Source organism: Amycolatopsis sp. NPDC033938 (assembly GCF_055575975.1).
In genome coordinates this window covers 439,652-626,432 of record NZ_JBVIRO010000003.1, presented here as the reverse complement: position 1 = coordinate 626,432, position 186,781 = coordinate 439,652, and the positions used below count along the sequence as shown (strand labels likewise).

Sequence of the window (186,781 nt, the reverse complement as noted above, 5' to 3'; positions counted from 1 at the left end):
GTTCTGTTTGTGTAATGGTCCGGGTGGGGGCCGGGTGCGTTTGTTGGTTTGGGGCTTTGGGGTTAAAACCCCTAACCCCCACACACGACCAACCCGACCGACGCCTTTCCGACACCTCTGCGAGTCCACGCTCGGTGCCCGGATGACCACGTGCCGCTGAGGTCCGGCCGGTTCCGCCGGCCGGACGGCCGCTGAGCACTGCGAATGGCCGCGGGATTGCGGAATTCGGGTGCATCCAAGGGCACCCGCGTCGGCTACGTTCGTCGGTCATGGTCGATCGCCGAAGATGCCTGGTCCTGGTTCCCCTGGCGCTGTTCGCCGCCGGTTGCGCGACGGCCACGCCGACGCCGATCTTCGCGTCGGCGAGTTCGAGGCCTTCGGCGGAGAGTGCGCCGATGCTGGGGGCGGTGGCCCCGTCCGGCGCGCCGTTCGTCGCCGCGGACGGACGGGAGCTGAGGGCCTGCGCCGACGGTGAGTGCGAGGTGCTGGTGCGCAACGGCGATCAGGTCCCCAATGACGGTGGCGCCGGGCCGCTCGTGGTCGCGATCCAGGCCGGGAAGGTGGGGCTCGCCCCGGCTTCGGGCGGGATGGGCGCGGCGGTGTCCGGACCGGCCGGGATGGCCCATCAGATCAACCGGCAGGTGATCGTCGTCGTGGCGGTACAGGGCAACGAGGGAATCCTCCGGCTCAGCAAGAAATAGCGATCAGACGCGCCCTGTACCTACTAGTATGTACGGCATGCATGCGATGCAGTACGAGATCACCCTGCCCGCCGACTACGACATGGGCATCATCCGCGAACGCGTCGCCACGCGCGGGCATCTGCTCGACGACTTCGGCGGCTTGGGGCTGAAGGTGTACGGGATCCGCGAGCGCGGCGTCGACGGATCGACGCTGAACCAGTACTCCCCCTTCTATCTCTGGCACGACGAGGCCGGGATGAACGCGTTCCTGTTCGGCGGCCCGTTCAGCGGCATCGTCGAATCGTTCGGGCGTCCCGCGGTGCAGCACTGGACCGTGCTCGGCTTCGAGGAGGGACCCGCGTTCGGCACTCCGCCGTCCTCGGCGGGAAAGCACGTCACGCGGATCCCCGCCGAGACCGACCCGGTGACGTTCCTGGGCGAGGCTCTCGACGGGCTTCGTGAGCACCTGCGGCAGGACGGCGCGCACTCGGGAGCGCTGGCCGTCGATCCGCACACCTGGCAGGTGGTGCGCTACAGCCTGTGGCGTGATCAGGCGCCGGAATCGGACGAGGTCCGGTACCGGGTCCTCCACCTGTCCTCGCCGCACCTGCACGAGCTGCGGCGAGGACGTCAGTGGAATCAGCCGAGCAACGCGGCGAACAGCACGCCGGGATCGGCCTCGGGCGCGCCGGCCGGCCACTGATCCCGGTACGGGTACCAGAGCCCGTCCTTCCCCAGCCGGATCTGCGCGCCGGTGCCGCGGACGGCGCAGCGGTTGCGCTCGACCTCGAGGCCTTGGCCGGGTTCGTCCACCACCTCGGTGAAGGCCGCCCTGGCCCGGCCCATGACCTGTGACGGCGGAGTCCACGCGGTCTCCAGGACTTCGAGACCGGCCCGGCCGCCGTGTCGCCACGCGAGCACCGCGCGATCGAAGTCCTCGCCGCTCCCGGCCGGACGCAGCCGCTCGGCCGTCTCCGGACAGGTGGCGGCGAGGCGGACGGCGTCCTGCTTGCGGGTGAGCTTCGGTTGCGACGTCAGCAGCGCACCGGCCACCTGGCCCGCGTTGGCGACCAGCAGGGCGAAGGACTCCGCCGGGATACCGGGGGCGCCTGGCACGGTCGGGCCCGGCGCCGGGGCGAACTCGGCGACGTCGGGCAACGGGCCCGGTTCGTCGGCGTAGGCCCGCTCCGGTGTGGTGCCGTCGTCCCCGGTGCGCACGAACCGCGGTGCGTTGCGCCGCTGCAACTCGTCGAGGAGTTCCCGCTCTCCCTTGCCGCGCATCAGCAACAGCACGAAGGGATCGGCGTCGAGCAGCCACGAGACCTGGAACGACAGCGCCGCGGCGTGACGGCACGGCAGCTCCCAGCCGGGGCAGTCGCAGTCCGGGTCGAGGTCGCCGATCCCGGGCAGCAGGTGCACCCCGGCGTCGTCGGCGGCCTCGACGAGGTCGTGCGGCATGTCGCGGTCCAGCAGCGCGGCGAGATGCCCGGCCCGGGAGGCGACCCGGTCGAGGAACCGGTCCCACTCGTCATCGGTCAGTTCCGCGAGGCGGACCTCGGTGCGGTACTGGCCTTCCTGGTCGTCGACCACGGCGGCGATCCGGCCGGGGCTGACCGTGATCGGGCCGACCCGGCCCGCCGTGGCGTACTTGCGGCCCTGTTTGAGCTGCCGCAGGTCCAGTGCGGTGTCCTCCATCGCGCTGATCCACGCGCGGCCCCACCACGAGCGGGCGAACTGGCCGTGGCCACCCTGTCGCCCGAAGGCGGGGAACCCGCGGACGCGATCGTCGGGGGTACTCATCGGCGGCTCCTCAACTCGACCAGATCGGCCAGTTCCGCGTCGGTCAATTCGGTCAGGGCGGCCTCGCCGCCGGCGAGCACCGCGTCGGCCAGCGCGCGTTTCTCCCGCAACATCGCCGCGATGCGGTCCTCGACGGTGCCTTCGGCGATGAGCCGGTGCACCTGCACCGGACGCGTCTGCCCGATCCGGTAGGCCCGGTCGGTCGCCTGGTCCTCCACCGCCGGATTCCACCAGCGGTCGTAGTGCACGACGTGATCGGCGCGGGTCAGGTTGAGCCCGGTGCCCGCGGCCTTGAGCGACAACAGGAACACCGGCACCTCACCGGCCTGGAACCGGCGCACGAGGTCCTCGCGTTTGGGCACCGGCGTGCCGCCGTGCAGCAGCTGCGTGCCGATCCCCCGCTGCGCGAGATGGCGTTCCAGCAGCCGCGCCATCGCGACGTACTGGGTGAACACCAGCACCGCGCCGTCCTCGGCGAGGATCGTGCCGAGGAGTTCGTCGAGCAGTTCGAGTTTGCCGGACCGGCCGTCCAGCACCGCGTCCGCCGGTTCCTTGAGGTACTGGGCGGGGTGGTTGCAGATCTGTTTGAGCCCGGTGAGCAGCTTGACGATCCGGCCACGGCGCGCGATGCCCTCGCTGACGGCGATCTCGGCCATCAGTTCGCGCACCGTCGCCTCGTACAGCGCCGCCTGCTCGGCGGTGAGCGTCACCGGCCGGTCGGTTTCGGTCTTGGCAGGCAGTTCCGGCGCGATCCCCGGATCGGATTTGCGCCGCCGCAGCAGGAAGGGGCGGACCAGGCGGGAAAGCCGCTCCGCGGCCTCGGGGTCCTTTCCGGACTCGACCGGTTTCGCCCACACCCGGCGGAAGTCGGCCATGGTGCCGAGGAGACCGGGAGTGGTCCAGTCGAGGATCGCCCACAGCTCGGACAGATTGTTCTCCACCGGCGTGCCCGTCAACGCCACCCGCGCCGACGACGTCAGCGTCCGCAACGCCTTCGCCGTACCGGAGCGGTGGTTCTTCACGTGCTGGGCCTCATCGGCGACCAGCAGTCCCCAGTGGACGTTCCCCAAGGGTTCCGGGTCGACGCGCAGTGTCCCGTAGGTCGTGAGCACGAAGCCGTCGCCGAGGCCTTCGAGCGACCGCTCCGTACCGTGGAACCGCCGCACCGGCACACCGGGGGCGAACCGGGTGATCTCGCGCTCCCAGTTGCCCAGCAAGGAGGCGGGGCAGACGACCAGCGTCGGGCCCTGCGCGCGATGCAGGTGCAGGGAGATCAGCGTGATCGTCTTGCCGAGGCCCATGTCGTCGGCGAGGCAGCCACCGAGACCGATCGAGGTCATGGCGGTGAGCCATTGCAGGCCGCGCATCTGGTAGTCGCGCAGGGTCGCGGCCAAGCCCGGTGGCGGTGCCTGCGGTTCGGGCGGTGCCAGCAGCCGTTCCCGCAGGGCGGTGAGCCAGCCGTCGGTGAGGACGTCGACGCGTTCGCCGTCGATCTCGGCTGTCCCGCTCAAGGCGGCGCCGAGCGCGTCGATCGGGGTGAGCGGTTTGAGCGCGCGATCCCGCGCCTTCGCCGCCAGCGCCGGATCCACGAGCACCCACTGGTCCCGCAGCCGCACGACGGGACGGTGCGCCTCGGCGAGCGCGTCCATCTCGGCGGCGGTGAGCGGCGCGCCGCCGAGCGCGAGCTGCCAGTCGAATTCCAGCAGTTTCCCGCCGGCGAAGAAGGACGGAAGGTCGTCCGGTGGCGCGTCACCGCCACCGACGACGGCCTTCGCGCTCAGGTCGCGGGCGAGACCGGCGGGCCAGTGGACGTCGATACCCGCGGTGGCCAGCAGGGGCGCGCCGGTGGTGAGGAGTTCGGTGATGTCGGCGTCGGCGAGCCCGATCTCGTCCGGGACCGCCGCGCTGAGCAGCGGTTCGAGTGGCGGCCACACCTGGGCGGCGCGGCGCAGGGCCAGCATGACGTCGATGCGGGCCCTCGGGCCGAAGCGGTCGTCTCCGGCCCACAGTGTGGCGGCGTCGGTCAGGACGCCAGGGTCGGCGAGGCTGTGTACCTGGACCACGCCGGTGAAGCGGCCGCCCGCGAAGTCGTCGCCGGGCGCCTCGATGCGCAGCGAGACCCGGACCCCGGAATCGAGTCCGGCCGCGACCTCGGCCGCCCAGTCCCGCAGCTGCGGGACACGGTGTGACGGCGGCGCGGCGAAGGCCTTGACGCCGGTCGCCTGCGCCGCCGCGGGAGTACGGGGAAGCGTGTCGGCCACGGCGTCGAGGAACGCGCGCAGCAGCGGATACCGTGCCGGAAGCAGGTTTCCCTCGTCCGGGATCGCCCGTGCCCGCGGTGGCATCGCCTCCGACAGCGTACGCAACCACTCGGCGTCGGCGGGTTCCAGCGGACCCGCGCGCCAGGCGTCCACATCGGACTCGGTGAGGCCGGGCAGCAGGCGGCCCGCCTCGGCGAGCTTCAGCGCCGCCACCGCCGCCGTGCTCCAGAACCGTGCGGAGGCGTCCTCACTCCCACCCGACTGCAGCAGGACAGGGAGCGCCTCGGCCATCGGGAGCCGTACGCAAGGCACCGTCTTGAGTTCGGGAAGGGCGACTGTCACCTCCTCGGCCCCCGGCGTGTCCCCGTCGGCGTTCCAGAAGACGAATCCGCTGGTCCGAGGGGGATTTTTCGGTTCGAACACGACACTGTCGAAACCGTCGCGAGACGTCACTCAGCCCCAATCTCTGTACGGTGTACAGTTCAGAATAACACAAACTCCGTACAGCGTAGAAAGAACAGTGATGACGTACGCGGACCACACCGGCACGGGCGATCCACGGCGGACCATCGAACTGCTCTGGGGTGTACGGGACAAACCCAGGCGTGGCCCCAAGCCGAAGCTGACCGTCGAGGAGATCGTCACCGCCGCGATCGAACTCGCCGACACCGAGGGGATCGCGGCGCTGTCGGTCCGGCGGGGCGCGGAACGGCTCGGCGTCTCCCCCATGTCCCTCTACACCTACATCCCCAGCCGCGCCGAGCTGCTCGACCTGATGATGGACCGGGTGCACGGCGAGCTGACCGATCCGCCGCCGAGCCACGACTGGCGGGTCACGGTGACGATCCTCGCCGAGGACGCCTGGGAGATGTACCACCGGCATCCGTGGATGCTCCAGCTCATCACCAGCCGTCTCCCGCTCGGCCCGAACACCTTCGCCAAGCACGAACGCGAGCTGGGCGCCGTCGACGCGATCGGGCTCACCGATCTGGAGATGGACGCCGTGGTGGCCATGGTCAACGGGTTCGTCCAGGGCATCGCGCGGGGGTCGGTCGAATCGGCGAGTCTCGTACGGCGGTCCGGGATGACGGACCTGGAGTGGTGGACGGCCAGTGCGCCGGTGCTCGCGGAGATCCCCGAGGCCGACGCCGGGCTCTTCCCGCTGGCGGCGCGGGTCGGTCAGGCGGCCGGGGAGGCGCACGGTTCGGCGAGCGCGCCGCTGCACACCTTCCGGTTCGGGCTGGCGCGGATCCTGGACGGGGTCGAGCAGCTGGTGAACGGCGCCGCACGCGGGGCGGAGCGGGAACTGCCGTCCTGAAGCCAGGTCACCTGCCGCGTCGGCGCAGTGCGCGGTAGAGCAGCCACAGCGCCAGCGCGACCGGGGTCAAGACCGCCGTGAACAGGATCCCCGCGAACATCCCGTAGCCGTGCGGATCGGAGGACGAGCCGATCGCGCTGAGCACCACGCGGCCGACGAGCAGCACGATCACCGCGGCGACACAGGCGAACGCGCCGAGCACGACGCGCCGCAACACCGTCCGCGATGTACTTTCCGGCGTGTCCATATGCGGCTCCACGGGATGAAACGTCACTCCGGGGCGGGAGTGCAGACGGTCAGGAACGACTTCCGGTTCTCGCGCTGGACGGCTGAAGCGTCCAGCCAGCCGCTCCGGCCGAACAGGTAGCTCCCGGCCGGATGCCGGGCCGACTCCCGCAGCACCTGGGCGACGTCGGCCTTGGCACCGTAGGCTTTCGGGCCGTCGACGGCGACGGTGATCGAGCCTGCCTTGGTCCAGTCGTACTCCGCGGGCAACGGGGTGCGGACCTGGAGGCCACCGGTGTCCACAGAGGATTCCACGGACGTGGTCAGCAGGTCCAGGCGCTCGACCCGCACCCCCGGCCGCGGCGCGGTCCACACCTGTTCCGTGCTCTCCTTGGTGCCGGAGTCGAACGTCACCCTCAGGCCGGTGACACCCTCGCACGGGGTGCCCGTCCACAGTTTCAGGACGCCGTCGTCGACGCGGAACCCGGCCTCCGGTGGCAGCGACGGCGCGAACTGCGCCTTGGTGTCGCACGCCCCGGTCACCACCGCCACGAGCAAGGCGGCGCAGGCCACCCTGCTAGTAGCCGCCATCGCACAGTCCCGCGTCTTCCTCGGTTTCGTTGCCGCCGGTGACCTGCTCCCACGCGTAGGAGGCGAGGAAACCGGCATAGCCCTCTCGCCCCCATTGCCGGGAGTGGCGCTCTTCGTGGTGCAGCAGCCGGTCCATGTCGAGCGAACCCTGGGACGCGCCGTTGTCGCCCTCGTACCAGGCGTGGCCCGACTTCGCGACCTCACGAAGCTGCTGCGCCGGATCCTTCGGGTCGTCGATGTTCAGCATGAACGTGTCACCCCAGGTGGTGCCGCCGCGCTGGCTGAACTGGTCCTGGACGAGGTTCCCGCCGAGGCCCATCATCATGCCGTTCGGCGTGGTCACCAGCCGACCGCCGTTGCCGTGCACGAAGCCCACGTCGTCGTCGTAGCTCCAGGAGTTCTCCCGTTGCCGCTCGGTGATCCGCCGCAGCTCCTCGGATCCGTACGGGGTCGGCGCGAAGTCGGTCTTCTCGCCTTCGGTCCCGTAGTCGGTGCCCGCGTTCAGGACGTAGGTCATCCGGACCGCCTTGGCGGCGTCGTCGCCGCTGATGTCGGTCGGCATCAGGAAGTACGACTTGAAGGTCCCGTCGCCGTCCTCGTCCTCGCGGATCTCTTCCATGCCGTCGAGGACCTTGAAGTCCTCCGGCGTGATGTCGTGTTCGTCGGCGATCTTCTTGATGGTGTCGATCGACACGCCCCGGCGTACGGCGTTCTCGAGCCACTGCCGGTAGTGACCGGACGCGGGTGGCCCGCTCAGCAGACCCGCGTCGCGGAGCGACTGTTCCATCTCGACCACTTTGGCGTCGATCTCCCCGCCCTTCCTGGCGCCGGCCAGGGTGGTCGCTCCGTGGTCGCTGATCTCGCCGTCCTTCGCGAGCCGCATCACCCTGGCGAGGGCGGTGTCGATGCTGTTCGCGGTGGTGAGGATCGCCTTGGTTTCCTGTTCCAGCTGCTTCTTGATGGTTTCGCGGTGCCGCCGGGCCTCTGCGTACTCTTCGGCCTCGAACCGGGACTTCGGCGGCGGGTCGGCGGGCTTGTCGTCCACGATCGCGCCGTCGGCGGCGATGCGGAACTGGTAGGTGCCGGCGAGGGAGTCGTTGTTGGCGACCCTGGTCTTCAGGGCGGTCACGTCGTCCGAGGCGTTCTGCAGGGCGCTTTCCACGGCGGAGAGTTCCGCGATCAGGGTCTCGGCGTTGTTCCGTGTCTCGCCCAGCGAATCGCGGGCACGCTCGCCCGCGGGGCCGTGCCAGTCGGGCAGTTTCCTGGCGTCGTCGAGTTCGTCCTGCAGCCCGAGGAGTTTGTCCCGCCGCCCGCCCAGATTGGTGGCCGTCGCGTCGAGCGCTTCGGCGTCCCATGTGCGGACGTCGTGGTAGCCGACCGTCATCGTCCGAAAGCCTCCTCCGCGGACTTCTCGCTTTCGGAGTAGGCCTTCGCCGCCGTCGTGATCGATTCGCTCCAGCGGTCGATCTCGCCGGCCCACCCCTTCGCGCGCTCGGTGAGCGTCGACGCCAGCGTGGGCGCGCTCTTCGCGGCCTCGCCACCCGGCAACGCCGTCGCGATCGCGTCCAGGCCGGTGCCCGGTTCCACGGCTCTGGCCTGGTCCGCGGCGGATCCCGCCGCGTTGGCCGCGTTCCGCAGCTGACCGATCTCGACCTCGTACCCGCTCACAGTCCTGACCCCCAACCCTGGATAGGTCAGCGGCACTCTACGGGAGCTCGGACGCCTCCACCTGCGATTCGGGCGAAGAGACGGCCGCTTCTTCGACGGCCGGAGGGCGGGCGAGTTCGGCCAGCTGCCGCACGACGTCGTCGTAGCGTGCCTGGTCCGCGGCGGCGCGGGCCTGAGCGCGCTCCAGTTCTCCGGCCAGCGCCGTGGCCCTGGCTTCGGCGAGGCTGCGGGCGGTGTGCTCTTGCGCGAGCTCGGCGCGGACGCGGTCCAGATCGCCTCGGAGCGCGGCGGATTCCGCCCGTGCCGCGGCACAGTCCTTTTCGGACACGGTCGCCCTGGCCTTCGCCTCGTCGAGCCGGTCCAGCAAGGCTTCGAGTTCGGCCACCGCCCGCGCCAGCGCGGTGTCCCGCTCACCCAGCTCCGCTGTCAGCCGGGTCTTCTCCGCTCGTACGGCCGCGAAATCCTCGCGCAGCGTCCGGAGATCGGCGACCAGCGCGTCGCGGGCGCGTTCCGCGGCGACGGTCGCGGCTTCCGCGGCACCGCGGGCGCGTTCATGCGCCGCGACCTCGGTCCACGACCGCTGGCGGGTCTCCTCCGCGTCCTTCAAGGCCTGTTCGGCGGTACGTTCCGCCTTGGCCTTGGCCAGCTTGTCGTCGCGGGAGGACGCCAGCGCCGTCGCGCGCGCCGCATCGGCCTTCGCCGCCGCCTGCTGGGCGTCCTCGGCCTCGCGCCGCGCCGTGGCCGCCTCGGCCTCGGCGTCGGTGACCCGCCCCAGTGCCGCCGCGGCGGCGTCGTCGAACCGCGAGCGCATCGCGTCCAGCAATTCCACGAGCGAGGCCGCCGCCGGGGTGAACTCGTCGGCGATCCGGCGGACCTCGAGCAGCGGATCGGCCACACTCGCCACCGCGGCGGCGCGGCGGGCCCGCGACGCGGCGTCGGCGTGCGTCTTACCGCAGTAGGCGGAAGGCCTGCCGCCCTTGCGTTTCCCCTCGGCGTCCACCGCGGGCGGGGGCAGAGGATTCTCGCAGCCTTCCAGCGCGCACAGCCGGACCTCGTCGGCGTCCGTATCGATCACCGCAGCAGGGTAGCGCTGCCCGCCCGGCCGGGAAGCGAGGCAACGCCGGGAAAACCGTCGGTCCCGCCGATAGGGTCGACCGCGCGCGTGTCCTGTTCACCTTCGCCGGCGAGCCACTGACGGTCCCGATCGTGGAGGCGGCCGGTTTCGCGCTCGAAGGCGCCTGAGCCCCTGTCCTACTGCTATGAAAGGTCCTTTCCTTGCAAATTTTGCAAGGAAAGGACCTTTCATAGCGCGCGCGGAGGCGAAGGATCAGCCGCGGGCGTGCACGATCAGCCCGCCCACGAGAGCGCCGAAGCCGCCGATCGCGGCCAGGGTCCGGACCAGGTTCCACCGTTCCCAGACACCTTCGAACTTCGCCCGCAACGCCTCGAAGTCGGTGTTGTCGCCGTCGAAGCCGGCTTCGAGCGCGTTGTTGAGCGGCACGTTGATCGCCATGGTCACGATCAGCATCGCCAGGAGCAGGACGAAACCCGCGATGAGCCACGGCAACGCCGACCGCAGGTCGGACCGGAGGTGCAGGGCCGCCGCCACCGCGGCGAGCAGTGGCGCGCCGCCGAAGCTCAGCGCGAACCAGCCGTTGAGGATGGCGATGTTGATCTCCCGCATCCCGGTCACATACGTCCGCGCGTCGGCCCGCGCCAGCCCCGGCATGACCGAGCACGTGTAGGCGTAGAACAAGCCCGCGATCAACCCCGCCGCGATGACGGCCGCGATCAGGACGATTTCGCTCAGCGTCGGCATTCCTGTCGCCTCCCTTCCGATTCCCGCTCGTTTCATCGATTCCAGACCCCAGTGGCCGCGGCCTTCGCGGCGTACTCGGAGAAGTCCCTCGCCGGCCTGCCCAGCACCTTCTCGACGTCTCCGGTGAGCGATGCGTTCCGGCCGTCGAGGATCCGCGTGAACAGGTCGGTCAGTCCCTCGATCTCCTCCTCCGGCACGCCCTGTTCGGCCGCGCCCGCCGCGAACTCCGCCGCGGAGACCGGAACGTACCGGACATCCCGCCCCATAGCCTCGCCGATTTCCGCCGCCACGTCCGTGAAACTGAGCAACCGCGGTCCGGTCAGCTCGTACACCCGGCCGTGGTGCCCGCCGGTGGTCAGCGCCGCCACCACGACGTCGACGATGTCCTCGACGTCGATGAACGGCTCGGTCACCTCTCCGGCGGGCAACACGATCTCGCCGGCGAGCACCGGCTCCAGCAGGAAGTGCTCGCTGAAGTTCTGCGCGAACCAGCTCGATCGCACGACCGTCCACTCGGCACCGGAGTCCCGCACACCCTGCTCGCTGACCACGGCTTCCTCCTCACCGCGGCCGGACAGCAGGACCAGCCGCCGCACCCCGTGGTCCACAGCCAGCTTCGAGAAGTCGCGGATCGCTTCGGCCGCGCCGGGGAACGCGAGGTCGGGGTAGTAGGTCACGTAGGCCGCGTCGACCCCGGTGACCGCCGCGGTCCAGGTCGACCGGTCGTCCCAGTCGAAGCCCGGGCGCGACGCCGCGCGGACCTGGACTCCCCGGTCGGTCAGGCGCCGCGCCACCCGGCGTCCGGTCTTGCCCGTAGCCCCGAGGACCAGCACCGTCTCGTTGTTCTTCGTCTCTGTCATGCGCTTAGTCAAGCGGCTCCGAATGAGACTCGACATAGTTCAAAAGCTCTGTTCCATGTTTCATCGTCTACGCTTCGTAGGTATGGATCCCCTCGCCGGCCTGCTCGACGGGCCCCGCGCACGCGGTGCGTTCCTGCTGAAGTCGGTCATGACCCCGCCATGGTCACTGCGCATCGAGGACGAGGCGCCGCTGACGGTGCTGGCCCAGGTGCGCGGCGAGTCCTGGGTCGTGCCCGACAACGGGGACGCCGTGCGGCTGGGCACCGGTGACATCGCCATCGCCCGCGGCCCCGACCCGTATCTCGTCGCGGACGATCCGGCCACCCCGCCGCAGGCGATGATCCTGCCGGGACAGGAATGCCTGACCCCGGACGGGCGGCATCTCACCGAGCTGTCCGACCTCGGTGTCCGGACCTGGGGCAGCGACCCGGACGGCCCTGTCGTGCTGCTGACCGGCACCTATCCGCTCGAAGGCGAGATCAGCAGGCGGCTGCTCAACACCCTGCCACCATTGCTGGTGGTGCGGGACGAGGACTGGCAGAACCCGCTCGTGCCGCTGCTCGCCGGGGAGATCGTCAAGGATTCGCCGGGACAGGAAGCTGTCCTGGACCGGGTACTCGATCTCCTGCTGGTCGCCGCGCTGCGGACCTGGTTCGACCGGCCGGGCACCACCGCGCCGGCCTGGTACCGCGCGCAGCGCGACCCCGTCGTCGCGCGAGCGCTGAAACTGGTGCAGCACAAGCCTTCCGAGCCGTGGACGGTGGCGAGTCTCGCGGCCGAAACCGGCGTTTCGCGGGCCGCGTTCGCCCGGCGGTTCGCCGCCGTGGTCGGTGAACCGCCGATGGCGTACCTCGCGAGCTGGCGGATCGCGCTCGCCGCGGATCTCCTGCGCCAGCACCCCGACCTCACGATCGGCGCGGTCGCCCGGCAGGTCGGCTACGGCAGTTCGTTCGCGCTCAGCACCGCGTTCAAACGCGAGCACGGCGTCAGCCCGCAGGGTTACCGCACCGGCGCCGCGTAGCGCTCGACCAGTTCCGCGCCGATCCGAGCGAGTTCCTCCTGGACCGACGGCGGGCCCGGCACTTCGATCATCGAACCCCAGCCCGCGAGCTGCTGGGCGATCATCCAGGCCGTCGGGGCCGACACGGTCACCCGCACCCGTCCGTCGCCGAGCCGCTCCTCGACGACCGACTGCCGCCCGAAATGGTCTTGGAGGATCGGGAGATGCCGTTCGGCGATGAGCACGGTCGCGTCCAGCCCCGAACGACGGCGCTCGACCCGATCGACCACCTGCTCCCACGCCCGCGACAACTCGAAGTCGTCCGGACGCGCGGCGGGCAGGTCGCTCATCTCGGCCTCGGATATCCGATCGACGCGGAAGGTCCGCTGTCCCTTCTCCGTACCCGCGATGAGGTACCAGACGTCGTCCTTGTCCACGAGCCCCCACGGATCCACCAGCCGCTCGACCGGGGCGGCCCCCCTCTTCGCGTAACCGAAGCGGACCTTGCGGCGACGGACGATCCCGGCCTGCAGCACGGTGAGCAGTTCGGGCCGGTCCTTCTCCCGTTCCCCCCAACGTGACGGGTCGACGACGACCGCGTCCGCGGCGGCCTGTGCGTCGGCGCGGAAGGTGTCGGGCAGGGCGCGGACCAGTTTCCGCAGCGCGGATCTGACCTCGGGCGAGATCGACGCCGCCGGCCCCGCGAGCAGGAACAACGCCTGCGCCTCCGACGCCGACAGTCCACTGAGGTCGGTCCGCGCGCCGCCGACCAGCGACCATCCCCCGCCCCGGCCCGGCTGCGGGTACACCGGCACGCCCGCCGCGGACAGCGCTTCGAGGTCACGCCTGGCCGTGGCGACCGAGATCTCGAGTTCCCCGGCCAGTTCGGAAGCCGTGACCCGGCCACGGGCCTGCATCAGCAGGAGGGTGGCCACCAGGCGATCGGCACGCATGGGCCTCAGTCTGGCAGGTGAACCGCTCATCCGATGCGCACTTTGGGCGCCTTCGACCCGCATCGAGAAGACGAAATGCGGGGTTGACCCTCACATCGATGTCAGGCCCTACGGTCGCCACATCCGATCCGAAGGAGCAACGAACATGGCAGGCGCAGTGGTCATCGGCGCGGGACCGGGCATCGGCCGCTCGGTCGCTCTCCGGTTCGCCCGTGAAGGGCTACCGATCACTCTCGTCGCGCGCACCGCGACGACTCTCGCCCCGGTGGCCGCGGAGATCGGGACCGCTCTCGCGCTGACCGCCGACGTCACCGACGAGAAGTCGCTCACGACCGCCCTCGACGCCGCCGCACACGAGCACGGTGTGCCCGACGTCGTGGTCTACAACGCCGCGATCATCCAGGCCGACACCCCCGGCGAACTGTCGGTCGAGAAGCACCTCGCGGCCTGGTCGGTCAACGTCGTCGGGGCGATCACCACCGCCGCGCACGTCGCGCCCGGGATGGCCGAACGCGGATCCGGCACGATCATCATCACCGGCGGAATGCCGGACGCCGTGCCGGAGTACACCAGCCTGTCGCTGGGCAAGGCAGGCGTCCGGGCGCTGGTCTCCTTGCTGGACAAGCAATTCGGGCCGTCCGGCGTGCATGTCGCGACGGTGACCGTCGCCGGCCCGGTCGCGAAAGGCACACCGTTCGACCCCGACGACATCGCCGAGCACTACTGGCGGCTGCACACCCAGCCGCGCGAGGACTGGGCGCGGGAAATCGTCCACAAAGGATAGAAGCGGCTACCAGTGCGCGGGGTGGGACAGTGACTCCGGGAGTTTCGTCGTCGCGTCGCCCTTGGCCGCGTCCAGCTGGGACTGGATGAGGAAGAGCGCGCCGCGCAGATCCGCGCCACGGATGTCGGCGTCGCGCAGGTCGGCCCCGATGACGTCGGCCTGGCGCAGATCGGCGCCCCGCAGATCCGCGCCGATCAGGTACGCCCCGCGAAGAAGCGCGCCACGCAGGTTCGCGCCCTTGAGCTTCGCACCGATGAGGTCGGCGCCGCGCCGGTCCTTCTTCTTGCCCGGCACCTCCGCGCGGGCGAGTTCGCTCGCGCGCAGCAGCAGGCCGTTCACCTCGCCCCGGTGGGTGTGGACGTCCAGTTTCCGCAGCGCGTCGGGCTGGTCGAGGGTCATCCGCTCGGTCCGGTCGATCATCTCGGCCAGGTCGCCGCGGATCGGCGCGGACGTCGGCAGCGCGGCCGCCTCGGTGAGGTAGTAGAGCAGCTCCTGCAGATCCCGCATGACCGGGAACACCGCGAACATCGACCGCGCCGTCTTCGGCGCCTTCCGCCAGTCTTCGCCGCCGAAGGTGACCTGGGAGACCTTCTGGCCCGCGCCGAAGCAGTCATAGACCGTGCAGCCGGTGAAACCCGTCTTGCGGAGCTTGTCGTGGATGCCGCACCGGGAGTCCGCGAGCAAATTCGGGCACGCCTGGCCCGCCGGTTTGGTGATCGCGAAGTCGGCCGACGCCGCGAAGGCCGGGACGACACAGCACAGACCGAAGCAGTTCTCGCAGTCGGCTCGCAGGCTCGAAGTGGCTGGCACGGTGGTTCGGACTCCAGGTGATCGTCAGATGTTCCCCATACAGGGTACGGAGGGGCCGGGGAGCACTTTCCGTGCAGGGCACCCCGCCGCTAATGGACGCCAGACGAAGGTCGGGCGCTGCCCCATTCAGTCGATTCGGACATGTCAAGCGCTCAATAACCTCGGTCTTCGTGGGCTTCGGCAGGTGCCGTCCCATGCGGTCGAGCTGGACCGCTTTTCCGCCGCTGTGGTCTTGACCGGCCGGTCCCCTGCGAAACGACAGGACGAACACATGCGAGAGACGAGACGAACGCGTTGGCTGACCGGTGCCGGAATGGCGGGCGTGGTCGCGGTGGCGATCAGCGTCACCGCCGCGCCCGCACAGGCCGCCGAAGGGCAGATCCTCGCCGCCGGGTCCCCTGAGGCGATCCCGAACAGCTACATCGTCACGCTGAAGGACACCGGCGTCGTGGGCACGCTGGCGAATCGCTTCGGCGCGAAGGTGGAGCAGGTCTACAGCAGCTCGCTCAAGGGCTTCTCCGCGTCACTGTCGGAGAAGCAGGCCAAACGGCTCGCCGCCGACCCGTCGGTCGTGACCGTCGAGCAGAACCAGGTCGTCCACGCGGACGCGACCCAGACCAACCCGCCGTCCTGGGGTCTCGACCGCGTCGACCAGCGCAACCTCCCGCTCGACCAGCGCTACAGCTACACCTCCACCGGCGCCGGTGTGAACGTCTACGTCATCGACACCGGCCTGCGGGTCAGCCACACCACCTTCGGCGGCCGCGCCCGCAACGGCTACGACTTCGTCGACAACGACGCCGTCGCCCAGGACGGCAACGGTCACGGCACCCACGTCGCGGGCACCATCGCCGGTTCGCAGTACGGCATCGCCAAGGGCGCGACCGTCTACGGCGTCCGCGTGCTCAACAACTCCGGCAGCGGCACCACCGCCGGTGTCATCGCGGGCATCGACTGGGTCACCAAGAACCACGTCAAGCCGGCCGCGGCCAACATGAGCCTCGGCGGCGGGGCTTCGACCACCCTCGACGACGCCGTCCGCCGGTCGATCGCCGCGGGCGTCACCTACGGCGTGGCCGCCGGTAATTCCAACCAGAACGCCTCCGGCTTCTCCCCCGCCCGGGTGACGCAGGCGATCACCGTCGGCTCGACCACCAACACCGACGCGCGTTCCAGCTTCTCCAACTACGGCTCGGTCGTGGACATCTTCGCCCCGGGCACGAACATCACCTCGTCGTGGAACACCAGTGACACCGCGACCAACACCATCAGCGGCACCTCGATGGCGACCCCGCACGTGGTCGGCGTCGCGGCCCGCTACCTGCAGAACAACAAGTCCGCCACGCCCGCGCAGGTGGCCACCGCCCTGATCAACGCGGCCACCCCGAACAAGGTGACCAACCCGGGCTCCGGTTCGCCGAACCGGCTCCTGTACTGGGCACCGACCGCCTGATCGCACGCCTCACACGCGCCAGGAAAGGACCTTTCCTCGCAAATTTTGCGAGGAAAGGTCCTTTCCTGGCGTCGGCGGCGGGCTACAGCACCTTGCGGATGCTGGGCACCACGGCCGCGAGTCCGGCGGCGTTCGGGTGCAGCGGCGCGAAGCTGTTGTTCACCACCGACGGGATGAGTCCTTCGATCCATTTGACGCCGATCGGCTGGCAGGCGTCGTGACCGATGCTCGGCGTCCGGATGTCGACGTAGCTCGCGCCGTGCGCCGCGGACTGCTCGGCCATCCGGGCGTTGAGCCGGTCGATGTTGGCCTGGATGTAGTCGGCGTCCTGCGGCAGGACGGGGACCACCGGCCAGCAGCCACCGCCCTTGATCCCGGTCGGGTAGCCGACCATGACGATCTTCGCCCGCGGGGCGCGCTGGCGGATCTGCTCGATGACCGTGCCGTAGGTGGCGGCGAAGGCGTCGATCTTGGTCGCGTACTTGTCCACCCCGCCCGCGGTGTTGGCCGCCTTGCACGAGGCGCCGACCGGGAGCAGGTTCACACACGACGTGGCGAGCCCGACCAGTCCGATGTCGTTGCCGCCGATCCCCACGGTCACCAGCGTCGTGTCCGCGGAGAGCGCGTCGTACTGCGGTGGGTTGGTGCCGGAGATGATGCCCTTCTGCGGGTTGCTGAAATGCGACGTGGTCGCGGCGCCGCAGGTGACGTCGCGCAGTTCGTCGACCTCGATCTCCTTCGCCAGCAAGCCCGCGTAGTTGATCGCGGAGCGGGCGCAGGTGAGGAGGTCGGACTGCGGCAGGACCACGGAACCGGCCGAGAACGAGTCACCCATCGCGACGTACACCTGCCGCTCCGCCGCGACGGCCGGTGTCGCGAGTCCGGCGATGGTCAATGCGGTGCCCGCCACCGCGGCGATACGAACGAGTCTTCCCCAGCGAGAACGTGTCACTGCCGCCTCCTGCACGCGTCGTCGAATGCTGCGTGCAGCGTCCGCCGGGAAGCGGGCGGACCACTAGGACGGAGGCGCGCGTTCTCGATCGGAGTTTTGTAGGTTGCCTCTATGACCACGCCGTCGGCACAGCCGTGGCGACGGCTGGACGCCTCGGTGCTCACCCGGCTGGAGCCGGACACCGCCGCGATCGCGTCGGCCGCGATGGACCAGATCCGCGCCGGGCTGCGGACCCCGCTGGACCACCGGACGGCGGCGAACCTCCAGCACACCCTCGACGTGGCATTGGGCGCCTTCTTCAGCGAGATCGGCCATCCCGACGTCACCACCGGACGCGAGGTCTACCGCGCCCAGGGCCGGGCACAGCACAACGCCGGGCGCAGCCTGGAGGAGATGCTCGGCTTCTATCAGTCGGCCGCGCTCGGGGTGTGGCGGCAACTCACCTCGGCGGCGCCGGCCGTGGACCTGCCGACCCAGGCGATCGTCGAGCTCGGTGAAGCGCTTTTCGCCTTCATCGCGGAACTCTCGGCCGCGGCCGCCGACGGATACGCCGAAGCGCGGTCACAGGCGGCGCGGGCCGGGCAAGCGCGACGGGACCGGCTGCTCGGTCTCCTCCTCGCCGAACCGGCGACCGGCCGCGATGTGCTCGACGACGCCGCGAGCCAAGCCGCGTGGGTGCTGCCCGACCGGCTCGTCATCGCCGTGACCAGCGCCGAGGTCGCGCCGCGCCTGCTGGACCGGATGCCGGGCCGAGTACTGATCGGGCGCCATCACGACCTCACGGCCGTGGTCATGCCCGCCGACCGGCTCGAGTGGTACCTCGGCCGGTTGCGGGACCTGCTCGGCCGTGACCAGGCCGGAGTCGGCCCGGTCGTGCCGCTTCGCTCGGCCACGCTCAGCGCCCGCCGGGCGAGCGCGTTGTGGCGGCTCACCCGCACCGGCGCCCTCGGCGAGGGCGCTCTCGTCCACACCACCGATCACCGTATCGACCTGCTGCTGACCGCCGATCCGGAACTCGCCGCCGAGTTCGCGAAGGACGTCCTCGCCCCGCTGGCCGGTCTGCCCGAACCGGCGAGACAACGGCTGACCGCGACGCTGGCGGCCTGGCTCGCGCGGCCCGACCAGCCACAGGCGATCGGTGTCGAACTGCATGTCCACGTCCAGACCGTCCGGTACCGGATCCGGCAGCTGCGGACGCTCTTCGGCGGCACGATCGACGACCCGGCCGGCCGCTTCGCGCTGGCGATCGCGCTGCGGATCGACCCACTGGTATCGAGGGAACCTACAAAAGGCTCAGAGCGGGACGTCCATTCGCTGCGTCCCGACGACCGATAGCAGCCGCAACGCGTTCTCCGACGGAGTACCGGGGTCGGCGGTGTAGATCACGACCTGCTGATCCCGGTCGCTGATGTCGAGGACGTCGCAGTTCACGTTGACCGGGCCGACCACCGGATGCCGGAACGTCTTGCACAGGGTCGGCGCGGCACAGACGTCGTGCGCCGCCCACAGCCGGGCGAATTCCTCGCTGCCGTCGAGCAGTTCGCGGATCAGCCCGGTGACCTCGGGATCGTCGGGGTAGCGGCCGGCGGTGGCCCGCAGGTTCCGGACCGCGCCCGCGGCGAACTCGTCGGCGTCGGACACCCCGTACAGCCGCCTTCCCTGCGGCCGGGGCCCGAGAAACGCGCGGCGCACGAGGTTGCGGTCGCGGCGCGGCAGGGCGGAGAAGTCCTCCATCAGGGCCGCGGCGAGGTCGTTCCAGGCGAGCACCTCGTAGGTCGCGGACAGCACGATCGCCGCGGCCTGCGGAAGACGCCGCAGCAGCGCGAGGATGCTCGGCCGGACCTCGCGGGAGGGGCCGGGCGGTGGTCCCGGGGGCGCACCGGCGAGGTGATGCAGATGGTCGCGTTCGACGTCCGAGAGCCGCAGCGCCCTGGTCAGCCCGCCCAGGACCTCACGGGAGGGCCGGGGACCGCGAGCCTGTTCCAGCCGCGTGTAGTACTCGGTCGAGATGAACGCCAGCTGCGCCACTTCCTCGCGGCGCAGTCCCGGCGTGCGGCGGCGTGGCCCGGCGGGCAGGCCCACGTCGGCCGGGGTGATCCGCTCGCGCCTGCTGCGCAGGAAGTCCGCCAGTTGTGCTCTGTCCACCCCTCCAGTGTGGACGATCGCCGTGCGCCAGCCAGGTACCGCCGATGCCTGGATACGTCTTCGGTGCCGGTGAACTCTCGGTGCCATGACCAACACAACGACTGTTTCGGGCCTGCTGGACGGCAAGGTCGCCCTCATCACCGGTGCCGGACGCGGTATCGGCGCCGCCGCCGCGCGGCTGTTCGCCAGGGAAGGTGCCCGCGTGGTGCTCGCCGCCCGCACCGAGGCCCAGCTGAAGGCCGTGGCCGAGGAGATCCGCGCGGAAGGCGGTGTCGCGGACCATGTGGTGTGCGACCTCGGCGACGCGACGAGCATCCGCGCGGCCGTCGACCGTGCCGTGGAGTTGCACGGCAGGCTCGACGTCGCGTTCAACAACGGCGCGACGAACGTCCCACCCGGCCCGATGGACCAGGTGACCGAGGCCGATTTCGATCGCATCTACGCGGTGAACCTCAAGGGCCCGTGGCTGTCGATGGTCGCGGAGATCGAAGCGATCCGGGCCACCGCGGGGACCGGGGCCATCGTCAACAACACCAGTGTCGGCAGCCTGCTGGCCAACCCGGAACTGCCCGCGTACGGCGCGATGAAACGCGGCGTCAACAGCCTCACCGCCTCGGCCGCCACCACCTACGGCCCGGAAGGGATCCGCATCAACGCCGTCGCTCCCGGCACGACGCTGACCGAGATGTTCACCGAGTGGGTCGAGAGCTCGCCGGGCATCCTCGACCAGCTCAACGCGCGTACCCCGTTGGGGCGCGTGGCCGAACCCGAGGAGGTCGCCGAGGCCGCCGCGTGGCTGCTGAGCGACCGCGCCTCCTATGTGACCGGCACGGTCCTGCGGGTCGACGGCGGCATGCTGTCCTGAGCCCGTTCAGAAGATCTTGCTGAGGACGTCGTGCCAGGTGGCGACGGTCTGGGCAAGGTGCGTGGCGCCCTTGGCGGCCTCGGTGACGGCCCCTAGCGCCAGTTTCGCGCGACCGCGTTTCTGCTTCTCGGCCGGTTCCGCGGCGGCTTCGGCGATGTCCTTGACGTGGTACAGGAGTTCTTCGCGCTCGTCCTCGGCGAGGGCGGGATCCTGGCGGACCGCTTCGATGAGCGCCGTGATCGCCTCCGCGAGGCGGTCGTCACCGCGGTCGGCGACAGGCGCCAGCACGGTGGTGATGTCGCCGACCGTGCTGTCGAGGATGAAGTTGCTGTGGGTCATGTCGCCGATTTCGATGCGGTGTCCGGTGTGCGGACCGGAATCCCGGCGGTATTTGGCCATGTTGTCGTGCACCTCCGTCAGGTAGTTGAGCGCGATGACGACGTACGCCAGATAGATGCGGGCGTGGCTGTCCGGTGCGATGTCGTCCTTGGTCCATGCCGCCACGGACGCGAAGCCTGCCGTGGCCCTGGCGCATCGGCGGCGGATCTCCTCGGTGACGAATCCGTCGAGGAGGCCGCCGTCGAGGCGCCAGGTGTGGTCGAACCGGCCGGGCCACGGCCGGGTCAGCGCTGTCTCGCACAGCGCGGTGGTGGCCTCGATGAACTCCTTGAGGTCCTCCTCCATCGCCTCTGCCGACATGTGATCTTTGAGTCTGGCCTCGTCGGGGCGGTGCACGAGTGGCAGCAAATCCGGTGGCGGGAGCGTCGGAAGGCGGCTGGAGATCGTGATGAGCGTGGTGTGCACGTCGCCGAGAAGTGTTTCCCATTCACCTTTCGCGAGCACCGCTATGCCCGCGCCGTCATCCGCTCTCCCGTATTTGGTGGTCCGGCTTTCCCGGAACAGCAGGGCCAGCGGTTCCATCGTCTCCTTCAGCAGGTGCGCGGCCTCTGGATGGACCCCGGACAACAGGGACTGACGCGCGGCCGCCCAGACGAAGAGGGCATCGACGGCGTCGGCCACTTCGCGAGTGGGCCGGGAACCTCGTCGCTCAGGACCCCACCACACGTCGTATCTGCCGTGATCCTGCTCTTCGTCCCGGAAAAGCCCAGGCCGGCACAGGCGCTCGACTGGCGGGCGCACGGTGTCCGCGTGCGCCTGGGCCTCCTCGGCGACGCGGACGGCGAGTGCGGCGACGACTTCCTTGATCATGTGACGAGCCCTGTCGGAGTCGAACAGCAACTCGCGGGCACTCCCCACCACCGCCGGCCGTACCGGCTCCGGGCGGCGCGGGTCTCGCCGGCGCGCTTGCTCCGTGGCCCGTTTCCATTGAGTCGCCTGCTCACGCGCCACGTCGCGGGTCTTCGCCAGTTCGGCCTTGGTCTTGTCCGCGGTCCACTCCTCGTTCTTCTCCTTGGCCTTCGACACCAGCCAGATGCCGCCGCCGATCAGCGCGATCCAGATCCCGACGTTGAGCGCGCCCGTCACCGTCTGGTCGACGTCGCTGTCGACGGACGCGGCGATCAGCACCGCGACGACGACGAGAGCCACCACGCATCCCACGAAGGCCTCCCCTCCCCTGCGCTGCTCCTGTCCAGGGTGGCATCGGGGCGGCGCTGTGGCCGCGGAGTGACACGAACCTGTCGCCTGAAGATCCAGCCGTTCTTCGGCCCGAATCCCCTCTCAAAAGGCGTTTCGTTTCGCGTCCGCTGGACGCGTAACTGGTTGCGCGTCCAGCGGACGCGAAACTTCGGGTAGGACTATGCACCGTGATAATGCCCCTTATGACTGAGCATCGCCGGATATGGATCACCGACGGCTTGGCTTGGCGATCGGCGGTCGATCCGAGGGCGCGAAAACTGGGTACCCCGCGGACCGCGAACGCGCTAGAAGGAATCCGCGTTCGCCGGACCCGATGACACCAGGTGGGCGCGGTTCGTCGCTCAGCGGCGATCTGAGAGCGTTTTGCCTGGTCGGCGCCAGGAAAACGAAGGCGCCTAGCGGTTGTCGTACGACGCGCGGGCGTCGTGGATGTGCGGCAGGTGGGTGAGGCTCCACTCGAGCAGTGGCGCGGTGGCTTCCCGCAGGGTCTGACCCATCGGGGTCAGCTCGTAGCTGACATGCGGTGGCATGACGTTGCGGACCGTGCGCGTCAGGATCCCGTCGCGCTCGAGGTCGCGCAGCGTCACGGTGAGCATGCGCTGGCTGATGCCGTCGATGGCACGTTTGAGTTCGGTGAAGCGTCGCGGGCCGTCCTTGAGCATGCGCACGATCAGCAACGCCCATTTGTCCCCGACGATCCCGAGGACTTCGCGGGCCTGGCACGGGTCCTGCATGGTTACCTCCAGAGAACCGGGGCACCGGAAAGTGCCGTATTGCCAGGTTCGGGGCGGGTGGATCACTGTGTAGCGGTTACCAAAGAGTACCGAGGCACGAGGAGGAACCGGCTGCGATGGCCACCTTTCTGTTGGTACACGGCGCCTGGCACAGCGGGCGGAGCTGGGACCGGGTGGTCCCGCTGCTGGAGTCGGCCGGGCATCGGGTGCTCGCGCCGTCGTTGACCGGTTACGGCGACAAGGCACACTTGCTGGGCCCCGAGGTCGGGCTGGCCACCCATGTCGACGACGTCACCGGTCTGATCGAAGGCGGTCGTCTCGACGACGTCGTGCTCGTCGGGCACAGCTACGCCGGGATGGTCGTTTCGGGGGTCGCCCACCGGGTCCCGGAACGGATCGCGCATCTGGTGTTCCTCGACGCGATGGTTCCCGAAGACGGCGAAGCCGCGGTCGATGTCCTTCCCGTCACCAAGCAGCTCATCGACCTCGCCGTGGACGGCTGGCGGATTCCGCCGATGCCGGAGCAGCCGCCGCCGTTCGGTTTGTTCGGGGTCACCGATCCCGAGGACGTCGCCTGGTTGCGCTCGATGCTGTCGGACCAGCCGGTGCGCTGCCTCCAGGAGCCGGTCCGGTTGGACAACCCGGCCGCGCGCACGATCCCGCGTACGCATATCCACTGCGTCGAGGGTCAGCCGGCGGGCATCACCCGGCGTCCCGTCCCGGCAGGCGAGCGGGTGCGGGAACTGCCGACCGGCCACGACTGCATGATCACCATGCCCGCCGAGCTCGTGGAGGTGCTGCTCGAGACGGCCTGAACCTGAACCTCAGCGGTGACGAGATCCGTTCAGGCGGCTTCGAGCACGAAGAACAGGAAACTCAGGAAGGCGGTCTTCCCCGCGAGTTCGTCGGGGAACCGCTCCCTGGCACCTGGTGCCGGGTATGGCTCGCTGATGACGGCTGTTCGGAAACCGGCCGCGGTGAAGGCGTCGCTCATCGCGTGCAGGGGCCGGTGCCAGAAGGTGAGCACCGCCTTCTCACCGTTGAAGATGTACTCGTCGGACCACTTGACGGTCGCGAAATAGTCGGCTTCCGGATACAGCAGTTTGAAGATGAAGGGGTGGTTGACGGCCAGGATCAGCCGGCCACCTGGCCTCAGCACGCGCCGGATTTCGGCCAGCGGCGCTGTCCAGTCCTCCAGGTAGTGCAGCACCAGGGCGGAGACGACGTCGTCGAACGCTTCGTCGGGATACGGCAACGGTTCGCTCATGTCGGCGACTCGCAGGACAGCGTCGGAACCTAACCGTTTCCGGGCCAGCTCCACCATTTTGGCGCTGGAGTCGAACCCGGTCATGATGGCGCCCCGGTCCCGCAGGTCCGCGAAAATCGGACCCGCCCCGCACCCGGCGTCGAGGATTCGCCGGCCTGCCACGTCGCCCGCGAGGTCCAGGATCGCGGGCCGCGTGTAGTAGGCGTTGTTGAGACTGGTCTCGTTCTCGGTCGCATACGCTTCGGCGAACGTGTCGTAGTCGTTTTCCACGGGAACGGTAGGCATATGGCTCAATATGGCACAGCCGGGCTGTCCCCCGTCGGCTCCGCACAGTCGCGCGCCAACGCGGTCGCGTCGGTGATCGGCGGGTTCTGCTCGGCGTTCTTCGTGATCATGAACCTGGCTTTTTCCCCGCTGGCGAACGGCGTGAGCTTCCGGTCCCAGCTCGACTTCGTGTTCGGGTTCCACAAGGCGACCGGTATCGCTGTCGGGCTGACCACGATTTCGGTGTGCTGACCGCGGTCGCCGCCGTCGTCGCCGCTGTCGCGCGCAGGCCTTAGCCCAGGGTTCGGTCGAGGAGGGCGAGCAGCCGGTCCCAATGGCGCCGCGATCCGGCGGCGTCGAAGGCGTCGGTGTCGGCCATGGTGAAGCCGTGGACCGTGCCGGGGTAGATCTCGCAGCTGTAGCCGACGCCCGCGGTGTCGAAGGCCTGGCTGAGTTCGGTGATGGCCTCGGGTGTCATGTCGTTCTCGGCGAGGCCGAGGTGGACTTCGGCGGTGAGGTCGGGGACGCGGAGGTGCGGGCTGTCGGGCGCGTCGGTGACCAGGGCGCCGGGGTGGAATCCGGCGACGGCGGCCACCTGGCCGGGGTGGGCGGTGGCGGTGCGCATCGCGAGGACGGCGCCCATGCAGTAGCCGATCGTGGCGACCGGTCCGGCACTCACCTCCGGACGGCTGGTGAGGAAACCGAGGTAGGCGTCGGCGTCGCGCAGGGTGTGTTCGGTGGTGTGGCCCTTGAGTAACGGCATCAGGGCGGCGAAGACGTCGGGCCGGTTCTCGGCGGTGATGTGCTCGGGCAGCTCGATCACCGGTGCGGGGCCGTGCCGGTAGAAGACGTTGGGGACGAGGACGTAGTACCCGTGCCCGGCCAGTTCGACGGCCATCTCGCGGAGGACGGGGCGTGGCCCGAAGGCGTCGGGATAGAAGAGGACACCCGGATGCTGTCCGCCGTCGTCGGGGAACGCTGCGAAGGCGTCAGCCTGGCCGTCCGGAGTGGGGATCTGTGCTGTGGTGGTGGAAATGGTGGACCTTCCTGCACGTTCTGGCACAGACGAAATATTACGGGGTGGCCGGACGGCGCAGGGCCACGGGAACGATGGCCAGTGCGATGACCGCGCCGAGGAGGGCGAGCGCGGGATAGCCGATGCCGGCCACGACGAATCCGGATGACATCCCTCCTGCCGCGCCCCCGATCGCGACGGCGACGTCGGCCATTCCCTGTGTCTTCGCGCGGGTGGCGAGGGGTGCGGCGTCGGTGATGATCGAGGTGCCGCTGACCATGCCGAGGTTCCAGCCCAGTCCGAGCAGGATGAGCGCGAGGGCCAGGAGCACCACGGAGTCGCCCGGTGCGGCCGCGGCGAGGACGGCGGCGGCCAGCAGGGTGACCGCGGCCGCGACGGCGATCGCTCGACGGCCGTGGCGGTCGACGAGTAGTCCCGACAGCGGTGAGGGCAGGAACATCGCGCCGACGTGGAGTGCGATCACCAGCCCGGAGGCGCCGGTGCCGTGTCCGTGCCCGAGCAGGTGGATCGGGGTCATGGTCATGATCGTGATCATCACGACCTGGGCCAGGACCATGACCAGAACGCCTTGCGGCACACCGGGTCCATGGCCGAGGGCCGCGATGGTGTGACCTGCTCGCTCGCCGGGTGGGAGGGTGCGGGCGAGGAGGAACGGGTCGGGGCGCAGCCAGACGAGGAGGACCACGGCGGCCAGTGCGTACGCCACTCCGGAGAGAAGGAAGAGCCCCGTGAGCGGTGGAAGGCCCAGCGCGGACGCGAGGACTCCGGCCGGGGCGGCGAGGGTCGCTCCCGCCACCCCGCCCAGTGTGGTGGCCACCAGGACGGTGGACACCGCGCGCGCCCGGCGGGCCGGGGTCGCGAGGTCCGCTCCGGCGTAGCGGGCCTGGAGGTTGGCCGCCGCGCCCGCGCCGTAGAGGAAGAGCGCGACGACCATGAGGACCGTGTTCTCCATGACCGCGCCGGTGATGATCCCCGCGCTGCCCGCCGCCCCGGCGACGTAGCCGCCTGCGAGTCCGGGGCGGCGGCCCCGTGACTGCGAGAGGCGGCCGACGCCGACGGCGGCGATCGCGGTCCCGGCGGTGAGCAGGCCGCTGGGCAGTCCGGCCAGCGCGGTGGAACCCAGCATGTCCTGGAACAGCAGGGCGCCGACGGTGACTCCCGCCGAGAGCCCGAGGCCGCTGAGCACCTGCGAGACGGTCAACACGGCCAGGGTGCGTTTCTGTGTCCGCGACAGCGAGGCCTCGATGACCGGCTCGGTCAGGTGCCGGGGCATCAGCCGAGACGCAGGCGGTCGGCCAGGCCGGCGGCGGTGAAGGCGGCCACGACGTCGTCGCGGTTCTCGGTGAAGTGGTCCCAGCTGTCGATGTGGACGGGGACCACCGTGCGGGCGGCGAGGATCTTCGCCGCTTCCGCGGCCATGGCGCTGTCGAGGACGAGCGGGGAGCCGTCGAAGACGTCCTTCAGTCGCGGGGCCCCGGCGAACAGGACGGTGGTGTCGACCGGGCCGAACCGTTCGGCGACCTCCCGGACCACGTCGAGGGAGGCGTTGTCGCCGCTGACGTAGACCGTCGGCAGGTCCTGGGCGGTCAGCACGAACCCGACGACCTCTCCGGTGACCTTGGCCGCGCCTTCCGGTCCGTGGACTGCGGGCGCGCCGGTCACGGTCACGACTCCCCCGTCCGGGCGGGTCAGTTCCACCGATTCCCATGGAGCGAGCCCCTTCGAGGTGCCGCCGAGCCGGACGGCGCCGCTGGGTGTGGTGAGCGTCAGCGGCACGTCGGCCAGCAGTGCCCGGCCGGCGTTGTCGAGGTTGTCGGAGTGCTCGTCGTGGGACAGCAGGACCGCGTCGATGGGGCCGAGGTCGGCGGCCTTGACCGACGGCGGCGCCGTCTTGCGCAGGCCGGGCCTGCCACCGGGCCGCGGGTAGTCGCCGGGCTCGTCGAAGGTCGGGTCGGTCAGGAACCGCAGGCCGCCGTACTCGATCAGCGCCGTCGGCCCGCCGACGACCTGGACGGAGAGCCGGTCGCTGATCGTGTTCACGCCTACTGCCATCTTCCACCTCACGGATAGCTATTGTTCTTTCCGTGAGCGACCCTAGGGATTCTCACGGAAAAGCGCAAGGTGTTCCGTGAGACTTTCTCATGGTTGAACCAGCCGCCTACCATGAGGACGTGGACGCTTACGCCGGGACCGAACTCGACACCGCTGTTCCGCCACCCGCGCCGGGGGCGGATCAGTACCTAGCGCTCGCGTTCGCCAACACCGCGATCGCGCTGCCCGGCGGGCAGTTCGTCGATCTGATCGGCACCCCGGACGCCGCGACGCGCTGGCTCGTCGAGCAGGGCTTCGCCCCGCCCGGCACCGGTTTGCGGGAGCTGTGCGCGGCGCAGATCCGGTCGCTGCGCGAACAGGTGCGGATGTTGTTCGCCTCGATGTCCTGTGCGGAGCCGGCCCCGCAGAGCGCGCTCAACGCGGTCAACGACGCGCTGAGCAAAGCGCCCACCGCCGCGCTGCTGCGCTGGGATCCGGTCGAGGGGCTGTGCCGCACCGCGCCGCATCCGGTCACCCAGATCGTCGAGCACGCGTTGGCCGCGCTCGCGGCGAACGCCGCCGACCTGGTGACCGGGCCGGACGCCGAACGGCTCGCCGCCTGCGGATCCGCGCCGTGCACCCGGTTCTTCCTGCGCAACGGCCGTCGTCAGTGGTGCTCGGTCCGCTGCGGCGACCGGGCACGCGCCGCCCGGGCCTACGCCAGGCGAACCCAGCACGAACCGGTCTGAGCCTGCCTTATCGCGTCGCGTCGAACGGTGGTCGTACCGGGGTTCCGTAGTCGCCGGGCGGCAGGCCGGGACGGCGATTCCGCAGCAGGAGACCGGCGATCATCGTGCCGAGCGCGAGCACGGCGTAGGCGATCAGCCACGGGGTGAACTCGGCGGGTACGAGGTCGCTGAAGAAGACGTCGAGCAGGACGAGCACCGCGTACAGGCCGGGCATCGTGGTCTGGCCGTCCAAGACGCGCAGTTCGGTGTCGACGGCCGCCGAAGCCGTGTCCTCGGCGTGGACGGGCCGCCGCAGTGTGCCGATGAGGATCACCGTGCAGCACAGGGCGGACCAGCCGAGTGCTCCGAACCAGCTCCACGCGTAGGTCTTCGCCGCCGTGGTGAGGTACAGGGCCACCACGAGCGCGGCCCCACCGCCGAAGGTGATCGCGAACGAGGCGAGGTACCAGCCGCCGAGGACCTTCAGCGACGCCGGACGTCCGGAACGGCGGTCCATGACCGGCAGCGGACCCAGCGCACGCTCACGATGCAGGCAGGACAGCCAGAGCGCGAGCTGTATGGAGGCACAGAACAGGTAGGGGTAGAAGCTGTCCGGGAGCTCACTGCCGCGGATGCCCAGCAGGTTCTCCAAGAGGACGTAGGCGGTGGCGCTCAGTACCGCCGCGCCGAGCGTCCACCGGAAACTGCCCCACACCGTTCGGCTCAACCGCGGGCCGACCCGGATGGACAGCAGCCGTGACGGCTCCCCCACCTCGATACCGCGCTTGGCCAGCCACTTTCTGGTCACCGCGATCTCTTCGGGCCTGAGTTCCCCGGCCCAGCCCGTATTCGTGTCCGCCACCGCGCCCCCTCGATCGTCTACCGGAGGTACGCGCGGGACGGGACGACGGTTGCCTAGCGGTACGAGGCGAACAAATCCAGCAAAGGCTTCGGAGAGTCGTCGGCGAAGCAGAGGTCGAGGCTTCGGGCGGACTCGACGGCCGCGGCCTCGCTGCGCGGGAACAACGCCTTCTCGTACACGTGGAGAGCGGCTTCGGTGTCACCGGGATGAGCGGCGAGGGCCAGGCCGAGTTCGGCTCCGTCCTGCATCGCGAGGTTGGCGCCCTCACCCGCGAACGGCGACATCAGATGGGCGGCGTCGCCGAGGAGGGTGACACCGGGGATCCGGTCCCAGCGGTGACCGGTCGGCAGTGCGTGGATCGGCCGCGGGGTCAGGTCGCCGTCGGCGTCGGTGACCAGTGCTCGCAGGCCCGCGTCCCAGCCGTCGAAGTGCTCCAGCACCGCGGCCTTCGCGGCGGCGGTGTCACCGAAGTCGATCGTGGAGATCCAGTCTTCGGCGGTTCTGAGCGCGACATAGACGTGGAGGCTGCCGGTGGAGTCCTTGTGTCCCAGGAAGCCTTTACCCGCACCGAGCGCGAAGAACATGCCGTCGCCGACGAGCGCGGAACCCGCGGGGTGACGGATGTCGGCGTCGTGGAGGTGGGCTTCCACAAAGGACACTCCTTCGTAGGACGGCGTGGCGCCGGAGAGCAGGGGCCGGATTCTGGACCACGCGCCGTCGGCGCCGATCAGCAGATCGGTGGTGAACACGGTGCCGTCGGTCAGGGTGACCTCGTGCGCGCCGCCGCCGAGCGGACGTGCGCCGGTGACTTTGGCGCCCCAGCGCACGGTGTCCCCGGGCAGGGAGCCGAGCAGGAGGTCACGCAGGTCCCCGCGGGCTGTTTCGGGGCGGCCGCCGTCGCCGTCGTCGGGCTCCTCGTGGTGCACGACCGCGTGCTGATCGAGGATGCGCACGGCTTCGCCGCCGGGGTGGACGAGCGCGCGGAATTCCTCGTGGAGACCGGCGGCCCGGAGTGCTTCCTGGCCGGATTCCTCGTGGATGTCGAGCATGCCGCCCTGTGTCCGGGCGGTTGGCGACGCGTCGAGGTCGAAGATCGCCGCCTCGACGCCGTTGACGTGCAGGACGCGGGCCAGGGTGAGGCCGCCGAGGCCCGCGCCGATGATCGCGATGGGGTGGTGTGTGGTCATGTCGGGTTCCTCTCGGTGGGCACGGCGGTGCCGGTGATTCCGGTGATCAGCACCCGGATGCCCCACGACATCCGCTGTGCGGGCTGTCCGCTGAGCAGGTCGGCCGCGTGTGCGGCGATCTGCGGGTAGGTCGTCTCGTCGGCGTCGTGCACGGCGCGGGTCAGTGCGTCCCAGTCCTCCGGCGACTCCTCGTCGGCGTGCTCGGCCGCGGTCGCCGTCGCGTGCTGGAGGAGGACGTCGATCCCCCAGGCGCGCCGCTCGGGTGGCACGTCGCCCTCGGCGAGCAGGGCGAGCATCGTCTCGACGAGGCGGAGGTAGTTCTTCCCGCTCGGGCGGGCCACCAGCGCGGACAGCGCGAGACCGGGGTACTCGAGAAGGGTCGCGGTGTAGGCCGTCAGCAGCTGTTCGAGCCGGTCGCGCCAGCCGCCACCGGACGCCGGCCGGGCGATCGTGCCCAGCAGTTCGTCCAGGATCGCCGCGTGCAGCTCGGCGGTGTTGCGGACGTAGACGTAGAGCGAGGCCGCGCCGGTGTCGAGTTCCTGCGCCAGGCGGCGCATCGTGACCTTCCGCAGGCCTTCTTCCCGCAGGATCCCGACCGCCGTGGCCACGATGCCGTCACGGGTCAGCGCGGGTTTGGCCGGTCGTTCCCGACGGCTCTTCTCAGGTGCCATACGGCCACCTTAACGAACATGTTCGTTGCGAACAAGTTCGGAACGAACATGTTCGACACAGGTCACAGGGGACCGCACTACTTCCAACGGGGGTTTGTCCGTCCACTGCGGACTGAAATGACGATGGCAGAGAGATCGACACTCCCTGCCACTTCTAACGTATAGCGCACCGGGGGGCTTGCGGCAAGACCCCTGTCGTGCCGCAGAATCTCCCGCCGGACAACACAAGCTCGACAATCGGGGGAATCTTGATCGACGTGATCATCGCCGGCGGCGGACCGACCGGCATGATGCTGGGCGCCGAACTGCGCTTGCACGGCGTCCAGGTGGTCGTCGTGGAGAAGGACGCGGAACAGACGAAGGTCGTCCGCTCCATGGGCCTGCACGCACGCAGCATCGAGGTGATGGACCAGCGGGGCCTGCTCGAGCGCTTCCTCGAACACGGCACGAAGCATCCGGTCGGCGGCTCGTTCGCGGGGATTCCGAAATCGGCGCCGCCGCTGGACAGTGCCCACGCCTACATCCTCGCCATTCCGCAGACCGTCACCGACCGTCTGCTGATCGAGCACGCCGCCGAGGTGGGCGTCGACATCCGGCGCGGCCGGGAACTGGTCGGCGTGCGGCAGGACGAGGATGGCGTCGACGTCGAACTCTCCGACGGGACGACACTGCGCTCGCGTTACCTCGTCGGCTGCGACGGCGGCCGCAGCACGGTCCGCAAGCTCGTCGGGATCGACTTCCCCGGCGAGCCCGCCACCGCCGAGACGCTGCTGGGCGAGATGGAACTGACCGAGGACTGGGAAACGGTGCTCGCCGTGATGACCGAGGTCCGCAAGACCCAGTTGCGGTTCGGTCTCTCCCCGCTCGGCGACGGGGTGTACCGGGTGGGGGTGCCCGCCGAAGGACTGGCCGAGGATCCCCGGGTTCCGCCGACCTTCGACGCGGTCAAACGGCAGCTCAAGGCCGTCGCGGGCAGTGACTTCGGGGTGCACTCGCCGCGCTGGCTCTCCCGCTTCGGCGACGCCACGCGGCTGGCCGACCGCTACCGGGCGGGGCGTGTGTTCCTCGCGGGCGACGCGGCGCACATCCACCCGCCGGTCGGTGGGCAGGGGCTCAACCTCGGCGTCCAGGACGCCTTCAACCTCGGCTGGAAACTGGCCGCCGCGGTCAACGGCTGGGCACCGGAAGGCCTGCTCGACACCTATCACACCGAACGGCACCCGGTGGCCGCCGCCGTCTTGGACAACACCCGCGCGCAGATGCAGCTGATGTCGCTCGATCCGGGGTCACAGGCCCTCCGGCGGCTGCTGGCGGAGCTCATGGAATTCGAGGACGTGAGCCTGTTCCTCACCGAGAAGATCACCGCGACCGCGATCCGCTACGACTTCGGCGACGGGCCCGCACTGCTGGGCCGCCGGATGCGGGACGTCGAACTGAAACAGGGGCACCTCTACGGGCTCATGCACGGCGGCCGCGGACTGCTGCTCGACCAGACCGGGCGGCTTTCGGTGCAGGACTGGGGAGACCGGGTCGATCACGTCGTCGACGTCAGCGAGGAGCTGGAGGCGCCCGCGGTGCTGCTGCGTCCGGACGGCCACGTGGCGTGGCTCGGTGAAGATCAGGAGGGATTGCGCGGCGCGCTGCGCCGGTGGTTCGGAGAGGGCGACGTGCGGTAGCTCCTACCGGGGGCCGCAGGGCACCGTCACGGGCCCTGCGGCCCCCGGTAGGGCAGCGTCTGGTTGTAGACGATGTTGGTGTTGGTGCTGCCGAACAGCGCCAGTTCGTTGACGATCTCCTCCAGCCGCCCCATCGACGGCGCCGCGATCTTCAGCGCGTAGCAGTCGTCACCGGTCGTACGGAGGCATTCGAGGATCTCGGTCCGCTCGGCCAGCAGCTTGTGCAGCGGCGCGTGCTTGCTGCCCGGATACTTCAGCCGCACCACCGCGAGTACCACGTACCCGGCCTTCTCGAGGTCGACGTCGGCGCGGTAGCCGGTGATCACCCCGGCCGACTCCAGCCGCTTGACCCGCTCGGTCGTGGCCGACGCGCTCAGGCTGACCCGTTTCCCCAGCTCGGTGAGCGGGAGGCGGCCGTCCTTCTGCAGCTCTACCAGGATCGCCCAGTCCGTCGCGTCGAGAGTCTCGGCCATCGGGCCAGAATACCGGCAGATCCACGGCGGAACCGCCGTTACACCGGGAATGATCTCTTCCCGGCTTCCGTCCGGCGCCGATAGCCTTGGCCGGTGCGAATAGGTGTCAATGTCCCGAATTTCGGCCCGGGGACCGACCCCGGAATCCTCCGCGGCTGGGCCACCACCGTCGAAGGCCTCGGCTACGACCTGCTCATGGTGTCCGACCACGTCGCGATCACCCCCGACGTCGCCGAGCAGTATCCGGCGCCGTTCTACGAGCCGTTCACGACACTGTCGTGGCTCGCCGGGGTGACGGACCGGATCCGGCTGGGCACCACCGTGCTCATCGTCCCGTACCGGCATCCCCTGCTGATCGCGCGCATGGCCGCGAACCTCAACCAGCTCAGCGGCGGACGGCTCGTGCTGGGGGTCGCGTCCGGATGGGCGCGCCAGGAGTTCGAAGCGCTCGACGTCCCGTTCGAGAAGCGAGGACGGCTCACCGACGGCCATCTCGACGCCGTCCGCGCCGCCTGGGCGAACGACGCAGACTACCGAGCCGGTGACATCCCGATCTGGGTCGGCGGCAACAGCGACGCCGGGATCCGCCGCGCCGTCCGCGTCGGCGACGCCTGGCACCCGCTACGGACCACCCTCCCCTGGCTCACCGAAGCGCTCACCCGAGTCAAGACCATCGCCGACGCCCAAGACCGGCCCGTCCCCGCGTTCACCCCGCGGATCCTGCTGAACGTCACCGACCGCCCGGTCACCGGACCCGACCGCCGCGCCGGGGAAGGCACGATCGAGCAGATCGTCGACGACCTCGACCGCCTTCGCCACCTCGGCGCCGAGACGGTCGTACTCGACCCGTTCTCCGGCGACCCCGAGGAGACCCTCCGCCCGGAAGCCGCCTGGCAGGCACTGGCGACCGTCGCCGCACATTGGGAACTGGGCCGCTACCGGCCAGAACAGGAGCGATCATGACCGAAGAAGACGAGAAGTTCCTCCGCCGTGCCATCGAGCTGGCCGCGAAGTCCCGCGCCGACGGCGACCCGCCTTTCGGCTCACTGCTCGTCGGCGCCGACGGCACGGTGCTGGCCGAGGAGCACAACACCACGGTGTCCCAATCGGACATCAGCCTGCACCCGGAACTGAAACTCGCCGTCTGGGCCGCACGTGAACTCGAACCCGCCGCCGCGGCCGCGACGACGATGTACACCAGCTGCCAGCCCTGCGGGATGTGCCAGGGCGCCATCGAACGCTCCGGCCTGGGACGGGTCGTGTTCGCCCTGTCCGGTGAGCAGGTCACCGCGCTCAAGCCGCCGTCCACCGCGCCGGCCGTACGCCTGGAAGGCCCGGCACTGTTCGACGAGGCCAGGGTGCCGGTAGCGGGTTACTACACCTGAATACCGGCGAAACGGAATTCCGGTGGGGCCAGAATCGGCCCCACCACCGGATTCTCTTTCCGCAGCTCGATTTTCGCGGGCGGTAATTCACTCCAGCATTCCAGGACCCGTGCCGTCGCCTGGTTCACGAAACGTGAACCGACACACGCGGCCGCCCCGAACCATAGGGAAGATAGACCGCTTTGTACCCCACAGGCGGTTTTTCCCAGCGTGCGGGCAGGTATTCGTCGGCGTCATTCCACACCCGCGGATCCCGGTGCAGGAGGAAAGTGCACAGATAGAGCCGCTCGCCCGGCGCCAACGCCACCCCGCCGACCTCGGCCGGGACGGTGACCTTCCGGGACATCAACCAGGCCGTCGGCCACAGCCGCAACGCCTCACGTACCCGGTTCTCCGCCGGATCACGCAGCTCTCCCCTGGTCAGCGTCGCACCGGAGGGCATTCCCAGCCGCCAGCCGCTGTCGAGCAGCACACACCACGAGAGGACCATCGCGGTCGCCCGGCAGATCGCCCCGATGAGGCCGTGCAGCATCAGCGCGACGTCGTCCATCGACTTGACCGTGTCGTGGATGGCCTTCTGGAAACCGGTGTCGCCGTCCCTGCCCGAGGCCCACTCCCGGTCACGCCGGTTCGAGAAGGACAGTGCCCGGTTCAGCGCCTTGCGAGCGGACGGCGAAAGGTCGGGTAGCAGCCGTTCACCGAACAACCGCAGGTACAGCTCCGAGACCGCCGCGGGCCAGACCTCGCCGCGCATCGTGGCCGTCAGTTCCTCCGCGATGCGCTCCTCAGGCAGCGAACGCAGCACGGTGTCCAGCTCCCGCGCGATGGCGGCGTTCACCGGACGGCTCTTCTCCGACCCCGGGATCCAGTCCGAGACCGCCCCCAGCGTGGCCGCACGAGCCTCGAAAGGCTCTGTCGTGCTCGCGAGGACCGTGCGGACCAGCTCCGCGTCGGAGACCAGATAACGACCCGGTTCGAACCGGACCACCGGCGGTTTCCCCGCCCGGTCCCACGCCAGCAGATGCCCCAGCGGATCGGCCATCAAGCCACCCGGGACACCGTCGACGACTGTACGCATGACTCCCCCAGGAAAAGACGGTTGCGGCGGCGATCCGAGACCGCCGCCGCAACCGGGAAACACTCAGGCTCAGTAATCCGTGTAGTAGATCAACCAGCCCGACTCCTTGCTGCGAATACTGCGCAGCATCGAACGCGTGAAGAAACGAACGGCCTTCATTGAGCTTCCCCCAATCCCCAGTAGTCATCGACGTGACGAGCAGAAAAATATGGGGACGATTACGATCTTGTCAATAGCGGAAACAAACCGGTTCCGGGCGGGCGGCTTCTCCATCGCGGGAAGCCGGGTCGCGTATAGGATGATCACGATGTCCGCCGAACTCGTGCCCGCCGCGCCGCACCCACCGGAGCCCCGGCTACCGGAAACCAAGGCCGAGAACCGGCGACAGGTTCTCGCCGAAGCCGTCGCGCTGCTGCCCGCGCTCCCCCCGGCCGATCCACTGGACCGGTACGCGATCCGGCACATCACCGCGCTCTGGCTCGAGACCGACAAGACCGACCACACCCGCCGCGCCTACTACGCCGACCTCGCCGCCTGGCTCGGCTGGTGCGCCCGCACCGGACTCGACCCGCTTCAGGCCCGCCGTGCCGACGTCGACGCCTGGAAGAACACCCTCACCGTCACCGGCAGGGACGGCCTCCCGAGGCCCGCGGCCGATTCCACCGTCGCGCGTACCCTCGCCGGCATCTCCAGCTGGTACCGGTACCTGCAGTCCAACGACGTCGCCGACCGCAACCCGGTCTCCGCGGTCAACCGGCCCAAGACCGGCAAAACCCCGCCGCTGCCGGCGCTCGACGGGGAATCGACGGCGAAACTGCTGAACCACATGGAGAACCGGGCCCGCGCCAACGACACCGAACCGTCCTGGCGCGACGCCGCCGTCGTCGCGATCCTGTTCTACACCGGCCTGCGCGTCTCCGGCCTGACCACCGCCACCGTGCGCGACCTCGACACCGACGCCGGGCACACGATCCTGCGCTACACCGCCAAAGGCGGCCACCGCGACTTCGTCCCGCTCGTCCCCGCCGCCCAGCACCCGCTGCGCCGCTACCTCGAACTGCGCGCCGCCCGCGCCGGCGTCCGACCGGACGAGCTGACCGGACCGCTGCTCGCGACCATGCCCCACCGCTACGACAGCACCAAACCCGGCGGGAAACCGCTGGCACAACGCGACGTCTGGTTCCTCCTGCGGACACAGGCCCGTGCCGCCGGACTGGACGCCGCGAACACCATCTCCCCCCACACCGCGCGGCGGACCACCGGAACCCTGTTGCTGGCCAACGACGTCCCGGTCCAGAAAGTCCAGGACCTGCTGGGTCACGCCGACATCCGCACCACCCGCGACCGCTACGACGCGCACCGGCACAAGCTGGAAACCTCCCCCGTGCACGCCCTCGCGCAACTGCTCGCCGACGCACGTCACCGTCAGAACTGAGCCTGCCCCAGCTGGGATTTCGTCGCCCCGACCACGACACCGTCGACGCGGGCGAGCCAGCTCCCGCACAGGCACCGCACGTACTCCAGCCTCCCCTGGGAGACCCGCTGGGAATTGGCCGTACTTCCGGGCAGTTCGGCCAGCGGCCACCCACATCGCGGGCATTTGTTCGATTCCATACCCCGATCGTGCTGTAATGAGTTAATGCACTTCAACCCTTACGGCGGGGCGGCGGCTCAGATCGCCGCCGACCTGGTCAACCTCGGCGATGCCGCAGGCCCTGCCGAACTGACCGCGATCTTCAAAGACCGCATGACCGTCGCCGCCGTCCTCCCGCCCGAAGCGAGCGAGATCGTCACCTGGACCAGAGGACTCCGGCAGGTCTTCGAAGCCGACCCGGCGGCACGCGTCGACCTGGTCAACGCCCTCCTCCACGACTCCGCGTCCAAGCCCTACATCTCCACCCACGACGGCAAAGCACCCCACCTGCACTACGTCGACGCGCACGCCGGCACCGTCTCCCGGGTCCGCGCCTACACCGCGGGCGGGCTCGCCCACCTCGTCTGCGACGCCCCGGACCGCTTCGGCGTCTGCTCCCGCGAAGGCTGCGACACCGTCTACGTCGACGTCTCCCGCAACGGACGCCGCCGGTTCTGCTCCACCCGCTGCGCCACCAGGGTCCACGTCGCCGACCACCGGACCCGGCAGGCGAGCTAGGACTCGGGAGCCCCGGCGCCCAGCAGCGGCAGCCACACCGTGTCCACGATCTCGACGATCGTCTCGTCCGGAACCGCGCCCATGGCCATCAGCATGTCGTGGCGCACCAGGTCGAAGGGCAGGTTCACCAGGACACCCCCGGCGAGCGCACCGTCATCCTCCTGTGACACAGGCACACCACCGGCTGCCCCCATCACCGGGCGACTAGATCGCGTACCGCCACGCCGTCAGCGCATGCGCCGAGAACCAGGCCCCCAGCACCACCCACGCGACCGCGGCAGCCACAGCCGTCCCCGTCCGCCGCTTCGACAACCCCACCGCGATCGGGATCAGCACCGGAAACGCAGGCAGGATGAACCGGATCTTCGCATCCGGCAACCCCCGCGTACCGATCGCCAGCAACAGCACACCGAGGCCATAGAGCGTCAACGGCCACGGCACCCGCGTGCACACCGCCACCACCACCAGCGCCACCGCGCCAAGCAGGAACAACACCGTCAACGTGCTGAACACCGACTCGTCCGCGGTCAACCGCGCCAGCGCCGACTCCCAGGTCTCCACCCCGAAATCGAACTCCGTGTTCCAGCCCCGCAACTCGATGTCCTGCCAGCCCGTCCAACTCCCCGTCCGGTACGCCACGAACCCCAGATACCCCGCCACACCCAACGGCGCGACCACCGCACCCAGCAACGCGGGCCACCGCTCCTCGGCCCGCCGGAACGCCGCGACCAACGCCGCGATGACCACCACCGCGACCAGCACCACCGCCGTCGACCTCGACAACCCGGCCGCGAACGCGCACAACCCCGCCGTCACCCAGCGCCGCTCCAGCACCCCCACCAGCGCCCACACCGCGAACGCGCAGAACACCGCCTCCGTATAAGCCATCGAAAACACGATCGCCATCGGCGCACCGGCCCACAACGCCACCAACAGCAGCCCCGTCCGGTCACCCCGATCCGCCGACACCGCCCGCCCGATCCGGATCAACCCGCACGCCAGCACCACACCCGCCAGCACCGACACCGCCAGCGCCGCGGTGACGACGTCCACGCCGAGCCACATCACCACCTCGACGAACTTCGGATACAGCGGGAAGAACGCCATCGGCGCGTCCGAATACGGCTGCCGCGCCGCGTCCAACGTCCCCGGCAGATCGGCGTACCCGTGCACCGCCAGCCGCAGATACCACTGCCCGTCCCACGCCGTCAGCCGATCCGACAGCGTCATCCCCCGCCGAGCGGCCAACAGATCCAGCAACTGGACACTGGCCGTACGGATGACGAGATACAGCACGATCGCCTTCGGATACGGCGACCACGCCAGCCGATCGAGAACTCTCTCGACCACACGCGCCGGACGCCCGGACTCGGGCACCACAGGGGCATCGGCGGGCTGATCAAGATCATCGACTTCTCGGAGCACGGCACCGAGTGTCCACAATACGGTGTGATTCCGCCGTTCGATCTTGGATATTCGCACGCCGGAACAGGTGGGAAAGGCCACAACCCGGGCTTGTGACCCCACCCGGATCTTGTGTTTCCCAGTGCCCGCTCCCGGCTCCTACGGTCGGAACCATGACCGAACAGAACCTCAACGGAACAGTCGCGATCATCGCCGGCGGCGCCAAGAACCTCGGCGGACTCCTGTCCACCACCCTCGGTGAAGCCGGCGCCAAGATCGTCGTCCACTACCACGGAGACCCCTCGGCGGCCGACGCCGAAAAGACCGTCGAGGCCGTCCGCGGCACCGGCTCCGAAGCCATCGCCGTCCAGGGCGACCTCACCCGGATCGCCGACGTCCACCGCCTCTTCGACACCGCCGTCGACGCCTTCGGCCGCGCCGACATCGCGGTCAACACCACCGGCATGGTCCTGCGCAAACCCATCCTCGAAACCACCGAAGAGGACTACGACCGCATGTTCGCGATCAACGCGAAAGCGGCCTACTTCTTCATCCAGGAAGCCGGACGACGCCTCTCCGACAACGGCAAGATCATCAGCCTCGGCACCTCCCTGCTGGCCGCCTTCACCGACGGCTACTCCACCTACGCCGGCGGCAAGGCACCACTGGAACACTTCACCAGGGCCGCCGCCAAGGAGTTCGCCGACCGCGGCATCTCCGTCAACGTCGTCGCACCCGGCCCGATGGACACCCCGTTCTTCTACCCGCAGGAAACTCCCGAACGGGTCGAATTCCACAAGTCACAGGCCATGGGCGGACGGCTCACCCACATCGAGGACATCGTGCCGATCATCCGGTTCCTCGCCACCGAAGGCTCCTGGTTCACCGGCCAGACCATGTTCCCGAACGGCGGCTACACCACGCGCTGACCCGCCCGCCCGCCCATACCCTGGTCATGACGCCGTAGACCGGACACGAAGGGGAACCCCCAGGTGGGCCTGGACCTGTACAAGCTGAACCACCTCATCGCCGTCGCCGAAGAAGGCAGCTTCACCCGTGCGGCGACCAGGCTGCACCTGAGCCAGCAGGCGCTGTCGACCTCGGTGCGCACGCTCGAGCGGGAAGTCGGCGTCCCCCTGCTCGAGCGCGGCGCCACCGGGGTCACCGTCCTCCCCGCCGGACAGGCACTCATCGCCGACGCCCGCCTCCTGCACGGCATCGCCGACTCCGCCGTCCAGCGCGCCCGCCGCATCGGCCGGGGCGAAGCCGAACGACTCCGCGTCGGCCACACCCCCGCCGTCACCGGCGACGAGGTCACCGCCCTGCTGCGCGGCCACCAACCCGACCCCGACCTCGTCATCGACGTCCACCAGCGCTATCCCGACGAACTCACCGCGCAACTGCTCGACGGACAACTCGACCTCGGCCTCGGCCGGGCACTCACCCCGGCACACGGCCTGGTCGGCACCACCCTGATCCGGCAGCGGCTCAACATCGCCGTCGCCTCGGGACACCGGCTCGCCGAACGCGACGAAGTCCGGCTGAGCGACCTCGACGGCGAGGAGATCACCGTCTGGGGACGACCCGGCCGCTCCGGATACACCGACCTGCTCGTCAACCTCTGCCGGGACGCGGGATTCGAACCGCGCGTCCACCGCAACCCCATCCAAGGCACGCCCCCGGTCACCGCCGTACTCGACACCGACGGCGTCGCCTTCGTGACCGCATCCCCAGGACCGACCGCGGGCGGCGCCGTCCAGGTCAAGGAGCTACAGCCGCCGGTGCACGTTCCCCTTCAAGCCCTCTGGCCCCAGCACAGCACTTCCGACGCCCGCCAAGCCTTCCTCGCGGCCGTTCAAGGTTTCTAGAGGTATCAGGCCTCGTCGGCGCCTGCTTGCCTGTCGTGGTGGTCCAGCAGCTTCCACAGAAGTTCGGTGAACCGCTCCCGCTCGTCGGCTGACAGCGGAGCCAGCAGCTCCTCCTGACGTTCGACGAGCTGCTTCTCCAGCCGCCGCAGCTGCCGCTTGCCCGCGGTCGTCAACGAGACGACGTTGCGCCGCCGATCTTCGGGGTCAGGGGCGCGCTCGACCAGTTCACGTTCGGCGAGCTCATTGATCGTCGCGACCATCTCACTGACGTGGATACCGCTGCGGCGGCCCAGCGTGGCCTGGCTGGCCGGACCGAACTCCTCCAGTGTCGCCAGCACGCGGTAGTGGTAGCCCCGCGCGTGGACGGCGGAGAACCCGTCGGTCACCAGGCGATGCGCATGGTTCGCGGTCTGCGTGAGCAGCCAGCTGGGCAGCCTCTGCCACCTGGCGCGCGTCTCTTCCGAAGGGTGCTCCATGTGACGAGTCTAACGAATCGTTGGGCGGCCGAACGATGAGAGTATCGTTGGGCCACCAAACGTTAGATGCCTGAACATTTAAGCACCGAATGAATCTCTCCGGAGTCGACACCATGATCAAGCCCTTCCGCGTCGCCGTCCCCCAAGCCGACCTCGACGATCTCCACGACAGACTCTCCCGCACCCGCTGGCCCAATGAAGTCGCCGACGCCGGCTGGGACTACGGCTTCCCACTGGCACGCCTTCAAGAACTGGCCGAGTACTGGCGCACGGGCTACGACTGGCGCGCCCACGAAGCCGAACTCAACGAGCTTCCCCACTTCACGACCGAGATCGAAGGCCAGAACATCCACTTCGTCCACGTCCGGTCAACGAACCCGGACGCGCTCGCGCTGATCCTCACGCACGGCTGGCCGGGCTCGTTCCTGGAGTTCCTCGACGTCATCGGGCCACTATCGCGCGACTTCCATCTGGTGATCTCGTCCATCCCCGGCTACGGCTTCTCCGGACCGACCCACGAACGCGGCTGGGACATCGTCCGGATCGCACGGGCCTGGGCCGAACTGATGCGCCGCCTCGGATACGACCGCTACGGCGCACAAGGCGGCGACTTCGGCTCGGGCATCTCGACAGCACTCGGCGCGGTGGAACCCGAACGCGTCATCGGGGTGCACGTCAACTACCTGCCGACCCGGCCCGATCCCGACGTCGAACTGTCCGAAGAGGACGAGGCCAGACTGGACAAGGTCCGGCGACTGATGGCGAACCGCCCGCCGTACCAGGCCCTGCAGGCCGCCACCCCGCAGACCATCGGCTACGCGCTGACCGACTCGCCGATCGGTCAACTGGCCTGGATCGCCGAACGTTTCGCACAGTGGACGGACCCTCGTTCGCCGATCAGCGACGACCGGATGCTCACCGACATCTCGCTGTACTGGCTGACCGCCACCGCGGCTTCGTCGGCACGACTGCATCACGACGCCCCCAGAGGAACCACGCCGTGCCCGGTACCGCTCGGCGTGGCGGTGTTCCCGTACGACATCACGCAGTCGGTGCGGCCGCTGGCGGAGCGGCTGTACGACATCAGGCACTGGTCGGAGTTCGAGCGCGGTGGCCACTTCGCGGCGATGGAGGTGCCGGATCTGCTCGCCGAGGACATCCGGGAGTTCTTTCTCGCCCTGCTCAAGTAGCGGTGATCAAGGTGGGAGGCCGGGCGTAGGTACACAAGTGCGAGGCCTTCTATTGATCCGTAAGGCAAACCGTTGCTGCGTAGGTCCTCTTCGCTGACTTCCGGGGGGGGGCGGCACGGGTCCAGCCTGGCAGGCGGGCGAATCATGTCCCGGGTGTCCACGAGGGATACTCCCAGGCGGCCAGGTGTCTGACTGATGGCACTCTGTGCAGGGTCGTGAGTGGCGATTCGGGTTCTGGCCGAGGGTGTACCTACGGTAGGTGGGTCCGGTAGCGGCCGGGCCGTGAAGGACTCCTTCCCTCGGCTGAGCCGCGATGCCGGGAACTCAAGGGCAGCGGCGTGGCTTGTTTCTGGTGCGTTTGCCCAGCTCGGGAAGCTTCCCCGGTCGTAACGGCCCGATGCGAGCGACAGCCGGCCGCCGACGAGGTGCGGGAAGTCCGTGAAGGCCTCCTTACCTACCTTGAAGGTAGGCAAGGAGGCCTTCACGGACTTAAGAATACGGTCAAACAGTAACTAAACGGGCGTTTCTACTTGGCTTGTGTCCCTTGTGGACAATCGGGAACGGCGGGTGCCCCCTTAAGTCCCTGGCATTGCGACTCAGCCGAGGGAAGGGGTCCTTCACGCCCCCCAGGTACATGAAGGACCCCGCCCTGTACCTAGGCGCAAGGAAGGGGGCCATCATGTACTTCGCCACGAGCTGGGCCCACAGTCCACGCGTAGGTATCTAAGAGAGGTTCGCTCTAACCCTCATTCGACACGCCACGTTTGCCTTACCCCTCACAATAAGACCTTGCCCCGGGTCAAGCTCCGCGGCTTCTGTGCTGATTTCTTTTCAGATGTTTAGCGATTTTTCAAATCAGCTCTACGGTATAGGTCGTTATACACTTGACAAGATCGATGAACGGCGAGGAGTTCGACTGCCTCCATCGGCTTCAGGGCCGCGAGTACGCGTAGCTTCGCGATCTCGATGTGCCTGGGCATACGACTTCGTCCACCTCCCCCGCTGCCAAGGCTTCACAGACGGCCCGGGCACTCCCCTGGCCGCGAGACGAATAATGCACTCTCTCTCCCGACGTGTATGGCGTTATACGTCGGGAGAACCGGGTCGCCGCTATGAATCCCGCGACGAGAAGCACGATCAGATACGCGTTGCCGACGACAGCCTCCGCGAAGTTCCAGCCGAGTTCGGCCCCGCCACCGCCCGGCACGACGGCGACCGTCCATCCGGTGAACAGGACGGCGACCGCCAGCGCCGCTGCGCGGTGTCCCCTGGCGGCGAGATATCCGAGCGCGGGTATCACCCACACCCAGTGGTGTGTCCAGGAGATCGGGCTGAGCAGCAGGGCGCAGCCGGCCGTGACCAGCAGTGCGGCACGATCGTCACCCGCGTGATGGAGACGGCGGACGAGCCACATCGCCAGCGCCGCGCAAACCATCCCGAACACGACGATCGCCACCGTGGCCACCCACCCTTCCGGCAACGTCCGCGCGACAAACCCCTGCCACGACTGGTTCCCTACCCAGCCCTTCATCTCGGCGAAATGGTCGTTGAAGATCGCGGAGGTCCAGTAGCGCACGGAGTCTTCCGGCAGGACGATCACGGCGAACGCCGTCGTACCCAGGAACGCCGCGAACGCGCGTACCGCGTCACCGGTACGCCTGACCACCAGTAGATGGACGATGAAGATCAGCGGGATCAGTTTGACGGCCGCGACGATCCCGATCGCGATTCCGCGATAGCGCGGGACAAGCATGTCGGTCACCACGATGGCCAGCAGAATGAGATTGACCTGGCCGAGGCCGATGGTCTGCCATACCGGCTGTACCGCGAACGCGCCGAGCAGCAGCACCGGAAGGTGTGCCCGGTCCGCGAACGGCCGCAGTGCGTAATAGAGGGAAGGTGCGGCGGTCAGCGCCAACAGGCCCCAGCACAACTGGGGCGGCAGCACGGTCAGGGTAGTGAAGAGCAGCGCGGCGAACGGTGGATAGGTGAACGGTAGTTCCGGTGCCCAGTCAGGAAGAGCGCGCAACGGTGAATAAAGGCTCTCCCCGTGGACGACGGCGAACCCGCCTGCCCGGTAGACCGCGGAATCGACGCCGAGTGGCCACCCCGAGATCCACCAGATGAACGCGACCGCGGCGAGTACGGTCGTCGCGAGGGCGACGATGATCAGCGTCGTCGTGACGCGTGGCCTTCTCGAGCGATGCATGGGGAAACGATCTCCGGAATTCGCCGGGTGGGCATCGCCCGGGGGAACCGTCTTGGCACCGCTACCCCGGTAGCCGACTTCGCCCGCACCCCTACCCCGGTATCAGGGCGTGCCACCCGGCACGACGAGCCCCGCCTCGTACGCGACCATCACCGCTTGCGCCCGGTCCCGGACACCGAGTTTGGCGAAAACCCTGCTGACATGGGATTTCGCCGTCTGCTCCGCGATCACCAGCGCTTCGGCGATCTCCGTGTTGGAGAGTCCACGCGCGATCAGCCGGAGCACGTCCGTCTCACGTGCGGTCAACTCCGCCACGAGCGCGTGAGACGCGTGCGCCGACGCGTGGGTGCGGGTGAATTCACCGATCAGGCGCCTGGTGATCGTCGGGGCGAAGAGCGCGTTGCCCGCGGAGACCACCCTGACCGCGGTGACCAGATCATCCAGCGGGGAGTCTTTCAGCAGGAACCCGCTGGCGCCGGCCCGCAGCCCGCCGAACACGTATTCGTCGATGTCGAAGGTGGTGAGGATCAGTACGCGGACTTCGTGCCGCCCGGCCACGATCCGCCGGGTCGCCTCCAGACCATCCAGTTCGGGCATGCGCACGTCCATCAGGACGACGTCCGGTTCGAGTTCGGCGCAGAGGGCGACGGCAGTGGCACCGTCGGCGGCCTCTCCGACCACCCGCATGTCGGCCTGCGCGTCGAGCACCGCGCGGAAACTCTGCCTGACCATGGTCTGGTCGTCGGCGATGACCACCGAGATCACGGTTGCGGTTGCCCCTCACGATCGAGCGGAACGGTCAAGGCGACCAGGAAACCACCGTCCGGCTTCTCCCTCACCTCGAGATCCGCCGCGAGCATAGCGGCCCGCTCCCGCATCCCCACCAAGCCGTGCCCGCTGCCCACCCGCGCTGTCCGCGTCGGCCCGGCGCCGGGGCCGTTCTCGACGAGCACGCGAACGGAGCTCGCCCCGGTCACCAGTTCGACGGAGATCGACGCGCCGGGAGCATGCTGGATGGCGTTGCTGAGTGCTTCCTGCACGATCCGGAACACCGACAACGCGACCCCGACCGGGACAGCGTCGAGGTCACCGCGCAGCTGCAGGTCGCAGGAGGTACCGGCGGCCTTGACCCCTTCCACGAGTTCGACCACTTTGCCCAGTCCGGGCTGCGGGGCGACCAAGGGAGCGCTGTCATCGGACCGGAGGACACCGAGCAGCCTGCGCAGCTCGGTCAGGCCTTCACGAGCGGTTCCGGCGAGATCGGCGAACTCCCGCCAGATCTCGGCGTCGCGGTCGGGCCCGGCCGGGCCCGGGAACCGGAAACGCGCCGAATCCGCGCGCAACGCGAGTACGGACATGTGGTGCGCGACGACGTCGTGGAGTTCCCGTGCGATACCCGCGCGTTCCTCCAGGAGCGCTGCCCGGGTCTCTTCGGCGAGCCGGCGTTCCTGCTGGGCCACGCGGGCTTCTTCGGCGATCCTGCGCTGACGCACCGTGTTGCCGACGAAGAACACTGTTCCGCCCAGCACCACGAGCAGTCCCGCGTCACGCCAGTCGCGGAGGAAGGGCGACACGGCGCCCAACGAGATCAGCGCCGCCCAAGTCAGTTCCGCCTGATCGTTGCTCTCCCCCACCAGGTAGAAGACGATCACCGCCGTCAGCGCCAGTCCCGGCGCCCACGGCCAGCCCCAGGTACCGGCTATGCCGGGCAGGGTGAACGGGGTGAGCACGATGCCCACGATCAGCGCGCGCCATCCCCACAACGGCGAACGCACAGCAAGGAGACAGGGCAGCACGGTGACGACCACGTTGAAGGTTTTCGCGGCAGGCGACGTCGAAACGGTCGAGAACGTGACGAAACCCGCCCAGAGGCCAAAGCCGACGATCGCGAGGCCGCGCAACCTGCGCAATCCCGCCGACCGCTTCGGCGGGACGTCGGTTCCGGTGAACGCCGTATAGCGCAGGGCATCCCGCCAAACCCGCAGGCGCTGTCGGTCGATCATCGGGGACGACCCTACCCGCGGACCGGCTCGGCCTGCGCGATCGACTCCCCCGGCGCCGAGCGTCCACCGCGATGTCCTTTGTCGTAGTGGAGGCGGATCAGATCGCGGTGGCGACGAGAAGGTTCAGATCCACCGGCATCGCGATGACCTGATCGACACGGAAGCCCGATCCGTGCAGGAGCTTTTCGTATTCCGTCCGATCACGCTCGCGGCCACCGGTGACCGCGAGCATCTGCAGATCCCAAGGTTCGGCGAGGTCGGACGGCCTGCTCGACGAGCCGCCCGGAAGCAGGCGTTCCACCACGAGAAGCCTGGCGCCGGCCTCGCAAGCACGACGACAGTTGCGCAGGATGCGGTCGCAATCTTCGTCATCCCAGTCGTGGAGCACCCGGGACAGCAGATACGCCTGCGCACCGGCGGGGACTTCCTCGAAGAAGTCGCCCGCCGCGAAGCGCACCCTGCCGCCGGGCTCGGCCACAGCCGATTCGATGACGTGCGCGCGATCGAACACCACGCCTGACACGCCGGGATGCTCGTCCACGATCGTGCGTAGCAGTGTGCCGTTGCCGCCCCCGATGTCGACCACGGTCGTTTCGGCGGGGAAAGAACAGGAGTGACTGAGCTCCTTCGCGACGAGGCGGGTGACGGCCTGCATCGCACGGTCGAAGGTCCGGGAGGATTCCGGGGCGGTGGCGAAATAGTCGAAATGCTCCACCCCATAGCGATGGCTGAAGGCCGTACGCCCGGTTCGCAGGGCCGCGGCGAGATCGTTCCAGGCGTCGTAAAATTCGTTGCCGTAGAGCCGGGTCAAGTCGTTGAAGGGGTTCTCCGCACGGAGGAGTCTTCCCCTCTCCGTCGTCTCGTAGCAGCCGTTCGGTCGCTGCCGGACCAGGCCCACCCGCACGAGGAACCGCAGAAAACGGGCGGTGGCGCGGGCATCACAACCGATACGACGTGCCACTTCTCCCGGCTCGATCGCCTCGTCGCCGACAGCGTCCGGGATCCCCAGCTCGACGGCCACGTGGAGCGCACGTGCCGACCAGTGACCGGCGAGCAGTGACAGCAGAGCGGTGTGCTCGTCGGGCATCGAGACCGGTTCCCCCACGTGCGCCGCGAGAACCTCCGCGTGGTGTCCTCGAGCGGTCAGTTCGAACCGGGGGCGATATCCCTTGTCACCGGCCGGTGCCTTGAAATACACCACCGACCGGCCGCCCGTACCGGGATCTTCATGGGGATTGTGGCCACCACCGTCGGGTTCCATCCCGAGAACGTCCCGGCAGGTCCGCCGGGTTCGCTCGAGCTGCCCCTCCGCGACCAGCCAACCGGTGTGGGACTCCTCCTCCCTCGCGCGCTCACGCTCGATGAGCCCCGGTGCGACCTTCTCGGCCGAGCCGCGTGGGAGGACGAAGATCTCCAGGTCGCCACCTATACCCGTGCTCGGCGATGCGTGGACGATGGTGACGTCCAGCTCGTCCTCGGCGACACCATGCCGCTCGGCGAGCCTGGACCGGACCACCCGGCTCGGCACGGAAGGCCCCGTCTCGAAGCCTGCCTCGGCGAGGAAATCGCGGACATCCGTCGCGGATTCAGGAAAAACGAGGACCGCGACGTGATCGAACTCGAGTCGATCGTCGATGTCAGCGGCTGCCGGATTCCCGAGAAGGCGGGCAAGGGCACCTGGTGCGGTCGACCGGGAGGCCAGCGAGGCCGCCCTGTACAACCGGAGTTCGTCTTGGCTGCTTAACACTTTCGGTCCTCCCGACTCGGCCAAAGCCTTCTCAGTGGTGGGCGGAGTCGCCCCGGATCACGGTCTTGCTTCGCATCAGGAACTCCGCCAGATGCCCGTCGTGCGGCAGGCCAGGTCGCATCTCGTGGGTCGGCCGATCACCGATGTGCAGGTTGCCGATGGTGGTTTCCTCGATCAACGACGCCAGCAGTTCGTCGTCGCCGGTGATGGCGGTGACGGTCAAGCTGTGGCGAAGTGGCGTAATCCCGTCCGCGGGCGACCACGGGGCGACCCATACGCACGGGAACGGAAGCTCGATGCCGAGCCGCGACGGATCCGGACGGTCGAGCAGGATGACGGCCGGTCGCAGGACCGCGCCGCCACCAGGCAACGGTTCGAGAAGCTCACCGCCGGACAGCAGCTCGCCACCGTTCAGCTCGCTCCGCAGGTAGGTTTCGAGGTCCCGCGCGCGTTCCAGCGGGAACGCGGGGAGAACAGCGGCATCGCTCGCCGGTGGCAGCACGGCCACTTCGGCCAGCCGGCGGGCGAGTTCTTTCGCGAAAGCGGCCGCTTCGCCGTCGACCAGGACCGCGGAGGCGTTCACGCAAGCGGTGCCACCGAAACCGGCCACGGAGGACACCACGGTGTCGACATGCTCGGCCCAGTCGCCGTCGGCGATCAAGACCTTGGAGCGGCCCGGTCCCTGCACGAGGACATCCCCCCGGTCCCGGTACCTGGCCACCGCGTCGCTTCCGCCATAGACCAAGGCCAGATCCGCGGTATCGACGAACTCCCGCGCCACGGTGTGGTCCGTGGGCAGGAAAGTCACCTGATCAGTGCCGAAGCCACTCATTCGGAGAGCCTGGACCAGGCGATACGGGGTGAACGGTTCCCGTCGCGACGGGCGTACGGCGACCCGGTAGCCCAACGCGAGCGCCTCGAGCCAAGCGGCGTGGGTCGCGGGATGATTTCCCGGTGCCTGCACCGCGAGCACGTCACCTCGGCGCGTCCAGACCGCTCCCGTCGAAGAGACCTCGTGCCAATCGTCACCGGTTCCGAGCGGGCGCGCGCGCCGCACCGACTCCCCCACCGCCGCGGCACCGCGCACGATGGCCTGGGATGCCTCCCGGACCACGGACAACGCCACGCCGGACGCTTGCGACACCCATCGCTCGTGTTCGTCCAGCGAGACCCCGTCGACCGTTCGCAAGAACCGTGCGCCCGCGGCCGCGATCCGGTCGATCCGTACCGACAAGGGCATCGGACGCGCATTTCGCATCTTCGCGATACTGCGCTTCACGTAGAGACCGGGAGCCAGGCTGAGCTCCGCGAGCGCGGTCCCGTCCACACCGGCCACCTCGTCGACACGGTGCGACCGGAAGGTATTCGAAGGGCCGAGCGCGTCCAGGCGCGGAAGGGCGGGCATCAGTAAACACCTTCGATGACCTGAGCATCCTCGAAAACCGCGACGGGTGTGACGTCGGCGACCGAGACACCCAAGGCTCCCTCAGGCGCGGCGACCCTGGTGGCGAGATCCCGCTCCAGGTTGTTCGGCAGCAACAGGGACTTGCTGACGTGATGCATGACGACCTGCCCACGCTCGCCCTCGGCGACCTCCGTCAGCGAGTCGGGATCGACGACCGAAAACGTCGTGTAGGGCGAGAAAGAATCGAATACGCATTGTCCCGCCGGCTTTCCGGATCCTGCGCGCTCCATGCTCCCGCCCAGGATCATGGTGCTCCCGTACTGGCCGCGAAGCCGCACCTTCGGGAAGACCTCTCCTTGCAGGACCTCGCGGGTGTCGGCGTCCAGATGCGCCCCGCCCCACATGATCACCGACACCTTCTCGTTGACGAGGTCCACCAGGCGGTCGGACTCGGCCATCCGGACGAGCAAGGGCGGCGTCACCACGAGAACGCCGATGTCCTGTTGGTCGAGGATCGAGTGCGCCTGGTCCACCACATGGTCGGCGTACCTTTCCGCCTCTTCGGTGCGTCCCAGAGCCAGCGATTTGCGTACCCAACGCGGGTCGAGGTCGATCGTGAAACAGATGCCGCCTCGCATCCTGGTCACCTCGGCCATCAACCTGCCGAAGATATGCGGGCCGCTGGGCGCGATCGTCAGCCAGTTGGCGTCGAGCGGGAACCCCAGCTCGTCCATGCGCAGCGACTTCCACGTCAAGGAATGCCGCATCCAGTCCGACATCAGCAGTACGCGCTTCGGCGCCCCTGTGGTGCCACCGCTGTCGAAGGCGCCGATCACATCCGGTCGGTCACCGTATCCCCGCGGTATCAGGTCCTCGACCGGAACGTTCCTCAGTTCGCCGACCACATTCGGGAACCGGCGTAGATCGGCGTGGGTCCGGACGTCACGGCGCGGATCGAAGCCGAGGGAGTCCGCCTTGGCCAGCCAGAACCGCGACCCTGTCTCCGGACCGAAGTGCCATTCCATCGCCGCCGAATAGAAGTCATGCTCGTCGGCCGCCAATTCATGGTCCCACTCGAGAAAAGAAAGACTAACGGACATCGACCTTTACCTGCCGATCCAGAAATTGCCTCAGCCGGGCAAATCTTCCGCCTACGAGGTCCTCGACGTCCAACACCGAAAGATATACCCAGTCACGTACCGTTACCGCAACAATACAACCCTTGATGCACTCCAAAAGACCATCACGCGAGGACTTTCGGGCAGCGGGTCTGCCCCATGGAACCGCCCGGGATGACGGCGACCCGCGGCAGCGGCGAGCGAGACCTTGCCCGCCTGTCCCGCGATCATTCCCGAATGGACACGTTCACATCCGGAAGAGGTTTCGAACCCGAAATCGCTCGTACAGTCCCGGGCAGGAAACCCAGATCGCCCGATTCGGCAGCGCTGTCACCATCTCGAGGCCGCGTACTGTCACGACCGAAGGCTTGCCGATGGCGAAAACCTCGCACCGATCCCAGTCAGGAAACCCCCGCCGGGCACCGGTCTACCGGTTGCCGGGCACCAGCGGTGAAGTGTCCATCGACTCCTCTGGTGAGGAGATCCGGGCACGCGCAGCTCGAACCGTCTGCCGGCTCGCCCGTGACGAGGAAGAACGTACCGGTCTGCTCTCGATGCTCGGCCTGGACACCAGCGAAGGCAAGGCAGTGGCCGGACGTCTACCAAAAATGCGATAACGTGCAGTATTTTCCGGCATTGTCGCCACTTCGGTTTACCGTCTCATCTTGAAACAGCAGACTTCCACGGCCCATCAGTGCCGGTGGCGACTTCCGCTGACGGCGGAATGGCTCAGGAGGCGTTCTCGTGAAAAAGCGTATCACTGTCTTTTGTGGCTCTTCGACAGGCAACGACCCTCGCTATCTGAGTCAGGCGGCGGCCGTGGGAACTCTGCTCGCGGAGCGCGGCTTCGGACTCGTTTACGGCGGCGCGCGATACGGCACGATGGGCGCGGTGGCCGACGCGGCGCTCGCGGCGGGCGGCGAAGTCATCGGGGTGATCCCCCAGCACTTCGTCGGTGGCGAGGCACCGCATCGCGGTATCACTCAACTCCAGGTGGTCGCCGACATGCACGTCCGCAAGGCGCGGATGACCCAGCTTTCCCAAGGATTCATCGCTCTTCCCGGTGGAGCCGGAACACTGGAGGAGCTCTTCGAGGTCTGGACCTGGGCGCATCTGGGGATGCACACCAAACCGATCGGCCTACTGGACGCGAACGGCTACTACCGGCTGCTTTTGCAGTTCGCCGACCACATGGTGACCGAGGGCTTCCTGCATCAGCACAGCCGGGACCGCGTTCACGTCGACGCCGATCCCGTCGCCCTGCTGGACAAGCTCCTGATGGAGCTCGAACCGGGGAGCCACTACCCGATCCCCGCCGCCCGATCACTGAAATCCCCGGCCGTGTCCGGGGTTCACTGATCCGCGAGCCGTCGCCTGCGGCGGTTCGCTCGACCACGGAAAGCACAGGGTACCATGCACTGGCTGTATCTGGGGATCGCCATCGTCTTCGAAGTCGCCTACATCTTCAGCGCCCGCGCCGCCGAAGGTTTCACGAAACCATGGCCATCCGTGTTCTCCATTCTGTGCTCGGCGATCGTGATCTACCTCCTCAGCCTGGTGATGCTCGATATCGACGTCGCCGTCGCGTACACGATCCTCATCGGCGGGGGCACGATCGGCGCGATCGTCTTCGGCAGGCTCTTCCTGCAGGAGCGTGTCACCGCGATCCGGATGACCTGTTTCGCCTTCATCGTTCTGGGAATCGCCGGACTGCACACCACGGTCGGCGGATGAGCCCGCCGGGTAAGGAAGTCACGACAGTGCCTGTTCAAGATCGCCGACGGGCGGGCTTGCGCGCGTGGTCCGCGCTGCTGGTCGCCGCGGTGTTCGAGATCGTGTTCACGTTGAGCACGGGACAGAGCAAAGGGTTCACCCTGCTCGTGCCCTCGCTGATCACGGTGGCCTCGGCCGCGTGCGCCACCATCTTCCTCAGCGTGGCGTTGAAGAATCTCGATGTCGGCATCGGATACGTCGTCTGGACGGGTATCGGCTCCGTCGGCACGGTGGTCTTCGGATCCGTGCTTTTCGGGGAGTCGTTGACGTTCTTCAAAGGTGTTTGCTTCGCGGCGATCATCGGCGGGGTCATCGGATTGAAACTGACCTCCGGCGAGCCGCGGGCCGCCGAAGGCGCACCTGATTCCGGACCCTGAGCTGCTTGAGGCCTTCTTCGCTGGCTTCAGGACAGGAAGAGCCTTCGGACGTGATTCTGGACTGGCGACGGGAGCAAGTCGCGTCCTTGGCTTTCCACAAAAGACACCCTTCGGGAACTCGGTGTTCGATTGATGACGCTATGTGCGGTTCCGCATGGGGGTCGTGAGTGGCGAATAGGGTTAGAACCCTCATTGCCACTCACGACCCGCTCGGGGAACCACGCATAATGCTCAAGTCGGACACTTTTCTGCCAAAACGTGTCCTTTGTGGACACTCTATCCTCGCTCAGCCTGCACCGAACCGAACAAAGCACCCGAACCGGGCGCTGCAGCCTCGGAAACTGTCCTCTATGGACAGGGAAGACCGTGCCAGGTCGTCGGCGAGCCGATCATGCGGGCAGCGCCGCCCGATCGGCCATTTCTCGACGAAAACCAGGCAGGTTCCACTCCCTTGGCGTTGACCACGCTTGCGGCGATGGGAGACGTTCCGAGCCGACAACCACGGGCCATGGCGGCAAGACAGGAAAACGATGACCACCACCGAACGGGCGCTGACGGTCAGCGAGACGGGTTTCCTCCTCGCGGGCTTCGGGCCCGTCGTGGTCCGGACCGCCTTCACCGGAAGGTTAGAGACCGACGTACTCGAACGCGCGTGGCAGCGACTCGGCCACGAGTATCCCCTGTTGCGCTGCGGGATTCTGGGCAGTCCGGACGGCTTCCGCCTGAGCTTGCGGGACGGCACGCCGACGGTGGACGACGGTGCCGCCACCTTCGGCGACGACATCGGCCGACGGCTGGAAGACGGGGCGGTCAGCCGGTTGTCGCTGTACGAGACGGCTGACGCGACGGTCTTGACGCTCGCCGTCGACCACGCTGTTTCCGACGGTCGCCTGGTGCGGAACCTGCTGCACAGCCTGCTGGGTATCTACACCGCACTGCTGCGCGGGGACACCCCGCCCTCAGCGCCGCGTCCGGTGTTCGAGCCAGGACTGGAAGAACTCTTCGCCGGACGCTACGAACGAGGGTGGCCCGAGCCGCCCAGTGTGCGGGGAGAACCTTTGGCGGTCACGGACGGTCCCGGCGCGCCTTCGTCCGGCTTCGGCGCGCACCTTCTCGAACTCGACCCCGGGCCGACCGCCGAGATCGTCGCGTTCGCCCGCGAGAACGGAATTTCGGTCACGGGCCTGTTGTGCGGAGCGGTTTCCGGGGCGGTACGGGCGAAGTTCCCCGAAGCCGACGGCCCGTTACCGGTCACCCTGTGCGTCCCCGTGGACTTCCGCGAGCGGCTCGTCCCGCCGCTCGATGCGGACGCCCAGCTGTGTGGGGCCCTTCCGTGCACGGTCACCGTTCCGGTCGCCTCCGACGACGAACCGCTCAAGGTCGGACACCGGGTCACCACGGAACTGCGTGCCGCCCTCGAACGCGACGAACCCCAACGTGCCTTGCTGGCCCAGTGCCACGCGCCTGCTCCTCCCCCGCCCATGACGATCATGGTGTCGAATATCGGTGACGTGCGCGATCCCGTGCTGCCCGACGGCCTGCGCGTCACCGGTAGCCGCTTCGCCGCGACGCTGAACGGCCCGGTCCCCGGGATGTTCGTGTCGACGACGAGCGGACGGCTCACCATCGACGTGGTGTACGACCGCGCTTTTCACCACCCCGGCGCGATCGGTGAGTTCGTGGCTTCGCTCGAAACCATCCTGCGCTCGTGGTGACTCCTTACTCCGGATCTGCCCTGTTTCGCTCGACGACACCGACGGAGGACGTATTCCGATGCGGGACTCGACGGTTCTGATCACCGGCGGCGCCAAAGGGCTGGGCCGCGCGTTCACCGAGGCGCTGGGCCAGGCCGGCGCGCGGGTGTTCATCACCGGACGGGACGCCGCGGCACTCGAAGAAGCCGTCGAAACGCTCACCGCGGACGGGATTCTCGTCGAGGCCGTGCGCGCCGACGTCATCGACAGCGGCGCCATGAAGGACGTCGTCGCGCGGATCATGGACGTCAGCGGACGTCTGGACGTCCTCGTCAACAACGCCGTCGATCCCGGCCCGGCCGGACCGACCGCCGACATCGACTTCGACGCCTGGTGGCGCACCCAGCAGGTCAACGTGGCCGGTCCGCTGCTCAGCGCGCAGGCCGCCTTGGCGGTGATGCTCCCCGCGGGCCGCGGCCGGATCATCAACCTGGTCAGCCCAGCCGGGATCAAACGCTGGCCGTACGCCACCGCCTATTCGGTGTCCAAGGCGGCTCTGCTGAAACTGTCCGAGAACCTCGCAGCCGAATTGCGCTCGACCGGTGTCACCGTGCTCAGCTACAACCCCGGCATCGTCGACGCCGGGCTCACCCGCGCGGGTATCGAATTCGCCGGCACCACCGACGATCCCTGGCTGGCCCGTCTCGGCCGCTGGGCCATCGAAGCCCGTGACTCGGGCGCCTTCACCTCCCTCGACACCGCCGTCAAAGCCCTGGTGCGGCTGGCGAGGGGCGACGCCGACGTCCTGACCGGACTCGTCATCAACGCCGAGGACGACCTCGACGCCCGAATCTCCGAGCGAAAGGCTTCGTCACGATGAGGGAATCACGGCGGCTCGGCCAAAGCGACCTTCTCGTTTCTCCCTTCGGCCTGGGCACTTCGACCTGGGGCACGACGACCGACCACGACGCCGCGGCGAGCCAGCTGAACGCTTATCTCGAAGCGGGTGGCAACCTGCTGGACACCGCGGACGTCTACGGCGGTGGCGAGGCCGAGCGGACGGTCGGACGGCTGTTCGGTGCCGGTCTGCCGCGGGAAGCACTCGTCCTGGCCACGAAGTCCGCGGGCGTGATCGTCGACGGAAGGCCGACAGCTGACGCCTCGCGTGGCTACTTGCTGAAGGCGCTGGACGCTTCACTTTCCCGGCTGGGCACCGATCACGTCGACCTCTGGCAGTTGCACGCCTGGGACAAGAAGGTCCCGATCGACGAGACACTCGAGGCCATCGACACGGCGATCACCTCGGGAAAGGCACGCAATGCCGGCGTGTGCAACTACGCGGGCTGGCAAACCGCCGTCGCCGCCGTCCGGCAGGTCGGCAAGAACAGCAGGCCACTGGCGAGTACCCAGGTCGAGTACTCGTTGCTCGAGCGAGGCATCGAGCGCGAAGTGGTGCCCGCGGCGAAGAATCTGGGCCTCGGCATTCTCCCGTGGGCCCCTTTGGGCAGGGGTGTGCTGAGCGCGAAGTACCGGCACGGCGTACCAGAAGAGCGGGCCGGGAGCCGGTTCTTCAAATGGTATGTGGGCAGGCATCTGAACGACCGCGCGGCCCGGATCGTCGAGGTCGTGGCTTCCGTCGCCGACGAACTCGGCGTGACCCCGGTCGTCGCGTCCCTGGCTTGGCTTCGCGATCGCCCGGGGGTGGTCGCACCGCTGGTCGGCGCGCGGACCCTCGACCAACTCGAGGAATCTCTGGCAGGCGCGGACTTCTGCCTGCCAGAGGAACACCGGCTCAAGCTCGACGAGGTTTCCCGGCCTCGGCGCGGCTATCCGGAAGTCAGTATCTGAGCCGCGAGCAGGAGGCTGTCATGACAGAGAACCGGCCGAAGTATCTCGCGACACCCCAATACACCGCCTGTCCCTACGCGGTGTTCGACGGCTTGCGGGAAACGGCACCCGCCGTACCCGTCCAGGTCAACGGTTTCCGGATGTGGGCGGTCACCCGATACGCCGACGTCCGCGAGCTTCTCGCCGACCCCGACGCGTGCAAGGACATCGTCCAGCACCGGAAGAAGGTCGTCCCGCAGTCGATCCTCCGTCCCGAGCACAGCGCGAAACTGGCGCACCGGTCACGCCGGAGTCTGCTCGATCGCGACGGTCCCGACCACCGCAGGCTCCGAACGCAGCTGAGCGGTGAGTTCAGTCCGGCGCGGGTGGCCCGGCTGCGCCCCGCGATCGAACGCACCGCCGCGTCACTTCTGGACCGTCTGCCCGTCGGCGAACCTGTCGACCTGATCGCCCGCTACTCGCGGCCGCTGGTCACGACGGTGCTCGCCGACCTGCTCGGACTTCCCGGAGACGAGCGCGGAGAGTTCCCCGCCTGGCAGATGTCGATGCTGACCGGAAGCAGCGTCGCCGAGGCGGAAGACGGTGCGCGGCGCCTGCACGAACTCGCCCTCCGCATGATCGATGTGAAGAAACGCGAACCGGGCGACGACCTCTTCACCCGGCTGCTGCGGATTCACGAAGCGGACGGCGGCATGGACGCCGACGAGCTGGCGTCGACGTACGTGGTGATGCTCATCGGCGGCTCGGAACCGGTGACCACCATCGGGACCGGGCTCGCCCTGCTGCTCGACCGGCCGGACACGGTGCAGAAGCTGCTCGCCGCGCCGGAACTGTTCGGCCGGGCCGTCGAAGAGATCGTGCGCTACGAATCGCCGTTCAAACTGCTCCCCCCGCGGTTCTGTGAGAAGCCCGTCGACGTGGGTGGTGTGAAGATCCCGGCAGGCGAGATGATCGCGGTCTCCCCCGGTGCGGCCAATCGCGACCCGGCCCGCTTCCCGGATCCGGACACCTTCGACATCGAACGCGACACACGCGGCCATCTGGGGTTCGGACACGGTGCACATCGCTGCCTCGGAGCCGGCCTCGGCAGGCTGGAAACCGAGATCGCGCTGCGCATGCTGATCACCAGGTTCCCCCGGGCCCGGCTCATGACCGCCCACGAGGACCTCGTCTGGCGTCCCGGTTCGTTCATGCGCCGCCTCGACGGCCTGCCCGCGATACTCGACTGATCCGGCGGTGCCACGGCTCAGCGTCGGCCGGTCATCGCATCGTCTGTCTCGGTCAGCCGGATTTCGGCCGGTGAACGGATGTGCTGGACCAGCAGCGGCGCCTCGGACCCGATCTTGGCCAGGAAGGTGTCCCGGCCGAGTCCCATGATGGTGTCCCCGCCGGCGCGGCAGCACCAGCAGCAGACCACCCACGGTGAGCACCGCGACGGCGAACAAGGCCTTCATCCGCCGTGGAATCACCGTGGTGGGGACGGTCCGCCCGACGGCCGTTTTTCAGCCGTTCCAGACGCTCTTCAGCCGCGACCCGGGATGCCAGAAGTTCCCTAGTTCCCCCGTGATCCGCAGTTCTTCCTGACCACCGAGCGCCGAGGGCCACAGTTGAACCAGCGCTTCCGCCATCGGGATGCGCTCGATTCCGGGCTCCACGGCTTCCCGGGGCGAGGCCCGTACGTGATAGCGGAGGCGGTAGTCACCCGGGCCCGGCAGATCCAGCGGGCTCGCCAGCGTTCGCGACCAGTCCAGCAACGCGGCCAGCCCGGTCGCCGACCGGTAACCGAACTCGATGACGTCGTCGTAGGCTTCGATCACGTTTTCCGGCTCGACGGCGTACATCTGGGTCACGACCCGTACCCGCTTCACCGTCCACGGCACCTGAAGCCGCAGCTTTCCGCCCGCCGCGGTGACCATCCCGGACCAGGTGGAGATCCTGGGATTGATCAACGCGGTGTTCTCGCTGAGATAGAAATACGGATGCTGGGCATCGAGTACGCAGTCGATGCGAGCGGGATGCGCTGCTGTGACGTCGCCGGCTGACATGGTTTCCTGTGTACTGCGTGCGGTTGTCTCGCACAGCACACTGGAAATGATCCGAGACTTCCGTCAACGAACGCTGCCCGAGTGCACGATCCGCCGAGCGCTAACGAACGGAAAGGACGAATCGGTCGAGATCGATCCCCCGCATGAGCTCAAGCGCCGAGCGCAGCGTTCGTTCGGCGGATTCGTGATCGCAGCGTTGCGAAGCGCGGAGGGCCTCGGCTGCGTTCGAGAGGCCGACCATGAGGTCCACGCGCTCACGCGCCTGGGCGTCGATGTCCTCGACACCGGCGCCGAGGAGCCTGTTCACGTAGCGATCGAGCCAGCGGGCCAGTTCCAGGGCCGGTATCAGCACACCCGACGGCATGGCCGGGGCCGCCCCGTCGCCGTTGCCTGCCTCCAGTCCGGACCACGTGTTCGCCGCAGACCAATGGCCGTACCCCTCTGAACGCACGATGCCCCGTTTCGTCGTCATGGTTGTGCACAGGCTCATTCGAGCAACCGTCGTTTCCGGCGGACTTCGCATTTTTTCCCGACGACCGCGTGTGAACCACCGCCATTCAGCCGCATTCCCACATCGGTCGACACCCTGGGACTGGAACACCGGAAAAAGCAACAAATTACCAGCATGGATTTCATCCCGCGTACGACGAAGGCGGGAGCGAGGGAAGAACAGGCAACAATGGTGAACGAACGGACAGCCGGTGCCACAGACCGTTTGCCTTGTGGGGAGCCATGATGGACGGTCTGGTGACTCGAGCCGGGTGAGCCGGATTCGACCACCGCGGCCCGGAGAGAGGTGTCCTCATGAAGGCTGCCGTCCTACACGGAAAGCGTCGGCTGACCGTGGAAACGGTTCCCGACGCGGCGCTGCGACAACCCGGTGACGCTGTCGTCCGGGTCGTCGCCGCCGGCATCTGCGGCACCGATCTGCACGGCTACCAAGGACTTCCCGGACCTGCGCAAGGCCCTCGATGCGGGCACGAGTTCGTCGGCGTGGTCGAGGATGTCGGCTTCGACGTCACCACCCTGCGCCCCGGGATGATGGTCGTCGCACCGTTCAATTTCGCCGACGGGACCTGCCCGACCTGCCGGATCGGATTGTTCAGTGCCTGCGCCTCAGGCGGCATGTTCGGCGTGGACGGCGACGGCGGCCAGGCCGAAGCGGTCCGGGTACCGTTCGCCGACGCCAACCTGGTGGCGGTGCCGGTGGACCGGAACGATGAACGACTTCCCTCCCTGCTCGCCCTCACCGACACGATGGCGACCGGACTCCACGCCGTCCGGGCGGGCCGGGTCGGACCGGGTTCGTCGATCGCCGTGCTCGGTGACGGCCCCGTCGGGTTGTGCGCCGTGCTCGCGGCCCGGGAGGCGGGCGCCGGCCGGATCATCCTGGTGGGGAGACATGAGAACCGGCTACGGAGCGGCAAGGAGTTCGGCGCGACCGACACCTTCCGGGCCGTCGGGACCGAGAGCGTTGCCGAATCCGTCGATTTCGTCCGCGCGGCCACCCAGGGGATCGGCGCCGACGTGGTGGTGGAATGCGGCGGCAGCCCACAGGCGCAGACCACGGCCTTCGCCCTCTGCCGGGACGGCGGGACCGTCTGCGTGATGGGCGGGCCACCGATCGCCGACGTCACACCGGTCTTCTTCCGCGGCATCACCCTCACCGGAGGGCTCACCCCGGTCCGCGCGTACCTTCCGGACCTCGTCGGACGAGTGCTGGCGGGAACACTGACCCCGGGTTCGATCTTCGACAGGACAGTGTCCCTGGACGACATCGAGTCCGGTTATGAAGCGATGAACGCGCGCACGGCCACCAAGGTGCTGGTGCGGCCGTAACCCTTTTCATCGCGTGTAGTCACTTCTTCGACAAAAGCGAGGAATCAGATGTCACGGACTCGACCATCCCGAACCCGCTTGCGCAGGATCACGGCGATCATCATCTCCATCGCGTTGGTCCCCGCCATCGCCCCGTCCGCGGTCGCGGCACCAGAGCAGCGGCACCTGCCTTCACCCGGACCGATCACCACTGTCGGAGAAGCGATGAACAGAGGAATCGTCCTCGGCTTCTTCGACGCGCTGAACCGCGGGAACCTCGATCACCTCGACAAGGTGGTACGCCCCGACCTCGTCCAGCACTATCCCGAGATCGCCGACGGCCGGGCGGCCTTCCGCCGATACCACGCGAACCTGCGGGACCGGAACCCGAATCTGCGGTTCTCCGTGAAGAGGACGATGGCCCAAGGTGATCTCGTCGTGGCACACAGCCACTTCCTGCCGAAAGCCGGTGACAGGGGTATCGCCAAGGTCAACGTTTTCCGGCTGAGCAACGGCAAGATCGCCGAACATTGGGAAGTCAACGAAGCCGTCCAACCGCAAGGTATCGGCAACGACATGTTCTCGACACTCAGCTTTCCCCGCATCTCCAAGCCACTTCCGCTGTCCACCGAAGCCACCAGCGAACGTGTCGGACGGGCGGCCTTCGCGGAGATCATCAACCAGCCGAACGACGAAATCCGGCTGGAAGCACTGGATCGCTATATCGGGGACAACACCTATTACCAGCATTTTCCCAATGTCCCGAATGGCAAAGCCGCGCTGCAGCAGTTCGTTCATGACGCGTTCGTAGCGCAGCCGGAATATCGCGCCAACGTCAAGGCGGTCGTCGCCGAGGGTGATCTGGTAGCGGTCGTCGTCCACCTGGAGAAATTGTTCGACATCGAGAACAGCGTCAGTATCGACCTGTTCCGTGTCCGCAATGGGAAATTGGTGGAGCACTGGGCCAGCCGGGAGAACATCCCCGCGACCTCGGCCAATCCGCACACGATGTACTGAACCGTGGCCGACGTGACGCGGGCCGGGAAGGCGCCTCTACGAGGCAGGATCATGACCTCGCCCGCGTCACCACGCGCCACCCCGCTCATCCTGTCGGCGATCGCGCTCGCGGCGGTCATGGCCTGGGTGATCCGGGACTGGGCGTCCTATCTGGACATCGCGCTGAGCCGGCCGTCTTCTCGTCCTGCGAGTACCGGACACCATGCCGTAGCCGTCGGAACCCTTACCTCGCCACCCGCCATCGCCGCGCGAGCGGTCCCCCATCTCCTCGGAATCACGCTGCTCGCCGTGCACGTGACGGCGGCGAACGTACTGCTCGCGGCCGCGGCCGCGCGGCGGTGGGTGTCGGGGCGGATCGCGGCCATGCTGGTCTTCGCGACCGCGTCTGCCGTTCTCACCGCTTCGGCGACGATCCCCTTGGCGAAACTCACCGTGGGCGACGCCATTTCCCCCGGCAACACGCTGTCCGCCGCGATCACCGTATTGCAGTACTCCTTCGTACTCGCTCTCGCTGTCGCGGCCACCCTGCACCCGCGGCTATTTCCCCCTCCCCCTGAAGGTGATCGACGTGTTGAGCAGAAGAGACGCGATCAAACTCGGTTCCGCGGCCGGTGCGGCGCTGATCTTTCCGACGAAACAGCTGGCGTCCGCGCTCTCTGACGATCCGCTGGAGCTACCGCCGTTCTCGGTGCCGCTTCCCATTCCCCCCGTGCTGAAACCCACCCGGCGCACGTGGGACACGGACTTCTACGACATGCGGATCGCGGAGTCCGAGCACGAGATCCTGCCGGGCATACGGACCAGGGCGCTCACCTTCAACGGAGGCTTTCCCGGCCCCACTGTCCGCGCCCACCGTGGTCGCGCCGTGGTGATCAGGCAGGTCAACGCCATGGCATCCCCGGCGACGGTGCATTTGCACGGCGCGAACGTGCCCGCGTCGAGTGACGGGCACCCGATGGATCCCATCGCACCTGGACGGTCCAGGGTGTACCGGTATCCGAACGACCAGCCGGCCGCCACGCTTTGGTACCACGATCACACCCATCACCTCGAAGGAGAGCAGGTCTATCGGGGGCTTTCCGGCGCCTACCTCTTGTCCGATCCGGTGGACGCGCTCCTTCCACTCCCCAGCGGCGAATTCGACGTTCCGTTGCTGCTCAGGGACGCGAAACTGAACGGTGACGGCCAGCTCGTCTTCGTGAACGACGACTTCATGAACCGGCCGACGATCCTCGTCAACGGCCGTCCCCAGCCCTACTTCGAGGTCAAGCGGCGGTTGTACCGTCTCAGGTTGATCAACGTCTCGAACCTCGAGGTGTTCAAGTTCCAGCTCTCCAACGGAGCACGGTTCCTGCAGATCGCGTCGGACGGCGGTTTCCTGCGGGTGCCGGCGGTACGGCAGGAGATCGACCTGTGGCCGGCGGAGCGCGCCGAGGTGCTGGTGGATTTCCGGTCGGTGCCGTCGGGAACCGCCATCGCGCTGCAGAACGTCGTCGCCCTGTCCGCGAACAAACGTGACATCCTGCAGTTCCGGATCGGCGACGGCGTGTCGTCGGCCGAGCCGGAACTCGCCATCCCCGCTTGGGCAGGTGTACGGGCGCCTTTGGCTCAGGCCGGGATTCCGGGATGGCCGTCCAGGAACCCACCTCGAGAGCGCGTGACGAAAAGGCGGCGTTTCGTCCTGCGCTTCGAGCCCGCCACCGGCGAATTCCTGATCAATGGCCAGGGTTTCGACCCGAATCGCGTGGACGCGAGAATCGAGCACGGCTCGACCGAGATCTGGGAGATCGTGAACGGCGACGCCGCCTTCGGTATCACGCACACCATGCACCTGCATCTCGTGCAGTTCAGGGTGCTGGATCGGAACGGGAGGCCGGAACCCGGCCACGACGCCTATCCGAAGGACACCGTACGGCTGAACCCCGGAGACGTCGTCCGCATCGAGGCGACGTTCAATACCCATACCGGCCGGTATCCGTTCCACTGCCACTTCCTCGACCACGCGACGCACTCGATGATGGGCCAGTTCGAGGTCGTACCGCGCCGGTGAGCTACCCATCTTGAGAGGTAAGTCGAACGTGGCGCGGTCGGCGCCCGCTGCCTGTGTCGAGGCGTGATGTCCTGAAGGACCCCTTTGAGACCTTCAACGTCTCAAAGGGGTCCTTCAGGACACGCCACATTTGAGTTACCTCTCAAGAGGACCCTCATTGCCACTCACGACCCTCGCCGCCGGGGCACAACCTCACTTGAGCGCTATTCGGACCTCGGTGTGTCCGGGCGTGACTCGGGCGCCTTGGGCGCGGCCGCCGCCTCCGCGCCGGGCTCCCACATCACCACGCGCAGACCCGAGGCGTCCTGATTGCTCTTCGCGTAGAGCTCCGCGACCTGCTCGTCGTCCAGCTCCAACGTCTCGCGCATGAACTCACCTGTCAGCCGTACCGCCGCGGGACCCGCCGGGTTGAACAGGACGTCGACCTCGTCGGTGAGCAGTTCGACCAGCTCGCCGAGGTCGATCCGCCGCCAGTCCGGCGACGCGAGCCGACGGCGGTGGGGTTCGCCGGTGGCCACGATGACGCAGAGGATGTCGTCCGGGGATTTGGAGATCAAAGGGTTGCCGTCGCCGTTCATCGCGATGTCGAACAGGGTGTCGCGCAGCATCAGCTGGATGTGCTCGGCTTCCGCCCGGCCTTGCAGGACCAGGCGCAGCACGGCGTCCAGCGGATCCGATGGCGAATTCTCGTCGGTCGGCGTGTAATCCGGGTTCGCCCTGAACTTGCCGAGCTTCCCCTCCGCTTCCACCGGCCACAGGCCGACCACCGCCTCGATCGGCGGAGGGTCGTTCTCCGAGGCGGGGCGCCAGGCGGGGTCCATCAGCAGGAACCAGTTCTCCAGCGGACCGTCCGCTCGCGTACCGTCCGTGGTCTCAGTCATCGTGACCATGATCCTCCTTCGTTGTCGGGTGTGCCTCCCGGCGGGGCGGCAACCAGGCCGGCCGGGTCAGTTCCGCTCGGTGGGTGAATTCGCCGGGAGCAGGCGAGGTGGGTGGGTCCTCGGAGAGACGCAGAAATTCGGCTGCCAGGGGCGGGAGCACGACACGCCGGGGCACGCCCGCGTCGTCGACCGACCGCAGCGTGACAGTGCGGACCTGGGTGGCCAGGCCGGGATCCGACGCGAGGAAGGCGATCACCGTGATCCACAGCTCGTCGGCCTCCGGGGAGCCCTCCACAAGCGCGGACACGGCGGCCAAATCGAGGTGGCCTGGGTGGTCGCGGAGCCCGTCGAGAAGCACCTGGAGCACCTGCTCGCTCAAGTCAGCAGGCGGGCCGGCGGCGTCGGGAGCAGGACCGATTTCGGTGAACCGGCCACCGTCCGCCACCCAGATCCGCCCGGCCGTGTTCGTCAGGACGTCCTTGTCGGAGCCGAACATCGTCACCGGCCGGAAGTCCCGCTCCCACGCCTGTTTGGTCAGGTAGGCCACCGACACGGGATGGTCCGGGAAGGTGGCGTCGCTCTGGCAGTGGCCGAGGAGTACCGGCCGATCCGGCTCGACTCCCGCCTTGACGAAGACTTCACTGGCGTAGAACGCCCGCGCCGCTCCCCGCCCCTTCATCAGGACCACGTCACCGCGTACGTGCGGGCGTCCGGTGGTCAACGCGAAGGCCAACCCTTCAGGGAAACCGTGGCCGTCGATCAACCACGGATCCCGGCCGGCCCAGGGCGATTCCACCTCCTGGTCGAACGGGTTCAGCCCGGTTCCCCGCGACTTCCGGAAGTAGGTCCGCTGCTTCTCACCGGTGTAGTTCAGACCGTGCAACGCGTCTCGAGGGGCATCGAGCGGCTGTGTGGGGAAGAACTGCCCGTGCACCACACCGTCGGATCGCACGTGCGGGTAGCTGACCAGCCGTCCGGGCCCTGGCGGTATGGCGTCGAGTGTCTCGAAGCCCGTGCCGTCGACGGTGAGCCTGCCCGGCTCCGCGAACGAGACGGCACCGAGCGGGCGGTACATGGGGCGATGGTAGCCACCGTCCGCCATCGCGACGACGAATTCCCTGAGTGGTGGTGGCGAGCCTCCGACACCGGCCAGGAGGAGCGGAGTCAGGCCGAGGTCGCCCATGGCGGCCCGCAACCCCTCGTCGTCGCGCAGCACCTCGCCGAGTGATCTGTGCGAGACCGTGCCGACCGCCCCGTCGTGACGGACCACCGAGTAAGCGCCGTCTGGACTGACCCGGCCGACGACGAGCACCGGTGGCGTGCCCGGACCCCATGGCGTTTCCGGCCGCAGACCGTTCTCGTCGATGAACGACAAGAGGGTGTCCCCGCTCGCCTCGCGGATCCAGTTCCGCAGCTGCTCGACGAGCTCACCGTCACCGGGTGAGCGCATGACCTTGACCACGAGAGAGCCGTCGTCGTTCTTCAGCGTGATGGTCGCGAGATCTCCGGCACGCCAGCCGGAGACGAGTTCGAAAGTCGAACCTGCCTGCCGGACGAGGTGACCGGACTCGATCCACACACCCGCGGTCGGCGCGTAGACGTCGGGGAAATAGCCGGCCGCGCGCAGGGCGCCGGCCAAATCGAACCCCAGGCCGCCGAAGGTGTTCCGGGCCGCGCCGTGCGGGGAGACCAGCACGACCGGACGGCCGGGCTCGGTGCGCAGCAGCCGCACGAAACCGGTGTCCGACAGCAGTTGCCGTCCCAGGTCACCGCCTTCGACCTCCGCGTGGATCCCGTTCGGCAGCCCCACCTTCGCGTGCCCCTTCGAGCCGTCGAGAGAGACGAAGATCGGCTCACGGTCACCCCATTCGCCGAGTACCCGGCTGGTTCCGTCGGCGAACCTCCGGAGCGCGCGGGCTCCGGCAGCGCGATCCGGCCCGGTGGGAAAACCGAAGACTGAGCCGAAGGAGACGTGGTCGACGTCGTCGAGGGCCAGCGGTGCCTCGGTGAATCGTTCGCCCTTCGGCACGGTCAGGAATCCGGCATCCTCGTCGAGTTCCACCGAGCCGGTCATGAAGTAGCTCTGCCATGGACCCGACAACGCCTTCACGGCAGCCAGGAGGTTGGGAGCCGGATCCCAGTCGGAACCCGTGGTCAGCTCGTTGATGGCCACGATCAGGGGCCGCCGGATCTCCTCCGCACGCGCTCGCGTGACCACGTCGGTCGCCAGGGCCAGCTCGGCGGCCTCCCCCTCGGTCAGCTCCAGTTCGTCACCACTGTTGAATCGCACGAGGACTCTGCCGTCCGTACTTTCGAACATCAGGTGCAACGGACGGGCGCGATCGTCCTCGGTGGCCCCGGCCCAGGCCGCGATCGTCTCGGTCCATCGCCCGGTGTCGGCGGAAGCCGAGGCGTCGTCCGCGTCGTCGGGGCGTCCGGCGATCACGCGTTGAGCGTGATCCGTGGCTTGGCGCGCACCCGACTCCAAGGCCTCCGCCGCGCTCGCGTTCGCCGGGAAGCCCACCCCGTAGTCCCGTCCGTGCGCGTCGACCAGTCTCTTCCAATTCAGGTCTGCCAAGCGCGGGCTGGAGATGCGGTGGAAACCGCCGTACTGCGGTTGTTCCGAAGCGGGCAGATCGGCCGCGTTCATCTCCTGGTATGGACCATTGCCGCGTAGAGCGTCACTGAACTCGCGCAGCGCGCGAGCGGACGTATCCGGCCGGGCGGGGTCGACCCCGATCACCGTCACCGGCAGATCGGGTTCCGCGGCGAGCGCGTCCCGGTACGCCTGGGTCCCGCGCACCTGCGCGGCCAGCCCGGCCCCGTCGACGAACCGCCCGTCGACGTCGAATCCGCCGTCGCGCGCGATGACGAAAACGTAGAAGGGGTTGCGGAGCCCGTTGATCGGCCGCGGCGGCAGCTCGTCGTAGATCTCTCGCCACAGCGCCAAGGTGGCCGGGTCGGTGGAGAAGAGCGCCGCACCGACTGCCTGCGGCGCACCGTCGAGGACGCTCACCCGCGGGCTGAGCGCGCGTTTCTTCGACGGAGGGCCGGTCTCCTCCATCGAAAGGTCTTCGTCGGAGTCGTGGGACCGCCGAGGGGCTTTGGGCGCCGAAGCCGGCAGTTTCGTCTGCTCCGCGGTGAGGCCGGTCCTGCCGGGTTTCTGCTCGATGAGCAGTTCCGGCACGCCGTGACGGGGTTCGGAGCCGGTCTCCGGTCGGGAGCCGTGCGCCTGCACGGTCTGCACGTCAGGGGCCGTGGCCGGGTTGTTCGCGGGCTGCCCCGGGGCGAGGAGGGCGAACGCCTCGTTGAGCGCACTGATGGCTTTGTTGCTCGTCTTCGCGGCCGCCTGGGCGATCTCCTTCTCCCCCAGTTCCGCGGGCGGGAGCACGACTTCGAGCGTCGCGCGCCGTAGGGCGTCCACGTCGGAGCCCGCGTTGGCCGCAACGACGTGGATGACGACGTCGTCGGGGTCGACGGGCAAGCCCAGGCCGGTCATACGCAGCGCTTCGGACCGCGCTTCGGCCGAGAACACCGCGGCGAGGTCTTTGCCGCCGAACCCGGTGATCGTCACCTCGGGCAAGGCGACCTTGTTCCGTTGCCGCCACGACGCCGCCCTGACCACTCTCCGGGCGGCGTCGCGGATTTCCTGGATCTCGCTTTCGGACAGGATTCCGCCGTCACCGGTGAATTCCGCCGTCACCGGCCCGATCGCGCTCGCCGCGAGATCACCCAGCGGTACCGGCGGATCGGACTGCTCGCCGTGCGGAAGTGCCTCGGTGAAGAGCCCGTCCTTCTCCTTGAACTTGCGGATGCTGGTCGTGTCCGTGACATAGACGACCTCGGTGGCGCCGTACCCCTTGACCGGCTTCTGCACCAGCTTCCGCCACTCCACGGTGTAATGCAGGGCGGGTGCGCCGGCGGCTCCGTTGGCCGGAGAGTTCAGTGAGCACTGCCCCAGTACGACAGGGCTCTCGGGGTCCGGGGCCGCTCGTCGATAGATTTCGCTTCCGTGCACGATGCGCGCGGCCGTGAGTCCGGTGAGGGCCACCTCGTCCCCGATGTGGTGTGGCCGATCGGTCTTCAGCGCTATCGGCATCCCCTGCTGGAGACCATGGCCGTCGAGGAACCACGGTCGCCGCGGGCTTCCCGCCCACGGTGAGAGGTAGGGCGTCAGTCGCGTGATCGTCGCGCCGCTCGCGTCCTGGTCGGTCGTCCGCCGGAAGAAGTAGGACTGCCGCACCGCGGAATCGTTGAAGGCGGCCAGGAACATGTAGTGGGCGTCTTCCTCGTCGAGAGGGAAGTACTGCCCGTGGACCCCGAGGATGTCGTTGGCCATGGGGTGACTGAGGACCTCGTCCGCCGTCGGGGCGAACGGGGGCTCGACCTGAAAGGCGCCGCCGTCCATCGTGATCCGGCCGGTGGTGGACAGTTTGATCCTGGCGGGGGGCCGGTAGACGAAGCGCGAGTAGCCACCGCGTTGCAGGCCGCGTGCGATCTCCCCGAGTCCGGCCACCCTGCCGTTCAGCGCGACGACCACCAGCGACTTGTCCGACGACACGGCCTTGCCCCGGCCCAGCATCGCCCGCAGAGCGGGTTCGGCGCGGACGATCTTGACCAGCTCTGCCGGAGTGAGCGACTGGGGCGCCCCGTCCTTACGGATCGCCTGATAACCCCGCGGACCCGCCCCGGTCAACAGGAAGCCCGGCAGCCCCTGCCACGGGGAGTTCACCGCGTAGGGAGGCTGATGGCCGTCGTCGACCAGGAACTTCCGCAGACCGTTCGCGGTGGCGAGAGCGGCCCACTGCTTGGCCCGCGCGTAGTACACCTGGTCGCCGGGGAAGCGGACGAACAGCGCGACTGGTTCCCCGCCGGTGTTCTTCAGCACCACGGTCCGCAAATCCCCGGCCCGCAGCTCCGACACCTTCACGAAATCGGACGGATCGCCGGTGCTGATCCGGTCCGGTTCCAGCCAAGCGTCACCCGTGGGCGCGTAGACGTCGGAGTACAGGCCCTTGTCGTGCAGAACGCCTGCGAAGTCGAAGCCGAAGCCGCCGAAGTTCACGCGCCTGCCACTGTCGCGCGCCACCAGGACCACCGGTCGTGCCGGGTTCGTCTTCACCGTCATCCGGAACAGCGGATCGCTCAGCAACAGTCGCCCGAATACTCGACCGTCCGGTTCGAGCACGACCCCGGCTTTGCCGTCGATCCTGGCGAACGTGCCGTCCGGCGAGTCCACGGCCACGAGCAAGGGTTTCCTGGCCCCCCACACCCCGTTCACGAGAGCCGTACCGTTGTCGACGGCGTCGAAGAACCTCTCCAGCACCGCCGTCTTCAGCGAACCGCCCTGGACCGGGAAGCCCCACACGGATTCCGACGATACGAGCGTCACGTCCCGCCACGATGGCCCGCCGCTTTCGACGATTTTCGCGCCCCGCGGCAATTCCATCATCGTGTTGCGGGCGAATTCGTAGGTGCCGGAGTAGTCGTAGGCCTCCCAAGGCCCGGCCAGCTCACGCAGCCGCGCCAACAGCCTGGCGTTGGCCGTGCTCGTCGCGCCGATCGCCGTCCCGAGGTTCCAGGTGAAGACGAGAAGCGGCGGCCGGACCGTTCCCCCGGTCAGCTGCTGGAACATCGACGACCGGTAAAGGAGACGAGCAGCCTCGTTCGGGTCGACGTACCAGGTGCTGGCGTCGGTCAGCGACGCGCCGAACCTGCCTTCCACCTCGTCGAGCAGCACTTGGACCGGGCGGGTTCGCTCTCCGCCGACCGCCGTCGCCCACGGCCACATCGTGGTCTGTTTCCGCCAGTTGCCGTCACTGTCCTGATAGGTCTCGTACCCGGCACGTAAGGTGTGGTCGTTCACCAGGAGCGCCCGGCTCCGCAGATCCTGGCTGAGGCGATCCTTCGAGGCGAAACCCATCCCGAACTGACGCCTGTTCGCGCCCTTCAACGGAATCCACTCGACATCGTCCGGCCGGATCTCCGCCACCAGGGTGAGCTGCCCGTTCTGCACGGGCACCGCCCGACCGGAGGCGTCGATCGCCAACGGCCGGGACGCCGCCAGCACGGTGCGGAACGGCCCGCCGCCCCGCAGTGCCTCGGCGAATTCCTTCGCCGCCCGCTTGGCGGCGTCCGGGTCCGCCGGATCCGCCCCGAGCAGCGTCACCGGCACTTTCGGATCCCGCGCGAGTGCCCGGAACCGTGGCGAGTTCCGCACGTGCCGGGCAAGCGTGGCACCGTTCACCACGATGCCGTCGAGCACGAAGCCACCGTCGCGTCCTTCGGCGAACACCCGGAACGTCTTCCGCTCGTCTTCCTCGGGCATCGCCTGGTGCAGGCTTTCCCAGCGGGCGCCATCCGGCGTGGTGGCCGAGTCGAAGCCGATCGCGCCCACGGACGAGGCGGTGGGGCCGTGCACCGATCCGTTCGGCGCTGTCCGCACCGTCACGTCGACGGTGATCGCGCTCTGCAGGGTGGGAACGGCCTGGATGTGCGGTGCAGGCCCGGCGCCGTCCAGCTCCGCGCGCAGCAGGGCGGCCATGTGGTCGGCACCGGGCCCCAGCCCGCGGATCGTCACTTGCGGCATCGGCAGTCCGTCGGCCTGCTGGAACGCGGCAGCCCGCTTCAACGCGCTCACCAGGTTCCGCAGTTCCCGCCGCGCTCCGGAACCCTCCAGTCGCGGTGGCGAGCCCTGTACTTGGAAGACGCGCCGGTGACCGAGTTCGGCGTTCACCTCGTCCCGCCGCACCTGTTCGGGGTCCACAAAGGACTCCGGTGAGGAAGCCGGCTCCGGGAACGTGGTGCCTGCGGCCTCGATGCTCGAGGTCAGTCCCAGACCGGCGAACGCCTGCACCGGCGCCGACCTGGAGGTCTCCGTCAGGTCGGACTCACCTGCCTGAGCCGCCGGGTGGGCGAAACCGGTGTGCTCGACCGGGGCAGGAGGAATGTGGCCCGGCGGCAGTACTTCGACGAAGTCCCCGCCTTCGACCCTGAATCGCATCGGATGGTCCTGCCCGACGACATTCGTCGCCGCGAAAACGGAGACCGGTCCCTCACCCTGCTCCCAGCCGAGCCGCAGCAGGTACGCGGGCGTCCCGCCCCCGGGGCCGTCCGCACCGGAATTCACCGAGCACTGGAACAGCACCAGGTTGCTCGCCGGGGACGGGTTGTGCGCCCGGTAGACCTCGCTCCGGTAGAGCACCGGCGCCATCTCGGTACCGGAGAGCAGCACCATGTCACCAAGGACGAACTCGTGATCGGTGGGCATCGCCACCCCGAAGCCGAGTGCGGTGCCGTGTCCTATCGAGGTCCACGTCCGCCGTCCGGCCCAGGGCGCGCGGAAGGTCTTGCTCAGCGTCCCGTCCACACCGGACTGGTCGGTGACCCGGACGTAGTACTCGTGCGTTCTGGCGTCGCTGCCGGCAACACCCGCGATCTCCATCGGTCCGCCGTCGAAGTCCCGGGACGGGAAGTACTGGCCGAATGTGCCTCGCCGGGAGTTGGTCAACGGGCGGCTGACCATCAGCGGCGAATCGGGCAGCGCAGGCAGGTGGGTCTGGATCTCACCGCTGACCTGGAGCTCACCGGTGGGCAGGAACGAGACCGGGCCGGTGATCCGGTGGAAGGTACGCCGGTAGCCGCCCGGCACCATCCCTTCGGCGAACGCGACCAGATCCGCGTGATCACGGCCTTGGTCGATCAGCAACACCGGCGTCTTCACCGTGCTCAGCCCGTCGCCCCGGCCCAGCATCAGCCGCAGGACCTGATCGTCCCGCTGGGACCGGGCCAGCCCGGCCGCCGGAAGGGCCCTCGGCTGTCCGTCGCCCTGGACGAGCAGGTAGCCCAGTTGCGGATGCCGGGCGGCCACCAGGATGACCGGTGGGTTGTCCGGACGCCACGGAACGGGCACGGGGTCGCCGTCCGGGCCGAGGAGACGCAAAGTCGTGGCCGTCGTGCTGTTCGCCCATGCCCGCAGCCGGGTCATGGTCGTCTGGTCGTTCGGCCAGTGGACGACCTGGACGAGATTTTTGCCGTCGGCGCCCGGGACCTGGGAGACCCGCACATCGCCCGCACGCAGGGCGGAGACCCGGGCGAACCCGCCGTCCGACGGCAGGTGCAGACCGCTGGAGTCCACCGCGACCGAGGAAATCGGGGCGAAGACGTCGTTGAAGAGCTTCTGCTTTCTCAGCGCACCGGCGAAATCGAAACCGAATCCACCATGATTGATCCGGTTTCCGGTGGCGTGGCCGAGCAGGACGACCGGCCGGAACCGATCCCGCACGAGAGCGGCGAACTCCGGGAGCTCCAGCAGGATGTTCGCGACCGACGCGCCACCGGTTTCGCTCAGCATCCCATCGGTCGTCCCGAGCCTGGCGTACTTCGCGAGCGCGTCCGGCGACACGAACACCGGTCGCCTGTCGCCCCAGGGGCCTGCCACCGACGTCGTGCCCTCAGCGAGCGCCGCGGCGAATCCGCGCAACGCCTCCGTCTGTCCGGGGTTCGCGTCGTTCGGGAACCCGAACACCGGGCCGTACCGCTCGATGCGGACATCCGACGCGCGGAGGGGATGGGACACGAATCCGGTACCCAATACCTGGAAATAGCCGGTAAACGGTCGCGGCAGGAAGGGCCCCGATCCGGTGAAAGCCTGCATGGGGCCGGCAAGGCGCCGCAGGGCCGCGAGGAAGCGCTCGTTGAGCCGGTCCGCGGCCGAAGGCACCGGCGTCACCGTGAACAGCACCAGTGGAGGACGAACGCCACCCGCCACCTTGGCGAAGAAAGCACCGGCCACCACCGCGTGCGCCATCTCCACCGGACCGAGCGGCAGGCCCGTTCCATGCTCGCCCCTGGCCGCAAAGAGCGGGTTCGCGCCTCCGTCGCTCTCCAGGAACAGGAAACGTGGCCGCGTCCGGCTTCCGCTGGTCGAGGGCGCCCACTCCTGCACCTGCTCGACGATCACCGGCTTGCCCTCGCGGTCGAAACCGGGCCTGCCGACACTCCGCTCGGTGGCGTCGGTGGACCATCTCGCGAGGGCGGACAAAGCGGTGATCCGGCTGTCGTCGGTGAAGAACGCCGCACCGCTCTCCCTGCCGTGGGCGTTGATCAGCGGCTTGCGCCGAAGCCGGGAAGGCGGTGACGAGACGATCCGGCGCTCCGCCACATCCAGCAGAGATGATCCGCCGTCCTGGGCGGTCCCGGGCGAAGCGGGCAGGAGCGAGACGATCCGGTAGGTCCCGTCACGGTTCAACTGCTCGGCGAACCGGCCGGCCTCGTGCACCAGGGTCGGCTCCCCCGCCGTACCGTCGACGACGAGGACGACCTCGGCGTCCGGATCCCGGACGAGCAAGTCCTGGTAGTTTCCGGCTTCCCGGACCCACGTGGCCAGAGCCGCCGTGTCCACCACCTTTCCGCCGACGACGAACCCCTGCTCGTCGGCGGTCGCGAAAACGTAGAACGATCGCGCATCGATACCGTCGCCCGTCGGCAGCGACGTATAGACGTCCTCCCAGAACGCGGCCGCCGCCGCATCCGCCGGCAGCAGCAGACCACCCGCGGCCGACGGCCCCGGCTGGAGCTGAACCGGGGCCGGCGGCGCGGCGAAGACCACGGCTCCCTCCGCGGGCTCGGCGCCGTCGAGCAACGGCCGCACCGTTCCGTCCCGCCGGACCTCCACGCGGGTGTCGAAGCCGTGCACATCGCCCCGGAGACCGGCATCGTGGAGCAGTTCGGCGAGCGCGACGATCCGGTTTCCGTACCGCGGGCTGCTCACCCGGCAGCTGAGGAACACCACAGACGACCGTTGCCGCCAACTCGCGTCCCCCGGCAATTCGACGCTCGAAAGCAGTCGCACCACCGCGCGTTCGTCCAGCGACACGATCCGCCCGTTCCTGGTGCGGACCGAGAAGCCGTCCTCCCCATGGTGCAGCGGAACGCTGAACTCTCCCTCCACCACGGCGCGGTTCTCGAACGCTTCCCGCAGTACGCCCCGCTCCTGGTCCGAAAGCGGGAAGCCCACGCCCACCACCACGCCGGAGCGCGAACGCAGGGGAACGAAGTCCACTTCGGACAGATCGACATCCGGTGTCAGAGTGCTTTCCGGTCGTGGTGCGGACTGAGGCTCCGACGACGTCTCGGCGTAGGACCTCGCGACGGTGAACATGTTCCGCAGCGCGTGGTGGGCGTCGTCCAGGACAGGACGTCGCCGGGCAGCGGTCCCCAACGTGTCGTTGATCCCCGGCTTGTCGAGCAGTGCGAGCATCCGGGCACGTTCCCCCACGGCGCCGGGCTGCTCCCCCTCGAGGAACGTGTGATAGGCGAGTGCGCTCAACATGAGGTCGTGCAACGGGAACCGGCGCGCGAGTTCGTCCGGCGTCAGCCCCTCCGGCGGCAGGACCTGGGGCAGCAGTCGCGTCCGCAGCGCGACGATCTCGTTGCGCGGGAGCTGGGCGAGCAGGTCGGCCATCTGCTCCACCTGGTAGGGCAGCATCTCCTGCGTGTCGTCGTCGAACCGGGCCAGGCTGTCCTCGTAAGCCGGGGGCTCGTCGGCGACGGGATGCGCGGTATAGCCCGGTGCGCCGTCGGAGTGCCGCGTGGCCCCGGAATCCTGTGCTTCGTCGTAGGTCGGCAGCTCCTCTTCCCGCAGGTCCTCGCTGTAGAACCCGCGGCCCGGCTCGGGGAACCGTCCGAACGGCGTTTCCGGTGTGGCGTCCCGCAGCTGACGACTGCTCAGGCGGACGGCCTCGGCCGCCTGCCGCACGTCACCCAGTTCGGTCCAGGCGTAGGTCGGGTGCTCCTCGTGGAGAAGCAGGTCGGTCAGCATCGTCGTGATGCCCTCATGGAAAGCCTGCCGGATCCGCTCAGGTGCCCCGCCCGGCACCGTCGGCGGCAACGCGCCCAGCAGGTCCTCGGCTTCCTGCCGACGCAACTGCTCCCGCCACCGCAGTTGCTCCTTCCACCGTTCCCACCCTTCCTGGAGTCGGTCGTCCGGAATCGCGTCCTGCCGCCTTTCGGCCAACCGCGCCCTGGCCTGTTCGATCCGATTCCGGAACCGCGCCAGCTGCGTTTCGGCCCACGCGGCGAGGTCATCGAAGGTACGAAGCCGCTCGAATCCGGCCCGTAGCTCCGAGGCCAGGCCCTCCGCATCCGCATCCCGTGACAAAGCCGAGGCCACCGAATCGACCATGGACCGCCACAACCGCTGCTGCTCGGCGGCATCGGGCCCGTAACCCACCCTCGGAGCGGGACGCTCGCCGAGCAACGCCGTCGCCTCTTCGCGGAACGACGCCACCTGCCGGTGATCGGGGGACAGCCGAGCCTCGAACTCGGCCACCGCCGCGGACAACCGGCCCGGCTCGGGGACGAGCCCGTCTGCGCGACGGGGCTCGCTCAGCCACTCCGCCGGCCCCCGGGTGTCCGCTTCGTGGCGTCCGTCGGCCGTCCATATCGGCATGTCCTCGTCCGAGTGAACGCTGTGGTCGTCACCGACCGGCTCGTGCGGATCCGGCGGCGCCGGCGTGGACGTCGTGACCGAGGCGGGCAACCGGGTCAGGGCCAACGGCACGCCGGTGTAGTGCGTACGGACGCTGGACAGCTCCCGCAACGACTCGGCACTCTCTCGCAGCGGCGCGACGTCCGGATGGTCCCAGGCCGCGCGAGGCGACGCGCCCGCCGAGATCAGCTCCGTCAGCAGTGTCGAGAGTGCGTCGTGGACGAGCTGCCGGGCGGTGGTGTCCGTACCCGCGGCCGCCCGGGGCAGCCCGCCGATCAGGGATTCGACCGTCTGCCGGGCGGACGCCACCGCCTGCGGCGCGGCCTGCTCAAGCTGCCGCACCCGTTCGACGGCTTCACCGACCCGCTCTTCCCACCGCTCCCACACCCGCCGTGCCTTCGACCGCGTTTCGGTCGGGGCAGGCTCGGTCACCTGCCCGGTGGCCGGTTCGTTCGCCCCGCCGGGCCGGACCTGCCCCAAGATCTCCATCGCGGTCCGGGTGTAGTGCGCGCTTTCCGCCGGACCGCGCAACGTCTCCAGATCTCCGCGCAGCCGGACCACATCCGGGCGGTGCCAGGCGACCCGGGGATTGACTCCCCCGGCGATGTGCTCGGTCAGGATCGACACCAGGCCGTCGTGCAGGGTCCGCCGTGACCACTCGTCCGCGGCGGGCACCGCGGACGGCAGTCCGCCCGCCAAGCGCTCGGCCTCGGCTCGCGCCTGCTCGACCGGCACCACCGACGGCACCGAACCTTCCTCCCGCTCCTCCACCCGTGCGGAGGCCCCCCAGATCGCCCTCTCCCACTTGCCCATCGTCCGCTGTTCCAGCATTTCGAGCGCGGTCCTGCGGTAATGCGCGGACTCCGCCTCGCCACGCAGCGACTCCAGATCTTCGCGCAAGCGCGAAACATCGGCGTCCTCCCAGGCGTCCGCAAGGCTCACGCCACCGGCGATCAGATCCGTCAGCATCGAGACCAGACCGTCGTGCAAGGTCTGGCGCGTTTCCTCGTCCACGATGCCCGTCCCGGACGGCAACTCCCCCGCCCACTCCTCGGCCTCGGCCCGCGCGTGCTCGACCACGGTCGCGGTTTCCGCCGAATCCTCCAGGTCCTCAAGCCGCCCTGACGCCGCCATGATCGGTACCAGCCACTTGTCGAGCGCCTGCTCGGCATCGGCGACCGAGTCGGGAGAAGCCTCGGGTTCGGGTGCCGGCCCGCGGATCTCCTCCGCGCTCAGCGTGTAGTGCGCCTCCTCCGCCGGGCCGCGCAACGCTTCGAGCTCGTCCCGTAATCGCGCGACACGCGCTTCCTCCCAAGCCGCCTCGGGCGTCGCCCCGTCGGCGATCAGATCGACGACCATCGACGTCAGGCCGTCATGCAGGAACTGGAAGGTGTCTTCATCCACGGCGGAAAGCACGGACGGCAGCGCGCGTACCAGCCTCTCCGCTTCGACTCGCGCCTGCTCGATCGGTACCGCTGACGGAAGCACGCCTTCCGCTCGTTCGGCGACCCGGCCGGACACCTCCAGAAGCGGCTCCGACCAGACGGCCAAGGCCGTATCGGCATCGTCGGGTATCGCCGTCTCCGGAAGCGAACTGTCCACTTCGGACAGTTCGCCGTCGGGAACCACGCTGTCGGCGTCCTCCGGTAGTTCCTGGATCGTCTCGGGCAGGTGGTCGAAGGGGGTACGCCAGAGCGCGGACGTCTCGAGGGGAGACTCGTGCGTGGGGAAGAAAGCGCCGGCGTATCCACCGGTGGATCGACGGACCGGCACCTGGAGCAGACTGTCGTCGCCACCGAACCGCCTCCCGGGCGAGAGATGCCGCCCATCGTGCAGTCGGGTTCCAGGGCTGTCGCTGCGCGGTGTCTCACGTCCTCGCGACGACGTGCGGCTGGAGGTGCGGTACCGGGTCAGCTCGGGCTCACTCGCCGTACGACGCAGGTCGAAGGGAGAGATCTCCCCGACTGACGAGGCGATGCTCGGCCGCCTCCCCACCCGGGGATGGCCGGAGGTGGAAACGACGTCCGATTGTTCCGTGTCGACCCGGGGCACCGAAGTTTCGCCGTCGTCGAGGGCGGCGGGTTCTCCTGCCGATTCCGCGCTCTCCGTCGTGGCCACCCTCGCGGCGTCGGCGGTGTCGTCCGGGAGGAACTTCGCGTTCGCGTAGGCCTGCACTGAGGCCGCCCACTTCACGAACTCGTCCGGGGTGAGCAGGGCCGAGTACGCGTCCTTCGGATCGTTCAGGACGAACATCCGGCGGTCGTTCACCGTGGTGGCCTGCACGTGGACCGCGTGGTGTGGAAGGGACAACACGGCGCCACCGGTCTCGGCCACCCGCGCCCAGAACGACGTCCGTCCGTCCTCTGTCCGCAGCCCCTCGGCCAAGGAGATGTCGGGCCGCGTGGCGGAGCCGACCGGAGTGACGTCCGTGTCCGGCGCGAGCCGACGGCGCATCCTCTCCACATAGGACTCGTGACCGACCCGGCCGCGGCGACGGCTTCCCCGGTCCACGATCAGCGGTGACACCAGCATCCTGCTCATCCGGCTGTCACGCAGCACGTTCCGGGTGAGCACCGGCACCTGGTCGACGTTCAGGTCGGCGGCGGCGAGTTTCTGCATGGACCGGGCCCAGCGCGCGGTCAGCTCATGCCATTCCCGCCGCACCGCGCTGTCGGCCTGGTCCGCGCCCACCAGGCGCAGCGCGCGCTGTTGGAGACCGGAGAACTCGGCCCGGGCCTCGGCGACCCGCTTCCGGACCATCTCCTCCAGGGTCCGGCCGAACGGCCGGTCGGGTTCGGCCCGGCTCTCGGCGCTCGCCTGGGCGAGGCCGTGTTCGGTTGCGTCCGCCACCGCACCGCCCACCTGCAGCAGTCCCGCCAGCGTGGGCACCCTTCCGCGGACGCTCGTGTCGACGGCGGCCGGGGCTGCCGTGTTGAGGAAGTACTGCTCCTCGTTCCCGGCGGCGGCGAACAAGGCTTCCGTCAGCGCCGCCGGATTCTTCGACAACGCGGTGAACAGTGGGTCCGTGCCGAGGGCGATCCGGGCGCTGACGCTGAGGTTCACCAGACCCAACGCGGCGAGGCGCACCGGCAGCTCGGCGTCGGCCGGGACGACCAGGCCGTGCAACGACGAGGTGCCCGATGTGAACGGGTCCGCGCCGCTCGCGATGCCGATGTTCAGCTCGTCGAGCAAGTGGGTGAGCCGGGCGGGCGTCACCGGCTGAACAGCCCTCCTGTCCACCTCGACACCGCCATGGGAACGCTTCGGCGGGCGGGCCTGTTCTCGAGTGGGCACGAGGGAGGCGGCCAGCAGCGCTTCGTTGACGAGAGCGCGGACACGTGCCCTGCCGGTTTCGGGTAGCGCGGCGAGCGAACGATCGAGGGCGATCAACCGTTTCCTGGTGCCGTCGGGCAGGGCATGGTGCTCCAGTGCGCCTTCGACGGCCAGCGCGGTGTACTCGGCGAGCCTGGCCCGCAGCTCGGATCGGGAAAGCTCCAGTTCGGGCAGCCCGTGAACGACACGGTCGTACCCGGTGGCGGCCTGTTTCTCGGGGGTGTTCGGACCGTCGTCGAGGGCGACCTCGACGGTGACCCGGTGCCGGTCCGCCGAAGCCCGATCCGACGGCAAGCGGCCGGTTTCGACGCGAAGTTCGACATCCCGCACGCCGACGGTCCGGTCGTCCCCCTGGAGTGTGGCGAGTTCTTCGGCCAGCGCCCCGCGGAAGTGATCACGCACCTGGCCTGCCCGCCGCTGGGCGGTCGTGTCAAGCGATCCGGGGAAGAAGCCGTTCCCGCCGCCGTACCCGGTGATCGTCACCTTGACCGGCCCCAGCCCGAGGTCCCCTCGAAGCACCGCCGCGCGGGCGACGTCGCGCGCGACCGCGCGGACACCGGCGAGGGCGGCCGTGTCCGCGGTCGACCGGCCCGGCGCGAACGGCACCTTCGCCGAAGGGATCTCGCCGAGCCCGCCGAGGGCCGTCGTCACCAGCGGGTTGACACCCGGGGCTTTGCCATCCGGAGCATGGAGCAACGCCTGCTGGTCGAAGAAGGTCTCGCCCGGTTCACGGGTGTACATCCGGAAGAACCATCGATCCGGGCCCGGCAGGATGTCGAGTTCGGCGGCCATCGCCTGCCAGGCTCGGTGCCGGGCCGAGGGGTCGGCACGGTCGTAACCGGTCCTCGCGATATCGGAAAGGGCTTCGGCGAGTTCTCGATGGCGCCCCAGCCGGGTCGCCTCGGCGTCGTCTCCGGCCGTCCGCGCCCGCTCCATCCGCTTCGACAGCTCCGAGGAGAGGTTCCCGAGTTCCGCGTGGTGGTGGACCAGGTTGCGCTCGATCGCTTCCCGGACGGCGGCGTCCTGCTCGGTGGTGTGCGGGTGGTTCTCCAGCGTGATCTGCGTGCGGCCGTCGGTGCTCTCCGCGATCACGGTGGCGAAGTGGTACCCCGCCGGACGCCGCACCCCGGCCCGGTCCGTGTGGTCGGGACGGCCGTCCGCACCTTCACCCGGAATCGAGGACCGCACGTACACCTGCCCGGGTTCAGCCCACGCGAACTGGTTGACCCCCATCCGCCGGGCGGCTTCGTCAAGCCGTGCCCGCTGCTCATGTACCTCGGGAGCGTGGTCCAACATCCGCCCGTAGCGGTGGCCGGGGAGCGGTCGGTCCGGGGAGCCATCGGTGTCCCGTGCGGCGATCTCCGCCGCCCGGCTCGTGTCCACTGTGGACGGATCGCCGTGCTCGACGATTTCGGAAAGTCCTTCGGCGAGGTTGAGGGCGCCGGTCACCTCCGTACCGTCGTCGGTGCCGATCCTGGCCGTCGCTGTCCGGCCACCGGGCGCTTCGAACAGCAGTGTGTCGGGGGTGGCTCCGTGGACGATCCCGGCGAAGCCACGGGAATCGTCGGTGAGCCGCTCGGGCATCCGGGGTACCACCCGGTGCAGCACCTGCTGACGGCCGTGTCCGTCGAGCACGAGCCGGGAATCCCGCACCTCCAGCCCGATGCCGGTCCTGGTGCGCCGCAACGCTTCACGTGCCCTGTCCAGCACCTCGTCGGTGGCGAAGAACTCCCTCGCTTCGAGCACACCGCCGCCGTCGTCCACCGAGCGGGTTCCGTTGATTCCCAGCGTGCTGTCGGTCGCGACCCGCAGAGGCGGCCGGTACGCCGTCCTGGTACCGGTGTCCGGGCGGCCGAAAGCCGGGAACGCGCCGTCGGCACGGCGCTCCGCCTGCAACGGCCGGAGTGACTCGAAATGCTCCGTGCCCACCGGCTCGGGCCGATAGGCGGAGGTCAGGTTCGGCCGGGGCGCGGGAGCCGCGGCCGGCTTGGTCGAAGGGCGGCGTTCACCCTGATCGTCACCGACGTGGACCAGGGTAGGCGGCAGCCCGGGCCCGAAGCGGACGAGCGGCACGGTCCGATGGTGCTCGTCGATGTCGTCGCGGATCTTGCGCTGGAACTCCGTCTCCGGCTCCCAGTACTTGAGCGCACCGTGCTCGACACCCATCTCACGCCCGGTGAGCAGGTACACCATCCGCTCGTAGTCGGCTTCGTGCAGACTCGACCCGTCCTCGGGCAGCCGGATGTCGTACACGTCGTTGTCGCCGGTGACGTTGCGGAAGCCCTCGCCCTTGCGTTCCTGGACCACGCCGTCGACGACCCGGAACCGGCCGGACTCTTCCAGTCCGCGCATGGACTCGGCGAGCTGCGTGTACTCCGCCGAGCGATCTTCGTATCTCTTCAGTACCCGTTCACGGAGATCCTGCGGCACGGTGGCGAGATCCGGCCGCAGTGGCTCGAAGTAGGCGACCAGGCCGATCCGCTCCCGCCCCATTCCCAGGTGGACGTCGAGCTCGTTGAGCGTCTTGGCCTTGAGCTCCAACGGTTTGGGCACCGCGCCCCTGGCTCGCCAGCCGACGGAGGCGGGATTGGCCGGGCGGACATCGAACACCACTCCGAACCGGTCGGCCATCTTCTGGAATCGGCGCTGGTCCTGTCGTGGAATTCCGTACTGTGTTTCGAGCACCGACTCACTGACGAAGTCGGAGTGTGCGGACTGGAGGGAAACCCAGCTGTTCCGCCGCAGCCCCACCGGCGGCGTCGCTGTCGACACGTGCTCGTCGAGATCGTCGAAGAGCTCTTCGATGAAGCGGGCCGCTTCGCTTTCGATTTCGGGCAGCTTCGGCGGTTCTTCGGGGACGCGTCCGGAGTCGGCGAGCGAACTCGTCTCCGGTTCGGCACGGATCTCCGGGGCCGGTCTGCCGTCGACCGCGGCGAGCACGTCCTCGGTGAACATCCGCGCGTCCTGATCGACTTCCGGCAGTCCCGTGTCGACGGCGAGCCTGACCGAGTCTTCCGCGGGGGAAGCACCGTCGGGGACGCGGACGGTGCCGTCCCGGAGGATCTCCACCGGAGTCGCCGGACCACTGACGTCGCCGTGGTAATCCTTCTGCCGCAACAACTTCCGCAAACCACCGAGCAAATCACCCACCACCGGATCAGCCACCCGGCAACTCAACACCACCAACTCAGGACTACCCCGCCACGCCTGCCCACCCGGCAACTCCCGACCACTGAGCAACCGATACACCCCAGCCTCATCCAACCGGACCCGCGCACCATCCGACTTCCGCCCAACCGAAAACCCACCACCACCATGACCCACCACCGAATACGCACCCGGCACCCCAGCACCCCGCCCGAACGCCGACACCACCACCTCCGACTCCCCCGCCACCAAAGGAAAGAACACACCCACCGCACGCCCAGCACCATCCCGCAACGGCACAAAATCCACATCCGACAACCCAACCCCGACACCACCCACCACCTCCACCAACGAAACCGGATCGTCGACAGACCCCACTGGGCGATCCAACGTCACGCTGTCCGGCGTATCACCGAGGTAGGCGAAGTCCGCGGGATCGAATCCCATCGACGCGAAGATTTCCGCGTCGATGTCGTCCGCGGACGGTCGATCACCCGATCCCTCCCCTCGCTCCGGCCATCGCAACGGTGACGGAGTCGTGAAGACCGGTTCGCCCGCGTCCGACATGATCACGTCACCCGATTCGTCGACCGGGCTTTCCGGCGAATCCGCCTCCACCGCTTCTGCCGGGGCGTTCGACGCTTGTTCCGGGCGCGCCGCTACCGGTCCCGTCACCTCCGGCACCGGCACACCGGCCTCGCCCTGGATCGTCTCCCGAAGCGAGAAGCTGTGCTTGTGCGGGAGTCTCAGCGTCGGACGCCATTCCATCCGTACGTGCTCGCGCATGATCTGCTCGACCGGAGGCACGCCGAACCGTCGTCCACGAGCGTTCCACAGCTCCGTCAGCACTTTCGAAGTCAACTCTTCGAGCGCCTTCAGCCGCTCCGGAGCGACCGCTTGCGAACCGGTGAGGTCGAAGAACAAGGTCGGTCGCTCGGCCGCCCCGGCCGCGTACCGACCGAAGAAACCCTCCAGCGCCCAGGTGATCCGCCGTTTCACGGCCACCGGTAGCTGTGTGCGGGAGCTCAAGAAGGAATCCACGAGTGTGCGTGCTTGACGGTAGTGATCCGGTGTTCGTCCCGGCGTGACCTGGGACCGCACGGAGACGAGGCCGTCATAGCCGCCGGCGTCCTTGGCCCACGACCAGGTGAAGGCGAAGTTCTGCGCCGTGTCCGGGGACACCCCTCCTTCCCGCATCCCCTCGTGCACCAAGCCGAGGAGGTAGTCCCGCACCATTGTTTGAAGGGCCGTGTCGCCCGAGCCTCGCTGCAGCCGCACCGTGAATCGGACGTCCGGGAGCTCCACGTCCGGTTCCTGGCCGAGGATCTTCTCACCCAGCCAGGTGCCGAACGTCCTGAACTTCCTTTCGTCGCCCGCGAAGAGCTGGGCACCTTCCTCGTTCACCGTGTGGAACAGCCCGGTGATCCCTGATTTCGTGGTGTCCACCACCGGATTCGGCTCGGACCAGTACAGCTGCGGTTCCGGGTCGGCGGGCGTCAGGTCCAGGGGGTGGTCCGGCCCCTCGATGTCCAGACGCAGGGCCGGGGCGGCCGTGACGACGCGCCGCGCCCCGATGTGGTCCTCGACGAACTGCCTGATCTGTTCTTCCGACGCAGAAGGGAGCGCTGCCCGTACCGCCTCGCTCACCGCCGTGGTCACCGACCGCTCAAGGGCCACGACACCGCGCTTCGCCGAACGCAGCTCGATGACGAGCCGTACCCGTTGTGCGGCATCGGTTCTGTCCCGCACACGCTGGGCGAGCCCCTCCACCATCCACCCCAGCCGACGACGAGAGGCACGGGGAAGTTCCGTGCCGAGGATCGAGAGGGCCAGATCGAGATTTCTCGCCGCCTGATAGCTCAGCCGGGACCGGTTCGGTGACCGGTACACCATGAGCGCGGCACTGGGCGGTTCACCTTCACTTACCTCGACTTCGAGGGGACCGACGATGCTCCGGAGAGCTTCCGGCTCGACACCCTGGTCCGGCAAGGCCGCCCGCAACCGCGTCTCCACCAGTTCGATCAACGCCCGCCCGTGCTCCAGCCACCGCGCCGCGGTGTCCGTCACCGTCAACCTGACGTCCAGTGGCTCCAGGTCGTGCCGTCCCAGTTCCACGCTGTTGCGTGCGATCTGAGCCGCCAACCCGTCCAACGACGTCTCATCCCAGTGCGACAATCGCGAGGGATGAGTCGTCGTCAGGCCGGCTTGCCACACCGCGACCACGGCGGGAGCCGTCCCAGCGTGGTCATCGGTCATCGGAGGCCGCGACGGGACGTCCACGACGGCCGGCAGCGGGATCAGCGACGCGGCCAGCTCGGGTTCGACCGGTGTTCCGTCCATCGGGTGTTCGGGGGCTTCGATCTCCAGAAGCAGTACCGGTTTCCGCTCCGAGGGGCTCTGCCGGAAACCGATGTGGTCGTCGATGAACTGCCTGACCTGGGCTTCGGAGGCGTCCGGTAGCGCCGACCGCACCGCCGCGGTCACCTGGGCCGCGACCACCTCCGCCCGCAGCGTGCCCATCATCGGCGGCGTACGCAGTTCGAGAATCAGCTGTGGCCGCGCATCCGGGTCGGTGTTGTCCCGTATCCGCTCTGCCAGCCCCTCCACCATCCACCCCAGCCGACGCCGTGAAGCCTGCGAAAGCTCCGGATTACGCGGGAGGAAGGGCAAGACGAGCTTTTTCCCGGCCTGGTAACTCCGCACGGACCGGTTCGGTGACCGGTGCACCGTGATCCCGGCACCCCGGGGCTTGTCCTTGCGCAGATCGTGCTCGAGGTGATCGAAAACCGGCAGCATCACCTCCGGGTCCACTCCGCGCTGCTCGAGCGCCGTCCGCAGAGCGTCCTCCAGTATCTCGAACAGCGCCGGCGCCAACCGTTCCCGTCGATCGGGTGCGTCCGTCACATGCAGCCTGACGTCCAACGGCTCCCGCTGGGACAGCTCCAGGTCCCTGGAGTCCCTCGCGATGCGATCCGCCAGCTCGCGCAACGACGCCTGATCTTCCGGTGACAGTCGCGGTGGATCCGTCTCCACCGCGGCGGACCAGCTGTGTTCGGCGACGGGATCCAGTCCGGCACGAGCCCCTGGCATCGGGGGCCACGACGAGGTGCCCGTCGCGGGCGGCAAAGAGATCACCGCGCCGACCGATCCGACCGCAGAGTCAGTCCACTTGACCTGCAGCCGGGGCTGGGTCGGCAGCCTGTCCAATGCGTGTCCTGGACCCTGGATGTCCAGGTACAGCACCGCGTTCCGATCCGATGACTCCGAACGGATCTCGATGTGGTTCTCGATGAACTGCTCGATCGTCTCCCGCGAGGCTCCGGGCAAAACCTTTCGTACCGCCGCGTTCATCTGGGCCGTGATTTCGCCCATTCGCGGTTCGGTCATCCTCGGTGAACTACGCAGATCGAGAACCAGCCGAAGCCGCTCACCGGAGTCGGTGTTGTCCCGCACCCGCTCGGCCAGCCCCTCCACCATCCATCCCAGCCGGCGACGCGCGGCTTGGGAGAACTCGGCGGTACGCGGCAGGAAAGGTATCTGGAGGTCCCTGGCGGCCTGATAACTCCGCACGGTCCGGTTCGACGACCGGTGCACCGTGACCTCGAGACCGGGTGACGCGTCCGTCGTCACAGTGCTTTCCAGCCGGTCGAAGGAGAAACGCTCCGCGTCCGCATCGATCCCCTGCGCACGCAGCGCACCCCGCAGCGCGTCTTCCAGCTTGGCGAACAGCTCCGGGCCGAACTGCCATCGCCGCTCATGCGTGTCGGTCAGGGTCATCCTGACATCCACCGGCTCACGGCCGGACCGCTCCAGTTCCACGGTGTTCAGCGCGATGCGACTCGCCAGCTCGCCCAGCGCGGTCTCCTCTTCCGGGGATAACCGCGGTGTCTCGCTCACGGGAAGTTCGGCCCGCCAGCCGACCAGGGCGACCGGATCCCGCACACGAGCGATCGCCGCGGGGCGGATCGCGTCCGTGGCCGCGGGCAAGGGAATCAGCTCATCGGCCCGCGTTTCACCGACCGGAGTGTCCAGGACGGGCGCGGGCTCCGTCACATCGATGAACAGAACCGGATTGTACGTTTTGGACGATGCCTGCCTGAACTCGACGCGATCGTCGATGAACGCCTTGACACGCTCGTTGGACGCCCCCGGAAGCGCCGCACGCACCGCCTCGTTCACGTCGGCCGTGATCGTCCGCACCCGATCCTCGATCATCGAGTCCTTACTGCGGAGATCGAGGACCAGGCGGTCCTGATCATTGTTCTGCTCGGCGCGCCGTACCAGGCCATCCACCAGCCAAGCCAGCCGACGCCGGGAAGCCCGCGACAGCGCCGCGTTTCGCGGCAGAAAGGGCAGGTCGAGACCGCGCGCGTTCCGATAAGCCTCCTCCGGCAGGTCCGGAGACCGATGCACGGTGATCCCGACGCCTTCGGATTTGCCCTTGGTGGCCCGGTGCGAAACGTGATCCAGGTCGAGCCGCAGTACTTCCGGATCGACACCCCGGTCCTGCAACGCGGAACGCAGGGCTTCTTTCGTCAGATCGAACAGGGCGCGGCCGTATTGAGGGCTTCGGCCGTGCTTCGTGGTCACATGCACCCTGACATCCCACGGCTCGTGTCCCGGCGTCGGAACCTTGCCGTCCCGGACGAGACGATCCGCCAGCTCGCCCAGTGCGCGCCGGTCCACATCGGACAACCGTGTCGGATCGGTCGCCGAAAGCGCCGCGGACCAGTTGTATTCCGCCGGAGCGTCCAGCCCGACCTTGTGCACGTTGAACTTCGTCCGCAGCGCGGGGCCCTGGGCAGGGGGCAACGGGAACGGCCGGGCGGGCGGCTCGGGCGGCGGGGGCGGTCCGGGACTCGGCGCGGGTGGCTCGGTGCTCCCGGGGGCCGGATCGGTCCACGACAACGCCGGTGGGTGTTCGGCCTGGGTCAGATCCAGGGCATGGACCGGCCCCTCGACCTCCAGCACCAGCACCGGGTCCCCGGACGAGGGCTCGTGCCGGAACTCGATGTGCTCTTCGACGAACCGTCCGATCCGCTCGTCCGAAGCCCACGGCAACGCGGCCCGCACCGCGGCTTCCACCTGGATCGTGACCGCGGTCGTCCGCATCGGGACCAGCTCGGGCGCGGAACCGAGCTGCAGGACCAGCCGAGGCCTCCGGCCCGGGTCGTCGCTGTCGTCCGCCCGCTGGGCGAACCCCTCGATCAACCATCCCAGCCGCCGCCAGGAAGCCTGCGAGAACGCCACACTGTTCGGCAGAAAAGGCAGCTCCAGTTTCCTCGCGGCCCGGTACTCCCGCACCGGGCGATTCGGTGAGCTGCGCACCGATACCTCCGCGCTGGGCGGCTCACCGTCTTGAGGACCGGTATCCAGGCGATCGAAGCCGAACCACACCGCGTCCGCGTCGACATCCCGAGCCCGCAACGCGGCCCGCAGACGTTCCTCCAGCGTCTCGAACACCGCCGCCCGGCGTTCCACGGTGTCGGTCACCCGCAGCCTGATGTCCAACGGCTCCCGCCCGGACCGCTCCAGCTCCACGGTGTTCCGCGCGATGCGCTCGGCCAGCTCGTCCAGCGACGCCTCGTCCTTCGGTGACAGCCGCACCGGACCGCTCATCGGCAACCCGGCCCGCCAGGACACCTCGGCGCCGGGATCCGGCACGCCGACGACCGGCGAAGGCCGAAGAGCGGCTTGCGTGGCAGGTAACGGAATCGCGGCTTCGACCGGTGGATTTACCGTCTCCCTCCGATCCACGGTGGACGCCCGCTCGCCATCGGCCGACCAAGACAACTTCAGCTCGCGCGCACCTGACACCCGGTCCAGGGGGTGTTCCGGCCCTTCGAGGTCGAGGAACAGTCCAGCCACCTTGTCCCCGCGAACCCGCCGGAACTCGATGTGGTCTCCGATGAACCGGCTGATCTCCGCTTCGGGTGCTCCTCGCAGCACCTCCCGGACCGCGGCGTTCACCTCGTGCTCGATCGCTTCCGCCTGCCGACGAAGCAGCGGCGCCGAAGCACGCAGATCGATGATCAGCCGGGTTCGCCTTACCGAGTCGTCATTGTCCTTCACCCGCGTGGCGAGCCCCTCGAGCATCCACCCCAGCCGCCGCCGTACAGCCACCGGTAACACCTGGCCTCGCGAGGAAAGCGCCAGGTCGAGACTTCTCGCGGCTTGGTAACCCCACGCAGGCCGATTCGCCGAACCGTGCACGACGATCCCGACGCCGCGCCTCTTGTCTCCGCGGTGGTCGTTCTCCAAGTGATCGAAGGCGAACGTCATCGCTCGCGGGGGGACGTCCCGCCGCGCGAGTCCGGTCCGCAGGTCGTTTTCCATCGTCGCGAAGAAGCCGGCCGCGTACGTCGCTCGTTCTGCCACCGGAAGGTTCACTTCCAGCCTGATGTCCAGCGGCTCCCGTCCGTTCAGGTCGAGCAGCTTCATGTTGCGGGCCAGGACATCCAAGAAACCGGCCAGCGCGTTCCGGCCGGTCTCGGCCATGTTCGGCGGCACGGAATGCGACACCGCCGCGAACCACATGGCCACCGGAGCGGCATCCGGCGCACGGCCGCTCTCTTCGAACCAGATCGGGGTGCCGGTGGCAGGGGGAAGCGGAACCAGGCCGCCCGCCGGACCGGCGACCGAAGGGCCTGCCTCCGGCTCCGCGTCTTGCGCTTCGATTGCCTGCGCTTCGTCACCCCAGGGCAACGTCAACCGGGGCTCAGCGGAGGTCCTGTCCAGGGGATGCTGAGGGCCGGTGATGTCGAGCGCGAGTACCGACGGACGGCCAGGCCGTACGAGTACGCTCAACTCGATGTGCTTGTCGATGAACTGCCTGATCGCGTCCTCGGAGGCACCCGCCAAGGCCATCCGCACCGCGTCGTTCACCTTGGCGGTGACACCGCTCCTCCGTGCCTCCTCCATCGTCGGTGTCGTCGCCAATCGCAGGGTGAGCACCGGAGTCACGCCCGGATCCTGATTGTCACCGACCCGCCGGACCAGGCCCTCCACCATCCACCGCAACCGCCGGACCGCGGCACTCGGCAACACGTCGGCATGGTTGGCCTGCTCGACCACGTTGGCTTGGTTGAACGACAAGTTCAACTCACGCGCGGCCCGGTAGGACTGCGCCGACCGGTTCGGTGAATCGACGATGGAGATCACGAGCTCTTTGCCCCGGGTAGCCCCTTGCAGGTGCCGGTCGAACGTGATTCCAAGCCCACGCGCGCTCATTCCCTCCTTTCGGAGCGCGGCGCGCAATCTCTCCTCGAGCAGCCAATGCTGGGCCTGTCCGTAGGTTTGGTGCCGCTTCGCGGTGTCGTGCACATACAGCCGCACATCCGGCATTTCCCGATTCTGTGCGACGAGCACTTTGACGTTCGCCGCGAAGCGAGCCGCGAACGCCGACAGTTCCGCCTCCTGAGCCTCGGACAACCGCAACGGATCAGTCGTCGGGATCCGGCCGCTCCAGGAGTTCACCACCAAGGGATTCTCCGGCCTGCTGATCCCTCGTGCGGGTTCCGGACCCGTGGCTTCAGGCAGCGGAATCGGCGCGACTTCCGGCGTGGCGAGATCGACGAACCGGGCCGGCCGCCCACTGGCCACATCGGACTCGGTATCGAGGTATTCGACCCGCCCTTCCTCGAACACCCGCGCCTGTCCGGAAGGGCCCGTTACGTCGCCGTGGTAGTCCTTCTGCCGCAACAACTTCCGCAAACCACCGAGCAAATCACCCACCACCGGATCAGCCACCCGGCAACTCAACACCACCAACTCAGGACTACCCCGCCACGCCTGCCCACCCGGCAACTCCCGGCCACTGAGCAACCGATACACCCCAGCCTCATCCAACCGGACCCGCGCACCATCCGACTTCCGCCCAACCGAAAACCCACCACCACCATGACCCACCACCGAATACGCACCCGGCACCCCAGCACCCCGCCCGAACGCCGACACCACCACCTCCGACTCCCCCGCCACCAAAGGAAAGAACACACCCACCGCACGCCCAGCACCATCCCGCAACGGCACAAAATCCACATCCGACAACCCAACCCCGACACCACCCACCACCTCCCCCAACGACACCGGATCGTCGACAGACCCCACCGGCCCGGTGGTCGCTCGCGCGGTCACCACTTCCGAGATGGCGGGCGTGCGCACGGGGACCCGTGAAGCCTCTGCGTCCGAAGTGGACGGTCGAGTCGGCTCGTGCGAGGAGACTGATTCGGGCCTGGCGGGCCGAGGGCCGGAGACCGTCCGGGGCGTGGCCGCCTCCGGTGCCGACAGCGGTGCGGCGGGCTTCGCGGCACTCGACTGCTCACCGGCCCGGTTCAGCGGTGACTCAGGGCGTGGATGGCGGGCGCCGTCCGCGGTCGTCACCGCACGGTCGGACGGCGACACGGTGCCGGAGGCTTTCGCGGCCACTCGGTCAGGCGCGGCGCTCTGGGATGACGACGGAGCCTGCTGGTCCGTCGTCCGCATGGGGGACGACACCTCGCCGGCCGGTCGGGACTGGGTCTGTCCGGCGGACGCGGTCGACTCCACCCGCGAGCCCGCGCCAGGCTGGGTCTGGGTCTGGGGTTGCGTCTGGGCTTGAGGCTGGCCATCAGCCTGGACTTGAGGCTGGGCCTGGACTTGAGGCTGAGCATCAACCTGGGTTCGCGGCCGAGTCTGGGCCTGGGCTTGCGACTGGAGTTGAGATTGCCCCTGGACCGATGCCTGGACCTGAGGCCGGTCCTGCCCGTGGGCGTGAGGCGCAAGTTGCGTGCTCGCGACCCCACTCGACAAACCGCCGGATTCCGTCGATGGTCGTGCCGTATCGGCCGTCTGCTGCCGACCACCCGTCGCCGCCTCGGCGTCGCCACGAGATCCGCCGCCCGCCTGTACTTCACCGGCGACAGGTCGTTGTCCCGAGTCCGCCTGCCGGTCACTCGATGCCACGGCGACCTGACCGGTCACAGCGGAGGAACCCGCCGTCCGTTCCTGCCTGCCTTCCGAAACGGCGGGCTTCTCCTCCCCGGCAAGAAACTCGCGCAGACTCGGCGCGCTCTCGGTCCGGATCACCTGCCGTGCAGGAGCCTCCGAGCCGAACACCGTCCCCACCGGAACATTCCTCGAAGCGATGTCCCGCACCGTGCCCGCGGAGCCGCCCTTCGCGGACACATCGGTCTCGGGTGTCGACACCACCTGGGGAATGACCAGCTTGTCCGGCTTCTCCACCTCAGGTGGTGGCTCCCCCACCGCCTCGTCGTACGACGGCGGCAACTCGGACTCGCGCCCCTGACCACCCTCACCGCCACTGACGGTCTCCGGCTTCAGCCACCCCAAACCCAGCCTGTCGAGGTTATCGAGAAAAGACTGCCCCAGGATCGCCGCATCAGGACCGGTGACACCGCCACCCCTGCCGTTACCGCCCGGCCCGGACAGCGCACCCAGGATTCCCTCCCACATGACGCCCTTGTCGTCCTTGAGCGCGATGAACACCACCGGATTGCTGAACGCGACCATCGCGACCTGCCCCAGCGCATACGCCGACGGCCCCGCCAGATCGAACGTCTTCTGCCAACCCCTTGGCAACTGATGCCGGATCTCCTTCGAGAAGAAGTTGCCGACTCCCCGGGCCGCACCATGGAAAACACCGGCCGCCGCGCCACCGATGGCGCCACCGATCGCCGATCCCTTCAACGACTCGGTATCCCACCCGTCCCGATCGCCCGCCGCGATCTGACCGCCCTGGATACCGCCGTCCACCCCCACCATGAGCGCCGCACCGCCCGCCGCCCACTTCGCGATCGTCGAGGACAGCTTCCACAACTGGCTACCCACCTGCTGAACGGTGAGCTGGGCCAGTTTGGCCTTCAGCAGTTGCAGAATCCCCTGAATGGTGATGCGGGCGGCCATCTGCACCACCGGAATGAAGACCGCGCCGATCAACGTCGACAGCAGCTGAATGATCGCCGCGAGCGTCATCGCCGCGAAAACGATCAACATGATCTTGTTCTTCTGGATATCCGCCGCGGCGTTCTTCGCCTGTTTCTCGAAAGCCGCCGCCTGATCCCTCAACTGACCCAAGCCCTCGGCCAGATCACCCCGTACGAAGCCCAGGATCTTCGACGCCGTCACACCATCGAACGAGCGATCAAGCTGACCGGCCACCGAAGGCAACTCATCGAGAACCGCATCGACGTCGTCGGAAAACTGCGACCACGCGTGACTGATCGCCTTCAGCCCGCCCTCGCTGCCCTCCGGCCACTCCATACCGAGAACGACCTTGAAGAAGTGCTGGAGGCTCGCCGGTAAATGCGTGGTCTCGTCCGCGCCGTTCAACGGCCGCTGACCACCACCACCGGTTCCTGAGCTCTCCCTCACCTCAACTCCCCTGAACGCCTCTTACTCGACCGGGCCACCATCCACACAGGACCGAGACCGTCTGTTCACTCGCCGGTGCGAAATCAGCCGTTCTGTCCGCTGGACGCGTCGATCCGCGCGGCGCTTTCCTGATCCAGGTTCCGCAGTACCGAGACGTTCTTGTTGATGCCGTCCTTCAGCTGGACGGTGCCGTCGCCTGCCATGTGGGCGCCTTCGCGGGCCTTTTCCGCGGGATCCACATAGTTCTTGGCGAAGGCCGCGCCGATGTCGTCTTGCCCCCAGCACCCATGGCGATCGTCGAGGATGCCCTCAAGTGCCCGCAGGGAGTCCTTCAACCGCTCCCCCAGCGCGCCCAGTCGAGCGGCGGCGGCGGACGCCTCTTCGGGGTCCAGCCGGAACGTCTCGGCCATTTCCGTCCTCGGCTCTCGGTTGCGTCACTGCCGCGCCCGGTCCGGGCCGCGGTCACCACCTCCTCGACCGAAGGCACGGAGGGTGGATACAGACCACGGTTACACACGTTCGGCCTAGTGCCAACGGAAAACGCGACCAGGGGTCTTTTTCCTGTTCTTGTTGCCCTTACCTCCCTCAGAACCCGCTCTGATTCACGGAGGCTGCGCCGAGTCGCCTACTCACCGCGGAATAAGCAAGATGTGGCGCCTCGGCAGAGATGTCCACAAGGGACACGACGGGAGCAGGTAGCGGCCGGGCCGTGAACCCTTACCGGCAGCCTCAAGCCCGGAAGTCCGTGAAGGCCTCCTTCCCTACCTTGAGAGTAGGGAAGGAGGCCTTCACGACACGGCACGCGTGACTTACCCCTTGGGTAGCGTACGGATCAGTTCTTGCCGAGGACGTGGCTTTGCGAGTCGTCGTTCTCGCCCCAGGCGCCCTGGTCGGCCTGGACCCAGACCTGCGGTTCCCGTTCCTTCTCGCCCTGCCCACCGGCGCCGCCACCCATGCCGCCGCCGCCCATCGGTCCCATCGGGCCCATCGGCGTGCCACCCTGCTGCCCCGCACCGAGGCCACCGGGTGCGCCTGCCGGGGACGGGCCACCTTGCGTGCTCACCGGCGCACCGGCGGAAAGAGGCTGGGTGTCGAACTTGCCCGCGGCCGGCCCACCCGCGGTCGCCGGTGCCGGTCCCGTGCCACCACCGGCACCTGATCCACCAGCGCCGCCACCGTCCCCGCCCGCCGACGCGGGTGGCTGCAGGAAATCGTGCATCGCGCTGCCGCCGCCACTCCCGCCGATGGCGTCGATGGCCTTGGTGGCGGCCGCCTTCGCGTCGGCGAGTTCCTGACGTTCGGCGGGTGTGTCGCCGGGCTGGGCGAGGGCGTCGATCGCCTTGGTCGCGTCTTCCCTCGCTTGCGCCAGCGCCTGGTCGTGTTCGGGCCCGGTGAGTTCGGGTGAGTCGTTGATCCGGTCGATCGCGTCGTTCGCGGCCGACTTCGCGGCGTCCAACGCTTCTCGCCGCTGAGGATCGTCGCTCGACGTGCCGAGGCCGTCGATCGCCTTCTCCGCCGCGAGTTTCGCGTCCTGCACCTGCTGGAAATGCTCCGGAGCGGCCATCTTGTCGATCGCGGAACTCATCGCGCCCTTGGCGTCCTCCAGGGCTTCCTTGCGCTCGGGATCGTCGGTCTGGCCGATGAGGTCGTCGATCGCCTTCCCCGCCGCCTCCTTAGCGTCGAGCAACTGCGCACGCTCGGCTTGCGCCTCTGGGTCGGTCCCATCCTGGCCGAGGACACCGTCCACGGCGTCCGACGCGGCCTTTTTCGCGTCCTCCAGTGCCTGTTGCCGGGCCGCGGAATCCCCCGGCTGCGCCAGATCGCCGATGGCGTCTCCCGCCGTCTGCTTGGCATCGCCCAGATCCGGCGTCAGCTTGTCGATCGCGTCGCTCGCCGCGTCCTTGGCCTCTTGCAGGGCTTCCTTGCGCTCGGGATCGTCGGTCTGGCCGATGAGGTCGTCGATCGCCTTCCCCGCCGCGTCCTGCGCTTCCGATCCGCTGCCCGCGGAGGCCCCGTCCCCGCCGAGGACGCCGTCCACCGCGTCCGACGCGGCCTTCTTCGCATCCTCCAGCGCCTGCTGACGAGTTGCGGAATCATCGGGCTTCGCGAGGTCATCGATCGCGCCGTTGGCTGCTTCCTTCGCGTCGTCGGCGGTGGGCTGCCCCGGACCGCCGGTGAGGTCGCCGGGTGCCGTCGGGCCGGTGAGCCCGTCGATCGCGTCTTCCGCGGCCTTCTTCGCGTCGTCCAGCGCCTGCTTGCGCTTCGGGTCGTCGGTTTTCTTGCCCAGTTCGTCGATCGCCTTGCCCGCGGCCTTCTTCGCGTCCGCCAGGCCCGGCATCGACGGGGTGAGTCCGCCGCCCACACCCGTCCCCGGGCTCGAATCCGGGCTCGTACCCACGCTCGGATCCAGCGATCCACCGGCACCTCCCGGGCTGCCCGGGGATTCGCCCGGCGTCCCGCCCGTCAGACCGTCGATGGCTCCCTGAGCCGCTTCCTTCGCGTCCTGCAACGCCTCTTTGCGCGCGGGATCATCCGTCGCGGCGGCCAGACCGTCGATCGCGTCGCCGGCGGCCTTCTTCGCGTCTCCCAGAGCTGCTTTCGCCTCGGGCGTCATCCCGCCACCGGCAGGCGGAGTGGTCGCGCCACCCGTCCCGTCGAGTCCACCGTTCTTTTCGTTTCCGGGAGCTGTCCCCGTATCGAGCGAACCGGGCGTCGCACTGTCGGTGGGCTTCAGAGGCCCGGCGAGCCTCGCCTCGGCGTTCTCCGCCGCGTAACCCGGCTGCTGCTGAGCTCCCTGTCCGTCCTGGCCGGGTTCCTGTTCGCCGTCGGCCACCTCGTAGTCCGCGCGCTGCTGGTTGTACGACGGTTCCAGGACATCGGAAGTGTTCGGCTTCTGCTGATTGTTCCTGGTCTGCGCCTGGTAGCTGTCCCCGGGCGCCGCGGTGGTCGTGTCACCGTCGGAGATGTACAGCGGGACCAGGTCCGCGCCACGGGCGTTGTACGCGGTTCCCAACGTACCCAAGGCGTTCTGCAGATCCTTCAGCAACGCGCCGTCCGACGTGGTTTTGATCTCGATCAGCGCCATCGGCAACTGTGCCACGATCGCCGCGGCCGCGGCTTCGGTGGTGGCGGCCTGGATCTTCCTCTGGGCATCGGCCTGCAGGGCGGCCACTCGCTGGTCGTAGACCTGCTTCCCGATTTTCTGGAGTTGCCAGTAAGTGGTCACGAAAGCCTGGGTGGCACGACCGATGTTCCCCATGTTCGTGCTGAACTGCTTACCCGTTACCGTGTCGTACACTTCGTCACTGGTGTTCAGGACAGCGGTGGCGTATTTCGCGAACGACTCGCCGGTCTCGCCTTCCAAAGCATCCCTGACGGCTTTGATCTGCTTGGCGAACTTCTCGTTGACGGCGGCGAGCGCGAGCTCGGCCATCTTCATGTCCTTCTCCAGGTTGTACCACGCGGTGCTGATCGAACCTTCCGGAGCGTTGACCAGGTCACTGACGGCGGCTTCGAACGATGCCAACGTGGGGAATGAGGAAGGATCGAGCGCGGGCGGGGCTGTCGCGTACTGGCCGACCGTCGGAGGCTTACCTTGAGGAGCGGACATTTGAGAATCCCTATCTGGACAGCCAGCACCGAGGTCGACTGAAACGGATCAGCGCGGACCGCCCGGTTCCTTTCCCGGCGTTTGGTCAGGTGGTGATTACGTCGTTCGAATCGCCACCGCGGGCGGGGCGGTCGAGGCGGGCGATCACCTGCTGGATTTCTTCGGCGTTCCGCCCGTCGGTGGTCTTGAATCGCTCGGAGATGTCGTTGAGCTTCGTTTCCATCTCGTCGAAAGCGATCCTGAGCTGATCGGCATGCGCCACGACGGCGTTGCGCCGGTCGTCGACGACCCGGTCCAGCCAGCCAGCGAGCTTGAACTTCTCCGCATGGGGCCATGGCTGCTTCAGCGCCTCGAAGGCGCTTTGGTCATCCATCAACCGGCCGATGTTCTGGCCGGCGGTCGCGATTGCTTCGGCATCGAATTTCGTCGCCACGTCGACTCCTTGCTCTCGAACGGTTCGACCGTTCAGTTGCTGAGGGAAAAGCGGTGTGCCGGGCGCGAGCACCCCGGCACACCGTGCGAACTAGGCGATGCCTTTCGCCCCGCCCTTGTCGGCCGCCTCCATGGCCGCGGCCGCGTCCGACACCTTCTGACGAAGGTTGAGCAGGTTCTGCCGGTGCTCGTCCAGACCGGTCTGGAGGTTGGTGGAGCGAGCCTCGTAGGAGTTCGCCGTTTCACCGATCCAGCCCTGCATGATGGTCTTGACATCCCTGCCGAGGAGGGTCGCCTGATTGTCGATCTCGTCGGCCTTCTTCATCATCATCGCGACGCACTGCTCGATGACGGGGTAGTCGTAGGTAATCGTGCCGTCAGCCATCAAAACTCCTCAAGAAAGATCGTGCGGTGGTCGGGTCAGGCGCCGAGGAAGGTGCTGGTTCCCATGGGGACGTTCAGGATCGACTGCGTGTTGTCGGCGTCCGTGTCCACCTGGGCACCCGCCTCACGACGCATGTCGCCCGCCATACCGTTCAAGTTGCTGAGCACCGTTTTGCGAACCGCTTCGACCCACTCGCCCGTCACCGAGCTGAGCGCCCTGGTGGCCGCGCTGGTGCTGGCCGCGAGGGTGGCCTCGACCTCCCTCTTCAGGTTGTCGAGCTGATCGTTGACGTTGTTCGCCGTCTCCTCGTGCCTGGCGGCCTGGGCGATGATGTCCTGATCATTGAGCTTAGTGGAATGTGCCACTGTGCTTCCTCCTGCGATGAGTGCTACGACTTTGGCGGGCCCTACGTTTTCGTAGTAGCACGACCACTGTTCAAGATTAAATTCCGGCCTTGTCCCGAATCGTCTTTTCGAGGTTTTCCGGGCTTCCGGTAGGGATTCCCCTTACGAGCGGGGCAGCCGCGATCAGGGCCGTACCGTCTGAGCCTGACGGGCGGCGTTCACACTGAGCACCGGTCCGGTCGGCAGCAGATCGAGCAATTGCATCTGGACCGGAACCGCCGCGGATTCGGTATAGCCAAGGGCGGTAATGGTCTCCGTATCGGCCAAGGGGTATTTCTCCCCGACTTCGGTGACCAGATATGTCACGCCCAACGGCGCGTTCGGCGCGGGCAGATCCCGGGCGAGGACACCCCTGCCCGCCGGTATCGAGACCCGGTCGGCCGTCATACCCGCCTGATGCGTGCCCAGCGGAACCGCGGCCTGCGTGACCTGGTTGTCGGGGAGCAGTTCGGCGACCGTCGCCTGACCGGCGCCCGCCGATGGATCCTGGCGGACACAGGGTTGCGAACCCGGTGGCGGGGTGACGACCTCGGGAGGGCTCGGAGGCAGCTCGTTCGCGATCCCGGCGGTGGCCGAGACGGCTACACCGGTCAAGGCGTCCGGTGTGACCTGGACCGCTTCGATCGGCCCGTCCGGATAAGCCTGCCGGGTACTCGGCGCGGTGAGCAGGAGAGCCGCCCCGGTCCGGCTGAGCGCGGCCAAACCCTCCCGGCGGACGAGGTAGTTCTGTTCGGTCCCGATCGCCGGATTGCGCGCTTGGTAGATCTGGCCGACCAGGCTCTGCCTTCCGTCGATCACCGGTCCCGGCTGACCGAGACCGGGTACCGACTGGGCGACGAAGTCCGGGCCCTGGGCGATCGTGTTCAGCCACAACGAGGGCACCTCGACGGGACGCTGGGTGCCGTAGCCGAGCGCGACGGCGACCGAACTGCTCGGCAGCTTGAAGCGCTTGCCGCGGGTCACCAGATAGAGCTCACCACTCGGCGCCGACACGTAGTACGCCTGGTCATCGGTGAGCACGGTGCCCGGTCCATGTCCTAAGAGGACGCTCACTACCGCGCTCCGCGTCGTCGCGGAACCGGGGAGCTGCGCGCAGACCGTCCACGTGCCACCTGTCACCTTGTCGGGCGCCGGGAGTGAATCCGGCGCGCCGGCGATCCCGATCGGCTGGCCCACCGGGGTTCCGGCCAGCGCGTTCGGCGAAACGGAGGCGACCTGACCACCGGACTGGCCCGCCACCAGCCGGGCGGACGAGTAATTGAGCACCGGGCGAAGCTGACCGGCCAGATAGACGTACCGCGCGCCGCTGGTCTCGTCCATCACGATCGCGCCGTCCTGTTTCCAGGAAGAGTTGCCGGTCGAGGGCACGAACATGCCGAAGATGCCGAAGACGCCCATCGTCACCGCGGCGAGCACGAACCCGAGCACGGTCCCGGTGGTCATCCGCTTGCTGGGCGACTCCAGCGCGTCCGGCTTCCCGTGCGTCACGGCCGCCGCCAGTCGCCCGACCACGAAGAAGTAGGCCTGAACCTGGTCTTTGCGTGATTTCATCAGCCGGCCAGGTGTCGCATGAAGCTGTAGACGTGCAGGACCTGCAACAGGATCGGCAGTACCGCGATGGCCGTGATCAGTTCGAAGATCTCGACCGTGCGCCCCCAGTAGGGCCGGAACCGTTTACCCGGCAGGCGTTCGCCGCCGAGGAGGAACAATCCGGCGGAGAGGACCAGCGGGACCACGATCACGAAGCGGGTCTCCATAGGCTGTGCCAGCCCGAGAGCGGCGGCGACCAGCAGCACGACGACCGCGGCGGGCGCCAGTACCGCCCACCGCTGGATCATGCCGCTCGGATGGCGGGATCGCAGCACCAGAAGCAGGGCGATGACCAGCGCGAACGTAAGGTGCCAGCCGTCAGTGGCGAGATCGAGCACCGGCAGGAGCACGACCTGCGCCGCCCCCACCCCGACGTGCAGTGCCGTCGAGTAGCCGAAGGTCGCGCTACCGCGATCCACGACCACCTTGTGCGGCACCGCGTCTATGTCTTCGTGTAGTTCCTCGGCACCCGTCGGGAGCATCGGCAGGGTCAGCCCGGACAGGCGGAACGCGGTCGTCGGGATGAACAACGCGAGGATCAAGGAGGCCACCAGGCCGATGGCGGTGGCCTGGGCAGGGTCCGCGGGGGTCACGGAGCCGATCAGGCCGGTGATCAGCAGCACGACGGTGAACAGGATCGCCCCGGCGAACAGCGCCGCGCCGTCCGCGACCACCATGATCCCGACCAGCAGCGCGAGCAAGGCTCCCGCCGCGGCGCCGGTGACGGCCATCATCGCGATCGCCGCCGGATCGAGCAGGAACACCAGGTCCCAGCCCGCCAACGCGGCGAAACCGACGCCGGCTCCGGCCAGGATCACCGCGGGTACGGGTTTGGCCGCGCCGCGGGCCACCAGTGCCGCGGCTGCCAGGAGCACGACCGAAAGCCCGGCCGAGAGCAGCACCTGCGCCGCCACGGCGGTGCCGACCAGCAGCAACCAGCAGGCCAGCAGCACGAGTGCCACGGCACCCAGCCGGAACATCCAGCCGACCCGCGCCGGGGTCAGCGCGCCGGGATGCTCCCGCACCTGCTCCGCCACCCCGTCGACCAGGTCGTCGTAGTCGATCGCGGCGAACTGTTCGGCGCGGGGAAGCAGATGGAGACTCTCCCCGTCGACCACGCTCAGCTGGAGCAAGGTCCGGTCTTCGTCCAACGCGGCTTCGCCGATCCGCTGAACCACCCAGCCCTCGTGCTCGGCGCCCTGCTCGATCGTCTCGGCGCCGAACTGGGCGAGGATCGCGGGCAGCAGATCAACGAGGGGAACCTCGGCCGGCAGGGCCAGATCCCTTGCCTGCCCGCCGAGGACGAAACGGAGCCTCGCCGAACTCGTCGTGCGATGCTGGGTCTGCTCTTCCATCAGGCACCAGGCCTTTCTTCCAGGTCTAGACCCGTGTCCGGCCAAGACGCTAGCGCCGGACCAGGCGGCGGGCGGGCCTCGCCGGACGTTCCTTCCGAAAACGGGGAGGACCACTCACCAAGGGCCGAGTGCGGGTGGCCGCAGCGCGCGATTCGGGCACTTTGCAAGGGTCGTGAGGCTAATGAGCGTGCTGGCCAAAGGTGCCTGGCGCCTAACGCGCGGAAGGGTGCCCCTTGTGGACACCCAGAGCGCTTTGGCTTACCGCCTAAGGGATCCGGAGCGGCACTCACGACCGCCGTCCCCCTCGCACCGGCGATCGACGTGCAGCCCACCCGGGTCGGTCAGTCGCTTTTCCTGCTTTTCGCCTGGTCCTTGTCCGAGGAGTCCGGAACGCTCATGCCGAGCCCGTCGAGGCCCTCCAGCATCGGTCCCAGCAGCGAGTTCATCATCTCCATGGGGTCGACCTTGCCGCCGGCGACCCCGGCGAAATCGAGTCCGGTCGCCGAACCCGTGCCCATGACCTTCTCGACCTTCGCCAACGCCTCGGTACGGCCTTGTCGCACCGCCTCCACGATCTGATGAGCCAACTGGGCGGGAGGCAGTGAGCGGTACTTCGATCCCTGGAACGACAGGTCTGTCAACTCACCGCGTCCGTCGAAGGTCATCAAGAACGAATTGTCCTTCGCCCGGACGGTCGTCGTGCTCTCCTCCCAGATCTTGCTCACCTCCCGCAGCTTCTGCTTCTCCCGCTCCAGATCCGCCAATGCCTGTTCGACACCCAGATCCGCGTTGTCGAATGCCGCTGCCCAATCCGTCATCACACCATTCCTCACTATTCACGACCAGCGCCGACACCCCGGCAGCACGGCTCGTCCCCACGACTACCGGAAAAGTCGGTTCAAGCCGATCGCGACCCGTGCGCGCGGCCTCTTTTACGGGGATCTCTGCCCTTAATCCTGTTGCCGTCGCCTTCGGACAGTGGAGCCTCGCCTTGCCCGATCCTGCCTTTTCGACCTGTCAGTTCGGGCACGATGTCGGGCCAGTTCACCCTTCCGATCCCGGCTCCGCCGCCGGTCGCGGCGATGATGGCGAAGTGGAAGACATTCTCGACGCCGTTCTCGAGGCGGAGAAACCACTCGTCCTGCTCACCGGGCTCGCAGGCACCGGTCGTACGAACCTGCTCGCGCGGCTGTCCGAACGCTACGAAGCGGATCGTAGGCACGTCTCGGCGATGCGGTTCACCTCGACCGGCGACGTCGCTCCCGCCCGATTCGCCCTTCCTCCCGATGACCGGCGGGGTGACCCGGCCACCAGGCTGCGGGGTCCGATGGCCGGCGAGCCCGCTTGGGCGTCGATCGGCCCGGTCGCCGGTGCGGCCGGAGAACCGGCGGTGGCGCTGCGCGCGGCCCATGCCGCGGCCGCGGCTCTGCGTCGTGCCGGCGACGGCACGGTCCTGCTGCTCGACGATCTGCAGTGGATCGACCGGTCCTCCCTCGCGGTACTCGAAGCGCTGATCCCGATGCTCGACGGCCGTCACCTGACCTGTGTCGGCGCGCTGCGTGTCCCCGCGAACGGTGCCGCCGCCCGCTACGGCCCTGAGGCGCTGGCCCGGCTCCGGAAGGAGAACCTGGTCCTCACCTTGCGCCTGCGTCCGCTGACCAAGGACCTGCTCGCGGCCGACCTGAGGAACTCGCTGGGGGCCGCACCAGAATCCGCGCTCGTCGACCACGTACACGCACTGAGCCGCGGCGTGCGCTCCGCGGTGAGCGAGACGATGGAAGCGCTGCGCCGGCGCGGCGCGATCCGGGTGGTGAACCGGTCCGCGTACTTCGTCCCCGCGATGGCCGCGAAGGATCCGCTTCCGTCCGGCGAATCCGTCGCGGCGGTCAGGGCACTCGGTACAGCGGTCTGGGAAACGGCGAAGGCCATGGCCTTCCTGTGCCCGCTCGGAAATGCGGCACCTCGGCTGGCGGCCACCGTGCTCGGCGTCTCCGAGCAGGACGTGCTCGACCACCTGGAAACGCTGCGAGCCGCCGGTGTGCTCCACCGCGCGGGCGCGTCGTGGCGCTTCCCGCTCCCCCGCCAAGCCGCCGCGCTGGCCGAGTCATGCGGACCGTACGAACGCCGGATACTGGCTGCCACCGCCGTCGAGGCCTTGTGGTCACACACCGCGGACTGCCCCGACCTGGAGCATCGGACGAACCTCTTGGCCGAAGCCGGCCGGTCCGTGGATCCGGTGCGGGCGTCGGAGGAACTGATCCGCCGCGCCACCGAAGCGGGACGGGATGGTGCCGCTTCGGCGCTCCGCTGGCTCGACGCCGCCGCGGAACTCGCCGGCGACCGGCTGCAACGGGCGAAGGTACTCCTGCTGCTCGTCGCCGCCTACCATCGAAATGGCGACTACGAGCAAAGCCTGCGCACGATCCGGCTGGTGCTGAGCGACTTCGCGGATCAGTTGGACCCGGACGCCGTCTTCGAGACCCACTCGCTCCTGCTCCGCGGCCTCAGTGGCCGGCGCGACACCGAACCGCTGCGCGACATCGCGGACGGCGACCACCGCCTGGCCGGGGATCCCGGCTCGCGGGCGCTGATCCGGGCGACCGCGTGCGCCCTGCTCGACCGCTGGGCGGACGCGGTGCGATGGGCGGACGCCGCAGTCCCGGCGATCCACTCCTCCGGGCCGCAAGCCGTCGTCTCGCGTCTGCTGAGCGCGCTCGGCGGCCTTTGGCAGGGCCGGGCCGAATTCTTCGAGCGAAGTCTCGTGGAACGGCGGGATTGGCCGCTGCGCGATGTCGCGCCCTACCGCGTCAAGCTGGTCGACACACATCTCACCGGTCTGCTCTTGAACGGCGAGCTCGACCGAGCCGACAAGCTGCTGGCCGACGAGCAGCTTTCCTGGGAGGAGGTCGGGCCTGCCAACCGGACGACGGCCGCGGTCCTGCGCGGTGACTTCCGGACCGCGACCGAGCTGGCCTGCCGAAGTGTGGCGGACCGATCGGCTCCCGGCTTCAGCGCCGCCACGACCGGGATGTTCACCGCGACGGTCTCCGCCCTCGTCTGCCAGGGACGGCTCACGACCGCACGCGAACTGGCGACCGCATCCGGGGAGAGCACCCCGGTCCTCGCCCACCTGATGGACTTCACCGAAGCACTGATCGATCGCGCGCTCGGCGACCCGCGGAGGGCGGCCGATCGGCTCACCACCGCGTTGAGCGTCGCCAGGGAACGCGGCCTGGTGGTCGGTTGCGACACCGCCGGTGCGGAACTGGCGGATCTGGCCCTCGACCTCGACGACCCGCGGACCGCGGAGAACTGCCTGGTGGACATCGAGCGCCTGGCGCGCGCCTTGCCGACGGGCCGGGCGGTCCTGCTCGCCTCGTTCGTACGGGCGGCGGTCACCAAGAACGCGGACGCGGCGGCGGAGTGCCTGCGGCTGGCCCATGAACGCGGTCAGCCGTTCGAGTTGTCGGTCCTCATCGCGCGGCTGGTCAAACACGGGGTGGCCGATCCCGCCCTGCTCAGCGAAGCCTACGAACTGATGGCCGGACTCGGCGCGCTCATGCACCGCGCGAAGACCCGCACGCTGATGCAGAAGCACGGCATCGTCGTCCCCGGCCGCCGGAACACGGTGGAGGAGAACGAGCGACTGCTCGCGACACTGGCCGCCGAAGGCCTCAGCAACAAGCAGATCGCCGCGGCGCTGATCACCAGCGAAAAAAGCGTCGAAGGGCGGCTGAGCCGATTGTTCACCCGGAGCGGTTACCGCTCCCGCATCGAACTGTCGACCGCGATCGCCACCGGCGAACTCCGGCTCTGACCGGGGAAAGGGCGCTTGGGCGGTCAGGCGTCTTCGTCCTGGGCCGCGGCGCGGATCGCGTCCGCGAGCACCCGCATCGACGCGGACGAACCCGGGTTCAACAGCACGTCCACACCTCGCGGGGGCAATGCCTCGGCCAGCTCCTCGACGGTGACGTCCAGCCAGTGAAGGTCGTCTCCGACGCGTTCACGGTGGCCGTGGGAAGTGGTCACCTGAACCGACGGCACCCCGTCCGGTGCCGGCTTGATCACCGCGACGCCTTGGTCGTCCGTGGCTATACCGAGCATCGTGTCACGGAGCACGACGGAAAACTGGTCCGCGACGTCCTGACCGTCGGCGAGGGCGCGGAGCACCGCGTCCACGGGATCCAGTGGAGAGCCGGGCGTGCTGGGCCGATAGCCGGGATTCGGGTGGAAGCGGCTCGGATCTCCCGCCTCGTCGACGACCCACGCGCCCAGGACCACCTGCGGCGGCAGTTCCCGTTGCTCTTCACCCATCCTGAACTCAGGGTCGAGCAGTAGCAGCAGCCTGCCTCCGGCAGCGGTCTCCTCGGGCTGTTCACTCATGCTCTCCCCTTCCGAACGCGATCACACTGTGCTCGTTCTTTTCCTCGGCCGGTCCGGAAATGGGGCGCACGGACAGAATACCCACCGCCGCGGCCGAGACCGCTCGATTCATCAACACCGAATGCGCGATAAGGCAAGTTCACTGACCGAAGGAACCGAGAGGAGCTGGTCCACTGATGGCGAACGACACCGCGATCTGGAGAACCGGGTCCTGTTGATGAACCCCGGCTGAGAGCACCGACCGATCCCCTGGACGCCTCACTGCGGTCGGTGCTGCGTGTCAAGACCAGGTGGAACAAATCCAGTTGACGCTGCGTGACTCGCTCTTCGACATCGCGATGGACGCATCAGCTCGCCGGACTGGCGTCGTCTCGACCTCGGTGAACTCGTGGACTACTCGCCGAGGACGTCGACGTGCTGGTCGATCCCCGGACCATGGCGCCTGATTCACGTGATTTAGCGGTCCGCGAGAGGGGGATGAGGGTTCTACTATTGAGGGGTAAGGCAAATGTGGCGTGATTGGCTCGCTGCCTGACGGCAGGCGGGAGCTCCCGTTGAGGTGGGGGGCGTCGCGCGACTGTCCACAAGGGACACCTTTCGAAGAATCGGTGTCCGATTGATGACGCTATGCTCGGTTCTGCGCGGCGTCGTGAGTGGCAATGAGGGTTCTGGCCAAGGGTGTACCTACGGCGGGTGGGTCCGGTGACGGCCGGGCCGTGAAGGACTCCTTGAGGGACCCAGAGTCCCTCAAAGTTCCCCTCACCCGTCGCGGACGACCATCACGAGCCTCAGCAGCACCACCAGTCACACCGGCTGCGCGTGAAGGCCCCCTTCCCTCGGCTCAGCCGAGGAAACTCGACCTTCACACCTTCCCCAGTACATGATGGCCCCCTTCCCCGCGCCTAGCGCAAGGAAGGAGGCCATCATGCACCTCACGCCAGCAAGGCCACAGGACACCAGTAAGTACCTAAGAGAGGGTTCGCTCTAACCCTCATTGCCACTCACGACCCCCGCCCGAAACCGCACAAACCACCCAAGTCAGACAGTCTTCTTCAGAGAAGTGTCCCTTGTGGACGCTATGCGCGGCCCGGCTTCCGTCAGACAGCCCGGTCCCGCGCCGAGGCACGCCATGTTCGCCTTGTCCCTCAACAAGAGGCAAGGCGAACATGGCGTTGCGTGCGATGTCGGCTCGCGCCGCGGTTTTATGTCCCTCCTGGAGTGGCCGGCCTCCCCGAGCCCTCAATAAGCTGTCACGAAAGTGGCTTTCGCAACACCGGGCCGACCCCAGAGCAAGCCACGTTTGCCTTACCTCAGCCGGAAACTAGACGGTGAAGCTCGAATTCGAAATCGATCCAAAGAAACTCTTCGCCGCGGGGCACCATGGCGTAGCTACAGTCCAACAAGTCCTTCAGGTCTTCCGCGCCGACCGTGAAGGTGGCCGCACCGTCCGGGGTCTTCAGATCGATCTGCACGCCTTCGGGATCGGAGACCGACGGACCGATCCGGACGTCACCCTCCCCCGTGGGCTCGAGCAGGCCGGCCGCGAGGAGTTCACGTGAGAACAGCCAGTCGATCTCGTTCGGGGTGCCACGCAGGAAGCAGGCCTTGATCGCGAAGGGATCGCTGGTGTCATAGCAGAGTTCGACTTCGACGAGCGTGTCATCGACATTCGGGAGCGCGCGCACGAAGACCACATCGTGACTGTGCACCACGTGCTTGATCGAGACGTTCTCGGACGTTGATGGGACTATCTCGTTGTTCATGGTCCCAGTGTTGACGCCGAGACTTCATTTCCGCTAAACACGCCGGTCCCGGCCACGAAACCGCCGATCGGGTACTGGCTCATCACGCTGAGCCGGCGACGACGCGTCGTTCGCTCCCGAGGATCAGTCGCTGACCCAGCCGTGCGACAACGCCAACGCGATGAAACCCTGCCGGATCTCGACGATCTGCTGGCCGGTCAGCATCGGGACGCCGAGCAACAGCACTTCGGTGACCTCCTCGCGCAGATCCTGGGCGGTGAGAACGTCATGGTCACCATGGCGGACGGACGGTCCCCGGTCGGCCCTGGCCGGGATTTCCTGGATACCGCGATCGAGCAGCGTGACGTCCGACGCCTTCAGCCCGCGGGGGCCTTCCTCTGTGGTGAACTGGACCTGTACCCCCGCCGCGAGCAGCCGCTTGTCGAAGGTCAGATCGTTGACATGCAGGAAGACATCTTCGTCGCCGCTGTCCGGCGCCACGAAGCCGTAACCCCGCAGCTCGTCGTAACGGATCACTTTGCCGGTCATCAGCATGGATTGTCTCCCTGGACTTTCTTCCGCGGTGTCAGGCCGGCGGTTTCCCCGCACACCGAGCCGAATACCGCACCGACCCTATCGCCCGGGTCGGCATCATCGTCGCGATCAGGGTTTCCTTGCCTGGGACAAGGCGTTTCCGACCGGGAACTGTGCCCGAAGTTCTCCGGATACCTCAGGCCTGCCCCAGCTTCCGGACGTGGTCGATCGGACAGTCACCGGTCGGGACCAACGCGATGATCGGCGTCGACAGGCCACTGTCGACATAGGACTGAATTCGATCACGGCAGTGTTCCGGACCGCCGTGCACGACGAGCTCGTCCACGACCTCGTCGGGGATCACCTCCATGGCCTCGCGGCGATCACCACGGGCCCAGGCTGCGTGCATCGGCGCGAGGGCCTCGCCGCGGCCCAGCCATTCGTGGAAGGCGGCGTAGACGGGCACTGTCAGGTAGCCGGTGATGAGTCTGCGGGCGACCCGGCGGGCCAGGGCCTTGTCCCGGGTGGGGCAGACGAAGACGCGGGCAGCCAGTTCGATGTCCTGTCCGACCTCTTTGCGAATCCGGGGTACGTCGCCGGGCGCGAGCCAATTGGTGATCGCGCAATCGGCCTCCCGTGCCGCCAGCCTCAGCATCTCCGGCCGCAACGCGGCGAGCGCCAGCGCCGGTGGTGGATCGACCGGATGCTCCAGGCGGAAGTCACTGACCGAAAAGGTCTCGTAATCCTCGCTCACTCTTTCGCCCGCCAGGGCGGCCCGCAAGAACCGCAAGGTGTCCCGGACCCGGCGGAGCGGGGTCGCGTATTCCGTCGCGTTCCACTTCCGCACGATCACCGGCGACGACGCGCCGATTCCCAGGACGAAACGGCCCGGCGCGAGCCCGGCCAGTGTGGCCGCGTTCATCGCCAGCAGTGCGGGGCCACGGGTGTACACCTGAGCGACGGCGGTACCCAGCCGTAGTCCCGGCGCCCATTGGGAGGCCAGCGCCAACGGCGTGAAGGCGTCGGTACCCGCCTTTTCGGACGTCCAGAGGTCGGTGTACCCGAGATCCGGGAGTTCTTCGACGATCTCCCGATGCCGCGCGAGAGGTACTCCGGGCAACGGGATGGTGATACCCCACCGGTCCATGTTCTCTCCTCGGGCACCGCCGTCCTCAGGACTTGCCTGCCCGCTTGCTCGCCTGGGGCCGCCAGATCGGATACAGCGACGGACCGCCCTCGAGGGTGATCGCCTCACCGAGGCGAACCTGTCCGAGCCGCTCGTACAGAGCGAGATTGCGCAGGCAGCTGGCTTCGCCGTACACGCCGGCGTCCGCGCCGTCGGCCAGGGCGAACTGGGCCATCTTGAGCCTGGTACCGAGTCCCTTGCCCTGCTGCCCGGGAACAGCCGAGAGGTAGGTTCCGTAGAGATGTGGCGGCAGGTTTCGCGGGTGATTGTCGTTGAGCAGGTTCATGAAGGCCACCGCTCGCTCCGCCTGATCGTCCAGCTCCTTCTCCAGTCGCGCCAGGACATCGGCATGGTCTTGCGCGGTGGGCAGGACCGACGGTGGATAGAACAACGAGGTCGCGCTGAAGTCTTCGATCTGCAGGGCAAGGCCGCCACCGGCGAACGTCGATTCCACGATGACGGTGAAGAAGCGCCGGTTGGCTTCGGCCCGGCGTTCCGGGTCCGGGAAGATCCACGAGAAGACCGGGTCTGCGAAGAAGGCCTGAGCGTAAACGTCGACCAGGGTGTCAACCCGGTCCTCGGGGACACGGCTGATGGTGGGCAAGGTGAACGATCCTCTCGGTCGGGGAAACGAGTTCGGCCGGTCATCACCCGGCGGAACGCGCTCGCTGTGCCACCGCGTGCCGGGCGACGTCGGCGTGGGTCGTGAACCACACGCCGGGGCGGGCCGCGATGTAGGCCAGCAGCTCGCGCAATACCTTGATCCGGGAACGGTGTCCGATGATGTGCGGGTGGAGGGCGAGGGTGAACAGACCCCCCTCGGTGTAGGCCGCGTCGAACTCGTCCTGCCAGATTCGCAGGACTTCGTGCGGCGCCAGTACCTGCTTTCCCAAGGCGTCGTCGGGAAAGTACGGAGCGTCGTCGCGGATCCAGGAAACCGGGACCTCCGTCACCCCCGTCGCTTCACCGCGGTGCAGGAGCTCGTACGGCTGGTCGTCGGCCATGAGCGACGAGTCGTACTCGAGACCCAGTTCCCGAATGATCGGCAGCGTGTGCGCGGTGAAGTCCCAATACGGGGTGCGTAAACCGACCGGACGGGCCCCGGCGGCGATTTCCATCGCCTCCGCGCTGCGCAGGGCCAGCTCCCGCTCCTGTCCGGCCGTCAGATCCCCGCATTTTTCGTGGATCCATCCGTGGAGGCCGATCTCGTGCCCGTCGGCTCGCACCGCGGCGAGGCCGGCGGGATCGAGCTCGGTGGACACCACGGGATAGAAGAAGGTGGCGGGAACGGAATGCGTTCGGAGGGTCTCGAGGACCCGGGGCAGGCCGACACGGGCACCGTACTGGCCCTGGGAAAGAAGACCGGGCCCGTCCATACCCCGGGACAGGACGAGGGTCTCGTTGTCGACGTCGACCGAGATCGCGACGGCCACGGTGGCGTTGCGAGGCCAGGCCCCGAGTTCCAGTGCGTTCGAGGCACCGACCTCGTCCACCATGGACCGCCACCGCGTTTCCGGCCATTCCCAGGGAGCGGATCGCGCGTTCGACATCATCCAGCCCTTTCTCGCTCACGTGGCCGTGCATATGCTTTCCTGTGCCGATTCTTCTTCGGCAGGACGGAACTTACTCACCCTTGACAGATCTTGACGGGGATAAGCGCGAGCGGCGAACTTTCGTCCATCCACTTTGCCCCGGATCTCCTCGACGACGGCCGGATTGTCGCCTGCCGTCAGTGTCGGCTCCGCTCCCGCAACGTCATGAATTTCGGCGAAAGATGCACATTGGGGCACTTCATCGCGCTTTGCACCGGCTTCGCTTTTCGACCGGCGTCAGAATGACCGATGACCGGCGACCCTTCGGGAGCGATGATGACCCACCCGTTCACCCCTGAGCTTCACGGCATACTCCTCCGCACCGCCGGCTGGCTGCCCGACGACACACTCAGCCATGCCCGCGGCATGCTGGCGGAGCACCGGTGCGGTGACGTCGCCCGGCTGTTGGTGTTCGCGGGGAGGCGGACGACACTGCCGCTGACCGAGGACGACCTCGATGTGCTGGGTGAACTGCTGGAGACCGAGGGCGGCGACCCCAGTTCACTGGCCGATGTGGAACTCACACCCGACGACGTTCCGCCGCCGTGGCGGTTTTCGGCGGAATGGGACGAGTCCGGCGAAGGCGAGCAAAGCGAGGACACGAACAACGCGATGCTGATCTCCGCGCTCGCCGAACAGGACCTGCTCGCCACCGCGACCGGCGAACCCGGACTGCGCGGCCTGTGGAGCGTCGTGCGCAGCCCCATCGACGACGCGCCTTATCCGCCCCCTCGCGTGGTGTATGTGGCCGAGATCGACGACGAGCACGAGGAAGCCTCGGCCCCTGCCGAACTGGCAGGACGCCTCCAGGAGAGCCTGATCGCCGCCGGCGAACGCGACCCGCAGGTCGAGGTGATCCCACTGGGAACCGGCGGCCTTCGCTATCAGCGTGTCGCGCAGCAGAACGGCAGGCTGCTCTGGGCCGCCGACACCGACTCCGAGGTCCAGGTGGCCAGGGTCTTCGACAAGGTCGACCCCGAATCGGGGCCCGTGTTCGATCCCGACCGGCCGAAGATCACAGACGATCGCGAGCGGGAGAAGATCTGCGAGTATCTCGAGTCGGCCACGTTGCTGCTCGTCACTTCGGTGCTGCTGGACGACATCGTCGAACCCGAACGCGGGGCGATCGTGCCGACGAATTTCTACACCGACGGATCCTGGGTGTGGACCGACTCGATCACCTACTACCTCCGGGAGCACCACCTGATGCCGGATCCCGAATTCGTCGCCTATATCAACGAAATCGACGGTCCGCCGCCGATTCCGGACAGCGTGGCGCTCGGCCGGGTCATGAAGGCACTGACCCCGTCGGCCGACGGCGAGCACGCCCGTACATAGAGAATTCATGAAGTCGCCGCGCACAGAATGGAAGCCGAGCATTCCGAAGGGATGCGGAGACGACAACAGGATCGTGAGCAGAATGGCGGGTTCCATGGGAACGGTCTCTTCCGGAGCTACTGTCAAGGTGCTGGACGGAGTATCACCGAAACTGCTCGCGGCCGCCCAGTTCTACAAGGCCAATTTCGCCTGGGACGTCGAAGTTCAGGGTAACTCGCTGCTACTGTGCCTCTCCGGTGGCATGGCGGCGGTCTCCGTGCCGTTCCGGGGTGGCGAACACCTTTTCGCCGCGACCGCCGCTTTGCCTCGTGGTCCGATGTTGCTGGTGCCCGGTGCGCCGTTCCGAGCGTTCGCGCTCGTCGAATCGGACGACTGCGTGGTCTCGGACGCGGAGCTGCCGAAAGGCGTGCTGTTCCACCGTTCCCCCACCAAGGCCTTGCTGCCGCCGACGGTCACCTCACGCGGCGCCGTGCAGTGGCTGCGCGAACCGTCGCCGAAGGACCGTTGGCTGCCCGTGGCCTCCGGGGTCATCGCCGCGCTTTCCCGGCCGCAGTGGCGGTCACACCGGTATCCCCTGATCCGGGCGGCGCGCGGCGAGTTCAGCTGATCGCTCCGGACCGGAGCGCCAGCATGACCATCCGCGACCGGTCGCCGGTGTGCAGCTTCCTGGAAATTCGAGCGAGATGTCCTTTGACGGTGTTCACGGACAAGGCGAGCTCGATACCGATCTCCCGATTCGACTTCCCGTCCGCCACCTGCGAAAGAATCTCGAGCTCGCGCTCGGACAGGCTCCGCACGGGCTCATCCCGGATGGTCCTGCCGGCGGGCGGAGCGGGCTCGAACCTGTCGACCAGGTAGCCGACCGCGTTCGCGGCGAAAGCGGCGGTCGCCGGTGCCGGATCCTCGTCGGACGCGATCACGATCACGCGTTTCCGGCCCTGCCGGCGCAGGCCGCTGACCAGTTCGGCCACTTCGCGCGGAGCCTGGCACGTGTGCAGCAGGACGAGGTCGTAGCTCTCCGTCCCGGAGGCCGCCACCCGTACACCGTGATTCCGGCGTCTGCCCGGATGCGGGTCCACCAGCAGTGCCCGGAACCTGTCCGGGACCGACCGGCTCGGCTGCCCGGTGAGTTCATGATGCCCGTTCTCGACGTCGGAGAAAAGTACATGATGGCCCCCTTCCTTGCGCCTAACGCAAGGAAGGGGGCCATCATGTACTGGCCGTAGCCACTCACGACCCCGCCCCTAGCGAGCTTCGGTGTCGTCCACGTCGTAGATCTCGCAGCCGGTGATCCGGATCAGCACCCGACCATCCCTTGTGGACGCCTCGTCGACGTTTTCGGCGGCGACGTGGTTGAGCACGATGCCGTCGGGGTTCGCACGGGAGACCGGGCCGTCGCCTCCCGCGGTGAAGAAGTCGATCCGCCCGATCGCCCGGGGAACGGCGAGCAGGTGGACGCCGTTCTCGTCCGTCCGCAACATCCGTGTCCGAGCCAGAGCGTCCAGCAGGACCGAGGGGACCGGCGGATTCTCCTGTAGTGCGCGGTCCGATTCGGTCACCGGGCGCACGTACGACCACCGGGCACTCGAGCCGCGAGGGCCTTCGACCAATTCGGAGGTCGCCTGGAAGACACCGCCGAGGTAGACACCGCTACCCGGTCGGTAGTACGGATCGTCCGACCGCTTCCCCGTGACCCGGTCCGCCGCCCTCGGCGGCGACGCGAGGGGTCCCAGTTCGGCGACGCAAGTGAAATGCGGCCGGTCGCGACGCAGCACCCGGCCACGCCGGTCCACGACGTCACTGGTGATCCGAACCTCCACCAGCACCTTCTCGCCTTCGTGGCCGGTGACCGTCGCCGTCACCCGGTAAGGGCTTCCGGGCCGGGCCTTCGGAGCCACGAACGCGTGGAACCGCAGATCGCGCAGGGCGCTCACCGGGCGGTCAGGGAACAGTTCCGTCGCCGCTTCGGCCGCGACCGTGGCGAGGCCGGTGCCGTGCAGGGTGGGTTTGTCGTTCACGAGGTGGTCAGCGAGGAATCCGGCTGTCCGCTCCCCCAGTTCGAGCACCCACTCCGCGGAGCCGGCGTCGAACCGGTACGGCGTGCCGAGCAGCCAAGGCGCCCGAGCCGGACGATTCCGCACGAAACCGGGGAACTGCTGGGAAAAGGTCTCCCGCTCCCTCGGGTTGAGGAAGGCGACCAACGGCTCGGAAGCCGGGAACCGGGTCAGTTCCGCGACAAAGTGCCGCACCCCTTCGGCGGGGTTGAGCGGGGCCATGATCCCGGCTCGCTCGTTGTTGCCCTGCATCAGATCGGAACCACCCATGCCGACCTCGGACCAGATCGGCCACACCAGCGTGCGTTCTTCGAGACCCCGGGCGAAAGTGTTCGCCCTGGCCGCACCGTGGAGGAAGTCGTTACCCGGTGCGTAGTCGGTTTCCCCCGGCAAGCCGACCAGACCGGCCACCGAGCCGAAGTTGCACCACGAAAGGGGCTGCGCGTCGCCGAACGCTTCCTTGAGATTGTGGTATCCGCGCCGTTTCACGTCGCGGATCCGGCGCAAGCCGTCAAGGGTGATCCGCGAGATGTCCCCGCCGTTGTGCAGGCCCGCACCGTGAACGAGCAGGTCGACCAGCGGGGCCGTCTCCCGGATCTGCCGGATCGCCGCGGTGACCTCCTCGGCTGAGTTGAGATCACAGGAGAGATAGTGCACCGCGTCCTCACCGCACAACGCACGGAGTTCACGCAGGTTCAGCAACGACTCGCGGGCGTTGAGCAGTTTGGCGAACCTCGCGTTCAGCTCGCGGACCGGCAGGTCCGGTCGCTTCGCGCGTTCGGTGGCGATGAACTCGCCACGAAGGCGGTTCAAGTCGGCGTCCGGCGCGTCGAGGAGGCTTTCGGGCACCTCCCGCAGTTGTGACGATCCGAGGAGCCAGAGCCGGATCCGTTGTGCGGCGGCGAGTTCCTTCATACACGCCGCCGTGATCCCACGGGCGCCGCCTGTGGTCACCACGACGGCGCCGGGGCGAAGGACCGGGCCGATCTCGTCGAGATCCGACGGCGAAGCCACGATCGTCGTCCGCAGCCGCTTCCCGTCGCGGTGGATCACCACGGGATTCCCGCCGTAGTTCGCCAGTTCCCGGTTGACCACGGCCCAGTCCGAGGGGCCGATGACCACGGCGAGCCGGGCGCCGCGCAGATCCCAAGCGAGGCTGCTCACCAGTGCCGAGAAGAGTCCGGTGTCAGGGTGGGGCACACCACCCGCGAGAGCGTCGTCGATCACCACGCCGAGCGACCCGCCGTCGTCGATACGGTCGCGGCAGGCCTTCGCGGCGAGGAAAAGCGCCTCGTGGGTGAGCACGAGGTCGTCGTCCGCCGAGTTCGGCCAGCCCGCATCACGCGTCGAAACGACGATGCGGACGTGGGAAAACCGGCCATCGGCGAGGGACACCTGCTCTTCGACCGGCACAGCAGCGTCCAGCTCCCGGACGACGGCACCCGATTCGCGCACGGCCGCGGGTACCAGTTCCGCGCATCCCGGCTGAGCGAGGACCAGCCAGTCGGGACCAGGCGGAATCGTCCAGCTTTCGGCCACCGGTTCGAGATCCTCGGCCAAGGAACAGACGTAGCGATCGTTGCGCCGGACCGGCTTGGTACGGGCGGGCGCGGTGAGAGTCACCGTCGGGGCCGGGAAAGCCCCGGTGATCTCGCGCCGAGGCGTCTCGTCCAGCGTGGCGAGCGCGGTGAGCAGGTCGATCGCGCCGTGAGCGCCGAGGTAGTCGCGCTCGGGAGCGCCGGGCTCCGTCCCGGACGTCACCGGTGCCTCCGTCGAGATCTCGCACAGCACCGGCCAGCCGGCCGCGACAGCGTCACCGCGGCGCGCCAAAGCCAGCAGGAAGGCGCCCTCCCCCAGCGCCTCCCGGCCAAGGAGCGTCTCCAGTTCCGGGGTGCTGTTGCCGTTGACCGCGAGCACGAGCGCGAGGTCGAGGGTGCCTTCGCGCAGGTACCGTCGCGCGATGTCGACGGCGTGGAGGGTCGCCGCCTGCCCCGCGTCGGCGAGCAGCACCGGGCCGTTGAGGTCGTAGTGGTTGGCGATCCGGGCCGGGATCACGTTGCCCATCAGACCGGGCTGGCTGTCCTGTGTGGTCACGGGCGTCGTCTCCCGCACCAGTTTGACGGCGGCCTCGGCCGCCACGGCGAAGTCGTCCTCGGACAGTCCTGGCGGGTTCCAGGACAGAAGATCGTCGGCGTAGCAACGCAAGGCCGTCTCCAGCCACGTCGTCGCCGGACCGTAGTGCGCGCCGATCACCCCGGTGGTCGGCTCGATGCCGCGCCAGAGCAGACCGTTCTCCGTCACGAACCGATCGGCGACCTCCAGCGCCATCAGCTGTGTCCGGTCGACCGCGTTGGACGCGGCGGGTGGCATCTTCGTGACGCGCACCGCCGGTGCCGGATACGGCGAGGGGAAGGCCTCGGCTTCGGCCGGTGGCTTCCCCGCCCGGAGCCGGTCGAGCACCGTGGCGCCGTCGGGTGCTCCGGGAAGATGCGCGGACCAGCCCACCAGGACGATCGGCTCGTCGTCGTGAACGGCCTCCGGTTTGCTGCGGACCACGGGCGTACCGGGTGCGGGTTCCTTCCGCAGCAACAGATGTCCATTGGTGCCACCGAAGCCGAATCCGGAGACACCCACGGTGGGCGACGACGCGGGCAGCGGTGTGTCCCGCACCGGGACGGTGACCCGGTGCGATTCGAGCAGTTCATCTTGTTCGGGGACGGGCCGTTGCGCGGGTACGAGGCCGTCACGCAGGCCCAGCACGGCATGGATCACCGAGACCGCGCCCGCGGCCCATCCCGTGTGCCCGACCAGCGACTTGTTGGAGGTGCACAGCACCGGAACGGCCGGGGCTGCCGCGTCGAGAGCGGCGAGTTCGACGGTGTCACCCGCCCTGGTGCCGGTGCCGTGCCCGACGATCCAGCCGATTTCTTCCGCGGGCACCCGCGATGCCGTGCCCGCCCTCGCCACCGCCAGCCCCTGGCCACGGGCGTTCGGCGCCGCGATGGCGCGACCCCGGCCGTCCGCGGCGGCACCGAAGCCGGAGAGGACGGCGAACACTTCGTCGCCGTCGCGCCGGGCGTCGGAGAGACGGCGCAACGCGATGACGGCGGCACCGTCGGAGAACAGCGTCCCGTCGGCCGACCGCTGGTAGGAGGCGACCTTGCCCGCCTTGCTGAGCCCGGAAAGCTTGCCGAACAACACGTTGAAACGTGGGGTGACCATGAAATAGCCCCCGCAAAGGGCCAGTTCGGATCGGCCCTCCAGCAGCGCGGACATTCCCTGGTCGAGGGCGTACAGCGAAGACGAACAGGCCGTGTCGACCACGGTGAACTCGGTGTCCGCCGGAAGAAGTCCGTCGATGGCGTGCCGGACGATCCCGTCCGGCAGATGTCCCGCGGCCTGCCCGCTGTCGAGGTCGTAGCGGGTGCGCAGGGCGGCACGGAGTTCGTCGAGCGAAACCGGTTCTTCTCCCGGCCACTGCTCGGCGAGCCGCCGGGCGTAGCCCTCCACCACCATCGCCTGCTCGAAGTGCTGGTCGCCGTCGGAACAGGCCCCGATATGGCAGCTGGTCTTCAGGCCGCGGACCGCCGAAGCAGGCAGGGCCTGCCGCAGCGCGCCGCGCAGCCAGGACGCGGACAGGCTCGCCTCCGGAGCGACGTCGTCGGCCCGGCCCTTCCGGACGAAGCCGGAGACACCGGCATAGGTACGGTCCCGCTCTCCCGGTGACGCCGCCCAGAAGGTCTCGTCCGGGTAGCGGTCCCCCGGCGCGGAGAACGCGGGTGACCCGGTCCGCAGCAGGTTCCAGAACTCTTCCGGTGATTCCGCTCCGGGTACGACCAGGCCCATGCCGACGATCGCGACGCAGTCGTCCTCGGCGTCGACCACCGGCTCGGTGCGCGCCGGGGCTGGTGCGACGACCGGCTCCGGAGTGGTGGTCTGGGATGCGGGCATGGCGGTGGCCACGATCCGCTCCCGCCCGCCCCAGGTGCCTCCGGCGCGGATCAACGCTCCGCCCAGCCGGAGACCGCCGTCGTTGACGACCTCTTCGCCGGTCATCCAGGACGCCTGGTCCGACGCCAGGAAGGCGACGAGTTTCGCGTTCTCTTCGAAGGTGCCCAGCCGGTTCAGCGGCGTGCCCGCGACGGTGGCTTCGAGCACCTTTTCGCTGTCCGGGAACAGCTCGACGGTCCGGCTTTCCAGCATTCCGGCGGACGCCATGTTGACCCGGATGCCGTATGGCCCGAATTCGACGGCGAGGTATCGAGTGAGCTGTTCCAGCGCGCCCTTGCAGACGGCCGGGCACAGGTAGTTGTCGATGACCACGCTCGTGCCGATCGAGCCGAGGTTCACGATGGCGCCGCCGTGTTCCCGCATCAACGGGAACGCGGCCCTGGAACAGCGCCGCGGACCGTGCACATTGGTGTTGATCGCGCGTTCCCAGTCGTACTCGGTCAGCACCTCCGGCGGTTCGAAGACACCGCGGGCGGCGTTGTTGACCAGTACATCGAGCCGCCCATGCCGCAGTCCGATCTCCGCGAACATCGCGTCCACGGACTCGGCCTTCGCCACGCTGGCGCGCAGGCCCTCCGCCGAGCCCCCGGCGGAGACGATGTCCTGGACGGTCTCTTCGGCCGCTGCCTCGTCATGGAACCAGTTGACGATGACATGGGCGCCGCGTCCGGCCAGTTCGTGCGAGATCGCCCGGCCCTGCCCCTTCGAGCCGCCGGTGATCAGGCAGATCTTGCCGTGGAAGTCCTGGCCGTTCACACGCGCTCTCCCTGATGCCTCAGTTCGACGATCAGCCCGGCGATGGATTCGAGGGTCGTGTAGTCGGTGATCCGGATGTGATCGGCCTCGGGAACGTCGTAGCGTTTCCTCGCCCGTTGCAGGAGCTCGGTCTGGCGGATGGAATCGATACCGAGATCGGCCTCGAGTTCGACGCCGGTCTCGAAGACGTCGGCGGGATAGCCGACGGCTTCGGCATACAGGGTCTTGAGCTCGTCGAGCACCTCCGGCTCGGAGAGATCTTCTCCCTCGTCACCGGTTTCGCTCGATACCGAAGTGACCCGCTGGCTGGGCACCGGTTCGACGGGTGCCGCCGGGACGGGCGTGGGCACGACCGGCGTCACGGGCGCCGTCGTCTCCGAGCTTTCGGGTCCGGCCTCGAGACGGCGTACCTCGGCCAGCACACCCGTATGGTCGGCACGGCGGCGGAACGGCGCGCTGGTGCTGATCCCGGCCACGGTCGCGCTCGCGAGGTCCACCAGCGTCGACCGCGCGCCGCACTCCACGAACCGGGTCTCGCCCTCCCCTCGGACCGCGTGCAGGGCGTCCAGGAAACGCACCGGCCGGACCAGATGGCTCGACAGCACCTCCAAGACGTCCTCGGGCGTCTCCACGCGACGCCCGAGGACCGGCGAGTAGACGGCGATACGCGGCACGCGCGGAACGATCGTGGCCAGCGTGCGGGCGAAAAGTTCGTTGGCTTCGCCGAGGAGACGGCGGTTGTGGAACGGGTATGGCACCCGGAGGACGGTGGCCTTGACACCCAGTTCGCCGGCGACGGACGCCAGACGGGCGACGGCCTGCCCGGAACCGGAGACCACCACCTGGTCATAGGCGTTGTCCGCGGCGACGGTGAGGCTGCCGTCGGCCATCGCGGCGACGAGGTTCTCCACCCGCCGGAAGCCCGCTTCGACGGCGACCATTCCCCCGGTCGCTCCTGAAGCCCGTAACGCCCGGTCACGCGCCACCACGAGGGTGACGCCTTCTTCCAGGGTCAAGGCGCCGGAGACCACCAACGCGGCGAACTCGCCGAAACTGTGGCCCATGAGCAGCGCCGGTGAAAGGCCGAACTCCTCCTGGTAAAGCCGTGCGGCCACGATCTGGGAAGCGAAGATCGCCAGGCTCAGCGTCGGGACGTCGTTCTCCAGAAGGTGGTCCAAGGTGGGCGAGGCGGGATCGGTGAGCAGGTACGTCACCGCGGGACCACCTGTCCGTAACGAATATCCATCCAACCGGCCGAGTTCGGCGGCCATGACGGGAAACGCCTGCTCACTGCCACTGAAGACACCGGCCAGGTAAGCGCCCTGGCCCGGGAAAAGAAAGGTCGAAGAAAGAGGATTCGCCTGCACGGGAACTCCGGATGTCTCGGTTTCGCGCTGCATTTCACACCAAAAGGAGAATACGATTCCGCACGACAGAGAATAACACGTTCGAGTGTTATTAGATAAGCTTCGGCCCTTTTGTGCAGTAAAAGGCGAAAAACATGCACTTTGCCCACCAGGCCTTTTTCATCCTCGGGTTCCGAGGCGGGTGGGTCGTGAGTGGTGAGTGTCGTCAGGACGGCACCTCTCCCAAGTACCTGCTCGTGACCTGCGGCCTGGCACCTGTACTGGGGAAGGTGTGAAGGTCGAGTTTCCTCGGCTGAGCCGAGGGAAGGGGGCCTTCACGCGCAGCCGCTGTGACCGGTAGTGCTGCTGAGGCTCGCGATGGCCTTCCGGGCCGGAAAAGACTCACCGCAAGTAGCGGCCAGAGAATTTCGCATTACGAAAAAGGGCCTCACTTCCTGCGCGACGAGCGGCAGGGAACCACCCCATCCGCAGGCCTCCTCGTGTCAATTGATACGAGGAGTGACGGTCTTTACCGTGAATCACGCCAGCCAGCTTCACTCGATCAATTCGAGGCGAGTTTCGCGAGACTTTACTCGATGTTGTCCGCGCACCTCGCCACACCTCTTCAGAAGCATGCTAATGCGAGCCGCCGTGCCTTCGACTTGGTGGCGCGACTCCGGCATCCGGGCGAGGTCCTTCACCCGAGTGGCCGAACCACGATGTGCGCGATCGTGCAGAATGTGCCGTGAGGACGTGCAGAATGTGCCGGAGGACGTAAGGAGGCCGGATGAAGCTCGATCAACTGCCACAGTGGGCGCTTCCACCGGCGGACCCTGAGTTCATCGGGCCCCAGTTGCCGGAACCGCATCCGAACTGCCAGGCGACGAAGGCGCTGGCGATGCTTACCCGGGGCACGGATCGGCTGGCGACAGCCGCGCAGGCCGAACTCGTGTTCAGCGACGAGGCGTGTTCGCGTGATCCTGGCTGCCTCTGGCATGGAGTGACGATTCTCCTGCGGACCGGTGAACTCGAGAGCGCGGACGCACACGTGTGGAGGTTGGAGCGAGACCGCGCCGGCTTCGCCGATCACGTCGCCCTGATGCGGGCCGAGCACGCCAAGCACTCCGGGGACCTGGTGGGTTCGAGGGCCGCCTTGGCGCGGCTCGCCGGCACGGCGTCCCCCTCCTGCCTGCGTGATCTCGCGGTCCCCCTCTACATCGAAGCGCTCGTCGCGGTCAACGAGGCCGATCTGGCCGATCAGGTTCTCCGCAGGCACGACTTCGGCCTGCTCGCGCGCAAATGGCCGCTCATGCGCCCGTTGCTGCTGGTGGTGCGCGGCTGGCTTCATCTGATCGCGGGCAGGGCCGACGAGGCCTATCGAGACCTGCATGAGTGTTCACGCCTTCCCGTCAGGGACGTGGCGGCCACGTTCTCGGTCGCGCGCCGCAAGGGGCTGCTGGCCTTGACCGCCGCGGCCGCCGGAAAGCCCGATATCGCCGTCACCGCGGCGGCACACGAGTACGAGACCGCGACGGCGTGGCGGTCACACGCCCACATGGCCTGGGGGCTGTATGTCCTCGAGACGATCGAGGACTCCGACCTGCCGTCCGCCCGTTTGAGGGACGCCACCGACCTGCTGGAATTCGCCCGATCCCCCGTCGGGATCGCGACCGTCTGCTACGAACAGGGCAGAAGGCTCGTCGCGTCCGGCCAGCATCTCGAGGGAAAGGCCCAGCTTCTTCGAGCCGAGAAATCGGCTCGGTTCATCGGCGACGCGACCTTGACGGGGAAGATCGAGCACTTGCTGCGCGAACTGGAGACTCCGGTACAGCGGACCACGCTGACCGCGCAGGAGCTGAAGATCGCCGAATTGGCCCAGGACGGCTACAGCAACAAGCAGATAGCGGCTCGCCTGGTGCTCACCGTGCGCACGATCGAGTTCCACCTTTCCAACGTGTACCGCAAACTCGGGATCCGCGGACGGCGCGCGCTGGCAGGCGAGGTCCTGCCTCATCGCCGGACCTGAGCGGTATCGAGAGGTCCGGCTCACCGCCGAGAGATGACCGAACGTGACCGGTGTGGGGAAATCAGGACACTCAGCGTCCCTCTTTCCACCCACCCCTCAACGCGCCACGACACGTTCGGCCTTCACATCGTCCACGCGCACATAGCGGCCGCTCAGGTGATCCGCCGCACCGGTCGCGACGGCGACCAGCGCCTCGGCCGCGACCTCGGTGGAGGTGAAACGCCCGGCTTCACGGGCTCTCAGCGTCCAAGCGAGGATTTCGTCCTCCCAGGGAACCCCCGTCGGGCCGCGATCCAGATGAGCCCTGGTGATGCCGGCGTCCACCAAACCCGGGTCGAACGCCACCGCGACCCGGCCGGTTTCGCCCAACTCACCCGCCAGACTGGCGGTCAACGAGATCAAGGCCGCTTTCGACGCCGCGTAGGCGCTCGCGTTCGGCCAGCCGACCCGGCCGGCCCGGCTCACCACGTTCACCACGCGCCCGGTGAGCACCGGCACTACGGCCCTGGTCACGGCGACCGAGCCGAACAGATTGACCTCGACCGCGCGCCGCCACTCCCGCTCGTCGACCGCCCACAAGGGGCCGGTCGGGCCCGGGGCTCCCGCGTTGTTGACCACGACGTCGAGACCACCGCATTCGTCCATCACCCGGGCGACACCGCTGGTCACGGCAGCCTCATCGGTGACATCGAACGCCACGTGTGCCGCCGTTCCGCCGGCCTGCCGGATCTCCAGTACGGTCTCGGCGAGGGCGTCCTCGTCGCGGCCCGCGACGACCACGTTCGCGCCCGAGGCGCCCAGTGCGAGGGCGAAGGTCTTCCCCAGCCCACGCCCGCCACCGGTGACCAGCACGCGCAAAGCCGGTGGCCGCACCCGTTTGCCGGTCGAGGACCGCGGGATGGCGCTCACCCGTTCGATCGCCCGCACCCGTTTGTGCGGTGCGACCCGCTCGGCGACGTACGCGGTGATCTCCGCCAGCGAGACGGTCTCTTCGAGGACGACGAACGCCTTCGGGATCTCCCCCGCGACCGGGTCGGGCACACCCGCGACGTGGGCTTCGGACACGGCGGGGTGGCTCGTCACCACCTCTTCCAGTTCGACGGGTGAGACCTGATGTCCCTTGTACTTGATCAGGGCTTTCGCCCGCCCGGTGATCCGCAGGAAACCGTCCGCGTCGCGGGTCACCAGGTCACCGGTACGCAGCCAGCCGTCCGCGTCCGCCGAGGCGGGGGCGATCTGGGGCCCGCGCAACCACAGTTCACCGGATTCGGTTCCGTCCGCCGAGCCGAGGAACTTGACCTCGGTGCCAGGAACCAGTACCCCGGTGGACCCCTCCGGCACCTCCACCCCGTCCGGGCTGAAGCTCACGCATCCCGCTTCGGTCATCCCGAAGCCCTGCACCACCGGCACGCCGAGGGCTTGGGCGCACCGGGTGCCGTCCGTCGAAGGAAGCGGCGCGCCACCTGAGACGATCATCCGCAGCGACGGGAGCGGCCGTCCGGTCTTCCCCAGCTCGGCGATGACACTGGGTACCAGGTAGGCGAGGGAGACCCCTTCTTCGGTCACGTCGCGGAGGAAGTCTTCGGCCGAAAACGGGGTGGATCCGAGCACCAGGGTCGCCCCCGCCCGCAGCGACGGGTTCATCGCCATCTGCATGCCGTAGATATGCCGCAGCGGCGGCACCGACAACACCACGTCGTCGGCGCGAACCCGGTGCAGATGGTCGATCTGGCCGAGGTTCGAGGTGAGGTTGCGATGGGTCACCTTGACGAGCTTCGGCACGCCTTCCGTGCCGCTGGAACTCATCAGCACCGCGGTCCGGTCGCCCCCGGACGGCCGAGCCGGAGCCTGCTCGGCCGCGACCGCGTCTTCCCAGGCCGTACCGCCCGGAGTGGTCGCACCGACGCAGACGACCGGCAGCGCGGACTCCGGTGGCTTCAGGGCCGTTTCGGCGATCAGGGCCTTCGCGCCGCTGGTGTCGATCGCGGCCCGCCAGTGCTCCGCGGTGTCCCGCGGGTCGAGCGCGAGCACCACTCCGCCCGCCGCCAGGATCCCGTGGTAGGCCACCACGAATTCGGCGCTGTTCTCGGTCAGCACCACCACGACGTCGTCATCGGTGACCCCGTCCCGCCGCAACCAGCCCGCGAGCCCCGCGACGGCCGCGCGCAACCGCGCGTAGGTCCATTCCCGGCGGGCACCTCGCGAAAGGTCCACTATCGCGAGGTGCTCCCCCGCCGCCGCGGTTGAGCGCAGGACGTGGTCATGGAGATTCACCTCGGCGGGCACTTCCCACGCCGCGGCCTGTTGTGCGTCTCCCACGGCCCGACCTCAATTCTTCTTGCGGGCCAGGGTCAATCCGTCCGCGACGGTGAGCATGACCGACTCGACCCGGTCGTCACGCAGCACGTGTTCGTTGAAGGCGCGGATGGCGCGCGCGTTGCCTTCGGCGTCGGGCGAGGCCGCCTCACCCGCGTAGAGCACGTTGTCGGCCGCGATGAGACCGTTCGGCCTGATCCTCGGCACCAGCGCCTCCCAGTAGCCGATGTAGCCGACCTTGTCCGCGTCGATGAACGCCAGATCGACGAAAGGCTCGTCAGGGAGCCGCCCGAGGGTCTCCGCCGCCGGCCCGACGACGGTTTCCACCCGGTCGGCCACGCCGGCCTTGGTCCAGGCGTTCGAAGCGATTTCCAGCCAGCCGTCGGAGATGTCGCAGGTGATCACCCTGCCACCCGGGCCGACCCCCTCGGCCAGCGCGAGTGTCGAGTACCCGGTGAACGTGCCCACCTCGACGGCGACGCGCGCCCCGGTCAGCCTCGCCAGAAGGGTCAGCAAGGCGCCCTGCTCCGGTGGTACCTGCATCTCCGCCACCCCGCCGAGCGCGAGCGTGGCGTCGATCAGTTCCTGCTGGACAGCGGTGAACGGCGGAAGCTGCCCACGCACGTACTCGAGCACCTCAGGGGTGAGCGAGACCGCCTTTTCCGGCTGTGTCTCGGTGTTCGTCATGCGTTGACTCCTTCCAAAAGCTTCGCCTCGGCGATCGAGACGAGGCGGCCGATGTGCTCCGGCACTTCCTCCTGGAAACGGTTCACCGCTTCCCTGTCGTAGCACGCACGCGCCGCGTTGAGGTGCACGTCCGCGAGAATCGCCGACACCCGGGCACGCAGCGCGGCCACGAAACCGGGCACGCAGTTCGGCGCCCGGTCCATCAGGAAGAAGTCGTCGATGATCGACTGCTCTTCCTCGGTGGGCTCCTGGTGGACGTCGTGGCCGGCGTCCCTGAGGAGGGACCGTCCGGTCGGCACGAGACGGTAGGCCACTGTCATATGCACGAGGCGGTTGAACTTGACCGCCTCTTTCAACGCCGAACCGCGTGCCGGGACGACTTCGGCGAGTTGTGCGGTGATGTGGCGGTAGTCGCGTGCCCACGTGCCGCTCATCGCCGGATGCCGCGCCGTCATCCGCGGCCGGATCACCGCCGCGTACACCTCCGGCGTGCAACTGCCCGCATAGAGCAGCAACGCCGAGTAGGCGTCGTACAGGGCCGCCGCCTCGTCGAAGTCGCGGCGATCGAGGGCCGAGGAAAGCAGCCGCCACGTGACGAAGGAGCCGTGATGTCCCAGAACCCAGCGGTACCAGGCGAATTCGGCTTCCGAATCGGTAGGGGGCGGCGGCACGGGCTGGACGTTCAGCGCCGCCGCGCAGGAGGCGGCTCGCTGACGCGGCACCGTACCGGTCGCGATGCCTTCTTCCGCCCAGCACGGGCTGAGGTGCTCCAGAGGCAGTGGGATGACGATTCTCGGAATCACCGGGGTGGCCACGGATTCGCCTCCTGGACGTAACTGTCGAGCACGTCCGCGGCGATCCTGATGTCCTCGTCGAGCGGCCGGTCGCGGGTGATCGGGTCGATCCGGTCGGACAGCGCGACCACCAGGCCGGTGCAGTGCGAAGCGGTGGAACCGCGGTCGTCGAGGTGCGCCGCCTGCCGCACCGCGACGCCGAGGGCTCCGTGCAGAAGACGCAGCATGCGGGACTGCTCGTAGGCGGTCAGCGCCGCCTGCGTGCCGAACGGGACCACGTCCTGGTTGTGCAGGTTGGTCGGCACGCTCTGCATCGCCGCCGGGGTGCAGGCCCGGCGCATCGCCACGACGAGCGCGGTCGACAGCACCTGCAGGCCCTGGATCGCGTGCTGCCTGCCCGGTTCGGCGGCGAGCATCGGCGGCCGTCCGCCGTTGCGGCCGGGGTCCACCAGCAGATCGATCTGCCGTTCCGCCAGGTTGCCGACCTGCGTCACGGCGGAGGCGAGCAGATCGGAGGCGAAGGCGGAGGGCTGGCCGAAGAAGTTGCCGCCGTGGGCGACGAGATCCTCGTCCGGGAAGAACAGCGGGTTGTCGCTGACCCCTCGCAGGTCCTGCGAGACCGTCTCGGTCGACCACCCGATCGCCGAACGTGCGGCTCCCAGCAGTTGCGGGGTGCACCGGATGCTGTAGGGCTCCTGCAGGGGCCGGTCCGGTGACGGTGTCGACCCTTCCAGCCACCAGGCCAGTTCCTGGCCGGTGGTGGCGACGTCCGGGTGTCCGAAGGCCTTCAGCAGGGAGGGTGCGACGAACGTGGGCGCGGCTCCGAGCAGGTCGGCGAGGGCCGCGGTCAGCGCGATCGCGACCTGGAGCGAACGCCGCGCGGACAGCGCCGCGAGTCCGGCCGCGGCCGTGGTCACCGACGTGCCGTTGACCAGGGCCAGCGCGTCACGGCCGTCCAGTTCCAGCGGCGTGAGCCCGGCGACGCCGAGTGCGTCCCGCGCGGGCATCCGCTCGCCGTCGACGTAGGCATGCCCGACTCCGCGCAGGCTTTGGACCGCGTGGGCGAGCGGCACGAGATCGCCGCTGGCCCCGACCGAACCCCAGGTCGGGATGGCGGGGGTGAACCCAGTGGCGAGCATCCGGCACAGAGCGTCCACAGTGGACAGGGAGGCGCCGGACAGACCTTGTGCCAGCGACCGGGCGCGCACGAGCATCGATGCGCGGGCGACGGGGATCGGCAGGTCGGTTCCCTGCCCGACGGTGAGATGCTGCAGGACGTTGTCACACTGGTCGGTGGCGCTGTCCCGGCCTTCGAAGACGACGAGCGGGCCGAAGCCGGTGGTCGCCCCGTAAACGGGTCGCCCGTTGCGAGCGAGTACCCCCTCGACGAACTCACGGCCGCGGGTGACGCTCGCGATCGCGTTCTCCGACAACTCGACCCTCGTCGGACGTCCGACGAGATCCAACTGCTTCAGGTCGAGGGGAACCGAAGGGTCAAGGACTGTGGTTGCGGTTTCAATCGGGCTCATCTGATCAGTCGCCCCTAGCGCTCTCGAAGTGGCCTCGCGCTAGATCCTCTGTCAGCACACCCGATCCCGGCGCATATCCACGCGCTTCGTCCAACGCGATTGCCCGAACGTCCACAAGGGCCTGATCGTGCCGAGGCGGGCCCTGCGCCTCGGCCGGCGAGGGGGGTCGCGAGTGGGGGGTTCGCGGCACGGGTCCAGCCTGGCAGGCGAGCGAATCATGTCCCGAGTGTCCGGTAGCGGCCGGGCCGTGAAGGACTCCTTGAGGGACTCAGAGTCCCTCAAAGCTCCCCTCACCAGTCACAACGGCTGCGCGTGAAGGACCCCGTCCTGTACCGACGCCCAGAATCAGCTCTGCCCCAGCTCCACCACCAGCGCATCCGGGAGCCCTCTGCTTTCGCGACACGCCAGATTTGCCCTACGGGCCGATAACCCTCATCAACATCCAAGACACAACTGCCGATCGATGTCCCTTGTGGACATTCGACCCAAGACTACGGCGTGTGCAGCTTGTCGACCTCGACCGTGAGCAGTACGCGGCGCTCCTCGCCCCCTCCCCCGAAGCCGGGATAAGGGCGGCCCAGGTACTTCCGGGACAACTCGTCGATGTGGTCTCGGGCGCCGTCGGGAGTGATGGCCGTGACCCTGCCGCGCAGCGCCCAGCACCGGGCCGGCGACTCGGGATCGGCGACGCCGATGGCGATACGCGGGTCACGCCGGACATTGCGGGTCTTCTGGTGGGTGTCCACTGTGTTGATCAGGACCCGTTCACCATCGGTACCGACCCAGGTCTGAGAGATCTGCGGTGATCCGTCCGGCATGAGCGTCGTCACGAAACAGATGGCCTTCGCGTTGAATACCGCGATCAAATTGCCGGGCAGGGCGATCATGAGTTCCTTTTCAGTCCGGTTGTTCGTTGTAGAGTCGTTCGATGACCGCTTCGTCCGGAGGTTGACCGGAAAGGTCGGCATGGCGCATGCCCGCCAGGGCGATCCGGAGCGCGCGTCGCCACAACTGCGGGGCGAAGGTTCGGGAAGCGTCCATGACACTGCCCACCATGACGTGCACCGCGACGAAGTCGGCAGGGGTGGCACCGGGAGGCAGTTGACCCGCGCGGACAGCCCTGTCGATCAGGCCGTCCACCAACGGGGTCATCTGACGGCGTGCCCGCTGAACCAGCGTGGTGGCCTGGTCGCGGCTGCGCAGCAGTTCACCCAGCCCCCGGCTCTGCGCCTCGATCTCGAGTTGCCGCTCGAGAAACCAGGAGAGCCCCTCCCAAGGATCATCGCGCCGTGAAGCCTCCTCGGCCAAGCCGAGAACGGTCTCGATGTGCTCGCTGAACAAGGCGTCGAGCAGATCCTGTCGCTGCGGGAAGCGGCGGTACATCGTGCCCATTCCGGTTCCCGCGGCTCGAGCGATTTCCTCGTAGGAGACGTCCAGTCCCTTCGATGCCATGAGGTCGAACGCCGTGCGCAGCAGAAGCTGCCGGTTGCGTTCGGCATCGCGACGCAGGGACGGCGTCGGCTGGTCGGTCACCTACCGGACGATACCTAAGTGGAGGGAAAATTCCAAGTTGAAGACTTCTTCCACTTATCCATTAGGGTGGCGTCATCCCTTCCCGAGGCCCCAGGAGCATCCGATGACCCTCACCCCCACCGACGCCGTCGAGCCGCTCACGATCGCGGTTCCCGAGGCCGAATTGCTGGACCTTCGCCGCCGTCTGACCACTACCCGGTGGCCGGACCGGGAGACGGTCACGGACGGGAGCCAGGGACCGCGGCTGGCTCGTATCCGTGCCCTTTGCGAATACTGGGCCCGCGACTACGACTGGCGACGGGCCGAGCGGGACCTCAACGCCCTCGGCTCGTCCCGATCCGTCGTCGACGGGATCGGCGTTCATTTCCTGCACGTTCGCTCGGCCGAACCGGCCGCGCGACCGCTGCTGTTGTGCCACGGCTGGCCCGGTTCGGTACTGGAGTTCCGGCACCTGATCGGCCCGCTGACGAATCCGGTGGCGCACGGTGGCCGCGCCGAAGACGCATTTCATGTCGTGGTCCCCTCCATGCCGGGCTTCGGCTTCTCCGACAAACCCGCCACGACGGGCTGGAACGTCTCCCGGGTCGCCGACGCGTGGATCACCTTGATGCGACGTCTGGGGTACGACGACTGGTTCGCTCAGGGCGGCGACTGGGGCGCGTCCGTCGTCGAGCAGCTCGCCCGCAAGGCGCCGCATCGATGTCGCGGTGTGCATTTCAACCTGCCGCTGGTCTTCCCCACGGAACAGGAGATGGCCGAGGCGACCGGACAAGAACAGCGGATGATGGTTCACGCGCGGCGCTACCGCGACGAACTGGACGCCTATGCCCGCGAGCAAGCCACTCGGCCGCAGACGATCGGCTATTCACTGGCGGACTCACCGGCCGGGCTGGCCGCCTGGATCTACACCCTGTTCGAAGATGTCACCGACAGCGCCGGTAACCCCGAAAACGTTCTCTCGCGGGACGAGATCCTCGACGACATCATGCTCTACTGGCTGCCCAACGCCGCGGCGTCCTCCGCCCGGCTCTACTGGGAGGAGCGTCGAAACGGCGCGATGTCCGGCGTTTCGACGGAACCCAATCCCGTACCCGCCGGCTTCAGCATCTTTCCCGGCGAGGCGGTGCAAGCCTCGCGGCGCTGGATCGAGCGGCGCTATCGGCACGTAGTGCATTACGCCCAGCTGGAACGTGGAGGTCACTTCGCCGCCCTTGAGCAGCCGGACGCTCTCGTCGACCAGATCCGGATGACGTTCCGATCGCTGCGAGGCTCTTGATCCGCGGATTCGCGCGGGCCACGAAAGCGGGTGCGGCGCGCCCCCACGCGCTTCGTCCAACGATCCTGCCCGAATGTCCACAGGGACGCCGGCAGAACGGGCTCTACCGGTAGCTTCACGAGAAACGGGACGTCCCCGCCGCGGCCGGTGTCCACGATGGACCGATGTTCCCGTTCGCGGAATCGGCATTGTGGGCGGTTCCTTCGGAAATACGCGCTCGTGACCGTATGGAGAGACAATCCGTGGACATCGCACTCGTGACATCCAGCGCTTTTCCCGGCAAGGACTGGTCCGACCGGGACACCCCGCTACTGCAAGCCTGCCTCGAAGAACAGGGCTGCGGCACGCGGATCCTCAACTGGGACGACTGCGCCGGCGTGGACTGGACCGCGTTCGACGTGGTCGCCGTGCAGTCCCCGTGGAGTATGTGGTTGAAGCTGGGGCAATTCCGGGAGTGGGTGGATTCCCTGCATCAGCAAGGTGTCCGGTTGGCGAACCCGCACCCGATCATCGTGGGCGGTATGAGCAAGGAATACCTTCCGCTGGTCGAGGAGTGCGGAGCAAGGACCATCCCGACCACCTTGGTCCGGCCCGGCGACCGGATCGGCACGATCGCCGCGGAAACGATCGCCCGCGCGGAACGCGACTTCGGCGAACGAGCCGTCGTCGTCAAGCCCATCTCGTCCGGCGGGACACTCGGCGCCGCGCGGGTCACCGAGGAGCGCGACCTGGTCGCGAAGCTGACAGCCTTCGTTCAGGCCGGGGTGACCGCCTGTGTGCAGCCCTACATCTCCAGTATCGATTCTCTCGGAGAACACGGGATCATCATGATCGACGGTGAGTTCTCCCACGCGATCACCAAAGACGCCATCCTCGCGGCGGGGCGCGCCGGAACACAGTTCCATCCGAACGCCCGAGCGGGCTATGCCGAGCACAGCGAGGATCTCGCCGACATCCACGCCGCCTACGAGGCCTACCTGAAGACCGTTCCGGTACATCCGATGTCGGTTCGGCTGGACTTCCTCCGCCATCCCGCCACCGGGAGGCTGCTGCTACTGGAGATCGAGTCGGTGGCACCCGTGAAGTTCTTCCACCTCTACCCGGCCGCCGCGGAGCGCTATGCCCGATCGCTGATCGCCGTGGCGGCCGAACAGCACCTCGTCCGGCCCTGACCCGGTCTCTCACCAAGGAAGAAAAGGCAGAGAAAATGCCCGATTCGTCGAACGCTCTCCGTCGATCGGAAAACGAAGGCGCGCCGAACACTCTCGCGCCGCCCGCGCCGAGGAAACCCGCCACGACGAAGGTCGCGCCCATGGCAGGGAACTCCTCTTGGCATGTCAAGGCCTCGCAGCCGGTCCACTACGAAGTCCGGCTGTGTCACCGCGTCTTCGATGTGGACCGTACCGACCTCCTCGACGCCGGCTGCCCGGGCGATGGCCGAGCGGTGCGTCGCTTCGTGGTGGTGGACGAAGCCGTCGACAGGCTGTACGGAGCCGACCTTCGGCAGTACCTGGATCACCACCACGTCACCCACGAGATAATGGTCGTGAAGTCGGGCGAAGTACGCAAAGAAATCGATGTGGTACTGCGTTTCGTGGAGCGGCTCGACAAGTTCGGGATCGACCGCAGGCGCGAGCCGGTCATCGTCGTCGGCGGCGGTGTCGTCATGGACATCGTCGGGCTCGCCGCCAGTCTCTACCGCCGTGGAACCCCCTTCGTACGGGTCCCGACGACCCTGGTCGGCCTGGTCGACGCCGGAGTCGGGGTGAAAACCGGAGTGAACTTCAACGGCCACAAGAATCAACTGGGCACGTATGCGGCCGCGAAACTCACCTTGCTCGATCCGGGTTTCCTCTCGACGTTGAGCCGTCGGCACATCAGCAACGGTCTCGCGGAGATCTTGAAGGTCGGCTTGATCAAGGACGAAGCCCTTTTCGGCCTTCTCGAGCGTCACGGACGGCTCGTCCTGGACGAGCACTTCCAAGGGCTCTCGGCCGAGGGAGGCAGTGCCGCCACCGCCATCCTCCGAGCCGCGATCAGCGGCATGCTGGAAGAACTCGAACCGAATCTGTGGGAAGAGACGCTGGAACGCAGCATGGACTACGGGCACACCTTCAGTCCCTCGGTCGAAATGCTCGGCCTCCCATCGATGCTTCACGGTGAAGCCGTCTGCCTCGACATGGCGCTGAGCACCGCGCTCGCCTACGGGCGCGGACTGATGGACGAGGACGAGTGCGGCCGCGTGTTCGCGGTGATGTCCGATCTCGGACTGCCCACCTGGAGTCCCCTGCACACGCCGGATGTAGTGAAGCAGGCGCTGCGCGCGACCGTCCGGCGGCGCGACGGGCAGCAGCGGCTGCCACTGCCCGTCGGCATCGGGAAGAACCTGTTCGTCAACGACGTCCGCGACGAGGAACTGGTCTCGGCCATCGACCTGCAACGGGAAATGGCCCTGCGCGGTTCCTTGGAAGTCGCGTGACGCACGACGGGAAACGGTCTACCACAAGGTCTGGCCGCCCTCGATCGCGAGGTTATGCCCGGTCATGTAGTCGGAGACCTCACTGGCCAGGTAGACGACAGCGCCTTGCAGGTCGGCGACTTCACCGAGCCGACCGGCCGGAATGGTCGAAATCCATTCCTCCACCAGCGGAGCAAGCGCCTCGGATTCCTCGATCAAGGCGGTCCTGATGATTCCCGGTGAGATGCAGTTCACCCGGATCCCGCGGTCGGCCCATTCCGCGGCCAGCGTACGGGTCAGGCTCACCACCGCTCCCTTCGAAACGTTGTACGAAACCTGCTTCTGGGGGTGAGGAACTATCAGTGACGCCATCGATGCCGTGTTGATGATCTTTCCGTAACCGTTCGGGAACATCGCCTTCGCTTCGTGCTGACACGCGATGAACACCCCCCTCAGGTTGAGGTTGTGCACCATGTCCCATTCGTCGAGCGTTGTTTCCTCGGCAGCCGAATTGAGGTTGATCCCCGCGTTGTTCACCGCGATGTCCAGCCGGCCGAACGTATCCACTGTCGTGCGCACGAACTCTTCGATGGAACTTTCGTCGGCGGCGTCGCCGTGGATCGGGATCGCTTCCGCGCCCTTCTCCCTCAACTCTTCGGCGACCTCCGCCGCACGGTCCGCGCTGAGGTCGATGACCGCCACCTTGGCACCCGCCTCAGCGAGCGCATGCGCGAAGGCGCGGCCGATGCCCTGCCCCGCTCCGGTCACCATGGCGGCTTTGCCGGTCAACCGGAATCGGTCCATGATCGATCGGGTATCGGAAGCGGCCTGCGCGCCGCCGGATGATTTGTTCATATCTGCACTCGATTCTCGCCCGAAGGGGAACTCACCGGTCGAAACTATACTGACCCGGCGTGCTTTTCCAGAGGAAATTCTTTGAGGAGTGTCATGGACCTGCCTTTCGACCAGAGCCGCATGGACGCGCTTATGGAGAAGTCCGGCGCCGACGCGGTGATCGCCACCACTCGGTTCTCCATCCAGCATCTGCTCGGTGGATATCGGTACTTCTTCTTCGCCAATCTCGACGCGATCGGCGTGTCCCGCTACCTTCCGGCACTCGTCTATTTCAAGGGCGCACCCGAGAAGTCCTTTTATGTCGGCTGCGGCAACGAGGAATGGGGCACCTCCGTTTTCCCGCTCTGGGTCCCCGACGTCCGGCATCTGTCCTGGTCGAGTGTGGACACGGCCCGCTCGATCGTCGACGGGCTGCGGGAACGCGGCCTGGAGAACACGACCATCGCCGTGGAGAAGGCCTTCCTTCCCTTCGACGCGGGCGAAGTGCTTCGCACCGAGTTGCCGGGGGCGACCTTTGTGGACGCTCACCCTGTCCTCGAAGGGGTACGCGCGATCAAATCCGCTGAAGAGCTCGATCTGGTACGGACCGCTTCGGTCGGGATCATCGAATCCATGGCGGCCACCTTCGCCGCGTCCCGTCCCGGTGAAACGAAGCGTGAGATCGTCGAACGCTTCCGCCGGGAACAGACCGATCGAGGGCTGGTCTTCGACTACTGCCTGGTGTCGTGCGGTCCTGAGTTCAATCGCGCCCCCTCGTCCAGGGTGTGGCGGGAGGGGGAACTGCTGTCGCTCGATTCCGGCGGCATGTACCAGGGGTACATCGGCGATCTGGCCCGGATGGCGGTGGCGGGTGAACCGACCGGTTTGATGCGGGATCTGCTGGCCGAGGTCGAGGCGGTGCAACAGAGTGTCCGCGCGGCGGTGGCGCCCGGCAGGCGGGGCGGCGATGTCTTCGCCTTGGCCGACAAGGCGCTCGCCGAGTGCCCCCACGCGAACGAGATGTTCTTCGTCGCGCACGGGATGGGCCTCATCACCCACGAAGCCCCTCGCTTGACCGGCACCGGGCCGGTCCCCTACCCCGCCGATCACGCGGAGGCCCCGCTCGAAGCGGGCATGGTCCTGTCACTGGAGACGACGCTGTCCAATCCTGAAGTCGGCATCGTCAAACTGGAGGACACACTGATCGTGACGGAGGACGGCTGGGAAGCCCCCGGTGACGAGGCGCGTGGCTGGAACCGCCCGGGGCCGGATGGTGCACGGTGAGCCTGCGTTCCCGCGTCGTCGACGGCGATCCGCTGCTCGGCCTGATTCTCAAGGTCCCGGCTCATTCGGCGGTGGAACTTGCCGGGCATCTGGGTTTCGACTTCGTACTGCTCGACACCGAGCACGCGTCCGCCGAGACGGTCGAGGTGGAGCAGCACATCCGGGCGGGTGACGCCGCCGGTATCCCCGTACTGGTGCGTGTCGCCGGAAGCGACCCTTCGTCCGCGCTGCACGCACTGGACGCGGGAGCCGCGGGAATAGTCTTTCCCCACGTGTCGAACGCCGAGGACGCCGAGGCCGCGGTCCGCGCCGCGCACTACCCACCCCGGGGGATCCGCAGCCTCGCGGTGAGCACACGAGCAGGCCGCCACGGCACCTTGACCCTGGATGAGCATCTGGCCAGGTCCGCGAGCGAAACCGTCGTCGTGGTCCAGGCCGAAGACCGGCACTCCGTCCAGAACTGCGCCGCGATCGCCGCGACCGAGGGCGTCGACGCCGTCTGGATCGGACCGACCGACTTGTCACTCTCGCTGGGCATACCAGGGGATTTCGAGCATGCGGACTATCGATCGGCCGTCGACCGGATAGCCGAGGCGGTGAAGTCAACGCCACAGTGTTCGTTGTGCGCTCTGGTGCATCGCCGCGACCAGATCGAGGAATGGCGGAACCGCGGTGCCGGCATCCTCCTCTTCAACTACAACACCGTGGTGGTGGACGGATTGCGTCATATCGTCGACCTCGCCCGGGAATAGCGGGAGCGGGCAGGGCACCCGCCGCACTGCCCGGCACGAGCTTGATCAAGGCCAGGCTCACTCGGCGATTCGATCGTCGTCTTTTTGATCGGGGCGTCCGAGCACGGAGTCCACCATCTCCATGGCCTTCTTCTTCGCGTCGTCGAGGTCGAGTGCCCGCGGCGCCGGAGCGGCGGCCGGGCGGCCCAGCACCTGGGGTGCGTTGCCGGAGGCGTCCCACACCTTGGGGTCGACGCCGAGCAGACCCATCGGCTGCCGTTCGTTCTCCGTGTCCTGGCCTCCGCCGACAGCACCGCCCCCGACCATCGGTGCCATGAAACCGCCACCGGTGCCGTGCATGCCCTCCCCGGGCATCCGGGGCGAACCGGTTCCGCCGGGAACCACCGGAGGAAGTCCGGGGGTGGAACTGGCGTCGAAGCCGCCGACGGGCCGGAACGCCGGTGAAGCGGGCAGTGCGCTCGGCAAGGAAGTCTCCCCCGCGACCGGCGCGACGACCGGTTGCACCGGAACGCCCAGCGATACCGGAGTGGCGTTGCCGGGGAGTCCGGCGCCGGAACCGTGCGGTAGCGGAGGTGGTTCGAGGGCCTCCGCCGGTGTGCCGGTTCCCGACGGCGACGGCGAATGCGCTGTCGCGGGAGCGGCGGTCGGAGCCGGAGGAAGCTCGGAAGCCGGAGCCTTGGCATGGACCGGTTCGTGATTCGCGGAAGCCGGAGACGAAGCGTCGGTCGCGGACACTGTCGCCACCGACGGGGCCGGCTCCGCGGTGCTCTCCGGAAGATCCGCGTCGAAGGTGGTCTCCGCGCGCGCCGGAGCACCCGGCGAAGTGAGGTCCGCGTTCGGGATCTCAGGCTTCAACGGCGCTTCGTCCTGCTCCGCGGTCGCGTTTTCGTGCCCGCACGAATCCTTTTGCTTGTCCTTCTTCGACTCGGTGTGCCGCGGCCCGGCCTGCGCCCCTGGAGTCCGGCCCAGTACCGCGAAGTAGGGGCCGCCTCCCTGCCCGTCGACGGTTTCGCCACTCGACGCCGGCCACGCGGCCGGTGTGCCCTTCCCTACGACCGCGGGCGCCACCGAGGCGGTCGTGCCCTGGGTCGTTTCCCCCAGCAACCCGGCCCAGACATCGCCCTGCCGACCCGGCCGTCCTTCCGCCATCGGCACGCCCATCGGCAGCACGGCGGCGGCGGGCACGATTCCGCCACCTCCGGATGTCCCTGTCCCGTCGCCATGGCGGCCCAGCTGACCGTCGGCGGAGGGCTGAACGCCGCCCATGGCCGGCGTCGCCCCCGCAGGAGCGGACGCGTTCACCGCCGGTCCCTGAATGTTCACCGGGACGTCGGTTTCGGCACCGGGGAACGGAGTGATCGCCGTCCCGATCTCCTGATACGCGACGCCGAGATCGTGCACCACCTGCCGGGCGGCCGGGAGGTCGCCTTCCCGTTTTTGCGCCTGCAGGTCGCGGATACGTTGCTGTGCCAGCGCGAGCGCGTCGCCGGCCCGGCGGAGCGTGGCACCGTAACCGGGACTGGCCATCGCTTGGATCGCCGTGTTGCCGAGGGCGTTGACATTCCGGACGTCGTCGCCGAAGGCGTCGGCACCTTCACCTCGCCAGGCGTCCCACAGCTCGCGAGTCCCGCGCGCCAGGTCGTCCTGGATCTGTTCCAACCGTGCTGTCGCCGTGTCGAAAGCCTGCGCACGCTCGTAATAGGAATCCGGGCTGACCTCGTTGACCAGCTGGACAAGCTGTTCGAAGGTCAGCACTTCGATCTCCGGGTCCACGATCGGTACCGGTTCGGACGCCGTCACGGATCAGCCCCTGTTCAGCACGTGTACCAGCCCGGCCGGAGCCTCCGGCCGTCTTGTTCTCACCGTCCGAAATGGACGGTAGCTTCGCCGCGTTCCTTGTGCGATGCTGTGTTCGCTCCACCTCAGGTGACAGGCCCTTTCTTCCAGGTCCAGGCCCTCGTCCCGGCGTCCAAGCTAGGCCCGGCCGCGCCGCGGGCGGCCGAGCCGGACCGAGATCCCCGAAAACGGGGAGAACCACTCACCAAGGGAGAGCCTGTGAGCACCACGCTGTTCGCCCGGCGCGCGCGACGGCCCAAACCGCCCGCCCCCGAGATCGAAACCGAGCTCCAGCCGCCACCCGGCGTGCCAGAGAACACCGGCGGCGGCATCAGCAGCGTCCTGATGTACGCGCCCATGGCGCTCGGTTCACTCGCCATGGTGATGATGTTCGTCCGTCCCGGCGCCGGCGCCTTCGCCTACATCGGCGGTGGCCTCATGGTGCTGTCGGCGCTCGGCATGCTCATCACGCAGATGGTGCGGAACTCCGTCACCCACAAGCAGAAGCTGAACGGCCATCGGCGGGACTACATCCGTTATCTCGGCCAACTGCGCAAACAGGCCCGCGACGCGCTCGGCGCGCAGCGGAAGGCCGCCCGCTGGATCCACCCGGACCCGCACGCGCTGTGGTCGATGGCACTGGGTTACCGCCTCTGGGAACGGCGCCCCGCCCACGACGACTTCGGCGAGATCAGACTCGGCCTGGGCACTCAGCGCTCGACCTTCAAGCTGGTCCCCCCGAACAGCCAGCCGATCGAGGACCTCGAACCGCTCACCGCACACGCCCTGCGCCGGTTCATGCGCGCCTACAACACGCTCCCGGACGCGCCGATCGCGGTCTACCTGCGGGGTTTCGGGCAGATCCAGTTCTCCGGCGACGACGACGCCGTCCTCGGCCTGACGCGGGCGATCCTCGCCCAGCTGGTCACCGCGCACGCCCCCGGTGACGTGCGGGTCGCGGTCTGCGCCTCCGAAGAGCATCTGGACCGGTGGGACTGGCTGAAGTGGCTCCCCCACCACCAGGACACCGAAAGCCGCGACGCCGCCGGAGCGCGACGGCTCGCCGCCGACGACATCACGCAGGCCGAACTCCTGCTCGGCGGGCCCTCGTTCACCGGGCGGCCGCGATTCGAGGCCGACACGCCGATCACCGCGTCCGAGCCGTTCGTCGTCCTCGTGCTCGACGGGGTCTCGGTGCCCGCCGACCATCGGGTCGCCGACGAGGGCTACCGCAACACCGTGGTCCTGGACGTCTCGGGATCGTTGCCCTGGCAGCAACGCGCCGGGGCGTTGTTTCTGGAGGTCGACGCGGACGAGGTCCGGACGGTGTCGTTCGACCGGGTCGGCAAGCAGCAGACCGCCCGGCTCTGCCGTCCCGACCGGATGAGCGAGATCGCCGCGAACGCGCTCGCCAGGACGATGGCCCAGTTCCGGATCGGCGAGGTCTCCGAGGACGACGAACCGCTCGCCGTCGACTACGACCTGGCCACCCTGCTCGGTATCGGCGACGTCGCCACCTTCGACCCGGTGAAGTACCGGCGCGACCGGATGACCGGCAAACGGCGCTTGCGCGTGCCGATCGGCATCGCCGGGGCGGGTTCCCCGCTCGAACTCGACATCAAGGAATCCGCCGAAGACGGCATGGGACCGCACGGACTGTGCGTCGGCGCCACCGGCTCCGGCAAAAGCGAACTGCTGCGCACGCTGGTACTCGCGCTCGCCACCACCCATTCGCCGGAAGACCTCAACTTCGTGCTGGTGGACTTCAAGGGAGGCGCGGCCTTCCTCGGTTTCGACCAGCTGCCGCACACCTCCGCGGTGATCACCAACCTCGCCGAAGAACTCGAACTGGTCGACCGCATGCAGGACGCGCTGACCGGTGAGATGAACCGACGTCAGGAACACCTGCGCGCGGCCGGCAACTACGCCTCCCGGCGGGACTACGAGGCCGCCCGCGCCCAAGGTGTGCCGCTCGAGCCGATGCCCGCACTGTTCATCGTGGTGGACGAGTTCAGTGAGATGCTCTCGAGCAAACCCGAGTTCATCGACGTCTTCGCCATGATCGGCAGGCTCGGCCGCAGCCTCGGGGTACATCTGCTGCTGGCATCCCAACGCCTGGACGAAGGCCGGATCCACAAGGTCGAGACGCACCTTTCCTACCGGATCGGCCTCCGGACCTTCTCGGCGATGGAGAGCCGCAGCGTCATCGGCGTCCCGGACGCCTACGAACTGCCCAACAGCCCGGGCAACGGCTACCTCCGGCCGGACACCCAGACCCTGGTGCGGTTCAAGGGCGCGTTCTCCTCGGCGCCCTACCGGCCGAAGCGACGGCAGACCGGGCTCGCCGTCGAACAGCACATCGTCGCGTTCGGACAGCGGTACATCGAACCTCCCGTGGCGCCAGAGCCCGAAGCCGTCGAAGAGGACCAGCCCAACGAAGCCACCGAGACCATGATCGACGTGCTGATCGGCAGGCTCCGCGGCATCGGCCCGAGGGCGCACCAGGTCTGGCTGCCACCGCTGAAGACGTCGGCGACCCTGGATCAGCTGCTACCGCCGCTGGTGGACCACCCGACCTACGGCCCGCGTCCGGTCGGCGACCTCAACACGGCGAACATGACCGTGCCCGTCGGGCTCATCGACCTGCCCGCGCAGCAACGGCGTGAGCTGCTGATCGCCGACCTGTCGGGCAGCAAGGGCAACGCGGCGGTGGTCGGCGGCCCGCAGAGCGGCAAGAGCACGATGCTGCGCACGCTGATCTGCGGCCTCGCGCTCACCCACACCGCCGAACAGGTCCAGTTCTACTGCCTGGATTTCGGCGGGACGCTGTCTTCGCTCGCGGCGATGCCGCATATCGGCAGTATCGCCAACCGGCTCGACCGCGACCGCGTCACCCGCACGGTCCTGGAGATCACCAACCTGATGGCGCGGCGGGAGACCATCTTCGCCGAGCACAACGTCGACTCGATGGTCAGTTACCGCCGGGCCCGCGCCGAGGGCCGATTCCATGACCTCGATCCCTACGGCGATGTGTTCCTCGTGGTGGACGGCTGGTACTCGATCCGCCAGGACTTCGAGGAAATCGAGGAGAAGTTCACCGAACTCGCCGCACGAGGGCTGAGCTTCGGTATCCACCTCGTCGTCGCGTCCAACCGGTGGTCGGAGATGCGGCCGTGGCTCCGGGACGTCATGGGCACGCGATTCGAACTCAAACTCGGCGACCCCGTCGACTCCGAGATCAACAGCCGGTTCGCCGCGACCGTGCCGTCGATCCCCGGCCGTGGGATCACCCCGGACCGGCTGCACTTCCTCGCCGCACTCCCCCGGATCGACGGCGACTCCCGCACCGAGGATCTCGCCGAGGCGACGGTGGAACTCGCCGAAGCGCTGGCCCCGCCCGGAGCCCCGCGCGCGCCGAAGGTCCGGCTCCTGCCGCAGACCCTGCACGCGCGGGACCTACCGGCACCGCGTGCGCCGTCCCCCTCGGCGGAGATGCGCATGCCGCTCGGTCTCGAAGACCAGCGTCTCGAACCGGAATGGCACGACTTCGACCTCACACCGCACCTGCTGATCTACGGTGACGCGGAATCGGGCAAGACCAACATCCTCAAGCACATCGCCCGCTCGATCGTGGCGCACCACAGCAGCGACGAGGCCCGCATCATGTTCGGCGACTTCCGCCGCGAACTGCGCGATTCGATCCCGGCCGAGTACCAGCTGGAATACGCCGTCGGCGCCGAAGCACTGACGAAATCGATCGCCGGCGCGGCTTCCGTCATCGAGAAGCGCATTCCCGGTCCGGAGATCAGTCCGAGCAGGCTCCCCTTGCGCGACTGGTGGACCGGTGGACGGCTCTACATCATCATCGACGACTTCGAACTGTCCGAATCCGCCGGAAGCGCCGGTCCATTGCAGGGCCTGATGCCGGTGCTCGCCCAAGCCGCCGACGTCGGCGTGCACATCATCCTCGCGCGCAGCACCGCGGGAGCGAGCCGGTCGATGAGCAACCCGGCGATCCGGCGCATGTGGGAACTCGGCACCCCGGCGCTGCTGTTGTCCTGCCCGAAGACCGAAGGTTCCTTCCTCGGCAACCTCAAGCCTCGGGTGCTTCCGCCGGGACGCGCGCAGTTCATCAATCGTCGCCGCTCGGTCCGGTTGGTCCAGACGCCGCTGGTGGAGGGTGGGTCGGCAGCAGGGGCATAGAGGGACGCTTTCTGAGACGAGGGCACCACAATCGGGTGGTTCGCGCAGCCGCGGGAGGGCGCGTGAATGCTGCTGCGGGGTCCGTTGAGCGGATGTGTCCTGAAGGCCCCCTTTGAGACGTTGAAGGTCCCAAAGGGAGCCTTCAGGACATCAGGCTTTGACGCGGGGGCAGCGGTGTTGGCCACGACAAATTCGACTTATTTGAGGGGTAAGTCAAACGTGGCGTGCCCCGGCGCGGGACCGGGCTGACTGACGGAAGCCGGGCCGCGCCCCAGTGTCCACAAGGGACGCTTTTCTAAAGAAAGTTGTCCGACTTGGGCGGTTTATGCAGTTTTGAGCGGGGGGTCGTGAGTGGCAATGAGGGTTCTAACCCTATTCGCCACTCACGACCCCCTCGAAGAACCGTGCAAAGCAACCACATCGGGCGCCCGCACTCCGAAAGTGTCCCTTGTGGACGGTTGCGGGGGCATTGGGTCGTCTTTGACGAGTCCGCGACCACCTCAACTTCAGCACGCCATATTTGCCTTACCCCTCAATAACTCTCACGACACCCGATTCGTCCCTGATCTTCCGTTGATCAAACTCCGTCACCGATGCGTGCGACCCCGCGACCGTGAAGGGCTAGTCGCTTGTACCCCGGGTCGTGAGTGGCGATGCAGGGTGTCGTCACTCAATGAGTGCGGGGGCGGGCGAATTCGACGACCCGGGCCCGCTTCCAGCGGCGGCGCTTGGCACCCAGGCACAGGCGGAACACCAACAGGCCGAGCAGCGCGAGAACCGGCACGGAGACCGTGGCGACGACGGCGACGACCTCGCCGGGACCGTCCGGACGGACGGGCACCGGCAGCGGCGCCGGTTCGGCCGCGACGACGGGCGCCGCGGTGCCGGATTCCTCGGGCAGCAGTGTCGTCACGGCGGCCATCGCGTTGACCGTTCCCCAGCCCAGTCGCGCGTCGGGCAGTGTCGCGGCCGGATGGTCCGCGGTCGCTTCCAGCCGGTGCTTGACCTGCTCGGCGGACAGCTGGGGCCGGTAGGCGCGCACGAGCGCGGCGACGCCTGCCACGAACGGCGCGGCGTAGCTGGTGCCGCTGCCCACCCAGTGCCCGGCACCGCCGGGGCCGAGGCTGGTGACCCCGACGCCGGGAGCGACCAGGGAGAGGAATTTCCCGGTCTGCGAGAAGTCCGCCTTCTTGCCGAGCATGTCGATCGCGCCGACGGCGATCACGGTGGGATACGAGGCCGGGTAAGTGATCGGGTCTCCTTGCTGGGCGGTGTTCGCCGCGGAGGCGACCACCACGACGTCGCGCTGCGCGGCGTAGCGGACGGCTTCGGCGAGTTCCGGATCCGGGTTGTCGGTGCTGGCCGAAATGTTGATCACCCGGGCACCACCGTCGACGGCGGCGCGGATGCCCTTGGCCATTTCGGCCGCGGTCAGGATCGGCGGCGAGCCGTCCTCGGTCGTGATCGCGCACCGGATCGGGAGAATCGTGGCCTCGGGCGCGACCCCGGCGAATCCGGTCCCCGGCCGGACGGCGGCGCCGATGATCCCGGCGACGAACGTCCCGTGCCCGAAGCAGTCGTCGTTCGCCGGTTTGCGTTCCGGGGTGGTGACGTCGACGCCGGGTTTCACCCGGCCGCCGGACAGCTGGGGCGTATTCCCGTCGACGCCGGTGTCGACCACCCCCACGGTGACGCCGTCGCCTTTCGTCAACGACCAGACCCGGTCCACCGCCATCCGCTGCTGAGCCCAGGGCACGCCGGACTCGGTGGACTCCGGTGCCTGCAGACAGCCCTTCTGCCCGGTCGGCAGCGGAGCGGGTGCCTGCTGCGCCACGGCTGGTGACGACGCCCAGAGCAGGCCCGCGACCACCGTGATCACCAGAACGCCGGGGCGTCCCGCCTTCCCGTTGCCCATCAGATGTCCTCTCGAATCCGCTTACCCCGCACCGATCCGGACGGCGGACGGGTCCAGGAGACAGTCGAGCAGACCGGCCTCAACGAAATCTCCACCGCCGGCCATCGTGAGTCACCGACGGCGCGCCGTCCCGCCCGAGATCCGGGTCCAGGTGCAGTGGGTCGTCGAGGCCGAGGGCGGCCGGAGCCGTGAGGGGCACGGGAAGCCGGTAGCTTCCTTCGACGCGGCCGTCGGGATTTTGCGGCGAGGGCGGAACCTGCCAGATCCAGCCGTCACCGTCGTCGTCGGGGAAGATCGGCCTGCCGTCTTCGTCGTGACCGAACTGACCGACCCGCACCGCGGGACCGGCCCCGGGCACACCCAGCCACAGCAGATCGACCGGATGCCCCACCGGTGTTCCCAGCCGCTCCCATAGCTGGACGGCCAGTGCTTCCAGATCACCGGTTTCGCAGGCGTACAACCGGATCGCCTCGCCCGGCTGCCAGCCCGACGTCCGGATCGCCTGCTCGATCGCATCCACATCACGCGACCCGTGCTCCAGCAACACCACCCCGAACACGTCCACTTCCCTCGGCAACCACCTCGCGGCACCCGCCGCCTTCGAATCACCATCCCCGATGAGCACCCCCACGTCCGCGATCGACGTGCCGCCGAACGGGTCCGCCCATTCCGGCATCTCCCAGAAGGTCGAGGCCCACGGCACCGTGGAAAGCCAGTCCGGCATGGTTTCCATCATCGTGTCGAGATCGAAGCCTTCCAGGATCAGCTCCGGCCCCGGGGCCATGAGGTCCTGGAAGAAGTCAGCGGTGTCCTCCCCCGGCAGCGATGCCATCGGCTGGACGTCCTGCCCCGCACTGACCCGGACGTCGGCGATCCCCGAGACCAACCCGCTTTCGTCCGTTTCCTCCGGATCGAGACGAGACGCCCTCCGCTGCCGTTCCCGTGCCTGTTCCGCCTCTCTCGCCGAGCCGGCGGGAATTCCGGGCGGGCCGGCCCCGCGGCCGCCTCGAGACTCCCCCACCCGGACACCCGCCATCACATGTGCGCCCGGCCGGGCCAGGTGATCCGAGCGCTCCCAGCGCACCTCGGCGGCGAACTGTGCGACGTCGACCGGCCCGATCCGCCGCTGGGCCTCCAGCGCCAGCGCGACCGTCCTCGCACCCTCGCGGACGAGTTCCTGGATGTACTCCTTGCGCTGCACCGCCAGGTCATCGGACTCGCTTCTGGCCGAGCCAACGGTGAAGGTGAACGGCCGCATCCGGGGTTCGCCCGCCTTCAGGGCCCGCAGTGCCTCCCCCTGTGCCAGCCACCTCACCCGATTGCCCTGCGCCGCGGTCAGGCCGGGCTTCCGCGGAGGGAAAGCGACATCGAGTGAGGTCATGCGCCGGTACTCCAGCGGAGACTTTCCTTCTTCGTCGTACCGCAGCAGTTCGAGCCGCATCTTCTGGTCGCTCGTGCGCGTTCCCAGGCTGATCCTCAGCTTCAAGGACTCTTCGATATCGGTGTCGTCCACCCCCACCGCCCGCAATTCTTCGTGTACGAGCGCGGCGGCATCGCGAAGCCGCGTCGTGTGCGCGGGAGTGCCTTCGGTTCGCGGACTGATGGACAGGACGATCCGGAGGTCGGGGGCCTGCACTCCGGCCTGCTGACGCCGGAGCACTTCGGGAGCCAAGGCCCTCACCGCGGCACGCAACGCCGCCAGGTCATCCGGCGAAAGAGTGAACGAGGTGTCGCGCGTCAGTGGCGCCGACCATTCCGTCCGAGGAGCACCGATCGCTTTCAAGGCCGTGAACGACACCGCATCGCCCGGTGTCCCCGGCGAGGACTCTTCGCCCGCCACGAGGGCCGTCAGCAGGGCGGCCTTGAGATCCGTCGTCGAGGGCGCCATTTCGGAATCGAGGGTGTGCGAGTCGGGCGGTTCGACGGACGGGTTCTCGAGGACCATCTCCACCAGGTCCGGGCCGAGCGTCTTCGCGGCGCGACCCGAGTCTTCGAACCTCACCTCGCCGACGAAGGCGTCGACGTCGATTTCGGAACCACCGATCTTCTGGTACGCCGACGAAACCCTCGTCACCGCGGCCTTGACCGCGTCCTTCAGATGGCCCTCGCGCTGCTCTCGCAACTCCGGCGAACCATGGAAGGCGGGATCCAGGACGAAGGTGACCGGGCTCATCCCGTCTTCTCCGGACAGCAGCGCTCGGATCATTTCGCCCTGGAGGACCCAACGGACCTGATCGGAGTGCGCCGCGGGCAGACTGACCGCCTTCTGGGCGAACGCGACCGACAGCTGAGCCTTTTCGCGATAGTCGTCCGGTTTCAGTTCGTGATCGGCATGCCGCACCAGCTCGAACCGTGTTCGTTTCCCGGTGGCCAGACGTTGGGTGCCCAGATCCAGCTTCACCCGAAGTTCCGCCGGGACGACCGGGACCTCCTCGCCCGCCGCGGCCAAGGCGTCGATCCGGGCGTCGATCATCTTCCGCACCAGCTCGCCGACGACTTCCAGCCGCTGCCGCTGAATCGGACGATGCGTGTCCTTGTGATCGACATGAAGGCGCAAGCGGAGATCGGGCGCCTGCGATCCCTGCCCGCGCCGCCGCAGGATGTCCCGCACCAGCCGGTCCACCACCGGAACCAGCTCGTCGATGTCCCGTGCGGTCACGAATCCGATCTCGGCGCGTGCGGCCAGGTGCCCGGTCCACTCGAGGACCGGTGGCTCGTAGACGACTTCGGCGCCCTCTGGGAGAGCCCGGGCGCCCGTGGCCCGCGACCGGCCTCCGGTGGTTCGCCGCGGGGCCTGCTCCTCTTCCTCGACGGCCGGTCTTGCCGCCTTGAGCCACTCGCGCACCGTGTGGAGACTGCTCAGGCCACCGGTGAGGGCGAACACCCTGGCGGGTTTGTAAGGCCGTCCGGTGTCGGGATCGTCCTCGGCGGCCAGCCCCTCCACCCACGCCCGCACCCATTTCGTGGTGGCTTGGTTCAACCTGCCGGACGAGGTGGGAACCGAGATTCCCTTGGGCAGCGTGCGTGTTTCCAGATAGGCCCGCAAGGTCTTCGGCCCGGTCGGGCCCGGCCGCCAGTGAACCACTTCCTCCGGCACCGGGACGTCGGTCACCCTGCCCGAGGTCTTGGCTCCGGCAGCTGACGGCCCCGCCGCCTCCGGTTCCGTCGCCGCGGGCGCCGCCAGCTCCAGTTCCTCCAGCGTCTTACCCTGCGCGAGGTCCTTCCACAGCAGGCCGAGTTCCTCACGGAGGATCAGTCCCCCGGACATGCGGACGACCTCACTCTGAGTGTAAGGATCCCCCAAGACGTCGTCCGCCCCGTGAAGTCCCGCTGCCCAGGCACGGATCCAGGTCCTGGCGGCCTTGTTCGAGGTCCGGCGCGTATCCGATTTCAAGAAGAAGCCGTCCGGAAGTCCTCTTTGGACCAAGTACTCCCGCAACGTCTGCGGCTTCGTCTCGTCCTCGTCGGGCCGCCAGATGAGGACATCCGCCGGTATCGGGAACACCACGGGCCCCAGATGCCGTGGTGCGTCGAGACCGAGGCCGGACGGTGCGCTGAGCGGGACGGGCAGCCGGTAGCTCCCCTCGATCCGGCCCTCACGGTTTCCCGCGGAGGGCGGAACCTGCCAAACCCAGCCACCACCTTCGGCGTCGGGCCAGATCGGCCGCCCGTCCTCGGTGTGGCCGAGCTGGCCGACCCGGACCCCGGTCCCGGCCCCGGGCACACCCAGCCACAGCAGATCGACCGGATGCCCCACCGGAACACCGAACCTGTCCCGCAGGTCGGCGGCCAACCGCTCCAGGTCGCCGGTCTCACAGGCGTACAGCCGGATCGCGTCGCTCTCTCGCCATCCCGAAGCCCGGATCGCCTGCTCGATCAGGTCCACGTCACGCAGACCGTGATCGAGCAGCACCACCCCGTGCACGCCCTCTTCCTTCGGCAACCACCTCGCCGCACCCGCCAGCTTCGAGGTCTTGTCACCGACGAGCACGCCGACTTCCGCCGTCGTCACCGCGTTCGGCGAAGTCGCCTCGGGTGTCTCCACCGCGTCGGCCAGCTCCTGCGCCAGCACCTGCAGCAGGCCTGCGGCGGAGGCGGGGCTTTCGCCGCCGAGGTGGTAGTGCAGGCGTTCGGCGGTCAGGATGGTGTGCAGGACTTCCCGCCGTTCCGCGACGCCCGCCGCGTTCGCGAAATGCGCCGACAACGTCTGTCGCGCTTCCGCCGCCAGTCCGGCGAGCACCTCCTCGGGCACCCGCGCGGTCGCCAGCAATCCTCGCGCCCAGTCCGATTTCCGCAGTACCCAGTCCGGCGACGAGAGCCGCGGGCGGCCATCGGCGGACTCCGTCGGCAGCGGGCCGAGATCGGCCTTGGTGTCGTTTCCGGTGAGAGCGGCCTCGCCCTTCACCGGTCCGGCGCTGTCTTTCCCGGCAGGCTCCGGCCCTCGCAAAGTCGCGTTGAGCTCCGCCAGCTCGGCTTCCAGTTCTGCCTTGGCTCGCAGCCAGGCGGTCCTGGCCACGTCGGCCGCGCGGGCGGCGGCGGTCAGTTCCGCCCGCGTCCGGGCCAGCTCCTCGGCGGCGGCGTCGAGATTCGCCTCTTCTTCGGCCAGTTCCGCGGTCAGCCGCTTGCTTCGTTCCCTTGCTTCGTCATGGGTACCGGTTCCGGCCGACTGGAGCACGGCGACATTCGCGGCGATCCGGGCGCGCTGTGCGGCGATCCGCGGATCGACCCCGACCTCGCCCGGCACGCCGGCGATCTCGCGAAGCCGTTGCTCGACGGCCTGGTGATCGAACCACTTCTGGTCGGCGACACCCTGTTTCCGGTGGAGGATCGACTCTTTCGCCCGCCACAGCGCGGCGGCCCGTGAGACGCCGTCCTGGGCTTGCGCCGCCTTCGCCGGAAGCGGAACGCCCAGGACCTTGGCCAGGTCGGCGTTGATCACCCGAGGCAGGGCCGAGGCGGGAAGCCGGACGACGACGGCGCTGGTGACCCCGTCGACTTCGGCCACGATCAGGTGCTCGGTGTCGAACCTGGTCAGTCCGCTCCGGCCCGTGTCCTGCAGGGTCACCGAACGCACACCCGAGGTGGCGCCGGAAAGCTGACCGATCGCCGTGGTCGCCTGGGTGTCGGCTCCACCGGGGATGTGCAGGTTGTCGGCCCGGTCGGTGATGCCTCCGTCGCCGCCGACGAGCTGGCCGCCCGCGGCGCCGGAACGGCCCGTGTCGGAGGTGAAGCTTTCGAGGATCTTCGCGGATTGGTCGAAGCGGACGTGGTCGCTCAAGCCGACGACCTGCGCCCCGGTGAGCCTGGAGTAGATCTTGGCGTTCGCCGCCTGGCCACCGGCGAGCGACATGGTGTACAGCTCCGGCAAGGGCAACGAAGCCCCGGAGGTCTTCGCGAGATTGGCCCGGATGGCCGTGTTGGTCACCGACAGCGCGAGCGTGTTCATCGCGCCGGTTTCGCTGTTGGTCAGCCCGGCCTTCGCCCCGGCGCCCTTGATCGCCCGGACCACCCCCTGGCGGATGTCCGCAGCGCCCCGGAAACCCTCCACGAGTACGTCCGCCGGGAGCTTGCGGCCGCCGCTCTGCCATTCCTTCACGCTGTCTTCGGTGTGCCGTCCGAGCGGGATCACCGAGCTCTCGTGTGCCGTGCCGCCACCTCCGCCGAGCTTCTGGTCGTCGGCGCTCGCCCGGATCGTGATGTGGTCCGTCAGCGCGCTCGATCCGATCTCGCGGCCTTGGCGCTCGATCTTCAGTTCCCATCGCAGCCGGACGCGGTACCGGGCACCGGGCCCGGACGCGGTGGTCGCGCGGATGGAGGTCAGTCCGGAGCCGGTGACCCGGCGGTCGGTGCGCTCGCGTGTGCCGCCCACGCCCGCCGAGCCGCCCATCGCGCCTCCACTGCCGGGATCACCGGTGGAGAACAACGACCGCCAGCCGGGCCGGAGCCAGCCACCCCTGGACTTCGAACGTTCTTCGACGGACTTGCTCATGGCCGCGTTCGTGATCGCTTGCTCGATCTCGCTGCCGTCGTTCTCGTAGCCGTCGAACTCGACGGTCTCCGCGCTGGCCTTCAACACGACGTTGTAGTCGTCCGACCAGAGCACTCCCGGTTTGTGAATGCGCAAGGGCAACCCGCCGTCGAGCGCGTTGTCGAGCAGCGATGCCGCGTTCGCGCCCTCGACCAGATCACCCAGCCGTTGGGCGTTGCCCATCGCGTCGTCCAGCACGGACTTCGGGATGAGGTCACGGTGCTCGTCCTTGAGACCGGCACGCAGCGCGGGCAGCAGCCGGGAGAGATCCGGCAGCTCCTCGGCGACGTAGCTGCCGAGAGAACCCGAGGAGCCGAACGCCAGTTCCGGAGCGCCGAGTTTGGGCACCGTCTCCCGCGGTTCGGCCGCGGGAAGCAGCCCCTGCGCCCTTGCCTGCCGCTCGCTCATCCGGACGAAAAGCGAGCCCGGCATGAACTTGTCGGCCCCGGCAGTGGAAACCTCGCCGTCGATGATCCGTTTCTGCCTGGATTCGAGGACCATGCGTGCGTTGACGTCGTAACGGACCAGCACGGTGCGACTGTTCGCCGACGCCCGTTCCTTGTGGTCGACCACGACGGTCTGCTCGCTCGACCGGCCCCGTTTCCGGCCCCAGAACTTGGCCGAGCCGCCCAGCGCGATCCGTCCGCCTGCCGAAGACGTCGACGTCGCGTCGGGCGCGAAGAAGTTCATGTTCGCGCTGGGCCCCAACGCTTTCACGCGGGAGAATTCCGACGCCGCCTTGGTCGCGCCGCTGCGAGTCACCTTGTCGCGGCCGACGTCGGACACCTTGACCACCACCGGGTCACTCAGCTCCAGCCGCATGCCGACGGCTCCGGTGCGTTTCGTGGCGCGACGCCCGTAACTGAGGCCATTGCGACGGAAAGCCGGTATCGACGAGGATTCGAGCAGCGCGCGAAGCGTCTCGGGAGCGAACCACTGGTGCACGAGCTGGTGTCCTTTGCTGCCCGGGAGTACCAGTACCTCGTCGCCGTTCGTGACCCGGTTGGACAGGTCGACGGCCAGGTCCCCCAGCTCTCCGGCGTTGGCGAAGGCCTCGACGTACAGGAATTCCGGCACCCGGCTGGTCGTCGCGGACAGTTCGTCGATGTTGGGCGTCCGCTCGGGATCGAGGTGGGTGACCGTCGTGACTCCCGGAGCGAACTTCGAGGGATCGGTCTCGTGGACCGCGGAATCGCTGACCCACAACTCGGTCTTGCCCGTCAGCGGGGTGAGCGGGACCACGGCGCCGGGCCGCGAGCCCGCGAGCGTGCGCACTTTCGGGGTCGACCGGAAGGGCGATCCTGGGGTCAACCGCCGTACCCAGCGGCGAGGACGCCGGTGGCTGACGATCTCGACGTCGAACGTGATGTCGTGGCCGAAGACATGGGACTTGTCGGCGCCGACCTGTTCGACGGTCACGGCGCCGCCCGCCGAACCCGTGTTCTTCCGTGACCGGCCTGCCGCGAACCTGACCGGGGTCACCGCGACATTGGTGATCGCCCCGATGTCCAGCGCGCCGGTGAAGCCGACCCGTCCGCGTGCCTCCGGCCCGCCGCTCCAGCCGCGGTCCGCGCTCGCACCGCCGGCGGCGGTCGTCCCCGTGGTCTGGATCCCGGCCACCGTTCGCCCGTCCACCTGCCCGAAATGGCGGCCCGCGCCGAGGGTGGCCTTGACCCGCACGCTGATGAACTCGTCGTGGAAGAAGCCGCGGTGTTTGAGCTGGGTCGACACACCGGGGCCGAGGAGACTGTCCAGCCGGTTCATCAGGGCGCTCGCCGAGAACACCGACGCCAGCTTCCGTTGGTTCGCAAGGCGTTCCTCGACCTTGTCGCCGGAGCCGCGGGACGTCTTCGGCTCGGCACTGCTCCATTTCGGCAGCAGCTCCTGCAGGCCGGGAGCGCGCCGCAACGCGTTTTCGATCCGGGGAAGGACACCCGCGGCGACCGGCGTGACCCCGGCGCGAATATGCCCGCCCGCCGCGGCGGCCGCCAGATACGGAGGTTCGAAGCGCGGCCCCACGTCGATGAAACGCTTCTCGTATCCCGGCGGGACCGGCAGGTTCTCGGCCGCGGCCTCGTGCAGGTCCAACCGGACGTACTTCGTCGCCGGCTCCGTCACCCAGTCACCGTGCAAGGTCTGCACGGCGACCTCACCCGTCACTCGATAGCTGCCGACGTCGCCCTGGACGTACATGCTGGTCCCCGTGGTGGCCGACCGTCCCCCGACGGCCGTGTCCGAGATGGTCGCCGCGATGGTCCCGCTCACCCCGCCGTACCCGGCCGCGACCCCGGGCACTCCCGCACCGCCGCCGATACCGCCGAGGAGATCCGGCCCGGACTTCGAGGTGTACGCGATCGATTCCTCGGCCGTCACGGTGTTCTCCGTGCGGGACTCGCCCTCGGCGGGCACCACACCGACGAATTCGACGTCGTGCGGGCGGAAGGTCATCCGGGCGGCTTCACGGTAGGCGCCATGGCGACTCACCAGGTCCGCGGAAGGCGCGGGCTCACCCGGCCACAGCTTCCTCGACAGCGCGCGGATGTTCGCGGCGGACACGAATTCCCGCAAGGCGGCCCGGCCGGGCGCCCCCAGCTTGGTCACCGAGGGATGGACTTCCCGCTGGATCTTGTCGAACAGTGCCCGCTCGTCGAAGTCCACGGCGTCGACGGCGAGGTAGCCGATCCTCTTTTCCCAGCCACGGTATGGCTTTCCCGCCGAAACGCCGTCCGGTTCGGTGATGGTGGCGACCGAGTCCGAAAGCAGCAGGGTGACCTCGCCGGCGCTGGTACCTTCGATGGCCCGGCCGTCTTCGCCGGTCAGGGTGATGTAGTACTTCACGGGCACCTTCGCGCTCCGCGCCCCGGCGTGGGGTCGCCAGACGGTCTGCGCGCTCGTGGACGTGTCGGAGGTGCGGATCCCGACCGGGCGGGCCAGTCCCGCGCCGCCACCGCCGATGAGCGGCCAGCCTGCGCTCATCAAGGAGATCGTGGAAAGCCCCAGCCGGTAGGACGAATTGTCCGCACTCGACCGCGTGTGCCCGATGATCTGCTGGTCGCGTACCTCACGGACGGCCCTGGCGGGCTCACGCTTGCCCTCACCGGGCGTCGCGCCGTCGAGATCCATCACCGCGACGACGTGCGCCTCGAACCACTTCTCGCCTGCCCGGACCGGGAAGCTCCGTCCGCCCGGCGCTCGCGGACCGTCGGTCCCGGCCGGACGGCCCGGCGCCGATCCGAGGAAGGTTTCGAACCTCGCGCGGTTCAGCTTCCCGACGATGGCCTTGACGCCTTCCGGAGCCGCGGTGCCGAACGGGGCCAGCATCTCGTTGATGCGTTCGCCGACCTTGTCGCGGTCCTTCACCTCGCTCACCACGACCAGCCCCAGAGCCCTGCCGTCGCGGGCGTACTCCGGGAGGGCCTCCCGGAACGACGAGCCCGTCTTGCTCGTGGACGCGTTTCCGGCCGTTGTCGCGTCTCGGCTGTCGGCTTCCTCCGGTGTGCCGTACAGAGCGTCCACTTCGGACGGTTGCCTCGCGGGCGGTGCGGTGTCACCGGCATCGGAGTCCGGCTCGTCCTCTTCCCACACCGGGGGAAGCTCGGTGTCGGCGGCCTCGTCGACGATCGGGACCCGGTCGGCGTTCTCGTCGACCCAGATCTCGATGATCGTGTTCCCGGTGCCGTGCGAGACCTCGGGTTCGGTCGCCAGGCCGAGTTCGTTCCGCCCGAGCCGCTGCCCCACGGGCGTCGACAACTGTTCGAGGTTGGCGAAGGAGTCCAGTTTGGGCATGACCACGCCGGTGAAGTCCAGCAGGGCCGCCGCGGGGTCGCCGATCACGCGATAGCGCACGCGCGGGGTGCGGTCCTCGTCGTATGCGGCGAGAAGGTCACGGGTGAGCTGGGAAAGGGGCTTCCAGTGTTCGACCGGCACCGTCCCGGTACCCGCCGGGATCTCCATCCGGACGACGCGGCGCCCGCCGTGGAGCGCCGGATCCGCCTGTGCCGCGGCGAGTGCGTTGTCGTAGTCGCGTTTCGCCTTCCAGAACTTCGCCGCGGCGCGACGTTCGAAAGTGGTCTCGGCGACGGTACCGCCGGGATTCCTGGCGGCCACCGCCCTGGCCTTCCCCCTGGCCGCGGTCCATTCGCGGTCGCGCCGGGCCAGTTCGAGCACGCTGTTCTTGAGCGGAAAGGGCAGCCGGTGGTTCTGGTCCTTACGGCGGACGTGGTAGCCCTTGGCGTAGTCGACGTCGGCCACCTGTGTGGTGCGCCGGGCGAGCGGACCGGTCGAGACGGGTTCGGCGACCAGCCGGAACCGGGTCGGATAGGACCAGGTGCTGGTGATCGGATCGGCCGCGGCGGGTGTGCCGGGCTTCGGCAGTGCCTTCCCGCCCGAGCCGTGCGCACCCTCGTGCTCGTGGCCGTCACCGACGGCGCCGTGGGTCTCGAACCCGAAGAACAGGGCCTGCATACTCCCGAAGACCTGCCGCCCTTCTTCGTAGGTGGTGTGCCCGGGGGCCTGGGGCACGCCCGCGCCGACGACCGGCAGGGTCGCGACGGCCTGCGCGGTTTCGCTGCCGCCGCTGACCTCCTTCGCCCGCGTGGCGTCCGTGTGCCCGTTCAGCGTGATCCGCCCGCTCGCGCTCTCGAGACTGCCGGGGCCGTCGACCATGGCGTGCAACGTGAGTTTCGCGCCCAGTTCCGAAGGGAGGGTCAGCTCGGTCTCGGTGCCGGCACCGGGATGCGACCGTGCCAAGGCGTTGAGCCGGCTGGGCGTGAGCTGCTCGCGGACCAGGGCCAGTGTCCGCGAATCCAGTTTCTTCCCGGACGCGGCCTCGAGGACGGCTTGGGCGGCCTCCCGCAGAGCCTCGACCCGGCCCTCGAAATGGGTGATCCGGAAATCCGCCGGGTCGGCCGGGAGTGTCGCCGCGCCGGAAGCTTGCCGCCACTTGTCGAGGCTGTCCTCAGTGGCTTCGGTTTCCGGACGTCGGGTCACCGTGCCCTCGTGCGGAAGGTCGTCGCCGGTCCCCTGGTCTTCCACCGCCGACCGGGTGACTACCGTGCGCCTCGCGGAGATCTCGGCGACGCGCTCGCCGTGCCGTTCGAAGCGGATGTCGAAGTCCAGCTCGACGCTGCGCTCGGCCAAGGTGCCGCTGACCGACTCGGAGTGCGTCGACTCCGCGGTATGGCTTTCGGTGCGGCTCCTGAACTGGTTCAGCCAGTCGAGGACGTGCCCGACGCCGTAGCCGAGCGTGGTGGCGGGCGCGCCGTGCTTACCGGGGTCGCGCTGCGCCTCCTGCGCGTCCGATTCGGACTGGAACATCATGGCCGCGGCCGGGATGGTCATCAGCTCGACGAAGCTCCGCTTCGCGGTCCGGGTCGTCGCCGCCCACACGGAGGCCACCGAAGCCTTCGTGAGCTCGCCGTGCACCACACCGACAGGCTTCGGCTTGCTCTTCGGCCGGGCTTCGACGACGAGATCGTAGATCTCGCCGCTGAGCTTGTTCTCCAACCGCAGTCCGGCCCTGGCGCCACCGTTGGCCAGATCGACCATCGAAGCCTGGAAATCGGACAGGAACCGCACGATCGCGCGGTGGTTGTCGTGACCGGTGTCCGAGGCCGCGCTGTTCAGCAGTTGCTCTGCCTTCTCCTTGGTGAGGGCGGCCTCCAGCCGTGCGTAGAGCCCGGCCGTGCTGCCGGCGCCATCCGCCTGGTCGGCTTGGTAGAGCTGATCGCTGAGATCGACCGGTTCGCTGACCCCGTCGGCCCAGTTCGAGCCACCCAGACGGTGACCTTCGGGGACCTCGCCGACGTGGTCGGCGGGCCTCGGCGCCGTCGGCACGGAAGGCGTGCGGCCCCGGCGCGTGTCTTCGGCCGCTTGCTGGATCCGCACCTCGTGCAGTTGTTCGTCGGTCAACAGGACCCGCGCGGCACGCGGCAGCTCGGACCGGTGCGCGGCCGTCTTCACGGGCCGGGTCCGGCGGAAATGCCATCGGTCGAGAAGACCACGCCTGGCCGTCTCCACCGAAACCGTCGTCTCCAGGGTGGCTTCGACCACGTGGACCCGGCGCGGCTCCAGGACCTGCGAGCTCGTCGTCGAAACCGACGTCTTGCGGCTCGACCGCTTGCCGATACTGGAGCGCCACAGGTTCAGTTCCGCGAGGACCGGCGCCACTCCGCGCATGACCGTTCCGGGCGGATGCGCCACGCCGTCACTGACGCCGAAGACCGCGGGTTCGAACTCGTTCGCGATCCCCCAGGCGCGGCCGTTCTCCGACGAGGTCGAGGTCGAAGTCCCCACGCCCTGTTTCGGCTGCTGCCAGAAGGTGTCGAGCACTTCCGGGTCACGAAGGCGATAGGACACCCCCACGGCCGCCGTGCGGGCCGCCTTCCGCCGCTTCCACCGCAAGCCGTCGATCCGGGTCGGACGGTTGAACGCCCGCAGATCCGAACGCAGGGCCTCGACCGAGATCGCCTGGTCGATCAGCGCGGAGTTCTCGCCGTCCCGGTATTTCCAGATCGGGTCGCCGGACGCGCGCTTGAGCGTCCTCCTGACGCGTTTGCGTACCTGGTCGAGCCCGCTCACGGAAAGCACCTGGACGCCGTCGAGGACGCGGGAAGTCCCGGTCCGGAGATAGTCGGCCTGGTTCAGCGGCTTCGACGGCAACCTGGTTCCCCCGGTCGCCGACACCGTCCGCAGTGCGTTCTTCTCCGACTCCGTCAGCTCGAGCACCACGTCGGCGACGACCGTGCGCGGAACGCGTCCGTCCGCGGCGGCCCGCGAGTCGACGATGGGCAGGTGATGGTCCTCGGGAACGTGCTTGCCCGGCTTCCCGACGGTGAGGCCCTGGGCGAGATCGTTGTACCGGGACCAGTACGAGCCCGAGACCTTCAGTTCCACCTTCGCCGCGTAGCGGTATTTGGGCTCCGGAACGACCGCGCCGGACTCGTCCAGTCGCGGTCCGACGGTCCCGCCGGCGGTCGTTTCGGTGGCACGCGTCAGTCCGGTGGACCTGGTCCGGTCGAAGGACACCTTGTGGGTGCCGGTCATCATGACCGTGTTGCCCGCCAGCGCTCCGTAGATCCGGGCGCGGACGCCGCCCGCGGCGCTCCAGCCGCGATCGGCGGTGTCCCCGCCGCGCTCGGCGTCACTCAGCACGGTGGTGCCCGCGTCGCCCTTGACCGGCCCCAGTGGCTCTCCCAGCGGCGTCAGCAACCGGGCGTCGATCCGGAATCCCGTGTGGTAGTCGTGCCCCCGGCCCGGCTCGGGCGCCAGTTCGAGGAACTGCGGCTGGTCGGACAGCAGATTCGGCAGCCGCCGGGCGAGGTTGTCCGCCGACACCGCCGCATCGATGGCTTCCCAGCGTCCGAGCTGGCGCTCCAGCTTCCCGGTCAAGCCCTTCTTGAGCTTCCGGTCGCCGAAGGATGCCACGAGCCCCGTGTCCCGCCACGCCCAGCGCTTGTTCCCCGGGATCGTCTTCGCCGAATCACGCAGGATCGACTTCAGGCGGGCACTGGCCTCGTCCAGCCGCAGTGGCGCTCCGACCGTGCCGGGCCTGCCGGCGCTCTCGCCGGGCAGAAGACCTGCCTGGCGAGCGTCGTCGAGCTGTGCCCAGTGAATTCCCTCAACCGCTCCGACGAACGTGAGCGGCGCCCGCCCGGGCACCCGTACCTGCAGGTCGTACACCGTGCGGTAGCGGACCACGCTGTCCTGGTAGGAGCGGGTCACCGACCGGCCGGACTCCTGGCCGTGCGTGGTGGTCCGGCTCTTGCCGTACCCGCCCCCGACGGCGGGACCGGCTCCCGCGCTGACCATGCCGTAGTCGAAGCCCGGTCCGCCGGCGAGCGCCCCGGTGACGTCGCGGCCTGCCGTGCTCGACGCGGTCTTCGTGCTGGTTTCGGTCTCGTGCTCGCGGAACTCGGCGTCCTCGATCGTCTCCAGGTACGCGACCTGGCGGGCGACGGCACGCATCTGTACCTTTCGCGACCGCGAGGAGACGAGCCGTTTGAGCGGGTTGCCACCGCGGACCAGCGAATGCGAAGTGGTCCAGCCCGACTCCGGGTCGGCCTGCGGGGTCACCGCCATCTCCGCGAGGTTCGCGGAGATGGCGCCCGTGCCGAGGAAGTCCCGTAGTACCTCGCGCGAGTCCTTGTCCAGCTTGCCAAGCCGGGCGACCACCTGGTCGAAGATCTTTCGCGGCATTCCCTGTTTCATCGTGACCGCTTCGGTGGCCGATGGCGGCAAGGCGTCCGGCAACGGCCGCGGACGGCCCTCTTCACGCAGCCCTTCCGGCACGCCGAACTCCGCCGCGACCGGCTTGTGCAACGGGCTGTCGCCCGGGTGCTCGATCTTCAGCTTCCGGTCGTCGCTCCGCGGGTTCTCCGGCTCGACGATCACCGTCATCGGCACCCTGACCGAACGTGTTCCCTGGTATCCGCTCGCGCCGTTCCCCGGCCGCTCCGGCAGCGAGACACTGATCTGCTTGGAGCCGCTCAAGTCGTGGCCGTGCGCGCGGACGGTGGAAACACCGGTCGGCACCGAGAGGACCCCGGTGGCGAACAGGCCGGGCACCATCGGTGTGAAGAAGATCCAGGTGGTCTTCGGGTTCGTCTTCGTACCGGTACGCACACCCGTGCTCCCGGCTCCCGCGCGGGTGACCGGTTTGGTCGTCCCGGTACGGTCCGCCGTCTTCTGCCTTGGCCAGTGGAGTTCGTCGACCCTGATCCGGATGGGCCTGCCGCCCAGGGTGAACACGCGGCCCTCACCGAAGAAGGAGCCCACGTCGTTGCCGAACGCGTGCTCGAGATCGGCGACCTCGCTCGCGGTGGGGGGCTTCGGGGCGAACGAGCGGGCCGACGCGACGACCTGGTCCACTTCCTCGGTCCGGCTCAGCTGGGTGGTGATGCCCGCTGCCTTGGCCCGGCGGAAGTACGACGGGGTCGCTCGGGCGACTCCGGGCAGGGCGACGGTTTCGGTGCCCTGTGGGGTCCGCGGCCGGGTCTCCGGCACCAAGGGGTCTCCCGTGAGGCGCGGCGCCAGGTCGTCCAGCTCGATGGCGGCGGGAACCAGATCGGGCAGCCCAGCGTCCACAGAGGACGATGATTGCCCGCTTCGGGAACTTTCCCCGACCCGCGCGACGGTGTCCCGGCCCGCCCCGCCGGGCAAGACACCCGGTGACTGCGGAGAAGTGCGTGAAGTGCCCAGTTTCGCCGCGAGTTCCCGGGACAGCTTCCCGGCGTCCACTTCGGACAAGCCGTTGGCCAGGTATCCCGCGATGACGTCTTTCACCAAGCCGTTCAGCTCGACGGCCTCCGCCTGGTGCGGAGCCGGGCTCCCCTCCCACACCGGGACATGGTGATACCGCGACACGATTCTCGTGGCCTGCTCGATATGACGCTCGAATTCTCGCGCGGGCTTTTTCCCGAAGACGTTCCTGCCCAGCCCGCCGTCGTCGCGCAGCCACGCCAGCACACCGTCACGATCCGGTGGGAGCGACGGGAGACCCTGCCTTGTCTCCACCGTCTCACCGGGAGGCTGCTCGATGAAGGTGGACCATTGCCCGGGGTCGAAACCCATCGCCGTGAAGAAATCGGCGTCAAAGCGATCGTCGGTCCACGACCACTCCGCGTGCTCACCTTCCCAGAAGACATCGTCCGAGTGCCCGGCCGGCTCCGGCGGCGGCGCTTCCGGAGCGTTGGGCGATCCGATCGGTTCTTTGGCTCGCGTTTTCACCGCGTCGGACCACGACGTCAAGAATTGGCGTGGAGTGGGCAGCCGGTCCAGATAGTGCTCCGGACCTTCGATGTCCAAGAAGAGCCACGGACTCCATTCCACCGGCACCCCATCCTGCCGGAACGCGATATGGCCTTCGATGAACCGCCTGATCTGCTCATCCGACGCCTGGTGCAACGCCGCCCGGACCGCGGTGTTCACTTCGGCCACGATCAGGTCCCGTCGGGCATTGGCCGACGGCGCCCCGGTGCGGAGATCGAGCACCAGCCGGACCCGCTGCCCTGGATCGTCGTTGCCCCGCACCCGTTCGGCCAAGCCCTGCACCATCCACCACAGCCAACGACGCGATTGCTGCGGCAAGGCTCCTTGGCCCGGAAGGAAGACCATCTGGAGACCCCTCGCGGCCCGATAGCTTTCCACCGGCAGATACAACGCCCGGTGCACCGTGATCTCTACCCTGGGCGCGGCACCTTCCCGCACGTTGCCTTCCATGCGGTCGAAGGAGAACCGCTGCGCGTCCGCGTCGATACCCTCCTCCCGCAGCGCCGCCCGCACCCGGCCATCCAGCAATTCGAACAAGGCCGGCCCGGCAGCCGCGCGCCGCTCCGGTGTGTCGAACAGCCGGATCCTGATGTTCAGCGGTTCACGGGCGAACCGCTCCAACCGCGCGCTGTTCCGGCCGATATCCTTCAGCAACTGCGTCAGCGAAGCCTCGTCGTCGGGAGACCACCACCGCGTATCGGTCACCGAAAGCTCGGCTCGCCAGCCGGCCACCGGCCGAGGGCCGCTGATCCGGGTCGCCTTCGCCGACCGGGGGCCTTCCGTGACGACGGGCAACGGAATCACCTCGCCGGCCGGTTCCTCCCTGGTCGCGGGCATCCGGGTCCAACCAAGCCCCGTCAAATCCAGGAACAGCACCGGATTCCTCCGCATCGCCTCCTTGCGGAGCTCGATGTGTTCCTGGATGAAGGACTCAATCTCCGCCGGGGACGCCTCCGGCAACGCCGCCCGCACCGCCGCGTTCACCTCGGCCGTGACCCAGTCCGCCCGGCTTTCCATCATCGTCGCCGCACTGCGCAGATCGAGCACCAGCCGACCGGGATCGTTGCTCTTGCCGACCCACTGGATCAGGCTCGCCACCATCCACCGCAGCCGCCGTCGCTCGGCGTGCGGAAGCGCGTCCTTCCGGGGCAGGAAGGAGAGGTCCAGTTTCGGCACGCCCCAGTAGTCCTGCACAGTCAGGTTCGGCGACTCGTGCACGGTGATCCTGACGCCGGCGTCGGCCGACGTGCGTGCGTGGTGTTCGACATGGTCGAAGTCGAACCGCAACAGCTCCTCGGAGATACCCCGGGCCTGCAGGGCGGCGCGCAACTCACTGTCCAGCATCGTGAACACGGCGTCGCCGTACGACCTGAGCCTTCTCGGGCGGTCGGCGAAATGAAGCCTGACGTCCCACGGCTCCCGCCCCGGCACCAGCTCGAACTCGCCGACGAGGCGGTCCGCCAGGCTCAGCAGGGATTCCCGGCTCGCCTCGGACAATCGCGGCGGATCATTTGACGACAGCACCGCGGACCACTCGTCCACCACCTCGGCGTTCTCCCCGACGTCGGTCGTGGTGAGCAGCGTTCGCAACGAAGGTCCGGTGACGACCGGCAACGGGACCGACGACCCCGAAGTCCCGGGCGGCTCAGGAAGGCTGACAGGGCCGGGCACATCGGTCGTCTGCGCGCCCCACGGCAGCGACATCTCGCGCACGTCCGGACCCCGGTCCAGCTCATGTACCGGGCCTTCGATGGTCATCACCAGCGCCGGTCCCTCGGCCGAGCTGTCGCGGCGAGACTCGATGTTGGCTTCGATGAACCTGGTGACCTGCTCCTCCGAGGCCCGCGGCATCGCCGCCCAGACCGCGGCGGTCACCTGCGCCGTGACCATGGCCTCCCGCACGGAAACCGGGTCACCGGGCGCGGAAAGCAGAGTGATGACCAGGCGAGATCCCGCCGTCCCGGCGCCGCTGTCCCGAACCCGCTGGACGAATCCCTCCAGCTGCCATCCCATCCGACGCCACGAAGCCTGCGAGAACGCCACGCTGTCCGGCAAGAAAGGCAGCGTCTGCACCCTCGCGGCCCGGTAGTACCGCACAGGCCGATTCGGCGATGGGCGCACCAGCACTTCGACACTGGGCGACTCGCCGTCGAGCAGGTCTCTGTCCAGCCGGTCGGACCCGAACCGCGGCGCGTCCGCGTCCACCCCCCGGTCCCGCAGTGCCGCCCGCAACCGGCCGTCCAGCGAGTCGAGCAGCGCGAGCCCGGACCGTGCCCGCCGCTCGGCGGTATCGGCCAGCCGGAACACTATGTCCAACGGCTCCCGCGTCTCCCGCTCCAGCACCTCGGTGTTCCGTGCGATCCGGTCCACCAGGCCGGCCAGCGAAGCCTCAGCGACCGGCGACCACCGCGGCGGGCCGTTCACCTCCAGCTCGGCACGCCACGAGGCCTCGACGTCCGGGGTCACCCCACCCGCACGAGCAGGCGCACTCCGGACGACCTCGGTCTCCTCTTCTCGGGCCGCACGCGAAGCCATCCGCGTCGACCGCGTCTGCTCCTGCCATTCTTCCCGCCGGGACTGCGAAACCGCACCGTGCTCGACCACGTCCACCAGAACGGCGGGCTGTGCTCCAGCCCGGATGTAGGAGGTGACGCGGACGGACTCGTTCAAGATCGCGCGCGCCCGTCGCGCGCCTTCGGGCCCGGGTAATTGCCCCGAGAAAGCGGTGAAGAGGAGTTCCCGTACCTCTTTCACCCGAAGGTCGGCACCGATTTCGGAGGTCTGCGTCACCGCGACGGAGAGAGTCTCGTTCCCACCTGGCAGGGCCTCGTGCCGGACGATGAATCCCGTCGCCAGCCACGTGATCCGCTCCCGGCCGGCTTCCGGCAGAACGGCGACTCGCGGCAGGAAGAACTCCGTCAAGGAAGTCGCCGCGAGATAATGGTCCTTCCCCTGCTCCGGTGTCCGGTGCGAGGTGATTCCCACCGCGCGCGACGCTTTCGTCTTGGCTTTGTGGACCACGTAGGTGAAGCGCAGCTCACCGGGAACCAGGCCTCGGGCCAGCGCCTCCCGCACCACCAGCTCTTCGAGCTCGTCATGTTCGGACAGGCGAGCTCCGGGAGTGACCTTGTTGAGCGGTTTCCAGACGTGCAAACGGATATCGTTGAGTTGCAGTCCTTTGTGGGCACGCTCTTGGACCTCGGTCAGGAGTTTGTCAATGAATCCAGTCAGCTTCGTGCGAGCGTCTTCGACGATCGTGAAGAGCTCTCCGGCCTCCAGCGCTCCTTCCCATCTGTCGATTTCGACGTCGGTGCGGTGCATGACTCGAACACTCAGTTCCCTCGGCAGGGAAGTCAGCGGCGTGTCTTCGACTTGCTCCTCCGCGGGCACGGAGTGTTCCGGTACTCGCGCGGTTTCGGCGAGAGTGACGAAAAGCCCGACATGCCGGTGGTTCTCCGTCCGGGTGACACCCAACGCGACATGCCGGGAGATGAACTCCTCGACCTGTTCGGCCGAGTACTGCGGCCGCGCCGCCCCTACCGCCGCGTGTATCTCGGCCGTCACGCCCGAAATCCGTCGTTCGGCCGGCCCGGCAGTGGTCACCAGGTGCACATCGAGACGCACCTGCCCGTGGGGATCGGCGTCGTCGTCCAGCCGTTGGGCCATGCCCTCCACCAGCAACCGCAGGCGGCGAACCTCAGCGGCGGACAACACGTGCTTTTGCCCCACACTGACGAGGGACAGGTTCAGTTCACGCGCCGTCCGATAGCTCTGTTCGGTCCGCTTCGGCGAACCATGAAGTGTGATCCCGAGTTGCTTGCCCTTGGGCGGTCGGTGCGCTTCGCGGTCGAAGGTGAGCTTCCGTTGGTCGAAGCCCGGACTGGCGCCTTCGGCCGCCGCGCGCAACTCGCTCTCCAGCCACCGCAATTCGGCATCGTCTTTTTCCGTCCGGCGTTCCGCCCGCTGGTAGGAGTGCAGCCGCACATCCGGCATCTCCCGGCCCTGTTCGACCGCCTCCTTGACCTCGGCCGCGAACCGGTTCTTCAGCTCCTCCAGCGCGTTCATGCTGTCTTCGGACAACGGCACCGCGGCGCGCCAGCCGTCCTCCTCCACGGCTTGATACGCCACTCCACGCCGTAACTCGCCGTCTGCTTCCGGCAAGGCCGGATACCCGGCTGCGGTAGCCGCGTCCACCACCTGGGCGACGACCGGCTCACCGAGCTCCGTTTCCGGAAGTTCCTGGTCCGTCGGGAGGCTGTCGAACCAGGCCTGTGCCCAGTCGGGCACGAAGACATCCGCGAGGTCCATCGCGTCGCTACCGGAGGGCTCTCCCTCTTCAGCACCGGCATCGTCGGTTCGCGCGCCACCAGGCAAAGCGGCCGAGTCGTGTGGCGAACTCCGTGCAGTATCCAGCTTCTTCGCGAGTTCCCGGCTCAGTTCGTGCGCACCCGCTTCGGAGAGACCGTTGGCCAGATATCCCGCGACGATGTCCTTCACCGCGTTGTTCAGCCTGACCGCGTCCGCTTGCGACGGGCCGGGATGCTCGATCCAGACGGGCACGCGGTGGTACCGCGATACGATTCTCGTCGCCTGCTCGACGTAACGCCGGAAGTCCTGTGCGGGCCGTTTACCGAAGTCCTGCCGGGGCAGCCCGCCCTCGCCGTGCACCCACGCCAACGCGCCCTCGCGATCCGACGGGATCGATGGCCATTCCGGTTCCGTCCGGCCGCCGACGATCGAATCGGCGGGCGCGGCAGGGGTGTCACTGTCGTCCAGCATCGAGTCGTGGCGTTCGGGTGCGGCAGGCCGTTCGTCCGGAGGCCGGTTTCCGGGTTCCGCGCGGGGTTCGGTGAGCGCGTTTTCCGCACCGGTGGGCGGCGCGTTGGCCTGCGCGTCGGTCCGATCGACGGTGGGATGCCCGGAGTCGGCCTGGAGTCCCTCGACCAGATCGCGCAAGCCTTGCTGAGCGGCGGCGATGGCACGGGTATCGCCATCGGCGATCGCGTCGGTGTACTTGATGATCGCCAGCTGCACGTCCGGGTTCTGCGACAGCTGGAAAAGCTCGTCCTTCGGCGAGGAGTAATACACCACTTCACCGCCACCGCCGGAACGACCGGCACGGTTCTGGGCCTGCACGTCGATGTCGCGCGAGATCTCCGAATGCGCGGTGATCCGCACCACCAGGTCTCCGGCGTCCTTCGCCTCCTTCGTGGTGGTGATGTCCACGCCCCGCGCGCCCTGCATGTTGATCACCAGGACCTTGCCCCGCGCGCCGGCGGCGTCGATGACCCGCTTGAACTCGTCATCGAAGTCGACACCCTTTTCGAGTTGCCATTTCGCGTCGATCGCCTCATGCGCGACACCGAGTTCGCCCAGCATGTTCGAGACCATCGCTACTTGGTCGTTCCGGGTCGCCAGGATCAGCTGCGGCTGGCGAGTGCCGCCGGGTGCCTGCATCGCGAGCACGTCCTGCGCCAGCTGCCGCAGTTTCGCGGTCTCGTCCGCGGCCACCACGTCATCGGAGATCTTCAGCCGCGACTCGTAATACCGCGGGATGTCCTGCACCACCGACGACATCCCCTGCTCCGCGAACTTCTCCCCGTGCCCGTTCGCCGTTCCCGACGCCCCGGTCTTCTGGCCGTACTCCTTCTTCGCCAGCAACTCGTGGGCCGCCACCATCTTGTTCCCGGCGGAATCACTCCGGACCTCCAAGCCGAGCGCGAACTCGACGGCCTGGGCCAGCCCGCCGTTCCACCGGCTCTCCGAACTGGTCGCCGGATCGAACATGACGTTGTGCGTCGTCTGATCGATGATGTAGATCTTGCCGTCGTGCTGGACGAAGTGGACGTTTTCCTTGTATTCCCAACGGGCCGCGGCGGCCATGTTCACCCGGGTCGTTTCCTCGTCCGACAAGGTCCGTCCCAGCAGCAGCTCGACCCGTTCCAAACCGGTTTCGGTCAGCCGGGCCTGGCCACCCGTCTGTCCTTCCCCGCGCCCGAAATCGGCCTCGGTCAGCCAGCCGCTCGCCATCCCGTCCCGCACCAGGTCGTGCGCCGCCCGCACCTGATCGAGCACGTCCGGCGACGCCGCTCCCTGGACCCCGTCACTCAGGATGTATTGCGCGTTCGAATACACGAGCGCCTCGTCGATCTCGTCGATGCTCACCGTCAGGAGCATCGGATCTTCCTTCGCCTGCTGTCCCGGCAACGTGTCATGCCGCAGATAGGTGAACCCGACATCTTCAGCGGTGCCCAGATACACCGTCGGACGGCCCTCCCGCGGTCCGGGCGGCGGGTCGTCCTGGTTCAGCCGGTGCACATCCACGCCCAGCTTCTCCAGGAGCCCCAGATACACCGGCATCTCGCGATCCGCCAGGATCCCCCGGGTCGTGGTCACCTGCACCCCGTCCACCCCTTCCCGCATCGCGTTCACCGCCGCGTGCGCGAAGAACAACCACGACTTGCCTTCCCCCGCGGCCATGTTCACGACCTTGCCCTCGCCGAAGGCGTGCACGGCCGAGACCTGGGTCCAGCGCAACGCGATCCCCTTGGAGCGCCGGATCAACTCGAACACCGCGGCGAAGGCGTCCGCCTCCGGCCCCCTGCCGTACAGCTCCTTCAGCTCCGGCTCCGACAATTCGGTCAACCGGCGGTGCCGCGGAACCTCCGGGCCCGACCGCGCCGCGATGTCCCACAACGTCCTGGCCGCGTCCGACGCCTTGTTCGCGCTCGCCAGCCACCCCTCGTAGGCCACCGCGTCCGTCGCGTGCTGCACCCACCCACCGTCGCCGTCCGGCACGAACACCCTCGGCTCGGACAACCAGTTCCCGTCGCCGTCCTTCAGCTGCCGGTACGCCACCACTTTTTCGGCACCGTGGTGATCGACCACCCGCTCACTCTCCGGCGGCAACGTCGCCTTCGACCCGTCGGCGAGGGTCACCGAGCCGACCTCACGCACCTCGGCCTCGGTCATCTTCTGCGCCCGCACCTCTCCCGCGGCCGACCGCGGCGGCGACCACCCGCCGTCCAGCCCTCGCTCGACACTCAGTCCCTCTCCCAGCTCCACATACCGAGCCTCGCCACCCGAGTCGAACACGGCTCGCGCGTCCCGCGGCACCACCATCGGCCCCTCGGCGCCCTGCACCACCCCCGGGCCTTCCGCCCGGTACCAGCCGTCCTCGCCGCGCAACCAGGACGTCCCCAACGCCGACAACCGGCTCGGCCACGTCAACGTCCCTGACGGACCCGCGACCACCTCCGGTTGCTTCGGATCCGTTCGCGGGGGCGCCTCCCGTGTCTCGACCGCGGTGTCCCGGATCGCGTTGTCGATCCCCTTGAGATCCGTCGCGTCCAGGCGTGTGCTCCGGCCGTCGGCGGCGCCGCCGAGCCGCCCCGGCGCCGGCGTCTCCCCCTCCGCGCCGATGAACCGCAACAGTTTTCCCGCCGCCGCGTCGGTGTCCCCGACTCGCCACGACAGCTGCCCGCGCTCCGCGGTCGTGCCCACCTCGACCGGCAGCGACCGGGAACCGTCCCGCTCCCAGCCCGGACGCGGTGACGCCTCCACCGTTTTCGCGTCGATCCTCACGTGCAGCTGATCGCCGTCGGGGAACCGGTGCCTGCCATTGACGCGCTCGTCCAGGACCCGCTGGATGTCGCGGGCGAAGGCCCCGCGCGCGCTCGCGTCCACGCCACCCGGCTTGGACACCAGTTCCACCGGCACCGACAACTCGCGCACCCACTGGCCCGGCGCCACCTCACCCCGCCGCACGTCGAACCGGAGCTGTGCGATGCCGGACTCCTCGTCCGACGCGGTCGAGAGATCCCGGCGCTCACCCCGATGCCTCGTCGGGGGAACCGACTCCCGTACCGAGCTCCAGTCCGCGACGGTCACGAACTGCGTCACCGGCGCGTCCGCAGGTCCGTCCTGAGTGGACTTCGTCACCTGGTCCGGCCGGGTCGATGCCAGTTGTGCCGCCAGCAGCGCCCCTTGTACCTCCCCGAGCCCGACCCCCGAATCCGCGCGTTGCCTTTCCTCACCGGCCCTGCCACCCTGCCGGTTCTCCGGTGTTCCCACGACGGACGGCAGTTCGCCCGGGGCCCGTAGACCACGTTGCGCCGCGACCGACTCCCCACCGGGCCGGGCACTTTCGCCGGAAGACCTCGGAGGCTGCGGCCCGTCACCCTTCGGCGGCTGAGCCGCGGGCGCGGCTTCCGTCCGCGTGGGCTGCGGCCCATCACCGCTTCCCTTCGACGGCTGCGCCACCGGCGCGACTTCCGTCCGGACCGGCTGGCTCCCGACGGCCGGTGTGTCGCCACGCAAGAACTGTTGCGTCGACGACCCGCCGCGACCGTCGGCATCACGCCCCTGGGGCCGGTCCACCACGGACGCGTCCTGACGAGCCCCCTGCCCGGACGCCGGTCGTGCGGCGTCGTTAGTGGTCGGCTGGACAGCGGTGGTCTCCGAACGACCCGTCTGGTTCGCCACCGGCTGACCGGAGGCGGGTGACGGCCGGTTGGCTTCGGCCACCACGGGCGGCGTGGCGTCGGAACGCACGCCGTCGTCGGGTTTGCCGGGAGCCGGGCGGTCCGGCTGGAGGTTTTCCTCGGCCGGTCGGTTTTCTTCGGCTTTCGGCGTACTCGGCTGCGCCGGGCCGTCGTCCTTCGGTGCGCTCGGCTGCGCCGGGCCGTCGGCTTGGGGTGTGGTCGGCCTGTCCGCGCCCTCGGCCGGTCGAGTCGGCTGGGGTTGCCCTTCGGCGAGGCCGGACTCGGCCGCCTTCGGCGCGGTCGGTTGTGCCGGACCGCCGGCCGTGGTCGCGGGCGGCTGGTTCGTCGCGGGCTGCCCCGCCGCGGCCGGTGTACCGGTACCCGACTGAACGGGACCACCGGCAGTGGACGCGGGCGGCTGAACCGGCGCGGACTGTCCCGCCGACGGCACCCGCCCGTTCTCACCCGTCGTGGAAGAGCCAGCACCCGACTGAGCCGGCCCACCAGCGGTACTCGCGGGCGCCTGGCTCGTCGCAGGTTGCCCCGCCGCGACATTCTGCGGCCCCGTGCCAGATTGGACCGGTGTACCGCTACCCGACTGAACGGGACCACCCGCGGTGGACGCGGGCGGCTGAACCGGCGCGGACTGCCCCACCGACGGCACCCGCCCGCTCTCACCCGCGGTGGAAGAGCCAGCACCCGACTGACTCGGTCCACCAGCGGTACTCCCGGGCGGCTGAACCGGCGCAGGCTGCCCGGAAGCCGCCGCGCGTCCGTTCTCACCCGACATCGGTGCACCAGCACTCGACTGAGCGGGCCCACCAGCAGTACTCCCGGGCGGCTGAACCGCCGCGGACTGTCCCGCCGACGGCACCCGCCCGTTCTCGCCCGCTCCCGGCTGCCCTGTCGCCCCGGTCACTGGCTGGGTCGGCGAACCGTTGGTACCCAAGGGCGCCTGATTCGCGACAGGTTGCCCAGCCGCCTGCCCGGTTTCCGTCGAATCCGGAGTGGCGGTGACCGGACGCGTCGCACCGGCCGATTGACCGTTCGCGCTCGAAGTGGGCTCAGGTGCCGTGGGCGTGGACTGCTGACCGACGACGTTCGTGGCCGCGGAGCCGTCTCCACCGGTCGAGACCTGGCGATCGCCCGTACCGGTGTCCGCTCGCACGGCCCCGGCTCGCGAACCCGGGCCGTCGGCCGTGGTGGAGGTCGGCTGCGTCGCGTTCGATGTGGTCTGTCCGCCCACCGCGCCGCTGGGCGAAGGGGCGTTGACGGTTCCGGGGTCGGCGGTGAAGAGCTGACCGACCGGGCTTCCACCGCTGGTGACGACCGGCTGCTGTGCGAGCGCGGGAGGTCCATCAGCGAGAGTACGGGTGCCGGGAGCCTCGACGGTTTCGGTGGCCGTGCTCGGCCGGCCGGACGATCCGGTGACCGGAGCGTCCCCGACCAGGGTCTCCCCGGACAACCGCGGAACACTCAGAGACGGCCGCTCGGGCTTCCCTTCCGTACCAGGCGAAGGCTTTTCCGAGACCCCACCCTCCCCGGAGCCGTTCTGCTCGGGATCACCGGGTTTTTCCGGTCCTGGCAGGAACCCGTCGATATCCTTGACGTCGACGCTCATCCCGCCGTCGCCACCCGCGCCATCCGGCATCCGAGGGCGGCCGAACCCGGACAGCGCCCCCAGCGCCCCGCCCCAGAACGCCTCGGGATTGCCCAGCGCCGCGTTGATGATCGGCGTACTCCACAACACCGATGCCACCTGGCCACCCGCATAACCCAGCTGTCCCCAGATCACCATCCCCCGCGGGATCTTCTTCCCCAGATCCCGCGCCGCCGACTGCGCCGCATGCACGAAGACCCGCGCACCACCCGTCATGACCCCCGACGCCGCGCCACCGATGGCGCCACCCACCGCCGCCTGCCACACCGCCTTGCCGTCGATCTCATCCCGCTGGCCGTTGTTCTTCTGGCCCAGCTGGGTGAAGAAGTCCATCGACGTCATCAGGCCCGCACCCACCGCCGCGGACACCCCCACATCGATCGCCGCCTGCTGAACGAACGGCGTGATCCGCACGAGTGCCTGCTTCAGGCCCTCCCACGACAGCTTTTCCAATCCCAGCGTCGCCAGCTTCGCCAGCAACTGTTGGATGATCATCCGCATCGTCAGCTGCGTCGCGGCCTTGACCGCCGGGATCATCCACGAGAAGATCAATGAGGCGGCCAGAAAAGCGATCTGCGCCACCGCGAACACCGCGGCCGCGATCAACAGGATCTGCGCCTTCTCGACATTCGCCGCGGCGGTCCTCGTCGTCTTCGACAGATCTTTCGAATACGCCGCCAACTGGTCCAAGGCCTTCGCGATGGTCCCGCGCAGGTACTCCGCCATCGCCTGCGCGTACTCGCCGTCCATCGACCGATCCAGGTCGGCCGCCCGCGTCCGCACGCTTTCGGCGAAATCCTCGGCCACCGGGCCGAAATCCGACCACGCCTGCGACATCGCCCGCATACTCCGGACATTGCCCTCAGGCCACTCCATGCCCACCATGATCTTCAGGAAATTCTGCAGGGCTTTGGGCGGTTTCGCCGGCCCATCACCAGACTCGAACACCACCCACCCCCTTCACCTGAAAGTCATGCCATCAAAAGAACAAGAATCCTGCCGGCTTGCTCAATCCTTCGGCGCGTTCTGCTGTTGCTGCTGGAGAGCTTCGGCCAACCGGTGATCGAACGTCTTCGCGTTCGCCTCGTCCAGATCGCGGAAGTCACCGACCGTGGTGGCGACGCCGTCGGCCAGCTCCCCCACGCCTTCGGACAGGTCTCCCAGACCTTCCCGCACGTCATTCGCGTTGGTCACATAACCTTCGGCGAATTTCTTCCCCGCTTTGTCGTTCCCCCAGCAACCGTGATACCGGTCCAGGGTGTGATTCAACCGCGTCACCGCGTCCGAGAATTCGGCGTTGTCGGACCGGAGCCTGGACAGCATGTCCTGCATTCCCGAGGGATCAAGACGGAATTCGTCCGCCATCGTGCTCACCTTTCCGTCGAAGGACCTCTTGCCTCGAACAGCTTTCGGCCGGACCTGTCATGAAGCCAGCGTGACCGTCTGCCCCGCGGTGGCCGGAGCCGACGCTTCTTGGCGCCACTCATAGAGGGAACTCGTCATCCGGCTCATCAGGCCGGGTTCCTCGATCAAGCGCAGCGCACCGCGACGCCTTCGTTCGAGTGCCTTGTCGAGCTTCGCCAGCACGGCCAGATCGTAGTCGTCCAGTTCGCCGGAGGCCGGAACCGCTTCGCCGGGCGCGAGTTCCCGGAACAGCGCGGCCACCCGGGGCGCGGCCGGCTCTTCACCCTGCTCTTCGCCCACCGGTTCGGTCTCCCGCAGCGCCAAGGCCTTGAACCGGGCGCCTGCGAAGAAGACCACCTCGTTCACCGGCTGCCCGATCAGCAGTTCCGACGTCCGCCGGGCCGACGCGGGCCAGATGAGGACGTCGAGATCCGCGTCCGGCACGGTCACGTCGAGATCCATGCTGCCGACGAGGAATCCGGGCTCGGTCAGGATCGAGCCCGGCGTGATCGTGCGCTCCAGCGCCTGCGCGTCCTTGCTCTGCCGAAGCACCGCACGCCGATGGGTGGGCAGTCGCCGCAGTCCCGACGCGAGACAGGTGACCTGCCCCTCGATCTCCCCGGCGGACCCGCCGCGTACGGCGGGGTTCAGGTCGCCGAAACCGCCTCGGCCACGGCCAAGGTACAGGCAGACCGCGACGTAGTCGGCCTTGATCCCGGAGTCGGCCTGGCCGCGCATGGACGGCCAGGTCGCCAAAGCCGCGTTCACCGTGGCGAGCGCTTCGCCGTACTCGTCACCGGCCGCGGCGGTGAACCGGGCCTGCTCGGCCGCCGAACTGGCCCGGTCGGCGACGACGAGCGCGGTGCCGGTCGCCACCCGGGGTTCCACCGGCTTGGCAGGCTCGCGCGTCTCGGCCACTTCGGCCACGGGACGGTTCGAGACCTCCATCCGGGTCTCTTCCACCACCGGCATCGGCGCCGGAACGGTGTCGTCCGAGCGTACGTCGGTGACGCTCGGCGCCTCGACCGGCGTGGGCGGCGCCTGCTGCGGCGTGACGAAGGTGGGGACGGCCGGAGCAGGCCGAGCTTCCACGACCGGCTCCTGCGCGGGGGCGACCGCCGCGCCGGACACCGTCGGCACCGGTGCCGAGGACACCATGAGCGCGGCCGGCATGACCGGTCCGCCCGGTGGCCGCGGCGTCGCGGCCACCGACCTGGCCGGAGCGGGCGGCGCGACCCGCGTTTCCGTGCGCTCCGCCGGTTCAGCCTGCTTCGGGCCGGTGGCGGGAACCGGCCGGGTGACGATGGCCGGTGGGCGGTCGATCAGTTCGCGGGTCCGGTCGTCGAGCACGCCAAGCAACCGGAGACGGGCCACCTTGCGAGTTTCCGGGACGAGTTCGCCGAGCAGCGCTTCCGCGGCGGAGAGCAGGTCTGGGCCGATCGGCTCACCGGGCGTTCCGAGGTACAGCGTCCACCCGTCGGGGTCGAACGACGCCACCGAGGCCGCGGAATCACCGGCTCCGGTCCGCAGCACGAGCCCTGACGGGACGACGTCGGCCATGACCTGCCCACGCCGATATCCGGAAGCGTCGCGTCGCTGCCATCCCCGGGGCGGGACAACGGCTTCGAGTACCTCCTGACCTCCGTCCGCGCGCTGCAGCAGTTTCGCCACGAACGGCCGGTAGCGCTTCTTCACATCCGTAGGTGAGATTTCGACGACGACGTTCCGGCCGAGCGACTTCGCGAACTCGCTCAGCCAGGCGTGGGCACTGGTCGTGGTGGACAGTGGGACCAGCGTCGTCGGTACGAGCGGGAGCCGACCGACCACTGTGGACACGAGCCCGGCGGCCGGTACGGCACCTTCCGCTCCGACGACGATCTTGGCGACGGACGCGTCGGCGGGCACCGAAAAAGCCGCGTCGCCGAGAGCCGCCGGACGTGCGTCCGGACGCCGCACCAGCAGACCGGCGGGCACCGGTTCGAGGATCGCGGCCGGCCTCGGTTCGATGATCGCGCCCGGCACGCCGGACGGCGAGGCAGGCAGCGCGGCTTCCCAGGCGGGCACCGGATACCGTCGTCCATCGGGACAAGCGGGCGCTCCCGGGCGGAACCGCAGCCAGCCGGTTCCGCCGGTCCCGTGGCCCGCGTAGAGGAGTGCCCCCGGTTCGACGACGAAGGCGCCGTCCGGGGCGAAGATCTCGATGTCGAGCGCGTCGGCCAAGGCCTGGGGGACGAAGGGATCCCGGCCGAAACCCGGCAGGGCGATCCGCACGGCTTCGACGTCCTTCGCCACCACGGAGCGGTACAACAGGGCGGGCAACGCGGTGGTGAGCGAGCCATCTCTCGCCGCGCCTGGGGAAACCAGGACGAAAACGTGACCGTCGACCGGTTCCGGCCAGCCGATGGCACCGGCTTGAGTGTCGGCTTCACCGATCCGGCGGATCAGCACGTGGGCACCGCGCCGTTCGACGAGGAAGTCACCGGCGCCTTGATCCACGAGGTCGTGGTTCATCTTGCCTCCTGCTCGGGCAGTGCGAATGGACGGAGCGAAACCTTCGAGGGTGCGGGTCACCGCACACCGGTTTCCAGGTCCTCCGCGGTCAGCAACGTCAGATCGGCCGCGGTCACCTCGGAGGTCTCCGCGAGGCGGGACGCCTGCCTGTCGGTCATGCGCTCGAACACTCGCCGGGCCGTCCGGCCGTTGCCGAAGGTGCCGTCCTTCGGGATCGCCTCGAAGTAGTCGAGCAGACCGCCCGCCGCTTCTTCGTCGAGGCGGTAGTCATGTTTGGCGCACTGGGTCCGGACGATGGTGACGAGTTCGTCCGCCGTGTAGTTGGCGAACTCGATCGTGCGACTGAACCTCGATTCCATCCCGGGGTTGGATTCGAGGAACTTCGACATTTCGTTCGAGTAACCCGCGGCGATCACGACGACGTCGTCGCGGTGGTCTTCCATCAGCTTGACCAAGGTGTCGATGGCCTCGCGGCCGAAGTCCGGCCCGCTTCCTCCCGAACCGGAGCTCAGGGTGTACGCCTCGTCGATGAACAGGACGCCGCCGAGGGCGGTGGTGAAGGCCTCCGTGGTCTTGATCGCGGTGCCACCGATGATCTGCGCGACGAGATCGGCCCTGGCCACCTCGACCAGATGTCCTTCACGCAGCACACCGAGTTGCGCGAGCACCTGCCCGTAGAGGCGGGCGACCGTGGTCTTGCCGGTTCCCGGCGCTCCCGCGAACACCAGGTGGCGGGCCATCGGCGGGGCCGACAATCCCGCGTCCTGCCGCCGCTTGGCCATCTTGTTGAGATTGATCAGTGACGTCACCTCGCGCTTGACCCCGTCCAGTCCGACGAGGCCCTGCAGTTCCATGAGGGGATCGTCGGCGGTCTTGGCCCGAGCGGGAGCGGCGGCGGGCGAAGGGCGCGCCGCTTCGGCCGACGCGGACGTCCCGAACGCGTCCGGACGCAGGTTTCCGCTGGTGATCAGATCCAGCACTTCGATCGCCGTGCCGGGCCGGGTCTGCCGCAGTCCGCTGCCGTGGTTGTCCCGCACGGTGCACGACGAGACCCGGACGGCTTCCCGCGTGTCGAGCCGGATGCCGTCGGCCTTGCCACCGGAGAACTCGGAGTCGGTGATGCTGCCCGAGGCCCCCTCGGCGAACTGGCAGCCCATGCCATCGCTGCCGTGCACACGGCACCGGGCGACCGACAGGTTGGCTCCGCCCCCGGCGTGGACACCGTCCCCGCCGGAACCGGTGATGGCACTGTCCGCCAGAGCCAGCGCGGCGTCGACGACCTCGACACCGGCGGCCCTGGTGTCACGTACGCTCAGCCCGCTCGCTGTCAGCCGAGAACCGCCGACGATGCGCAGCCCCACTTCGCCGCCTTCGATCTCTACGTTCTCCATTGTGCCGCGGCCACCTTCGTCGACCTCGACACCGGCGCCGTCCGAACCGAGCACCCGTAACCGGCGGAAGAACGGATCGGCGGCGTCGGAGACCCGGACGCCGGAGCGTTTGCTCCCGGCGACGGAGAGCTGGTCGAATTCCGGGGTGGATCGCTCGGTCACGTGGACACCGATCCCGTCCACCTCGGCGACCTCGCAGTTGGTGAGCTTGCCGCCGGAACGGGCGGCGAAGTGCACGCCCCGGAAGCCGCTGGCGCGGACACGGCAGCCCCGCAGTTCCGGTTTGCAGCCTTCCGCCACGAAAACGCCCTCGGCGCCGACGCGCTCCACCGAGCAGTCGTCGAGAAAGACGTGACCGGTGCTGGCCAGATAGAAGCCGATCCCGTCCGCGGCGGACACGGACAGCCGCTTCGCCTTCATCGTCGCCTGCTGCTCGACCGCGACCGCGGGCTTGCCGGTGCCGGTGATGGTGGTGTCGTCGACGGTCAGCGTGCCGCGGCCGTTGAGGCAGATGCCGTTTCCCGCCGCCTTGACGACGCTGCAGGCCCGCATCGTCAGCGCGCCGTCGTCGGCGACCACCACGGCGGAGGTCCCCAGATCGGTGAAGCGGCAGGATTCGAGCACGCCACCGTCCGCGGCGGTGACCACGACGCCGGCTCCGACGCCATTGCGGACCTCGCAGTCACGCATCAGGACCTTGCCGTCGCCGGACGCGAAGACCGTGGACCAGCCCGCTCCGTCGAGGGAGCATTCCGTGAGGCTCAGCTGACCTTGTGCCACGAAGACGGCGGGATTGTCCTTGTCGTCGGACACGACGGAGATTCCGGACAAGGCGGCCGAGGAGGTGGCCACCGAGACGGCGACCCCGGAGCCGGCCAGGACGGTGACCGTCCCGATGCCGTCCTCTGCGGTGATCGTCACTGGTTTGGACAACACGAGGTTCTCGCTGTACCGGCCGGGTGCCACCACGATCAAGGCGCCTTCGGGTGCGCCGGCCACCGCGTCACCGATGCGCCGGTAACCGTGCCCCGGCGTCTGCGTGACCATGATGACGTTTTGGCCCACGTTCCGGCTCCCTTTCTCGTTCATCACCCGTACCGGTCCCGAGTCCGGGACTTGAGCGCACCAATGAGGCCTCGACGAATTCTTCATTCGTAACTGGTCTGATCTTCGAGGAGAAACGGAAGACAAAGGGCGCTCGGGGGAAGTTCGGGCAACATGTCGGACGAAATCGCCTCTCGCACTCCGCCCGTCACCCGCTTCGTAAGGGAAAACCCTCTTTCCGGTCACGACGCGCGTCGAGAGGGGATCAAGAGCCCGGATTCGTTCGGTAACGGGGACACTGTGGAGAGTGACCACCCGGCGTCCGCCGGCGCATCCGTCGAAGTACGATAAGCAGAGGTAGCCCCCGCCGAAGGTGGCGAAAGCGGTCGGTGCACGACAGGCTGGCGGCACAAGAAGGGGTGACTGAACTGGACAAGCCGGACGATGCCGAGGCAGCGCGCGAAGCCCTCGACGCGGCGCGCAAGGAACGGGCACGGTTGGGCGCGCTGGGCCGGTGGAGCGAAGCCGACGAAGCCGCCATGAGTGCCCTGCGCCGGATCCTCGAGTTCGCCTCACCCGACATCGTCGGACCGGAACTGGGTGGCCTGGTCTACGTGGCGGGCAGCCCCAGGCCCGGGCCACAGACCGCCGGACGGCACGGGATCCCGGTTCCGCCGGAACGGCTGAGCGCGACGCGCGCGATGTCGCTGGTGAACCACGGGAACGACCCGAGGGAAGCGGCCGAGCTCGCACACGAAGCCCTGAAGTCGTTCAACTGGCGTGATGTCGGCACATTCTGGTACGCGATCCTGTCGCTCGCCTACCTCGACGACGGTGCTTCGGCCCAGCACCATTGCGAGCGCGCGATGACCCGCGCGGGCTGGGCCGCCTCGTCGGTGCTGACCGTGCTCCGGGCTCGCGTCGCGGCTCTCAACGGCGACTCGGTCACCGCCGTCCGGCTGCTCGATCCCCTCGTCACCGGCGACGTCGAAGACCAGTTCACCGAGGTCGCGGTGGCCTGGGCCATCGAGGCCTTGGTCGATCTCGGCGATCTCGATCGCGCGGACGCCCTGATGCGCGCTCACGCTCTCAGCGGCAACCTGGACGCCGTCGTCGATCGCGCCGAAGTCCTCGCGGCGCGTGGCCTCCTGAGCCGGGCGATCGGGCAGCCGGAGCCTGCCTACGAGGACTTCATCGCCTGCGGCCGGGAACTCGCTTCCTGGGGGGTCAGCAATCCCGCAGTCATCCCTTGGCGATCGAGAGCGGCCCTCTGCGCCGCCGCGACGGGACGCGAGACCATCGCCCTACCGCTTGCCGAGGAGGAGCTCAGCCGCGCGAGGAGGTGGGGCACCGCCCGTGCGATCGGTACCGCCTTGCGCACGCTCGGCCTGGTGTCCACCGAGGGCCGGGATGTCGAGCTGTTGAAGAAGGCTGTCGAATTCCTGGCGGACAGTGGCGCACGGAACACCTTGCTGGAAGCCCAGTACGAACTCGCGGTGAAATTGAGGCTCGAGGGACGCCACGACGAGGTTCAGCCCGCGCTCCGCGGCCTCCGCGAAACCGCGGCCGTGACAGGCAACAAGGCTTGGGAAGTCCGCGCGGACGAAACGCTGCGGCGGTGGACGGCGGCCGCTGACACTCCGAAGGTGTCCTCGAAAGAACGCAAGGTGGCGCACCTCGCTCAAGGCGGGCTGAGCAATGGCGAGATCGCCGAGCGATTGCGGCTGACCACGTCCACTGTGGAATTCCACCTCTCGAACATCTATCGCAAACTCGCGATTTCCGGGCGAAGCGAATTACGCTCGATCTTAGTCCCCATCCTGTAGTCGATGGCGTTTCCGCGAACCGGGTGATCGGTCGTCCAACGCCCCTGCCCGAAAGGGCACCCAGCCGTTCGTGAGCCGGCCGATCGCAGGTCACGGCACGCGCACCTCGATACCGGTGACAAAAGGGCTACCCCGCGCACTGTTCGGGCACTCTTCGCCTTCCGCCGCGAGATCGGCCGATACCGTCCGGAAATCGAAAGCTTCCGCGCATTTCCCGGCGCGACAGAACAGAAGCCCGGACAGAAGGTGAGCCGAACGATGGACCTCGGACAGACTGAAGTCGGACTGGTTCCCGGGCAGGGAGCGTACCGGCCCGGCACATTGGCCGTTCCGTGGGCACGCGGTGACGAATCGGTGCACGAAGTGTTCGAAACCATCGACGAGGTGTATCGCGCCCGCACCGGCCGCACCGTCAGTTCGGTGGTGTTCGCGGCCGAGCCACCCTCGCTCGAAGAAATGCTCACCCGGTATCCGGACGAACTCCAGCTGGCGATCTACGGCGCCTCCGTCACCGCGTACCGGATCATCGCCGCCCGCGGCGCAATCCTGGATCTGGTGGTGGGGCACAGCTTCGGGGAGATCGCGGCCCTGGTGATCGGCGGGGCGTTCTCCGTCGCCGACGGTGCTTCCCTCGTCTGTGACCGCAACGAAGTCCTGCGTGCCCACGCTCCCGAGGGTGGCCTGCTCGCACTGCGGTGCGGCCGGGTCCGCAGCGAGCTTCTGCTCTCGCTCGCGGAACTGCCCGGCCTGGCCTTCGCGGTCGACAACGCCGACGAACAAAGCGTGCTGTCGGGTCCCGCGGCACAGTTGGCCACGGCAGGCACGGTGGCGGAAACGCTCGGAATCGGCACTGGCACGGTCTCTTCGCCTTACGGGTTCCACAATAAGGCACTCGTTCCGGCGGGCCGGGAACTGGCCGCGAAGGCCGCCGAGTACAAAGCGGGCGGCTTCGCCATCCCTGTGTATTCGCCGATCCTCGGGCGCCGCTACCGCGATGGCGACGACCTGGCCGCCCTGCTGGGCCTTCATCTGTCCCAGCCGGTTCAGTTCCGGGAAACACTTTCCGGCCTCTACGCCGAAGGAAGGCGGTCGTTCACCGAACTGGGTGCGGGTGAGACGCTCACCAAACTCGTCCGTGCCGCCTTCCCGCTCGCCTCCGCGGTGGGCGCCCTCGGCCAGACCGGGCAACCCACGCCTGTCCCCCGCACGCGGCAAGCGGTCGCCGTCCCGGCTCCCGCCCCCAGCCCTGTACAGGAGACAGTGCCGGCTCCGGTCCTGGTCGCCGCAGGCTCGATTCCGGCGCGGGGAGAAGTGTTCTCGCGCTTGCGGGAACTGTACGCCGAAGCGCTGGAATACCCGGTCGAGGTCCTGACCGAGGACGCCGCGCTGGAGGCGGATCTCGGCGTCGACTCGATGCGCCAGACGGAACTGCTGACGAAGGCCCGGCAGATCTTCGACCTGCCCGCGCCCGCGCCGGGTTTCCGCAGTACCGACCTGGACACCCTCGCCAAGGTCACCGACTATGTGACCGGCAGTCGCGGGTGAACCCGGCGAACGGGGAACTGGAAGGCCGCGTCGCGCTGGTGACCGGCGGCGCGGGCGGCGTCGGTTCCGCGGTGGTGGAACTGCTCGCCCGCCGCGGGGCGGTCGTCTATCTCAACTGCTTCCATTCCTTCCAGCGAGGCAAGGAGATCGCCGGGCGCTTGTCCGCCGAAGGGCTGGACGTCCGGCTCGCGCGCGGTTCGGTCGCCAAGGACGAGCACGTCGAACGGATCATGGGGCAGATCGGGGAGGCCGAGGGGCGACTGGACATCCTGGTCAACAACGCCGCACTCGGGATCTTCGGCACCGCCGCCGGGATCAGCGAGGACGAGCTCGACCGGGCACTGGCGACGAACCTCAAGGCCCCGTTGCGCTGCGTGCAGCTGGCCCGGCCACTGCTGACCGCGAGCGGCCAGGCCAGTGTGGTCAACGTGTCCTCGGTGGGGGCGCGTTCGGTGCTGAAGGACTACCTCGCGATCGGCGTCACCAAGGCGGCGCTCGAGGCGATGACCCGGTATCTCGCGGTGGAGCTTGGCCCGGCGGGGATCCGGGTCAACACCGCCTCCGGCGGGCTGCTGGACACCGCGGGCGGTCGCATGTTCCCTGGGTACGCCGACTTCGCCTCGATGATGCGGGACCGCACACCGTTGGGACGCAGGCTGGGCGAGGTCGACGAGTTCGCCGAGCTGGTCGCTTTCCTCGCCTCGTCCCGCTCCCGCTGGATCACCGGGCAGACGGTCAGCGCGGACGGCGGTGTCGACCTGATGTGCGGGAATCTCCCCGAGAACCCCCGTGCGGTGCGGGAAGTCGCGCCACCACCGGCACCCGAGCCCGCCCCGCCCGCGGAGCCGGACACCGAAGATCCGATCGTCGTCGTGGGGATGGGCATGGCGGTTCCCGGCGCGTCGAGTCCGGACGAGTTCTGGGACGTGCTGGTCGACGGACCGAACCTGTTCACCGAGGCCACCCCCGATCGTTGGGTGACCACCGCGTTCACCCCGGGCCGCACCGACGTGCCGGACAAGGGATCGCAGCCTGTTTCCGGACTCATCACCGGTTTCCGTCCGCATCCCCGGCTCGCGGCGGAAGCACCGGCGGACACCGACTTCAGCACCCGGTGGCTGCGGCACAGCCTGTATCAGGCGCTCGAACACACCAGTGTCGGCGCGCGCGACCGGGTCGCCTTCTGTGTCGGGCTCACCGCCGACGGCAGCCAGCACCTGTCCGAGGCCCAGGTGGTGGCCGCGGTACGCGAAGCACTCGACGGACCACACGCCCGCGGCATGACCGGCGAGGAGAAACATCAGGTCGAGCAGCGCGTCCTGGCCCGTTTCCCGCGCGGCACGGGCGATACCGCCCGGTCGTTGCCGCACGCGATCGCGTCGGACGCCATCGCGGGGATCCTCCCCGGTGATTCCGCCGTGCACGTGGTGGACACGGCTTGTTCGTCCTCGCTGTACGCACTGGACCGAGGCATCCGCGAACTGAATTCCGGCCGCTGCGACGTCGCCGTATGCGGTGGCTCGGCGGTCATGCAGGTCACCTACATGGTGGCGTTCGCCAAAATGGGCGGCCTGTCCCCCACCGGCGAAGTCCGATCGCTGGACGAAGGCGCCAACGGCGTGCTGTTCGCCGACGGCGCGGGACTCGTGGTGCTGAAGAAGCTGTCCCGGGCGCTGGCGGACGGCGACACCGTGCTCGGCATCGTCCGTGGAGTCGGTCTGTCGGCGGACGGCAAGGGCAAGGCCATCAACGCGCCCGCCACCACCGGCCAGGTGATGGCCGCGCGGCGGGCGCTGGCCAAGGCCGGAACCAGCCCGCGGGACATCGACCTCGTCATCGCGCACGCCACCGGCACCCCCACGGGCGACACCGCCGAACTGCTCGGTATCGCCGAGGTCTACGCACCGGACCGCCCGGTCACCGTGGTGTCCAACAAATCCGTCATCGGGCACACCGGGTGGCCGGCGGGCGTGGTGTCCCTGATCCATCTCCTGCTGTGTCTGCGCCACGACCGGATCCCGCCACAGCACCGGTTCGAGCGCCTGCCCGCGCGGGTCACGGAGGAGACCACGAACATCGAGGTGCCACGCCGGACCACGGACTGGCGGCGAAGTGCCCGTGATCGAGCGCGGACCGGCGCGGTGGCCGCGTTCGGCTTCGGCGGCACGAACGCGACAGCCGTGGTGTCGGAATACCTTCCCGAGCTGCATCCGAGTGTGTCCGAGGGGCCGCGTGTGACCGCCCCGGTCGCCGTCCGGTCCCGGCCGCTGGTGATCGTCGGCTGGTCGGCCTGCGAGCCGGACGACGGCACGGCCTCCTTCGGCGCGGTCTACCCGGTCCATCCGATCGACGGGGTCGCGTTGCCACCGCCGATGATGCGCCGGATCGACAGGGCGCAGCTACTGGCCCTCGAATGCATGGTGCGGCTTCCCGCCCCGGTGCGGAAGCTGTGCGAGACCCACCGCGACACCACCGGCGTCCTGTTCGGGGTGACCGGCCAGACCGGCGCGATGCACGGCGCGCAACTGCGGGTGCATTTCGACGACATCCGGGCCGCGGTCGGCGGGAATCCCACCCCCGCCGTGGCGGACTTCCTCGACCGGATGTGGTCCGAGGTGGCCGTCACCTGGCCCGCGATCAGCCCGGACACCCAGCCCGGGGTGATGCCGAACGTCATCGCCTCCAGGATCGCCAACCACTTCGATCTCCGAGGGCTGAACCTGGTGGTGGACGCCGGGAACGCGGCCCTGCTCGAATCCTTCGAGACCGCGGCACGGTTCCTCGAAGAAGGCGATCTCGACCTGGCCCTGGTGGGCGGGATGAGCGCCAACCCGTACCCCGCCTGGGTCCGGTCGCTACGGGAGAAACCGTCCGGTGACTCCGTCGACGCGGAAGGCGCGTACCTCTTCGCGGTCACTTCGGCGGAGAAGGCCGAGGAATGGTCTCTTCCCGTGCTCGCGCACATCGAATCCTGACGCACACTGCCTTGGAGTTGTCATGAGCATTCCGGATGGCGTCGTTTCACCGCATCTCTTCGGCGCCGAGGGAGCGCGGGAACTGCTGGAAGTGCTGACCGGCAAGGTGCCAGAGCAGATCGTGGCCCGCGAGTCGAACGGCCGGACGGCCCGGTTGCGGGTCAGCTCCCCGGTCGCATCCACTACCGTGCTGCAACGGTACGAACTGTCCTGGCAGCGGGAAAAGCGCGTCCCTGTGTTCCCCGCCGGACCGCTGTTCCCGCCCGGAACGTTGGTGGTGCTCGCCGATGGCGCTTCGGTACCGGAGGGGCTGCCGGACGACGCGGCCGTCCTTCGGTTCGATGACGCGGGCTGGCGGCTCGGCGATCGACGGATGAGCGACGGCGAGGAACTGCTCGCGATGCTGACCGAAAGGTCCTACCGGCATGTACGCGTGCTCGCGACCCTTGCTCCGTGGCACGACTGGCTGGACCGCGATTCGGCCCCGGCCGAGGTACTCCGGCTGCATGACGCCTGTTTCCTCGTCGCGAAGGTCGCCAGGGAGCTGGAAACCTACGGAATCGCCCTTTCCGGCGGCGCACGCGAAGACGGAGCTGTCCACCCCTACGCGGGGTTGTTCACCGGACTGGTCAAGGTGCTGGAGCTGGAACCGGTGGTCGCCACGGCACGGTTCTGCGTGGTACTGACCGCCGCGGACGATCGGGCGGCTCCCGCGCAGCTCACCGAAGAGATGCGCGTCCGGCACGCCCTGCCGGGAGTCGTGCTGGGAGGCGGTGAGCGCTGGGTACGGCGCGCGCGGCCCGCCCCCGTGCCGCCGTCGCGGGGACCGGTACTGACCGAGGACTCCGTCGTCCTCGGCGCGGGCACGAGCCGGGGCATCGGAATGCTCACCCTGCTCGGCTTGGCGGAGAACTGCCGCCCCGTCGTCCACATCCTCGGCACCAACGACCTTTCCGCCTACCACCACGAAGAACTGGTCGAGGACGAGGAAGCCCATCGGCTTCGTCGCCGGACGGCACTGGTGGCGGCCGCCGGTGAAGACGGCGGTGTACCGATGGCCAACGCCAGGCTGCGAAAACTCGCCCAAGCCCGGGAAGTGCACGCCGATCTGGCCCGGCTCACCGCGCTCTGCGGCGAGGGCAAGGTGCACTACCACGTGTGTGACACGCGTGATCCGGACGAGGTCCGGCGGGTGTGCGCGGAGGTGATGGCGGCGCACGACGGGAGACCCGTCGATCTGGTGCTGAACTTCTCCGGGCTGACCCGCTCCGCGGAACTGCCCGCGAAACCGCTGAAGAACTTCCGCGCCGTGCGTGACATCAAGGTCGACACCTATCACGCGCTCAAACACGCCTTCGCCGCGAACCCGCCCCGGCGCTGGGTCAACGCGGGTTCACTGGCCGGGCTCTTCGGTATCCAAGGCGAGACCGACTATGCCGCGGCCAACGACTTCCTGTACACCGCCGCGGACGCGGCCATGGATTCGGCCGAAACCACCTTCGGCTGGGGACTGTGGGACGGCACGACCCGCTCCACCGAGCCACTGGTGGCCGAGGTGCTGGACCGGCATCTGTCGCGGATGCCCGCCGCCGAGGGCATCGCGCACTTCCTCGCCGAGCTGAGCAGGCCGGGCGCCGCTCGCACCCTCGGCTATTTCGGCGCTGTCGAACGGCGCATCATGAGCGAGCGGCATCCGCAGCGGACCGCGGTCTGGCTCCCCGGCCCCGAGCCGAAGTCGGCACCGCTGCTCGGCGAAGTCACCGAAGCGGGCGCGGGCAAGCTGGTCGCTCACCGGGAATTCAGCGTCGACCGTGACGCCTACCTGCGGCACCATCTCGTCGGTGGGCATCCCACCGTACCCGGGATGCTCGTCGTGGAGATCGCCGCACAGGCGGCGAAAGCGCTGGTGCCCGGCCGGGTGCCGGTCGGCGTCCGCGACCTCTCCCTCGACCGCTTCGTCCGCGTGTTCCGGGAATCCGCGCGGCCCCAGCGGAAGAAGATCGTGGCGGAGGTCGTCGAAGACACGCCTGGCGAGTACGGCGAAACCGTGGTGCGAGTGCGGATCCTGACCGATGTGGTGGCGCCGGACGGGACGGTGCTGGCCACCGACCGGGAGCACGGCCGGATGTCGGTGGTCCTGCGTGACCGGCCGGTCGAGTGCCCGCGGCCGCGACCGGATCGGCTTCCCGTCACCGCCGGCGCCATGGAACTGGCGAACCCTTATCAACTGCCGAACCCGTTCGTCGCGCTGTCCGGGATCTTCGCGGCGGCAGAACGGGTCCACTTCGGCCGCGAGGGCAAACTGGCCACGCTGACCCTCGACCGCGCCGAGGTGACACGCTGGTTCGAGGACGCGGTGTTCCCCGCCGTCGTCTGTGACGCGCTGGCGCAAGTGATGGCGGTGGCCGCCGAAGACGGGTGGAGCCCGATCGCGGTGCCGCGGACGGTACGCAGGATCGACTTCTACGGCGGACTCGACGACGTCGCGCTGGCCGGGGAGGAACTGACGCTGAGGGCCACCTCCGGACCGGAGACCGGTGACTGGGGCGGAGTCTTCACTTCGGACGGACGGCTTGTGCTGCGGATGACCGGCGCGACCGGCGAACCGCTGGGTTACGTGCATCAGGAAAGCGGACGGGTGCGGACGGTCGACGAGCAGCGTGCGGCACATCCTCTGGCGGTCTCCCCGCCGACGGTGCGGGCACCCGCGGACGGCGCGGAAAACGAACCGGCCGTGCGCCCGCAGCTTCTCGCCTACGACAGTTCGTCCTTCGCGAGGCAGGTGCAGCGTTGGGTGGCCGAGCCGGTGCCGCGTCCGGCGGAGCCCGCGCCGGGTGTGCTCCTGGACCGGCGGGTGCTGGTGCTGGGCGCGCACCGACCCACCACCGAAGCGGTGGCGAAGCAGCTCACCGCACGAGGCGCCATCGTCGTCACAGCGGACTCCCCGGCGCGTGTCGCGGAACTGACGGCCGAGTGGGATGCCATCGCCGATCTCACGCTCACCGGTCTCACCGACTACGAACTGGGTGATCCGGTCTGGCGTGAAGCACTTCGGACCACCACCGCGGCACTCCAGGCGGTGTACGACCACTGGCTCGAATCGGCGGAAGCGGACCGCTTCCAGTATCTGACGGTCGGCCATGGCGACGGGCTGTTCGGTCACTCCGGCGGTCCCGTCCCCCAACCGTTGAGCGGGGCCTGGGTCGCACTGGCGAAGAACCTGATGGTCGAACTGCCCGGGGTCCGCACCAGGAGCATCGACCTCGACCGCGGTGATGCCGCCACGATCGCCAGTGTGCTCGACACCGAAGCCGGGCTACCCGGTGATCAGGAGGTCGGCTACCGCGACGGTGTCCGCCATGTTCAGCGTGTCCTGATCAACTCCGCACCATCGGACCCGGCCTCGGCGTCGCCGGTGGGCCCCGAAGACCGCGTACTCGTCTCCGGTGGCGGACGAGGAGTCGGTTTCGCCCTCGCCCGGCGACTCGCCGCCCTCGGCGCGGAGGTGGTGGTCACCGGAAGACGCCCTCTGACCGGACCCGGTGCGGAGCCGGACGATGCCGCCTTCGCCGGCTGGCGCAAGAGGCGGCTCATCGACGCGGCCGGTGAACCCGGTGGGGTCGCCGAAGGCCGTCGCGCCGTCGAGGACGCCGAATTCGTCCGGACCGCGCTGGCCAACCTCGCCGCCGCGGCCGAGATCGGCCTGCGGATCCGTTACGAGCCTTGTGATGTCACCGACCGGGCTCAGGTCGAACGACTTCTGTCCTCTCTGGACTCCAGCCCCACCGTGCTGGTGCACAACGCCGCCACTTACCGCGGTGTCCGGTTCTCCCGGCTGACGCCGGAAGAAGTGGTACGGGCGGTCGACGTGAAGGTCACCGGCTTCGCGACCCTCTTCGACGCGGTCTCCGAGCGGGCGTCGGTGGACCGGCCCTTGCGCTTCGTCTCCTGCGCGGGGTCCATGTCCGCGAGCGGCGGGATGGTCGGCCACACCGCCTACGCGGCCGGCAGCGGCGCGCTGAGCAGGCTCGGCCTGTGGACGGCGCGGCGCAGTGGCGTGCCTGTGCACACGATCAACTGGCCGACTTGGGAACGCACCGGCAACATCGTGCACTACGTCGGTGCCGCCCGTTACGGTTCCACGATGTCACCCGAGGACGGCGTCGCGAATTGGCTCACGGAAATGGCCGCGCTGACCGGGAACCCGGACCATAGCGGGGAGTCCGGCTACTTCGGCAGGCTCGGCGTGATGGCCCGGCCGCATCATCTGCGCGGCACGTCGTGGCCCGCCGGGAGCCCGGACCGGAGACGAGTGGACACCGGCCGGCTGTTCCTCGGCGAGGTCAGCCGGCTCGTCGAGCACGAGCGATTCCGCACCCGGCACCGATGGACCCTCGCCGAGGACCCCCACCTGCGCGAATCCACCGGCGGGCTCTCCGTGCCGATGTTGCTCGAATACGTCCTCGCCGCCGGTGACTGGGTACGCCCGGAAGGACATCCGCGCCAGCACCTGGAATCGATCTCCGAGGTGGACATCCACCTCGACCGGCTTCGGCATGACGGGAACTCGCTCGCTCTGGAGTTCGACGCGGCCGGTGGCTGGACCGGTGAGGTCTGGCAAGTACGGGTGACGGTGAACGACGACACCGGCACCGTGGCGACGGCGGTGGTGAACTACGGCGAGCACCCGCCCGAGGCGCCCGCGGCCCCGGTCGGCGGGCTCGCCGGGGTGCGCGCCCACGCGGACGAGGACCTGTGGTGCGGTACGCCGACGCCTGCCGCCTGCCTGCCCCATCCGGCGCTCGCCGCCATCCTGGCGACGGCGGAGTCCGCCGGAGGGCAGCTGAAGATCGCGCGGCTCGTCGCCCTTCCAGGAGCCAGGGACGCCAGGGCCGTGCACATCGAGCCGGGCGGAGGACTCGCGATGGCGGAGGGACGTGTGGTGCTGTGGGTCGACGGCGGGTGAAGCGACCGCAGCGAGCCGATCCGCTGTCGAGAGTGGCGATTCGGGTTATCAATAACGCTCTTTATCACTCACGCCCCCCGTCAAGGCAGTGAAGGCCTCCTTTGCCACCTTGAGGGTAAGTAAGGGGACCTTCACGGCAGTGAGCCGATCACGCCACGTTGGACTTATTTGAGGGGTAAGGCAAACGTGGCGCGATCGGCTCGCTGCCTGGCGGCAGCCGAGGAGCTCCCCGCTGAGGCGGGGGGTCGCACGACTGTCCACAAGGGACAACTTTCAAGAGCTCGGCGTCCGGTTGATGACGCTATGCGAGGTCCCGCGCGGGGTGGGGGGTTGGCAAACAGGGGGTGGACCCCCAATGCAGCCCCCGCCCCCCCGCCAAACACCCCCCGGGCGGCAGCCAACGCCCCCCCGGCCCCCCACCAGT

General features: G+C 68.5%; 113 protein-coding genes. 44 read left to right on the top strand and 69 right to left on the bottom strand.

Annotated features, from left to right (window positions below):
• Positions 1–269: 269 nt before the first annotated feature.
• Positions 270–701: a hypothetical protein gene (locus tag ACZ5ZX_RS12525; protein ID WP_465502103.1), complete on the top strand. Its 432-nt coding sequence runs from the start codon at positions 270–272 to the stop codon at positions 699–701.
• A 37-nt stretch (positions 702–738) separates the two neighbouring features.
• Positions 739–1,386 carry a DUF4865 family protein gene (locus ACZ5ZX_RS12520; RefSeq protein WP_465502102.1) on the top strand — a complete coding sequence of 216 codons (648 nt, stop codon included), beginning with the start codon at positions 739–741 and terminating at the stop codon, positions 1,384–1,386.
• Here ACZ5ZX_RS12520 and ACZ5ZX_RS12515 read toward each other — a convergent pair.
• Together ACZ5ZX_RS12515 and ACZ5ZX_RS12510 are read right to left on the bottom strand one after the other, a co-directional pair.
• The gene (locus ACZ5ZX_RS12515; RefSeq protein ID WP_465502101.1) at positions 1,323–2,483 is read right to left on the bottom strand and encodes an SWIM zinc finger family protein; all 1,161 of its coding nucleotides are present in this window, start codon (positions 2,481–2,483) and stop codon (positions 1,323–1,325) included. The genes ACZ5ZX_RS12520 and ACZ5ZX_RS12515 overlap by 64 nt on opposite strands.
• Entirely contained in the window at positions 2,480–5,197 is a 2,718-nt protein-coding gene (locus tag ACZ5ZX_RS12510) for a DEAD/DEAH box helicase (protein ID WP_465502100.1), read from the bottom strand. Before ACZ5ZX_RS12510 ends, ACZ5ZX_RS12515 begins: the two co-directional genes overlap by 4 nt.
• A 70-nt stretch (positions 5,198–5,267) precedes the next feature.
• Here ACZ5ZX_RS12510 and ACZ5ZX_RS12505 point away from each other — a divergent pair, with 70 nt between their 5' ends.
• Positions 5,268–6,062: a TetR/AcrR family transcriptional regulator gene (locus ACZ5ZX_RS12505; protein WP_465502099.1), complete on the top strand. Its 795-nt coding sequence runs from the start codon at positions 5,268–5,270 to the stop codon at positions 6,060–6,062.
• Between the two features lie 7 nt (positions 6,063–6,069).
• On the opposite strand, the gene ACZ5ZX_RS12500 is transcribed toward ACZ5ZX_RS12505, so the two are convergent.
• From ACZ5ZX_RS12500 to ACZ5ZX_RS12470, 7 genes are all read right to left on the bottom strand, one after another.
• The gene (locus tag ACZ5ZX_RS12500) at positions 6,070–6,309 is read right to left on the bottom strand and encodes a hypothetical protein (RefSeq protein WP_465502098.1); all 240 of its coding nucleotides are present in this window, start codon (positions 6,307–6,309) and stop codon (positions 6,070–6,072) included.
• 23 nt (positions 6,310–6,332) lie between these two features.
• Positions 6,333–6,878, bottom strand: coding sequence for a hypothetical protein (locus ACZ5ZX_RS12495; RefSeq protein ID WP_465502097.1), 546 nt, complete (start codon positions 6,876–6,878; stop codon positions 6,333–6,335).
• Positions 6,865–8,262: a WXG100 family type VII secretion target gene (locus ACZ5ZX_RS12490; RefSeq protein ID WP_465502096.1), complete on the bottom strand. Its 1,398-nt coding sequence runs from the start codon at positions 8,260–8,262 to the stop codon at positions 6,865–6,867. The genes ACZ5ZX_RS12495 and ACZ5ZX_RS12490 overlap by 14 nt, the downstream gene beginning before the upstream one ends.
• Positions 8,259–8,546: a hypothetical protein gene (locus ACZ5ZX_RS12485; RefSeq protein WP_465502095.1), complete on the bottom strand. Its 288-nt coding sequence runs from the start codon at positions 8,544–8,546 to the stop codon at positions 8,259–8,261. Before ACZ5ZX_RS12485 ends, ACZ5ZX_RS12490 begins: the two co-directional genes overlap by 4 nt.
• A gap of 37 nt (positions 8,547–8,583) precedes the next feature.
• The gene (locus tag ACZ5ZX_RS12480) at positions 8,584–9,621 is read right to left on the bottom strand and encodes a hypothetical protein (protein ID WP_465502094.1); all 1,038 of its coding nucleotides are present in this window, start codon (positions 9,619–9,621) and stop codon (positions 8,584–8,586) included.
• 252 nt (positions 9,622–9,873) lie between these two features.
• The gene (locus tag ACZ5ZX_RS12475) at positions 9,874–10,365 is read right to left on the bottom strand and encodes an anthrone oxygenase family protein (RefSeq protein ID WP_465502093.1); all 492 of its coding nucleotides are present in this window, start codon (positions 10,363–10,365) and stop codon (positions 9,874–9,876) included.
• A gap of 32 nt (positions 10,366–10,397) precedes the next feature.
• On the bottom strand, positions 10,398–11,225 hold the full coding sequence (locus ACZ5ZX_RS12470; protein WP_465502092.1) for a Rossmann-fold NAD(P)-binding domain-containing protein: 828 nt from the start codon (positions 11,223–11,225) through the stop codon (positions 10,398–10,400).
• A gap of 82 nt (positions 11,226–11,307) precedes the next feature.
• On the opposite strand from ACZ5ZX_RS12470, the gene ACZ5ZX_RS12465 reads away from it, so the two are divergent.
• Positions 11,308–12,246 carry an AraC family transcriptional regulator gene (locus ACZ5ZX_RS12465; RefSeq protein ID WP_465502091.1) on the top strand — a complete coding sequence of 313 codons (939 nt, stop codon included), beginning with the start codon at positions 11,308–11,310 and terminating at the stop codon, positions 12,244–12,246.
• Here the strand turns inward: ACZ5ZX_RS12465 and ACZ5ZX_RS12460 are convergent.
• Positions 12,225–13,178: a helix-turn-helix transcriptional regulator gene (locus ACZ5ZX_RS12460; RefSeq protein WP_465502090.1), complete on the bottom strand. Its 954-nt coding sequence runs from the start codon at positions 13,176–13,178 to the stop codon at positions 12,225–12,227. The genes ACZ5ZX_RS12465 and ACZ5ZX_RS12460 overlap by 22 nt on opposite strands.
• Positions 13,179–13,323: 145 nt before the next feature.
• Here ACZ5ZX_RS12460 and ACZ5ZX_RS12455 point away from each other — a divergent pair, with 145 nt between their 5' ends.
• Positions 13,324–13,962 carry an SDR family NAD(P)-dependent oxidoreductase gene (locus ACZ5ZX_RS12455; RefSeq protein ID WP_465502089.1) on the top strand — a complete coding sequence of 213 codons (639 nt, stop codon included), beginning with the start codon at positions 13,324–13,326 and terminating at the stop codon, positions 13,960–13,962.
• A 6-nt stretch (positions 13,963–13,968) separates the two neighbouring features.
• Here ACZ5ZX_RS12455 and ACZ5ZX_RS12450 read toward each other — a convergent pair whose 3' ends face one another.
• Positions 13,969–14,772, bottom strand: a complete 804-nt coding sequence (locus ACZ5ZX_RS12450; protein WP_465502088.1) for a pentapeptide repeat-containing protein — start codon at positions 14,770–14,772, stop codon at positions 13,969–13,971.
• Between the two features lie 271 nt (positions 14,773–15,043).
• Here ACZ5ZX_RS12450 and ACZ5ZX_RS12445 point away from each other — a divergent pair, with 271 nt between their 5' ends.
• On the top strand, positions 15,044–16,225 hold the full coding sequence (locus ACZ5ZX_RS12445; RefSeq protein WP_465502087.1) for a S8 family peptidase: 1,182 nt from the start codon (positions 15,044–15,046) through the stop codon (positions 16,223–16,225).
• An 82-nt stretch (positions 16,226–16,307) separates the two neighbouring features.
• Here the strand turns inward: ACZ5ZX_RS12445 and ACZ5ZX_RS12440 are convergent, their stop codons facing one another.
• Positions 16,308–17,135 (bottom strand): SGNH/GDSL hydrolase family protein, encoded by an 828-nt coding sequence (locus tag ACZ5ZX_RS12440; RefSeq protein WP_465502173.1) that lies wholly within the window; start codon positions 17,133–17,135, stop codon positions 16,308–16,310.
• 153 nt (positions 17,136–17,288) lie between these two features.
• On the opposite strand from ACZ5ZX_RS12440, the gene ACZ5ZX_RS12435 reads away from it, so the two are divergent.
• Positions 17,289–18,512: a PucR family transcriptional regulator gene (locus tag ACZ5ZX_RS12435; RefSeq protein WP_465502086.1), complete on the top strand. Its 1,224-nt coding sequence runs from the start codon at positions 17,289–17,291 to the stop codon at positions 18,510–18,512.
• Here the strand turns inward: ACZ5ZX_RS12435 and ACZ5ZX_RS12430 are convergent.
• Positions 18,471–19,322, bottom strand: a complete 852-nt coding sequence (locus tag ACZ5ZX_RS12430; protein WP_465502085.1) for a helix-turn-helix transcriptional regulator — start codon at positions 19,320–19,322, stop codon at positions 18,471–18,473. The genes ACZ5ZX_RS12435 and ACZ5ZX_RS12430 overlap by 42 nt on opposite strands.
• 85 nt (positions 19,323–19,407) lie before the next feature.
• On the opposite strand from ACZ5ZX_RS12430, the gene ACZ5ZX_RS12425 reads away from it, so the two are divergent.
• Entirely contained in the window at positions 19,408–20,187 is a 780-nt protein-coding gene (locus ACZ5ZX_RS12425) for an SDR family NAD(P)-dependent oxidoreductase (RefSeq protein ID WP_465502084.1), read from the top strand.
• A 6-nt stretch (positions 20,188–20,193) separates the two neighbouring features.
• On the opposite strand, the gene ACZ5ZX_RS12420 is transcribed toward ACZ5ZX_RS12425, so the two are convergent.
• Together ACZ5ZX_RS12420 and ACZ5ZX_RS12415 are read right to left on the bottom strand one after the other, a co-directional pair.
• Positions 20,194–21,747, bottom strand: a complete 1,554-nt coding sequence (locus ACZ5ZX_RS12420; RefSeq protein WP_465502083.1) for a hypothetical protein — start codon at positions 21,745–21,747, stop codon at positions 20,194–20,196.
• Between the two features lie 434 nt (positions 21,748–22,181).
• Positions 22,182–22,520 (bottom strand): winged helix-turn-helix transcriptional regulator, encoded by a 339-nt coding sequence (locus ACZ5ZX_RS12415; protein ID WP_465502082.1) that lies wholly within the window; start codon positions 22,518–22,520, stop codon positions 22,182–22,184.
• A 116-nt stretch (positions 22,521–22,636) separates the two neighbouring features.
• Between ACZ5ZX_RS12415 and ACZ5ZX_RS12410 the strand changes: the two genes are divergently transcribed.
• Positions 22,637–23,335 carry an alpha/beta fold hydrolase gene (locus ACZ5ZX_RS12410; protein ID WP_465502081.1) on the top strand — a complete coding sequence of 233 codons (699 nt, stop codon included), beginning with the start codon at positions 22,637–22,639 and terminating at the stop codon, positions 23,333–23,335.
• A gap of 29 nt (positions 23,336–23,364) precedes the next feature.
• Here ACZ5ZX_RS12410 and ACZ5ZX_RS12405 read toward each other — a convergent pair whose 3' ends face one another.
• Complete coding sequence (locus ACZ5ZX_RS12405; RefSeq protein ID WP_465502080.1) at positions 23,365–24,072, bottom strand: class I SAM-dependent methyltransferase; 708 nt, start codon at positions 24,070–24,072, stop codon at positions 23,365–23,367.
• On the opposite strand from ACZ5ZX_RS12405, the gene ACZ5ZX_RS12400 reads away from it, so the two are divergent.
• A complete protein-coding gene (locus ACZ5ZX_RS12400) occupies positions 24,073–24,303 on the top strand; it encodes a hypothetical protein (RefSeq protein WP_465502079.1) in 231 nt (76 codons plus the stop codon).
• A gap of 40 nt (positions 24,304–24,343) precedes the next feature.
• Here the strand turns inward: ACZ5ZX_RS12400 and ACZ5ZX_RS12395 are convergent, their stop codons facing one another.
• The 3 genes from ACZ5ZX_RS12395 to ACZ5ZX_RS12385 are packed head-to-tail and all read right to left on the bottom strand — an operon-like array spanning position 24,344 to position 27,139.
• The gene (locus ACZ5ZX_RS12395) at positions 24,344–25,087 is read right to left on the bottom strand and encodes a dienelactone hydrolase family protein (protein ID WP_465502172.1); all 744 of its coding nucleotides are present in this window, start codon (positions 25,085–25,087) and stop codon (positions 24,344–24,346) included.
• A gap of 37 nt (positions 25,088–25,124) precedes the next feature.
• Positions 25,125–26,360, bottom strand: coding sequence for an MFS transporter (locus ACZ5ZX_RS12390; RefSeq protein WP_465502078.1), 1,236 nt, complete (start codon positions 26,358–26,360; stop codon positions 25,125–25,127).
• The gene (locus ACZ5ZX_RS12385; protein WP_465502077.1) at positions 26,360–27,139 is read right to left on the bottom strand and encodes an MBL fold metallo-hydrolase; all 780 of its coding nucleotides are present in this window, start codon (positions 27,137–27,139) and stop codon (positions 26,360–26,362) included. The genes ACZ5ZX_RS12390 and ACZ5ZX_RS12385 overlap by 1 nt, the downstream gene beginning before the upstream one ends.
• Before the next feature lie 89 nt (positions 27,140–27,228).
• On the opposite strand from ACZ5ZX_RS12385, the gene ACZ5ZX_RS12380 reads away from it, so the two are divergent.
• Entirely contained in the window at positions 27,229–27,867 is a 639-nt protein-coding gene (locus ACZ5ZX_RS12380) for a CGNR zinc finger domain-containing protein (RefSeq protein ID WP_465502076.1), read from the top strand.
• Between the two features lie 7 nt (positions 27,868–27,874).
• Here the strand turns inward: ACZ5ZX_RS12380 and ACZ5ZX_RS12375 are convergent, their stop codons facing one another.
• Genes ACZ5ZX_RS12375 through ACZ5ZX_RS12365 form a run of 3 tightly spaced genes read right to left on the bottom strand, consistent with a single transcriptional unit; the run spans position 27,875 to position 30,566 of the window.
• A complete protein-coding gene (locus ACZ5ZX_RS12375; protein ID WP_465502075.1) occupies positions 27,875–28,708 on the bottom strand; it encodes a hypothetical protein in 834 nt (277 codons plus the stop codon).
• A 53-nt stretch (positions 28,709–28,761) separates the two neighbouring features.
• Positions 28,762–29,895: an FAD-dependent oxidoreductase gene (locus ACZ5ZX_RS12370; RefSeq protein ID WP_465502074.1), complete on the bottom strand. Its 1,134-nt coding sequence runs from the start codon at positions 29,893–29,895 to the stop codon at positions 28,762–28,764.
• Positions 29,892–30,566: a TetR/AcrR family transcriptional regulator gene (locus tag ACZ5ZX_RS12365; protein WP_465502073.1), complete on the bottom strand. Its 675-nt coding sequence runs from the start codon at positions 30,564–30,566 to the stop codon at positions 29,892–29,894. The genes ACZ5ZX_RS12370 and ACZ5ZX_RS12365 overlap by 4 nt, the downstream gene beginning before the upstream one ends.
• 248 nt (positions 30,567–30,814) lie before the next feature.
• Between ACZ5ZX_RS12365 and rox the strand changes: the two genes are divergently transcribed.
• The gene (gene rox, locus ACZ5ZX_RS12360; RefSeq protein ID WP_465502072.1) at positions 30,815–32,242 is read left to right on the top strand and encodes a rifampin monooxygenase; all 1,428 of its coding nucleotides are present in this window, start codon (positions 30,815–30,817) and stop codon (positions 32,240–32,242) included.
• Positions 32,243–32,268: 26 nt separating this feature from the next.
• Here rox and ACZ5ZX_RS12355 read toward each other — a convergent pair whose 3' ends face one another.
• Entirely contained in the window at positions 32,269–32,715 is a 447-nt protein-coding gene (locus ACZ5ZX_RS12355) for an Lrp/AsnC family transcriptional regulator (RefSeq protein ID WP_465502071.1), read from the bottom strand.
• A gap of 93 nt (positions 32,716–32,808) precedes the next feature.
• On the opposite strand from ACZ5ZX_RS12355, the gene ACZ5ZX_RS12350 reads away from it, so the two are divergent.
• Both ACZ5ZX_RS12350 and ACZ5ZX_RS12345 read left to right on the top strand, forming a co-directional pair.
• Complete coding sequence (locus tag ACZ5ZX_RS12350) at positions 32,809–33,678, top strand: TIGR03619 family F420-dependent LLM class oxidoreductase (RefSeq protein ID WP_465502070.1); 870 nt, start codon at positions 32,809–32,811, stop codon at positions 33,676–33,678.
• Positions 33,675–34,100 (top strand): nucleoside deaminase, encoded by a 426-nt coding sequence (locus tag ACZ5ZX_RS12345; RefSeq protein WP_465502069.1) that lies wholly within the window; start codon positions 33,675–33,677, stop codon positions 34,098–34,100. Before ACZ5ZX_RS12350 ends, ACZ5ZX_RS12345 begins: the two co-directional genes overlap by 4 nt.
• A gap of 124 nt (positions 34,101–34,224) precedes the next feature.
• Here the strand turns inward: ACZ5ZX_RS12345 and ACZ5ZX_RS12340 are convergent, their stop codons facing one another.
• Complete coding sequence (locus tag ACZ5ZX_RS12340; RefSeq protein ID WP_465502068.1) at positions 34,225–35,178, bottom strand: cytochrome P450; 954 nt, start codon at positions 35,176–35,178, stop codon at positions 34,225–34,227.
• Between the two features lie 307 nt (positions 35,179–35,485).
• On the opposite strand from ACZ5ZX_RS12340, the gene ACZ5ZX_RS12335 reads away from it, so the two are divergent.
• Positions 35,486–36,613, top strand: coding sequence for a tyrosine-type recombinase/integrase (locus tag ACZ5ZX_RS12335; RefSeq protein WP_465502067.1), 1,128 nt, complete (start codon positions 35,486–35,488; stop codon positions 36,611–36,613).
• Here the strand turns inward: ACZ5ZX_RS12335 and ACZ5ZX_RS12330 are convergent.
• Positions 36,604–36,792 (bottom strand): hypothetical protein, encoded by a 189-nt coding sequence (locus tag ACZ5ZX_RS12330; RefSeq protein ID WP_465502066.1) that lies wholly within the window; start codon positions 36,790–36,792, stop codon positions 36,604–36,606. The genes ACZ5ZX_RS12335 and ACZ5ZX_RS12330 overlap by 10 nt on opposite strands.
• Before the next feature lie 25 nt (positions 36,793–36,817).
• Here ACZ5ZX_RS12330 and ACZ5ZX_RS12325 point away from each other — a divergent pair, with 25 nt between their 5' ends.
• Positions 36,818–37,330, top strand: coding sequence for a CGNR zinc finger domain-containing protein (locus ACZ5ZX_RS12325; RefSeq protein WP_465502065.1), 513 nt, complete (start codon positions 36,818–36,820; stop codon positions 37,328–37,330).
• Here ACZ5ZX_RS12325 and ACZ5ZX_RS12320 read toward each other — a convergent pair.
• Together ACZ5ZX_RS12320 and ACZ5ZX_RS12315 are read right to left on the bottom strand one after the other, a co-directional pair.
• A complete protein-coding gene (locus ACZ5ZX_RS12320) occupies positions 37,327–37,500 on the bottom strand; it encodes a hypothetical protein (protein ID WP_465502064.1) in 174 nt (57 codons plus the stop codon). The genes ACZ5ZX_RS12325 and ACZ5ZX_RS12320 overlap by 4 nt on opposite strands.
• A 34-nt stretch (positions 37,501–37,534) precedes the next feature.
• Positions 37,535–38,755: a hypothetical protein gene (locus ACZ5ZX_RS12315; RefSeq protein ID WP_465502063.1), complete on the bottom strand. Its 1,221-nt coding sequence runs from the start codon at positions 38,753–38,755 to the stop codon at positions 37,535–37,537.
• A 152-nt stretch (positions 38,756–38,907) separates the two neighbouring features.
• Between ACZ5ZX_RS12315 and ACZ5ZX_RS12310 the strand changes: the two genes are divergently transcribed.
• Entirely contained in the window at positions 38,908–39,663 is a 756-nt protein-coding gene (locus ACZ5ZX_RS12310; protein WP_465502062.1) for an SDR family oxidoreductase, read from the top strand.
• A gap of 63 nt (positions 39,664–39,726) precedes the next feature.
• A complete protein-coding gene (locus ACZ5ZX_RS12305) occupies positions 39,727–40,602 on the top strand; it encodes a LysR family transcriptional regulator (protein WP_465502061.1) in 876 nt (291 codons plus the stop codon).
• Positions 40,603–40,607: 5 nt separating this feature from the next.
• On the opposite strand, the gene ACZ5ZX_RS12300 is transcribed toward ACZ5ZX_RS12305, so the two are convergent.
• Complete coding sequence (locus ACZ5ZX_RS12300) at positions 40,608–41,078, bottom strand: MarR family winged helix-turn-helix transcriptional regulator (protein ID WP_465502060.1); 471 nt, start codon at positions 41,076–41,078, stop codon at positions 40,608–40,610.
• A gap of 113 nt (positions 41,079–41,191) precedes the next feature.
• On the opposite strand from ACZ5ZX_RS12300, the gene ACZ5ZX_RS12295 reads away from it, so the two are divergent.
• Complete coding sequence (locus ACZ5ZX_RS12295; RefSeq protein ID WP_465502059.1) at positions 41,192–42,268, top strand: epoxide hydrolase family protein; 1,077 nt, start codon at positions 41,192–41,194, stop codon at positions 42,266–42,268.
• Positions 42,269–43,199: 931 nt separating this feature from the next.
• Here the strand turns inward: ACZ5ZX_RS12295 and ACZ5ZX_RS12290 are convergent.
• The 6 genes from ACZ5ZX_RS12290 to ACZ5ZX_RS12265 form a co-directional block, all read right to left on the bottom strand.
• Complete coding sequence (locus ACZ5ZX_RS12290) at positions 43,200–44,477, bottom strand: glycosyltransferase 87 family protein (RefSeq protein WP_465502058.1); 1,278 nt, start codon at positions 44,475–44,477, stop codon at positions 43,200–43,202.
• Positions 44,478–44,579: 102 nt separating this feature from the next.
• A complete protein-coding gene (locus ACZ5ZX_RS12285; RefSeq protein WP_465502057.1) occupies positions 44,580–45,242 on the bottom strand; it encodes a response regulator in 663 nt (220 codons plus the stop codon).
• Positions 45,239–46,480, bottom strand: a complete 1,242-nt coding sequence (locus ACZ5ZX_RS12280) for a sensor histidine kinase (RefSeq protein WP_465502056.1) — start codon at positions 46,478–46,480, stop codon at positions 45,239–45,241. Before ACZ5ZX_RS12280 ends, ACZ5ZX_RS12285 begins: the two co-directional genes overlap by 4 nt.
• A 97-nt stretch (positions 46,481–46,577) precedes the next feature.
• On the bottom strand, positions 46,578–48,227 hold the full coding sequence (locus ACZ5ZX_RS12275; RefSeq protein WP_465502055.1) for a methyltransferase: 1,650 nt from the start codon (positions 48,225–48,227) through the stop codon (positions 46,578–46,580).
• Between the two features lie 31 nt (positions 48,228–48,258).
• On the bottom strand, positions 48,259–49,632 hold the full coding sequence (locus tag ACZ5ZX_RS12270; protein ID WP_465502054.1) for an aldehyde dehydrogenase family protein: 1,374 nt from the start codon (positions 49,630–49,632) through the stop codon (positions 48,259–48,261).
• Positions 49,632–50,732, bottom strand: a complete 1,101-nt coding sequence (locus tag ACZ5ZX_RS12265) for an AMP-binding protein (protein WP_465502053.1) — start codon at positions 50,730–50,732, stop codon at positions 49,632–49,634. Before ACZ5ZX_RS12265 ends, ACZ5ZX_RS12270 begins: the two co-directional genes overlap by 1 nt.
• A 762-nt stretch (positions 50,733–51,494) precedes the next feature.
• On the opposite strand from ACZ5ZX_RS12265, the gene ACZ5ZX_RS12260 reads away from it, so the two are divergent.
• The 7 genes from ACZ5ZX_RS12260 to ACZ5ZX_RS12230 all read left to right on the top strand — a co-directional run bounded on the left by ACZ5ZX_RS12260 (position 51,495) and on the right by ACZ5ZX_RS12230 (position 57,671).
• Positions 51,495–52,109, top strand: coding sequence for an LOG family protein (locus ACZ5ZX_RS12260; protein WP_465502052.1), 615 nt, complete (start codon positions 51,495–51,497; stop codon positions 52,107–52,109).
• Between the two features lie 54 nt (positions 52,110–52,163).
• The gene (locus ACZ5ZX_RS12255; RefSeq protein WP_465502051.1) at positions 52,164–52,484 is read left to right on the top strand and encodes a DMT family transporter; all 321 of its coding nucleotides are present in this window, start codon (positions 52,164–52,166) and stop codon (positions 52,482–52,484) included.
• Between the two features lie 26 nt (positions 52,485–52,510).
• The gene (locus ACZ5ZX_RS12250) at positions 52,511–52,900 is read left to right on the top strand and encodes a DMT family transporter (RefSeq protein ID WP_465502050.1); all 390 of its coding nucleotides are present in this window, start codon (positions 52,511–52,513) and stop codon (positions 52,898–52,900) included.
• A gap of 530 nt (positions 52,901–53,430) precedes the next feature.
• Positions 53,431–54,615, top strand: coding sequence for a phthiocerol/phthiodiolone dimycocerosyl transferase family protein (locus tag ACZ5ZX_RS12245; RefSeq protein ID WP_465502049.1), 1,185 nt, complete (start codon positions 53,431–53,433; stop codon positions 54,613–54,615).
• A 58-nt stretch (positions 54,616–54,673) separates the two neighbouring features.
• Complete coding sequence (locus ACZ5ZX_RS12240; protein ID WP_465502048.1) at positions 54,674–55,474, top strand: SDR family NAD(P)-dependent oxidoreductase; 801 nt, start codon at positions 54,674–54,676, stop codon at positions 55,472–55,474.
• Complete coding sequence (locus ACZ5ZX_RS12235; protein WP_465502047.1) at positions 55,471–56,442, top strand: aldo/keto reductase; 972 nt, start codon at positions 55,471–55,473, stop codon at positions 56,440–56,442. Before ACZ5ZX_RS12240 ends, ACZ5ZX_RS12235 begins: the two co-directional genes overlap by 4 nt.
• Positions 56,443–56,462: 20 nt before the next feature.
• Entirely contained in the window at positions 56,463–57,671 is a 1,209-nt protein-coding gene (locus tag ACZ5ZX_RS12230) for a cytochrome P450 family protein (RefSeq protein ID WP_465502046.1), read from the top strand.
• A gap of 17 nt (positions 57,672–57,688) precedes the next feature.
• Here the strand turns inward: ACZ5ZX_RS12230 and ACZ5ZX_RS12225 are convergent, their stop codons facing one another.
• The 3 genes from ACZ5ZX_RS12225 to ACZ5ZX_RS12215 all read right to left on the bottom strand — a co-directional run bounded on the left by ACZ5ZX_RS12225 (position 57,689) and on the right by ACZ5ZX_RS12215 (position 58,959).
• A complete protein-coding gene (locus tag ACZ5ZX_RS12225) occupies positions 57,689–57,817 on the bottom strand; it encodes a hypothetical protein (RefSeq protein WP_465502045.1) in 129 nt (42 codons plus the stop codon).
• A gap of 127 nt (positions 57,818–57,944) precedes the next feature.
• A complete protein-coding gene (locus ACZ5ZX_RS12220) occupies positions 57,945–58,487 on the bottom strand; it encodes a hypothetical protein (RefSeq protein ID WP_465502044.1) in 543 nt (180 codons plus the stop codon).
• Between the two features lie 100 nt (positions 58,488–58,587).
• Complete coding sequence (locus ACZ5ZX_RS12215) at positions 58,588–58,959, bottom strand: hypothetical protein (protein WP_465502043.1); 372 nt, start codon at positions 58,957–58,959, stop codon at positions 58,588–58,590.
• Between the two features lie 332 nt (positions 58,960–59,291).
• On the opposite strand from ACZ5ZX_RS12215, the gene ACZ5ZX_RS12210 reads away from it, so the two are divergent.
• The 4 genes from ACZ5ZX_RS12210 (at position 59,292) to ACZ5ZX_RS12195 (ending at position 63,372) form a co-directional block, all read left to right on the top strand.
• A complete protein-coding gene (locus tag ACZ5ZX_RS12210; RefSeq protein WP_465502042.1) occupies positions 59,292–60,326 on the top strand; it encodes a zinc-binding dehydrogenase in 1,035 nt (344 codons plus the stop codon).
• Between the two features lie 204 nt (positions 60,327–60,530).
• A complete protein-coding gene (locus tag ACZ5ZX_RS12205; protein WP_465502041.1) occupies positions 60,531–61,322 on the top strand; it encodes a nuclear transport factor 2 family protein in 792 nt (263 codons plus the stop codon).
• Between the two features lie 51 nt (positions 61,323–61,373).
• A complete protein-coding gene (locus tag ACZ5ZX_RS12200) occupies positions 61,374–61,982 on the top strand; it encodes a hypothetical protein (RefSeq protein WP_465502040.1) in 609 nt (202 codons plus the stop codon).
• Positions 61,891–63,372 carry a multicopper oxidase family protein gene (locus ACZ5ZX_RS12195; RefSeq protein ID WP_465502039.1) on the top strand — a complete coding sequence of 494 codons (1,482 nt, stop codon included), beginning with the start codon at positions 61,891–61,893 and terminating at the stop codon, positions 63,370–63,372. The genes ACZ5ZX_RS12200 and ACZ5ZX_RS12195 overlap by 92 nt, the downstream gene beginning before the upstream one ends.
• Positions 63,373–63,575: 203 nt before the next feature.
• Here ACZ5ZX_RS12195 and ACZ5ZX_RS12190 read toward each other — a convergent pair whose 3' ends face one another.
• From ACZ5ZX_RS12190 to ACZ5ZX_RS12145, 10 genes are all read right to left on the bottom strand, one after another.
• The gene (locus ACZ5ZX_RS12190; protein WP_465502038.1) at positions 63,576–64,253 is read right to left on the bottom strand and encodes a type VII secretion system-associated protein; all 678 of its coding nucleotides are present in this window, start codon (positions 64,251–64,253) and stop codon (positions 63,576–63,578) included.
• Positions 64,246–92,595, bottom strand: coding sequence for a WXG100-like domain-containing protein (locus tag ACZ5ZX_RS12185; protein ID WP_465502037.1), 28,350 nt, complete (start codon positions 92,593–92,595; stop codon positions 64,246–64,248). Before ACZ5ZX_RS12185 ends, ACZ5ZX_RS12190 begins: the two co-directional genes overlap by 8 nt.
• Before the next feature lie 83 nt (positions 92,596–92,678).
• The gene (locus ACZ5ZX_RS12180; RefSeq protein WP_465502036.1) at positions 92,679–93,005 is read right to left on the bottom strand and encodes a hypothetical protein; all 327 of its coding nucleotides are present in this window, start codon (positions 93,003–93,005) and stop codon (positions 92,679–92,681) included.
• Between the two features lie 422 nt (positions 93,006–93,427).
• Positions 93,428–96,121, bottom strand: coding sequence for a large repetitive protein (locus tag ACZ5ZX_RS12175; protein WP_465502035.1), 2,694 nt, complete (start codon positions 96,119–96,121; stop codon positions 93,428–93,430).
• Between the two features lie 169 nt (positions 96,122–96,290).
• On the bottom strand, positions 96,291–96,638 hold the full coding sequence (locus tag ACZ5ZX_RS12170) for a hypothetical protein (RefSeq protein WP_465502034.1): 348 nt from the start codon (positions 96,636–96,638) through the stop codon (positions 96,291–96,293).
• A 90-nt stretch (positions 96,639–96,728) separates the two neighbouring features.
• The gene (locus tag ACZ5ZX_RS12165; RefSeq protein WP_465502033.1) at positions 96,729–97,022 is read right to left on the bottom strand and encodes a WXG100 family type VII secretion target; all 294 of its coding nucleotides are present in this window, start codon (positions 97,020–97,022) and stop codon (positions 96,729–96,731) included.
• A gap of 35 nt (positions 97,023–97,057) precedes the next feature.
• The gene (locus ACZ5ZX_RS12160) at positions 97,058–97,387 is read right to left on the bottom strand and encodes a hypothetical protein (RefSeq protein WP_063054162.1); all 330 of its coding nucleotides are present in this window, start codon (positions 97,385–97,387) and stop codon (positions 97,058–97,060) included.
• Positions 97,388–97,549: 162 nt separating this feature from the next.
• Positions 97,550–98,977, bottom strand: a complete 1,428-nt coding sequence (eccB, locus tag ACZ5ZX_RS12155) for a type VII secretion protein EccB (protein WP_465502032.1) — start codon at positions 98,975–98,977, stop codon at positions 97,550–97,552.
• Positions 98,977–100,371 carry a type VII secretion integral membrane protein EccD gene (gene eccD, locus ACZ5ZX_RS12150; RefSeq protein WP_465502031.1) on the bottom strand — a complete coding sequence of 465 codons (1,395 nt, stop codon included), beginning with the start codon at positions 100,369–100,371 and terminating at the stop codon, positions 98,977–98,979. Before eccD ends, eccB begins: the two co-directional genes overlap by 1 nt.
• A gap of 341 nt (positions 100,372–100,712) precedes the next feature.
• Entirely contained in the window at positions 100,713–101,189 is a 477-nt protein-coding gene (locus tag ACZ5ZX_RS12145) for a YbaB/EbfC family nucleoid-associated protein (protein WP_465502030.1), read from the bottom strand.
• Between the two features lie 275 nt (positions 101,190–101,464).
• Here ACZ5ZX_RS12145 and ACZ5ZX_RS12140 point away from each other — a divergent pair, with 275 nt between their 5' ends.
• A complete protein-coding gene (locus ACZ5ZX_RS12140; RefSeq protein ID WP_465502029.1) occupies positions 101,465–104,188 on the top strand; it encodes an ATP-binding protein in 2,724 nt (907 codons plus the stop codon).
• 23 nt (positions 104,189–104,211) lie between these two features.
• Here the strand turns inward: ACZ5ZX_RS12140 and ACZ5ZX_RS12135 are convergent, their stop codons facing one another.
• The 6 genes from ACZ5ZX_RS12135 to ACZ5ZX_RS12110 all read right to left on the bottom strand — a co-directional run bounded on the left by ACZ5ZX_RS12135 (position 104,212) and on the right by ACZ5ZX_RS12110 (position 109,712).
• Positions 104,212–104,754, bottom strand: a complete 543-nt coding sequence (locus ACZ5ZX_RS12135; RefSeq protein WP_465502028.1) for a type VII secretion system-associated protein — start codon at positions 104,752–104,754, stop codon at positions 104,212–104,214.
• Between the two features lie 1,310 nt (positions 104,755–106,064).
• Positions 106,065–106,448 carry an SsgA family sporulation/cell division regulator gene (locus ACZ5ZX_RS12130; RefSeq protein ID WP_465502027.1) on the bottom strand — a complete coding sequence of 128 codons (384 nt, stop codon included), beginning with the start codon at positions 106,446–106,448 and terminating at the stop codon, positions 106,065–106,067.
• A gap of 192 nt (positions 106,449–106,640) precedes the next feature.
• Positions 106,641–107,051 (bottom strand): cold shock domain-containing protein, encoded by a 411-nt coding sequence (locus ACZ5ZX_RS12125; protein ID WP_465502026.1) that lies wholly within the window; start codon positions 107,049–107,051, stop codon positions 106,641–106,643.
• 175 nt (positions 107,052–107,226) lie between these two features.
• Positions 107,227–108,177 (bottom strand): LLM class F420-dependent oxidoreductase, encoded by a 951-nt coding sequence (locus tag ACZ5ZX_RS12120; protein ID WP_465502025.1) that lies wholly within the window; start codon positions 108,175–108,177, stop codon positions 107,227–107,229.
• A gap of 25 nt (positions 108,178–108,202) precedes the next feature.
• A complete protein-coding gene (locus ACZ5ZX_RS12115) occupies positions 108,203–108,820 on the bottom strand; it encodes a GNAT family protein (RefSeq protein WP_465502024.1) in 618 nt (205 codons plus the stop codon).
• Between the two features lie 43 nt (positions 108,821–108,863).
• Positions 108,864–109,712, bottom strand: a complete 849-nt coding sequence (locus ACZ5ZX_RS12110) for a polysaccharide deacetylase family protein (protein WP_465502023.1) — start codon at positions 109,710–109,712, stop codon at positions 108,864–108,866.
• 345 nt (positions 109,713–110,057) lie between these two features.
• On the opposite strand from ACZ5ZX_RS12110, the gene ACZ5ZX_RS12105 reads away from it, so the two are divergent.
• Positions 110,058–111,146, top strand: coding sequence for a hypothetical protein (locus ACZ5ZX_RS12105; RefSeq protein ID WP_465502022.1), 1,089 nt, complete (start codon positions 110,058–110,060; stop codon positions 111,144–111,146).
• Positions 111,147–111,273: 127 nt separating this feature from the next.
• A complete protein-coding gene (locus ACZ5ZX_RS12100) occupies positions 111,274–111,753 on the top strand; it encodes a hypothetical protein (protein ID WP_465502021.1) in 480 nt (159 codons plus the stop codon).
• Here the strand turns inward: ACZ5ZX_RS12100 and ACZ5ZX_RS12095 are convergent.
• From ACZ5ZX_RS12095 to ACZ5ZX_RS12085, 3 genes are all read right to left on the bottom strand, one after another.
• On the bottom strand, positions 111,746–112,183 hold the full coding sequence (locus ACZ5ZX_RS12095) for a LuxR C-terminal-related transcriptional regulator (protein ID WP_465502020.1): 438 nt from the start codon (positions 112,181–112,183) through the stop codon (positions 111,746–111,748). The two genes, ACZ5ZX_RS12100 and ACZ5ZX_RS12095, sit on opposite strands and share 8 nt — an antisense overlap.
• A 207-nt stretch (positions 112,184–112,390) precedes the next feature.
• Positions 112,391–117,967, bottom strand: coding sequence for an SDR family oxidoreductase (locus ACZ5ZX_RS12090; RefSeq protein ID WP_465502019.1), 5,577 nt, complete (start codon positions 117,965–117,967; stop codon positions 112,391–112,393).
• Positions 117,964–119,334, bottom strand: a complete 1,371-nt coding sequence (locus ACZ5ZX_RS12085) for an acyltransferase domain-containing protein (protein ID WP_465502018.1) — start codon at positions 119,332–119,334, stop codon at positions 117,964–117,966. The genes ACZ5ZX_RS12090 and ACZ5ZX_RS12085 overlap by 4 nt, the downstream gene beginning before the upstream one ends.
• A gap of 766 nt (positions 119,335–120,100) precedes the next feature.
• Between ACZ5ZX_RS12085 and ACZ5ZX_RS12080 the strand changes: the two genes are divergently transcribed.
• On the top strand, positions 120,101–121,339 hold the full coding sequence (locus ACZ5ZX_RS12080) for a helix-turn-helix transcriptional regulator (RefSeq protein ID WP_465502017.1): 1,239 nt from the start codon (positions 120,101–120,103) through the stop codon (positions 121,337–121,339).
• 96 nt (positions 121,340–121,435) lie between these two features.
• Here the strand turns inward: ACZ5ZX_RS12080 and ACZ5ZX_RS12075 are convergent, their stop codons facing one another.
• The 6 genes from ACZ5ZX_RS12075 to ACZ5ZX_RS12050 form a co-directional block, all read right to left on the bottom strand.
• Entirely contained in the window at positions 121,436–123,658 is a 2,223-nt protein-coding gene (locus ACZ5ZX_RS12075; RefSeq protein ID WP_465502016.1) for an SDR family NAD(P)-dependent oxidoreductase, read from the bottom strand.
• 9 nt (positions 123,659–123,667) lie between these two features.
• Positions 123,668–124,342 carry an O-methyltransferase gene (locus ACZ5ZX_RS12070; RefSeq protein WP_465502015.1) on the bottom strand — a complete coding sequence of 225 codons (675 nt, stop codon included), beginning with the start codon at positions 124,340–124,342 and terminating at the stop codon, positions 123,668–123,670.
• Positions 124,339–125,157 carry an L-tyrosine 3-hydroxylase gene (locus tag ACZ5ZX_RS12065; RefSeq protein WP_465502014.1) on the bottom strand — a complete coding sequence of 273 codons (819 nt, stop codon included), beginning with the start codon at positions 125,155–125,157 and terminating at the stop codon, positions 124,339–124,341. Before ACZ5ZX_RS12065 ends, ACZ5ZX_RS12070 begins: the two co-directional genes overlap by 4 nt.
• Positions 125,142–126,602 (bottom strand): aromatic amino acid lyase, encoded by a 1,461-nt coding sequence (locus ACZ5ZX_RS12060; protein ID WP_465502013.1) that lies wholly within the window; start codon positions 126,600–126,602, stop codon positions 125,142–125,144. The genes ACZ5ZX_RS12065 and ACZ5ZX_RS12060 overlap by 16 nt, the downstream gene beginning before the upstream one ends.
• A 554-nt stretch (positions 126,603–127,156) precedes the next feature.
• A complete protein-coding gene (locus ACZ5ZX_RS12055; protein ID WP_465502012.1) occupies positions 127,157–127,552 on the bottom strand; it encodes a TIGR03618 family F420-dependent PPOX class oxidoreductase in 396 nt (131 codons plus the stop codon).
• A gap of 10 nt (positions 127,553–127,562) precedes the next feature.
• Complete coding sequence (locus tag ACZ5ZX_RS12050; RefSeq protein ID WP_465502011.1) at positions 127,563–128,198, bottom strand: TetR/AcrR family transcriptional regulator; 636 nt, start codon at positions 128,196–128,198, stop codon at positions 127,563–127,565.
• 103 nt (positions 128,199–128,301) lie between these two features.
• Between ACZ5ZX_RS12050 and ACZ5ZX_RS12045 the strand changes: the two genes are divergently transcribed.
• The 3 genes from ACZ5ZX_RS12045 to ACZ5ZX_RS12035 all read left to right on the top strand — a co-directional run bounded on the left by ACZ5ZX_RS12045 (position 128,302) and on the right by ACZ5ZX_RS12035 (position 131,953).
• A complete protein-coding gene (locus ACZ5ZX_RS12045; protein ID WP_465502010.1) occupies positions 128,302–129,474 on the top strand; it encodes an epoxide hydrolase family protein in 1,173 nt (390 codons plus the stop codon).
• A gap of 242 nt (positions 129,475–129,716) precedes the next feature.
• Positions 129,717–130,646: an ATP-grasp domain-containing protein gene (locus tag ACZ5ZX_RS12040; RefSeq protein ID WP_465502009.1), complete on the top strand. Its 930-nt coding sequence runs from the start codon at positions 129,717–129,719 to the stop codon at positions 130,644–130,646.
• Positions 130,647–130,786: 140 nt separating this feature from the next.
• Positions 130,787–131,953, top strand: a complete 1,167-nt coding sequence (locus ACZ5ZX_RS12035) for a sedoheptulose 7-phosphate cyclase (RefSeq protein WP_465502008.1) — start codon at positions 130,787–130,789, stop codon at positions 131,951–131,953.
• Positions 131,954–131,971: 18 nt separating this feature from the next.
• Here ACZ5ZX_RS12035 and ACZ5ZX_RS12030 read toward each other — a convergent pair whose 3' ends face one another.
• Positions 131,972–132,787, bottom strand: coding sequence for an SDR family NAD(P)-dependent oxidoreductase (locus tag ACZ5ZX_RS12030; RefSeq protein WP_465502007.1), 816 nt, complete (start codon positions 132,785–132,787; stop codon positions 131,972–131,974).
• Between the two features lie 93 nt (positions 132,788–132,880).
• On the opposite strand from ACZ5ZX_RS12030, the gene ACZ5ZX_RS12025 reads away from it, so the two are divergent.
• Both ACZ5ZX_RS12025 and ACZ5ZX_RS12020 read left to right on the top strand, forming a co-directional pair.
• Positions 132,881–134,050 (top strand): M24 family metallopeptidase, encoded by a 1,170-nt coding sequence (locus ACZ5ZX_RS12025; protein WP_465502006.1) that lies wholly within the window; start codon positions 132,881–132,883, stop codon positions 134,048–134,050.
• Entirely contained in the window at positions 134,047–134,802 is a 756-nt protein-coding gene (locus ACZ5ZX_RS12020; RefSeq protein WP_465502005.1) for an HpcH/HpaI aldolase family protein, read from the top strand. The genes ACZ5ZX_RS12025 and ACZ5ZX_RS12020 overlap by 4 nt, the downstream gene beginning before the upstream one ends.
• A 57-nt stretch (positions 134,803–134,859) precedes the next feature.
• Here the strand turns inward: ACZ5ZX_RS12020 and ACZ5ZX_RS12015 are convergent, their stop codons facing one another.
• On the bottom strand, positions 134,860–136,602 hold the full coding sequence (locus ACZ5ZX_RS12015; protein ID WP_465502004.1) for a WXG100 family type VII secretion target: 1,743 nt from the start codon (positions 136,600–136,602) through the stop codon (positions 134,860–134,862).
• A 255-nt stretch (positions 136,603–136,857) separates the two neighbouring features.
• Here ACZ5ZX_RS12015 and eccCa point away from each other — a divergent pair, with 255 nt between their 5' ends.
• Entirely contained in the window at positions 136,858–140,841 is a 3,984-nt protein-coding gene (eccCa, locus tag ACZ5ZX_RS12010) for a type VII secretion protein EccCa (protein ID WP_465502003.1), read from the top strand.
• 670 nt (positions 140,842–141,511) lie between these two features.
• Here eccCa and mycP read toward each other — a convergent pair.
• The 5 genes from mycP to ACZ5ZX_RS11985 all read right to left on the bottom strand — a co-directional run bounded on the left by mycP (position 141,512) and on the right by ACZ5ZX_RS11985 (position 175,066).
• Entirely contained in the window at positions 141,512–142,756 is a 1,245-nt protein-coding gene (gene mycP / locus ACZ5ZX_RS12005) for a type VII secretion-associated serine protease mycosin (protein ID WP_465502002.1), read from the bottom strand.
• A 79-nt stretch (positions 142,757–142,835) separates the two neighbouring features.
• Complete coding sequence (locus tag ACZ5ZX_RS12000; protein WP_465502001.1) at positions 142,836–169,643, bottom strand: WXG100-like domain-containing protein; 26,808 nt, start codon at positions 169,641–169,643, stop codon at positions 142,836–142,838.
• A gap of 60 nt (positions 169,644–169,703) precedes the next feature.
• Positions 169,704–170,060, bottom strand: a complete 357-nt coding sequence (locus ACZ5ZX_RS11995; protein ID WP_465502000.1) for a WXG100 family type VII secretion target — start codon at positions 170,058–170,060, stop codon at positions 169,704–169,706.
• A gap of 57 nt (positions 170,061–170,117) precedes the next feature.
• Positions 170,118–172,610: a hypothetical protein gene (locus ACZ5ZX_RS11990; protein ID WP_465501999.1), complete on the bottom strand. Its 2,493-nt coding sequence runs from the start codon at positions 172,608–172,610 to the stop codon at positions 170,118–170,120.
• A gap of 56 nt (positions 172,611–172,666) precedes the next feature.
• Positions 172,667–175,066: a right-handed parallel beta-helix repeat-containing protein gene (locus tag ACZ5ZX_RS11985; RefSeq protein WP_465501998.1), complete on the bottom strand. Its 2,400-nt coding sequence runs from the start codon at positions 175,064–175,066 to the stop codon at positions 172,667–172,669.
• Between the two features lie 398 nt (positions 175,067–175,464).
• Between ACZ5ZX_RS11985 and ACZ5ZX_RS11980 the strand changes: the two genes are divergently transcribed.
• From ACZ5ZX_RS11980 to ACZ5ZX_RS11965, 4 genes are all read left to right on the top strand, one after another.
• Positions 175,465–176,871 (top strand): helix-turn-helix transcriptional regulator, encoded by a 1,407-nt coding sequence (locus ACZ5ZX_RS11980; RefSeq protein WP_465501997.1) that lies wholly within the window; start codon positions 175,465–175,467, stop codon positions 176,869–176,871.
• 258 nt (positions 176,872–177,129) lie between these two features.
• Positions 177,130–178,416 (top strand): acyltransferase domain-containing protein, encoded by a 1,287-nt coding sequence (locus ACZ5ZX_RS11975; RefSeq protein ID WP_465501996.1) that lies wholly within the window; start codon positions 177,130–177,132, stop codon positions 178,414–178,416.
• On the top strand, positions 178,413–181,391 hold the full coding sequence (locus ACZ5ZX_RS11970; RefSeq protein ID WP_465501995.1) for an SDR family oxidoreductase: 2,979 nt from the start codon (positions 178,413–178,415) through the stop codon (positions 181,389–181,391). Before ACZ5ZX_RS11975 ends, ACZ5ZX_RS11970 begins: the two co-directional genes overlap by 4 nt.
• Before the next feature lie 22 nt (positions 181,392–181,413).
• A complete protein-coding gene (locus ACZ5ZX_RS11965; RefSeq protein WP_465501994.1) occupies positions 181,414–186,357 on the top strand; it encodes an SDR family oxidoreductase in 4,944 nt (1,647 codons plus the stop codon).
• Positions 186,358–186,781: the final 424 nt, after the last annotated feature.

Coding starts and splice junctions, on each gene's coding strand:
- ACZ5ZX_RS12525 (WP_465502103.1), top strand. CDS start 270: ATGGTCGATCGCCGAAGATGCCTGGTCCTGGTTCCCCTGGCGCTGTTC.
- ACZ5ZX_RS12520 (WP_465502102.1), top strand. CDS start 739: ATGCATGCGATGCAGTACGAGATCACCCTGCCCGCCGACTACGACATG.
- ACZ5ZX_RS12515 (WP_465502101.1), bottom strand. CDS start 2,483: ATGAGTACCCCCGACGATCGCGTCCGCGGGTTCCCCGCCTTCGGGCGA.
- ACZ5ZX_RS12505 (WP_465502099.1), top strand. CDS start 5,268: ATGACGTACGCGGACCACACCGGCACGGGCGATCCACGGCGGACCATC.
- ACZ5ZX_RS12500 (WP_465502098.1), bottom strand. CDS start 6,309: ATGGACACGCCGGAAAGTACATCGCGGACGGTGTTGCGGCGCGTCGTG.
- ACZ5ZX_RS12495 (WP_465502097.1), bottom strand. CDS start 6,878: ATGGCGGCTACTAGCAGGGTGGCCTGCGCCGCCTTGCTCGTGGCGGTG.
- ACZ5ZX_RS12490 (WP_465502096.1), bottom strand. CDS start 8,262: ATGACGGTCGGCTACCACGACGTCCGCACATGGGACGCCGAAGCGCTC.
- ACZ5ZX_RS12475 (WP_465502093.1), bottom strand. CDS start 10,365: ATGCCGACGCTGAGCGAAATCGTCCTGATCGCGGCCGTCATCGCGGCG.
- ACZ5ZX_RS12470 (WP_465502092.1), bottom strand. CDS start 11,225: ATGACAGAGACGAAGAACAACGAGACGGTGCTGGTCCTCGGGGCTACG.
- ACZ5ZX_RS12465 (WP_465502091.1), top strand. CDS start 11,308: ATGGATCCCCTCGCCGGCCTGCTCGACGGGCCCCGCGCACGCGGTGCG.
- ACZ5ZX_RS12460 (WP_465502090.1), bottom strand. CDS start 13,178: ATGCGTGCCGATCGCCTGGTGGCCACCCTCCTGCTGATGCAGGCCCGT.
- ACZ5ZX_RS12455 (WP_465502089.1), top strand. CDS start 13,324: ATGGCAGGCGCAGTGGTCATCGGCGCGGGACCGGGCATCGGCCGCTCG.
- ACZ5ZX_RS12445 (WP_465502087.1), top strand. CDS start 15,044: ATGCGAGAGACGAGACGAACGCGTTGGCTGACCGGTGCCGGAATGGCG.
- ACZ5ZX_RS12435 (WP_465502086.1), top strand. CDS start 17,289: ATGACCACGCCGTCGGCACAGCCGTGGCGACGGCTGGACGCCTCGGTG.
- ACZ5ZX_RS12425 (WP_465502084.1), top strand. CDS start 19,408: ATGACCAACACAACGACTGTTTCGGGCCTGCTGGACGGCAAGGTCGCC.
- ACZ5ZX_RS12415 (WP_465502082.1), bottom strand. CDS start 22,520: ATGCAGGACCCGTGCCAGGCCCGCGAAGTCCTCGGGATCGTCGGGGAC.
- ACZ5ZX_RS12410 (WP_465502081.1), top strand. CDS start 22,637: ATGGCCACCTTTCTGTTGGTACACGGCGCCTGGCACAGCGGGCGGAGC.
- ACZ5ZX_RS12405 (WP_465502080.1), bottom strand. CDS start 24,072: ATGCCTACCGTTCCCGTGGAAAACGACTACGACACGTTCGCCGAAGCG.
- ACZ5ZX_RS12400 (WP_465502079.1), top strand. CDS start 24,073: ATGGCTCAATATGGCACAGCCGGGCTGTCCCCCGTCGGCTCCGCACAG.
- ACZ5ZX_RS12390 (WP_465502078.1), bottom strand. CDS start 26,360: ATGCCCCGGCACCTGACCGAGCCGGTCATCGAGGCCTCGCTGTCGCGG.
- ACZ5ZX_RS12385 (WP_465502077.1), bottom strand. CDS start 27,139: ATGGCAGTAGGCGTGAACACGATCAGCGACCGGCTCTCCGTCCAGGTC.
- ACZ5ZX_RS12380 (WP_465502076.1), top strand. CDS start 27,229: ATGGTTGAACCAGCCGCCTACCATGAGGACGTGGACGCTTACGCCGGG.
- ACZ5ZX_RS12370 (WP_465502074.1), bottom strand. CDS start 29,895: ATGACCACACACCACCCCATCGCGATCATCGGCGCGGGCCTCGGCGGC.
- ACZ5ZX_RS12365 (WP_465502073.1), bottom strand. CDS start 30,566: ATGGCACCTGAGAAGAGCCGTCGGGAACGACCGGCCAAACCCGCGCTG.
- ACZ5ZX_RS12355 (WP_465502071.1), bottom strand. CDS start 32,715: ATGGCCGAGACTCTCGACGCGACGGACTGGGCGATCCTGGTAGAGCTG.
- ACZ5ZX_RS12345 (WP_465502069.1), top strand. CDS start 33,675: ATGACCGAAGAAGACGAGAAGTTCCTCCGCCGTGCCATCGAGCTGGCC.
- ACZ5ZX_RS12340 (WP_465502068.1), bottom strand. CDS start 35,178: ATGCGTACAGTCGTCGACGGTGTCCCGGGTGGCTTGATGGCCGATCCG.
- ACZ5ZX_RS12335 (WP_465502067.1), top strand. CDS start 35,486: ATGTCCGCCGAACTCGTGCCCGCCGCGCCGCACCCACCGGAGCCCCGG.
- ACZ5ZX_RS12330 (WP_465502066.1), bottom strand. CDS start 36,792: ATGGAATCGAACAAATGCCCGCGATGTGGGTGGCCGCTGGCCGAACTG.
- ACZ5ZX_RS12325 (WP_465502065.1), top strand. CDS start 36,818: ATGCACTTCAACCCTTACGGCGGGGCGGCGGCTCAGATCGCCGCCGAC.
- ACZ5ZX_RS12310 (WP_465502062.1), top strand. CDS start 38,908: ATGACCGAACAGAACCTCAACGGAACAGTCGCGATCATCGCCGGCGGC.
- ACZ5ZX_RS12300 (WP_465502060.1), bottom strand. CDS start 41,078: ATGGAGCACCCTTCGGAAGAGACGCGCGCCAGGTGGCAGAGGCTGCCC.
- ACZ5ZX_RS12295 (WP_465502059.1), top strand. CDS start 41,192: ATGATCAAGCCCTTCCGCGTCGCCGTCCCCCAAGCCGACCTCGACGAT.
- ACZ5ZX_RS12290 (WP_465502058.1), bottom strand. CDS start 44,477: ATGCATCGCTCGAGAAGGCCACGCGTCACGACGACGCTGATCATCGTC.
- ACZ5ZX_RS12280 (WP_465502056.1), bottom strand. CDS start 46,480: ATGATCGACCGACAGCGCCTGCGGGTTTGGCGGGATGCCCTGCGCTAT.
- ACZ5ZX_RS12270 (WP_465502054.1), bottom strand. CDS start 49,632: ATGCCCGCCCTTCCGCGCCTGGACGCGCTCGGCCCTTCGAATACCTTC.
- ACZ5ZX_RS12265 (WP_465502053.1), bottom strand. CDS start 50,732: ATGTCCGTTAGTCTTTCTTTTCTCGAGTGGGACCATGAATTGGCGGCC.
- ACZ5ZX_RS12255 (WP_465502051.1), top strand. CDS start 52,164: ATGCACTGGCTGTATCTGGGGATCGCCATCGTCTTCGAAGTCGCCTAC.
- ACZ5ZX_RS12245 (WP_465502049.1), top strand. CDS start 53,431: ATGACCACCACCGAACGGGCGCTGACGGTCAGCGAGACGGGTTTCCTC.
- ACZ5ZX_RS12240 (WP_465502048.1), top strand. CDS start 54,674: ATGCGGGACTCGACGGTTCTGATCACCGGCGGCGCCAAAGGGCTGGGC.
- ACZ5ZX_RS12235 (WP_465502047.1), top strand. CDS start 55,471: ATGAGGGAATCACGGCGGCTCGGCCAAAGCGACCTTCTCGTTTCTCCC.
- ACZ5ZX_RS12230 (WP_465502046.1), top strand. CDS start 56,463: ATGACAGAGAACCGGCCGAAGTATCTCGCGACACCCCAATACACCGCC.
- ACZ5ZX_RS12225 (WP_465502045.1), bottom strand. CDS start 57,817: ATGGGACTCGGCCGGGACACCTTCCTGGCCAAGATCGGGTCCGAGGCG.
- ACZ5ZX_RS12220 (WP_465502044.1), bottom strand. CDS start 58,487: ATGTCAGCCGGCGACGTCACAGCAGCGCATCCCGCTCGCATCGACTGC.
- ACZ5ZX_RS12215 (WP_465502043.1), bottom strand. CDS start 58,959: ATGACGACGAAACGGGGCATCGTGCGTTCAGAGGGGTACGGCCATTGG.
- ACZ5ZX_RS12210 (WP_465502042.1), top strand. CDS start 59,292: ATGAAGGCTGCCGTCCTACACGGAAAGCGTCGGCTGACCGTGGAAACG.
- ACZ5ZX_RS12205 (WP_465502041.1), top strand. CDS start 60,531: ATGAACAGAGGAATCGTCCTCGGCTTCTTCGACGCGCTGAACCGCGGG.
- ACZ5ZX_RS12200 (WP_465502040.1), top strand. CDS start 61,374: ATGACCTCGCCCGCGTCACCACGCGCCACCCCGCTCATCCTGTCGGCG.
- ACZ5ZX_RS12190 (WP_465502038.1), bottom strand. CDS start 64,253: ATGACTGAGACCACGGACGGTACGCGAGCGGACGGTCCGCTGGAGAAC.
- ACZ5ZX_RS12180 (WP_465502036.1), bottom strand. CDS start 93,005: ATGGCCGAGACGTTCCGGCTGGACCCCGAAGAGGCGTCCGCCGCCGCC.
- ACZ5ZX_RS12165 (WP_465502033.1), bottom strand. CDS start 97,022: ATGGCTGACGGCACGATTACCTACGACTACCCCGTCATCGAGCAGTGC.
- eccB (WP_465502032.1), bottom strand. CDS start 98,977: ATGAAATCACGCAAAGACCAGGTTCAGGCCTACTTCTTCGTGGTCGGG.
- eccD (WP_465502031.1), bottom strand. CDS start 100,371: ATGGAAGAGCAGACCCAGCATCGCACGACGAGTTCGGCGAGGCTCCGT.
- ACZ5ZX_RS12145 (WP_465502030.1), bottom strand. CDS start 101,189: ATGACGGATTGGGCAGCGGCATTCGACAACGCGGATCTGGGTGTCGAA.
- ACZ5ZX_RS12135 (WP_465502028.1), bottom strand. CDS start 104,754: ATGAGTGAACAGCCCGAGGAGACCGCTGCCGGAGGCAGGCTGCTGCTA.
- ACZ5ZX_RS12125 (WP_465502026.1), bottom strand. CDS start 107,051: ATGCTGATGACCGGCAAAGTGATCCGTTACGACGAGCTGCGGGGTTAC.
- ACZ5ZX_RS12120 (WP_465502025.1), bottom strand. CDS start 108,177: ATGGACCGGTGGGGTATCACCATCCCGTTGCCCGGAGTACCTCTCGCG.
- ACZ5ZX_RS12110 (WP_465502023.1), bottom strand. CDS start 109,712: ATGGTGGACGAGGTCGGTGCCTCGAACGCACTGGAACTCGGGGCCTGG.
- ACZ5ZX_RS12105 (WP_465502022.1), top strand. CDS start 110,058: ATGACCGGCGACCCTTCGGGAGCGATGATGACCCACCCGTTCACCCCT.
- ACZ5ZX_RS12080 (WP_465502017.1), top strand. CDS start 120,101: ATGAAGCTCGATCAACTGCCACAGTGGGCGCTTCCACCGGCGGACCCT.
- ACZ5ZX_RS12070 (WP_465502015.1), bottom strand. CDS start 124,342: ATGACGAACACCGAGACACAGCCGGAAAAGGCGGTCTCGCTCACCCCT.
- ACZ5ZX_RS12055 (WP_465502012.1), bottom strand. CDS start 127,552: ATGATCGCCCTGCCCGGCAATTTGATCGCGGTATTCAACGCGAAGGCC.
- ACZ5ZX_RS12045 (WP_465502010.1), top strand. CDS start 128,302: ATGACCCTCACCCCCACCGACGCCGTCGAGCCGCTCACGATCGCGGTT.
- ACZ5ZX_RS12035 (WP_465502008.1), top strand. CDS start 130,787: ATGGCAGGGAACTCCTCTTGGCATGTCAAGGCCTCGCAGCCGGTCCAC.
- ACZ5ZX_RS12030 (WP_465502007.1), bottom strand. CDS start 132,787: ATGAACAAATCATCCGGCGGCGCGCAGGCCGCTTCCGATACCCGATCG.
- ACZ5ZX_RS12025 (WP_465502006.1), top strand. CDS start 132,881: ATGGACCTGCCTTTCGACCAGAGCCGCATGGACGCGCTTATGGAGAAG.
- mycP (WP_465502002.1), bottom strand. CDS start 142,756: ATGGGCAACGGGAAGGCGGGACGCCCCGGCGTTCTGGTGATCACGGTG.
- ACZ5ZX_RS11995 (WP_465502000.1), bottom strand. CDS start 170,060: ATGGCGGACGAATTCCGTCTTGATCCCTCGGGAATGCAGGACATGCTG.
- ACZ5ZX_RS11990 (WP_465501999.1), bottom strand. CDS start 172,610: ATGAACCACGACCTCGTGGATCAAGGCGCCGGTGACTTCCTCGTCGAA.
- ACZ5ZX_RS11975 (WP_465501996.1), top strand. CDS start 177,130: ATGGACCTCGGACAGACTGAAGTCGGACTGGTTCCCGGGCAGGGAGCG.
- ACZ5ZX_RS11965 (WP_465501994.1), top strand. CDS start 181,414: ATGAGCATTCCGGATGGCGTCGTTTCACCGCATCTCTTCGGCGCCGAG.